The sequence below is a fragment of the Micromonospora sp. C97 genome, from assembly GCF_018070385.1.
Lineage (GTDB): Bacteria > Actinomycetota > Actinomycetes > Mycobacteriales > Micromonosporaceae > Micromonospora > Micromonospora parva.
Genome location: NZ_JAGPXU010000001.1, coordinates 401,441 through 632,126, shown reverse-complemented (window position 1 = coordinate 632,126; position 230,686 = coordinate 401,441). Strand labels below are relative to the sequence as shown.

General features: G+C 70.2%; 178 protein-coding genes, 4 pseudogenes and 1 CRISPR repeat array (2 of these 183 cut by a window edge). Of the genes and pseudogenes, 83 read left to right on the top strand and 99 right to left on the bottom strand.

The genetic code is table 11. From position 1 onward, the window contains the following. The 3 genes in view from KBX26_RS02645 to KBX26_RS02635 are tightly spaced (at most 13 nt apart) and all read right to left on the bottom strand, a layout consistent with a single transcriptional unit that may run on beyond the window. Positions 1 to 190, bottom strand: the start of a protein-coding gene (locus tag KBX26_RS02645; protein WP_210864608.1) for a phospholipase D family protein. 1,562 nt of this gene lie to the left of the window's left edge; the window shows 190 of its 1,752 coding nt (coding positions 1-190); the start codon lies at positions 188 to 190; its stop codon lies beyond the left edge, outside the window. Beyond that, positions 177 to 1,406 carry a DUF6361 family protein gene (locus KBX26_RS02640; RefSeq protein ID WP_210864607.1) on the bottom strand — a complete coding sequence of 410 codons (1,230 nt, stop codon included), beginning with the start codon at positions 1,404 to 1,406 and terminating at the stop codon, positions 177 to 179. The genes KBX26_RS02645 and KBX26_RS02640 overlap by 14 nt, the downstream gene beginning before the upstream one ends. Before the next feature lie 13 nt (positions 1,407 to 1,419). Next, a complete protein-coding gene (locus tag KBX26_RS02635; protein ID WP_210864606.1) occupies positions 1,420 to 2,175 on the bottom strand; it encodes a DUF429 domain-containing protein in 756 nt (251 codons plus the stop codon). A gap of 204 nt (positions 2,176 to 2,379) precedes the next feature. Continuing rightward, positions 2,380 to 3,749: a CRISPR direct-repeat array (repeat unit 28 nt; unit sequence GGATCACCCCCGCGTGCGCGGGGAGCAG). 633 nt (positions 3,750 to 4,382) lie between these two features. Here KBX26_RS02635 and KBX26_RS02630 point away from each other — a divergent pair. Then, the gene (locus KBX26_RS02630; protein ID WP_210864605.1) at positions 4,383 to 5,285 is read left to right on the top strand and encodes a hypothetical protein; all 903 of its coding nucleotides are present in this window, start codon (positions 4,383 to 4,385) and stop codon (positions 5,283 to 5,285) included. Between the two features lie 71 nt (positions 5,286 to 5,356). Here the strand turns inward: KBX26_RS02630 and KBX26_RS02625 are convergent, their stop codons facing one another. The 3 genes from KBX26_RS02625 to KBX26_RS02615 form a co-directional block, all read right to left on the bottom strand. Then, the gene (locus KBX26_RS02625) at positions 5,357 to 5,827 is read right to left on the bottom strand and encodes a hypothetical protein (RefSeq protein ID WP_210864604.1); all 471 of its coding nucleotides are present in this window, start codon (positions 5,825 to 5,827) and stop codon (positions 5,357 to 5,359) included. A 194-nt stretch (positions 5,828 to 6,021) separates the two neighbouring features. After that, positions 6,022 to 6,765 (bottom strand): hypothetical protein, encoded by a 744-nt coding sequence (locus KBX26_RS02620; protein ID WP_210864603.1) that lies wholly within the window; start codon positions 6,763 to 6,765, stop codon positions 6,022 to 6,024. 666 nt (positions 6,766 to 7,431) lie between these two features. Further along, a protein-coding gene (locus tag KBX26_RS02615) for an IS5 family transposase (RefSeq protein ID WP_245233603.1) occupies positions 7,432 to 8,267 on the bottom strand; the annotation gives its coding sequence in 2 pieces (ribosomal slippage) (positions 7,432 to 8,036 and positions 8,036 to 8,267; 837 coding nt in all). Between the two features lie 385 nt (positions 8,268 to 8,652). Between KBX26_RS02615 and KBX26_RS02610 the strand changes: the two genes are divergently transcribed. From KBX26_RS02610 to KBX26_RS02600, 3 genes are all read left to right on the top strand, one after another. Then, positions 8,653 to 11,433, top strand: a complete 2,781-nt coding sequence (locus tag KBX26_RS02610) for a LamG-like jellyroll fold domain-containing protein (RefSeq protein ID WP_051708348.1) — start codon at positions 8,653 to 8,655, stop codon at positions 11,431 to 11,433. A gap of 178 nt (positions 11,434 to 11,611) precedes the next feature. Then, positions 11,612 to 18,409 (top strand): polymorphic toxin-type HINT domain-containing protein, encoded by a 6,798-nt coding sequence (locus tag KBX26_RS02605; protein ID WP_374224192.1) that lies wholly within the window; start codon positions 11,612 to 11,614, stop codon positions 18,407 to 18,409. A 5-nt stretch (positions 18,410 to 18,414) separates the two neighbouring features. Further along, positions 18,415 to 18,804: a hypothetical protein gene (locus tag KBX26_RS02600; protein WP_210864602.1), complete on the top strand. Its 390-nt coding sequence runs from the start codon at positions 18,415 to 18,417 to the stop codon at positions 18,802 to 18,804. 1,045 nt (positions 18,805 to 19,849) lie between these two features. Here KBX26_RS02600 and KBX26_RS02595 read toward each other — a convergent pair. The 3 genes from KBX26_RS02595 to KBX26_RS02585 all read right to left on the bottom strand — a co-directional run bounded on the left by KBX26_RS02595 (position 19,850) and on the right by KBX26_RS02585 (position 22,208). Further along, positions 19,850 to 21,088 (bottom strand): RNA polymerase sigma factor, encoded by a 1,239-nt coding sequence (locus KBX26_RS02595; RefSeq protein WP_210864601.1) that lies wholly within the window; start codon positions 21,086 to 21,088, stop codon positions 19,850 to 19,852. Positions 21,089 to 21,154: 66 nt separating this feature from the next. Then, positions 21,155 to 21,526 carry a YciI family protein gene (locus tag KBX26_RS02590; RefSeq protein WP_030331021.1) on the bottom strand — a complete coding sequence of 124 codons (372 nt, stop codon included), beginning with the start codon at positions 21,524 to 21,526 and terminating at the stop codon, positions 21,155 to 21,157. Between the two features lie 40 nt (positions 21,527 to 21,566). Beyond that, entirely contained in the window at positions 21,567 to 22,208 is a 642-nt protein-coding gene (locus KBX26_RS02585; protein ID WP_030331020.1) for a DUF998 domain-containing protein, read from the bottom strand. A 371-nt stretch (positions 22,209 to 22,579) separates the two neighbouring features. On the opposite strand from KBX26_RS02585, the gene KBX26_RS02580 reads away from it, so the two are divergent. Next, the gene (locus KBX26_RS02580; RefSeq protein WP_210864600.1) at positions 22,580 to 22,783 is read left to right on the top strand and encodes a hypothetical protein; all 204 of its coding nucleotides are present in this window, start codon (positions 22,580 to 22,582) and stop codon (positions 22,781 to 22,783) included. 237 nt (positions 22,784 to 23,020) lie between these two features. Here the strand turns inward: KBX26_RS02580 and KBX26_RS02575 are convergent. The 8 genes and pseudogenes from KBX26_RS02575 to KBX26_RS02540 form a co-directional block, all read right to left on the bottom strand. Next, positions 23,021 to 23,987, bottom strand: a pseudogene (locus KBX26_RS02575) (type VI secretion protein); the annotation flags it as partial. 407 nt (positions 23,988 to 24,394) lie between these two features. Further along, positions 24,395 to 25,552, bottom strand: coding sequence for an MFS transporter (locus KBX26_RS02570; protein ID WP_209444536.1), 1,158 nt, complete (start codon positions 25,550 to 25,552; stop codon positions 24,395 to 24,397). A gap of 41 nt (positions 25,553 to 25,593) precedes the next feature. Continuing rightward, complete coding sequence (locus KBX26_RS02565; protein ID WP_030331011.1) at positions 25,594 to 26,295, bottom strand: GDSL-type esterase/lipase family protein; 702 nt, start codon at positions 26,293 to 26,295, stop codon at positions 25,594 to 25,596. Next, entirely contained in the window at positions 26,289 to 26,591 is a 303-nt protein-coding gene (locus KBX26_RS02560) for a hypothetical protein (protein WP_209444535.1), read from the bottom strand. Before KBX26_RS02560 ends, KBX26_RS02565 begins: the two co-directional genes overlap by 7 nt. A 277-nt stretch (positions 26,592 to 26,868) precedes the next feature. Further along, the gene (locus KBX26_RS02555) at positions 26,869 to 27,729 is read right to left on the bottom strand and encodes a TrmH family RNA methyltransferase (protein ID WP_210857942.1); all 861 of its coding nucleotides are present in this window, start codon (positions 27,727 to 27,729) and stop codon (positions 26,869 to 26,871) included. 57 nt (positions 27,730 to 27,786) lie between these two features. Then, positions 27,787 to 28,647, bottom strand: coding sequence for a MerR family transcriptional regulator (locus KBX26_RS02550; protein ID WP_209444534.1), 861 nt, complete (start codon positions 28,645 to 28,647; stop codon positions 27,787 to 27,789). A gap of 1,003 nt (positions 28,648 to 29,650) precedes the next feature. Next, a pseudogene (locus KBX26_RS32075) lies at positions 29,651 to 29,838 on the bottom strand (IS701 family transposase); the annotation flags it as partial. A gap of 55 nt (positions 29,839 to 29,893) precedes the next feature. Beyond that, positions 29,894 to 31,558: a hypothetical protein gene (locus KBX26_RS02540; RefSeq protein WP_247675116.1), complete on the bottom strand. Its 1,665-nt coding sequence runs from the start codon at positions 31,556 to 31,558 to the stop codon at positions 29,894 to 29,896. A gap of 363 nt (positions 31,559 to 31,921) precedes the next feature. Here KBX26_RS02540 and KBX26_RS02535 point away from each other — a divergent pair, with 363 nt between their 5' ends. Further along, positions 31,922 to 32,359, top strand: coding sequence for a transposase family protein (locus KBX26_RS02535; protein ID WP_247675117.1), 438 nt, complete (start codon positions 31,922 to 31,924; stop codon positions 32,357 to 32,359). Between the two features lie 233 nt (positions 32,360 to 32,592). On the opposite strand, the gene KBX26_RS02530 is transcribed toward KBX26_RS02535, so the two are convergent. Then, entirely contained in the window at positions 32,593 to 33,522 is a 930-nt protein-coding gene (locus KBX26_RS02530; RefSeq protein ID WP_030331001.1) for a LysR family transcriptional regulator, read from the bottom strand. A 72-nt stretch (positions 33,523 to 33,594) separates the two neighbouring features. On the opposite strand from KBX26_RS02530, the gene KBX26_RS02525 reads away from it, so the two are divergent. Further along, positions 33,595 to 34,518: an EamA family transporter gene (locus tag KBX26_RS02525; protein ID WP_030330998.1), complete on the top strand. Its 924-nt coding sequence runs from the start codon at positions 33,595 to 33,597 to the stop codon at positions 34,516 to 34,518. A 595-nt stretch (positions 34,519 to 35,113) separates the two neighbouring features. Here the strand turns inward: KBX26_RS02525 and KBX26_RS02520 are convergent. Both KBX26_RS02520 and KBX26_RS02515 read right to left on the bottom strand, forming a co-directional pair. Then, the gene (locus KBX26_RS02520; protein ID WP_030330996.1) at positions 35,114 to 36,217 is read right to left on the bottom strand and encodes a winged helix DNA-binding domain-containing protein; all 1,104 of its coding nucleotides are present in this window, start codon (positions 36,215 to 36,217) and stop codon (positions 35,114 to 35,116) included. A 64-nt stretch (positions 36,218 to 36,281) separates the two neighbouring features. Next, positions 36,282 to 36,482, bottom strand: a complete 201-nt coding sequence (locus tag KBX26_RS02515; RefSeq protein WP_210864598.1) for a hypothetical protein — start codon at positions 36,480 to 36,482, stop codon at positions 36,282 to 36,284. A gap of 851 nt (positions 36,483 to 37,333) precedes the next feature. On the opposite strand from KBX26_RS02515, the pseudogene KBX26_RS33115 reads away from it, so the two are divergent. Then, positions 37,334 to 37,414: pseudogene (locus KBX26_RS33115) on the top strand (nuclear transport factor 2 family protein); the annotation flags it as partial. Positions 37,415 to 37,423: 9 nt separating this feature from the next. Here KBX26_RS33115 and KBX26_RS02505 read toward each other — a convergent pair. Next, complete coding sequence (locus tag KBX26_RS02505) at positions 37,424 to 38,671, bottom strand: MFS transporter (protein ID WP_081883789.1); 1,248 nt, start codon at positions 38,669 to 38,671, stop codon at positions 37,424 to 37,426. A gap of 437 nt (positions 38,672 to 39,108) precedes the next feature. Here KBX26_RS02505 and KBX26_RS02500 point away from each other — a divergent pair, with 437 nt between their 5' ends. From KBX26_RS02500 to KBX26_RS02465, 8 genes are all read left to right on the top strand, one after another. Continuing rightward, positions 39,109 to 39,861 (top strand): response regulator transcription factor, encoded by a 753-nt coding sequence (locus KBX26_RS02500; protein WP_210864597.1) that lies wholly within the window; start codon positions 39,109 to 39,111, stop codon positions 39,859 to 39,861. A 5-nt stretch (positions 39,862 to 39,866) separates the two neighbouring features. After that, positions 39,867 to 40,706, top strand: coding sequence for an aminoglycoside phosphotransferase family protein (locus KBX26_RS02495; protein WP_210864596.1), 840 nt, complete (start codon positions 39,867 to 39,869; stop codon positions 40,704 to 40,706). A 164-nt stretch (positions 40,707 to 40,870) separates the two neighbouring features. After that, the gene (locus KBX26_RS02490; protein ID WP_210864595.1) at positions 40,871 to 44,098 is read left to right on the top strand and encodes a non-ribosomal peptide synthetase; all 3,228 of its coding nucleotides are present in this window, start codon (positions 40,871 to 40,873) and stop codon (positions 44,096 to 44,098) included. Beyond that, entirely contained in the window at positions 44,091 to 46,346 is a 2,256-nt protein-coding gene (locus KBX26_RS02485; RefSeq protein ID WP_210864594.1) for a polyketide synthase, read from the top strand. Before KBX26_RS02490 ends, KBX26_RS02485 begins: the two co-directional genes overlap by 8 nt. Then, on the top strand, positions 46,346 to 46,612 hold the full coding sequence (locus tag KBX26_RS02480; RefSeq protein ID WP_030330983.1) for a phosphopantetheine-binding protein: 267 nt from the start codon (positions 46,346 to 46,348) through the stop codon (positions 46,610 to 46,612). Before KBX26_RS02485 ends, KBX26_RS02480 begins: the two co-directional genes overlap by 1 nt. Continuing rightward, complete coding sequence (locus KBX26_RS02475; protein ID WP_210864593.1) at positions 46,612 to 50,016, top strand: non-ribosomal peptide synthetase; 3,405 nt, start codon at positions 46,612 to 46,614, stop codon at positions 50,014 to 50,016. The genes KBX26_RS02480 and KBX26_RS02475 overlap by 1 nt, the downstream gene beginning before the upstream one ends. Then, positions 50,013 to 52,895, top strand: coding sequence for a type I polyketide synthase (locus KBX26_RS02470; protein WP_210864592.1), 2,883 nt, complete (start codon positions 50,013 to 50,015; stop codon positions 52,893 to 52,895). The genes KBX26_RS02475 and KBX26_RS02470 overlap by 4 nt, the downstream gene beginning before the upstream one ends. After that, the gene (locus KBX26_RS02465) at positions 52,892 to 54,880 is read left to right on the top strand and encodes an amino acid adenylation domain-containing protein (RefSeq protein WP_210864591.1); all 1,989 of its coding nucleotides are present in this window, start codon (positions 52,892 to 52,894) and stop codon (positions 54,878 to 54,880) included. Before KBX26_RS02470 ends, KBX26_RS02465 begins: the two co-directional genes overlap by 4 nt. Positions 54,881 to 55,337: 457 nt before the next feature. On the opposite strand, the gene KBX26_RS02460 is transcribed toward KBX26_RS02465, so the two are convergent. After that, the gene (locus KBX26_RS02460) at positions 55,338 to 55,715 is read right to left on the bottom strand and encodes a VOC family protein (protein WP_030330975.1); all 378 of its coding nucleotides are present in this window, start codon (positions 55,713 to 55,715) and stop codon (positions 55,338 to 55,340) included. A gap of 659 nt (positions 55,716 to 56,374) precedes the next feature. On the opposite strand from KBX26_RS02460, the gene KBX26_RS02455 reads away from it, so the two are divergent. Next, positions 56,375 to 58,417, top strand: a complete 2,043-nt coding sequence (locus KBX26_RS02455) for a hypothetical protein (RefSeq protein ID WP_210864590.1) — start codon at positions 56,375 to 56,377, stop codon at positions 58,415 to 58,417. Between the two features lie 161 nt (positions 58,418 to 58,578). On the opposite strand, the gene KBX26_RS02450 is transcribed toward KBX26_RS02455, so the two are convergent. Next, the gene (locus KBX26_RS02450; RefSeq protein ID WP_307857737.1) at positions 58,579 to 59,271 is read right to left on the bottom strand and encodes a TetR/AcrR family transcriptional regulator; all 693 of its coding nucleotides are present in this window, start codon (positions 59,269 to 59,271) and stop codon (positions 58,579 to 58,581) included. Between the two features lie 111 nt (positions 59,272 to 59,382). Between KBX26_RS02450 and KBX26_RS02445 the strand changes: the two genes are divergently transcribed. Beyond that, positions 59,383 to 60,093, top strand: a complete 711-nt coding sequence (locus KBX26_RS02445; protein WP_210864588.1) for a DUF4386 domain-containing protein — start codon at positions 59,383 to 59,385, stop codon at positions 60,091 to 60,093. 159 nt (positions 60,094 to 60,252) lie between these two features. Here the strand turns inward: KBX26_RS02445 and KBX26_RS02440 are convergent, their stop codons facing one another. Continuing rightward, positions 60,253 to 61,566, bottom strand: coding sequence for an aspartate aminotransferase family protein (locus KBX26_RS02440; RefSeq protein ID WP_210864587.1), 1,314 nt, complete (start codon positions 61,564 to 61,566; stop codon positions 60,253 to 60,255). Positions 61,567 to 61,651: 85 nt separating this feature from the next. Here KBX26_RS02440 and KBX26_RS02435 point away from each other — a divergent pair, with 85 nt between their 5' ends. Next, complete coding sequence (locus KBX26_RS02435) at positions 61,652 to 62,539, top strand: LysR family transcriptional regulator (RefSeq protein WP_210864586.1); 888 nt, start codon at positions 61,652 to 61,654, stop codon at positions 62,537 to 62,539. Between the two features lie 29 nt (positions 62,540 to 62,568). Here KBX26_RS02435 and KBX26_RS32070 read toward each other — a convergent pair. The 5 genes and pseudogenes from KBX26_RS32070 to KBX26_RS02415 all read right to left on the bottom strand — a co-directional run. After that, positions 62,569 to 62,901 (bottom strand): annotated as a pseudogene (locus tag KBX26_RS32070) (hypothetical protein); the annotation flags it as partial. Positions 62,902 to 62,924: 23 nt separating this feature from the next. Then, positions 62,925 to 63,968 carry a PHB depolymerase family esterase gene (locus tag KBX26_RS02430; RefSeq protein WP_156057449.1) on the bottom strand — a complete coding sequence of 348 codons (1,044 nt, stop codon included), beginning with the start codon at positions 63,966 to 63,968 and terminating at the stop codon, positions 62,925 to 62,927. A 49-nt stretch (positions 63,969 to 64,017) separates the two neighbouring features. Beyond that, on the bottom strand, positions 64,018 to 64,698 hold the full coding sequence (locus tag KBX26_RS02425; protein WP_030330961.1) for a GPP34 family phosphoprotein: 681 nt from the start codon (positions 64,696 to 64,698) through the stop codon (positions 64,018 to 64,020). Next, the gene (locus KBX26_RS02420; RefSeq protein WP_210864585.1) at positions 64,695 to 65,414 is read right to left on the bottom strand and encodes an ABC transporter permease; all 720 of its coding nucleotides are present in this window, start codon (positions 65,412 to 65,414) and stop codon (positions 64,695 to 64,697) included. The genes KBX26_RS02425 and KBX26_RS02420 overlap by 4 nt, the downstream gene beginning before the upstream one ends. A 27-nt stretch (positions 65,415 to 65,441) precedes the next feature. Further along, positions 65,442 to 66,323, bottom strand: a complete 882-nt coding sequence (locus KBX26_RS02415) for an ABC transporter ATP-binding protein (RefSeq protein ID WP_210858091.1) — start codon at positions 66,321 to 66,323, stop codon at positions 65,442 to 65,444. 107 nt (positions 66,324 to 66,430) lie between these two features. On the opposite strand from KBX26_RS02415, the gene KBX26_RS32895 reads away from it, so the two are divergent. The 3 genes from KBX26_RS32895 to bla all read left to right on the top strand — a co-directional run bounded on the left by KBX26_RS32895 (position 66,431) and on the right by bla (position 69,213). Next, the gene (locus KBX26_RS32895) at positions 66,431 to 67,573 is read left to right on the top strand and encodes a sensor histidine kinase (RefSeq protein WP_030330956.1); all 1,143 of its coding nucleotides are present in this window, start codon (positions 66,431 to 66,433) and stop codon (positions 67,571 to 67,573) included. Next, positions 67,570 to 68,172, top strand: a complete 603-nt coding sequence (locus KBX26_RS02405) for a response regulator transcription factor (protein ID WP_030330954.1) — start codon at positions 67,570 to 67,572, stop codon at positions 68,170 to 68,172. Before KBX26_RS32895 ends, KBX26_RS02405 begins: the two co-directional genes overlap by 4 nt. Positions 68,173 to 68,304: 132 nt before the next feature. Further along, positions 68,305 to 69,213 carry a class A beta-lactamase gene (gene bla, locus KBX26_RS02400; RefSeq protein WP_374224198.1) on the top strand — a complete coding sequence of 303 codons (909 nt, stop codon included), beginning with the start codon at positions 68,305 to 68,307 and terminating at the stop codon, positions 69,211 to 69,213. A gap of 106 nt (positions 69,214 to 69,319) precedes the next feature. Here bla and KBX26_RS02395 read toward each other — a convergent pair whose 3' ends face one another. Both KBX26_RS02395 and KBX26_RS02390 read right to left on the bottom strand, forming a co-directional pair. Continuing rightward, positions 69,320 to 70,240 (bottom strand): serine hydrolase, encoded by a 921-nt coding sequence (locus KBX26_RS02395; protein ID WP_030330952.1) that lies wholly within the window; start codon positions 70,238 to 70,240, stop codon positions 69,320 to 69,322. Further along, the gene (locus KBX26_RS02390; RefSeq protein WP_210858096.1) at positions 70,237 to 71,148 is read right to left on the bottom strand and encodes a LysR family transcriptional regulator; all 912 of its coding nucleotides are present in this window, start codon (positions 71,146 to 71,148) and stop codon (positions 70,237 to 70,239) included. Before KBX26_RS02390 ends, KBX26_RS02395 begins: the two co-directional genes overlap by 4 nt. Positions 71,149 to 71,296: 148 nt before the next feature. On the opposite strand from KBX26_RS02390, the gene KBX26_RS02385 reads away from it, so the two are divergent. Next, on the top strand, positions 71,297 to 72,163 hold the full coding sequence (locus KBX26_RS02385; protein ID WP_210864584.1) for an NAD(P)H-binding protein: 867 nt from the start codon (positions 71,297 to 71,299) through the stop codon (positions 72,161 to 72,163). A gap of 46 nt (positions 72,164 to 72,209) precedes the next feature. Here KBX26_RS02385 and KBX26_RS02380 read toward each other — a convergent pair whose 3' ends face one another. After that, positions 72,210 to 73,406: a D-alanyl-D-alanine carboxypeptidase gene (locus KBX26_RS02380; protein WP_307857736.1), complete on the bottom strand. Its 1,197-nt coding sequence runs from the start codon at positions 73,404 to 73,406 to the stop codon at positions 72,210 to 72,212. 559 nt (positions 73,407 to 73,965) lie between these two features. Here KBX26_RS02380 and KBX26_RS02375 point away from each other — a divergent pair. Continuing rightward, a complete protein-coding gene (locus KBX26_RS02375) occupies positions 73,966 to 83,310 on the top strand; it encodes a neuraminidase-like domain-containing protein (protein ID WP_210864582.1) in 9,345 nt (3,114 codons plus the stop codon). A 9-nt stretch (positions 83,311 to 83,319) separates the two neighbouring features. Beyond that, positions 83,320 to 90,966, top strand: a complete 7,647-nt coding sequence (locus tag KBX26_RS02370) for a SpvB/TcaC N-terminal domain-containing protein (protein ID WP_210864581.1) — start codon at positions 83,320 to 83,322, stop codon at positions 90,964 to 90,966. 196 nt (positions 90,967 to 91,162) lie between these two features. On the opposite strand, the gene KBX26_RS02365 is transcribed toward KBX26_RS02370, so the two are convergent. Further along, complete coding sequence (locus KBX26_RS02365; protein ID WP_210864580.1) at positions 91,163 to 91,675, bottom strand: hypothetical protein; 513 nt, start codon at positions 91,673 to 91,675, stop codon at positions 91,163 to 91,165. Between the two features lie 506 nt (positions 91,676 to 92,181). Between KBX26_RS02365 and KBX26_RS02360 the strand changes: the two genes are divergently transcribed. After that, complete coding sequence (locus KBX26_RS02360) at positions 92,182 to 93,936, top strand: family 43 glycosylhydrolase (RefSeq protein ID WP_210864579.1); 1,755 nt, start codon at positions 92,182 to 92,184, stop codon at positions 93,934 to 93,936. A gap of 99 nt (positions 93,937 to 94,035) precedes the next feature. Here KBX26_RS02360 and KBX26_RS02355 read toward each other — a convergent pair whose 3' ends face one another. Both KBX26_RS02355 and KBX26_RS02350 read right to left on the bottom strand, forming a co-directional pair. Next, complete coding sequence (locus tag KBX26_RS02355; RefSeq protein WP_210864578.1) at positions 94,036 to 96,894, bottom strand: immunoglobulin-like domain-containing protein; 2,859 nt, start codon at positions 96,892 to 96,894, stop codon at positions 94,036 to 94,038. 310 nt (positions 96,895 to 97,204) lie between these two features. After that, complete coding sequence (locus KBX26_RS02350) at positions 97,205 to 97,879, bottom strand: TetR/AcrR family transcriptional regulator (RefSeq protein WP_036411170.1); 675 nt, start codon at positions 97,877 to 97,879, stop codon at positions 97,205 to 97,207. A 51-nt stretch (positions 97,880 to 97,930) separates the two neighbouring features. Here KBX26_RS02350 and KBX26_RS02345 point away from each other — a divergent pair, with 51 nt between their 5' ends. Next, complete coding sequence (locus KBX26_RS02345) at positions 97,931 to 98,860, top strand: NADP-dependent oxidoreductase (protein ID WP_210864577.1); 930 nt, start codon at positions 97,931 to 97,933, stop codon at positions 98,858 to 98,860. Between the two features lie 186 nt (positions 98,861 to 99,046). On the opposite strand, the gene KBX26_RS32890 is transcribed toward KBX26_RS02345, so the two are convergent. Beyond that, entirely contained in the window at positions 99,047 to 100,939 is a 1,893-nt protein-coding gene (locus tag KBX26_RS32890) for a S9 family peptidase (protein WP_210864576.1), read from the bottom strand. A gap of 152 nt (positions 100,940 to 101,091) precedes the next feature. On the opposite strand from KBX26_RS32890, the gene KBX26_RS02335 reads away from it, so the two are divergent. Then, entirely contained in the window at positions 101,092 to 101,487 is a 396-nt protein-coding gene (locus KBX26_RS02335; protein WP_210864575.1) for a VOC family protein, read from the top strand. Between the two features lie 86 nt (positions 101,488 to 101,573). Here the strand turns inward: KBX26_RS02335 and KBX26_RS02330 are convergent, their stop codons facing one another. Next, on the bottom strand, positions 101,574 to 102,926 hold the full coding sequence (locus KBX26_RS02330) for an FAD-binding oxidoreductase (protein ID WP_210864574.1): 1,353 nt from the start codon (positions 102,924 to 102,926) through the stop codon (positions 101,574 to 101,576). A 47-nt stretch (positions 102,927 to 102,973) separates the two neighbouring features. Between KBX26_RS02330 and KBX26_RS02325 the strand changes: the two genes are divergently transcribed. The 10 genes from KBX26_RS02325 to KBX26_RS02280 all read left to right on the top strand — a co-directional run bounded on the left by KBX26_RS02325 (position 102,974) and on the right by KBX26_RS02280 (position 123,412). After that, entirely contained in the window at positions 102,974 to 104,437 is a 1,464-nt protein-coding gene (locus KBX26_RS02325; RefSeq protein WP_210864573.1) for a PLP-dependent aminotransferase family protein, read from the top strand. A 1,351-nt stretch (positions 104,438 to 105,788) separates the two neighbouring features. Further along, entirely contained in the window at positions 105,789 to 106,562 is a 774-nt protein-coding gene (locus KBX26_RS02320; protein ID WP_210864572.1) for a hypothetical protein, read from the top strand. A 777-nt stretch (positions 106,563 to 107,339) separates the two neighbouring features. After that, complete coding sequence (locus KBX26_RS02315) at positions 107,340 to 108,179, top strand: hypothetical protein (RefSeq protein ID WP_156057446.1); 840 nt, start codon at positions 107,340 to 107,342, stop codon at positions 108,177 to 108,179. Next, a complete protein-coding gene (locus tag KBX26_RS02310; RefSeq protein WP_210864571.1) occupies positions 108,176 to 110,470 on the top strand; it encodes a caspase family protein in 2,295 nt (764 codons plus the stop codon). Before KBX26_RS02315 ends, KBX26_RS02310 begins: the two co-directional genes overlap by 4 nt. Continuing rightward, a complete protein-coding gene (locus KBX26_RS02305; RefSeq protein ID WP_210864570.1) occupies positions 110,467 to 119,523 on the top strand; it encodes a hypothetical protein in 9,057 nt (3,018 codons plus the stop codon). The genes KBX26_RS02310 and KBX26_RS02305 overlap by 4 nt, the downstream gene beginning before the upstream one ends. Before the next feature lie 118 nt (positions 119,524 to 119,641). Then, complete coding sequence (locus KBX26_RS02300) at positions 119,642 to 120,169, top strand: DinB family protein (protein WP_210864569.1); 528 nt, start codon at positions 119,642 to 119,644, stop codon at positions 120,167 to 120,169. A gap of 125 nt (positions 120,170 to 120,294) precedes the next feature. Continuing rightward, complete coding sequence (locus KBX26_RS02295; RefSeq protein WP_210864568.1) at positions 120,295 to 121,179, top strand: hypothetical protein; 885 nt, start codon at positions 120,295 to 120,297, stop codon at positions 121,177 to 121,179. Next, positions 121,172 to 121,672 (top strand): SigE family RNA polymerase sigma factor, encoded by a 501-nt coding sequence (locus KBX26_RS02290; RefSeq protein WP_030330920.1) that lies wholly within the window; start codon positions 121,172 to 121,174, stop codon positions 121,670 to 121,672. Before KBX26_RS02295 ends, KBX26_RS02290 begins: the two co-directional genes overlap by 8 nt. Positions 121,673 to 121,995: 323 nt before the next feature. Beyond that, complete coding sequence (locus KBX26_RS02285; protein ID WP_210864567.1) at positions 121,996 to 122,496, top strand: hypothetical protein; 501 nt, start codon at positions 121,996 to 121,998, stop codon at positions 122,494 to 122,496. Further along, on the top strand, positions 122,489 to 123,412 hold the full coding sequence (locus KBX26_RS02280) for a serine hydrolase (protein ID WP_210864566.1): 924 nt from the start codon (positions 122,489 to 122,491) through the stop codon (positions 123,410 to 123,412). Before KBX26_RS02285 ends, KBX26_RS02280 begins: the two co-directional genes overlap by 8 nt. A gap of 46 nt (positions 123,413 to 123,458) precedes the next feature. Here KBX26_RS02280 and KBX26_RS02275 read toward each other — a convergent pair whose 3' ends face one another. After that, on the bottom strand, positions 123,459 to 124,553 hold the full coding sequence (locus KBX26_RS02275) for a carboxypeptidase-like regulatory domain-containing protein (protein ID WP_081883784.1): 1,095 nt from the start codon (positions 124,551 to 124,553) through the stop codon (positions 123,459 to 123,461). A 232-nt stretch (positions 124,554 to 124,785) separates the two neighbouring features. Here KBX26_RS02275 and KBX26_RS02270 point away from each other — a divergent pair, with 232 nt between their 5' ends. Further along, the gene (locus tag KBX26_RS02270) at positions 124,786 to 125,193 is read left to right on the top strand and encodes a nitroreductase family deazaflavin-dependent oxidoreductase (RefSeq protein ID WP_030330914.1); all 408 of its coding nucleotides are present in this window, start codon (positions 124,786 to 124,788) and stop codon (positions 125,191 to 125,193) included. Positions 125,194 to 125,229: 36 nt separating this feature from the next. Here KBX26_RS02270 and KBX26_RS02265 read toward each other — a convergent pair whose 3' ends face one another. The 4 genes from KBX26_RS02265 to KBX26_RS02250 form a co-directional block, all read right to left on the bottom strand. Beyond that, entirely contained in the window at positions 125,230 to 125,715 is a 486-nt protein-coding gene (locus KBX26_RS02265; RefSeq protein ID WP_247680078.1) for a MarR family winged helix-turn-helix transcriptional regulator, read from the bottom strand. Between the two features lie 8 nt (positions 125,716 to 125,723). Further along, positions 125,724 to 126,971, bottom strand: a complete 1,248-nt coding sequence (locus KBX26_RS02260; protein WP_030330910.1) for an NAD(P)/FAD-dependent oxidoreductase — start codon at positions 126,969 to 126,971, stop codon at positions 125,724 to 125,726. A 54-nt stretch (positions 126,972 to 127,025) separates the two neighbouring features. Continuing rightward, positions 127,026 to 128,381: a carbohydrate-binding protein gene (locus tag KBX26_RS02255; RefSeq protein WP_210864564.1), complete on the bottom strand. Its 1,356-nt coding sequence runs from the start codon at positions 128,379 to 128,381 to the stop codon at positions 127,026 to 127,028. A gap of 200 nt (positions 128,382 to 128,581) precedes the next feature. Beyond that, a complete protein-coding gene (locus KBX26_RS02250; protein WP_210864563.1) occupies positions 128,582 to 129,667 on the bottom strand; it encodes a hypothetical protein in 1,086 nt (361 codons plus the stop codon). A 224-nt stretch (positions 129,668 to 129,891) separates the two neighbouring features. Between KBX26_RS02250 and KBX26_RS02245 the strand changes: the two genes are divergently transcribed. After that, the gene (locus KBX26_RS02245; protein ID WP_210858352.1) at positions 129,892 to 131,094 is read left to right on the top strand and encodes a low temperature requirement protein A; all 1,203 of its coding nucleotides are present in this window, start codon (positions 129,892 to 129,894) and stop codon (positions 131,092 to 131,094) included. Between the two features lie 24 nt (positions 131,095 to 131,118). Here KBX26_RS02245 and KBX26_RS02240 read toward each other — a convergent pair whose 3' ends face one another. The 15 genes from KBX26_RS02240 to acpS form a co-directional block, all read right to left on the bottom strand. Continuing rightward, positions 131,119 to 132,306 (bottom strand): ATP-grasp domain-containing protein, encoded by a 1,188-nt coding sequence (locus tag KBX26_RS02240; RefSeq protein ID WP_210864562.1) that lies wholly within the window; start codon positions 132,304 to 132,306, stop codon positions 131,119 to 131,121. Continuing rightward, complete coding sequence (locus tag KBX26_RS02235; RefSeq protein ID WP_210864561.1) at positions 132,299 to 133,522, bottom strand: acetyl-CoA carboxylase biotin carboxylase subunit family protein; 1,224 nt, start codon at positions 133,520 to 133,522, stop codon at positions 132,299 to 132,301. Before KBX26_RS02235 ends, KBX26_RS02240 begins: the two co-directional genes overlap by 8 nt. Beyond that, positions 133,488 to 134,771, bottom strand: coding sequence for an MFS transporter (locus tag KBX26_RS02230; protein WP_210864560.1), 1,284 nt, complete (start codon positions 134,769 to 134,771; stop codon positions 133,488 to 133,490). Before KBX26_RS02230 ends, KBX26_RS02235 begins: the two co-directional genes overlap by 35 nt. After that, the gene (locus tag KBX26_RS02225; RefSeq protein ID WP_210864559.1) at positions 134,768 to 136,189 is read right to left on the bottom strand and encodes a S8 family serine peptidase; all 1,422 of its coding nucleotides are present in this window, start codon (positions 136,187 to 136,189) and stop codon (positions 134,768 to 134,770) included. Before KBX26_RS02225 ends, KBX26_RS02230 begins: the two co-directional genes overlap by 4 nt. Next, complete coding sequence (locus tag KBX26_RS02220) at positions 136,179 to 137,720, bottom strand: amino acid adenylation domain-containing protein (protein ID WP_210864558.1); 1,542 nt, start codon at positions 137,718 to 137,720, stop codon at positions 136,179 to 136,181. The genes KBX26_RS02225 and KBX26_RS02220 overlap by 11 nt, the downstream gene beginning before the upstream one ends. Beyond that, complete coding sequence (locus KBX26_RS02215) at positions 137,717 to 138,289, bottom strand: alpha/beta hydrolase (protein WP_210859953.1); 573 nt, start codon at positions 138,287 to 138,289, stop codon at positions 137,717 to 137,719. The genes KBX26_RS02220 and KBX26_RS02215 overlap by 4 nt, the downstream gene beginning before the upstream one ends. Beyond that, positions 138,282 to 138,566 carry an acyl carrier protein gene (locus tag KBX26_RS02210; protein WP_030330897.1) on the bottom strand — a complete coding sequence of 95 codons (285 nt, stop codon included), beginning with the start codon at positions 138,564 to 138,566 and terminating at the stop codon, positions 138,282 to 138,284. Before KBX26_RS02210 ends, KBX26_RS02215 begins: the two co-directional genes overlap by 8 nt. Position 138,567: 1 nt before the next feature. Continuing rightward, positions 138,568 to 140,088, bottom strand: a complete 1,521-nt coding sequence (locus KBX26_RS02205) for a coproporphyrinogen-III oxidase family protein (RefSeq protein WP_036411167.1) — start codon at positions 140,086 to 140,088, stop codon at positions 138,568 to 138,570. Between the two features lie 18 nt (positions 140,089 to 140,106). Next, on the bottom strand, positions 140,107 to 140,397 hold the full coding sequence (locus tag KBX26_RS02200; protein WP_030330895.1) for a ferredoxin family protein: 291 nt from the start codon (positions 140,395 to 140,397) through the stop codon (positions 140,107 to 140,109). 33 nt (positions 140,398 to 140,430) lie between these two features. Then, positions 140,431 to 141,525, bottom strand: a complete 1,095-nt coding sequence (locus KBX26_RS02195) for an aminotransferase class IV (protein ID WP_210864557.1) — start codon at positions 141,523 to 141,525, stop codon at positions 140,431 to 140,433. A gap of 2 nt (positions 141,526 to 141,527) precedes the next feature. After that, positions 141,528 to 142,745 carry an acetyl-CoA carboxylase biotin carboxylase subunit family protein gene (locus KBX26_RS02190; RefSeq protein WP_030330892.1) on the bottom strand — a complete coding sequence of 406 codons (1,218 nt, stop codon included), beginning with the start codon at positions 142,743 to 142,745 and terminating at the stop codon, positions 141,528 to 141,530. Then, entirely contained in the window at positions 142,739 to 143,314 is a 576-nt protein-coding gene (locus tag KBX26_RS02185) for a bacilysin biosynthesis protein BacA (RefSeq protein ID WP_030330890.1), read from the bottom strand. Before KBX26_RS02185 ends, KBX26_RS02190 begins: the two co-directional genes overlap by 7 nt. 12 nt (positions 143,315 to 143,326) lie before the next feature. Next, positions 143,327 to 144,445: a branched-chain amino acid aminotransferase gene (locus tag KBX26_RS02180; RefSeq protein ID WP_210864556.1), complete on the bottom strand. Its 1,119-nt coding sequence runs from the start codon at positions 144,443 to 144,445 to the stop codon at positions 143,327 to 143,329. Next, complete coding sequence (locus KBX26_RS02175) at positions 144,438 to 145,643, bottom strand: DUF6421 family protein (protein WP_030330886.1); 1,206 nt, start codon at positions 145,641 to 145,643, stop codon at positions 144,438 to 144,440. Before KBX26_RS02175 ends, KBX26_RS02180 begins: the two co-directional genes overlap by 8 nt. A gap of 347 nt (positions 145,644 to 145,990) precedes the next feature. After that, positions 145,991 to 146,437, bottom strand: coding sequence for a holo-ACP synthase (gene acpS / locus KBX26_RS02170; RefSeq protein ID WP_209444528.1), 447 nt, complete (start codon positions 146,435 to 146,437; stop codon positions 145,991 to 145,993). Between the two features lie 151 nt (positions 146,438 to 146,588). Here acpS and KBX26_RS02165 point away from each other — a divergent pair, with 151 nt between their 5' ends. Further along, complete coding sequence (locus tag KBX26_RS02165; RefSeq protein ID WP_030330882.1) at positions 146,589 to 147,674, top strand: branched-chain amino acid aminotransferase; 1,086 nt, start codon at positions 146,589 to 146,591, stop codon at positions 147,672 to 147,674. Positions 147,675 to 147,731: 57 nt separating this feature from the next. Here KBX26_RS02165 and KBX26_RS02160 read toward each other — a convergent pair whose 3' ends face one another. Beyond that, positions 147,732 to 148,961, bottom strand: a complete 1,230-nt coding sequence (locus tag KBX26_RS02160) for a CdaR family transcriptional regulator (protein WP_051708318.1) — start codon at positions 148,959 to 148,961, stop codon at positions 147,732 to 147,734. Positions 148,962 to 149,216: 255 nt separating this feature from the next. Here KBX26_RS02160 and KBX26_RS02155 point away from each other — a divergent pair, with 255 nt between their 5' ends. The 5 genes from KBX26_RS02155 to KBX26_RS02135 all read left to right on the top strand — a co-directional run bounded on the left by KBX26_RS02155 (position 149,217) and on the right by KBX26_RS02135 (position 155,561). Beyond that, a complete protein-coding gene (locus tag KBX26_RS02155) occupies positions 149,217 to 150,134 on the top strand; it encodes a dihydrodipicolinate synthase family protein (RefSeq protein ID WP_307857735.1) in 918 nt (305 codons plus the stop codon). 178 nt (positions 150,135 to 150,312) lie between these two features. Further along, the gene (locus tag KBX26_RS02150) at positions 150,313 to 152,358 is read left to right on the top strand and encodes a M6 family metalloprotease domain-containing protein (protein WP_036411164.1); all 2,046 of its coding nucleotides are present in this window, start codon (positions 150,313 to 150,315) and stop codon (positions 152,356 to 152,358) included. A gap of 85 nt (positions 152,359 to 152,443) precedes the next feature. Beyond that, positions 152,444 to 152,878 carry a hypothetical protein gene (locus KBX26_RS02145; RefSeq protein ID WP_156057442.1) on the top strand — a complete coding sequence of 145 codons (435 nt, stop codon included), beginning with the start codon at positions 152,444 to 152,446 and terminating at the stop codon, positions 152,876 to 152,878. Further along, positions 152,875 to 153,459, top strand: a complete 585-nt coding sequence (locus KBX26_RS02140; protein ID WP_210864554.1) for a redoxin domain-containing protein — start codon at positions 152,875 to 152,877, stop codon at positions 153,457 to 153,459. Before KBX26_RS02145 ends, KBX26_RS02140 begins: the two co-directional genes overlap by 4 nt. Positions 153,460 to 153,665: 206 nt before the next feature. Beyond that, a complete protein-coding gene (locus KBX26_RS02135) occupies positions 153,666 to 155,561 on the top strand; it encodes a CocE/NonD family hydrolase (protein WP_051708312.1) in 1,896 nt (631 codons plus the stop codon). An 89-nt stretch (positions 155,562 to 155,650) separates the two neighbouring features. Here the strand turns inward: KBX26_RS02135 and KBX26_RS02130 are convergent, their stop codons facing one another. The 3 genes from KBX26_RS02130 to KBX26_RS02120 all read right to left on the bottom strand — a co-directional run bounded on the left by KBX26_RS02130 (position 155,651) and on the right by KBX26_RS02120 (position 159,165). Continuing rightward, positions 155,651 to 156,580, bottom strand: a complete 930-nt coding sequence (locus KBX26_RS02130) for an LLM class flavin-dependent oxidoreductase (RefSeq protein WP_210864553.1) — start codon at positions 156,578 to 156,580, stop codon at positions 155,651 to 155,653. After that, positions 156,577 to 158,439 (bottom strand): LLM class flavin-dependent oxidoreductase, encoded by a 1,863-nt coding sequence (locus KBX26_RS02125; protein ID WP_247675406.1) that lies wholly within the window; start codon positions 158,437 to 158,439, stop codon positions 156,577 to 156,579. Before KBX26_RS02125 ends, KBX26_RS02130 begins: the two co-directional genes overlap by 4 nt. A gap of 246 nt (positions 158,440 to 158,685) precedes the next feature. Next, positions 158,686 to 159,165, bottom strand: coding sequence for a MarR family winged helix-turn-helix transcriptional regulator (locus tag KBX26_RS02120; protein ID WP_036411238.1), 480 nt, complete (start codon positions 159,163 to 159,165; stop codon positions 158,686 to 158,688). A 122-nt stretch (positions 159,166 to 159,287) separates the two neighbouring features. Here KBX26_RS02120 and KBX26_RS02115 point away from each other — a divergent pair, with 122 nt between their 5' ends. Further along, the gene (locus KBX26_RS02115; protein WP_030330864.1) at positions 159,288 to 159,935 is read left to right on the top strand and encodes an FMN-dependent NADH-azoreductase; all 648 of its coding nucleotides are present in this window, start codon (positions 159,288 to 159,290) and stop codon (positions 159,933 to 159,935) included. Between the two features lie 38 nt (positions 159,936 to 159,973). On the opposite strand, the gene arsB is transcribed toward KBX26_RS02115, so the two are convergent. The 4 genes from arsB to KBX26_RS02095 all read right to left on the bottom strand — a co-directional run bounded on the left by arsB (position 159,974) and on the right by KBX26_RS02095 (position 162,889). Continuing rightward, on the bottom strand, positions 159,974 to 161,068 hold the full coding sequence (gene arsB / locus KBX26_RS02110) for an ACR3 family arsenite efflux transporter (RefSeq protein ID WP_210864552.1): 1,095 nt from the start codon (positions 161,066 to 161,068) through the stop codon (positions 159,974 to 159,976). 158 nt (positions 161,069 to 161,226) lie between these two features. Then, positions 161,227 to 161,634 (bottom strand): arsenate reductase ArsC, encoded by a 408-nt coding sequence (locus KBX26_RS02105; protein ID WP_210858838.1) that lies wholly within the window; start codon positions 161,632 to 161,634, stop codon positions 161,227 to 161,229. A gap of 123 nt (positions 161,635 to 161,757) precedes the next feature. Next, a complete protein-coding gene (locus KBX26_RS02100; RefSeq protein ID WP_210858836.1) occupies positions 161,758 to 162,459 on the bottom strand; it encodes a helix-turn-helix domain-containing protein in 702 nt (233 codons plus the stop codon). A gap of 100 nt (positions 162,460 to 162,559) precedes the next feature. Next, a complete protein-coding gene (locus KBX26_RS02095; protein WP_210864551.1) occupies positions 162,560 to 162,889 on the bottom strand; it encodes a helix-turn-helix transcriptional regulator in 330 nt (109 codons plus the stop codon). 62 nt (positions 162,890 to 162,951) lie between these two features. On the opposite strand from KBX26_RS02095, the gene KBX26_RS02090 reads away from it, so the two are divergent. Then, positions 162,952 to 164,061 (top strand): NAD(P)/FAD-dependent oxidoreductase, encoded by a 1,110-nt coding sequence (locus KBX26_RS02090; RefSeq protein ID WP_210864550.1) that lies wholly within the window; start codon positions 162,952 to 162,954, stop codon positions 164,059 to 164,061. On the opposite strand, the gene KBX26_RS02085 is transcribed toward KBX26_RS02090, so the two are convergent. Continuing rightward, positions 164,033 to 164,410, bottom strand: coding sequence for a metalloregulator ArsR/SmtB family transcription factor (locus KBX26_RS02085; protein ID WP_210858122.1), 378 nt, complete (start codon positions 164,408 to 164,410; stop codon positions 164,033 to 164,035). The two genes, KBX26_RS02090 and KBX26_RS02085, sit on opposite strands and share 29 nt — an antisense overlap. A 282-nt stretch (positions 164,411 to 164,692) precedes the next feature. On the opposite strand from KBX26_RS02085, the gene KBX26_RS02080 reads away from it, so the two are divergent. The 3 genes from KBX26_RS02080 to KBX26_RS02070 all read left to right on the top strand — a co-directional run bounded on the left by KBX26_RS02080 (position 164,693) and on the right by KBX26_RS02070 (position 167,002). Continuing rightward, the gene (locus KBX26_RS02080; protein ID WP_210858120.1) at positions 164,693 to 165,019 is read left to right on the top strand and encodes a metalloregulator ArsR/SmtB family transcription factor; all 327 of its coding nucleotides are present in this window, start codon (positions 164,693 to 164,695) and stop codon (positions 165,017 to 165,019) included. Further along, on the top strand, positions 165,019 to 165,516 hold the full coding sequence (locus tag KBX26_RS02075) for a GNAT family N-acetyltransferase (protein WP_210858119.1): 498 nt from the start codon (positions 165,019 to 165,021) through the stop codon (positions 165,514 to 165,516). The genes KBX26_RS02080 and KBX26_RS02075 overlap by 1 nt, the downstream gene beginning before the upstream one ends. Before the next feature lie 76 nt (positions 165,517 to 165,592). Next, entirely contained in the window at positions 165,593 to 167,002 is a 1,410-nt protein-coding gene (locus tag KBX26_RS02070; protein ID WP_210864549.1) for an FAD-dependent oxidoreductase, read from the top strand. A gap of 84 nt (positions 167,003 to 167,086) precedes the next feature. Here the strand turns inward: KBX26_RS02070 and KBX26_RS02065 are convergent, their stop codons facing one another. The 3 genes from KBX26_RS02065 to KBX26_RS02055 form a co-directional block, all read right to left on the bottom strand. Continuing rightward, positions 167,087 to 169,066 (bottom strand): acyl-CoA dehydrogenase, encoded by a 1,980-nt coding sequence (locus tag KBX26_RS02065; RefSeq protein ID WP_210864548.1) that lies wholly within the window; start codon positions 169,064 to 169,066, stop codon positions 167,087 to 167,089. Positions 169,067 to 169,399: 333 nt separating this feature from the next. Next, positions 169,400 to 171,001, bottom strand: a complete 1,602-nt coding sequence (locus KBX26_RS02060; RefSeq protein WP_210864547.1) for a hypothetical protein — start codon at positions 170,999 to 171,001, stop codon at positions 169,400 to 169,402. Then, positions 170,998 to 171,888, bottom strand: coding sequence for an ABC transporter ATP-binding protein (locus KBX26_RS02055; protein WP_030330841.1), 891 nt, complete (start codon positions 171,886 to 171,888; stop codon positions 170,998 to 171,000). The genes KBX26_RS02060 and KBX26_RS02055 overlap by 4 nt, the downstream gene beginning before the upstream one ends. Before the next feature lie 208 nt (positions 171,889 to 172,096). On the opposite strand from KBX26_RS02055, the gene KBX26_RS02050 reads away from it, so the two are divergent. The 3 genes from KBX26_RS02050 to KBX26_RS02040 are packed head-to-tail and all read left to right on the top strand — an operon-like array spanning position 172,097 to position 174,896. After that, positions 172,097 to 173,023, top strand: coding sequence for an ABC transporter ATP-binding protein (locus KBX26_RS02050; protein ID WP_030330839.1), 927 nt, complete (start codon positions 172,097 to 172,099; stop codon positions 173,021 to 173,023). Continuing rightward, entirely contained in the window at positions 173,001 to 173,789 is a 789-nt protein-coding gene (locus tag KBX26_RS02045; protein ID WP_210864546.1) for an ABC transporter permease subunit, read from the top strand. The genes KBX26_RS02050 and KBX26_RS02045 overlap by 23 nt, the downstream gene beginning before the upstream one ends. A 60-nt stretch (positions 173,790 to 173,849) precedes the next feature. Further along, complete coding sequence (locus tag KBX26_RS02040; RefSeq protein WP_051708311.1) at positions 173,850 to 174,896, top strand: CdaR family transcriptional regulator; 1,047 nt, start codon at positions 173,850 to 173,852, stop codon at positions 174,894 to 174,896. 131 nt (positions 174,897 to 175,027) lie between these two features. On the opposite strand, the gene KBX26_RS02035 is transcribed toward KBX26_RS02040, so the two are convergent. From KBX26_RS02035 to KBX26_RS02020, 4 genes are all read right to left on the bottom strand, one after another. Beyond that, positions 175,028 to 175,333, bottom strand: a complete 306-nt coding sequence (locus tag KBX26_RS02035) for a BON domain-containing protein (RefSeq protein ID WP_030330834.1) — start codon at positions 175,331 to 175,333, stop codon at positions 175,028 to 175,030. A gap of 95 nt (positions 175,334 to 175,428) precedes the next feature. Then, a complete protein-coding gene (locus KBX26_RS02030) occupies positions 175,429 to 175,704 on the bottom strand; it encodes a hypothetical protein (RefSeq protein ID WP_030330832.1) in 276 nt (91 codons plus the stop codon). An 88-nt stretch (positions 175,705 to 175,792) separates the two neighbouring features. Further along, positions 175,793 to 176,407 carry an STAS domain-containing protein gene (locus KBX26_RS02025; protein ID WP_081883781.1) on the bottom strand — a complete coding sequence of 205 codons (615 nt, stop codon included), beginning with the start codon at positions 176,405 to 176,407 and terminating at the stop codon, positions 175,793 to 175,795. 140 nt (positions 176,408 to 176,547) lie between these two features. Then, positions 176,548 to 176,964 (bottom strand): STAS domain-containing protein, encoded by a 417-nt coding sequence (locus tag KBX26_RS02020; protein WP_051708309.1) that lies wholly within the window; start codon positions 176,962 to 176,964, stop codon positions 176,548 to 176,550. A 156-nt stretch (positions 176,965 to 177,120) separates the two neighbouring features. Between KBX26_RS02020 and KBX26_RS02015 the strand changes: the two genes are divergently transcribed. Genes KBX26_RS02015 through KBX26_RS02005 form a run of 3 tightly spaced genes read left to right on the top strand, consistent with a single transcriptional unit; the run spans position 177,121 to position 179,722 of the window. Then, the gene (locus tag KBX26_RS02015; RefSeq protein WP_030330826.1) at positions 177,121 to 177,810 is read left to right on the top strand and encodes a response regulator transcription factor; all 690 of its coding nucleotides are present in this window, start codon (positions 177,121 to 177,123) and stop codon (positions 177,808 to 177,810) included. Then, positions 177,807 to 179,162, top strand: coding sequence for a cell wall metabolism sensor histidine kinase WalK (locus KBX26_RS02010; RefSeq protein WP_210864545.1), 1,356 nt, complete (start codon positions 177,807 to 177,809; stop codon positions 179,160 to 179,162). Before KBX26_RS02015 ends, KBX26_RS02010 begins: the two co-directional genes overlap by 4 nt. Next, a complete protein-coding gene (locus KBX26_RS02005; RefSeq protein WP_210863662.1) occupies positions 179,159 to 179,722 on the top strand; it encodes a GerMN domain-containing protein in 564 nt (187 codons plus the stop codon). Before KBX26_RS02010 ends, KBX26_RS02005 begins: the two co-directional genes overlap by 4 nt. A gap of 89 nt (positions 179,723 to 179,811) precedes the next feature. Here KBX26_RS02005 and KBX26_RS02000 read toward each other — a convergent pair whose 3' ends face one another. The 3 genes from KBX26_RS02000 to KBX26_RS01990 all read right to left on the bottom strand — a co-directional run bounded on the left by KBX26_RS02000 (position 179,812) and on the right by KBX26_RS01990 (position 185,407). Then, positions 179,812 to 181,194 carry a ricin-type beta-trefoil lectin domain protein gene (locus KBX26_RS02000; protein WP_210864544.1) on the bottom strand — a complete coding sequence of 461 codons (1,383 nt, stop codon included), beginning with the start codon at positions 181,192 to 181,194 and terminating at the stop codon, positions 179,812 to 179,814. A gap of 79 nt (positions 181,195 to 181,273) precedes the next feature. After that, positions 181,274 to 183,709: a non-reducing end alpha-L-arabinofuranosidase family hydrolase gene (locus KBX26_RS01995; protein ID WP_210864543.1), complete on the bottom strand. Its 2,436-nt coding sequence runs from the start codon at positions 183,707 to 183,709 to the stop codon at positions 181,274 to 181,276. 477 nt (positions 183,710 to 184,186) lie between these two features. Further along, positions 184,187 to 185,407, bottom strand: coding sequence for a PP2C family protein-serine/threonine phosphatase (locus KBX26_RS01990; protein WP_030330818.1), 1,221 nt, complete (start codon positions 185,405 to 185,407; stop codon positions 184,187 to 184,189). A 221-nt stretch (positions 185,408 to 185,628) separates the two neighbouring features. On the opposite strand from KBX26_RS01990, the gene lanKC reads away from it, so the two are divergent. The 4 genes from lanKC (at position 185,629) to KBX26_RS01970 (ending at position 191,966) form a co-directional block, all read left to right on the top strand. Continuing rightward, positions 185,629 to 188,268: a class III lanthionine synthetase LanKC gene (gene lanKC / locus KBX26_RS01985; RefSeq protein ID WP_247680077.1), complete on the top strand. Its 2,640-nt coding sequence runs from the start codon at positions 185,629 to 185,631 to the stop codon at positions 188,266 to 188,268. A 5-nt stretch (positions 188,269 to 188,273) separates the two neighbouring features. Beyond that, on the top strand, positions 188,274 to 188,393 hold the full coding sequence (locus KBX26_RS01980; RefSeq protein WP_013734295.1) for a SapB/AmfS family lanthipeptide: 120 nt from the start codon (positions 188,274 to 188,276) through the stop codon (positions 188,391 to 188,393). Between the two features lie 70 nt (positions 188,394 to 188,463). Next, positions 188,464 to 190,191: an ABC transporter ATP-binding protein gene (locus tag KBX26_RS01975; protein WP_030330813.1), complete on the top strand. Its 1,728-nt coding sequence runs from the start codon at positions 188,464 to 188,466 to the stop codon at positions 190,189 to 190,191. Next, positions 190,188 to 191,966: an ABC transporter ATP-binding protein gene (locus KBX26_RS01970; RefSeq protein ID WP_210864542.1), complete on the top strand. Its 1,779-nt coding sequence runs from the start codon at positions 190,188 to 190,190 to the stop codon at positions 191,964 to 191,966. Before KBX26_RS01975 ends, KBX26_RS01970 begins: the two co-directional genes overlap by 4 nt. Before the next feature lie 28 nt (positions 191,967 to 191,994). On the opposite strand, the gene KBX26_RS01965 is transcribed toward KBX26_RS01970, so the two are convergent. The 3 genes from KBX26_RS01965 to KBX26_RS01955 all read right to left on the bottom strand — a co-directional run bounded on the left by KBX26_RS01965 (position 191,995) and on the right by KBX26_RS01955 (position 194,615). Beyond that, complete coding sequence (locus tag KBX26_RS01965; RefSeq protein WP_210864541.1) at positions 191,995 to 192,579, bottom strand: response regulator transcription factor; 585 nt, start codon at positions 192,577 to 192,579, stop codon at positions 191,995 to 191,997. Positions 192,580 to 192,698: 119 nt separating this feature from the next. Beyond that, the gene (locus KBX26_RS32885) at positions 192,699 to 193,304 is read right to left on the bottom strand and encodes a response regulator transcription factor (RefSeq protein WP_030330808.1); all 606 of its coding nucleotides are present in this window, start codon (positions 193,302 to 193,304) and stop codon (positions 192,699 to 192,701) included. A 201-nt stretch (positions 193,305 to 193,505) separates the two neighbouring features. Continuing rightward, positions 193,506 to 194,615, bottom strand: coding sequence for a hypothetical protein (locus KBX26_RS01955; RefSeq protein WP_210864540.1), 1,110 nt, complete (start codon positions 194,613 to 194,615; stop codon positions 193,506 to 193,508). Between the two features lie 373 nt (positions 194,616 to 194,988). On the opposite strand from KBX26_RS01955, the gene KBX26_RS01950 reads away from it, so the two are divergent. The 7 genes from KBX26_RS01950 to KBX26_RS01920 all read left to right on the top strand — a co-directional run bounded on the left by KBX26_RS01950 (position 194,989) and on the right by KBX26_RS01920 (position 199,729). Beyond that, complete coding sequence (locus tag KBX26_RS01950) at positions 194,989 to 195,750, top strand: cyclase family protein (RefSeq protein WP_210864539.1); 762 nt, start codon at positions 194,989 to 194,991, stop codon at positions 195,748 to 195,750. Between the two features lie 12 nt (positions 195,751 to 195,762). Further along, positions 195,763 to 197,394 (top strand): thiamine pyrophosphate-binding protein, encoded by a 1,632-nt coding sequence (locus KBX26_RS01945; RefSeq protein WP_210864538.1) that lies wholly within the window; start codon positions 195,763 to 195,765, stop codon positions 197,392 to 197,394. After that, positions 197,384 to 197,806 (top strand): VOC family protein, encoded by a 423-nt coding sequence (locus KBX26_RS01940; protein WP_051708306.1) that lies wholly within the window; start codon positions 197,384 to 197,386, stop codon positions 197,804 to 197,806. The genes KBX26_RS01945 and KBX26_RS01940 overlap by 11 nt, the downstream gene beginning before the upstream one ends. Positions 197,807 to 197,875: 69 nt before the next feature. After that, positions 197,876 to 198,058 (top strand): ribonuclease, encoded by a 183-nt coding sequence (locus tag KBX26_RS01935; RefSeq protein WP_210862610.1) that lies wholly within the window; start codon positions 197,876 to 197,878, stop codon positions 198,056 to 198,058. Positions 198,059 to 198,192: 134 nt separating this feature from the next. After that, entirely contained in the window at positions 198,193 to 198,522 is a 330-nt protein-coding gene (locus KBX26_RS01930; RefSeq protein WP_030330797.1) for a helix-turn-helix transcriptional regulator, read from the top strand. Next, the gene (locus tag KBX26_RS01925; protein WP_210864537.1) at positions 198,522 to 199,271 is read left to right on the top strand and encodes a cation transporter; all 750 of its coding nucleotides are present in this window, start codon (positions 198,522 to 198,524) and stop codon (positions 199,269 to 199,271) included. Before KBX26_RS01930 ends, KBX26_RS01925 begins: the two co-directional genes overlap by 1 nt. Before the next feature lie 275 nt (positions 199,272 to 199,546). Then, positions 199,547 to 199,729 (top strand): hypothetical protein, encoded by a 183-nt coding sequence (locus KBX26_RS01920; RefSeq protein WP_030330793.1) that lies wholly within the window; start codon positions 199,547 to 199,549, stop codon positions 199,727 to 199,729. A 30-nt stretch (positions 199,730 to 199,759) separates the two neighbouring features. Here the strand turns inward: KBX26_RS01920 and KBX26_RS01915 are convergent, their stop codons facing one another. The 9 genes from KBX26_RS01915 to KBX26_RS01875 all read right to left on the bottom strand — a co-directional run bounded on the left by KBX26_RS01915 (position 199,760) and on the right by KBX26_RS01875 (position 207,927). Further along, entirely contained in the window at positions 199,760 to 201,097 is a 1,338-nt protein-coding gene (locus KBX26_RS01915) for a ricin-type beta-trefoil lectin domain protein (RefSeq protein WP_307857733.1), read from the bottom strand. A gap of 47 nt (positions 201,098 to 201,144) precedes the next feature. Then, the gene (locus KBX26_RS01910; protein ID WP_210864536.1) at positions 201,145 to 202,494 is read right to left on the bottom strand and encodes a ricin-type beta-trefoil lectin domain protein; all 1,350 of its coding nucleotides are present in this window, start codon (positions 202,492 to 202,494) and stop codon (positions 201,145 to 201,147) included. A 292-nt stretch (positions 202,495 to 202,786) separates the two neighbouring features. Next, positions 202,787 to 203,350 (bottom strand): DM13 domain-containing protein, encoded by a 564-nt coding sequence (locus KBX26_RS01905; protein WP_374224187.1) that lies wholly within the window; start codon positions 203,348 to 203,350, stop codon positions 202,787 to 202,789. Between the two features lie 57 nt (positions 203,351 to 203,407). Continuing rightward, the gene (locus KBX26_RS01900; RefSeq protein WP_210863545.1) at positions 203,408 to 204,232 is read right to left on the bottom strand and encodes an S-methyl-5'-thioadenosine phosphorylase; all 825 of its coding nucleotides are present in this window, start codon (positions 204,230 to 204,232) and stop codon (positions 203,408 to 203,410) included. Positions 204,233 to 204,295: 63 nt separating this feature from the next. Beyond that, on the bottom strand, positions 204,296 to 204,721 hold the full coding sequence (locus KBX26_RS01895; protein ID WP_210864535.1) for a hypothetical protein: 426 nt from the start codon (positions 204,719 to 204,721) through the stop codon (positions 204,296 to 204,298). Further along, on the bottom strand, positions 204,718 to 205,866 hold the full coding sequence (locus tag KBX26_RS01890) for a molybdopterin-dependent oxidoreductase (RefSeq protein WP_210864534.1): 1,149 nt from the start codon (positions 205,864 to 205,866) through the stop codon (positions 204,718 to 204,720). Before KBX26_RS01890 ends, KBX26_RS01895 begins: the two co-directional genes overlap by 4 nt. Next, positions 205,863 to 206,576 (bottom strand): methyltransferase domain-containing protein, encoded by a 714-nt coding sequence (locus KBX26_RS01885; RefSeq protein WP_374224186.1) that lies wholly within the window; start codon positions 206,574 to 206,576, stop codon positions 205,863 to 205,865. The genes KBX26_RS01890 and KBX26_RS01885 overlap by 4 nt, the downstream gene beginning before the upstream one ends. After that, positions 206,573 to 207,253 (bottom strand): DUF2064 domain-containing protein, encoded by a 681-nt coding sequence (locus KBX26_RS01880; RefSeq protein ID WP_210861947.1) that lies wholly within the window; start codon positions 207,251 to 207,253, stop codon positions 206,573 to 206,575. Before KBX26_RS01880 ends, KBX26_RS01885 begins: the two co-directional genes overlap by 4 nt. Beyond that, positions 207,250 to 207,927: a glycosyltransferase family 2 protein gene (locus tag KBX26_RS01875; protein WP_030330775.1), complete on the bottom strand. Its 678-nt coding sequence runs from the start codon at positions 207,925 to 207,927 to the stop codon at positions 207,250 to 207,252. The genes KBX26_RS01880 and KBX26_RS01875 overlap by 4 nt, the downstream gene beginning before the upstream one ends. Before the next feature lie 148 nt (positions 207,928 to 208,075). Between KBX26_RS01875 and KBX26_RS01870 the strand changes: the two genes are divergently transcribed. Continuing rightward, a complete protein-coding gene (locus KBX26_RS01870) occupies positions 208,076 to 209,431 on the top strand; it encodes a hypothetical protein (RefSeq protein ID WP_210864533.1) in 1,356 nt (451 codons plus the stop codon). Here KBX26_RS01870 and KBX26_RS01865 read toward each other — a convergent pair. Then, positions 209,403 to 210,482 (bottom strand): NAD(P)-dependent oxidoreductase, encoded by a 1,080-nt coding sequence (locus tag KBX26_RS01865; RefSeq protein ID WP_210864532.1) that lies wholly within the window; start codon positions 210,480 to 210,482, stop codon positions 209,403 to 209,405. The two genes, KBX26_RS01870 and KBX26_RS01865, sit on opposite strands and share 29 nt — an antisense overlap. A gap of 160 nt (positions 210,483 to 210,642) precedes the next feature. Between KBX26_RS01865 and KBX26_RS01860 the strand changes: the two genes are divergently transcribed. Further along, positions 210,643 to 211,338: a response regulator transcription factor gene (locus KBX26_RS01860; RefSeq protein WP_210864531.1), complete on the top strand. Its 696-nt coding sequence runs from the start codon at positions 210,643 to 210,645 to the stop codon at positions 211,336 to 211,338. Next, on the top strand, positions 211,331 to 212,347 hold the full coding sequence (locus KBX26_RS01855; protein WP_210863000.1) for a sensor histidine kinase KdpD: 1,017 nt from the start codon (positions 211,331 to 211,333) through the stop codon (positions 212,345 to 212,347). The genes KBX26_RS01860 and KBX26_RS01855 overlap by 8 nt, the downstream gene beginning before the upstream one ends. Before the next feature lie 60 nt (positions 212,348 to 212,407). Here the strand turns inward: KBX26_RS01855 and KBX26_RS01850 are convergent, their stop codons facing one another. The 3 genes from KBX26_RS01850 to KBX26_RS01840 all read right to left on the bottom strand — a co-directional run bounded on the left by KBX26_RS01850 (position 212,408) and on the right by KBX26_RS01840 (position 214,043). Further along, complete coding sequence (locus KBX26_RS01850) at positions 212,408 to 212,860, bottom strand: pyridoxamine 5'-phosphate oxidase family protein (RefSeq protein ID WP_307857732.1); 453 nt, start codon at positions 212,858 to 212,860, stop codon at positions 212,408 to 212,410. Between the two features lie 81 nt (positions 212,861 to 212,941). Continuing rightward, positions 212,942 to 213,472 (bottom strand): GNAT family N-acetyltransferase, encoded by a 531-nt coding sequence (locus KBX26_RS01845; protein WP_210864529.1) that lies wholly within the window; start codon positions 213,470 to 213,472, stop codon positions 212,942 to 212,944. Positions 213,473 to 213,515: 43 nt separating this feature from the next. Then, the gene (locus KBX26_RS01840; protein ID WP_036411159.1) at positions 213,516 to 214,043 is read right to left on the bottom strand and encodes a MarR family winged helix-turn-helix transcriptional regulator; all 528 of its coding nucleotides are present in this window, start codon (positions 214,041 to 214,043) and stop codon (positions 213,516 to 213,518) included. A 51-nt stretch (positions 214,044 to 214,094) separates the two neighbouring features. Here KBX26_RS01840 and KBX26_RS01835 point away from each other — a divergent pair, with 51 nt between their 5' ends. Continuing rightward, positions 214,095 to 214,709, top strand: coding sequence for a disulfide bond formation protein DsbA (locus KBX26_RS01835; RefSeq protein ID WP_210864528.1), 615 nt, complete (start codon positions 214,095 to 214,097; stop codon positions 214,707 to 214,709). 17 nt (positions 214,710 to 214,726) lie between these two features. Here KBX26_RS01835 and KBX26_RS01830 read toward each other — a convergent pair whose 3' ends face one another. From KBX26_RS01830 to KBX26_RS01820, 3 genes are all read right to left on the bottom strand, one after another. Then, the gene (locus KBX26_RS01830; protein WP_210864527.1) at positions 214,727 to 215,317 is read right to left on the bottom strand and encodes a GNAT family N-acetyltransferase; all 591 of its coding nucleotides are present in this window, start codon (positions 215,315 to 215,317) and stop codon (positions 214,727 to 214,729) included. Between the two features lie 138 nt (positions 215,318 to 215,455). Next, positions 215,456 to 215,923: a pantetheine-phosphate adenylyltransferase gene (gene coaD, locus KBX26_RS01825; protein WP_210864526.1), complete on the bottom strand. Its 468-nt coding sequence runs from the start codon at positions 215,921 to 215,923 to the stop codon at positions 215,456 to 215,458. Then, positions 215,920 to 216,453, bottom strand: coding sequence for a DUF6817 domain-containing protein (locus tag KBX26_RS01820; protein WP_210864525.1), 534 nt, complete (start codon positions 216,451 to 216,453; stop codon positions 215,920 to 215,922). Before KBX26_RS01820 ends, coaD begins: the two co-directional genes overlap by 4 nt. Before the next feature lie 437 nt (positions 216,454 to 216,890). On the opposite strand from KBX26_RS01820, the gene KBX26_RS01815 reads away from it, so the two are divergent. The 7 genes from KBX26_RS01815 to KBX26_RS01785 all read left to right on the top strand — a co-directional run bounded on the left by KBX26_RS01815 (position 216,891) and on the right by KBX26_RS01785 (position 224,756). Beyond that, positions 216,891 to 218,288, top strand: a complete 1,398-nt coding sequence (locus KBX26_RS01815) for a family 43 glycosylhydrolase (RefSeq protein WP_210864524.1) — start codon at positions 216,891 to 216,893, stop codon at positions 218,286 to 218,288. Between the two features lie 36 nt (positions 218,289 to 218,324). Beyond that, entirely contained in the window at positions 218,325 to 219,764 is a 1,440-nt protein-coding gene (locus tag KBX26_RS01810; protein ID WP_030330754.1) for a glycoside hydrolase family 43 protein, read from the top strand. A gap of 29 nt (positions 219,765 to 219,793) precedes the next feature. Next, positions 219,794 to 221,266, top strand: coding sequence for an RICIN domain-containing protein (locus tag KBX26_RS01805; RefSeq protein WP_307857731.1), 1,473 nt, complete (start codon positions 219,794 to 219,796; stop codon positions 221,264 to 221,266). A gap of 129 nt (positions 221,267 to 221,395) precedes the next feature. Beyond that, entirely contained in the window at positions 221,396 to 222,067 is a 672-nt protein-coding gene (locus KBX26_RS01800; protein WP_210864523.1) for a hypothetical protein, read from the top strand. A 246-nt stretch (positions 222,068 to 222,313) separates the two neighbouring features. Next, positions 222,314 to 222,685, top strand: a complete 372-nt coding sequence (locus KBX26_RS01795; RefSeq protein WP_030330749.1) for a hypothetical protein — start codon at positions 222,314 to 222,316, stop codon at positions 222,683 to 222,685. A 272-nt stretch (positions 222,686 to 222,957) separates the two neighbouring features. Further along, positions 222,958 to 223,668 carry a ThuA domain-containing protein gene (locus tag KBX26_RS01790; RefSeq protein ID WP_210857452.1) on the top strand — a complete coding sequence of 237 codons (711 nt, stop codon included), beginning with the start codon at positions 222,958 to 222,960 and terminating at the stop codon, positions 223,666 to 223,668. Further along, a complete protein-coding gene (locus KBX26_RS01785; RefSeq protein WP_210864522.1) occupies positions 223,638 to 224,756 on the top strand; it encodes a Gfo/Idh/MocA family protein in 1,119 nt (372 codons plus the stop codon). Before KBX26_RS01790 ends, KBX26_RS01785 begins: the two co-directional genes overlap by 31 nt. Before the next feature lie 131 nt (positions 224,757 to 224,887). Here the strand turns inward: KBX26_RS01785 and KBX26_RS01780 are convergent, their stop codons facing one another. Next, positions 224,888 to 226,387, bottom strand: coding sequence for an FAD-dependent oxidoreductase (locus KBX26_RS01780; protein ID WP_210864521.1), 1,500 nt, complete (start codon positions 226,385 to 226,387; stop codon positions 224,888 to 224,890). Between the two features lie 174 nt (positions 226,388 to 226,561). Further along, positions 226,562 to 227,182 (bottom strand): TetR/AcrR family transcriptional regulator, encoded by a 621-nt coding sequence (locus KBX26_RS01775; protein ID WP_210864520.1) that lies wholly within the window; start codon positions 227,180 to 227,182, stop codon positions 226,562 to 226,564. Positions 227,183 to 227,325: 143 nt separating this feature from the next. Between KBX26_RS01775 and KBX26_RS01770 the strand changes: the two genes are divergently transcribed. The 3 genes from KBX26_RS01770 (at position 227,326) to KBX26_RS01760 (ending at position 228,338) form a co-directional block, all read left to right on the top strand. Continuing rightward, on the top strand, positions 227,326 to 227,691 hold the full coding sequence (locus KBX26_RS01770; RefSeq protein WP_030330741.1) for a DNA polymerase ligase N-terminal domain-containing protein: 366 nt from the start codon (positions 227,326 to 227,328) through the stop codon (positions 227,689 to 227,691). A 39-nt stretch (positions 227,692 to 227,730) separates the two neighbouring features. Then, positions 227,731 to 227,940 (top strand): hypothetical protein, encoded by a 210-nt coding sequence (locus tag KBX26_RS01765; protein ID WP_210864519.1) that lies wholly within the window; start codon positions 227,731 to 227,733, stop codon positions 227,938 to 227,940. Between the two features lie 65 nt (positions 227,941 to 228,005). Continuing rightward, positions 228,006 to 228,338: a TraR/DksA C4-type zinc finger protein gene (locus tag KBX26_RS01760; protein WP_030330739.1), complete on the top strand. Its 333-nt coding sequence runs from the start codon at positions 228,006 to 228,008 to the stop codon at positions 228,336 to 228,338. A 147-nt stretch (positions 228,339 to 228,485) separates the two neighbouring features. On the opposite strand, the gene KBX26_RS01755 is transcribed toward KBX26_RS01760, so the two are convergent. After that, positions 228,486 to 229,265, bottom strand: a complete 780-nt coding sequence (locus KBX26_RS01755) for an ABC transporter permease (protein ID WP_051708303.1) — start codon at positions 229,263 to 229,265, stop codon at positions 228,486 to 228,488. Positions 229,266 to 229,277: 12 nt separating this feature from the next. Beyond that, positions 229,278 to 230,375, bottom strand: a complete 1,098-nt coding sequence (locus tag KBX26_RS01750; protein WP_307857730.1) for an ABC transporter substrate-binding protein — start codon at positions 230,373 to 230,375, stop codon at positions 229,278 to 229,280. Between the two features lie 169 nt (positions 230,376 to 230,544). Between KBX26_RS01750 and KBX26_RS01745 the strand changes: the two genes are divergently transcribed. After that, positions 230,545 to 230,686: the start of a DUF6282 family protein gene (locus KBX26_RS01745; protein WP_030330734.1), read on the top strand. It continues 794 nt past the right edge of the window; the window shows 142 of its 936 coding nt (coding positions 1-142); the start codon lies at positions 230,545 to 230,547; the stop codon falls past the right edge of the window.

Sequence of the window (230,686 nt, the reverse complement as noted above, 5' to 3'; positions counted from 1 at the left end):
GCCGTACACCCTCCATTACCGCGATGGGGTCGGTCGTCTCGCGTAAGCCGTGTGCGGCGAAGGCCAGCGGGGCGACCAGCAGACTCTCCAGATCCAGGGTGAAGGTCAACGCGACGGCGCGGGACAGCCGCATACCCGGTGGCGGGCGCAAGGCATCGAGCAGCAGCGAACGAGAGTCAGGCGCGAGCATTCGCAACCTCCGAGTCAGCGGCACAGCCCTCGTGGATGTCGACGAGGATCCGGCGGACTTGAGGCCATCGATACACCAGCCGTCGGCTGCCGGAGGCGCCACTCCACGTACGCAGCAGCTTGTCGTTGATTAACCGTGACTGCCCCTTCTTCACCGTCCGCTCCCGTTCGGCCACGAGATTGCGCAAGCTCTGGTCCGCGGCGGCCGCGGCCGCGGCTCCGCTTGCGACTGCATCGAGCCAGCGGTCAATGAACCGGCGCGCAGCGACGTTCGACGCTATCCGCGGATTCCTCTCGATCAACCGGTCCCACATGTCCGACCGAGCCCAGCCCTTGAGGCCTTGCTCCGCCGACACGCGCTGGTTCCAGCGCGACAGCTTGTCTCGGTACCTGTCCACCGGCGCCTCACGCTCGGTCAGACCGGTCTCCTCGTACCGCTCCGCCACGAGGAGGTTGTACAGCAACGCCGCGCCGTGGATCGCCAGTGAGAACAGTGCCGCGTCTCGTACCAGCGAGCCGATCGGCTCCGGCGCGGTCAGCGCCGCAGGCTCCTCCCATGGTGCGTCGCTGTCCCAACCGGGTCGATGCTCGGGCTCAAGGAGGTACGCCAACAATGTGCCGGGCGCCGCAGTGAGGATGCGCTCTCGCAGCCAACGGCCCTCATCCGGCGTCAGCCTCAATCCACCCTCAACCTCGTCTGGAAACTTCGACGGTCGGGCCGGCAGCGTTGGGTGCCAGATCCCGCTCGCTCGCTCCGTCAGCTCATCGGCGTCGGTCAGTCCGGCCACTCGGCGGTTCGATGCGCCCTCATCGTCACCAGTGCGGATGCCGTACTCGAGCAACGCCGCCGCATAGATGCTCGACGGCAGCGTCTGCACTCCGATACCAGCCCGACGACCGATCACGCCATCCGTGTCGTCGCCTTTCAGCAGCGCGGCGATCACCTTTCGTTCGATGCGGTCCACCTGCGCAGTGAGACGGTCACCGTGCAGTCCACGCCGCTGCGCCTCCTGGTAGCACCACGGCACGATCAGTAGGTACCGCGCCCGGGCCTGCAAAACGGAGGTGCCCGGGAAAAGTAAGTCACTGAACGCGTCCCGGACCTGGCCGATGCCCAACTCGTCCCGGCTCTCCGTGTCGCTGAAGAGCTTGAGTAATTCCCGCATCCGATGTTGATCGTCGCGGGAACTGTCCAGCCAGCTCAGTCCTGAAGCCATGGTTACCTTCCGGTTACGCCGCTGCCAAGCCGAGCAGCCCGGCGAGAGGGTAGGTAGGCAGAGCGATCCATCCCTCGGAACGCGCGGCTGCCCGCTGCTCGTCATCCGGCCTGCTCGCCTTGCCGGTCGCTGCGGCACGGGCGACCAACGATGCGACCACCGCGTCGAACGCGTCATGGCTGCGCCGCACCAACGCCTCGAACGCTCCAAGCTCCAGCCAGGGCGCGGCCCCACACAATGCGGTGACGAGTTCGGAATGCTGGACCTGCTGACGGCGCCCCTTGTAACCGCGGTGCGCGAAGCCCCAACGGCTAAGGGCCGCTGCCGGGTACACCTCGACGATCTTGCCGTCACCGCAACGATCGACATCCTGACCATCGGCGGCGAGCATCGCCAGCAAACCGGCGCAGCGGAAGGCGGCGTGCCCGATGCGGTCCGCAGCCACGCTGAGGGGGATGATTCCGGTCTCCTTGCGCACCACTTCGTCAGTCTGGCGATAGGCCAAGTGACGCCGCCAAGGTCCGCCCTCGCCGTCAGGGGGCCTCACATGGCCGACCTGGTGGGTCGTGACGAGGGCGACGAACGGCTCCGGCCAACCGAGCGGGCAATCCAACCCGGTCTTGTCCGCGTGCCGGCTCGCTTCGACGATCCGAGCGTCACTGATGTCGAGAGCTATCTCCCGCACCACTGCCCGGCCTGGTAGCCACTCGATCGCGGCCGTCGCCGTATGTTCGTCTGCGGCTGCGAGGTCAACGCCGAGGGTTAACACTTCACCACTTTAGGTACCGCTGGGGTCGGCGGTCATGATCCGATCGATGGTCGTTGTAAGACGTTCAGCCGTATACGAGTACCAGCATGGCCACGAGGCAGGCTCTTCGTTTGCCACGGCCGTCGGACACGATGGCCGGCGATGACGATGACCGGCAATAAGCCGAGGATTCCACTTTGTCTAGGTTCGGCAGATGGTGGATTCGGCTTATCCCTGCGTGCGCGGGGAGCAGGACGCGAGCACCACCGAGCGGGCGTCACCCTGGGGATCAACCCCGCGTGCGCGGGGAGCAGCGGGACGTCTTCAACTACATCCACGACAACTTCGGATCACCCCCACATGCGCGGGGAGCAGCACGATCGCCGTCTGCGCGAGCGTCATTGACCGGGATCACCCCCGCGTGCGCGGGGAGCAGCACGGTGTAGACGTTGGCCATGGTGTCCTCCTGGGGATCACCCCCGCGAGCGCGGGGAGCAGAGGTGAGCGAGCGCCGCGAGGCGGCAGGAGAGCGGATCACCCCCGCGTGCGCGGGGAGCAGTCGCCGTGTCGTGCCGGGCTCGCATGACGGCCGGGATCACCCCCGCGTGCGCGGGGAGCAGGCTGCCGCCGGAGACGAGCAGGTGCGGCGACTCGGATCACCCCCGCGTGCGCGGGGAGCAGGGTGTTGGCTCTGTCTTGGCCTGCCTGCTGCTGGGATCACCCCCGCGTGCGCGGGGAGCAGCTTGTCCTGGGTGGATTATTGCTGTTGGGAGCGGGATCACCCCCGCGTGCGCGGGGAGCAGGGCATGCGCCCGCCGGGTAAGCCGCCCGTGTCGGGATCACCCCCGCGTGCGCGGGGAGCAGGACAACCCCGACGCCGACGAAGCTACCGCCGAGGATCACCCCCGCGTGCGCGGGGAGCAGGACGGCGCCGGCCTCAAGATGGAGATGGTGCAGGGATCACCCCCGCGTGCGCGGGGAGCAGCTGTATGACATTTACCGGGTGACCGTGTGGCGGGGATCACCCCCGCGTGCGCGGGGAGCAGGCGCCGGCCGGGTTGACGGCGCGGCTGTCTGTGGGATCACCCCCGCGTGCGCGGGGAGCAGAAGAACTCCGAGGCGTCCTGGTTGAGGTTCATCGGATCACCCCCGCGTGCGCGGGGAGCAGGTCCACGGTCCGTCGGTGGCGGCGTCGACGAGCGGATCACCCCCGCGTGCGCGGGGAGCAGGAGACGCGGGCGAACGCCGGCACCGATGCCAGGGGATCACCCCCGCGTGCGCGGGGAGCAGGTTTTGCCGTCGCAGTCGCGGACGGTGGCGGGCGGATCACCCCCGCGTGCGCGGGGAGCAGGCCTTGGCGAGCGCGAGGAAGAACGTGACGACGGGATCACCCCCGCGTGCGCGGGGAGCAGGTCGACGCGCAGGCCGAGGTGACCACCGTCCTCGGATCACCCCCGCGTGCGCGGGGAGCAGGATTCCCGGTCGGTTCAGGGTGCGTCGGAGCGGGGATCACCCCCGCGTGCGCGGGGAGCAGATCTTCTCCCACGACCGCTTCGGGTCTTCAGCCGGATCACCCCCGCGTGCGCGGGGAGCAGACTTCTTGACCTGGGGCGTTAGAGATCGACTTCGCGGTTTTTATTCACTAGATTCCGCAAGATCATCCTACTCGGTCTCGGTGCCTGTTAGTGCAAGGAGGCATCCGGAGGGCAAGCGAGTTCGGCTACAGCGTAGTTGGTGAGGCGCAAGTGAGACGGCCAGCGTCGTCTACCGGCTGAGCAAAGGTAACGTCCGCGCTCGCCACCTACGAGCGCGGTCAGTGGGCCCACGAACGCGAGGTAGGGATGATAAGTGGAACTCCGTCGGTACCCTACGTTACCGGCTGATCTATGCCAATGCCGATCGCCTGAGCCTGTCGAGTAGCGGGCAGAACATCGCCGGGTGGCTTGTCCGTAGTCACGGCGGCGCGTACGGTCGGTCGTAAAGCTGGCCTCGTCCAGCTGCTGAGCCTGCTGCTATGCCGCCCAGTTGTGCGGAGCCCGATGAGTCGGCCATCGATGCCAACGGGCTAAGACCCCGCCTGCGGCGCGCCTTCGGATCCCTTTGGTTGCAGTCGTCGACGAGCCCGCTGCGTGTTCCTCCGCATCGGGCAATGCCTGGCTCGCTGCCGCCTCACGCCGGTTAGGTGCCACGACGTTCCGGTGTGCCCTCACCTGCGAAGGAGTGCCCTCATGACCTCGTACGCAATCCGCAGCTGCAGTGAACCGCCAGCGTCAATGCGCTGGCTCGCCCAGCAGTTTCCGCATCGGGCCTGGCTCATCGCCGACCTGCAGGGTCGTATCAGCCGCGCCCCTGCAGCCATCCACGCCTGCGCACCTGAGCCAGACCGATTCGGCCAGGCGATGGAACGGACACTCGCCCTTGACCTGTGCGAAGCACCGCCATACCTGCACCTGATCAAGCAGCTGCCTGCGGCCGGAAGGCGGCGCCTGCTCGCCACCGCCGGATACGCGCCAACCACCGACACTCCCGACGGGCCGTGGCGCAAGACCACCGACCACATCCCCGGCGCTCGACTGTTCACGGTGGGCAGCCTTCTCCCCGACCTCAATAAGGCCGTGCATGCACGCCGGGCGAACCCGGACGAGGCGCGGGAGGTGATCGAGGCAGTGCTGCGCGACCGGCGGGCCATCACCGCGTACGCGACCGCCGCGCACGCCGCTCGCCCTGCCTTCGCCGCCTTCTGGGCCAGCTACACCAGCGGCTTCCGCAACGCGCTGCGCGGCTGCGGACCCGTCACCGCCTCTCTGAGCCTGCTGGGCGGACTTCGCATCGCCGACTTCCTCGCCGGCACCACCATCGTCGAATACAAGACGGGCCATTTCGACGATGCCTATCAGCTGGATGCACTCGCCGAGCAGGTGCTGGCCTATGCCCTTCTCGCACCAGGCTCCGGCCATCTGGTCACCGCAGTCGTCATGTACCTCGCCCGCTACCACGTGCTGGCCCGCTACCCTCTCGACATGTTCCTTGCCCGCCTCGCCGGGCAACCCATCGACGTCACCGGAGTTGGCCGTCGCTTCGCCGCCGTCGTTGAAGCAGAACAGCCAGCACGTCGACCAACTGGGCTCTGAACCGAGAGCCAGCACCGAGCTGGAAAACCGATGCCGAGGCTCAGCGGTGCAGTCGAGGACGGCGGGATTGGTCAGTGGGATAGGGCGTCGGGCGTCGGCAGGCCCAGCGCCGTGAGGAACCGTGCGGCCTTGACCTCGACGAAGATCTCGGCATCGTCCAGGTCGTCGTCATCCTCGTCGTCGGGGCCGATGTCTGCCGGGTCGAGATCCGCGGCGAGATAGGCGGTCAGTTCGCCTTCCTTCGCGCTGCGCTCGATGTCGCTCGCCCCACCGCGCTGCTGTGCCCACCAGACGCTTAGGCCGGCAGCTTCACGCACGACGTCAGTTGGCGCCGAGGCGTCCGGATTCTCGAAGTACGTGCGCGGGGTGTAGCCCAGGTAAGCGATGCCGCTGCCTGGACCGGCCGGGCGGTAGGTGAGCGTTGCGATGTCGCTGTCGTGGATATCGACTAGCAGCCACGGCTCCGGAAGGGCCGGCTGTTCGTTAGCTCCATGCGCCGTCCACCGGCCTCCATCAAAGAGGTAGGTGCCGAAGAATCCCACGGTGATCTCCTATACCGGCTGCGGCGGCTGTTCGGCGCCGAGCTCGCAAATCATCGCACGGTGGCGCGCGTACGGCGGCGTGGCATGGCGACTGGCGGGTCTGTGGCTACTGGTCGTGCCGAAGGTTGTGAGGCATCAGCACCCCTGCCGTCTGTGGTCTGGGTTGCAGTCGGGGAGGTGTTCGCTTGCGTCCGTCAGAGTCGGTGAAGGCCGTCCCGCAATTGGCGGATGACGTCCCACTGTGCCTGGTCGCCCGTGGGACGGGGGAAGCCGCCGTGCCGGAAGGCCCAGTTGAGGTATGACACCAGGGGCATGCGGGCCTCGCCCACGAAGTACGCGTCGGCGGATGCATCGGGCAGGGTGATGCCGTAGGGGCCGCCGCCGCTGACGTTGTCCTTGTGGTAGTGGTCGGGTGCGACGGGCAGCAGGAATGGTTCGTCCAATTCTTCCTGGTCTTCCTGCCACGCCTCGATCTCTTCCGCGAAGTACTCGCGGATGTCGCTGTTCGGGTAGCGGGAACCCGCCAACTCCAGCACCAGGGGGTCGGCCGCAGCCGAGTTGGGCCATTGCGGGTGTGTTCCCACCAACCACACGTCGCCCACGATCCGGATCCAGGACGACAGCACCATCGGGAGCGGACCGAGACGCTGCTCCAGCCAGTGAAGGAGCTCTTCCGCCTTCGGGCCGGGTGGCGTGTGCGGCTCTGTCGGGGTCTGGTCGTCGTCGTTCTGGTGGAATCGGTAGCCCTGCTCGCGCAGTCGCGTGACCAGTGTTTCGATGTTGCTCCGGGCTCGGCGGGCCATCTCGTCGCATACCGCCTGCGCCTGCGGGGCGAAGGCTGGCTCACGGACACGGCTCCCCAGCTGCCGCATCTCATGCCATACCCGATCTTGTTGCCCGGCGACGTAGCGGTCTACCCAGTCCAGGTGCTTTGTCATCGCGATCATGGTGCCGCAGGTGATCTCTTGAAGCAACGGTCGTGCGACACCGCGCGTCCAATCTCGCGGGACCCATCCGGTCCGCCGATCGACGCTTGGTGGGCCGCCGATGGTCGCGCAAGGGAGGAGTTCGTCCGGACTGCCTGGCATGGGAAGCGCTTGACGATCCGCGGTAACGAGCCCGGTAACGGCAGGGATCGCAACGGGCGGATGAGGCGGTGACCACCGGCATGAACCGGCATTTGAAGGCGTCGTTACTATCCGTTTTTAAGGACGTTTTAGCCTGTTCTGACACAGCGTGACAGAATCGTTGTAAAACTGGGGGTCAAGGGGTCGTCGGTTCGAATCCGGCCGTCCCGACCGATTGACCTGGGGAGATGAAGATCTTCTCCGGTAACGGCGGTAACATCCGGTAACGGATGATCTTTCTCGGCGGTAACGGCGTGGATGGTTGGCCGTCGGCGCGCGTGCTGTAGATCGCTCTGGCCTGCCGCTTCGTCGGCGTACTGGATGGAGCGGCAGTTTGGTTCTTGATTCCGCGTCAAGTGCTACAGCTGCCGCCAGATGTCGCTTCGTCGGTCGGCTGGAACCAGATTTGGGCACGGTGAGCTCAACATGGGTCGTCCTGCGGCTGCCGCCTGCCTAAGAGCGCGTTTCACATTGCTGTCAGTCGGGTGTGTTGAAGGTGAGGCGTTGTTGGCGGGTGGCGGGTTCGCCGCGGGCGAGGCGGCGGAGCATGCCGCCGAGGGCGGCCCATCGGATCATGGCCTCTGACGTTGCGCGGTGGGTTTCGTAGTCGCGGGCCAGGCGGCGGTGGGCGGTGATCCAGGCCAGGGTTCGCTCGACGACCCAGCGGCGAGGGTGAACGACGAACCCTCGTTGGTCGGCGGGTTTGCGGACGATCTCGACGGTGGTGCGCAGCAGGTCGCGGGCCCAGTCGACGAGGCGACCGGCGAAGCCGGTGTCGGCGAAGACGTGCCGGATCGGGGTGGTTGCGTAGGTGGCGAGCAGGGCGCCTTTGGCTCCGTCGCGGTCCTGCCACGAGGCGGCGAGGACCCAGACGGTGACCAGGAGGCCGAGGGTGTCGGTGACGATGAACCGTTTCCGGCCGTTGGTCTTCTTGCCAGCGTCGTAGCCGCGGAAGTCGCGCGGCACGGTGTCGGCGCCTATGACGCTCTGCGAGTCGATGATGCCCGCCGTCGGCTCGGGCTCGCGGCCGTGAGTCACCCGGATCTGCTCGCGTAGTTCGGTCAGGATCCGCTCGGTCACACCCGGTCGTTGAGGCGGGTGAAGTGGGCGTACACGGTTTGCCGCGGCGGGAAGTCGACCGGCAGGTACCGCCACGCGCAGCCGGTGCGCACCACGTACAAGATGGCGTCGATGACGGCCCGGCGGGGATGCTTCTCGGGTCTGCCCATCCACTGCGGAGACGGCAGCATCGGCTGGATGATCTCCCACTCGGCGTCGGTCAGGTCAGAGGGGTACCGCCGCACTCGATCCATACCCGTCTACCGACCGAGTCACCCTCATCGATCGGACCTGCTGTGCGACACACCCGACCAACCCACAAACCAAACGCGCTCTAAGGAAGCAAGGGCTGCTGCCACCCACTGCGGACGAGACGATCAGGTGCTACGACGAGCTGAACAGCAGCGGATGCGGAACGAGTCACTGTAGGTGAGGCTGCTGCCGGACAGGTGTCCTACTGTCCCTTTGATCCTTTCAAGTTGTGATTGATCTTTACAGGCGATTGTCAGGGCTCCTACAGTTCGGCCACTCATTGGGTGTGATCAACGGGGGCCTTGGGTGGTTGCTGCATGTCTCCGCTTCGGAGCTGAGCCGCGTAGGCGCGGCAGGCATTGGGGCGGGCTCGGATCGTTCGCCGCTGTGCTGCTGTCGGTGAGCCTTGGCGCGGTGGTGCCGCTGATAGCGACGCCGGATCAGGCCGCTGCGGCCCCGGCGGATTGCGCGACGTTGGTTCGTGAGGATGTCCGGGCGGCGGCGCTGCTCGCTGCCGAGTGTGACGAGAGCGTTGAGGTGCTCGGCGAGCGCTCTGAGACCACGCAGGTGTTCGTCGACGCGTCAGGTGTGGGGCGGTTGGAGTCGGCGGTGGTGCCGCAACGGGTGCATCGCAAGGACGGCACGTGGGCGGATATTGATCTGGCGCTGCGACCTGTGTCTGGTGGACTCGCGCCGGTGGCCTCGACGGCGGACATGACGTTCTCCGGTGGTGGTACAGGCGCGCTGGTGACCTGGCGGGAAGGCGCTGCCACGTTCGAGCTGAGCTGGCCGGGATCGCTGCCTGTGCCCCGGGTGAGTGGGGCGACGGCGATCTACGACGATGTTCTGCCGGGGGTGAATTTGCACGTCACGGCGGATCGGGCTGGGTTCCGGCATGTGTTGGAGGTGTTGACGCCGCAGGCGGCGACTAATCCGGCGTTGCGGCAGGTTCGCTACGGCCTGGGCGGCGACATGAGGGTCACCCGCGCGGTCGACGGCGGTCTGAGTCTGGCGGACGCGTCGGGTGAGGAGTTACTGCAGGCGTCGCCGGCAGTGATGTGGGATTCGTCGATCTCGACGCCCACACCCGGCCTGCAGGAACGGGTGGCAAGCCCAGAGGACACAGGTCAGGCAGGGACCGGCACTGAGGTGCCAGTACCGTCCGATCTGGTCTCGACCGCGCAGCGTCCGGGAGTACTGGCTGCGTCAGCTCCGGTAGAGGTGGCGGTTTCCGGCAGCGACCTGACGCTGACGCCTGACCCGAACATGATGGCTGCGTCGCCGGCGGCGTTCCCGCTGTTCATCGATCCGGCCTTCAGCAAACTGCGGTCGAAGTGGGCGTATGCGAGTAGTAACGGGGAGAACAACGACACCAGCTCCGCGCGGGTGGGACTGAGTCCGGAGTCGGGTGCCCGTTACCGCTCGTTTTTCAGCTTCGACACCTCCGCGATGAGTGACACAACGGTGTTGACCGCCAAGGTCCTGATGAAGCTGGATCACTCCTCGTCGTGTGAACCAACCTGGGTGCACCTGTACCGCACCGGGAGTTGGACGGCGTCCAGCGGCAACCGGCTGGCCTGGTCCTCGTATCCTCTTGGATCATCGGCCACCTGGTTGGACTCCTGGGAGGGCAACGCCAACGAAGCGGGCGGGTGCGGGTCGCAGCAGCAGAACTCCGACGCGGTATTCGAAGGCGGCACCCTTCTGCAGGACGTGCAGGCGCAAGTGGGCAGCAGCAACTCCTACTGGGTGGGCCTGTGCGCCTGCAACCAGGAAGATGAATGGGAGAGCGCTCAAGACCGGTGGAAGAAGTTCTTCACCGACAGGACGTACCTGGTGGCCACGTTCGACGTGAAGCCGAACCCGCCTGTGGGCTTGGCGTTCACTACCACGACGGACTGCTACCGGCAGTGCGCGTCACCCGCGGTGCTGCGTAGTTTCACCCCGACCTTGCGGGCACAGGTGCAGGACCGCTTCGGCGGTGTGTTGGGGACCGCGTTCGAGATCCGGACCTCGGCGAGCCTGACAGGGACGATCGCGGTCAGCAGCACCACGATGCCCTTCGCCTCCGTGACAACGGTAGGTAATGCCACGGGCGTCGCTACGTCGAAGGTGCCGGCTGGGTCGCTGGTGGCCGGGGTCACCTACTACTGGCACGCGACGAGCATGGATGAAGCCGGGCTGTGGAGTGGATGGGGTTCCTGGTACAGCTTCACGATCGACAACACCCCGCCGACGGTGTCGAACGTGACCTCTACCCAGTATCCGTTCAAGTCGTGGGGTGCCACGCCGGGCACGGCGGGAACGTTCGCGTTCACGGCCGCCGGCGCCGCGGAGTACACCTGGGACATCGATGGCGGAAGCGCGACCACCACCACGTCGGCGTCGGCGACCTACACCCCGGCCACTGACATGGTCCACACACTTCATGTGAAGGCGAAGGACAGCGCTGGCAACACCAGCAGCACGTACGACTACCAGTTCTGGGTCTCTCCCGTCCCTAACGCGTACTCGCACTGGACGTTCGACGAGACGGACCCGGCGAAGACTGCGGCGGACACCGGAAGCGGCTTCAGCGCGCGCAATCCTGGGACGCTCACCGGCGGTGCGCACTTCGTGCCTGGTTATCTGAAGAACGCGTTGCACGTGTCCGGTGCGGTCGGGGACGGCGCGGTGACGAGCGGGCCGGTACTGGACACGACGAAGAGCTTCACTGTCATGGCATGGGTACGTCCGGGCAGCCTGTCGGCGCGCCCCCTGCAGACGTTCCTTACCCAGGACGGGTCCTGGATGTCGCGGTTCCAGCTGCAGTACCGCCAAGACGCCAACGGCGGCCGGGGCGGCTGGTGCTTCACGCTGTCGAGCGCGGACGCTACCGGCGCCAGCAAGACCATCTCCTGCGCGGGCCAGAACGTCGGTATCCCGACCAACGGTGAGTGGGCCCACGTGGCCGGCCGCTACGACCGGGTCACCGGCAAGATGCGCGTCTACGTGATGGGCGACCCGAACTCCTGCGCAGGCGAGGTCACCGAGGCAACCGCGCCGCCCTCCTGGTCGGCCACTGCCCCGTTCAGGATCGGGCACGACTTCAGCGGCGACATCGACGACGTGCGCGCCTATCAGAGAGTCCTGTCGGACTCGGAGATCTGTCAACAAGCTTCGCAGTAACCAGCTAAAGGCCGCCACGGCCCGGAGAGACGCCGGCCGTGGCGGCGCAGCAACAAGGCGGGTGGCGGTGCCACCCACCGCAGGGCTTGGCAAGACACCGGCCAACGCCGGTCGACTCTGTCGTCTGTACCGCATGGGGAGCGTTCTGGTGAGTGGAACTGGTTCCGGTCGAGCGCGAGTGGCCTTCTTCAATCGGCGGCTGTGGCGATCGGCGTTGCTCGCCAGCGGTCTGTCGATCGCCGTGCTGGCCAGCGGGCTGGGGCAACCAGCACAGCGAGCTGAGGCCGCACCGAAGTGGACGGCGCCGACGCCGAAGGAAGCCACCGGTGTGGTGGTACGTGACGCGGTACCCGGCAAGAGCCGCTCCACGCATGCCGCGTCGAGCGTGACGACCAAGGCCAAGAAAATCACCTGGCCTTCCGGCACCGCTACGGCCGACCTCAGCCAGGCGCAGGCAGCCGCGGCCAAGGCTGCCAGTACTCGAGCGGGTCTTACCGGCCCGGTGCGCGCCCGCGCCGGGGCGCTGCCGGTGACGATATCTCCGCCTGCCGAGGGCTTCAGCAAGAGTGCCGCTGCAAGCGTCGACGCGGTCAAGGTGACCGTGCACAACCGATCGACAACGGAGAAGGCCGGTGTGCAAGGCCTTCTGGTTTCGGTCGAAGGTGCCGACGGCGCATCGGCGGCAGGACGCACCGGTCTGCAGATCGACTACGCCGGTTTCGCCGACGCCTATGGCGGCGACTGGGCTTCCCGGCTGCGGTTGGTGGCACTACCCGCGTGTGCACTGACCACCCCTGAAATGTCGTCGTGTCAGAAACGCAGCGCCCTGCGGACGGTCAACGACACTCCGGACAGCCTCCTGTCGACCGACATCGCCCTTACCGGCAGCAGCCCCATGCTGCTCGCCGCCGAAGCCGGTGCCTCCGGCGACAGCGGCGATTACACCGCAACCAGCCTGTCCCCGGCGGGCCAGTGGCAGGTATCGACCCAGAGCGGCGACTTCTCGTGGTCCCACCCGTTGAGGATGCCGCCGGCGCTCGGCGGTCCCGCTCCCAATGTCAGCTTCTCCTACTCCTCCGGCAGCATCGACGGCAAGACCGCGCTGACCAACAACCAGGGCTCCTGGATCGGTGACGGCTGGGACTCCTGGCCCGGCTTCATCGAACGCACATACCGGTCGTGCGCTGACGACAACCCCAACCACAAGACCGGGGACCAGTGCTGGTTCACGGACAACGCGACCCTGTCACTCAACGGCCACGCCAGTGAGCTGATCAAGGACGGGGCAGTGTGGCGGCTGCGCAACGACGACGGCACCAAGATTGAGAAGCTCGCGAGTTCCGCGCGGGGCAACGGCGACAACGACAACGAGTACTGGAAGGTCACCACCACCGACGGGACCCAGTACTTCTTCGGCTACCACAAGCTACCCAACTGGGTCAGCGGAAACCCGGTCACCGACTCGGTGTGGACCGTCCCGGTCAACGGCAACAACTCTGGCGAGCCCTGCTACGACGCCACCTTCGTCAACGCCTTCTGCACGCAGGCGTGGCGGTGGAACCTCGACTACGTCGTGGACCCGAACTCCAACACCATGGCCTACTTCTACGGCAAGGAGAGCGGCGCCTACGCCAAGGACAACGACCCCGCCAAGCGCACCACCTACGACCGCGGCGGCTACCTCAAGCGCATTGAGTACGGCATGCGCAAGGACGCCGAGTACGCCCAGGCCGCGCCGCTGCGAGTGGTGTTCGACACCGCCGAGCGGTGCCTGTCGAACTGCTGGACGGGCGCGGCATGGACCTCCGACCCGGTGAACGCGCAATGGTTCGACACCCCGTGGGACCAGTACTGCAACTCTGGTGACCAATGCACCGAACAAGGCGCCCCGACCTACTGGACCGCCCGCCGGCTCAAGAAGGTCACCACCCAGGTGCGCAACGGCACGTCCACCTACGCAGACGTGGAATCGTGGTCGCTGCGGCACGAGTTCATCAACGCCGGCACCGGCGAGTCCACCCCGATGTGGCTGCGGGGCATCACCCGCACCGGCCACGTCACCACCGCCGGCGGCGCCGCCGTCTCCGACCCGGAAATCACCTTCGACACCGGCGCCCAACCGCTGCCCAACCGGGTTGACGGACCCTCCGACCAGCGCTCGGATCTGAATCGCTGGCGAATCAAGACCGTACACACCGAGAGCGGCGGCGACGTCATCGTCAGCTACTCCGGACCAGACTGCACCCGCACGACCCTGCCTTCACCGGCCAGCAACACCAAGCGGTGCATGCCCTCCTACTACGCGCCCGAAGGCCAGGAACTGAGCCTGGACTGGTTCCACAAGTACGTCGTCACCCGCATCGACCTTGATGACACCGTCACCGACCAGCCAACCGAGGTCACCGAGTACGCCTACGACAACCCCGCCTGGGCCTACAACAACGATGAGCTGACCAAGGACAAGTACCGCACCTGGAGCGACTGGCGCGGCTACGGCAAAGTCGTTGTCTATCACGGCGACCCGGCCGGGCAGCAGACCGCCGTCGAGCACCGCTACCTGCGCGGCTTGGACGGTGACAAGGCCGCAGACGGTGTCAAAGACGTATGGGTCAGCGACACCTGGGGTGGCACGGTCGAAGACCACGAAGCGTTGCAGGGCTTCGAGCTGCAAGCCATCACCTACAACGGTCGAGGCGGCGCGGAAACCTCTTCCACGCGCAACGATCCGTGGATCAACGGGCCGACCGCTACCCGTAACCGAGAAGGCATCACCACCCGGGCGTGGATGACCAACACCGATATCACCCGCACACGCACCGCTCGGGCCGTCGGCGGCCACCTTTACACCAAAACCATTGTCAGCTTCAACACCGACGGCCTCACCACCGCCGTCGAAGACCAGGGCGACGAGTCCACCACCGCGGACGACACCTGCACCCGCACCACCTACGCCCGCAACGACAGCACCTGGATGATCGACAAGGTCTCACAAAGCGAAACCCTGTCCATCCGCTGTGCCGGCGCTCCGAACCCTGCGGAACCGTCGACCGTCCTCAATCGGTCGCGCACCTTCTTCGACACCTACGTCGACGACAGCTCCTTCGGGCAGGCACCCACCCGCGGCAACGTCGTCCGCACCGAGCAGCTGGAGAAGTTCAGCGGCACCACCCCGGTCTACACCCGGCTCTCGAGCAGCACCTACGACGCCAACGGTCGACTCCAATCGGTCACCGATCCGCGCGGCTACACCACGACCACTGGCTACACGACGGCCAACGGCGGGTTGGTCACCCAGACCGTGGTGACCAACCCCAAGAGCCATACGGTCACGACGGCCATCGCACCGGCTTGGGGATCCGCGACCAAGGTCACCGACCCCAACGGCGCTGTCACCAACCTCACCTACGACGGGCTCGGCCGGCTCACCAACGCCTGGGTACCCGGCCGCGACAGTGCCACGCAGACCGCCAGCGCAAAATTCACCTACAAGCTGCGCCGCAGTGGCGCCCCATCAGCGGTCACCACCGAAATCCTCCTGCCAACCGGCACGGCGTACCGCAAATCGGTGAACCTCTACGACGGGTTCCTACGACTGCGACAAAACCAGCTCCAGGCAACCGTCGGCGGGCGAACGATCACCGACAACCGAACCAACAGCCTCGGCGCCACCGACTGGACCTCCGCCCCCTACTCGGACAGCACCAACGCCGCCGTCAACGACACGGCCCTCGCGCAACCACAGGGCCAGATCCCCTCCATCACTACCTACGCCTACGACGGCGCAGGGCGGCAGGTCGCGCAGATTCTGCTCGCCAACGGCGCGGAAAAGTGGCGCACCACCACCGCATACGGCGGCGACCGGGTCAACACCACCCCACCGGCCGGCGGCACCGCCACCACCACCATCACCGACGCCCAAGGCCGCACCACCGCCCTGAGGCAGTACAAGAACCCCGCCGACGTCGGCAGCGACGACACGACCAAATTCGACCAGACCACCTACACCTACACCCTGCTCGGACAGACCAAGACCCTCACAGACGCGACCGGCGCCAACGTCTGGTCCTACACCTACGACCTGCGCGGCCGCCAGATCAAGGCCGTCGACCCCGACAAGGGCACCACCGAGACCACCTACGACGTCGCCGGCAACATCGCAACCACCAAGATTCAAGTCGGCACCGGCACGGGCACCGCCACCACGGCCTACACCTACGACGAGCTCGGCCGCAAGATCAGCATGCGCGACGACTCCGTCACCGGCGCTCTGCGTAGCAACTGGGTGTACGACACCAGGGCCAACGGCAAGGGCAAGATCTCGTCCGCCTCACGCTTCGCCAACGGCAACCGCTACGACTCCCGAATCGATGAATACGACGCCTACGGTCGACCCACCGTCACGTCCGTCGTGCTGCCCGCCAGCGAGTCCACCCTGTGCGCCGCCGCCACCCCCAACACCTGCACCTACACCACCACGACCAGCTACCGGGCAAACGGCCAGCCCTACCAGGTCACCATGCCCGCCGCCGCCGACCTGCCCTCAGAGAAGCTGACGTTCGGCTACACCGACGTCGGCGACCCAGGAACCCTCCTGTCGGCCTCCCAGATCTACGTCTACTCCGTCATCTACGACAAGCTCGGCCAGCTGACCCAGCGGCAACTCGGCGCGTACGGCTCACGCGTCGCCGTCACCTCAACCATCGACGAACCCACCCGCCGCCTCACGAGCACCAACGTCGTACCCGAACTCAAGGCCGAAGCGGCCAATTACAACTACCGCTACGACCCCGCGGGCAACATCACCGAGATCCACGACACCCCCGTCGGCGGCGTCGCCGACAACCAGTGCTTCACCCTCGACTACCTGCGTCGCCTGACCGAGGCGTGGTCCCCGGAAAGCGGTAGCTGCACCACGAAACCCACCGCCTGGACGCAGGTCGACGGCTCCGCCTACCCGTACTGGCGCACCTGGACCCTGAGCCCCGACGGAAACCGCAAGACCGACATCCGGCACGGCAGCACCAACGCCACCTTCACCTACACCTACCCAGCCCCTGGCGCGGCCCGACCGCACGCCGTCACCAGTGTCAGCGCCAGCGGCGCTAGCACTTGGACCCGCGGCTACACCTACGACAACGCTGGCAACACCAAAACTCGACCCACCACCACCGGCGCCACACAAACCCTCACCTGGGACCGCGAAGGGAAGGTCCTGAGCTCCACTGACTCCACCACGACCAGCTATATCTACGACGCCGACGGCAATCGACTCGTCCGAACCGACGCCACCGGCAAAACCCTCTACCTCCCCGACGGCACCGAAGTCCGCTACACCACCAGCGGCACCACCAAAAAAGCCACCCGCTACTACACCCACGCCGGCCAAACCATCGCCATCCGCACCGCCACCGGCCTGAACTGGATCACCAGCGACCACCACGGCACCGCCGAACTCACCATCAACGCCACCACCCTCGCCGTAGCCAAACGCCGCATGACCCCCTACGGCGAACAACGAGGCGCCACCATCGGCACCTGGGCAGCCGGTATGGACAAGGGCTTCGTTGGCGGCACCCAAGACCCCACCGGCCTCACCCACCTCGGCGCCAGAGAATACGACCCCTCCATCGGTCGATTCATCAGCGTCGACCCCCTAATGGACCTCACCGACCCCCAACACTGGAGCGGCTACTCCTACGCCAACAACAACCCCGTCACCCTCTCCGACCCCAGCGGACTCGACCCCGGGGGCGGTCAAGCCTGCGACAACGGCCATTGCTCGGACACCTGGGGAGCGCCTACACCCGGCAATACAACCTCGCCCCCTCCTTCAAGTCCCCACACCGACACGAGCATCGCGGCGACGCACAAGGACGCAGGGGAAGCCCGCCAAGAAGCGAAAGAGGCCTTCCTGGCGACCTTCACCGAAAGGCACTATGTCTGCGCAGGCTACCTCGGTAAAAACTGCGAAATGATGCGGAACCTCGTCCAAGGCAATCGGATGGACCCCGACCAGGCGACCATCGAAGTCCTTTGTGGCGGCGACAGCATGTGCATCACGCAGTACTACTCCAGCGGCGGCGACCTCGAAGCGCTCCTCACCATCATCGGATTTCTCCCCGTCGTCGGTGAGCCGGCCGACGGCCTCAGCGCGGCCATCGCCCTCTCACGCGGAGACTGGAAAGGCGCCGCACTATCCGCCGCTGCGATGCTACCCATTATCGGAGAAGCCGCAGGCGCGAAGAGGCTCGCCAACCTTGCAGCGAAGGCCTGCAGCTTCTCCGCCGAGACAAAGGTCCTCCTCGCCGACGGCACCACGAAACCAATCAGCGAGATCACCCCAGGCGACGAGGTTCTTGCTACCGACCCCGAAACCGGGGAAGAAGGCCCGCGGATCGTAACGCACGTCTGGGTACACGACGACCAACTCGTCGCACTCAAACTCGCCGACGGCACAAGCATCACCACCACGGAAGACCACCCGTTCTGGAACGCAACGGACAAGCAATGGCAGCAAAGCCAACAGCTAGACCACGGAGATAGTCTCTACACGGGCACCGGCAAGCGACTCCCTGCCAACGGGATAGACTGGACGACCGCCCACCGAGCAAGCGCCTACAACCTCACAGTCGATGATATTCACACGTACTATGTGTTGGCTGGCACGACTCCTGTACTTGTGCATAACACTGGGTGTTGGTCGACGACGGCCGAAACGGCTAGTGGCCTCGCCGGGAGATATAAGCCGGGCCAGTCCACGCGGGATCCGGCGTCTCAGTGGTACCACGAGTATCTGAGCAACGACGAACTCCTGGACGGGATCAACAACGCTCCAATGGGTGATGGAATCGTCGTTTCGCGTAACGGCACGATCCTTGGCGGTCATCACCGTTGGGACGAGCTCCAAACACGGATTCAAGACGGGCGCATTGACCCAAACACCGAAATCAAGATCCAGGTACGCGACGGAGAGTAGTATTCATGCCTATGATTCAGTCATCTGACAACGACTTCCGCGTTTGTCGAATCAGTTTCGATACGCTACTCGAAATCCAGATAGAGGCAGAGGAGCGCGGTCTGGCAACTCGCTGGACCTCGGTGGATGCACTCCGTGGACAAGTCAAGGAAGAAGCAGTGCTCCTCCAGTCATTGATGCGCGAGGAGCGGGGGGAAGCTGTGCGTGCCTATCGGTGTCTCGTGCTGTTCTCTTCCGCGGATGGTGGAGATGCTGGCGGAATTGTCACGATCGATCTTGACCCAGCAAGGTTTGAATCACTGGACCGACTTGATCGTGATCTAGACGTTCGGAGGGCTTTTGCCCGGATCTTCTCGCTGGCATCGGGTGGGATTTCGATGGTCTCGAAAGACTGAGGCGGACTAAGTGGCGGCAGCGCTCGCTGGGTGGCTGCAAGGCAGGACGGAAAGTCCTAGAGGCCCATTCCTGCCGTACAGGGCTCGGGCTTTGTGGTCACCCGCCATCAATATTGTCCTAGGACGCCGTGCGGGAAGTGCGGTCCGCCATATCTTCCTGGACTCGACGTCAGCGCGGACTCTTGACTGACCGCCGTAACCACTTCGGTAACGGATCGAGGTCCGCGGCGGAGGAGTGGCTGACACGAGTCGGCAGAGGGCATCATTAGGAGATGCGGTTCTGTCCGCATTGGAGGACCTATCAGCCTGTTCCGACACGCCGTGACAGAATCGTTGTAAAACTGGGGGTCAAGGGGTCGTCGGTTCGAATCCGGCCGTCCCGACAGACAAGAAGGCCCTGACCAGCGGAAATGCTGGTCAGGGCTTTAAGTTTGTCTATGGGGTTTTGAACCGCCCCCCCGAAAACCCCCCATTTGCCGGGGTCGGGAACCGGATTCGTCATCCCTGCGCATCGTTGGGCAGTGCGGGTGTGGGGCGGCGCCTGCGGTCGCTGCCGAGTCGCTCGAGGATGTCCGAGACGTCCGGGGCTTGGGCGGGTTTGGCGATGTAGTACGTGGCGGTGACCTCCTCGCTGGAGTGTCCGAGCTGTGCTGCGGCGCTTTTCGTGTCGGTCTCTTTTTGATGAGGGTGGCGACGGTCTTGCGGAAGGTGTGGGGGCTGACCCAGGCGAGGTCGGTGTCGGCGCGGGCCTCACGCCACTGACGGCGGACGCTGTTGGGCGACAGACAGGTGCCGCGCCGGGAAGCGAAGATCGCGTCGTGGGGGTTGTCGGCGGCGACGAGCTTGCGGGCCATGATCATGCCGACGGCGAACCGGGGTAGGACGACCATCCGCCCCGCGATTGTCTGCCGGTGGCATGGACGTTGCAGACACTGTGTCAGTGAACGTCGCTTCCCGGACGCCGCATTTCCGGCGGCCGTTGCGGAGGTGGCGGGGAGAGGGTTGCCGATGTTTCCCACCGTCGCAGCCCGGGGCCGATGACCGGTCAGCCGAGGCGGTGGGCCCGGCCGAGGAGGTATCGCCGTTCGACCTGGTTCTCCGTCAGGGCCGCTGCTTCGCGGTACCGTGCCGCCGCGCTGCTCGGGTTGCCGGTCATCTCGAGCAGGTGGGCGCGCACGGCGCGTTCCCGTTGTCGGGTCAGGGGTTCCTGATCGAGCTGGTAGCGCCGGTTGAGGTCGTCGAGCAGCGCCAGTCCTCGGGCCGGCCCGTAGGCGTGGGCGACCGCGACCACCCGGCTCAGACGTACCGGCGCGGTCGGGTTGAGCCTTTCGAGCCACAGGTACAGTGCCGCGATCTGTGGCCAGTCCGTCTGTTCCGGCGACGTGGTCGCGGCATGCACGGCGGCGATCGCCGCCTGTAACTGGTACGTGCCGATCTCGCGTCGGTGCCAGACGCTGTCGATCAGTTCCGTGCCCTCGCGGATCAGAGCGGTATTCCACTGTGTCCGATCCTGCTCGTCGAGCCGCACCAGCTCGTCGCCGTCGGTACGGGCAGTGCGCCGCGACTCGGTGAGCAGCATCAGTGCGAGCAGACCGATCACCTCGGGGTCGTCCGGCAGAGAGTCGCGGAGCATGCGGGTCAGCCGGATCGCTTCGCGGGTCAGGTCGATGCGGGCGAGCTCGTCGCCGGTGGAGGCCGTGTAGCCCTCATTGAAGATCAGGTACAGCACCTGCATCACGGCGTTCATCCGACTGTCCCGATCGGCGTCGGTGGGCGGGGTGAAGCGGGCGCCGGCACGGGCCAGTTGCTGCTTGGCGCGGCTGATCCGCGCACCCATGGTGCTCTCGGTCGTCCCGTGGGCGTGTGCGATCTCCGCGGTCGTCAGGCCGCCGACCGCGCGCAGAGTGAGCGCCACCTGGGAGCTGGGGCTCAGCGCAGGATGGCAGCACAGCAGCAGGAGCGTGAGACTGTCGTCGGTCTCCAGCGGAGGGTGCGCCTGGCGGGCCGGGTCCTGCATCGCCAGCTCGGTCATGCCCGCGTGCTGCTCGCGCCGGCGTCGGGCCTGGTCGGTGCGGAGCAGATCGACCATTCGCCGGTAGCCGATCCGGATCAGCCAGCTGCGCGGGTTCTCCGGCACGCCGTTGGTCGGCCACGTCCGGCTCGCGACGAGCAGTGCTTCCTGTACCGCATCCTCGGCGATGTCGAAGTGGCCGAAGCGCCGCACCAACGCGCCGAGCACCTGCGGCGCCTCCGTGCGCAGCAGGTGCTCGACGTCCGGCGTCACGCCGGTCTGCCGTTCTTGTGCCCTCCCGGTTTGTCGCTTCCGGATGGCAGCATTCAGCTGAATCGGTCATGCCGCGAAGTCCGTGCCCATGATCGGCCGGATCTCCACTGGTTCTCCCAGCACCTCGACCATCCTCGAGACGATCTCGACGGCGCGTTCCTGGCTGGCCACGTCGATCACCGCGAAGCTGGCCAGGACCTCCTTGAGCTCGATGAATGGCCCGTCGGTCGCCACCACGCCGGCCGGGCTCTTGCGGACCGTCGTGCTGATGGCCGGGTGGCCAAGACCCTCGCTGCTGACGAACTCGCCGGTCTTGATCAGTTCCTGTTCGAACTGCTGGTACGCGGCGAACGCGGCCAGCGCCTCCTTGGACGGGGTGTCGGCGGTCGCGGCGTCCCAGGCGGCGGCCGGCGTGTAGCTGAGCAGCAGATACTTCATGGTCATCCTTGTTGTTGCGCGGGAGATCACGTTACGCCGGTCAGGACGAACGGTGCAGGGAGAGGGCGAGGACCGTCGTCCAGGTGAAGGCGACCAGGCCGTTCACGGCGATCTGGATGCTCATGTGGCTCGGCGACATGGGCAGCAGCAGGATGAGCGCGGCGACGCCGTTCAGCACCGCCGGCAGCGCGGCCCGACGACGGACGTGGCGGACGGTCAGCACGATGGCGGCGATGGCCAGTGCGGTGAAGGCGATGGCGGCCGCGGCCGAATGCGCGATGCTGTGCCAGGACATCTGGTCGACCGGCCCGTCGGGGGTCCCGACCGGGAAGCCGCGCTCCGGATCCATGGTGAACACGCCGGCCGCGACGAGACCGGCACCGAAGATCCCGACGAAGATCGGCAGCACACGCCGGCCGGTTCCCTCGGTGAGCGTGCGCCGGATACCGGCGGCGAGCGCCAGGCCGCCGAGACCGGCGAGCACGAACGTGGTGATCTGGATCCAGCCGAGGCTACCGGTGGCGAGCTGGCTGATCGGGTGCCGCGTGATGTTGTAGCCCTCACGAGTGAGCATCTGCGTCACGGCCGAGGCGAAGAAGACCGGCCCGGCAAGGGCGCCGGCGAGGAGCAGCCGGTCAGACGAGCGGCGGACGGCGGGAACGGTGGCGGCGACGGGGGCCATGACTTCCTCCTTGGTGAGTTCCTGCCGCTACCTCGTGGCCGATCCGGGGATTCCGACACGACCACGATGTGACCTGAGTTACGCCCAGTGGGTGTCAAAGCGTGGGTGCCGCCTTCGAGGTACCGGCAAGCATTCACCAAGGAGGACACGATGTCTGAGAACACCGAGCCGAGCGTCGAACTGCAGGCCCTGGACCGTCTGGTCGGCACCTGGTCGGTGACCGGCGGCGCCGAGGGAACCGTGCGGTACGAGTGGATGGCCGGCCGGTTCTTCCTGCTCCAGCACGTGGAACTCAGCCAGTTCGGGCAGCCGGTCACCGGCTTGGAGGTCATCGGACACCTACACCCGTTCGGCGAGCGGTCGGTGCGGACGTGGTGTCGCGGTTCTACGACGCGGCCGGCAACACTTTCGACTACGTCTACGAACTCGTCGGCGACAAGCTGACCATCTGGGCTGGCGCGAAGGGCGGTCCCGCCTACTACGAGGGCACGTTCAGCGCCGACGACACCACGGTTACCGGCGCATGGACCTACCCCGGTGGAGGCGGATACGCCTCCACCATGACCCGGATCTGACATCGGAAGGCCACGCCGACCCGAACGGCCGGAGGCGGTGTTCCGCGCGCATCTCGGAGGTCATTGCTCTCCGGCCGATTCGGTCTACCGTTCCCGGCCTTACCCGTGGAGGACCCAGGGCCGAGGCCAGGGTCTCGTGGCCAACAGGTACTGCATACCCGCCAGTTCTTTCGCAGCCACGTCACCACGACCTGTGCGCGGATCCCCGGATAGCACCACCGTGTGTCCTCGCTCCACTCGTCGCGCAGCGGCGTCGGGGTCATCACCTCGCGCAGCAGCATCGAGCAGCCGGCTGGTGTCCTCGCCGAGCACGCCCTTGGGGATGCGGATGAGCAGCACTCCGCCGTCGAGGACGCGGCCCATGTCGAAGCTCGACTTCGGGTAGCGCATGGTGCGTTTGACGAAATCGCGCAGTAGGAACGCGCGCAGCCGGGCGAGGACCGGTTCGATGACCTGCGAGCGGAGGCTGTCGTCGAGGCTGTCGTACCACTGCCAGAAGCCGCTGAGCCCGGCCGGGTCGTCGAGGTCCACCGTCATCGCCGAGCGGAATTGGGGGCTGTTGAGCAGCGGGGGGATGTGCTGCAGGGTGACGTTGTTGTGGCGCAGCAGAGTCAGGCAGGCCACTCGCATGACGTCGTCCATCCGCGGCCCCCACGCCTTGGCGAAGATGTTCCCGAAGATCGACACGAGGTTGTCGACGACCAGGTCGGGGTCGTCGCCTTCGAGGAGATTCAGCGTCGGCGGGTTGTCCTGGTCGGGGTCGAAGAGCACGACGCGGTCGGCGATGCCTGCGGGGAGCCGGTCGAGGATGTCCAGGACGAGGTCGCCGTGCGGGTCGATGACGACGGTGCCGCGGCCTGCCTTGATGTCGTCGAGGGCCATGTTGACCAGCAGAGTGGTCTTGCCGGAGCCCGGGGACGGCGACCGGTGCCGGCATGGACGCGGCCCGCGCCCGGTCGAGGCCGGGCACGGCGAGGTCCTGCGGCAGGGCGGCGAGGGCGGCGAGTTCCGGGGCGGAGGTCAGGAATCCGGGGCCGAGGCGGCGGGCGGCGAGGACTGCCACCGGGGCGGGCATTCGGGCGCGGTGGGTGAGCCGGTTGCGGCCCGTGTGGATGGCGAACGCCGAGGCGAGGGTGTCGGCGATGCCCCGCAGCCGGCCGGTCGGGTCTGTGCCGGGGCGCCGGGTCCCCGAGGCCGCGACCCAGTCACGGAGCCGCTGCCGGCGTCAGCGAAGTCGCGATGCCAGCCCGGCGGCGCGGAGCCGTTCTGCTCGGGGTCGTATGCGGACAGCCAGTGCAGGTGAAGCGCACTCAGTTCCCGCAGGTCGCTCAACCCGCGCGAGGTCCAGCTGATGAACCTTTACCAGACGAAGGGACGTGAGGCCGACGCAACCGTCGTGGTGTTGCGGCAGGGGGGACTTCATGGGCTACGAGTCGGAACCGTGCGGATTCTCGCGGCAATAGGGATTCTTGACGCCTGGATTCCACTGCCTGAGCGCCCGGATCGGCTTGGTGAACGCCGCCGTCTCGGTGGCTTCGAGGTCGTCAACCAGCGGTCTGCGCGTTTGACGGGTGGCGGCTGTCGTTCGCGCACGAGGTGGCTTGCTCACGATCAGCCAGTCGCGGGGATTCGAGTAGCGCTGCGGGCGAGGGTGAGCACAAGAAGTGCAGCGATCGCGAAGCCTGCTGCCGTGAGCGGGAGGGCGCTCACTCCGGCGGTGGTGAGGATGGTGCCTCCTGTCGCGGCTCCGATGGATACCCCGAGGTAAGTGCCGGAAGTGTTCAGCGCCAAGGCTTGCCCGGAGACAGGACCGGCGAGGTGGTGCAGGCGGGCTTGGATTGCTGGCGAGTTCCAGAACGCCATACCGCCCCACAGCGTCGCCGTGACCAGCACGAGCGGCAGTGGAGCGGGCCTGGCTGTCCAGAGCACCCAGAGCACGACCATCGCGGCGACGATCGTACCGATACCGATCAACAGGGTTCGGTCTGCGCCGAGGCGGTCGGTGGCGATTCCACCGAGCCAGATGCCCGCGATGCCTGCGATTCCGGAGAGGCTGAATGCGAGTGCGCGTTGCTCAATGCCTGCTGTCGTGGTCGCGGACAGATATGGGGCGAGGTAGGTGAGCATCATCATCGAGCCGGTCATGAGCAGGCAGTTCGCCAGCAATCCGAGTGAGATCTGAGCCCGCAGCAGGATGCGGAACTGATCGGCCAGCCGTGGCGCGCCGTCGGTTTCCTCGCAGCGGGGCAGGGTATCGAGCAAGAGGATGAGGACGAGAGTACCGGCGAGGGCCATCGTCGCGAAGGTGGCTCTCCATCCGAGGGTGCCGCCGATCCAGGTGCCGAACGGCACCCCGGCGGCGATCGATCCGGTGACGCCGAGCGAGACGATGGCGATGTACCTGCCAACCTTCTGCGGTGGTGCGTGGCGTGCGGTGAACGCGAACAGCGCCGGGGTCATCGCCGCGGCCGCGAGCGCAGCAGCCACGCGCAGCGTCGTCAAGACCGCGAACGACTCCGTGGTCGCTGCGCCGATGTTCGCGGCGATGAAGACCAGTAACGCGGTCGTGAACAGTCTTCGGCGAGGCACGTCCGCGAGGACGACGGCTGTGACCGGTGCTGCGATGGCGACGCTCAGGGAAAACACGGTGATCAGTTGCCCGGCCTGGCCTTCGTTGACTTCCAGATCGGCGGCGAGTTCGGGCAGGACTCCGGCGATCACGTAGTCGTCGGTGTAGAGCACGAACGCGGCGGCGAGCAGGGTGAACAACCAAGCAGGCATACGCACCATTTCTCGGGAGGCTTGATGAGTCATCCGCTCGTGCGGTCCTGTTCGGGACCGATGGTAGCCGCGATCGTTTCCGCGACGAGTCTGCTTGCGGCGGCGTCAAGGTGGATGCCGTCGCGGTGAGTTGTGACGCCTCGTTCGGTGACATCGAAGATGTCGATGAGCGGGAGGCTGTGCTGCTCGGCGACGCGACGCACGATCGGCGCGACCTCTTCCGCGACGATGCGTTCGGAAACGGCGCGGCGATTGGAGAACGCGACCGGCGGCGTCAGGAGGTAGACGGTCGACGTGCCGTCGGCGCTGTAGCGGGCGGCGAAGTCGGCGAGTTCCGACTCGTACGCCTTCGCGTTCCAATTGTCGCCTCGTGCGTCATTCGTTCCCAGCATGATGAGGACGATGTCGGCGCGCGCTCCTAGAGACGCCTCGGCGAATCGGTTCGCGGCATAGGGCCAATCACCGTTGCGCTGAAGTGTGCGCCGATTCAGTCCGTAGTTGAGCACCTGGTACCGGTCGCCGAGCATCTGGGCGAGCTGGGCCGGATAGGACCATCTGTTGCGGCCCTTGAGCAGCACACCTGCGCCATAGGTGTTGCTGTCGCCGATCGCCGCGACGGTGATCTTGCCGGTTGCCGGGCGCGGGACGGGCGGATGCATCGTCCGCCGGGCAGCGAAGGCGACGCCCCCGACGATGAGGAGAAGAACGGCGGCGGTGATGAAGATCAGCATGAGCTTCCCTGTGTGTTCGTGTGCCGTTGCGGACGTTGGCGGAGGACTTGTTCGCCGGCGTCGACGTAGGACGTGAACAGGTCCGTGATGTCGCGAGGGCGGTCCGCCGCTTGAGCGTTCTCGGTGAGTTCCTCGACAGCACGCAGCGTGCGGGTGAAGGTACGAGTGCGCTGATGGCTGGCGGCGAGGAGCTGCTCGAATCCGTCGGCCGCCTCGACGAGGAAGCGACGACTGCCCGGCTGTGGGATCGTGCGGACCAATCCCCATGACACGAGTTCGCGGATCGCCGTGCTCACGCGCCGGAGCTGAGCGACAGGGCGGCGCGCAACATGACGACGACAGCGGAGAGCATCCTGTGGAGCATCCCGAAAGCCGACTACCGCGTCATCGTGCGGCTTGGGGATGCGAGGGCTCGCGCCCACCATCGGGAGCTGGGCCTCTTCGACTAGTTTGCTCATGCGGGCGGGGACGGGCTGGGTTCGGGAATGTGCTGCCTTGACCCCGGAGGCCTGAGCGGGAGGTCGCTGACATCCTGGTGAGCCGCGATCACTGCTCTCAAGGACCATCGACCCGTCACAGACGACCACCGACCTCGCGCAATCGGGAGTCCTGGTGCTCCCCGGTTCTGTGCTCGAAGAGGGCGATACCTGCGGTGACCGAGACGTTCAAGGACTCCACGTTCGAAGCCATAGGGATCGAGTATCGGTATGTGGTCAGCGCATCCAGTTCACGCGACACTCCCTCGCGCTCACTGCCCATCGCGAGCGCGAGACGTTCTCGCGCCGTGCGGATCGAGCTCAGCGGTTCGACAGCATCGGCCGAGAGCGCGGCGAGCACGAGCCCCTCCTGCCGAATGAACTCGGCGCATTCCGCGCGAGTCGCGAGCACGACAGGGGTCGCGAACACCAATCCGCGACTGGCGCGGATCAGGCGGCGATCCCATATCGTGCGCAGGCCGCTGTCGACCAGCACGATGCCCGCCGCGGCGAGCGCGCAGGCCGTCCGCGTGATCGCTCCGATGTTGCCGACGATCCGCACCCCGTCGAGGATAATGATGTCACCCGTCGTTCCGATCAGGTCGCGGAGTCTGGGACGTCTCGGTGCACGCGCCAGCGCAAAGGCGCGCGAACGCTTCTGCTCCCCGAACAGCGTTCGCGCCACACTGTCGTCAAGGACGTAGCGCGGCACGTCTGCGTCGATGCCGACGAACGTAGAAGGGTCGGCGGAGGCCGAGAGGTACAGGGTGTCCACCTCGACCCCGCAGGCGATGGCCTGCTCGATGTTCTCCAGATCGTCGAGGACGAAGATGCTCGGTCTCTCGGAGCGGTTGCGCAGCACGTCGGCGATGCGCCGAACGACCGGGTGGCGTGTGCTGTCGATCGTTTGCACCGTCGCCGGTTCACGCGTCTCGCTCGCAATCGTCGCTGCCTCCATGCGCAGAAGCGTGGGCCCTCACGCGACGTCGGGGTCAAGATGCGGGAGGGCGCGCGCCTACTCCCACCGAGCGTTGGCAGGATCGACGCCGTGGCGCAGCGCGTTCGCATCGATGACTTCGGAAAGCCACGAGGAAAGCTCTGGTTCTCGCGCGTCGAAGTAGGCGCTGAATCGTGCGTCCTGGACGTAGCGCTGTCCAAGGCACACCTGCATCGAATGGGTGCAGGCGAAGAGTTGACCGATCATCTCTCGATGCTGCTCCGCTAGGTCGTTGGCCTCATCGCTGCCGGGTGCGACACCAGAGCGTTTCGCTGCCGCGAGTTCCGAATACAGGGCATCACCATTGGCCTGCATCCGTCTCCGGTCGTCCTCCGAGAACACCGCCGCGTTCCGCTCGAACTGCGCCCACTCGTCGGAGTCTCCCCAGCGTTCGCGTGCTTCTTCCGCCCAATCCTCACGCCAGCCCTGACCGAAGATCTCCGCCTGCTGCTGCGCGGTGAGCGTGGCTCCCGCCGTGCTCGATGCCAAGACCTGATCGACGGCGTCAGCCATCTGCCGAAGCCTCGTGATCCGCTCTTCGAGCAGTCGCCGTTGCTGCTGAAGCTGTTCCGTCTCGTCCACAGCGGGATCGTCTAGAAGCGCGGCAATCTTCGTCAGGGCGAACCCGAGTTCCTGGTAGACGAGCACTCGATGGATGCGCCCTACGTCTACGGCTGAATATGCCCGATACCCTCCCGGCGTGCGGCCTCGGGGCTGAACCAGACCCACTGCATCCCAATGATGCAAGGTCCGCACGGTAACGCCGACAAGTGACGCCACATCACCGACCGTCAGTTCCTGCGACACCTGCTCAAGCGCTGCCTCATCGGTCTGACCCCGGAGCCAAGGCGTCATCGACTCCGGCACGTTCACATCCACTCTCAGTTCCCTCCCGATCCGCGCTACCTGAGGCTACTGCGCCCTCCTATTTTCCCATCCCCAACGTCGCTTCACAGCACCAGCCTGTTCCTATGAACAGACGCGCGCTACGTGTGCATAGCTGGGCCTGTCACATGCTGCGTCTTGCCCCGTCGCAGCGCGGGTCGGTGCGGCGGGTCTCGTGCTCGAACGGGTCCTGTAGTTGCCGTTCACCCCGTCATGCCTGCTCTCGTGGCAGCGAGCGGCGAGGCGACGGGCCGTGGTGACAGCGACGGTGAGTGACTCGACCGTCAAAGTCACCGGGTGATGCGATCCGGCCGGGGCCTGGATCGGGCCGCTCCACCGTCCCGAGCCGTTCCAGGCGGGCACCCCTGCCTCGGTGGCGACGCTTGCGCCGACTTCGTGCCCGTGCAGGGCTAAGGCGAGCAGAAGCCGTTCCACCGATTCCCGGGGTGGGAAGAACCAGTCGTTTCGTGGCCCGATTGAGGTGATCTCCAGCAGTGCGGTGGGTGGTTCCGTCGTGGCAGATCCGTTCGCCACATCCGGTAGTCCGGGTTGTTGGGATACCACCGCCGCCGCGACCTGGTTCAGCGCCTGGACGTCGGCGGACGTCACCCATGGGGCATGACGGCGTTCGATCGAGTAGTCGTGCAGCGGGCTGCGGCACTGCGATACGACTCGACACTCCACGAGTCCTTGGCACGCACCGGCAGGTCTGCTCTTGATTGCGCGTCAAGCGCTGCAGATGTCGCTGCATCGGGCGGCCGGATGAGCCTTCGATTTGCGGCAGGACCGCCAGTTGGCCCCTGGTCCTTGCCGTAATACTCCAGCCGTACCTGGTGGAGTTGGAATCTTCGCTGGTAGTGGGCGGGTTTGGCGCGGTATTGGTGACGGCGTCGCCCTCATGGCCATCGATCTGTGTGGTCGATGGGTCGGTTGGTGGTGATCAGGTGTGCCAGGATACGTCGGACCTCGCCGAGGGGGAGGGGTATGAGGCCGTGATTGGATTCGGCGCCCCGTTTTTGGCGTGGGCGGCGGTGACGGCGAGGTAGGCGTGGGCGCACAGAGCGAGCGTCATGTGGCGGTACCAGCGTCGTATCGACGCACCTGGTAGTGGTCCAGGCCGACCTCGGTCTGGGCGGCCTGGAAGCACTCCTCGATCGCCCGCCGGGTCCCGGTGATACGGATCAGGTCTTCGTCCTGGATGCCGGCCAGGCCGAAGCCCACGGCGAGGGCACGCCCAACATCACTTCGTGTTGGTGTCGATGGTGTAAACCACGTCTGGCCCGACGTCATGGCGGGTGATGCCGGGTACGTCGGGGATGTTGAGCAGTGGTTCGTATGGGGTGCCCTGGACCCGGTCGCGCAGCAGGACGACGCTGCGGATGCCGAGCTGGTGCAACTGATCCAAGGCCGGCTGGCTGGGGAAGGTCGTCATGACGTCGCGGATCGCCTGACGGTTGGGTGTGGTGTAGCTGGCCGCACCGTTGACCATGGCGGGAAAACCGTCGGTCGACCACAGTAGGACGTGGAGGTCGATGCCGTCGTTGGATGGCAATACCATGATCGGGGCGTGCGCGGAGGCTAGCGCCATCGCGGCCGGTTTGGCTGGGGTTTGGGGGTGGTCCAGGTCAGGCAGGCCCTCAGCGAGCACGAGGACCAGCAACGGAACGGTCAGTAGCCGTGCCTCTCCCACCGACCATTTCGGCTTGGCGCCCCTGCGAGCCACGTCGGCCAGGTGGGTAACCAGGCCGGCCGCGAGTATGGCCAGGCAGAGAGTGGGCCACAAGATCAACCGTCCTGGTGTACGGGATCCATCGAACCCGGGCACGTAAAGATAGAGCAGGCGGTAGATCGGCCCGTTCGTGCCCAGCGCGAGCAGCACTCCGACGACCGTCCCAAGCAGCAGCAGAAGCCGTTGCGTCGGTGACCAGCGGGACAGGAAGAGGCCGGCGAAGGCCAGTAGATACAGTGCGTACCCGCACAGCAGCACCTTCTCAGTCGGTGCCCCACCAAGAGCGATGCGGGCGTCGTTGTGCAGGGTGCCCCAGGGCAGGGAGGACTGCGGCGCCACGAGAAGTCCGCGCAGTGTCGGAGAGAAGTACGCGACGTAGTCCCAGTCCCGGGTGACAGTGGGGTTGAGCTCGCGGACTTGTTGGTACGCGTAAGCGAAGTATCCGGTCACCGCGGTGAAGACCAGCCCCCCGATCAGATCACTGACGATCAGCCGGAGGCCAAGGCGTGGGCGGTGGATCAGCCAGGCTGTCAGTGTGATCAGGGAGAGGGCGGCGAGGACGTATACGAATCCCAGCCCCACGCCGAAGCCTAGGCTGACCTGCCAGGCCGCGACCAGCCAGCCAGCGAACGCCCATCCCGGTCGGACTCGTTCGGGAAGGTAGCCGCGGGTGAACGAGAGTCCGTGGCCGCGCGCCAGCATCGCCAGGGCCAGAGTGATGCCACCGGTGGAGAGAATATTCAGATGGCCGGCGTGGCCGTAGCGCCAAGGCGCGTAGGCGAGGGCGGCCCCGGCTACCGCGGCGGCGACCTGATTCGCGCCAAGTTGGCGCAGGAGCGCGTAGCCGCCGAGGAAGGCGAGCGCGAAAGCCAGCACGAACAGGATGTTGTAGCGCAGCACGGCGCCGACTACACCGCTGCCTATCAGCCCTGCCGGGGCATAGCCGAGCAGGCTGTCGTTCAGGGCCAGACCGTACTTGTCGGGATAGAAAGCGTTGGTATCCCACAGGCCACGCAGGCCGTGGGTGAGAGCGTGGCCACCCCATCCCACCAGCCATGCTTGGGCCGTCGGGTCACCCGCGTCACCGACGATGGTGTGGGCCGGGTCGGCGATCGGCGCAGTCCTGGCGCCGGCAGTCATCGCGCGAACCGCGTACGGCGGAATCAGCCAGATCATCGCGACAGCGAGGAGCACTGAACCGAGGCCCGCGATGCTCAGTTCCCGCCGATGGGCCCCACGTGTCAGCCAATTCCTCGTGCCTGAACCGGCACGCGCGAGTCGGCCATTTTTTCCAAGCTCGCTGAGAGTGGCGGCTGATGTGGGGCCTCCTGCCGGTGGCTCTACCTGCGTCATCACATTGACCCTCACTGTTGAACCGCCGCAGTAAATCATGAGCAGGGCGGCGCATAGAGTCAAGACCTCGATCAATGCCGTTCTGGTAGCCGGGACTTACGCTGTTTATCAAGGCGTCTTGTCACGCAGGAGTCGCGATCGGTGTAGCGGCGCATCTCGCCGCTTCCGAAACAGGACAGGCCAGGGTTGCTGCAGGCCCTCGCCCGGGTTCCGGACCCGCGGGACGCCGGCGGCCGGATCCATCCGCTGCCGGGACTGCTCACGATCGCGATCGCGGCGGTGGTTTCGAGATCGAGCCGCGTCGCGGAGATCGTCGAATGGGCCGCCGACCTGCCGGACGCGGCGTGGGATCGTCTCGGTGCAACCCGCGACGCGTTCACCGTTGCCCGGCGGGTGCCTGACGACAGCACCCTGTCCCGGGTACTGACCGGTATCGACGCCGGCGCCCTCGATACTGCGGTGTGCCGCTGGCTGCTCAGCCGGGCGGTTCTGACCGGGGCCGGCAGGCGAGTGATCGCGGTCGACGGCAAGTCACTGCGCGGCAGTGGGCCGACCGGGACCCAGGTGCACCTGCTGACCGCACTAAACCAGGCAGGCGGTGGTCGGGTCGGTGAAGTCGGCTGACGGTTGCGCTGACCGAGGAAGGGCTGCCACAGACTCGGTCAGCACCCATGCCGTGAGGCAGGCGCCACACGGCGGCAGGGCCAGCGGGGGCGAACAGACCTGGCGGGATTCTGTGTGGCACCCCCGTTTACACCGAAAACCCCGCCCAATCCTTGACGAAGGGTGACAGGGAGTGATGAGCGCCAAATCGGGTCGACCCTTTCGCCGTTCTGGGAACCAAGATCAGCCGTACATCAGGCGATGATCGGCCGGCGCTGTCCACGGGGGACGCCGGCCGAGCCGCATAGCTCCGCCAGGAGGGCGTCCACCGCGGGCCGTTGCGGCGTGCCGCCGAGGGCGCGAGTGACTGCGAAGATCCGTCGCTCGGTGACCGGCTCGACCAGTGGCTCCACGTGCACCCCGAGTGGCACGTGGCGCAGCGCCAGCTCCGGCACCAGCGCGGCGCCCAGCCCGGCCGCGACGAGGTCCAGCGTGAGCGCGAAGTCGACGGCACGGTGCCGGATGTCCGGCTCGAAGCCGGCGAGCCGGCAAGCGTGCAATGTGGACCGCAGGCACGGCGTGTGCTCGGCGCTGGCGATCCATGGCACGTCGCTCAGCTCGGTCAGCCGGCCGGTGTGACGACGCCACCGGACCGGGGTGATCAGGTGCATCGGGTCTGTGGTGACCGGATGCCGGTCCAGGTCGTCGACCAGCGGCGCGGGCACGTGGTCGTATTCCTGCAGCACCGCCACATCGAGGGTGCCGGAGCGCAGGTCGAGGCGGCTCTGTTGGTCTTCGGCCTCGATCACCCGCACATCCAGCTCCGGGTGCTTCGCCCGTAGGCGGGCGGCGGAGGGAGCCACCAGCGCGCCGGCTGCGGACGCGAACGCGCCGACCCGCACCGTACCGTTGACGCCGTGGCGGAGCGCGGCGAGTCCGGCCACCGCCTGCTCCACCGCGCCCAGCACGTCCTTCGCGTGGCTGGCCAGAACCTGGCCGGCCGGGGTGAGGACGATCCCGCGCCCGGCCCGCTCGACAAGCTCGTGCCCGGCCTCTCGGGAAAGCTGGACGAGCTGCTGAGAGACCGCCGACGGAGTGACGTGCAGCGCCGCGGCGGCGGCGGTGACGCTGCCGCGCAGCGCGACTTCGTGCAGCACGCGGAGCCGGCGTACATCAAGATCCATGTAGCCACGCTACAGCAGCAATGAAGAACGTTGAACTGGTCCTTAAGCGTTGCCTCGGGCAGCGTAGCCGGCATGAAAGCATCACACCGACTTCTCGCCCTGCTCGTCGCCGCGATCTGGGGCGTCAACTTCGTCGCCATCGAGCTGGGCCTGCGCGACCTGCCGCCGCTCGTGCTGACCGCGCTGCGCTTCGTCGCGGCGGCGGTGCCGCTGGTCTTCCTGGTGCCGCGCCCCAGCGCCCGGCTCCGCTACGTGGTCGCCTACGGGCTGGTGCTCGGCGTCCTGAAGTTCGGCGCGCTGTTCACGGCGCTCGCGGCTGGCATGTCGGCCGGTCTGGCCTCGCTGGTGCTGCAGGCGCAGGCCCTGATGTCGGTGCTGCTGGCGGCGGCGGTGCTGGGCGAGCGGCCGGCGCGGGCGCAGGTGGCCGGCGTGCTGGTCGGATCGGTCGGGATCGGCTTGCTGGCGGTCCACAGCGGCGGCCACGCCTCCGTGATCGGCTTCGTGCTGACGCTGTTCGCGGCGGCCAGTTGGGCCCTGGCAAACCTGGTCATGCGGGCCAGCGACGAGACGCGACCGCTCTCGCTGCTGGTCTGGTCGAGCCTGGTGCCGCCGTTGCCGCTGCTCGGCCTGGCCGGCGTTGTCGACGGCGGACAGGCGGTGCTGGGTGCGATCACCGGTCTGTCGTGGCGCGGCTTGCTAGCCGTGGCGTACGTCGCGTACGTGTCGACCCTCGTCGGCTTCGGTATCTGGAACCGGCTGATCGCCCAGTACTCGATCGCGAGAGTGGCGCCGTTCAGCCTCCTGGTGCCGGTCTTCGGGCTCAGCGCGGCGTGGCTGCTGCTCGACGAGCCCGTCGGCCCGACGGAGCTGGTCGCAGCCGCGATCGTCCTCGCCGGGCTGGCGCTGGTGGTACGGCGTTCCACAGCGGACCGCAACAACGCCACGGATGCGAGCGACGGTCGCGAGCCCGAGTATGCCCCGGCCGCGACTGCCTAGTCCGCGGCCACGACACCTCAGCGCGCTGGGCGCAATCAAGACGGATGACGGTACGGCTCGACCGCAGCGAGCATTCTTGCCACCCAGAAACTGGGAGTACGCGTGGCGCCGTAGCGATCAGCAAGCTCGGCGTCGAGCGCGTCGCGTCTGACTCCTCCGCGTGGCCAGCCAGCTTCCATCGCGGTGATGAGCTCGCACTGTGTGGGAAAGCTGAACCGTGTCACCGCGTTGACGTTCCGCCAGGCACTGTCCGCAACACGGGGATCCGGATCAACCTTTCCACCGACGTCCAGCCCTAGACGTTCGGCAGCTCACGACCCTTCGGCGGTCGGTGGTCCCCGCGATTCGGGGGAGCAGGTTGGGAGCAGCCGGGTGCCCTGAACGGCCTTGAAAATCGGCCACGGCATCAACCGCACCCACCCTTGCCGAAGATCCAGGTTTCCACAGGTCAGAGTGGGTGCAGCGTCCTGCGCGCGCGAAGGCGTCAGCCTCGGCGCCCCGGTCTCAGGAACGACCCATGACCCGTGCACGGCTTTGCCCGCCCGGGTTGCCGCATTTCGCGGCAGCGTGTCCTCCATTGTCGGCAGTGCGGTCCTCAGGTCGGTGCGGCGAAACGGACTTCGTGTGACGCTTTGGGGGCGAGTAGGTCCAGCAGCTCGCTGCCCTCGGTGGTCAATGCCTCGCGGTCGGCTGCGGACAGTGGTTCGAATGGGTGCACGGTCAGGGACGCCGCGCCTCGTGCCGTGGTGAACGTCCAGGTTGCTGCGGTGAAGCCGTCGAGGAGTACCAGGCGGGGGACGGGACCGTGCGGGACGAAGTTCTGCTGGCGGAGGCCGTCGGTGACCACCCTGGACCGGTCGTGGTGAGACAGCAGCAGGTTGTCGAAGTCGTACAGGTACCGGGCAGGCGCGCTGACCTGGGGGTCGGGTCGGGGTGCGTCGGGTAGGTCGAACAGTTCGACGCCGTTCTCGTCGCGGAACGTGGCCAGGCGGGGCCGGAGCCGGTCGAGCACCTCCGCCAGCCGGGTGAGACCGCACCAGGTCTGCGCGTCGCGTACGGTTGCCGGGCCGAACGCGGCCAGGTATCGCAGGAGCATCTGGTCGATCGGCTGGTCGGTGCGCAGCGGCGCGCCGACCCACGATTCGAGCGGCGCGTGGACGGTTCGGCCACTGGCGCCCCAGACGCCGCGCGGCGGGGTTTGCACGACCGGCAGCAGGTTGCGAACCGCGTAGGCGAGGCTGGCGGGGTTCCGATCTGGCCACCGCTGAGCCAGCAACCGGCCCAGTTCGCCCGGGGTGCGCGGCTGCTCGTCGAGGAGTTCCCGGCCTGCAGCGACGAGTTCTGCGGTATCCAGTCCGCGCATGGACCGGCCGTGTGTGTGGTTGGCGAACAGGTCGCGGTCCAACGCCGGCTGTACGAGCGGGCGTAGCGCCAGCGCGTCGGACGCGCTGACGAGATGGACCGTCGAGCGCATGAGAGCGATCCGCACTACCCGTCCTTGCGTGAGCAGCGCCCCGATGTCCTCGGGTCGGCACTCGGTGAGCCGGTTCCACAGCCCCACGTACCAGGTGTGCGGGGTCTGGGCCTGCAGGCCGACGAGGTGCTCGATGGCCTGCAGCGGAGTGAGGTCGGCGCGGCGCAGGAGCAACTGCCGGTCGAGGGTGGCGCGGTTGAGGGCGCGGCGGGTCAGGGTTTGCACGGGTGGCCTTCCCGGAGGGTTGAGATCAGGGGTACGCGCGGCGGGCGTACCTGCTGGGTGTGGGTCAGTGGAGTTGGCGGAAGTAGCCACGGATGTCGCTCACCAGCAGGTCGGGGGCGCCGTGCGTGGCGAAGTGGCTGCCCTTGTCGTCCACGTGCCAGGACACGATGTTCTTGTGGTCCCTTTCGGCGAACCGGGCGGCGACTGGAAGTCCCAGGCGAAGTTCGCGTTTTCGCCGCCCCCGACCCGCAGTGCTGGTCATCATGAAAAAAGGGTGGCTCGCCGGCCCGTCCCGCCCTACTTTGCACGTGGATCCTTCTTCTCCGACCCACTCACGGAGGGACTTCACCCCGCGTGACGCCGCCTGCTCTTTAGCCCTGACACCTTCCCCGTGCATCGGTCGCCGACGTCGCCGTCGGCTCCTCTCCCATGCCTTCCGTCAGGTCTTCAGAGGGATCATGTCTACGCATCCTCATATCGTCTCGTCCTGGACCCATCGGCGCACGCCCCCTGCCCTGCTCGCGTACCGCTGCGTCCACTGCCATTCCGGCCTCGTCGGCACCGGCGACGGCAAGTTCCGCGTCAATGCCACCAGCGAGCTTTTCGACATCCTGCTCCTGGGCACCCGCGTTTCCTGCGCCGGCACCAGCACAATCACGGTCCACGATCGCGTCCCGGTCCGTTACCTGGATCCGATCCGTGTAGAGGGCTACTCCGGCAACTCCTCCCGCCATGGGCCAGCGCTCGGACGAAAGTCGAGGTGGCCTTGTCCCGGACTGCATCACACGGCGGCCCGCGCGCGGTCGTTCGTGACCGGGCGCGAACGAAGATCAGGGCCGGCCCGATACCGGCGACGAAGGTGAACGGGGGGATGCAGGGGAGTCCGGACGGGACCGGGGCTTCGCCAGGCCGTACACCTCAACCGCTCCGCCGCGAGGGACCACCCGACGGCGTCGAGTCGGACAAGCACAAGGCTCTCAAGGACCGGCTCGCGACTGTCTCCGACCGGGCCGGCTTCTGGGGGCCCGCTCGTCGACCGGCAAACGGGTTGCGGACGTGCTGGTGCGCGGTGAGGGTGCCCTCCTGCTCGGGCACGAGCCGCAGGTGTCGGGCGTCATGGCCCGGTACGTCCGCTACGCCGACCATCACCGTTGGCAGGACCTCGCCGGGCTCTTCACACCGAACGGCACCTCCCGAACCACCCTCTCAGGTCGTGGAGGCCGGGGCCGTCTCGCGGACCAGCGTGACAGCGCTGTGGTTGGCGGCCGGAATGATCAGCGACGATGCGACGAGCGCGGCGACGGCGATGCCCAGCCATCCCCAGAAGCCGAAGGCGATGACCAGGCCGGAGAGCGCCGCCGGGCCGATGATGTTCTGCGTGATCACGTGCAGGTCGAACGCCCCCAGGTACTCGCCCTGAGCGTGCTCGGGGGCGAGGCCGAACGCGAGCCCCCAACCGGAGGCGGCCTGCATCACCTCGGCCACGGAGAGGATCAGCACGGCGGCGACGATCGCCACGGACGCCAGGATCACGTTGTCGTCGAGCGCGGTCACCGCCAGGACCGCGCAGCCGCCGGCCAGCCAGTAGCCGGAGCGCCGGGCGAGCCGACCGGCGCCGTGCACGGTGTCCGCGCCGCGGCTGGCCCGTACCTGGAACAGGATGACGAACGCGGTGTTGACGATCAGCAGCAGAGGAATCAGGAAGTGCGGCAGGTCGGTGCGGTTGAGCGCCCAGAGCGGCATCGTCACCAGGATGATGCTGACGTGCGAGGCGAGGATCGTCGAGACGCCGATCACCGCGAGGAAGCGTGGGTCGCGGACTGCGGCGAAACGCCTGAAGCCGACCGGTGCGGGACGCGGCGGCACGTCGGGCAGGCGGGTGACGAGGAGCGCGGCGCCGGCCATCAACGCGGCAGTGGTGAGGGGGATCAGCACGAGCAGCCGTTGGCTGAGGGCGGCGACGGCCGCCACGCCGATACCGATGCTGAATCCAATGTTGAACACCGAGCGCATCATGGCCTTGAGCTTCACCCGCTCTTCGGCGGGCACGAGGTTGCCGATGAGGGCCCCGTTGGTCGGGCCGGTGCCGTACTCGAGGAAGCCGACGGTGACCACCAGCGCGAAGAAGGCGGTCGCGCTGTCGACGAGGCTGTAGAGCCCGAATCCGACCGCCAGCGCGGCGAACAGGATGACGAGCAGGCGGCGGGCGCCCACCCGGTCGGCGATCACACCGAACAGGACCGAGGAGAGGAAGGCGGACAGGCCTGCGGCCGACAGGCCCAGGCCCACCTGCCGGGCGTCGAGTCCGACACGCAGCGTGAAGTAGACGATGCTGCCGCTGAGGAAGACTCCCTTGCCGATGGATTCGGCCAGTCGAATCGCGATCAGCTTCCTGCGGAGCGGGTCGGTCGGTACCAGGCCGGCGACAACGTCCGTCACTCGTGACAAGGGCATGGGTCAATCCTGGCGACGGCGGTGTCCGGCGGACAGGGCGACAGGTGTAGTGCGTACGGGACGACGTCCCGGATCGGCCGGGAAATTCTCCCGTGGACTCCCGGGGCCGGCGGCACGTCGACCGTCTGTGAAAGGTCCGCTGTGGACGGCTTCGTCAGGGCCAAGACGGAAAGTCTGGTTCGGTTTTTCGATGCGTCAAAAGGCTGACCGAGCCCGTTCCCGGGATCACTTCTTGTGTTGTTCTGTTGGCCGTGAGTAGATGTTCATCACGACGCGGGGTCGGCGCTACCGCGGCGTTTCCCCGCGCGACTAAGACACCGCGGGCCGTTCGGACGGGGTGAGGTGGATAGATGGTCAGCGTTGGCTCGGTCTCGGAACTGACTCGGAACATGAGGCGGTGTCCGGAGGAAGTCGCGGCGGAGACACAACCCGACGCGGTGACGGTGGTCCTGGCCGACGCTCAGCCGGTGGTGCGCAGGGGCCTGCACGCCCTGCTGTCGCCGTCGGCTGAGGTCGCCGTGACAGGTGAGGCGGCGTCCACGCGGGAGGCGTTGGCGCTGGCCACCGCCACACGTCCCGACGTGCTCGTTCTCGACGTCGAGCTGCCGGGGTTCCAGGCGGGGGTGACGATCCAGGAGATCAACCGGGTGTCGCCCTCGACAGCGGTGCTGGTCTTCACCGCGGTCGAGGACGAACACGCGATACTCGCGGCCATGTGGGCGGGCGCCCGGGGCTACGTGCTCAAGAGCTGCCCGGGCGACGGCATCGTCCGGACGATCCGGGGCCTCGCGACGGGTGAGGTCATCCTCGGCCCCCGGGTGGCCGACAAGCTCATCGGGCAACTGAGCCTGGAGCCCCGCAATCAGCAGCTCTTCCCGGAGCTGACAGCCCGCGAGCGGGAGGTTCTGGAATTGATTGCCTCGGGTATGCGCAACGTGGCGATCGCCGCGAAGCTGAATCTGTCCCCGAAAACGGTCAGCAATCATATTTCCATCATCTTCAGCAAATTGAACGTTTCTGACCGGTACGAGGCGATCGAGGTCGCCCGCCGGGCGCGGTTGGGGCGCCCCGGGCCGCCCGGCTCCCATTCACCAGTGGTGCGTGGTGGCAGCGTTCTGCTGACCGGCAGGCGTGGTGTCGTGGCGCCGGGCGCGGCCGCGTACGCCGGCGCGCGGTCGGTGCGGGGGTGAGCGGGATGAGCCTGGACCTGGACGCGATCGCCAACCGACTGGAGCCACGGTTCGGCCGGGCCGCGCACCGCTGGGTGGGCACGCTGCGCCAGCGGCTCGACGACCTCGTCGAGCAGTGGGAGTTAACTCTCGGTGACCCGCTCAAGTCCGGCAACTCCTCGGTGGTGTTCCGGTGCGTGGGCCCGCTCGGCGACGCGGTGCTCAAACTGTCCCCGGACAGCTACGCCGTGCGGGAGGAGGTAGACATGCTGCGCCAGTTCGCCTCCAGCAAACGGGTGCCGGCGGTGCGGGAGTCGGCCAAGGGCGCCGTCCTGCTCGAAGCGATCCACCCCGGCACCCTCGTGGAGAAGATGCCGCAGCCGCCCTCACCGCGGGAGTACGCCGCCTTCCTCACCGATCTGCACGGCGCGGGCGACCCGGCTGCCGCTCCCCGTCAACTGACGGACTGGATCGACGTGCTGTTCAACTCGGCGACGCGCCGGGGCGCCGACCTGAGCGGGTCCAAGCGGCTGCGTGACGACCTCTTCGCGGTGCCCACCGACACCGTGCTGCTGCACGGGGACCTGCACCTCGGCAACGTGCTCAATGGCGGAGGCAGGGGCCTGGTGGCGATCGACCCGATGGCGTGCGCCGGTGACCCCTGCTTCGACGCCGTGGACTACGTGCTGGAGGGTCTGGACCGCGCGGAGATGGTGCGCCGCCGCGACGAGCTGGCGAGCGCCGCCGGCATCGACGTGGGCCGGCTCGACGCCTGGTGCCGGGTGACGGCCCCGATCGGCGCCACGTACGTCAGCAATCCCTTGCACTCCGCCGAGCTGGCGGCCTTCGGGCGCGGCGAGTACTGACCGGCCGACCACCGCCCCGGTCTGACGGCAACCCGCGTCGGGCCGGGGCCGCGCCGTGCCCGGGGACCGAGTCGACGTGTCGCCGACGCGACCGGGAGCTTTTCCTGGTGGGGCAGGAGAACGTGCTCTGCCGCGCGGGACGTGCCGGGCCGCACGATCGGTGCATGGTTCGTACCGGTCGTGCTTCCTTCGCCCAGGAACGTCTCTATTTCCTCGATCAGCTCCAGCCCGGAAACCCGGCGTACGTGGTGGCCTTCGCGGTGCACCTGCGCGGTGCGCTGCGACCCGAGGCCCTTCGCGCGGCCCTGACCCGGGTGGTCGCCCGGCACGACGCGCTGCGCACCACGTTCGCGGTGGTCGACGGTGTCCTTACCCAGCGGGTGTCGTCGACGCCCGCTGTGGACGTCGACATCACCGCCGACGGGTGGGTCGATCGCGCCATCCAGGAGACCCACCTGCGGACGCTCGTCGCCGAGCAGGCTCGGCAGCCCTTCGACCTCGCCGACGGGCCGGTGGTACGGGCCTACCTGCGCTCCTGGGGCCCGGACGAGCACGGCCTCGCGGTGCTCGTGCACCACATCGCCTGCGACGGGTGGTCGGTGGGTCTGCTCCTGCGCGACCTGGCCGCCGAGTACGACGCCGCTGTCGACGGGTCGGTGGCCGCCTACGAGGAGCCCGCCGAGTCCTACCTGGCGTACGCCGAACGGCAGCACGAGACGTGGCGACGGGACAGCTCGGGCCTCGACTTCTGGCGTGCGGCGCTGGTCGACGTGCCGCAACTGGCGCTGCCCACCGACTTCCCCCGCCCGAGCGTGCTCGGCACCACCGGCGCGGTGCTGCGCCGCCCGGTCGAGCCGGAACTGGTGCGGCGGTTGGGGGAGTGGGGGCGGGCGCGGGGCGTGACGCTGTTCGCGGTGACGCTCGCCGCGTACGCCTCGGTGCTGTCCCGGTACGCGCGCCAGGACGAGGTGGTGGTCGGCGTTCCGGTGGCGAACCGGATGGATGACGCCGAGGAGCGCCTGGTCGGCTGTCTGGTCAACACGCTGCCGATCCGGCTCGACGTGTCCGGCCGGCCGAGCTTCACCGAGCTGGTGGACCGGGCACAACGGACCAGCATGGCGGCCTTCGCCAATCAGGACGTGCCGTTCGAGCAGATCGTGCGGGCCACCGTGGGGGAGCGGCAGCTCAGCCACGCGCCACTGTTCCAGACCTCGCTGACGGTGCAGAACTTCCCGTTCGCGTTTCCCGAGTTCGCCGGGGTACGGCTGACCGAGGTCGACGTCGAGATCGACGTCACCAAGTTCGACCTGGGCCTGACCCTCGACGTCTCCACCGACGTGCCGTTCCTGCGCGCCGAGTACAGCACCGAGCTGTTCAGGGCGGAGACCGTCGGCACGCTGCTCACGCACTACCTGACGTTCCTGCGGTCGATCGTCGACGAGGAGCAGCGGGAGCCGTCCATGGTGGACGAGGCCGAGCGGGCGCAGCTCACCGAGGGGGTGAACCCGCCGCTCGCGTCGGCGCCGGTTACGCACCCGTCGGTGCTGCGTCGCTTCGCCGACCACGTGGCGGCGACCCCGGACGCGGTGGCCGTACGCCACCGGGACGTCGAGATCACCTACGCCGAGCTGGACCGGTGGGCCGGGCGGATCGCGGCGGGCCTGGCCGACCGCGGTGTCCGCCCCGGCGTCCGGGTGGGGCTGCTGCTCGGCCGTTCACCGGCGGTCGTCGCGGCGATCCTGGGCGTGTGGAAGCTCGGCGGCGTCTACGTGCCGCTGGACCCGGACTACCCGCGCCAGCGCCTCGAACTCATCGCCGCGAACGCCGGGATGGCGGTGCTCGTGGTGGACCCGGAGACCGCAGAGGCGGCCGCGGCGCTCACCCGCGACAGCGGGACGCCCCTGGCCGACGCGCACACCCTCGACGGAATCTCCGTGCTCGAGGAGACCTTCCCGGGGCCGGACGACCCGGCGTACGTCATCTACACCTCCGGCTCGACCGGCGTACCCAAGGGGGTCCTGGTCGGGCACGGCGGCCTGGACGCGCTGAACAGCCCGACCCCGGCGGGCCTGGACGTCACGGCCGTCGACGTGTGGCTGGCGGCCAGCTCGTTCTCGTTCGACGCGTCGGTGTGGGAGATGTGGGGCGCGCTGACCACCGGCGCCCGGCTGGTCATCGCCGAGCGGGTCGACCTGGTGGACCGGGAACGGCTGGCCCGGCTGGTGCGTCGCGAGGCCGTCACCGTGCTGTTCCAGACCCCGGGCGCGCTCTACCGGTTGCTGCCGCCGTACCTGCGGGCGCTCGAGGAAGACGAGACCTCCCGCATCCGCTACGTCGTCCTTGGCGGCGAGGCGCTGAGCTGGTCGCGGCTGGCGTCGCTGATCGCCGACGCGCCGGGTCTGCAAACGGTGTTCGTCAACATGTACGGCATCACCGAGGGCACCATCCACGTCACGATCTTCCAGGCGTCGGCCGCCGACGTGCCCCGGGTCCCCGAGGGTGCCATCGGCGTGCCGTTGCCGTCGGCGCGCTGCTACGTCCTCGACGAGGACCTGCGGCCGACCGGCCTCAACGTGCCCGGCGAGCTGTACTGCGGCGGCGCGCTCGTGGCGCACGGCTACCTGGACAACCCGGAGCTGACCGAGGCGCGGTTCCCGCCCGACCCGTACGGCGGCGGGGTCATGTACCGCACCGGCGACGTGGTGAAGTGGGGTCTCGACGGGAGCATGGTGTACCTCGGCCGCAACGACACGCAGGTGCAGGTGCGCGGCTACCGCGTCGAGCTGGCTGAGGTGGAGGGGGCCCTGCTCACCCACGCCGCGGTGCGGTCGTGTGCCGTGGCCGCCGAGGACGACGAACTCGTCGCGTTCGTGGTCCACGGGATCGGCCCGGACGCCGAGCACGACCTGCGGGCGCACCTGCGCGAGACACTGCCGGCGTACATGGTGCCGTCGCGGATCCTGACCGTGGCGACCATCCCGCTCACCGCGCACGGCAAGGTGGACCTTCCCCGCCTGCTGGCCGACAGCCGGGCGGCACGGACGGTCACCGCGCCGTCGCGGCCACCGGCCTCAGTGGTCGGCACCGGGTTGGAGGAACGGATCCGGGCCTGCTGGGTCGAGGTGCTGCGGCGGCCCGACGTCGGGCTGCACGACAACTTCTTCGACCTGGGCGGCCACAGTTTCGCGCTGATCGCGCTCCAGCAGCGGATGTCCGAGGAGGGTCTGGACGTCTCGGTGACCGACCTCTTCCGCTGCGGCACGATCGCCGGCTGCGCGGCGGCGCTCCAGCACACCGCGCCCGTCGTCGCGGACCCCAACGCGGCGCAGCGCCGCCAGGGCCGCGCCCTGCTGGCCGACCGGCGGCGCAGCGTGCGAGCCGGCCGTGGCTGAGCTGGACGACAGCGCTGCGGTGGCGGTGGTCGGCATGGCCATCCGGGTCCCCGGCGCCGAACGCGACCTGGACCGGTTCTGGCGACACGTCCACGACGGCGTCGACGCCGTCAGCGTCTTCACGCCCGAGCAGCTCGTCGGTTGGGGCGTACCCAAGGATCTGGTGGAACGGTCGGGCTTCGTGCCGGCCCGCGCGGTGCTCACCGACGCGGACCGCTTCGACCACCGGCTGTTCAGCTACTCACCGTCGGACAGCGCCCTGATGGACCCCCAGCAGCGGATTCTGCTGGAGTGCGCCTGGGCGGCCCTGGAGCACGCCGGCCACCCGCCGGTCGCCGCCGACGGCAACCGGGTCGGGGTGTACGTCGGCACCGGGCTCAACGTCTACCTGCTGGACAACGTGTGGCCCAACGAACGCGCGGTCGAGGCGGCCGGTGGCCTGGGCGTGATCATCGGCAGCGACAAGGACTTCGCCGCCACCCGGATCGCCTACAAGCTGAACCTTCAGGGGCCGGCGCTGACTGTGCAGACCGCCTGCTCGACGTCGCTCGTCGCGGTGCACCAGGCGACGCAGGCGCTGCTCACCTACGACGCCGACGTGGCACTGGCCGGCGCTGCCACCGTCGCCCCGCCGACCCGGCGCGGACACCTGCACGAGCCCGGCGGCATCTTCTCCGCCGACGGTCGCTGCCGCGCCTTCGACGCCGCCGCCGACGGGACGGTACCGGGCGACGGAGCGGGCGTGGTGGTGCTCAAGCGCCTCACCGACGCGCTGCGCGACGGCGACACCGTGCACGCGGTGATCCGTGGCTCCGCGGTCAACAACGACGGCGCCCGCAAGGCCGGCTTCACCGCGCCCGGTCCGACCGGTCAGGCCGCCGTCATCGCGGCGGCGTTGGAGGTGGCCGACGTCGACCCGGACACCGTGGGCCTGGTCGAGACGCACGGCACCGGCACCGCGCTCGGCGACCCGATCGAGGTGGCGGCGCTGCGGCAGGTGTTCGACTCCGCCCGGCCCGACCGGGCGCCCTGCGCGCTGGGCGCCGTCAAGTCGGTCGTCGGACACCTGGACACCGCCGCCGGGGTGGTCGGCATGATCAAGACGGTCCTGGCCCTGACGCACCGGACGATTCCTCCGATCGCGCACCTCCGTACGCCCAACCCGGCGATCCGACTGGACGGCTCGGTGTTCGAGCTGCCGACGACCGCCCGACCCTGGGCGCCTGTCGACGGCGTACGCCGCGCCGGGGTGAGCGCCTTCGGTATCGGCGGCACCAACGCCCACGTAGTGCTGGAGGAGGCCCCGCCAATCGCGGCCCGACCCCGCCGACACGTCCCGCAGCTCGTCCTGGTCTCTGCGAAGACCGCCGCGGTGGCGCAGGAGAGCCTGGACCGGGTCACCGCGTTCGCGGCGGGAACCGCGCCCGGGGACCTGGCCGACCTCGCGTACACACTGCGGACCGGCCGCGCCGAGCTGCCCTGGCGGGCCGCCGTCCTGACCGGCGTGACCGACGGGGTCGCCCGGCTGCGCAAGGTCGACGCGACGGCTCGGGCGCGCGGGGTGGCGCTGCACCTCACCGGGGCCGGTGCGGTGACCGGCAACCGACCCAACTACGACGCCGACCCGGTGTACCGGCGGACCGTCGACGAGGGCGTCGCGCTGCTGCGTGGCCACGACCTGGACGATTCGGTCCGGGAACGCGGCGACCGGCTGCTGGCCTGCGTCGGCCTGACCCGGTCGCTGCGCAGCCGGGGCGTCACCCCGCGCGCTCTGGCCGGTGACGGTGTCGGCGCGGTGGCCGCCGCCGTCGTGGCCGGGGTGATGTCGCTCGCGGACGCGCTGGCGCTGCTGCGCGACACCGACGACCCCGGGGTACGCCTGCACCCCGCCGCTCTGCCCCTGCTCATCGACGGGCGGCCCGACGACAGCGCCTTCTGGCGGGCCGCGGCCCTCCGTCCCCCGACGTCGACGCCGCCCCCCGACGTGCCCGACCCGGTGCTCTGGATCGAGGTCGGCACCAGCGTCACCCCGCACCTGGACGCCGACCAGCCGCCGCTTCCCGCCAACCGGCACGCCCGACTGCTGGCGACCGTCGGCGCGCTGTGGCAGCTGGGTCTCACCGACGCCTGGGATCCCGTGCACGACACCGGCCGCCGCCGGCTGCCCGCCCCCACCTACCCCTTCGCGGCCACCCGGCACTACCTGGACGCACCCGGAGCCGACCCGACCACAGAGAGGCGACACTGATGCGCGACGTACACGACCGGACCTGGGTGGCCGAGTTCGAGGAGCTGTGGATGGAGGTTCTCGGCGTCGACACCGTCGACGACGACGACGACTTCTTCGACCTCGGCGGCCATTCGCTCAGCGCGCTGCGGCTGAGCACCCTGATCCGCCAGGAACTCAACCTCGCGGTGATGTTCGGCCACGTGCTGGAGAACCCCCGCTTCGCCGACCTGCGCAAGGTCGCGAGCGAGGTGCCGCTGGAGCGTCCGGCGGCGGAGACCGCCTGATGATCGCCCCCGACCTCGCCGCCTGGGCGCCGCTCGCCGCACGGGTGCTCGGCGGCACCCCCGAACAGGTGAGCGCGGCGGCCGCCACCGAATCGTTCGTCGCTCTGGGCGGCACCTCGCTCCAGGCCATCGCCCTGGTCTCGCTGGGCCAGCGCGAGCTGCGGGCGGACGTGGACAGCGCCCGCCTGCTGTCGGCGCTGCCGCTGGCCCAGGCCCTCGCCGGCGCCGTGGACTTCGTCGACACCGCGCCACCCGTCGTCGCGCGGCGGCCGGCAGAGCGGGAGTTGCTTCCGGGTCAGCGGTCCATGCTGGCCGCGCACCTGCTGGAGCGGGACGCGCCGTACCACCTGATGTTCACGGTGGAGGCGGACGGGCCCCTCGACCCGGCCCGGGTCCGGTGGGCGCTGCGCGAGCTGACCACCCGGCACGAGGCGCTGCGGACACACTTCGTGCGCGACCCCCGCCAGGCCCGGATCGTGCTGCCCGCGCCCTACGAGCCGCGCCTACTGCACCAGACGCTGCCCGACGACGACGCGGTACGCGCCGTGCACGACCTGTACGGCCCGGCCGCCGCGCGTCTGCTGCGCCCCTTCGCGCAGCCACCCGTGGTGTTCGTACTGACCCGAACCGGCCGGCGCGACCTGCTCACCATGCTGGTGCACCACACGGTCAGCGACGGCTGGAGCGTCGGACTGTTCGCGCGGGAGTTCGCCGAGTTCTACGCCGGGGACGGCCCGGCCGAGGCGGCCCCGTCACCGGACTGGGTCGGCACCCGGCTCGCCGCGCAGGAGTCGTCCGGCGCGCTGGAGTCCGCTTTGACCCGGGTCACCGCGCGGCTGGACGGGGCACCGTGGACGGTGACGCTCCCCACCGACCTGCCGCCGGTCGCCGAGGCCGACGGGCGGGGCGCCCGACTGCGCTTCCACCTGGACGAGACGGCGGCGGAGGCGACGACCGGGTTGGCCCGGGAGTGCGGGGTGACCGTCACGTCGGTGGCCCTGGCAGCCTGGGCGTTGACAGTGTCCCGCCGCGCCGGTCTGGACGACCTGGTGCTCGGGGTGCCGGCGGCGGGCCGGTTCGAGGCGGGCATGGACCGCCTGGTGGGCCTCTGCACCCGGGTCGTCCCGGTCCGCTGCGCGGCGACCGACGACAGCACCGTCCGGGAGTTCGTCCGCGGGATCGCCGACGCCCTGGCCGCGGCGGTCGCCGACGCCGACGTGCCGTTCGAGAAGGTCGTCTCCGCGCTGGGCGCCGGCACCGACCCGGGACGGAACCCGCTGGCCCAGCTCGGCTTCGCCGCCCACCACGAGCTGGTGCCCGACGAGCTGGTGGTGGGCGACCGTACCTGGCGGGTGCACGAGAGCCACTGCGGCGGCGCGGTGTTCGACGCCCTGCTCTACCTCCAGTCGTGGTCGGATCGTCCCCGATTCGCGTTGGAGTACGCGACAGCCCTGCTCACCGCCGCCGACGCCGGGGAACTGGTCGAGTCGTTCCAGGCGGCGGTGCGGGAGCTGGCCGCCGACCCGGACGCGACGGTGCGGGACGTCACCACGCTCTCGGCGGGTCAGCGCGCCCGGTTGCGCGAGCTGGGCTCGGGCGAGACGTACGACACCTCCGACGACGTGTGGCACCGGTTCGCGGCGTACGCGGAGTCGGCGGGCGCGCGGTCCGCGCTCGTCGACGCGCACACCGGGCTGACGCTCACCTACCGTGAGCTGCACGACGCCGCGGTCGAGCAGTCCCGTCTCCTGCACGGCCACGGGGTGCGTGCCGGCGACGCGGTTCTGGTGGAGGTGCCCCGCTCGGCCGCCGAGGCGGTCGCGGTGCTGGGTGTGCTGCGGCTCGGCGCGCACTACGTCGCGGTCGACCGGCACGCCACCGCCGAGTGGCGTACCCATCTGGCGGCGACCGTCGCGGCGCGGGCCCGCCTCGGTGTGGGCGAGCCCTGGCCGGGAGTCGTCGACTGTCCACTCGTCGAGCCGGGAACGCCGGTCGGGGCCGGTGCGGTCGAGGCCGCGCCGAGGGATCCGGCGCGGACCGTGTACGTCTCCTTCACCTCGGGCTCGACCGGGGTGCCCAAGGGCGTCGTCGTGCCGCACCGGGCGGTGCTGCGACTCGCGGACGACCCGGGGATGTTCGTCGACCGGCCGGGCATGCGGATGCTGCGGCTGTCCCCGCTGGCGTTCGACGCGTCCACCCTGGAATTGCTGGTGCCCTTGGCCACCGGCGACACGGTGGTGGTCTTCCCGCCGGAGGACCCGACGCCACGCGGGCTGGCCGACGTCCTGCGCACCGCCGGGGTCACCCACGCCTGGCTCACCTCGGGCGTGTTCCACCTGGTCGCCGACCACCGTCCGGACGCGTTCGTCGGGCTGCGGCAGCTGTTCACCGGCGGGGGAGTGGTGTCACCGCCGCACGTGCGCCAGGTGTTGCGGGCCTGCCGGGGCCTGCGCCTGACAAACGGTTACGGCCCCACCGAGAACACCACCTTCACCACCACGTACTCCGTCGAGCACGCCGACGCGACCCCGGACCCGCTGCCGATCGGCGGCCCGGTGCACGGCACCGACCTGTCCGTCGTGGACGCGTCGGGTCGCCTCGTTCCACCGGGCGCCTTGGGTGAACTGCTGGCCGGCGGCACCGGCCTGGCCGACGGGTATCTGGGCGACCTGACCAGGTCGGACGCCTCCTTCGTGCGACACGACGGGGCACGCTGTTACCGCACCGGCGACCTGGTGCGCTGGGGCGCGGACGGGCAGCTGCGCTTCCTGGGCCGCAACGACCGCCAGGTGAAGATCGCCGGACACCGAGTGGAGCCGGTCGACGTCGAGCGCCGGTTGCGGGCCCAGCCGGGCGTCCGCGACGCCGTGGTGTTCCCCACCGGTGACCCGACGACCGGCGTACGCCTCTGCGCGGCGCTCAAGCCCGACCCGGACGGCCTCGACGTGGCCGCCGTGCGCCGCGCGGTGGAACCCGACCTGGCCCCCTACGCCCGGCCGCAGCAGTGGGTGACGGTGGCGGAGTTCCCGCTGGACCGCAACGGCAAGGTCGACCTGCGGGCGTTGGGAGCGCTGGCCCAACCGGCAGCGCCGCCGGAGACCTCGGCCGCGCCGGCGGACCCGCCGGCCCGGGTTCCCGCCCAGCGCTCGGCGTCGCTGGCCGAGTTCGAGGAGCTGGTGACGGACGCCTGGGTGGAGGCGTTGGGCACCGACGACTTCGACGTCGACGAGGCGTTCTTCGACGTCGGCGGTGAGTCACTGCGCCTGGCGATCGTGCGCCGGCTGCTCCAGGAGCGGCTGGCCGGCCGGACCATCCCGCTCACCGACCTCTACCGATTCCCGACCGTCCAGACGCTGGCCCGGCATCTGCACGCACAGACCGAGAGAGCAGGGGCACCCTCATGAGCGACGACATCGCGATCGTCGGCCTGGCCGGTCGGTTCCCCGGCGCCGCCGACGTCTCGGAGTACTGGTCGAACCTGGTCGCCGGGAAGACCACTGTCAGTGCGCTGACCCGAGGCGAGCTGCTGGCCGCCGGGGTGCCCGCCGACCGGCTCGACGACCCGGCGTACGTGCCGGCGCGCGGCGTCCTGGCCGACCCGGACCTGTTCGACGCGGCCTTCTTCGGCATCACTCCGAGGGAGGCGGAGACGATGGACCCGCAGCACCGGCTGCTGATGCAGACGGCGTGGGCCGCGCTGGAGTCGGCCGGGCTCGCCACCGAGCGGCCGTTTGGTCGGGTCGGTGTCTTCGCCGGGGCCGGGTTCAACTACTACGCGCTGCACCACGTGTTCGCCCAGCCCGAGGTGGTCGAGTCGCAGGGGCTGCTGTCGGTGGTGCTGGGCAACGAGAAGGACCACCTGGCCGCGAAGATCGCGTACCGGCTGGACCTGGGCGGACCCGCCATCACCGTGCAGACCGCCTGCTCGACGTCGCTGGTGGCGGTGCACCTGGCCTGCCAGAGCCTGCGCGGCGGCGACTCGGACGTCGCGCTCGCCGGTGGCGCCTGCGTGGCCGTGCCGCAGCAGGCCGGGTACCTCTACGAGACGAAGGGCATTATGTCGCCGGACGGCACGTGCCGGCCCTTCGACGCCACGGCCGACGGCACCGTGCCCGGCAACGGGGTCGCCCTGGTGGTGCTCAAACGCGTCGCGGACGCCCGCCGGGACGGGGACACCGTGTACGCGGTGATCAAGGGGTCGGCGGTGAACAACGACGGTGGGATGAAGGTCGGCTACACCGCGCCGGGCATCGCCGGGCAGATCGACGTGCTGACCCGCGCGTACGCCGCCGCCGCCGTCGACCCGGCGACCGTGGGCTACCTCGAGGCGCACGGCACTGCGACCGAGGTCGGCGACGCCATCGAGCTGGCCGCGCTGACCGAGGTCTTCCGTCGCGGCGAGCGACAGTGCTCGATCGGCTCGGTCAAGGCCAATGTCGGGCACCTCGACGCCGCCGCCGGTGTCGCCGGTCTCATCAAGGCAGCGCTGGCCCTGCACTTCCGGCAGATCCCGCCGCTCGCCGGCCTGAAGCAGGCCCGGCCCGAGCTGCTGGACGGGTCGACACCGTTCATGGTGGACACCGTCGCCCGTCGGTGGGAGGCCGCCGACGGTCCGCGCCGCGCGGCGGTCAGCGCCTTCGGTCTGGGTGGCACCAACGCGCACGTGGTGCTGGAGGAGGCCGACGGCCCGATCCCGCCGGAGCCATCGGCTGCCGACGGCCCCGCCGAGCTGATCGTGCTGTCCGCGCGGACCCCGGAGGCGGTCCGCGAGGCCGCCGATCAGGTGCATGAGTACGTCCGGCAGCGCCCCGACCTGTCCCTGCGGGACGTCGCGGTGACGGCGCAGACGTACCGCCGGCACTTCCCGCACCGGTTGGCGGTGGCCGCACGGGACGTCCCGGCGGCGCTCGCCGGCCTGCGCCGGGCGCGGGTGCGCGCGGCGGCCCGCCGACCCCGGGTGGTCTTCCTGTTCCCGGGGCAGGGCGCCGAGTTCCCCGCCATGGCGCGGGGCCTCTACGACCACTACCCGTCGGCGCGGGCCGACCTCGACCACGGGGCGGAACTGCTGGCCCCGGTCCTCGGGCTGGACCTGCGGGACGTCCTTGTCGACGACGACCCGCACAGTGTCGTGCACCGCACGGACGTCACCCAGCCGGCCCTGGCCCTGTACGAGGTGGCGCTCGGCCGGCTGCTGCTGTCGTGGGGCGTCCGTCCGGCGGCGATGATCGGTCACTCGGTCGGTGAGTTCCCGGCCGCCGCGCTCGCCGGTGAGCTGGCCGACGACGACATGCTGCGCCTGGTCGCCACCCGGGGCCGGCTCATGCAGGACGCCCCGGAGGGTCACCTGCTGGTCGTGCTGGCGGGGCCACGCACCGTGGAGGAACACCTCGCGGGCCTGGACGCCCTCGACATCGCCGCCCGCAACGCGCCGGAGGTCACCGTCGTGGCCGGACCGCCGGCCCCGCTCGCCGCGTTCCGCGAACGCCTGGACGCGGCCGGGGTGCCCTGTCGGGGGCTGCCCGCGCAGCGCGCGTTCCACAGCCGGATGATGACCGACGCGGCCCGGCTGCTCGGCGTGGCGGCCGACCGGGTGCCCCACCGACCCCGCACCCTCCCGGTGGTCAGCAGCGTCGACGGCGCGCTGCTCGGCAGCGGCCAGGCGCGTGCCGAGGGCTACTGGGCGGCACAGTTGCGCAGCCCGGTGCGCTACCACGACGCCCTACTGACCGCGCTGGAGCTGCCCGACCCCGTGCTCGTCGAGGTCGGTCCCGGCACCGCGCTGACCGGCATGGCCCGGCAGACACCGCAGGGGCGGCGGGTGCCCGGGTTCGCCATACAGCCGCGACCGACGCCGCGGGCCGACGCCGCCGATGTCCTCGCCGCACTCGGCGGGCTGTGGACGGCCGGGGTGGCGGTGGACTGGCCGGCGGTGCGCGGCGACACCCCGGCGCGACGGGTGGCGCTGCCCACGTACCCGTTCGCCCGTACCCGCCACTGGCTGGAGGCGACACCGCCACCGGCCCCGGACACCGCCGAACCGTTGCCGCCTCCCGCGGCTGCCGGGGAGAGCACGGTGGTGGGCGAGATCGTGGAGCTGTGGGGCCGGTTGCTCGGCTCGCCCGACATCGGGCCGGACACCGACTTCTTCACCGTCGGCGGTGAGTCCCTGCTGTTCATCCGCATGGTCAACCAGGTGCAGCGCCGCTTCGCCGTCCGCATCCCGATGGAGAAACTGTCCGCGCGACCCACGCCGCGCGTCCTGGCCGAGCTGGTGACCGCATGACCGACCACACCGACCTGGCACACGCCGCAGCAGTGGCGGCCGTACTCGCCCACCGCCTCTCCGGCGCGACGTCGGTAACGGTGCGCGGCCCGCACGGCGACCACACGCTGCGCGTGCACCCGGACACCACACTGACAGAGGTACGCGCGCAGACGCGGACACCGTCACCCGAGCTGTCCCCGGTGGACGTGGTGCTGGTGACACCCGGCCCACCGGGCGGGGCGGTGGGAACGGTGGGCCCGGTGCCGGTCTGGCTCGTCGGCGACCACTGTCATCCCACCCACCTCCAGGAACGACTGGACACCCTGAGCGGATGGCTCACCGACCATCCCGACCGCCCGGTGCGCGAGGCGTCGCTCGTCGGTCCCCGGGAGCGGGCCACCCTGCTCGGCTTCAACCCCGCGCCGACGCCCGCCCCCCGGACACCCGTGCACGAGGCGATCTGCCGGCAGGCGGAGCGCACCCCGGACGCCGTCGCGCTGCGCGGCGGGGGACGCGACCGCAGCTACCGGGACCTGCTCGACGAGGCAGCGGCGCTGGCCGGGCGACTGCGCGCCGAGGGCGTGGGCCCCGGCTCAGTCGTCGCCCTGTGCACCGAGCGGAGCCCGGAGATGGTCGTCGCGGTGCTCGGTGTCCTGCTGGCCGGAGCGGCGTACCTGCCGCTGGACCCGTCCCACCCGAGGGCCCGGCTGGACCTGATGCTCACCACCGCCGACGCCGCGCTGGCGCTCGCCGACGAGGAGGGACGGGCCGCGCTCGGCACCGGCGGAGCCCCGGCCGTTCCGGTGCGACCACTGGCCGGTGCCGACCTGCCCGCCTTGCCCGTCGACTGGCGTGGCTACCGCGCGCCGGAGGAGGTGGTGGACGGGCTGTCGTACGTCATCTTCACCTCCGGGTCGACCGGGACGCCGAAGGGTGTGCAGATGACCCATCTGTCGCTGGCCAACCGGCTGGCGTGGATGCAGGAGGAGTACCGCATCGGGCCCGGCGACGTGGTGCTGCAGAAGACGCCGTACACCTTCGACGTGTCGGTGTGGGAACTGCTCTGGGCCTTCCTGGCCGGCGCGACGCTGGTCACGGCCGAGGCCCAGGCGCACCGCGACCCGCAGGAGATGGCCGCCGTCATCGCCCGCGAGGCGGTGACCACAGTGCACTTCGTGCCGTCGATGCTCGCCCTGTTCGTCGAGGAGCCCGGGGTCGCCGCGTGCGCAGCCCTGCGCCGGGTGATCTGTAGCGGGGAGGCCCTGCCGCCGAAGCTCGTCAACAAGCTCACCGCCACCCTGCCGACGGTGCGGGTGGACAACCTGTACGGCCCCACCGAGGCCGCCATCGACGTCACCGCCTGGCCGTGCCGCCGACCCGAACCGGACCCCACCGTCCCGATCGGCAGGCCCATCACCAACGTCACGGCATACGTGCTGAACGACGACGGTGCGCTGGCCCCGCTCGGCGTACCCGGGGAACTGGTGGTCGGCGGCGACTGCCTGGCCCGGGGGTACGCCGGACGGCCCGACCTGACCGCCGAGCGGTTCGGCACCGTGCACGTCGCCGGGCGTCCCCAGCGGGTGTACCGCACCGGCGACCTGGCCTGGTGGTCACCACAGGGGTACCTGAACTACGGCGGGCGCATCGACACGCAGGTGAAGATCCGTGGGCAGCGGGTGGAGCTCGGCGAGATCGAGTCGGTGCTGAACAGTCACCCGCTCGTCGCGAACAGCGTGGTGCTGCTCCGCGACGACCTGGGTGCGGCCCCGACCCTGGTGGCGTACGTGGTGACCGAGCGGCACGCCGACGCGGGCGACGTGAGCGAGGCGGAGCTGCGGGCGTTCCTGGCCGAGCAGCTTCCCGACCACATGGTGCCGCTGCGCCACGTGGTGCTGCCCGAGTTGCCCGCCACCGCCAACGGCAAGGTCGACCGCAGGGCTCTGCCCGCCCCGCCGGCCCGGGTCCGCCGGCCGGTACGGGTCGGGTCACCCTCGGCGTAGGGCGTCGGGAGCGGAGGAGTCCGCAACAGGTCCGAGGACTCGAGCTCCTCGCGCCGGTGCTGCCGGCAACCCCGGGTCCGGCAGGCTGTACCGCGAGCCCGATCCCTTGAAGCCGAGGACGCGTAGAGCGGGGGCAATCTCGTCGCGCAGCATCGCACGATAGACGGTTTGCACGTCGCTCACGTCATCACCCGCCCTGGTCTGAGAACCAGAACCTAGCGGCAAGCATGAACGACCCGAGACGCTGCCACGGAACCCGGCGGCGTGGCCGATGCCGAACGTGGATTGTCTGGCCGGCGCTACCACCTCGCCGGCCGGCGTGTCACCATCCGCCTCGACCGCTGCGTGCTGCACCTGCCTAACGGGTGGCCAACCAGTGACGCGCGGTTGGGTGTTTGGACCTGTCGATGTGCGGATGTCGACAACACTGCGGCAATCGCGGTGCGCAGGGTTCTTGTCAGACCATCGGGGCTTCCCAGGTGGTCAGGCAGAAGGGGTGGCCGGCCGGGTCAGCGTAGACGAAGCATTGTTCGCTATTGGGCTGGAAGTCGTATTTCGTTGCGCCGGCGGCGAGCACGCGCGCCTCGGCGGCGTCTCGGTCCTCGACCATGAAGTCGAGGTGCATCATGATCGACGCGGTGGGGTCGGGCCAGGTTGGAGGCGTGTATCCAGGCACGGTCTGGAAATTGAGCCGCCCGGCCGGGCTCTGCACGCATGCCCACTCATCGCCGATCTGCGTCATCGTCCCGCCGGTGATGTCGGCGTAGAACTTCGCCAAGCGGATGGCATCCGAACTGTCCAGAGTGACTGCGCTGAGCCGCAGGTTGTCGGACATGTCGCCTTCTTCCGGTCCAGGCCGCCAGTAGCGCCACTGACAGCATTGGCATGACGGATGGGACCGAATCGAAGTCGACAGAGCCGGCACTCGAAGGTGCCTTCTCGCGAGCTCTCCCGGCGGACCACGGACCGATCGTCGCACAGCGGCTCACCGAGCACGCGACACGAAGGATCGACCGCATGATCCAGTGCACTGTTCTGTCGCAGATAACGCTCGGTCGGTCTCGTCCACCCCGTACCGGCTCATCCAACGGAACTGCCCGTAGTCGACCTTGATGACGCCCTGAATCGGCCCGGTATCTGACTACGAAGGGATGTCTGATGTGGACGTTCGGCTCTGTAGTCGGTTGATCGCTATCGGTAGCCTGTGCTGGTGGTTGGGACTGGGCTGGCGAGGCGAATTGGCGGCTTTCGCCTGTGGCGGCTTTGGCGATCTCGCCTGTTGCGGCGGAGGGCTTGGCTGGGACTGCTGCGGCGTCGGAGCGCCTCTGCGCCGTCAAGACGTGACTGGTGGGAGTCTCGCAGCGGTCGTGACCGGACCACGTCTGTTCCGCGTTCTAATCAGGACCAGCAACGCGAGCTTTGCTCGACCAAAGTCGCTGTTCTGATGCGCTTGGCTGTGGTCACACCGTCCTGGCCAGCAGAAGGAGCACGTCGATGAGACCGGGTAGCCGGCGTCGGGTTTTGCGCTGGACAGCTGGTGCCCTGGTCACGCTGCTGAGCGCTATTGTCGTGGTGACGACTGCGACGTTCGTGCCTGCCTACATGGCCGACAAGACGTTGAGCAACAAAGCTGGATACCTTGGCACAATTCTGGGCGCCGTCAGCCTCCTCGCCTTTCTGGTGCAGCAGTTGATTGGCTTGGTGCGTCGGGATAAGCCAGCCGCCGTGATCGAGCAGCTCAGATCGGAGCTCCTCCGTGAACTCAGTGCCCGGCTCCGGCAGCTTCGACGTACATCGGAACACATCGCACTGAGTTACCGGAGCGCCGGTGAGTCATCGGATGTGCAGCTGGAGGCGCTTGCGCAGGCGGCACTACGCGGACCTCAACGTGCTGTGCTTCTGGGCCATCCCGGTCGCGGGAAGTCGTACACCGCGCTGCAGGTTGCCCTGGAGATCCTGAAACAGGATCCTGCGGTCGTGCCGCTGGTAGTCCCGGCTGGCCGCTGGATTGATGGCGAAGAGATCGACGCCTGGCTTCCAAAGTTCATTGCGACCGAGTTCAACGTATCCCGTGGCTCAGCCCAAGACCTCATCGAGTCGGGCCGAATCTTCCCAGTGCTTGACGGCATTGACGAGCTGTGCATCGATGAGACGACCGTCGAGCCTGCCGAGCGACTGCTGCGCCAACTCGCCGAGTGGCGGTTGCGCGAGGAGCCGGCCCGCTTCCTGGCCACCTGCCGGCGAGCCACTTGGAGTGCCCTCGATCAGAATCTGCGCGACCATTACACCCTGCGGGTGTACACCATCCGACCCGTCGGCTATGCCGAGGCGACAAGGTATCTGTCCCGGTCCATTGGCGGCGCGGACGTTTTCGCCCAGGCGCTCGACCTGGCGACGTCACTGCAGGATGAAGGCCGCGGAGCTCTGCTCGCCAGCCCCTGGCAGTTGAGCCTCATCGCGGAACTGGCCAGGAATCGCCTGGCTACGCATCGCACTGACCCTGGCCGCACGCTGGTCACGGCGGGAGAGACTGCCAATGCCGCGTCTTTGGTAGCGAACTATGTGGAATCCGTCGGCACCGTCCGGGCACCACTTCCGATACGACTGCGAAACGTGCTCGACCTGTGGTGGTTGTCGCATTACGCTAAGTACTTAGAGCTAAATCGGTCTTCGCAGAGGGTCGTGGCAGGGCGCACGTTGCCTGCGCGCGACATTATTCTGCACCGGCTTTGGCCGGTCGCCGGGCGGGCGGCGTTGGCCACGGATTTCATCTTGTGCGTACTGCTGTCTGTTCCAGGGTTCGTCTGGGCGGCCATGTTTCTGTGGGATCGTGGTTGGATAGCACGTGGGGGACTTCTGTTCGGCGCCGCCGTCTGGTCGGCCATGCTCATACGAACAAGCACGAAGCCGTGGATGCCGGCCGCTACGCCGGACTGGTCACGGCTGACCGACCTGACGTTCTCGCTGCGTCAGACCGCCACCGCACTGGTCATTGCGGTGGCGGCATGGCTGGTGCTAGGCCCGTGGATCGCATTGATAAGTTTCGTCACTGCCTGGCTTGCGATCGGTTTGACAGTCGGCTTCGGCCAGACTCTGGCGACGGACACCAGACCCGAAATCGTCGGCCCGTTGGGCGTCCTGCGCCGGGAGCGGACGGTGTCGCGACTATCGGCCGCCGTCATGTTTCCGATCCTGGCATGGGGCTTCAGCCTGCAATGGGGCGTGCTGTTGGGTGTCCCTCTGGCGTTGCTCTACTGCGCGGTTGTCGGCGAGACGGTTGCTTGCGCGCTATGGCGGCGCTACGTCGCTATGATCGTCGCCTCGGCGTTCCGGCTACCGCTCGCCCCTGCTCGATTTCTGCAGCGAATGTGTGGGCTCGGATTTGTTCGCGTCGCTGGAATCGCCTACCAGTTCCGTCACGATGAGCTTTTGCGATACTTCGCCAACAATTACGATGTGCGTGACCATTTCCGACGGTCATGGCGAACTGAGGCGCCGCAGCCGTATCGGACTTCACCGCGACCGGTGGTCGAGTAGCGTGGGCGTCCTTTATAAGTCCAGCGAGGATCGCGGGTCGGTTAACGTCAACGACTACTGATCGGGCCACCGGCCGATGTCGCCGGTCCGCCGCAGCATGCGAGCAGCCGAGTCGTGGCGGCGGGTTCGCCTTCCACGCCTCGGCCGCCGGCGGTTCGTGCTCAGGCGCGGAGGCGTTCCAGCCCGCCCAGGATCAGGTCGAGGGTGAACTCGAACTCGGTCTGGCCGTCGCACCAACCGAGGGTGGGGTCGGTGACGTCGTGGATCTCGGTGGCCACCATGGCCGTCAGGTGCGGTAGCGCCTCGGCCATCGCGGCCAGGTCCGCCTCCGCAACGTCGTCCTCCATGCTCCCGCCAGCCGACGACGGGCTGAAGATCTCCTGCGCGAACCCGAGCGGCAGGCTGCCGAACGCGTGCATCGCCCGATGCGCGAGGCGGTGCGAGAACCCTGCGCCGAGCAGGGTGCCCACGATCCCGTCGTAGTAGGCGTACAGACCGACGGGGATGGTGCGACGCGAGCCCAACAGCCCGGGCATCCACGGGTGACGCAGCATGATCTGACGCGCCGCGAGGAACTGCCGGCGCAGCCGCGTCCGCCAGTCCTCGTCCCCACCGTTCGTGGCGTTGCCACCAACCGCTGCCGCACCGATCTCGGCGACCACGGTCTCGACGACGCCGTCGAGGAGCGCCTCCTTGGCGGGCAGATGGTGGTAGAGCGACATGGCCTCGACACCGAGATCGGCAGCGAGCCGACGCATCGTCAGCGCCTTGACCCCCTCAGCGTCCGCAAGGGCAACCGCCGCCGCCAGGACGCGCTCGCGGCTGAGCGGTTGCCGAACTGCCTTCGCTGCCACCTGCCCCACCACCTCTTGCCAGCACCTTACATCGTATGGTTGCCTTACGTCGTAAGGTTGATGGTCGGAGCGCGACCACCACCACGGCGGTACGGCCCCGAAGGAGCCACCATGCCCGCGCTTATCCGTACGGCCCGCGTGACCGGGCTGCTCTACCTCGCCCTCGCCTTCGCTGGCGCACTGGGCTTTCTGCTCATCCGGCCGCGACTCTTCAGCGCCGAGGACCCCAACGCGACGCTCGCCAACCTGGTCCAGCACGAATCACTCGCGCGCGTCGGAGTCGCCTTCGAGCTGCTCATCGTCATCAGCCAGGCCCTCGCCGCCGCATGGTTCTATCGACTGTTCCGCACCGCGGACCGGCTTGCCGCCAGCGCCATCGCCGCCTTCGGTCTCATCAACGCGGTCGTGGTCCTCGTCAGCGCGGCACTGCTCGCCACGGCCGTCGACCTCGCGCTCGATCCGGTCGGCGACGCGGCGGCCACCGTCCAACTTCTTTACCTGACCAGCGGCAACCTGTGGGGCGTCGGAGCGTTGTTCTTCGGCCTCTGGCTCATCCCCATGGGACGCTGCGTGCTCCGCTCGAACTGGATGCCCCGCCCGCTCGGCTGGATCCTCGTCGGTGGCGGCATCGGATACCTGCTGAGCGCATTCATCGGATACCTCGCCCCTGACGCACAGGCCATCGCCGACGTTCTGGTCGCTCCCGCGACGATCGGTGAGTTCTGGATGATCGGCTACCTACTGACGCGCGGCGTCCGCCGCCACGCATACGACCAGGCACGCTCCGACGGGCAACCGCAGGCCGCGCCGATGACCGTCTAGCCGCGCCTCCCCCCACCGACCACAACCCCATGCCTGCGGTTGGCAACCAGTGACAAGAGGCGATCATCGCTCGGTCGTATCTGTGCAGCTCAGCGCCTACTTCTGACCGGGAACAGCACGCGCGACGCGTAGTCGTCGTCGTGAACCCCGGCTGGAGTGTCAGGGTGTGAACCGCGGCGCCACGTCGGCGAGCGCGTGGTCGAGGATTTCCAGGCCCAGGTCCAGCTCCGCGTGGCTGGAGGTGAGCGCCGGCGCGATGCGGAAGACGCCGCCCATGGCCGGCAGCTGCACCACGTTCATGTGCAGGCCCAGCTCCAGGCAACGTCCTGTCACGGCGGCGCCCAGCGCGTCGGCCGGTCGTTTCGACTCCCGGTCGCTGACCAGTTCGAGTCCGACCAGCAGCCCTCGGCCGCGCACGTCGCCGACCACCGGGTGGCGCTGGCTGATCTCCTCAAGGCCCTTGCGCAGGTACGAGCCCAGGTGCGCCGCCTGTTCGTCGAGCCGGTCGGCTTCCAGCACGTCCAGGACCGTGTTGCCGACCGCGGCCACCAGCGGGTCCGAGACGTGCGTGGTGAAGAAGAGGAAACCGCGCTCGTGCGCCGTGTGCTCGATCTCCGGGCTGGTCACCACGGCGGCCAGCGGCAGGCCGGCGCCGAGCGTCTTGGACAGGGTCAGGATGTCCGGCACGACGCCGTCACGCTGGAACGCGTACCACTCTCCGGTGCGGCACAGGCCGGTCTGCGCTTCGTCGAGGATCAGCAGCCCGCCCCGCTCGTGCACCTTGTCGCGCAGCGCCGCGAGGTATCCCGGCGGCAGGTCGATCACCCCGCCGGAGCTGAGGATCGGTTCGACGATGCACGCCGCCAGGCTGCCCACCGACTGGGCGTCGAACAGCTCGAACGCGAACTCCAACTGATGCCGCCAGTCCAGCTCGCCGCTGGGCAATGTGAAGTCGGGCCGGTACGCGTTCGGCGTGGGGATCGCGAAGTTGCCGGGCGCCGCGGGCCCGTACCCCTTGCGCCCTGAGCTGTAGGTGGCGCTCGCCGCAGCCTGGGTCATCCCGTGCCATGACCGGGCGAACGAGACGATCTCGTGCCGGCCGGTGACCAGCTTCGCCATTCGGATCGCCGCCTCGTTGGACTCCGCGCCGGTGGTGAGCAGGAGGACCTTCTCCAGCGGCGCGGGCAGCGAGCCGGCGAGGCGGCGGGCCAGTTCGACCACGGGCCGGCTCAGCATTCCACTGAACAGGTGGTCGAGGGTGGCTGCCTGCCGTTGGATCGTGGCTACGACCGCCGGGTGGGAGTGGCCGAGGATCGCGCTCATCTGCCCCGAGGTGAAGTCGAGCAGGCGGCGGCCGTCGGCGGTGAAGACGAAACTGCCCTCGGCGCGGTCGATGATCTCACGTACGAAGCTGCCAGCGCCGCTGTAGCGGACCAGGTGACGATCGGCGTCGGACCAGAACGAATCAGCCATGGACCGACGCTAGGCAGTCCCGGATAGGTACGTCCATCGCACATTTTCGCTGTCGCTGTTAAGCGGAGCCGTACAGTCGGGGGTCATGACGCTGAATCCGTGGCGGCTGCGCCTGCTCGCCGACCTGGCGACGTTCGGCACTGTTCGGGCCGTTGCGCAGCGCGGCAACCTGAGCCCGTCGGCGGTGTCGCAGCAGCTGGCCACGCTGGAACGGGAGACCCGCACCGCGTTGCTGGAACGCACCGGGCGGCGGGTGCGGCTCACCGCGGCTGGAATGTTGCTTGCCGGCCGGGCTCGGGAGATCCTCGCGGCCATGGACGCGGCCGAGGCAGAGCTGCGCCACCTCGCCGAGGAGCCGGCCGGCACGGTCACCGTGGCCGCGTTCCAGAGCGCCGTGCAAGCCCTCGCCGAATCGGCGCTTGCCCGTCTTGCGACCCGACACCCGGACGTGAGCGTGGTGTTGCTGGAGTTGGAGCCGCACGAGAGCATGCCGGCGCTGCGTCGCGGCGACGTCGACCTGATCATCACGACCGCCGACTTCGCTGGCGCCGAGCTCTCCCCGGAGATTTACCTGGTGCCGCTCGCCACCGACCCGGTGGTGCTGGTGCTGCCCCCGCAGCATCCGCTGGCCAGCGCCGAATCGGTCGACCTAAAGGCGTGCGCGCAGCAGCGCTGGACGTTCGACGTCGCGGGCTCGTACATGTCCGAGCTGTCCACCCGGCTGTGCCGGGAGGCCGGCTTCGAGCCCGTGGTGATCTGTCGGTTCAACAACTACATGCTGGCGCTGCGGCACGTGGAGAATGGCCGCTCGATCACCATGCTGCCGAAGCTGGCGGTGGACCCGCGATACCGGGTGGTGACCCGACCGCTGAACCCGCCGCTGACCCGGCGCATCACCGCCGGGGTCCGGCGAGCGGCCGCGTCGCGCCCCGAGGTGACCGCCGTACTCAACGCCCTGAGAGCAGGTGACTGACCTCGGTGTGCAAGCGCCCGTCGGCGGAGGTCGTTGTCGCGCCACAGGTTCACCCACCGCCAGCCGACCCGGTCGGCGATCTCGTGAATGACCTCGTCGCTGACGCAGGCGGGGAAGAGCCGGGCGTACAACCGGCGCAGCGGGGAACCGTGGGTCAGCAGTGCGATCCGGTCGGTGACCCGTGCCGGCAGTTGCGGCACGGTCGCGGCGAGCAGGACGGAGCCGTGGCTGCGTCCGGTGAGGACCACCGCGTTGCCGGAGTTGACGAGGTGGGTGATGCGGCAGGTCAGTTCGGGAACGGCCCGCTCGGCGTAGCACGGTGGCGCGAAGGGGTGCGCGGCTCCGGGCCAGAAGGTGCCGAGGGGCACCGTCCGGGCGGCCGGGCTCATCGCATCGGGTGGCGCTTGGCGAACTCCCACACGATCGCGCTGGCGTCGGGGCCGGCGTGATCGGTGTAGCGGCCGTCGCCGTCCGGTCCCGGCCACGCGTGCCCCATGCCCTGGACGCGGTACGCCTCGACGACCGAAGAGCCGTCCGACGCCGTGATCGTCGAGTGCGTGTACGCGTGCCGACCCTCGGCGGCCGGCACGGACACCGTCTTCTCGGTCGGGTCGAGGCTGCCGTTGGGCAGCCCGTCGTCCACGAGGTCGCCCACCGCGGTCCAGTGGGCGACGAGGCGGGTGGCGACCAGGGGCGGCACGACCTCGTCGCGTTCACCCTGAATGATCAGCATCGGCACACGGCGGGCCCGCTCGCCCATCTGGGCCCTGGCCTGACGTGCCGTGTCCAGCGGCGACATCGAGCCCGGGTCGTCCGGGTCGACCTGGTTGAGCCCGTACTCCCCGCCGGCCACCGAGGTCACCGTGGCGAAGACGTCGGGGTAGGTGGCGGCGAGGATGACGGCGGTCCCCGCGCCCGACGAGGCCCCGGCGACGTGCACCCGCGCGGGATCCGCGTCGTACTCCTCGACCACCTGGCGGGCGACACCGGCGAGCAGTGCCGGCTCGCCGGTGTGCCGCTGTTGGTCCCGGGCGTCGCCGGAGTTCCAGCAGGCGATCACGTTGCGCGAGATCAGTTGTGTGGGATAGACGACGATGAAGCCCTCCCGGTCGGCCAGGCGGTTGAACTGCGTCGTGGACTTCATGGAGTTCCACCCGTAACCGGTCATCGCGCAGCCGTGAATCGCCATGACGACCGGCAACCCGGCCGTCCCGACCTGGTGGGGCGGAACGTGGACCTGGTAACGCTGCGACCCGGCGGCACCGGTGTAGACGTGGTTGCGGTCGCCGTCGTCCATCTGCCAGGGCAGGCCGAGTTGCAGGCCGGCGACGCCGAGGCTGGCGGCGGCCACGACGGTGACAAAGATGCCGGAGACGATCCGGAGCCATCGTCGTCGTGGACGACGCGGCGGGTGCGGCGGCGCGGTCACGCGGGCCTCCTTTTCCGTACGGGATCCAGCTCAGCTGGACGCGGTCGGGCTAACTTCGCGGAAGGACAGAGATGGCCACGATGGCGCTGTTGACGACGGTGGCCGTCACGGTGCGGGTCACGGCTGCCGCCGCGGCGTCGGCGCCCCAGTCGCCCTGTTCGAGTTCCTTGGCTCGGTTGATCACCGGTGCGGTCCACGGGATCTCGCGGTGGAACTGCGGGAGCGTCCCGCTCGCCGAGAGCAGCGCCGTGAGCGCGGCGACCCGGGCCTGCGGCCGCGCACCGTCCACGAGAACCTGCCGAACCTCGGCGAGCAGGCGGGCCCGTCGTTCGGTCCGGCCGTCGCGCAGGGCCGTCGTCCGGAACAGGCCGAGCACCTTGCGGGGCTCCTGGTCGATCTCGCCGCGCGCGACGAGCCGCTGCAGGACCGGCTCGCGCAGGACGGGACCGATCGCGGCCAGTGCCGTCTGCACCCCTCGGGGTTTCTCGGCGAGGTAGTCGTAGGCCGGGCGGAGGAGGCTGTCCGACGGTGGGTGACCCGGCACGCCGCTGACCCGCCCCCGGTCCGTCGTGGTCAGGTGCTCGTCGAGGGCGAGTTCGGCGAGGACGGCTCCACCGAGGACGTAGAAGAGGGTGTTCTCGCCGGCGATGGTCCCGGACCTGGGTTGGAACAGGAGCAGCAGGAGGTCTTCGACGAGGGTCGGGGTGTCCGAGCGGGATGCGGTGGTCATCGTCGGGGCTCCCAGCGGAAGAGGCGGGTGGCGAGGTTGACGGCGATGACGACCCAGCCGAGCGTGGGCGCGAGCAGGAGCAGGGAGTCGGTGACGGCGACGCCGCCGTTCCAGGCGTTCATGATCAGTTCGGTGGCCGCGCCGCCGGGCAGCAACCGCTTGAGCCAGGCGAGGTTCTCGGTGCCGGAGATACCCACCCAGGTGGTCACGGCGATGACCCCGAGGGTGACGGGGAGGGTGGTGACCTGGGCGTGTTCAGGGGAGTTCGTCAGCCCGGCCGTGGCCAGCGCCAGGCCGATCAGCATGGCCAGGGTCGCGAGGATCGCCACCACCAGCAGGGCGACGTTCGACGGTCCACCCGCGACCACGGCCAGGGCGGTGAGGATCGCGGCCACCTGCACCGCCGCGATGACGAGTACGGGCAGCAGTAGGCCGGCGAGGATGCCGGGGTCGCTCTCGGCGGTGGAGCGCAGCCGCTTGAGGAAGAGATTCTGCCGCCGGGAGGCCAGGGTGGTGACGGCCGTGGCGTAGAGGCCGAACGCGGCCACGGTGAACGTGACGATCGCGGCGATGTAGCCGAGGCTCCCGAGGGCGGCGTACGTCTCGTGCTGACGCACGAAGAACGCGCTGACCGCGACCGGGATGATGAGGCTGGTGATCAGTATCAGTCGGTTGCGGAAGATCTGGATCAGTTCGCTGGACGCGATGGACAACACGGGTGAGGCTCCTTCGGGATGCGCGGATCAGTTGCTGATGGCGCGGAAGACGTCGTCGAGCCGGGTCGGCCCGGCCGCCAGGTCGCGCAGTTCCACGGCGTGGGCCTGCGCCCAGCCGAGCAGCAGGTGCAGGTCCTTCTGCAGCTCGAAGGACTCGACGGTGACCTTCCCGTCGGCGTCCACGTCGGCCTGCAGCGGTAGCGGCGGCACCGGCGTGGCGAGGGAGAAGCGGATCACGCCGGGGAGGGTGCGGGTCAGCTCGGAGACGGTGCCCTCGCGATGGAGGACGCCCTGGTGCATGAGCCCGATCCGGTCGGCGCGCTGCTGCGCCTCCTCCAGGTAGTGCGTGGTGAGCACGATGGTCGAGCCGTTCTCCCGGAGCCGGTCCACCGTCGCCCAGACGGCGTCGCGGGACTGGATGTCGAGGCCGGTGGTCGGCTCGTCCAGGAAGATCAGCTCCGGGGTGCCGTAGACCGCGGTGGCGAAGTCCAGCCGCCGCTTCTCCCCGCCGGACAGCTGCGAGACCTTGCGCCCGGCCCGGCCGGTGAGGTCGACCAGGTCGATCACCCGGTCGACGTCGTCGGTGCGCCGGGTGAGCCGGCCGATCAGGCCCACGGACTCACGGACGGTGAGGTCCGGGGAGAAACCGCTCTCCTGGAGCATGACGCCCATTCGGGGACGTGTCGCCTGCCGGTCGTCGGGGCGGTGCCCGAAGACGCGTACCGTGCCCGAGGTTGGCCTCCGGTGACCCTCGACGACTTCCAGGGTCGAGGTCTTCCCGGCTCCGTTGGTGCCCAGCAGCGCGTAGAGCTCTCCGGGGCGTACCTCGAAGGAAAGATCCTTCACGGCGTGGAAGTCGCCGTAGGTGAGGTTCAGCCGTTCGACTTCGATGACTGGTGTGGTGGACATGCACCCATGACAGCGCGGGCGCGGCCGTCCCGTCAGTGGCGCCATGTCATCACCGCATGTGACGTGGTGTCACTGGTCGTGGCATCCGGCTGGCCGATACTGGTCTGGTGACCGCCAGCTCACCGCGCTTCACCGAGTCGACGCAGGGAAGGCTGCGCCGGCTCAATCTCGCCACGTCACTGCCGCCGGTGGTGTTCGCCGCGGTGGTCCTGGTCTACACCGACACGCGTACCTGGTGGCACCTGATCATCCTCGCGCCGGGGGCCGCGGCGGCCCTGGTGGCCTTCGAACGGTGGACGGCCAACGACCTCGCCCGGGTCGTGCTGCCCTGCCTGGTCGTGGCCGCGGCGGTGTGGCCACTGGGAGTTCTGGTGAGCGGCAGCCCCAACGCCTACTGGGGGTTCTGCGCGGTGGGCTCCCTCGGCATGCGCGAGGTGCGACGGCACCGGAAGCTGGTGCTGGCCGGGCTGTTCGGCTATGTCGCGGCGGTCGGCGCGGCGCGGTTGCTGGTGCAGCGGGACGACATCGGCCACGTCCTGGTCACCTACGTTCTCATCCCGACCGTCCTGACCATGCTCGTGACGGTCTTCACCATCGTGGGCGAGCGGTTCTACGACCTCATCCGCGAGCTCGAACAGACCCGGGAACGTGAGGCGGAGCTGGCCGTGGTCCGGGAGCGCGTGCGGTTCGCCAGCGACCTGCACGACATCCAGGGCCACACCCTGCACGTGGTCAAGCTGAAGATCGCCCTGGCCCAGCGACTGCTGCTCCGGGACACCGCCCGGGTGGAGCAGGAGCTACGGGAGACGTACGCGCTGGTCAGCGACACCATCGCGCAGACCAAGGAACTCGCCTACGCACAACGACGGCTCAACCTCACCGCGGAGATCGAGAACGCGAAGAACCTGTTCGAAGCCGCCGGCATCCGGGTCCGGGTGACCCGGGAGGCCGAGGTCGACACCCGCGCCAGCGAACTGCTCGGCCAGGTGCTGCGCGAGACGACCACGAACATCCTGCGGCACGCGCAGGCCAGACAGGTGCAGATCACCCTCTCCGAGTCGGGCATCACCATCGTCAACGACGGGGTGAGCGCCACCGCGCCCCCGGAGCTGCGCGGGCTGGCGGCGCTGCGGCAACGGGTGGCGGGCGACGGAGGCGAGCTGACCGTGCACCAGCAGCAGGGGACCTTCCGGACGGCGGCGACGTTCCCCGCCGCGCGTGCCGCCACGGAGCGGGGTGACGGCCGATGACCACAATCGTGCTCGCCGACGACGAGGCGCTGCTGCGCACCGCTCTGGCCGCGCTGCTGCCGATGGAGGGCGACGTCACCGTTCTCGCCGAGGCGTCCGACGGCGAGACGGCGGTCGAGGCCACCCTGCGGCACGAGCCCGACGTGCTGGTCATCGACCTGGAGATGCCGGGCGTGGACGGTCTCGGCGCGGTCGCCGAGATCCGCCGTACGCGCCCGGAGCAGGTCGTCCTGATGCTGACCCGGCACGCCCGCCCCGGCGTGCTGCGCAAAGCACTGAAGCTCGGCGTCCAGGGCTTCGTCAGTAAATCCGCCGAGCCGGCGCACATCTCCTCGGTCATCGCCACCCTGCACGCGGGCAAACGCTGGATCGACCCGGACGTGTCCGCGCTTGCCGTCACCGAGGACAACCCCCTCACCGACCGTGAGGCCGACGTCCTGCGGGTCACCGGCGAGGGCTACTCGGTCGCCGACATCGCCGCCCGGCTCCACCTCGCCCCGGGCACCGTCCGCAACTACCTCTCCAACGCGATGCGCAAGACCCAGACCCGGACCCGCCACGAAGCGGCCCGCTACGCCCGCGAACACGACTGGCTGTGACCAGCAGGTGACCATGTCAGATCAGCATGGACACCGTCGTTTCCGTCTTCGACCGCATGCCGGATCCCTGCCACTGTCGAGTCCTGTCCGACCGGCGCGCCCGCGTCGGACCCACGACACCGACAAGGAGCGATCATGATTCGTGCGACACACCGTCTGGTGGCCGCGGCGGCAGTGGTGTCCCTCGCCGCTTGCGGCCCCGCCGATGCCGCCGAGCAACCGGCCGGCGACCCCGCCGCGACGGCCACCGCGTCCACCGCCGCCGACCCGAGCCCCGACTTCCGGCAGCTGGAGAAGAGGTTCGGCGCACGGCTGGGGGTCTACGCGATCGACACCGGCACCGGTCGCACCGTGCGGTACCGGGCCGACGAGCGGTTCGCGTACGCGTCGACGTTCAAGGCGTTGGCCGCCGCCGAGATCCTCGACGAGACCACCGACAGCGAGCTGGACCGGGTGGTGCGGTACTCGGCGGACGACCTGGTGACCTACTCGCCGATCACGGAGCAGCACGTCACCGAGGGCATGACGCTGCGCGCGATCGCCGACGCGGCCGTGCGGTACAGCGACAACACCGCCGGCAACCTGCTGTTGCGCCAGCTCGGCGGACCGCAGAAGTTCGAGAAGGAACTGCGCGAGGTGGGGGACAAGGTCACCGATCCGGCGCGCTACGAGACCGAGCTCAACGAGGCGAGGCCGGGTGATCGGCGGGACACCAGCACCGCGGCGGCCCTGGCCGAGGATCTGCGGGCGTACGCCGTGGGAGACGCCCTCGAACCGGCGGACCGCGACGTGCTCAACGGTTGGTTGCGGGGCAACACCACCGGCGGCGACCTGATCCGCGCCGGTGTGCCCGACGGCTGGGTCGTGGGGGACAAGACCGGTGCCGGCGGCTACGGCACCCGCAACGACATCGCGGTGATCTGGCCTCCGGACCGCGCGCCGATCGTCCTCGCGGTGCTGTCCAGTCGCGACCAGAAGGATGCCGACTACGACGACGCCCTGATCGCCCAGGCGGCCGAGGTCGTGATCGGCACGTTGTAGGTCCACCGACTCCGGTGACGCGGCCTGCTGGTCCTCGGCGCCGTCAACATCGCCATGGTGGTGCTGGTCTGGCTGCGCGAGCGGCGAGCCCGGCCACCAGCGCGGACTAACCCCACCAGGGCAGGGTGCCCGTCCTCAGGTGATCGTGCAAACTCCGGGCGACCTGGGCCATCGTCGCCTCGCTGCCGGGCTGTGCGACGGCGGGGACCCGGGAGGCGGTGAGCGCGGCGACCGCGTACGACTGCCCGTCGGCATGATCCACCACCCCTACCTCGTGACGCAGGTGCAGCAGCGTGCCGGTCTTCGACGACCAGCGGGACGCGTCAGAGGTGAAGTCGGGGGCGAGTCGCTGCCGGTGCAGGTTGTCCGCCAGCAGAGCGCGTACGCGGGCGGCGGTGTTCTCGTGGATCGTCGAGGGGCGCCAGAGGGCGTGCAGCAGGTCGACGAAGGCCCGTGCCGACCCGGCGTTGGCGCGGGTGACGTCGAGCTGGGCGACGGGATGGCCCTGCCCGGGCGTCGCCGCGCCGATGGCGAGGGAATGCGCCAGGTGCGCGTCGTCGGGGTCGAATCGTTCCGCCGGCGTCTCGGCGAGGTCGCCGACCCGGTGCCGCACGGCGATGCCCTCGATCCCTAGTCGCCGCAGCTCGGCGCCGACCGCAGCCGGCGGGACGAGGTCGAACAGGGCATCGGCGGCGACCCCGTCGCTGACGGCGGTGCTCAGGTAGAGCAGGTCGTCCACGGCGACCCGCGCGGGATGGCGGAAGCGACTGATCCCGGTCGGGCCTGGTGTGGTGATCCGACCGGGCGCGACGTCGACAGGTGTCGCCGGGTCGAGTTCCCCGCGCCCGACCCGCTCCAGCACGGCGACCGCCAGCGGCACCTTGACCAGTGACGCTGTCGGGTACGGGGTGTCGGCGTCGAAGCCGATCTCCTGGCCGGTGTCGAGGTCGCGGACGAGGAAGGCACCGCGTAGTCCTGCTTCGTCCAGCAGGTCACGCGCGTTGCGTACGACGGTGGTGGCGCTCATGTCGCAGTCCCTTCCGGCCGGTCACCGGTTGTGCCGTCCCCGGCCGCACCCAGGCATCGTGCGATGTCCGCGTACAGGACGGTGCGGAGCTGGTCGAGGTCCTCGCGTGCCCCGGCGGCGACGGCGTACCCCCGTACGAGTCGCAGGCCGGCGAGGGGGCACCAGTGCAGCCCGAAGTCGTCGGCCTGCTGACGGGAGCACAGCAGCAGATCGGGGGAGCCGAGGGCCGCCGCGGCGGCGTCGACCAGGGATGGCGCGATCGACACCTGGGCCGGTGCCAGACCAGTCGACTGGCCGGCGCGGGTCAGCGGATCCCGCAGGTGCGCGACGTCGTCCTCGGGCTGGATCAGGATCCGGCGGCGTGCCTGCGTTCGGGCGCGGCCGGTGCGCAGCGTCTCCAGGAACACCGTCGGTGCCGGGAAGGGAGTCCGGGCGGCCAGCCCGAGCGGCACCCGCCAGAGCGCCGTCGCCTCCGGAACCGCCACGATCCCGGTACCGACCTCAAGGGTCTGGCAGAGCCGTGCGCGCTCCTGCGGACCAGCCGGCCGTACCTCCAGGTGGATCCGCTGCCGTCGGGCGGCGGCCACCAGGGCGGCGAGGCGGTGCGGCGGGCAGATTTCGGGTACGGCCACCCGCAGCGGCCGCAACCGGGCCCGCTCGGCGTCGTCGGCCATGGCGTCGGCGAGGTCGACCAGGCGTCGCGCTGTCGGCAGCATGTCCTGCCCGAACGGGGTCAGGCGGACCGCGCGGGAGGTCCGGTCGAACAGCCGCGACCCGAAGTGCTCCTCCAGGGCGGCGATGCGGCGGCTGGCCACCGACTGGGGGATTCCCGCTGCGGCGGCACCGGAGGTGAAGCTGCCGTGGCCGCTGACGGCGACGAAGGCCCGACACGCGGCGACGATGTCCATCCGCCGAACCTATACCCGGAACGCATGGACAAGGCCACAGGGATCACGATGGGCATCGTTCGGCGGCGCCCGAGCCGCCGGACCGCCCCGCATCGTCAGGGTCGGCGATACGATCCAGCAGGTGCCGAACCGGGGAGGAGGGCGCAGGATGCGGACATCAACGTCGGCTGCCGCGATCCGGGTGCTGGTGACCGGGGTACGCGGCAAGACGGGCGCACCGCTGGCCGAGCTGCTCGTGGCACGGGAGGGCGTCGAGGTGCGCGGCGGCACCAGGGATCCGTCCCGTCCCGGCATCAACGGCGTCCAGCCCACCGCCTTCTCGTGGGACGAACCGTCCGGTTGGGCGGCGGCGACCGACGGCGTCGACGCGGTCTACGTGGTCCGGCCGGACCGCGCGGACGCGCCGGAACTCATCGGTGCGCTGCTGGCCGAGATGGCGCCCCGGACCAAGGTCGTGCTGTTGTCCGACAAGGACGGTGGCCATCCGGGCGCTGACCAGCCGGGGCCCGCAGGCTGGGCGCCCCGCGTCGAGCGCGCGGTCCGCGACAGCGGGCGCCAGTGGACGGTCCTGCGGCCGGGCTGGTTCATGCAGGTCTTCACCGACCCGCGCTTCTACCGCGGCCAGATCACCGGTGCCGGCGAGCTGCCGTTTCCCAGCGGCGACGCTCTGGTGGCCTGGATCGACGCACGGGACATCGCGGCCGTCGCCGGGCGGGCTCTGCTCGATCCCGGGCACGCCGGTCAGACGTACCAGATATCCGGTCCGGAGGCCCTGTCGTTGCCGCGTACCGCGGAGTTGCTCTCCGCCGCGGCGGGACGTCCCGTGACCCACCGGGACGTGACGATCGACGAGGCCGTTGCCGGCTCCGAGGGCTTCGAACGAGACCTCTCCGCGCTGACGTTCGAGCGTGTCCGCGCCGGCGGCTTCGCCGAGGTGACCGACACCGTCGAACACGTCACCGGCCGTCCGGCGCGTACGCTGCAGACCTTTCTCCGCGACGCCTTCCGCTCCTGAACCACGGTCCTGGCCGCCGACGGCCCGAGCTGCGGCGAAGGTCCCCTCATCCCGATGACGGCTTGGTTGCCGCCCGCGCCGCCCTTCGCCGCACGGAACCCGCCAGGAGCAGAACGGCCAGGACACCGCCGGCGCCGGGGCCGAGGATGGCCATCCACGACACCGACCGTCCGGTCCGCGCCTGATCGGCTTTCACCTGGGAGACCGGACGGTCAGGCTTCTTCTCGTCCGGGCCGACCAGGCGGCCGACCGACGCGTCGGGGGAGAGCGCGAAGCCCCAGTTCAGCAGCGCCGCCGCCTCGCCCAGGCTGCCCAGCGGCGCGGTCTCCGCGCCGAGCAGGGTCACGGCGAGCCGTCGTCCGTTGCGCTCGGCCACCCCCACGTACGTCTGCCGTGCCAGGTCGGTGAAGCCCGTCTTTCCGCCGAGCGTCCCCGGGTAGCGGTCCAGCAACGTGTTGTCGTGGGTGAGGGAGAGGCCGGGCCGTCCCGGCCCGGCCGGTATCTCCGCCACTCGGGTGGCGACGTACCGCCGGAAGTCCGCGCGGGCGTAGGTGGCCCGCGCGATCAACGCCAGGTCGTATGCGCTGGTGTACTGGCCGGGACCGTCCAGGCCGGACGGTGTCGCCGCGTGGGTCTGGTTCGCGCCCAGCCGGTGGGCCTCGTCGTTCATCGCCTGCACGCCGCCCTGCCGGCCGGTGCTGCCACCGCCGACACGGGCCAGCACGTTGGCGGCGTCGTTTCCCGACTTCAGGAGAAGCCCCAGCCACAGGCTCTCGATCGAGTACCGGCCGCCCGGCACCACCCCCATCACCGAACTGGCCGGATCGAGATCGCGCAGATCCGCCCGGGTCACCTCGACCACCTGCGTCGGGTCGAGGTGCGGCATCAGGGCCGCGGCGAGCAACATCTTCTGCACGCTGGCCGGCGTGCGGCGTTCGTGCGGTCCGCAGCCACCCAGCACCGCGCCACTGTCGAGGTCGGCCACCAGCCACGAGGTGGCGGTCACCGCCGGGGCGTTCGACGCACCGGCCGGAATGGACAGCCCGGCAGTGGCCAGCGACTCACCGCCCACGGCCAGGTCGGCGGGGTCGACCGGCGGCGGAGACGGTGCGGGCGGTGGGGCAACCGGCGGCTTCACGGCCGGGCAGGGCACGTACGGCGCGGCCAGTCGCGCCGGTGACGCGGGCACCACGGCGGGCGTGGTCAGACTGAGCGCCACCGCGACAACGCAAATGATGGTCACGTCAAAGGACCGTAATCGCCAATGATGCGGGCATGGCCCGGTCGCAGAAAGTGGTCCCGGGAGGGCGGGTATTCCCGGCCTTGGCCCGGACGGCACTGCTTCTATCGCCTTGTGCCGTTTCGCGCGGCTCCGAGGGCCCATGGGAACGGGCGTGCCAGCGATGTTTCGCTCATTACGTCGAAACGGATGTGAACAGGCATCACCAGCCCCTTGTACTCCGGCGAGACCCCGGTGTGTACGAACGCGACGAGTTCTGTGGTCCGGAAGCCCGGGGCGAACTCCACGCGTTTGACCGGGTCGCCGCAGGAGAGGCCGCGCCGGCTCGGGGAGCCCTTCGTCAGCGAGTACGCGTCGAGCCCATCGCCGAAGCGAGCACCAGTAGTCAGGTCCGCCACCGGCCGTACCGGCAGTGCCCGCCGCCGTTCATCCAGACGGGCAGGCGGATCTCGGACAGTGCGATGCTCCCGAGCTGCTCTGATCCGCAGGATGCCGGGTAGCCCCCGGTCGCACCGGCGTCAGTCAGCCGCCGTCGCCGGCTGCTGGACGATCGGAGATGCTCATGACCAGCCCGTTGGGCTCGCGGCGGCACCGCCCCAGCGATGATGTCCGGCGGCTGCACGCCGCGTTGCTGCGGATGCCCGTCGACATCGCCACCGACGAACTCGTCGACGCCCGGTACGGGCCGACCACCCGCCGCGGGGTGGCCGAACTCCAACGGGCGCACAAGCTGCCGGTGACCGGCGTTGTGGACGGGGCGACCCGGGACGTGGTGCAGATGGTGCTGGCCGAGCCGCCGTCCCGGTTCGTGGTGGTGGGCCGGGTGCGTTGGGCCGACGGGCGACCGGCGAACGCGCTGACGGTCGGCGCGTTCGACCGGGACCTGCGGCACGCCGAGCAACTCGGCGAGGCGAGCACCGGGGACGACGGGCTGTATCGCGTCGACTATTCGCGCGACCAGTTCACCCGCTCCGAGAAGCAGTCCGCTGACCTGTTCGTCCGGGTGTCCGCAGGCGATCGTGTCCTGTCCGACCCGCCGCTGAGCGCGGTGCTGTTCAACGCCCCCGAGCTGGCCGTGCTCACTGTGGATCTGTCCGGGGGTGGGGAGCGGGAACGCAGTGAGTACGAGCGGATCCTCGCCACGATCGTCCCGTTGCTCGGCGAGGTGCCGTTGTCCGAGCTGCGGCAGGACGACGAGGCCGAGGACGTGACGTTCCTGGCCGCCGAGACCGGACTGCCCGCGACGGCGCTGGCGCACTTCGGGGTGGCGCAGAAGCTGGCGGCGTCGTACAAGCTGCCGGCGATGTTCGGCTACGCGCTGCTCGCCGAGCGGACGCTGTTGACCGCGAGTCGTACCGGCGCCGCGCTGGCCCGGTTCGACGTCGATCTGAACACCGAGCTGCGGCCGCTGTACTACGACATCGCTCTGCTCGACGAGGACACCGTCCGCAACGCCGTCGCCGACGCCGTGCGCCACCGGTACGTTCCCAAGGACGTGCTCGGCGAGCTGGACCGGATCCTCGAGATGCTGGCCCGGGTGCGGTTGGAGGCCGAGGAGTACGTCGCGCAGGAACGGCCGAAGGTGTTGTACGGGCGGGTGGAGCGGTTCCTCGTCGACGGGGCGCACGAGCGGGTGCAGAGTCTCCTCGCCACCGACGCCGCCGGTGACCTGCCCGGGCTGATCGCCCGGCTGGCCGACGCGGCGGTGTTTCTCGACCGGTCGGTCGCCGAGGCGGCCGGCGCGGCGAGCGTGCTGGCCGACGTGTTGGGCTACGACGAGACGATCGTCGACCGGGTCCGCCACCGCGAGGGGATCGAGCGGGCGGCTGACGTACGCCGGCTGGCCCGGCTGGCCCCGGCGGACTGGCGCCGGGTGTTGGGGGACAGCACCGCTGATGTCCGGGTCGCCGGTCAGCCGGTCCGGCCGGAGCTGATCGACCTGCACGCCGGCGCGCTGGCCCGCAAGCTGGAGCGGCGCTATCCCACCACTGCCTTCACCGCGCAGCTCGAACGCGATGCGGGCGCCACGGTCGGGACGGCAGCCGACGCCGACCCGGCAGCCGACGCCGCGGGCGGGCGGGCCGACGGCAGCGACGAGCGGGCCAGCGTGGCTGAGCGCGCCTTCGGTGGGCACCGGGACGTGGTGCTCGAACTGCTCACCGCGAACCCGGATTTCGACCTCGCGACCGGCAACGTGGAGCGGCTGCTGCGCGACCACCCGGAGCGGCTGCGCACCGGGCGACCGGCGCTCAAGGCCGCACAGCGGATCTTCAAGCTGGCGCCGACGTACCGGCAGACCACGGCGTTGCTGGGGGCCAACGTGCCGTCGGCGGCCCGGATCCACGCCCTCGGCGAGACCCGGTTCGTGGCCACCGCCGTGGACACCGGCCGGTTCACCGACGAGCAGGCCCGGTCGGTGTACCGCCGGGCGGTGGACGTGCATGTGGCGAGCGGGCTGCTGGCCGGCGAACTCCAGAGCGCGGCGCGGGCGCTGCCGGTCCAGGCGTTGGGTGGTTCGGCGGCTCCGGACCTCACCCCGGTCAGCGCCGACTTTCCCAACCTGGCCAGCCTGTTCCGGCTCGCCGACTCCAGCTACTGCGAACCGTGCCGCAGTGTGCACAGCGCCGCCGCGTACCTGGTGGACGTCCTTCAGTTCCTCGGCAACCGGCTGGTCACCGACGCCGACACGCCGGGTCCGGCTACCAAGGTCGCCCGGGACGTGTTGTACGGCCGCCGGCCGGACCTCGGTGACCTGGATCTGAGCTGTGACAACACCGACCTCCCGCTGCCCTACCTGGACGTGGTGTGTGAGCTGCTGGAGGAGGCGGTGGCGCCGGACGCCGGTCTGGCGTTCGCCGGCCCGCTGAGCGGCGGCGTCGAGCCGGTGGAGGCGCCGTCGCCCGGGCTGCTGAGCCTGTTGCAGGGCCAGGGTTGGCCGTTCACCGATCGGTCCCTGGTGTATGAGCCGGACCTGGCCGGGGCCCGCGTGGTACGGGACACCGGCGTGGTGGCCAAGGCGACCCCGGACGGATCCGGTGGGTGGTTGGTGCGCCGACTGCGCCAGAGCACCGGCACCGCGGCGGAGTTGGCGGCCGCGCCGCAGTACGTGAACGGTGCCGCCTACACAGTGCTGGCCGGCAGCCGGTACGCGTTCGCCCTGCCGTTCGACCTGGCGCACGAGGAGACCCGCAGCTACTTCGCCCAGTTCGAGATCCCCCGGGCCGATCTGATGCGGGCGCTGCGGCGGCCGATCGGCCCGAGCGACGAGGCCATCGCGGCCGAGGAACTGGGGATCAGCGAAGCGCAGCGGAACCTGGTGGTGAATGCCGACCCGGGTGCGCAGGACGACATCTGGAACACCGCGCCGCTCGGCGCTCTGGGCGGCATCGCCCGGGTGGACAATTTCCTTCCTCGGGCGCGCCTGGACTATCGGGAGCTGACCGAACTGCTGGCGTTGGCCTGGGTCAATCCCGGGAACGTCATGTTCGTCAAGCACCTGGACACCGGGTCCGATCTCAGCGCGAAGCGGATCCAGCAGCTCACCGACGCGCGCCTGGACCGGATCCACCGGTTCCTGCGCCTGCTGCGCGCGCCGGCCTGCACCGGCTGGACGCCGCAGCTGCTGGACCGGGCGATCCGGGCCGACGCGCTGGGCGGTGGCGCCCTGGACGACGACTTCCTGGTCACGGTGGCGGCGCTGCACCGGCTGGCGGCGCGGCTCGGGCTGCCGTTGCCAGTGGTGGTCGACCTGTTCGCGCCGCTGGACGAGTCGCGCTACGCCGAGGTGTTCCGCAACGCGGCCAACGGCCCGGTCCTCGCGGCGTTCGAGCCGGCCAACGTGCTCGCCAACGAGCAGGCGGAGCTGACCACACCCGGCTCGGGTGCTCCGCTGTCGGCGCACGAGGCGTACCTGGCGACCTGCCTGGGTGCCACGACGGCGGACACCGCGCTGCTGGTGGCCGACCTGCCCGCCCCGGCGATCGTCAGCAACGCCAACCTGCACGCGGTGTACGCCGGCACGCTGCTGGCCCGGGCGCTGGGGCTCACCGCCGCCGAGTACCTGATCATGAAGGATCTGATCGGGTCGGATCCGCTCACCGCACCGGCCACCGCGCTGGTCTTCGTCGAGCGGTTCGACGCCGCCCGGGCCGGCACCGGCATCCGCCCGGCGGATCTGCGCTACCTGCTCCGGCACGAAGCCGACGACCTGGCCGTGCGGGACCTGCCGGACGAGACGTTGACGGCGGTGCTCACCGGGTTGCAGGCCGCCTACCAGAGCGCGTACGCGAGCACCCGGCCCGCTGTCGACCCGGCGGCGCCGCCAGAGGAGAACCTGCCGGGGATGCGGGCCCTGCTGGCCACCGTGCCCGGAATGACCGAGGCGGACCTGGCCGGCTTCGTGTCCGTCGTGGACGGCAGTTGGACCGATGCGGCGGTTACCCCGGCGCAGTTCGTCGACGCGAAGCTCGCCGCCCTGGTGGACACCACACCGATAACGGCGGCGATCGTGGCCAACCCCACCGAGGCCCAGCAGACCACGCTGCTGCTGGCCATCACCACGGCGCTGTCCAGCTACGCGTACACCCGTACCAAGCAGGAGCTGGCGACGACGGCGGTGGCCGACACCTTCGGGTTCTCGGCGGACGCCGCCACCACGGTGCTGGCCGGTGCGGAGCTGACCCGGCCGCTGCTCGCGGTCCTCACCGACGACGCGCTGGTGGACCTGGTGAACGAGCCGCCGGTGCCGCCGGCGGTCACCCCGGCCGGGTTCGACGAGCAGTACCGGGCCCTGCGCCTGCTGCACGTGCTGAGCCGGCTCGTCGACCACCTGACGGTGCCCGACGCCGACCTCGGTTGGCTGCTGACGAACGCCGCGCCGCTCGGCTGGCTGGCCCCGGACCGGGTGCCGTACCAGACCGGCCGGCCACCGGCCCCGTTGGCCGACTGGATCCGGTTGGCCGCCGGGGTCGAGCTGGCCCGTGCCTACCCGCCGGTGGCGAACCCGCTGGACGCGGCCGCGCCGTGGACGGTGTACGGGCTGTTCGACCTGGTCCTGGCGGCCGGCACCACCGCCGCGCAGGTCCACACCCATCTGGCGCAGCTCGGTGGTTGGGACGTCACCACGCTGGCCGACCTGGACACCCACCTCGAACTGTCGGCGGCGAACCTCACCGCGTACCGGTCGCCGGTGACGGTCCAGCGGTTGGCCGAGGCGCTCACAGTGCTACGCCGGCTGGGCCTGCCGGTAGCGGCGGCGGTGCCGCTGGGCCAGCCGGTCACCACCGCGGCGGGCGTGGCCACCATGCGGCAGGCCCTGAAGGCGCGGTACGCCGAGGCCGAGTGGCTCGGGGTGCTCCAAGGTGTGCAGGACCGGCTGCGGGTGGCCAAGCGCGACGCGCTGGTCGCGTACCTGCTGGCCGAGAACCCGGCGCTGCGCGACACCAACGACCTGTACGACAACTTCCTCATCGACGTCGAGATGGGCGCCTGCATGGCGACGTCGCGCATCGTGCAGGCGCACGCCACAGTGCAACTGTTCGTGCAGCGCTGCCTGTTGGGACTGGAACCGGACAGCGTCGCGGCGGTCACCGAGGACCCGGGTTGGGAGCAGTGGGACTGGATGGCCAACTACCGGGTGTGGGAGGCCAACCGGAAGATCTTCCTGTACCCGGAGAACTGGATCCAACCGGAGCTGCGCGACGACAAGTCGGAGTTGTTCAGCGAGCTGGACGACCAGTTGCAGCAGGACGAGCTGACCGACCTGGCGGTGGAGAACGCCACCATCGCGTACCTGGAGAAGCTGGACGACCTGGCGCACCTGGACGTGATGGCCTGCTACTACCAGCACGACAGGCATCTCCTGCACGTGTTCGCCCGCACCCGGGGCGGCGACCCGGCGGTGTACTACCACCGGCAGTTCGAGCGGGAGCGGTACTGGACGCCGTGGCGGCGGGTGCCGCTGGACATCGCGGGCGACCACCTGCTCGCCTTCGACCGCAACAGCCGGCTCACACTGGCCTGGCCGGTCTTCACCGAGGAGACGGACACCTCGCAGACCTCCCAGATTCCGGACCCGGACGGCATCCCGCCGGGCGGCACGGAGACGGATCGGCCGCGCCGGCGGTGGCGGATCCAGCTGGCCATCGGTGAGCGGGCACAGGACCGCTGGCAGCCGAAGAAGATCTCCAAGGATGCGCTGTACTACCCCGCCAGCGGCTACCAGGAGGACCTGCCCTCGGCGAACGAGTTCACCTGCTTCGCGTACGCGGCCGGGGAGGCCGGCCAGGCGATCAGCGTGCTCACCGGTGTCGAGTTCGTCGGCTCGTTCGCGCTGACCGGCTGCCGGGGCTATCCGGAGCCGATGCCGGGCGGCGGTTCCGGCAGCCTGCTGCTGTCACCGGTGTTCAAGGACACCAAGCTGCTGGCCGAACGGTTCACCGAGCTGGTCTCCCGGACGCAGAACGACCTGGCGATCAGCACTCCGCTGATGGGCGCGTACCAGACGTTGGTGGCGCAGACGCCCGGCCGGTTCCGGGTGACGTACCCCATGCAGATGTCGTTGCTCGACTGGATCATCATGCTGCTGGGGATCTGGCAGAACGCCCGGGGCATCCAGGACCGCCGGCCGGTGCTGCCACTGGGCACCCTGATGCCGTACTTCTACGGCGACTACGACCGCGGTTACGTGATCATCCCGGGCTTCTACGACCGGCGCGCCGAGGACCCGACGGACCGGATCGAGAAGACGTACAGCGACGTGGACCAGTTCGTCCGCGACGTGCTGGCGCTGCTCACCGAATACCTGCGCCGGTACGCCGAGGACCCGGCGCACGACCTCGCTGCCGCCGTGCAGGCGATGACCCAGGACGCCGAATACCACCGGCTGGTCGCCGAGTTCAAGGTCTACGACACCCTGTCGTACGGGGTGAAGTTCGCTAACTTCTACCACCCGCTGCTGTGTTTCCTCCGCGCCACCGTCTACCGCTCGGGTGTGTCGGCGTTGCTGAGCCGGAGCACCCAGCTCACCAACACGGGGTTCGACTTCGCCGCCACCTACCAGCCGCAGCCGGTGGTCGTGTCGCCGTACCCGGTGGAGGACCTGGACTTCGCCGCTGACGGCGCGTACGCGGGCTACAACTGGGAGCTGTTCTACCACCTGCCGTTCGACATCGCGATGCGGCTCAACCGGGACCAGCGCTTCGCCGAGGCGCGCAACTGGTTCCACCACATCTTCAACCCGGTCGGCACGGCCGACGGCGCCACGGCCCCACAGAAGTACTGGGTCACCAAGCCGTTCTTCCAGACCGGGGCGCCCGAGCTGATCAGCCAGCGGATCGGCGACATTCTCACGGCGATCGCGGCGGACCCGTCGGGGGCCAGCATCACCGACCTGAAGTTCGCTGTGGAGCAGTGGCGGGCTAAGCCGTTCAACCCGCACGTGGTGGCCCGCAGCCGGCCGGTCGCCTACCAGCTGGCCGTGGTGCTCGGTTACCTGAAGAACCTCGTCGACTGGGGTGACCAGTTGTTCCGGCAGTTCACCAGGGAGTCCGTCACCCAGGCCACCCAGCTGTACATCCTGGCCGACAAACTGCTCGGGCCGAAGCCGAGCGTGGTGCCGCCGCTGGTCACTCCGGCTCCGGCCACCGTCAACCAGCTTCAGGCCTCTGTGGACCTGTTCGGCAACGCGCTGCTGGACCTGGAGAACCTGATCCCCGACCTGGACCTGCTGCCGCACGGCGGGGCCGAGCTGCCCAGCCCACTGAGCTACTCGGCGCTGTACTTCTGCGTCCCGCCCAACGAGGAGATGCTCCGGCTGTGGGATCTGATCGCCGATCGGCTGTTCAAGATCCGCAACTGCCAGAACATCGACGGGGTGGAGAGCATGCTCGCCCTGTTCTCACCACCGATCGACCCGGGGGCACTGGTCCGGGCCGCCGCCGCCGGCATGTCCGTCTCGTCGTTCCTGGCCGGGCTCGGCGCACCACTGCCGAACTACCGCTTCCGGGTGCTGGCCCAGAAGGCCACCGAACTCGTCGGGTACGTCGGCGAGCTGGGCGGCGGGCTGCTCGCGGCCATGGAGAAGCGCGACGCCGAGCAACTCGCCCGGCTGCGCGCCGGCCAGGAGATCGCCCTGCTCGACGCGGTACGGGCGGTCAAGCTCGCCACCATCGCGGAGGCCGAGGGCAACGTCGCGGCCCTGGAACTGAGCCGCAAGGTGGTGGAGGAGCGGCAACGCTACTACGCCGGTCGGCCGTACATGAACGCCTGGGAGATCACCGCCACGGCGCTGTCGGGGGTGTCGCTGCTCGGCGAGGCCGCGATCGCGGTGGGCTACATCCTGTCCGGCGGGCTGAAGCTGATACCTGACTTCACCACCGGCGGTGCCGGCTTCGGTGGCTCACCCACAGTGACCCTGACCATCGGCGGGGACAAGGTCGGCGCCGCCGCCGACTCGGCCGTGATGACCCTGGAGGCGATCGCCCGGGCGCTGGACAAGGCCGCCGGGATGGCCGCCAACCAGGGTGGCTACCGCCGCCGGATGGACGACTGGGAACACCAGGCGGCGCTGGCCGGCCTGGAACTGACCCAGCTCGACCAGCAGATCCTCACCGGGCGGCTGCACGTGGCCATGCTCACCGACGAGTTGGCAGCGCACGACCGGGAAGCCGACAACGCCCGGGCCACCGAGGAGTACCTGCGCGGCAAGTACACGAACACTGAGCTGTACCAGTGGATGGTGAGCCGGGCCAGCTCGGTCTACTTCGGGGCGTACCAGCTCGCCTTCGACGTGGCGAAGAAGGCCGAGCGGTGCTTCGCGCACGAGTTGGGCAGCGAGGCCACGTTCCTGCAACCCGGCTACTGGGACAGCCTGCGCAAGGGGCTGACCGTGGCCGACGCGCTGCGCCACGACCTGAAGCGGATGGAGGTGGCCTACCTCGACCGGCACAGCCGCGAGCGCGAGCTGACCCGGCACGTCTCGCTGGCACAGCTCGACCCGGCGGCGCTGATCGAGCTGCGGGCCACCGGCAGTTGCCTGATCAACGTGCCGGAGGCGCTGTTCGACCTGGACCACCCGGGGCACTACTTCCGCCGGCTGCGTACGGTCAGCCTGTCCATCCCGTGCGTGGCCGGCCCGTACACCCCCGTCACCGCGAAGCTGTCCCTGATCGCCAACCGGTACCGGACCGGCACCGCGGCCCGGCAGGGCGCCACCAGCGCCAAGGACAAGTACACCGAGGTGCCCGGCGACGACCGGTTCGCGTACAACGTGGGCGGGATCGAGTCGATCGCCACCAGCAGCGGCCTCAGCGACAGCGGCATGTTCGAGCTGAACTTCGCCGACGACCGCTACCTGCCGTTCGAGGGCAAGGGCGCGGTTGGCACCTGGCGGCTGGAACTGCCGACGGCGGTCCGCCAGTTCGACTACGACACCATCAGCGACATCATCCTGCACCTGCGGTACACCGCCCGCGACGGCGGCTCGACACTGCGCGGCCTGGTCGAGGACTCCCTACGAGAGGTGCTCAACGAGATGCTGGTCGACGCCGGCCGGACGGGCCTGTACCAGGCCTACAGCCTGCGCCACCAGTTCCCGGACGAATGGTGGCAGCTCACCCAGCAACAGAGCACCGAACTGACCATCGGCCCGGAGCACCTGCCGTACCTGGCCCGCGATCACCAGCCGGTGGTGGACCAGGTGACCTGGTACGCGCGGGTGGACGGTGATCCCGGGACGTACGACCTCACGGTGGCCGGTGACCCGGTGACGTTGAACCGGGACGCTGACCTGCACCAGTGTGTGGGCCAGTCCGATCCGCTGGTGCTCGGTGCCCCGGTCACGCTGGCGGCCGACCCGGACGGCCTCACCGACCTGGTCCTCCTGTTGCACTACCGGCTCGACGGCTGAGGGGGAGTGGTGACGACCAGCTATCCGGTCGGCGGCGGATCGTGGGGGCCGGGGCCCGGCTCCCGGTGGCGCGGCTCCGCCGACCCGACCGGCGCGGGCGCTCCCGACGCGGCGGGTGGGGCGTTCGGGCCGGGCGGGCCGACGGCCGACGCGGCCGGCACCGGCACGCCGCCGGCCGGTCAGGGCGCGGCCGGGCCAGGGCTCGGCGGACCGGCGATCAGCCTGCCCACCGGCGGCGGCGCGATCCGGGCCATCGGCGAGACGTTCGCCGCCCACCCGGTCACCGGGACCGGCGGCATGTCGGTGCCCATCCCGGTCAGCGGCAGCCGGTCCGGGTGCCAACCCGACCTGACGCTCAGCTACGACTCGGGCGCCGGGAACGGCCCGTTCGGCCTCGGCTGGCAGCTGCCCGTGCCGGCCATCAGCCGGCGCACCGACCGCGGCCTGCCCCGCTACGACGACACCGACACCTTCCTGCTGTCCGGCGAGGACGACCTCATCCCGGTGCCCGGCGGCACCCCGGTCGCCGGGCACACGGTGCAGCGGTTCCGGCCGAGGACCGAGGGGGCGTTCGCCCGGATCGAGCGGTGGACCCGGGACTCCGACGGTGACGTGCACTGGCGCACAGTGTCCGGGGCGAACCTGCTGGCCGTGTACGGCCGCGACGGCGACTCCCGGATCGGCCGGGGCGCGAAGGTGCACACCTGGCTGCTCTGCGAGACCCGGGACGACCGGGGCAACGCCATCACCTACACCTACAAGGCCGAGGACGCCGTCGGCCTGGACCTGGACCGGCCGCACGAACGGCACCGCACCGACCGGCACACCAACCGCTACCTCAAGTCGGTGCGCTACGGCAACGCGGTGCCGCTGCTGGACGCCGACGGTCGACGCCCGGTGGACCTGACGCCGGCCCAGATCGCCGACGCCGGCTGGTTGTTCGAGGTGGTGTTCGACTACGGCGAGCACGACCCCGACGACCCGCGCCCGGCTGACACCGGGGACTGGACCTGCCGGCCGGACCCGTTCTCCACCTATCGCCCGGGATTCGAGGTCCGCACCTACCGGCTGTGCCGCCGGATCCTGATGTTCCACCACTTCCCTGACGAGCCGGAGGTGGGAGCGGACTGCCTGGTCCGCGCGGTGGAGCTGGAATACGCCACCGGGCCGGTGCTGTCCACCCTGGTCGAGGTGACGCAGCGCGGCTACTCCCCGGCCGCCGACGGCGGGCACACCAGCGCCGCACTGCCCCCGGTGACCTTCGAGTACATCCCGGCCACCATCGCACCGACCACCCGGGAACTGGACCGGGACAGCCTGGCGAACCTGCCGGCCGGCGTGGACGGGCGCACCGAGCTGTGGGTGGACCTGGACGGGGAAGGACTCGCCGGGGTGCTGACCGGGCACGAGGGTGCCCTCTACTACCGGCCGAATCTCGGCGCCGGCCGGATCGGCCCGGTCGCCGCGCTGCCCACCGTGCCGTCGCTGACCGACCTGGCCGGCGGACGCCAGCAACTGGTCGACGTGAACGGGGACGGGCGGATCGAGCTGGTCCAACTCGGCACCGTCCCGGCGGGCTTCGTCCGCCGCACCGACGACGCCGGCTGGTCCGATCTGCAACCGTTCCGCGAGCTGCCCGCCGTCGACTGGGCCAGCCCCGACCTGCTGCTGCTGGACCTCACCGGGGACGGCCGGCCCGACCTGCTGCTCACCGGGGACACCGTGCTGACGTGGCACGAGTCGCTGGCCGAGGTGGGGTACGGCCCGGCGCGACCCGCGCTCTGGCCCGCCGACGAGGATCGTGGCCCACGGCTGCTGCGCTCCGACGACCGGCAGAGCGTCTTCCTCGCCGACATGTCCGGCGACGGCCTCACCGACCTGGTCCGGGTCCGCGACGGATCCGTCTGCTACTGGCCCAACGTCGGCTACGGCCGATTCGGCGCCAAGGTCGAGATGGACGACGCGCCGTGGTTCACCGGGCAGGACGAGTTCGACCCCGCCCGGGTGCTCCTCACCGACGTGGACGGCACCGGCATGATGGACCTGTGCTACCTGGGCCGATGGGAGATCCGGCTCTGGTACAACCAGTCCGGTAACAGCTGGTCCGCCCCGGTCGACCTGCCCGACCTGCCGCATGTCACGCCCGACTCGACGGTGACGGTGACCGACCTGCTGGGCACCGGCACCGGCTGCCTGGTCTGGTCGTCGCCGCTGCCCGGCGACGCCTCCGGTCCGGTGCGTTATCTGGACCTGGCCGCCGACGGCAAGCCCCACCTGCTCACCCGGGTGGTGAACAACCTGGGCGGCGAAACCATCATCCGGTACGCCGCTTCCACCGCCTTCCAACTGGCCGACCGGCGAAACGGCCAACCGTGGGTCACCCGGCTGCCGTTCCCGGTGCAGGTCGTCGAGCAGGTGGAACAGGTCGACCGGATCGCCGGGACCCGGCTGGTCACCGGCTACCGCTACCACCACGGGCACTACGACGGCGACGAGCGGGAGTTCGCCGGCTTCGGCATGGTCGAGCAGATCGACGGCGAGTCGTTCGTGGACCACGTGCTGGGCGTCGAGGCGGTCGACGGGAATCAGGACACCTCGCCCGAGCTGTTCCAGCCACCGGTCACCACGAAGACCTGGTACCACACCGGCGCCCCGGTCGACCTGTCCGCCGAGTGGTACGCCGGCCGGCACCTGCCCACTGTGGCGCTGCCGGTCGGAGTCTCCGCCGCGGAGCTGCGGGAGAGCCGGCGGGCGCTGCGCGGCCTGCCGCTGCGGCAGGAGGTGTACTCGTACGACGGCAGTGCCGCGCAGGAACACCCGTACGGGGTGGTCGAGCAGACGTATGAGGTGCAGCGGCTGGACGCGCGGGTGTTCGTCGCCGTCGAACGGGAGGCGGTCAGCCTCTCCTACGACCGGGAGCCGGATGAGCCCCGGATCAGCCACCGGCTCAACCTGGTCCTCGGCCCGTACGGCTCCGTCGTGCAGGCCGCCGCGGTGGTCTACGGCCGCACCACTCCCGACCCGGACCTGCCCGCCGAGGTGACCGTCGAGCAGCGGCGCCGTCACGTCACGTACGGCGAGCAGAGCTACACCCCGGACATCGACGAAACGATGCCCGTGCCGGCGTACCGGCTCCGCACCGCGTATGAGGCGGTCGGCCACGAACTGACCGGGCTGGCCCCGGCCGGCCCGCTGTTCACCCGGGCCGAACTGCTCGCCGGATTCGCCGCGGCCACCCCCATCGGGTACGAGGTGGTGGCCGACGGGGTCAGCGCGCAGCGGCGGTTGCTGTCCCGGTCACAGGTGCGGTTCCGGGACAACGCGTTGGCGCCGCTGCCGGCCGGGCAGTGGGACAGCCTGGGGCTGGGACACCAGACGTACCAGCTCGCCTTCACGCCGGCCGCGCTGGCTGCCGGCTACGGCACGGCAGTCACCGGCGCGGACCTGGCCGCCGCCGGATACGTGCAGCTCGACGGTGGCCCGGACTGGTGGATTCCCTCGGGCGAGCTGCGCTATCCCGCCGACCCGGCCGCGCACTTCTACCTGTCCAACGGGGCCCGGGACGCGCTCGGCCTGGCGACGGCGGTCACCTTCGACGACTATCACCTGCTCACCGAGCGGGTGACCATCGACCAGGCGGCCTGGTCGGTCACCACCGCCGTCAACGACTACCGGGTGCTGGGCCCGAGCCTCGTCACCGACCCGAACGGGCAGCGCCGCGCGGTGCGCTACGACGAGCTGGGCCGGGTGGTGGCCTCGGCGCTGCTCGGCCGGCCCGGCGCCGGGGACGGTGACACGCTCGACGATCCGACGTTGACGTTCACCTACGACCCGTTCAACTGGATGGTCAACGGCCAGCCCGCGTACAGCCGGGGCCTGCACCGGGAACGGCACGGCCCGACCAACACGCGCTGGCTGGAGAGCTACGAGTACAGCACCGGCACCGGTGGGGTGGCGATCACCAAGTCGCGGGTGCATCCCGGCAGGGCCCTCGAGGTGGGGGAGGACGGGGTGCCCGTCGAGGTGGACGCCGACCCACGCTGGGTCGGCACCGGCCGCACGGTGGTCAACAACAAGGGCAACCCGGTGAAGCGGTACCAGCCCTACTTCAGCACCACCCACGAGTACGAGGACGCGGCGGCGCTGCGCGAGATCGGCGCCACCGCGATCCGCTACTACGACCCGCTGGGTCGGGCCGTGCTGACCCGGTATCCGGACGGAACCCTCAGCCGGGTCGAGTCCACTGCCTGGTCGCACCGGTTGTTCGACGCCAACGACACGGTGCTCGACAGCCAGTGGTACGCCGAGCGGGGCAGCCCTGCCGTCTCCGATCCGGAACCGGCCGACCCGGCCGTCCGCGCCGCGTGGCTCGCCGCCGCGCACGCCGACACGCCGTCCGTTGTCCACTTCGACAGCCTGGGTCGGGCCGTCTACTCGGTGGCCGACCGGGGAGCCGGCCAGCGCTTCGGCGTACGCACCACCGGAGACCTCACCGGCCGGTCCTCGGACGGGTACGACGCGCTGGGTCGGCACATCGCCAGCGCGGCCACCGCCATGCACGGCGCGGGGGTGCGCTCGTGGAGCGCGGAGAAGGGCGAGCGGTGGGTGTTCCAGGATGTGCTCGGCGGGGTGCGCCGGATCTGGGACGAGCACGGTCGGACGTTCCGCACCACGTACGACGCCCTGCACCGACCGGTGGGCGTGTACGTCCGGGAGTCCGCCGGCGCGGAGCGCTGCGTGCAGTACGTGGTCTTCGGCGACCGGCACCCGGACGCGGCGACGCTGGGCCTGCACGGCGTGCCCTACCTGGTGTTCGACCAGGCGGGCCAGGTGCGGGTCCCCGCTGTCGACTTCAAGGGCAACCCGCGGCGGGCCGAACGCAGGCTCGCCACCGATGACGTCGCGGGCCCGGACTGGTCGCCGGTTGCCGCCGCGCCCGACCACGCGGCGGTACTGGCCGCCGCGGCGCCGCTGCTGGAGAGCGAGGTCTTCGGCACCGCCGCCGAGTACGACGCGCTCAACCGTCCGACACTGGTCACCCTGCCCGACGCCACCGAGCTACGACCGGCCTACCTTGAGGGCGGCATGCTCGGCCGGCTGACCGCGCGGCTGCGTGGCCAGGGCGCGGAGGTGGAGTTCCTGTCCGAGCAGGACTACGACGCGCTGGGCCGGCGGCGGTTCGCCCGGCACGGCAACGGCCTGGTCACCGAATACTTCTACGACCCGATGACGTTCCGGTTGGAACGGCTGCTCACCGCCGGGGTACGCGACCTGCGCTACACGTACGACCCGGTGGGCAACGTGACCCGGGTGGCCGAGCCGGGCGCGCCCACCTTCTTCGGCAACGCGGCGGTGCCGGCCGCCAGCGACTACGCGTACGACCCGCTCTACCAGCTGGTCCGGGCGAGCGGGCGGGAGTTGGCCGGGGCGCCGAACGACGCGATCCGCGACCACACCGACGTGCCGCCGGCCGGCAGCCTCACCGATGCCGGCGCGGTACGCGCCTACACCGAGGAGTACGAGTACGACCCGCTCGGTAACCTCACCGTGCTCCGGCACCGGTTCCGGACGCAGGCCGGGGTGGGTGCCGGCTGGACCCGGCACCACCGGTACGCGTACCAGGACGACCCGGCCGACGCCACGAACCGACTGGCCGCCACGAGCGTCCCCGGTGACCCCGACGACGGCCCCTACTCGGCCGGGTACGCGCACGACGCCGTCGGCAACCTGACCGTCATGCCGCACCTGCCGGCGCTGGAGTGGAACGTCCGCGACCAGCTCAGCCGGGTCGACCTCGGCGGCGGCGGTGAGGCCCGGTTCGTCTACGCGGCGAGCGGGCAGCGGCTGCGCAAGATTGTGGACCGGCCGGGCAGCGTCCAACTGGAATGGATCTTCCTGGGCGCGGTCATCGTGTTCCGGCGGCGCAACCGGGTCACCGGCACCCTCCAGCACGAGCGCTGGACCACCACGATCGCCGACGACACCGGCCCGGTCGCCCAGGTGGACGTCAAAACCGTCGACGTCGGCGGCTTCGACCCGGCCAACCCGCTCGGCGTTCCGCTGATCCGCTACCAGCTCACCAACCACCTCGGCTCGGCCGCGCTGGAGACCGACGCGGCCGGGGTGATCATCTCCTACGAGGAGTACCACCCGTACGGCACTACCGCGTACCGGTACGGCCGGCCGGGCGTCGACCTCAGCCTGAAGCGGTACCGCTTCGGCGGGCACGAGGCGGACGACGAGACCGGCTTCTGCTATGCCGGGGCGCGGTACTACGTGCCGTGGCTGGGCCGGTGGGCGAGCACCGACCCGGGTGGCTTCGTCGACGGGGGCAACCTGTTCCGGTACTGCCGCAACAATCCGGTCGGGATGGCAGATCCGTCCGGATTCCGACCCGCCACCGTCATCGGGCCGGAAACCCACGACATCTCCATTTCGGAGCCGCACTTCACCGGGTCCGAGAACCCCACGGTGGAGGACTTCCGCCGCTATCTCAGCAGCCACGGCGCGACGCTCGATCCACGGATCAACAACAGCAACTCGGTCATCTACTACCAGCCCAACGTCACCCTCAACCTGGAGGGGGGCACCTGGTCCGAGCACCCGGGCGGCACCTGGGTGCTACACGCCGTACTTCCGCCTCCCGCGCCGCCGCGACCGAGGCCGACGCCGCCGCCTCCGCCGCCGGAGCCGCCACCGGCCGAGCCGCCACCACCCGCACCGGAGCCGCCACCCGAACCGCCGCCGGCCGACTCCGGCGGCGCGGCCCCGGCCGCACCCGGCGTCACCGGTGGCGCCGCCGCGCACACCGCGCCCGCAGCCGAGAAGTTCATCTGGAACTTCAAGTTCAAGGGCGGCCGGGGAACGTTCCGCGGCAACATCCTCGAATGGCTGTACGGCATGCCGTGGCGCGACAACACGGCGGACTTCGACCTGGAGACCGCGACCACCGTCAAGCAGATCAAGTCGACCGACGTGTACGGCAGGGCCGGTGACATCGCCCGGGAGGCGACCCGGGACGCGGACGCCGCGATCCAGGCCAACCCGAGCGGCACCATGGCCGGCAAGCGCTCTCAGGCCGTCATCATCACCGAGACCGACGCGCCGGCCAGCGTGGGAAACGCGATCCGCACGGCGACCAACCCGGGACGGGGACGGAAGATCCCGGCCACCGCCACGGCGCCGGAGCACGTGCGCGGACTGCCGGGCCGGACCGGCATGGCCGGCAAGGGGCTCAGCGTCCTCGGGTTCGGCCTGTCGGCGTTCGCCCTGTGGGGCGACTACCAGCAGGGCGACTGGGAGATGGGCGTCGGTGACGCGCTCGGCGCGGTCGGCGGTGGCCTGGAGTTGTACGCCATCGCCGTGCCGGGTGCCACGGTCGCCACCGTCAGCGCGATGACCGCTGGACTGGTGATCGGTGGCATCGGTCTGGCCGCCGTGTCGTACGTCAGCATGAACCGGGCGGCCGAGGCTGGCGACACCCCGGGGGTGGTGGCCGGCGCCGTCGGCATCGGCGCGGGTCTGGCCATCGCCGCTGGTGCCATCGGCGTCGCGGCCGGCAGCGTGGTGATCGCCCCGGTCGTGCTCGCGGTCGGCATCGTCGCCGCCATCGGTGTGGGGATCTTCCACGCCGGCCGCTACTTCGACTGGTGGTGACCGACGGCGCATACCGGCACGCGAGCGGTCGAGGGTCTACGCCCGGAACCGTCGCCTACGGGGCGGCGACGGTTCCGGGCACGACTTCGTGTCCGGCGGGAGTGCAGCCACCCGGCAGTGGCGGTGGCGGTAACGGACGCCGCCGGCCCTCGCGCGCAGGCGAGAGGGCCGGGCGGGCAATGGCTCCGGCCTCCAGCTATTTTTCGCAGCGCCCGCTGGCACGCCCTTCGGCGATGACCTTGTCCACGCCCTTGGCGTAGTCCGCCATCGACTCGGCGTCCGGCTGGTAACGCCACTGGCCGTCCACATACCGGACTTCGGACGAGCCGGCCGCGATCGACCGCTTGTAGTTCACGATCGCCGTGTCCGCGCCCTCCAGCCGGGATGTCGTGATCTCGAAGGTCAGGCCCGTGATGGTCTTGCATTCAGTGTGCAGCCGGGCGTACTCGTCGCGCGAAATCGCCGCCTTGCCCTCACTGGTCCACAGGTCCCACGCGCCCTTCCAGTCTCCAGCGGCGTACGTGTCGAACTCTCGCTGAGCTAGCGCCTTGGCAGCGTCTACCGTCTTCGGCTCGGCAGCAGGCTTCGTCTCAGCGACAGCCGCGCTGCTGGCGCTCGCTGTTGTCTGCTCGGGCTTGGTCTCGGTTCCACACGCGGCGGCAAGCAGGGCGACCCCGACAGCCGCGACAACGATGATGGTCTTACGCACCTTGTGATATCTCCTCAGTGGTAATGGCGATGCCGGTGACGCCAGGGCTGGTGGGGCTGCCGCCGTGAGGGCCGAAACCGTCACCACGCACCCGGGGCCGCCGATGATCATGACAGGTTGCTGCGACAGGTCGTCTCGTGCAGTACGTGGCGCAGGCGTCCGGGGAGATGGAGTCAACCCTCACAACAGCCCAAAGCCATGATCAGTCGAGCCGTGTGGCATTGACGTTCTTGACAGGCTCCAGATAGTACGGTTAACATCACCGAAACCTTGTTAGCGCTAACAGCTGCCCGTCGCTGATCCTCGCTCGCTGGGCGAGACCGAGCCCATGAACGTGCGCGCTGAGCGCCCAGCTGGTCGAGCGGACCCGCCTTCTCCCACCCTTCTTGCCTATTCGAAGGGTGCCTCACACCCAGCAACCGACCACGCGAAGTCGGTTGTCCGAAAAATCGGGCGACGGCCGTTTGTTGTTAGCGTTATCACGACCAGAAGGAAGGTGGGACCTGATGGTTATCGAGAGGGCCGCCGGGAAACGACGTCGAGGGTTGGCGGCAATTGGCCTCGCTCTCCTGGTGGGAATCGGGGTGGGTCAACTGGCACCGATCGTGCCGGCCGCGGCGGAGAAGCCCGCGCCGCCGGCACCGCCGGGCGTCGGACCGCAAACCCCGTCCGCCAAGGTGCCACTGGCCGGTGTCGACATGGCCCAGACGTACGTCAACCCGATCAATTTGCCGGGGATGGCGGTGCGCAACATCGTGGGGACGATGCCACCCACCGACGCGAACGTCGCGAACACGTCGCAGATCCCGGCCAGCTTGAACCTGGAGACGTGGACGGCAGCGTCCGGGCGGACGCTGGCGAGCCGATCCACAGTTGGCTTCAGCAGGATCTCGGAGAACTCCGCCCGCACCGGGGCGGACTGGTCCGCGCTGAACGTCGACGGGACCATCTATCTCTACGCGTCAGGTGCCATGCAGAACGCACCGAACAACAACCGCACCGTCTGGTCCACCACCGACTACCTCACGTGGACGCCCCACCAGATGAACCTGGGCCTGGTCGCGCCGACCGTCGTCCAGCTCGGCGACAAGTTCTACATGGCCGGCAACAACACGCCGGTCTATCAGGCCGACTCGCCCACCGGGCCGTGGACCAGCATGGGCAACTTCCTGCGCCCGACCGGCCAGACCCTGAGCGTCGGCGACGTGCAGTTCTTCCCGGACACCGACGGTCGGCTGTATCTGACGTACAACATCGGCTCACCGATCATGGGCGCCGAACTCGACCCGAACAATCCCCGCCAGCTCATCAGCGACCCGGTCGTGCTCTGGACCTTCGACCCGCGCCAGGAGTGGCAGCACATCGGTGACAACAAGGCCACCTACACACACGGGTACGTGGAGGGTTCGCAGCTGTTCAAGGTGAGGGACACCTACTACCTCTCGGTCGCGTCCGGTGGCACGGAGTTCACCACGTACGCGACCGGCGTGATGACCTCGGACAAACCGCTTTCCGGATTCAAGGTCACCCAGCAGAACCCGATCGGCTTCGGAAACAACCACCCGAGTGCGGTGTACCCGAACGCCGGGCACGGCAGCTTCGTCCTCGACAACTCCGGAAACCTGGTGTTCTTCTACACCTATGTCATCGCCTACGAGGAGTTCTTCGAGCGGCGACTGGGCATGGACGTCTGCACCGTGATTCCCGCCGGTCCGAAACGGGGAGCGATCGACTGCGAGTTGTCCAACACGCCGCAACTGGCCCCGGGGAAGAAAATCTCGGGCCGGGACGACGTCGGGCTCTACAACGTGGCCACCAACAGCCAGGCGTACTGGGCAAGCAGCTATGCCCCCGGGCGTAACCCGTACTACGGATCGGACCGTTCCCTCTCCACGTGGTGGGAGCCGGCGGACAGCGACACCGCGCCCACGTACATCAGGGGCTTCGGGACCGTCTTCCACATCTCCGCCGCGCAGATCCAGTGGAAGGAGCTCGGGCGCACGTTCACCAGTGACAACGCCGTGCGGTACACGCTGGAGTACAAGGACATCCCCACCAACACGTGGCGGCCCCTGGTCGACAGGAGCACGAACACCACCGCGTACACGGCTGACTACGTCACCTTCGACCGGGTGCTGACGAACGCGGTCAGGCTGAAGGTCCTGGGTACGACCGAGAACGTCAAGGTCGGCGTCCACGAACTCAACGTGTTCGGCGAGAACTACAACCTGGTCGTCTCGAAGGGCATGATCACTCCGTAGTCCGGCCGCGGGGTCGAGCACGAGGGGAGCGGGCGGGATCCACTGATCCCACCCGCTCCTTCCTGCGCCGCCCTTCAGCGGTGCGGGTTCCTGGGCTGGCTACCGCACCGTCAACTTCTGATAGTTACCGGCGTGGGGCTGGTAGGTCGGGTTGCCGGAGTAGGCGACGTGGACCCGGTACGACCCGCGCCGCAGACCAGCGGTCGGCAACTCGACGACGGCCTTACCGTCCACCAGCGGCACGACCTGCACGGTGCCGCCGAAGGTGACGGTGACCTCGCCGGTCGGGGTCGGAGCGTTCTTCTTGGGCCTGCCCGTCGGCCCCACGCTCACGTTCAGCGTGAACGTGTCCCCGCGGACAACCGACGCCGGCGTGGCCTTCGCGTGGACCTTGACGGCGGCCGTACCGGAAGGCACCTCGAACGACGCCGTACCCTCCGACGCCTTCAGGTAGTCGAAGCCCAGGTATTCGGCCTTGACCGTCCGGGCACCCGCAGGCAGACCCGTCGGCAGCGTGACAGTGGCCGCGCCGTCGCTCAGGTGGGCGAGCGTCGACCACGAGCCGACACTGAGCCGGACCTGGCCGCCGGTCTCGAACCCGTCGGCTGCCGTGACGGTCACGGTGGCCGTGGTCGCCTGGGCCCCGCTCGCGTACGGCTGGACGGCCACCTCGGTGGTGGTCGCGACGTCGCTGTTCGGGATCCCGCGGATGTCGTTCCACTCGCGCACGGTCAGCGGGATCACGGTGCCGTGACGCGGACGGACGACACCCGCGTTGGTCATCGTGATCGCCTTGGCGTTCCAGGTCGGCGCCTCGATGTTCTCGTGGCACGCGGCCTGGTACCCACCGCCGTTCGTGTACCGGTCACCCCAGAGGTAGAACTGGCCGGGGCAGGCGGTGTCACCGGGGTTGGCCTTGAAGATGACCGGTCCCTCGTACCCCTGGTTGGCGACCCACGTCGTGCGCCCGAGCGCCGGCGCGACCAACGTCCAGTTGTCGATGTTGCTGTCCAGGAAGTCGGTGTGCTTCTCCGAGAAGATGTCCGAGCCCTGGTTGCCGGCCTCGTTCTTGGTCACGCGGTAGTAGTTGTCGCCGACCCGGATCGCTGTCGTGTCGATCCGTGACAGCGGGGCCGGGTTCTGCCAGACCTGGGGAGCGGAGAACGTCTGGAAGTCCCGCGTCGTGGCGTACCACATCTGCGCGTTGCCCTGACCCGTGCGGTTCACCGGGTCGCTCCACAGCGACTGGGCCCAGAACACGACGTAGGCGCCGATCTCCTCCACCCACAGCGACTCCGGCGCGAAGGCGTTGCCCGCGTTGTCGGGCGCGACCTTCACGTGCCGCTGCGGGGTCCAGTTCACCAGGTCGTGCGACTCGAACACCTCGATGTACTGGGTGTCGTTGATGGCGTACCCGCCCTGGTCGTACCAGTTCAGGTCGGTAGCGATCATGTAGAACGTGTCGCCGTCGGGTGAGCGGACGATGTGCGGGTCACGAAGACCCTGGTCGCCCAGCTGGGAGATGAGTGACGGCCGACCCCCGGTCAGGCCGGTCCAGTCCAGCGCGGTGTTCCCGTTGGATGTCGCGAACATGATCTGCTCGCCGTCGGCGATCCCCTCACCCTTGAAGTACCCCATGAAGTACCGCTCGTACTCCTCGGAGCGCGGCATGGCGACGACGCGCACCGGGAACGACTTCGTCTGCGAGGCCGCGCCCTTGGTGATGGTCGCGGTCAGGGTGGCGGCAACATCCGCACGGCCGAAGGCCGGGCGGGTGACCGCACCCGTCGGGGTGACGAGGTCGGTGGTCGACCGCCAGGTGATCGTGGAGCCGAACTCGCCGCTGGCGGCAAGGTCGAGGTTCCCGCGTACGTCGTTGGTGGTGTTCAGGGCCAGGTCGAAGGTGTCACGGTCGACAGCCTGCGCATCGTCGAACTCGGCCTTCACCACGACGGGGATGTCCCGCGTGCCGACCTCCTGGGCGCCCTTGCGGACAGTCGCCGTGAGCGTGGCTGTCGCGTCCGGCTGTCCCTGCGCGGGTCGGGTGATCCTGCCGGTCACCGCCACCTTGCGGGCGCTGGCGACGGCCGGCGGGGTGTGGACCGCGACGACCGACGGGTCGGAGCTCGTCCACGTGATGGTCGAGCCCGCCACGGAGCCCACCTTCGGCAGCGTCATGTCACGGACGATCGCACTGGTCAGGCCAAGATCGATGGCGTCGGTGTCGGCGCGGACGCCGTCGGAGACGGTCCGCTGCGCGAGGGCGAGTGTCTCGTCGAGACTGACCGCCCGGTCGTACACCCGGAAGTCTCGGATCGTCCCGCGGAACGAATAGTGGCCCGACGTCTGCGAGCGACCCAGGAAATTGCAGTTCGTCCCCGCGGCGTTCACCGAGGGCGGCGTGGTCAGGTTCGTCGACGTCGCGTGCAGCACGCCGTCGAGGTAGAGCCTGCCGGTCCAACTCGTACCGGTCGGGTTCAGTGACTGGGTGAAGGTGACGTGCGTCCACGCTCCCTCCAGCATGCGGACCCGGTTCTGCTGGAGGTTCGCCGGACCCACCGCGACGCGGAACCGCTGGGTGTTCGACGCGAAGATCGAACCCTCGGCCCCGGTGTCAACGTCGCACGAGCCGGACTTGCGACCAAAACCCCACATCTGGTGCTCGCCGACGTTCGCCGGGTCAACCCAGACGTCATAGTCGACGGTGAGGTTGGACATGCCGGCGGTGATGTCGTTCGGCAGCTTCACGTACGCGCCGTCGAGGGCGCTCTCGTAGGAGCCGGGGTTGAACCTGACTCCCTCGCCGGTCAAGGTCGCCTTCTCGGGGTTCACCAGCGTGGCGTTCGCCACCGATCCCGCGCTACCCGAGTTGACCAACGTCGTCCCACTGGTCTCGTCGAGCGCGAAATGGTGCACCAGACCGTCGTCGAGTTGCTCCTCGGCAGCGTGTGCGGGCACCGCCGCGGACGAGACCGAGAGCAGCGCACCCAGTGCCAGGACCGCGACACCTCTACCTCTCCGACCCAACCCGAGACGTGGCCTTCGCTGTCGCAGTCTCAATGGACCCTCCTTGACCGGTGGATGGCTCCCTCTGATGTGGACGGGGGTTGTTAACGCTAACTACGCTGTGCTGCCGGGTCAACGCAGCACGTCGTGGCCCGGCCCCACGGACTGCGTGGTTTGACGGTGGGCACCCGGGGCGGCCTCACCCAGAGCGACGAGGAGACCCATCCCGCGCCGGAGACGACGGCCGAGGCCAGGGCAGTGGCTAACCGGCGGCCAGGCCGCCCTCGTCGCCGGGCTCCGCTGGCCCGCGCGACACCGGTGCGGGGGGCGCCAGCCGCGCCGCAGGCGGCAGCGGTGAGGCATCCGGGCTGGCGCGGAATGCCTGGATGGCGAGCGCGGCGAAGCGCCGGGAGGCGGCGACCCTGGCGGTCGGCGACGGCGCGTGGATACCGCTGTTGGCCATGAGTACGAGGATGACGTCGTCCAGGGCGAAGTCGGGGCGCAGACGGCCGGCTTCCTTGGCCCGGCGGGCCAGCTCGGCGATCGACCGGAGAGCGTATTCGCGGCGCGCGTCGAAATCCACGGCATTGGGAAACGTCGAGATCAAAGCCGCGGTGAAACCCCCATCGCGTGCGTTCAGTTCACACATCTTCTCAATGACAAGACAGAAACCGTGCCACGGATCCGGATCGGCGAGACCTTCGTCGACGACGGCGCGGCAGGCGTACATCTGCTCTGCGAAGGCCTCGGTGACCAACATCTCCTTGGTCGGGAACCTGCGGTACAGGGTGGCCGGCGCCACTCCGGCATGCCGTGCGACCTCCCGCATCGGCACGTCCAGACCCGCAACGGCGAAGACCGCGCGGGCGGCGTCGAGGATGCGCTCCCGGTTGTCCAGCGCGTCGGAGCGAAGGGTGTGAGACAAATGGGCGGTCACTGCTCTCACTTTAGCGAGGCGGACGGCGCAGGCGCGTTAGCGTCCCCGCACATGAGGGCTCTGCAATTTTCCCAGTACGGTCCCGCGAGTGTGCTTGCGGTCTCGGAGGCACCGGAACCGCACGCCGGACCCGGGCAGATCCGGGTGGCGGTTCGGGCTTCGGGTGTCAATCCGGCCGACACATACGTCCGCGCCGGCCGATTCCAGGAATGGATTCCGCTCCGCCTGCCGCACGTGCCAGGCGTCGACGCGGCCGGCGTGGTGGACGAGATCGGTGACGGGGTGACCACGGTCCGGCCAGGCGACGAGGTGTTCGGGATCACGGACTACGCCCAGATGGGCGGAGCGAACGCCGAATACGCCGTCCTGGCCGCGTGGGCACCGAAGCCGGCCGCCCTGAATTGGGAACAGGCGGGCGGCGCGGCCGGCAACATCGAGACGGCCACCCGCGTGCTCGACCTGCTGGGCGTGCGGGCCGGCACCACGCTGTTGATCGAGGGTGCGGCCGGCGGGGTCGGTACGACGGCGATCCAACTCGCTGTCGCTCGCGGCGCGGCCGTCATCGGCACGGCCAGCGACCGCAATCACGGCTTCCTGGCCTCGCTCGGGGCCATCCCGACCACCTACGGCTCCGGGCTGGCCGGGCGGGTCGACGCGCTGCTGCCCGGCGGAGTGGATGCGGTACTCGACTGTGCCGGCTCCGGCTCGATACCCGACCTGGTCCGGCTGGTCTCCGGCCCGGACAGGGTGGTGAGCATCGCGGACATCAACGCCCCGGCGTACGGCGTGCACCTGTCGCGCGGCTCTGGCCCCGGCGCGGACTCACCGGCTCTCGAAGGGATCGCCGCCGCCGGCGAACTCGCCGAGCGGAGCCGCTTCACGGTGCCGGTCGCAGCCGTCTTCTCCCTGGAGGAAGCGGCCGCCGCCCACGAGTTGAGTGAGTCCCGCCACGCGCGAGGAAAGATCGTGCTGAAGCCGTAGCGCGCCCCACCCGCCATTGACCCAGTTCGTGGGCCCGGGCTTCGCTCCTGGCCCACGAACTGGGTCACCTGAACAAGGGCGATCCGCTTCGGGTAGGGAGGACCCTGCTGGCGAGGACGTTCGACACCGGCGGTAGCGGCCACCGGTTTGCGGAACCCCTGGTGGCGGGCCGTACGCCCGGCGGACTCACTGGCCGAGCAGGGGAGAGGAACTGTCGTTCTCCTCGGGGTGGTCGTCCATGGAGTGCCCGCTCTGGCCAACGGAGCCGCCGCGACCGCGCAAGTGCCTGATGAGGAACTCGCCGGCATCCGCGAAGGCCCTCGCCTGGTTGTCGCGGCGAAGCAGGCCGTGGCCTTCGTCTGGGAAGACCTCGTAGCGCACCTCGACGCCACGGGATCGAAGCCGCTCGACGATCTGATCGCTCTCCTGCCGTGGTACGCGAGGATCGTTGGCGCCCTGGACGACCATCAGGGGAGCTTGGATCCGGTCGGCGTGGGTGACCGGCGAGCGCGCCATCAGTCGATCCGCATCGGCTTCCGGGTCACCGATCACCGCGGCCACCAACGAGCGCCACGTCGGCGGTGACGCCTTGGCCAAGGTGACCAGATTGCTCGGTCCATAGAAATCGACACCGGCGGCCCAGTTCAGCTCCGACAGCCGGCTGAGGCACGACAACACGGCGAAGCCGCCGTAGGAGGCACCCATGACGCCGATGCGATTCGGGTCGATCCACTCCTGCGCCCGCAGGTACGCGACGGCGTCAGCGAGGTCGGTCAGATCGCCACCGCCCCAATCGCGGTTGACGAGGTCGGAGTAGGTGCGGCCGTAACCAAGAGAACCCCGCACGTTGGGAGCGAAGACGCCGATGCCATGTGCCAGGAGATACTGGTAGAAGCCGTCATGCATGTAGACCGGCAACTCCTGCCAGGCCGGACCACCGTGGATCGAGATCAGGACACCGGCTGGTTCCGGTCCTTCAGGACGGTAGAGATAGCCAGGGATCTGGCGGCCGTCCTGCGCCGGATAACGAACCAACGTCGGCTCCCGGAAGGTGGCGGGATCGGCCGCGACCGGCCGAACGTTGCTCAGCCACCTGAGCTCTCCAATCTCCAGATCAATCAGGAGAATGTTCCACGGTCGGGTTGCTGTGGACAGCCGCAGCACGACGAACCGCCCGTCGCCGGACACGGTGAGGCCGGTCCCCGTGCCAGCTGGCAGTTCCGGCATGCGGATGTCGACGCCGCTGACGAGGTCACGCCCGCGCAGTTGGGAGAAGCCGTCGACGTTGACGTTCCAGACCAGGACCCGGCCGTCCGCCGAGAGAGCGACCTCCTCCACATCCCAATCCGGGGTGTCCAGCCAGGTGAGGGCGCCGCTTTCGGCATCCATGGTCGCGAGCCCGGTGAACTCCCGACCGACGTTCGACAGCACCAGAAATCCGCTGCCGTCTCTCAGCCACGGCCCCAACCAGTAGGTCGCCACATCGTCGTACGGCGTCAACGATCGCGGTTCGGCACCGTCGACAGTTATGAGATGGACCAGGTGGTCGCTGTTGGTGGTCCGCCATTCGGCGAGGGTGAGCCGGGACCCGTCGGGGGACCAGTGCCCGGGGTGGACCCTGCCACCGCCGGTGTAGATCCGGCGTACCTCATCGGTCGACAGGTCGTGCACAAGCACGTCCTGGTCGGCCGGATTCCGGTCGTTACCGCAGTAGGCGATGAACCGGCCGTCGGGGGAGAACGGGTCGCCGAGGGCAGCCGAGTACTGCACGTCCGGCGCGTCGGTTAGCTGCACCGTGATCCCGCCAGCAGCGTCGACCCGGTACAGCTGCGTGTTCTCGTCCCCGCTGTCGTCGGCGAGGAACAACAGCCATTCACCGCCGGGATGCCATGCCACCCGACGGACCGTCGAGTCGGTGCCGGCGGTAAGACGTCGCGTGTCGCCAGTCGACAGTGCTTGGGTGACCAGGTTGAATTGTCCGTTGGCGTCATCGACGTAGGCGATCGAGTCACCATCGGGAGCGATCGCCAGTGTCGGCAGGAATCTCAAGCCTGACTGAAAGTCGCGGTATCCGGACACGTGGTGAATCCTAGACACTCGATGCACTCTGGCGGCGGCACCGACCAGGCCAGCTACCCGCCGCTCAGCGCACTGCGGCCGACATCGACACCCACGCCAGACACCTGCTGCCTGCCCTCAACGCCACCCGAACCTAACGGAGAGATGCCGCCATGACAGCGACTGAGCAGCACGCCAGCGTCCGATACATCGTCGATGACGTCCAGGCGGCCATCGACTTCTACACCACCCACCTCGGCTTCACAGTGCACACCAGCGCCGTGCCCGCCTTCGCCGACGTCGTACGCGGCCCGCTGCGGCTGCTGCTGTCCGGGCCGGCCAGCTCCGGCGCCCGCGCCACCCCCGACGACGCCGCGGACGCCGGACGCAACCGCATCCACCTCATCGTCGACGATCTGGATGCGGAGATCGACCGACTACGCGGCGAAGGGGTGTCGTTCCGCAGCGACGTGATCGCCGGCCCCGGCGGGCGCCAGATCCTGTTCGCCGACCCCGCCGCCAACCTCATCGAACTCTTCCAGCCCGCCGACCGCCCAACCGCACAGTGACCTCCACCCGGCGCGCGTCGAGGCGGTGACCCGCCGGTGCGCGGTGGATCCTGCCGGCGGGCGTCGGCGCTGCCAGGGGGTACGCGCTACCGGCTGTGGGGCCGGATGTTGTGGTTGAGGTGGAACACGTTGTGGGGGTCCCAGACCGTCTTGAGGGCGGTGAGCCTGGCGAGCTTGGCGGCCGGGTACGCGCGGCGTACCCCGTGTTGCCCCTCGTCGGCGGCGAGTGAGTTGACGTAGACGCCGTCGGCGTACGGGCCCAGTGCCGCTCCGGCACTGCGCGCCGCTGCCATCCGAACGTCGTCTTCGGCCGGATCGGTCCAGCGGGAGCCGGCGCCGAACTCGAACGCGGTACCGCGGTGACTGAACGCCGCGTCGGCATCCGCGACGTCAGCGATCGCGCCACCGTGCGCCTGCAGGCCGACGCCGGGCAGGTGGGTGCCGGCGTGCAGGTCTGCCGCACCGCGCAGCAGGAACGCCTCGATCGCGGCGGTGGGGAACCGCCGCAGGTAGTGCGCGCTGGAGTACCGGCGGTAGGCGTGGCCGCCGACGGTGTCGTCGCGTTGCTGCAACTGCAGGTATGACGGGGTGGTGACCCGCTCAGCGACCGGGCGCCCGAGGGCGCGCATCGCCGGCAGCAACCGGAGACCCGGTGCCGGGTCGCCGACCCACACGAAGCCGACGGTGGCGATGGGGCCGCTGGCAGTGTCGTGGACATCAGCGGTGAAGGTCGCCTCCCGTGGCGCGACGGCGTTGAGGTCCCGCCAGCCTTTGAGCACCGGCACGGCGTCCTCGGCGCGGAAGTCGAACTCGGTCACCAGGGTCCGCGTACCGATGTGGTGCAGGTGGAAGTCGAAGTCGGTGACGATGCCGAAGTTGCCACCCCCGCCGCGCAGGCCCCAGTAGAGGTCGGGGTTCTCGGTTCGGCTCGCGGTGACCACCTTCCCGTCCGCGGTGACCATCGTGTAGGAGACGACGTTGTCGCAGGCCAGACCGTGCTGGCGGGCGAGCCAGCCCATGCCGCCGCCGAGGGTCAGGCCGCCGACCCCGGTGTGCGAGACGTTGCCGGCAGTCGTGGCGAGGCCGTACGGCTGCGACGCCCGGTCGAGTGCGCCGAGCAGCGCGCCACCCTGGACCCGGGCGCGTCGCCGGATCGGGTCGACCCGAACGCCGTTCAACGGGGTCAGGTCGATCATGAGGCCGTTCGCGGGGACGGCGAAGCCGGCCACGTTGTGCCCGCCGCAGCGTACGCCGATCTCCAGGTCGAGGTCGCGGGCCAGGCGCACCGCGGCCACCACGTCGGTGACGCTCGCGGCCTGCACGATCATCCGCGGCTGCCGGTCAACCATGGCGTTCCAGACGGTGCGGGCCGCGTCGTAACCCGGATCACCGGGGGTGAGGACGCGGCCGTCAAAGCGGGGATTGGTCGTTGTCGTCATACATCTGAGCCTGATGGAAATCGGTACACCCGGTAAGGTCCGATTCCATGGGGCGAATCAGGACCAATTCGAGCACCGCGGAGGACCTGCTCATCCATGTCGACCGGTCCGCCGCCGAACCGCTGCACCGGCAGATCGCCGCCTCGATTCGGGGCGGCATCCGGGCCGGCCGGTTGCGTCTCGGAACGTCACTGCCGCCCACCCGCACCGTCGCCGCCGATCTCGGCGTCGCCCGCGGCGTCGTCGTCGAGGCCTACCAGCAACTCGTCGCCGAGGGCTACCTCACCAGTCGGGCGGGCGGGTACACCCGGGTCGCGGTCGAGCCGGCCCCACCGACGGCAGGTCGGAGCGGCGCTGACCGACCGGCGGCACAGATCGACTTCGGGTATGGCCGCACCGACGTGTCGTCGTTCCCACGCGCCGCCTGGCTGCGTTCGGTGCGAACGGTCCTCACCACCACCCCGAACGAACGCTTCGCCTACCTCGACGGGCGTGGCGTACCCGAACTGCACGTCGCCCTGACCGACTACCTCAACCGGGTCCGCGGCACATCCGCCCGTCCGGAGAACGTCGTGATCTGCAGCGGCTACGGCCAAGGCGTCGCGCTGATACTCCAGGTGCTCGCGGCGCGCGGCGCGCGCAGGCTGGCCGTTGAGGACCCGTCCGCGGACGACGACGCCCGCCTCGTCGCGGCCGTGGCCGGCCTGGACGTGATCGGCGTCCCGGTCGGGCCAGACGGCCTCCTCGTCGAGGAGCTGGAACGGACCGACGCGGACGTCGTCGTGCTGACGCCCTCGCACCAGTGGCCCACCGGCGGCGTCCTGTCGGCCACCGCGCGGGCCCGGGTCATCGGCTGGGCGCAGCGCCGCGGCGCCGTGGTGATCGAGGACGACTACGACGCGGAGTACCGCTACGACCGGGCGCCCGTCGGCGCCATGCAGGGGCTGGCACCCGACACCGTCGTCTACTGCGGCACGGCGAGCAAGACCCTGGCGCCGGGGCTGCGCCTGGGATGGCTGCTCGCCCCGGCACACCTGGTCGACGAGATCACGGCGGCCAAGGTACGGGCCGACCGCGGTTCTCCCGTCATCGACCAACTGACCTTCGCCGACTTCCTCACCCGCGGCGAATTCGACAGGCACCTGCGGCGCATGCGCCCGGTCTACCGCCGCCGTCGCGACGCACTCCTGGCCGCGCTGCGCGCACGGCTACCCGAACTGGAGCCGGTCGGTGTCGCGGCGGGCCAACACGTCGTGACCTGGCTCCCGCAGGACCTCGACGAGGCGTCGGTCGTGGCCGCCGCCGCCCGGCGCGGACTGGTCGTGCAGGGCGTCTCCCGGTACCGCGTGAGCCCTGCCGGGCTCGGCGGGCTGATCTTCGGCTACGCCACCCTCACCGAACGCTCCATCGTCGACGGAGTGGAAGTCCTGGCCGACGCGATCGCAGAGGTCCGTGCCCAGGTCCGCCCTGAGGTGCCCGCCACCGACAGTGGCGCGGTCGCCGGTTCCTGAGCGAGGCGCGGTTTCCGGGTTAACGGACAGCGGCGAGGGCGGCGAGTCCGCCGGCAATGACGGGGCGCGGACCACCGGGATCGCGGCTGCCAGCGGGGTACCCGCGTAGATGCGGGCCCCTTCTACTGTGAGGACATGTGGTGGTATCTCCTGCTCGCTGGCATCGGGCTCGCCACGGGCGGCACAGTCCTGCTTCATCGGCGCAGACGCCGTCGGCCACAGACCGCCGAGGAGAAGGTGGCGGCGGCGCGGTCCGCCATGCGCGCGATACGGCGTAGATCGCCACGCCCTGGTCGCGACATCTTCGAGCAGGGTCGAGGTGTCCCCGAGCGCTATTCCGCCGCCATCGCGGAGAACGCTGTCTATGGCGACGCGGCGAACTTCGATTCAGGTGGTGGCGCAGGGGGAACGCCCTGACCAGCGACGTGCCGCCGGACAGCGAATCACCGAGACGAAGTTCTCGCGGGCGCGGCAGCGGCCGGAACACGGTGGGGTTGTCGGAACGATTTCGCCGCAGGCCCGACAGTGGGCACCGGTCAGGTCTGGCGGGTGGTGACGGGCCGGCGTAGTTCGGTTACCAGCGACCGTACCCATGGCTGGCGCATGGTGGGTTCGCCGGTTATCGCGGCGGTAAGCCCGGCTCGCCCTTCGGGCGAGCGGCCGTAGGCGACGATGGCCACGGCTTCGGCGAGGGCGGCCAACGCTGCTGTCGGGGGAGCGGCCGACGACGTAGAGGTCCGCGTCGGCGCTGCGGGCAAGGACCTTGGCGGCGCACTCGAGCAGGTCGGGTAGGAACCACAGATCGGGCTCGGGGACAGCGTCGAGGAGCGCGCCGAGCTGGGCCGGAGAGACAAGGTCCCACCGGAACGGACCCGTCGGTGGCGGTACTGCTGTCACAGCCGAGACCCTATCCGGCTGCGCACCTCCACCCCTTGGCCACCAGCGGTCGCCCATCGCAATCGCCCCACAGGACCACAACCACAGACGACTGTCGATGTTGCCCGAGCGGCCGCAGGTGTGCTGGAATGGCGACCATCGCTGCAGCGTGGGGGCAACCGCGCTGGGAACGGTCAGCGCGGGAGCAGCACAGTGCTGGCAGAGCGCCGCCCCGGCGGACGCGCGCCGCACCGCCGAACCATCTCCACGACGACGGGCAGATGTCCGCCGTACGTCAATGCGGCCACGTGTTCCCACCGGCACCGAGGCGTTCAACCTCCGACACGTCGGAGGCGTCCCTCGCGTCACGGCGACGGACCCGAACCGGTGACGGGATGAGCAGCGATCGTGATGTCCGAAAGCACTGATCCGGCCCTGCCCGCGCGGTAGGGACCCAACGCCATGAAGGATGACCATGCGCCGTTCCCTCGCGGTGATCACCGCTGCCCTGATCCTCGGCACCACAGCCGGCAGTGTCCCGGCCGGCGCGTCGGGTGCCTCCCACCGCTCGTGCGCCGGTGGCCTGCTCTTCTGTGAAGACTTCGAGCGCCTGCCGCGAGGTGGCGCCAGCACGTTGGACTGGGGCGTCGACACCCGCAACGGCACGCTCACCGTCGAGCGTGCCCGCCACGGCAACCAGGTGTTGCACGTGCACACGGTCGACAACGGGCGGGCCTTCCTGCGGGTCGACGATTTCGCCGCGCCGGGCAACCGCTTCTATGGCCGGATGCGGCTGCGCGTCGATGCGTTCCCCACCGCCCCCGACTGGGCGCACTTCACGCTGGTGGAGGCGACCGGCACCGGTAGTGCGGAGGTCGTCCGGCCGGTCGGCGGCCAGTACGCGCCCACAGTCCCCGGCATCTTCTGGGGCGTGGGCGCCGACGGTGGCCCGACCGGCGACTGGACCAACTGGCGGGAGTCCGCCCCGGTTGCCGAGGACACCTGGCAGTGCTTCGAGTGGAAGCTCGACCCGACGGACAACCGCGTCACGGTGTGGATCGACGAGGTGGCGATCCCGGGGCTGAGCGCGTCGACGACCGATCACGGCGGCAACGACGTGCCCTTCGTCCTGCCGACGGTGAACACAGTGAAGATCGGCTGGCAGCTCTATCAGGGCGGCACCACACCACGCGACTTCGACCTCTGGATCGACGACATCGCGCTCTCCGCCAAACGACTGGGCTGCTGACGTCGTTCGTCACCGGGGGCGTCGAGCATCTCGTCGCCGGCGCCCCCAGGACTGCCGTCGGCTTTCCGACTCACCTGCTCGGACGCTCACCGCTCTGGCCAACGTCGCTGCCTTCGCCAGGCACCGTCATCATCCGACGCGGCCCAACCGTGCCATCCGCGCCTCGCGCTGATGCGCGTGCACACGACTCCCACCTGCGACTACGTCAGGTGACGCCGGTGCCCGGCGGGTCAGACCGGCACGACGACCTGGACGGCCTGTGTGCCGTCGCCGGTCCAGTTGACCTCGAAATGGCCGTGACCTGCGCCCCGCCGGGACCGGTCATGGGGTCGAAAACATCGCCCAATCAGACGTTTCTATGCCGAGTCCCCTCCAATCACAATGGTTCCCTTGGACACGGGGGGTGATCGCCGCATGACAACTTTGATCTTCGTGCACGGTACGGGCGCGCGCACCTCACGGTACGAGCCCGTGCTCAAGAAGTTCGATGCGGCGATGCGAGACCGGTGTCCGGACACGACAGTCATCCCGTGTCTCTGGGGTGACCGGCTCGGCTCTCCGCCACCGGCCCCGCACAGGTCCATCCCCCGATACCGGCCGAGCACCACCGCACAGTCCCCGGTGTCCGGGTGGCCGACCGCCCGATGGACCATCCTGGACCTGGATCCCTTGCATGATGTCCGGGTCTGCGCGGCGGTCAGCGCTCGCACCCGTCCGGCGCCTCGCCTGCCGGGGCGGCTCAGTAACGCGGACCGCATCTCCCGTGCGGTGGCCCAGATGTCGCAGGCGACCACGCTGAACGAGGATCTGGTCGCGACCGGGCTCGCCGAGGGGTTCGACGTGGCGGTGGACTCGGTGCTGCGTTCGGCACCGGCCCGCGAGGCGATCGCCCAATCCCAGGGCGACGCCGCCTGGGGTGAGCTGGTCGACGCGCTGGCCGAAGCGATCATCGCGGAGACGCTGCGCCACCAGTCCACCACGACACGCCTGGTGCCCGCCGATCGGCGGCGGCTCGTCGAGTCGGTGATCGACGCCTTTCAAGGCGGTCAGCTCGGCGTACTGGGCACAGCGGCCAGGATCAGCGCGGAGCTCGCCATGCGGATGGGTGGCGCGTGGGCGCTCGACCACTGGCGCGGCTCGCTCAGTGACAGCGCCCACCCGTTCGTGGGCGACGTCCTGCGTTACCTCGCCCGCGGCGAAGCGATCCGGCGGCTCATCGCCGACTGCGTCCGGGACGCGGCCGGTCCGGTCGTCCTCGTGGGGCACAGCCTGGGCGGCATCGCGGCGCTGGACACGCTCGTCCTTCGGTCGCTGCCCGCTGTCGCGGCGCTCGTCACTGTCGGGTCGCAGGGGCCGCTCCTGCACGAGATGGGCGCACTGCCGAGTCTCGACGCCGGCGAGCCGCTGCCCGGCTCGGTGCCCCGCTGGCTCAACGTCCACCACCGGCGGGACCTCCTGTCCTACCTGGCCGAACCGATCTTCCCGGGGCGGGTGGAGGATGTCGAGATCGCCGGAAACGAGGTCATGCCGGAGGCCCACAGCGCCTACTTCGACCGGAAGGACTTCTACGACCTACTCGCGTCACTCGTCAAGGAGGTGGGGAGGGCCGCCCCATGACCACCCCGCCGGCTCTCGTACCCGGGGGCCTCTCCCAGCGGACGTTCGCACTCGTCGTCGGGGTGCAGGACTACCCGGATCTCGGCCCTGACTTCGCCCGCAAGGGCATCGCCGACGACGCCGTCGGCTTCGCCGAGGTCCTGTTGAGGTTCGGTGTTCCGCCGGCCAACATCCGGCTCCTGCTGTCGGCCGAGGAGATTCCGCCGATGCCGCACGGCCTGGAGGTCGCCGGTCCGGCAACGTCCGCCGCAGTTCGCGCGGAGATCCTCCGGTTGCCGCAGCACGACGGCGACCTGCTGTGGGTGTTCTGGGCGGGCCATGGTTGGTACGCCGACCTGCAGTCGCGTCTCCTCCTCGCCGACGCCACAGCGGCACACCAGATCAACATCAGCTTCGAGGAGTTGGTGACGCTCTGCGGCTCCGAGTTCCTGCCCGGCTTCGGCCGGCAGGTCTTCACCGTGGACGCGTGCCGCCTGCCGAACGCGCGGCTCCCGAGGGCCGAGTCGCTGCCGGAGAAGGAGGAGGGCAAGAGCGAGTGCTGGCAGGCGATCATGTACGCGGCACCGCCCCGTCGCGCCGCCGGGTACTCGTACGGTGACCATGGCGGGCTCTTCTCCCGTTCCCTGTTGGACGCGTTGAGGCGGGCCGACACGGCGGTGTGGCCCCCCTCGCTCGCCGACCTCTCGACCACGGTGCTGGCCGGGATGAAGGACCGGGGATCGTCCGACAGCGAGCCGACCACCTGCTACTTCAGCCCAGAGACCGGAGTGAACGAACCCGGCCGCCGGCTTGTCGCGGGCCCGGCGGCCGACGCCACCAAGGCCTACGAGCTGGCGGGGTACGTGATCCCGTCCGGCTGGTCGCCGGGTCGGCTGGTGCCGGGTTGCAGCGAGCGTACGGCGGTCCGGCTCGACCTGCGGTGGATCCTGGACCGGACACCGGCCCACGGCGTGGTGGCGGAGCCGTCGAATGCCGACCTGGCGACCGACCTGAACAGCGCTGAGCTGGTGCTCCGGGAGCACTCCCGGATGACCGTCACGCAGCGTCGATGGCTCACCGTAGAGCCGGCACGGTCGGGCGATCCATGGCGGCTGTCCGACGCCGACTCCGCGTTTCTCGACGCGGGCGGTCCTGACGAGGATCGCGCCTTCGTGCTCCGCGTCGACGTCGAGGTTGCCGCGGAGGGCCCGGACGCCGCGACGGCGAGCCTGTGCCGTGCCTGGACGGCGTACCTTCGGGACCGCTTCCCCGCGTCCTCGGTCGTGGTCGCCGTACGGGCCCCGACGCCGGTCGACGCCATGCTCACCGCACAGCGGCTGGCCGAGGTGCTGACCAGAGACGGGACCGGCTGGCTGACGGTGACCCGCTTCCGGCCGGGCGAACGGCCGACCACCGCCACCCCGCTGCCGTCGGGCAGCACCCCCGCGACGCCGGTGCTGCCCGCTGTCGTGCACCGGCTGCGCCAGGAGGCCGTCCGACGCGGGCTGAAGCCCGTGCTCCCGCCGCTGCCCGGCTACGCCGGACCGGACCTTGACAGCGTTTCCCCTTCGCTGCTGGCCGATCTGGTGATCAGCGAGCTGGAGGACGGCGACGGCCGGGTGGTGGAAACCGACCTGATGTGTGCCGTCCGCGACTTCCTGCCGGGCTGGTATCCGCAGTTCCTGACCGCTTCCGGCGCCCGGCGAACCGGCGCCGGCTGGGTTGCCGGGCTGACCGTGGCCTGCGCCTTCGACGCCGACGTTGGCAGGTGGCTGGACTCAATCGGTGATCGCCGGGTGGCACCGACCGACCTGCCCGCCCCGCTGACCGAATCGGTCGTCGAGGCGCTGGTGCTGGCGGCCCTCCGCGATCCGGCCGCGCGCCCGAAACTGCCCGGCTGGCGGTCCGCCTTCGCCGGCCGCGCCATAGCGGACCTGGTCCGGGTCATGGCCAGCCGCCCCGCCACCCCCGGCGACGGGGACGGCACGTCGTCGGCACCGACACCGGCCGAACTGAGCCGGGAAGCGGCACTTCTCACCGGGCGCATCGGCGTGGCCGCCGCGATCGTGCGCGCGGCCCGACCCGCGGACCGGCTGACCGACGCCTACATGGCTGCCCTGCGCGCCTGCCCGATGAGCGCGGATCTGATCGAGCTTCTGACCGGGCCGCCGGACGTGCCGTCCGCCGTGGCGATGGCGGTGGGACTGCGGCCGGTGGATCCCCGCACCGAACAGGTGCTCATTGACCGTATCGCCGAACTCAGACGCGTCCTTCACTACCTTCCGGCTCACCCCGACGGAGAGTGCGCATGATCGAGACCTGGTACTTCTGTTCGGCGGTGCACGCGTCGCCGCATCACGCGGAGGCGTTCATCTCCATCACGGAGGCGCTCACCTCGCGACACTCCGGCGCTGACCTGCTGAACGCGGCTCTGCGTCAGCTCGCCAACTGTGAACCGGCCATGCGCCGGTACGCCGCCCCGCAGGTGCTGGCCGTCGCCGTGCGGCCCGGTGTCGAACCGGGCACGGCGGCCCTGGCGCGCAGTGCGCTCGACGACACGCTGGCAGTGCTGGACGGGTCGATCCGTACCGCGGTGGCGCAGGCGGTGGAAGCCATCTTCACGGCCCGGTCGGCCGAGACCGTCGCGGGTCACCTGTCGGAGGCGGCACGACGAGCGCTGGCGCGCGTGCGTCCCGGCCGCGCGGCGCACCCCTATCTCGACATCGAGAGCTTCAGCTCCGAGGTGGTGGTGCTCGCCGCCTGCGTCGAGGCGGCACGGCGCATCCCGGCGTCCGCGCGACTCGTGGTCGACGAGACGATCGGCAAGCTCAGCCGGGACGCGCTCGCCGGTCACTGCGGCCGCCGAGCGCAACTGCTCGCCGTGGAACTCGCCGCCATGGTCGGCGACGAGCTGATGAGCTCCGACGACGTCGTCACCCAACTCCTCGATCCGCGCATCGGCGCGGCGTTCCAGGAGCCGGACCTCCTTGCCGCGATCGCCCGACTCACCTTCGGATTCCCCGGGACGTCCGCTCCGGCCGGCCCGGCGCCCGGTGCGGCCGGCCTGATCTCGAACGAGGTCGTGACGCTGTCGCACCTCCGCCGGCTGCGGCGCGGGCGACCCGATCCGTCGACCGCGTCGGAGGTCCTGTCGCGGCTGGGACTGTCCGGTCAGCATCCGGCCACCATCGCCATGGTTCTCTGGCAGGCCGTCCTGGACGAGCTGTCGGCCGACATCGATCCGCAGGGGACGGCGGACGCGCTGGCGCACCGGTGGATCGCACCCCACCGGGAGATCAACAAGCCGATCCGGGTACGGATCCCGCTGCCGACCCACGAACTGAACGCGTGGCAGACGAGCGCGGCGTCGCTCGCCCGACTGCGGACCGGGAACGAGAAGCCGGTGGAGTTCATCGTCCGGTCCGGGCCCCTGCAACTGTCGAGCTGGTTCTCCGTCGCCGTGCTGTCGCCGTGGTTCAACCGCCAGAACAGCGCGTACAACGCCCGCTTCACCCGAGATCCGGACGAGCAGATCAGGGACTCACTGTTCCCGATGGGTGGTGACTCCGTCCTGCTGCTGCGGCTGATGCTCGCGGTGTGCACCGCCGTACGCCTGCTCCGCAGCGTCGAGGCCGGCCGGGCCGAACATCTCGCCGCACTCGTCCTGCACGCCGCGGACGTGCTGTCGGACACCCGGCACCGGGCCTTCCTGAGCGAGCTGGCGTACCGCCTGGAGTCGCCGAACCCCTCGATGTCCCTCCCGCTGGCCGGGCTGGCTCTGCACACCTACCGGGAATACGAGCGGGCCGGAGACGGCAGGTACCCCCAGATCGAGCCGTCGGTCTTCGCGGATCTGCTGCTCGCCGACCACCACGAGGAGGCGCTGCCACAGCAGGAGCGGTGGTTGCGCGGCCGACCGGGGGTGTCCCTGGTGACCGGCTGGATCGAGAACGCCCTCAGCGGAACGGTGCCGGACCTCGACACCGGTGGCCAGGGGCGATGGCGGCAGCCGGTGGCCGGTGGGCTCAGCCTCGCCGAGCGGGTCCTGATCCGCGCCGTCCAGATCCTTCCGCCATCGCTGACCAAGCGACCGGCAGCCCTGTTGCGGCTGCACTTCCGGCGTGCCGAAGAAGGCGACGCGCTGACGCCGTGGTACGAGCGCGACGTTCATCCGTCCCGCGTCTCGAACCAGTGGGAGGTCCTGGCCGTTCCGCCGCTCACTGCCGACGGCTGGCGACGCTACCCCAGTCTCGTCAACGATCGGCACGGCGTTCAGCTCGCCCTGCTGACCGAGCGTCTGGCGGCCCTCCTCACCGAGCCGGACGTGATCTCTGAGGCCGAGCGCACCGACTGGGTGGAGCAGTGGCGCACCGCGATCAACGCCGTGACCAAGGTGCGCGAGCTGTCCCGGCCGGTCCGGATGCGCCTGCTCGCCGCGCTCGCCCAGGGCATCGGGGGCCACTCCTGGCAGCGGTTGGTCCTCGAGGACATCATCGACACCGAGATCGAGTTCGGCCTCGGCACCCCACTCGACCGCTGGCTCATGTTCGACCGGCTCGGACCGAAGGCGGTGCTTCCGCCGTACCTGGCCGAGGCTCTCCGGCATCGTCTGCTTCGCGGCCTGTACCAGCGGCAGTCGGTGGACCAGCAGGAGCGCCTGCTCAACAACCCGTGGCAGTCACTCGGCGTTCGGCGGAGCAACGCGCTGCTGACCATGCTGATGCAGCGACTCGTCTTCGAGCTGGGTCCCGCCGACGTCGTCATCGGTGGGCACACGCTGTCCGACTTCGTCCTGCAACTGTGGCAGGACGCCCATCAGAACCTCCGCCTGACGGAGCTGAGCATCCCGGTGGACGAGGATGAGGGGGCACACGGCCTGGTCGACCCCCGGCTCCTCGCCGGGCTCACCGTCGACCCGGTGGACGGCGTGCTCCGGGTCCACTCGCGACGATCGCCGCAACTGCGGACCTTCTCGGGGGCGAGCGTCGAAGACCCGTTCCGGCTCTCACCCGAGCAGTTCGGGCGCCTGCTCGGAAACGACCCCTCGTACGTCATCGGCATGGTCTGCGCGGCTAAGGACGGTCAGGTCTGGGTGAACTGCGGTCTGGCCGACCCGCTGGCGGTGCCGGCGCCGGTCGACGCCGTCCGGGTCGGCGACCAGGTGGCGGTTCCGCTGCGCCGGAGCATCGCCGGACCGGCGGCAGCGGGCCCGATCGAGCGGTTGGCCTCGTTGCCGGTCGTCGGCGACCTGCGGCCCGCGACGATCGAGCGGCCGGCCACCGGACGCCTCGTCGTCCGGGTGGCCGACGCCATGCCGTTCGATGTGGCGGCCCTTCCGCAGCAGGCGCGGCGGAGCTGGGATCCCGATCTCCTCGGTGAGCTGGAGGAGCTGCCGGTGGGCGAGTACCCGGCCCTCGCGCGATGGGAGGGCGAGCACTGGCTGCCCGTCGACCGTGAGTACGTCGAGTTCCTGGCGATACTCACCGGTCGCGGCGAACCGGCGCCGATCCGGCTGGTGGTGATCGAGCTCGTCCGGCAGGGCCGCTCGATCCGGTTCTCGGCCGGCCCCGGCTGCAACGTGGTGCTGGACAACCAGGTCTGGGACGACGATGACCGCGCGGACCTCCTCGCCGCCGTCCGCGAGGCCGCCGGTGACCCGTGCGGCCTTGTCGTGACGGCCGATCTGTACGGCGACGACGTCGGCGCGCCGCGACTGCGCCTGCGTCGGGAACCCGGCCGGCCGGCCGAGGATGCGCTCGACGTGCGCGCGTTGCGGTGGCGTGACCTGTTCCGGGACGGCTCGGACCACGAGGCGCGCCTCGTCGACGGCACGTGGCGGTTCGACCCCCGGTTGGCGGACCTTCCGGACGTCGTCGTCACCGGGCTCGACGCGCCCGGAACCCTGTGCCGCTTCACCCCCTCCGCCTGGGGGGAGGAGCAGCAGCGGCGGCGGCAGATCGCCGGGCGGGTCGTGCCGGCCCGTCATCTGAACCTGCCGGATCGGCCGGATCGGGAGCTCTTCGAACGGCTCGTCGATCTGGCCGACGGGCATGTCGTTCAACTCCGCACCACTGTGGCGGAACCGCAGTGGGGCATGCGGCGCGGCTACACCGTCGAGGGGATCGCGGTCGACGTGGAGGCGGAGTCGATCTGGCTCGGGCCGGTCTCCGCCCGACACCGGGTGCATCAGCGCCTGCGACAGAACCGTCAGTCCCAGGTCTGCGACGTGCGGACCTTCGAGTTGCCCACCGGTGACGGCGAGCCGGCGCCGGTACCCAACATCAACCTCACCGCGGGTCTCGCCGAGGCCGACCGGGAGGCCGGTGAGGACGCCCTGGTGCGGCAGCACGAGTTGCGCGGCATCGTGGTCGACGCGCCGATCACCCGGAGCCGGGCCGACGTCTACACGGTCCTGCTCGACCTCGGAGTCGACATCGCGGTCTGCTCTCTGCGCCGGGAGAACTTCGACCGCCCGCCGACCGACGTCGGCGCGATCGTGCGTGGCCGCCGCAGCCGGCACGGCTGGATCTTCACCGCGTACCGCCGGCGTATTCGCGTCCGGGCGGTCTGGGAGTACCAGAACGAGGTTCCTCCGTCGGACGCGATCGGCCTCGGCGTCGTGCAGTGGCGAGGACAGCGCAAGGCGCTGGCCCAGTCGACCAACCGGCCGGTCCTCTACCTGTACGACGACCTCTCCGCCACGGCGCATCTGCGACCGGTCGGAGCGAACGGCGAGGAACCCGCGCTGAGCGCCGGCACTGTCGAGATGTCCCGGGTCTACCCGGACCGCGACCGGCGTCGCATGGCGGTCCGGTATGCGGACCGGCGTGGATCGGCCGAGGTGCACGGTGAGACGCGCTACGTCCAAGCCGGTCCGTTCTCCCGGGTCGTCGGTGTCGACGTGGCGCTCGAGGACGTGGATCCGGGACATGTCGTGGTCCGGCGCAGCTTCAGCCTGTCCACCGGGGTCGCGCAGCAGCCAGCCGCCACCCCCGCTCCGGGGCAGTCGAGCACCGACGGTTACTACCGCTATCTCGCCGGTGAGCGCTCCCCGCTGACGGCGACGCTCAGCGGCTCCACGGTGACCCTGCAGACGGAGTGGACGGTGCCGACGCCCACCGGAGGGTCGACGTGGCAGATCCCGCTCGCCGAGGGCGAGGAGCCCTGGGTGGCCGTCGCGTACCGCAGCAACGATGTGCGGGTCGTTCTGCTGGAGTTGGCCGGCGGCGTGTTCGCCAGCTACCGGACCGCGCCCGCGCTCTCCATGGCGGAGTTCTTCCGGCACTTTCAGCGACAGGGTATCCGCCTCGGGATTCGTTCGGATCTGCGCGGGGCGCGGCTGCACTACGTCGACCGCCGGGAGACGGCGCAGGGGGTGATGCACCGGTTCGAGTGGGGCTACGGCCACACGCTGGAACTGAACGAGCAGGCCCTCACCATCGACGGCAGACCGGCGGCGGACAACGCCGTCTCCCTCTTCCACGGCGACTTCGTCACCGACGTCCTGATCGACCAGCGCGCCGGCACCCAGGACCTCGTCCTGGACATCCGGATGGAACACATCCGCTGGGGTTGGTACGCGCAGCTCCACCGGGAGGCCGCCAACCAGGTCATCCACCTCGCCGACATCGTCGCCGACCAGGACGGTGGCCGCCCGCGCATCAAGGCGCTGCACGTCCGCTGGCGCAAGCAACCCGCCGACGGCCCGGTCTACCGGGACACCCAGACGGTGGTGCTGCGCCGGTTGCGGCTGGCGCCGGAGGCCAGCCGCCGCATCACCGACGCCTGGCAGGCGGAACGGCGCGAGGCCCGGCCGGACCGCCCGAACCAGGCGCTCGTCCGGCTCGACGTCGACAAGTTCAGGCGCAGCGGTGGCGCGCAGGTCGAGTTCCACTTCATCAGTCCGACGTTCGACAACGGCGAGCTTCCGCAGGGATGCCGCCTGTTCCTGACCGCTGACGAGATCCGCCCGCTGCCCAACGACGTCGCCCTCACGCTGCGCGGTGGCGATCTCATCGGCGGCGGATCGCGGACGGGTTTCGAGGTCGCGGTGCTGCGCCGTGACTTCTCCCGCCGGCAGGCGCTCCTGCAGCACATCCACCGCAACGCCGAGCCGGGAACCCACCCGCTGCGTGGCGCCGTCTACCTCGTCAAGCTGACGCGCATTCATCCGGCTGACAATCGCGCCGAGGGCTCGATCGTGGGCGGCCCCGGACGCCCGCACGCCGCCCTGATGAGCCGGCTTGCCAACGACGAGACCCCGTGCTTCGCCACTGTCGTACGGCAGGGCGACCGGATCGAGTTCGAGGTACGGCCGAACGTCGTGTTCCGTTTCAGCGCCGATGCCGTCGCCAACGCGGACGAGGCGCGCAACGGATCGATCGTCCGTCTGCTGCGCGGGCCAGACCGGTCACTCATGGTCCGTCAGGCGCTGCTCGGTGACGCGGCGTATCTGCCACGGGAGGGCCGGCCGGTCCAGCTGCTGCCGATGCAGAACCTGCTGAGCCGGCGCGATGACGGCGCGACAGCGCTCAGCCGGGGCTCGTACACCGTCGTCGGCCTCCCGTCGGTCATCGTGCCGGCCTCCCGTCGGGGGCGTGCGCCGGACGCCCAGGCCCGGGAGTTGATCGCGACGCCACATCCGAAGCTGGGCGTCGTCCGGCGGGAAGCCCGCAACTCCTACCACCTGGAGCGGATCGGCAGCGACGTCCGCGTGGGCATCCTGCGACGCGAAGCCGATGGCACCCTGTCCGCCGCTGGCCGCGACGCCGACGGGGTCGCCTGGCGTACGCGGGTCCGTTGGGCCCAGGTGTCCTTCTTCGACCGTGGCGCGAATGGAATCCGGGAGTGGTGCGACAAGTCGTCCTGGGAGTATCACGACAGCACGACCGGGTACCGCCAGGGCGAGCGACTGGAGACGGTCACCACCGAGCGACTCAATCCGTCCGCCACGGTCTGGACCGACCCGGTGTTCCTCGGCAGCGGCGGGATGCTGCGGTACAGCGCTGACGAGCTACGGCAGTACGGTCTGCCCGCTACCGAACTGGTCGACGGCGGCGCCGGTCGGAAGGTCGGTCGTCCCCGTACCTACGCGGTGGGTGGCGTCACCCACCGCGGCGGCCGTCCGAGTGGCCTCTGGGTCGAGGTCGCTCCGGGCCGCCTCATCGAGGTCACCGGTCCCATGCTGTCCACACCGGACGGAAACAGCCTCGACGGTATGGACTGGTCGAGCTTCGCCCCCGGCGACCGCGTCACCCTGTCGGTGCAGCGGCACGATCCCACCGAGATCGGCGGCCTTGTGCTGCACGAGTGGATCGCCGGCCCCCGGGGGGCGCTGGGGCGGCGCGCGCTGCTGCCGATCGGGCAGACCGACACCGCCCGCCGCAGCGTACGGGTGGGGGTCGGGATCTGGTCGGCCACCCTGCCCACCGAGCCCGACGAGGCTCACCGGAAGGACTCCCTGGTCTGGCTCACCGATCGGAACGAGGTCACGTCGGCTGGCGAGAGACCTGTGGTCGGTCGCGGTGACACGGTCCTTCTCGAGGAGGGCGAGGCCGGCCTCAGCATCGTTGGCCTGCCGGATCGTGTCCCCGTGGCGGCCGGGAGCGACTCCATGGCGGGATGGCTCGTCGCGGCGTTGAAGGATCCGGCGGATCGTCGGGCGCTGTTCGAGCTGTGCGGGGGTGCTCTGCCCGTCACGGTCGAGGAGGTGTCCGGGACGACCATCCGCTGTTCGCGGCGCCGGCACGACCGCGACCTGAGCCCGGGTGAACTGACAGTGCTTCAGCCGCTCGGTGTGCTGCCGTCCGGTGAGCTGCTGCTGCGCCGGGGATTCCGGCTGGCTGTGGGTGCCGTCGGTGACCTCGTTCCGGGCCTTCCGCTTCCCCTGGTCGACCAGGCCATCCAGACGATCCGCCGCACGAGGCAACCGCTCTGGGCGTACGCCGACCGGTCGGCGGGAGTTCGGCTCGGGTTGCCCGACGAGCCGAGCCGACCTGCCGAGGAGATCACCGTCAGGCCGGTGGGAGTGATCGGCACCGGTGCCGACGCCGGCATCATCTGCCTCGAACGGCGCACGAACCGGCCCCGCTGGCTGCCCGCCACCGAGGTCGGCTGGACGCCACTGGACGCCGAGCACCTGCACCACTACCTGGGCCGACCGAACAGCCGGCAGCGACTGCGCGAGCTGTCCTGTCGGCTGCTGCCGGACGGCACCGTCTCGCTGGTCCGCACGGCGGCGAATCTGCAGCGCTTCGAACAGCTGAGGCTGGGCGACCCGCTCCGGGTGGAGGTGATCGGCGAGGAGGCGACCGAACGTCTGGCGGACGGACGGCACCGGTACATCGTCCGCGCGTACATGTCCGACATCCTGCTCGACATGCGGCTGGAAGGGTCGGCTCCTCCGCTGACCGCCGAGCCCCGCCTGTGCGAGGTCGACAGGCGTCTTCTGGACCGTGGTTCCCCACGAATCAGCGTCTGCGACCCCGACCAGCGTCACCTCGCTCTCGACCTGCCGGCGTGGCTGATCCCGCAGGCGCCGGACCGGTCATCCGCGGTGGATCCGTCGGCACGGGGCGAGTACCAGGCGTTGCTGGCCGGGGCGGGTGCCGTCGTACACGGGGACGCCGGGCCCAGTGAGGACCACCAGGCTTCCCTCGGGCGCTGGCTCGCGACTGACGCAGCGGCGGCCTTCGGGCTGGGCGCACCCCGGGACATCGAGCTGGCGCCCGCGGTGGCAGCCGCGCTGCTGCTCGACGCAATGCGCGGGCACCCGTCGGTCGGGGCGACCGCCGCGGCCGCGGCCGTTCACCTGTGCCGCCAGTTGGCGCTGCGGGCGATCCGGTCCCGGCACCTCGAGCCGCTCCTGCACGACTGGATCGGTGACCCGGACACGGCGGTCAAGACCGACCTGTGGCGGCGGTTGGATCAGGTGAATCTGGGCCCGGTGCTCAAGCCGGCCGATTTCCGGACCATCAAGGACGTGCAACGAGGCATCCGGGCCCGAACCGCCCTGCGGCCGGACCAGGCGCTCAGCATCGTCATGGAGAGTCTCGCCGCGAGCGCCGGCGCGCACGTCAGCTATGACGAGATCGAGGGGTACGAGGGCGTACTGGGCAGCGTCGCCGCGCTGGGCCGGCCGCTGGCGCCGTCGCCGGGGCAGGTGACGGCGCAGCGGGAGCTTCTCCCGGCGCAACGGGACGCGCTCGGGCGGGTGTTGTGGGGATCGGTGCAGCGATGGCATGGCCTGACGCTGCTTCCGGTCCCGCCGATCGTGCAGGATCCGGACTGCGCCCGCAGTGCGCAGCTGCTCGAGGCCCTCGTGGGGGTGATACCCGCAGCGGAACCACCGGCCAGCCAGGCGTGACGGGCTGAGCCCGTCCGCCACGACGCTTCCGATCGACATGCCGTGCCTGTCGATCGGAAGAATGTCGCCCCGGGTTGTTAGCGTGCCGCATTCGCCGGCGGGGGGCGGACGAGGTGCCGTGCCAGCCGTCATCATGCTGACCAGAAAGGGCGTGGACCGGGTGGACGACGCTGAGAAGAACGCACTGTTGATGTTCCTGGAGGCGCAACGTTCCAGTGTTCTCGCGATTGTTGACGGCCTTGACCTCGACGCTCTGACCACCGCGGTGCTGCCCTCAGGTTGGACGCCGCTGGGTCTCGTGGAGCACCTCGGCTACGCCGAGCGACACTGGTTCCAGGAGATCGCCACCGGCTCCGTCGAGCCGCTGGCCTGGCCCGACGACGACCACACGCCCCTGACCACCCCACGGCCACCGTCGGTGGTCTTCGCGTTCTACCGGGCACAGTGCGAGCGTTCCAACACCGTCATTGCCACGACGCCACTGTCCGCGCCGGTGCGCGCCCGTCATCCCGGTTGGCTCGGCGACGAGGTCACCGACCTGCGGCGCATCATCCTTCACATGATCGAGGAGACCGCACGCCATGCCGGTCACCTCGACGTCGTGCGCGAGCTGATCGATGGAAAGACGGGGCTCGGACCTCGATAGCAGTTCCCCCTCGACCGTCGCCGAGAAATTTTCTGCGAAAGGCGGTAACCAAAACAGCTGACCAACCCGTCTGGTCAGCGACGGATCACCACAGCGGGTGGTCGGCCGGGGGAGGGGTTCGGGACATGGGTGACGTCCGTGTGCGTTTCACTGACGATCTGGCCCGGCACCCCGCCCCGCCGTTGGGTGATCTGGTTCAGCAGTCGATGGTCCAGGGCCGCCGGCTGCGCCGTCGGCGCCGCCTGGCACAGTTCGGCGCGGGCGGCTCGGCGCTGGTGATGGTGCTGGTGGTCGGGCTGGCTGTCGGGCCGTTCGGCGTCGGCGCGAATGACGTCGGTCCACCAGGCGGCGCGGCCGGTGGCTCGCCGGCCGCGCCGGTCGGCTCCGCCCCGCCGTCCCCGGTTCAGCGCTCCGATGGCCCCCCGGGTCCCGTGGGCGCCGACGACGAGGGGCGGGCGAACCCCTTCCGGGCGGGCCTGCCGACTTCCTCGACCACGGTGATCGGCACCGTGCGGATCGGCGTGGTACCGGACGGTGACCTGCTGCCCACCACACCGCAGGGGGCCCTGGAACTGCTCACCCGGCTGCTGCCCGAGGGCAAGACCAGCGGTTACGCGAGTCTGCAGGGCAGCGGGGCGGGCGCCGGCACGCCGTACGTGCAGCTCTACCTGGATCGGGGCGCTGGCCCGGGGATGCTGCGGCTCTCCGTCTACCAGGGCGGCCTCGGCGGCAACCCGGCCCCGGGGACGGTGGAGCTGACCGAAGTGCCCGACAACTGCGTACAGAACAAGATGGTCACGGTGCATCACCCCGATGGCGTCCAGGTCAATCTGATGATCTCGACGTGTGTGGACTGGGGCGCCAAGGGGATCTTGCCGGCACGACCCGTCCTGTCCGTGGACGAGGCGACCGCTGTCGCCGCGAGCCCGATGTGGGGGACGAAACTGCCGGCGGAGTTCGTCGTCACCGGTTCCAAGAGGTTCCCGTCGCTGGCCCGGTCGAATGGCTGACGAGGACTTCGTCGAGTTCGCGCAGGCTGCCGCTGGCCGCCTGCGCGACGCGGCGTTCCTGATGTGCCGCGACTGGCATCTCGCCCAGGACCTCACCCAGACGACGCTGGCCAAGGTGTACGCCAACTGGCGACGGGTCCGCCGCGCCGACGACCCGCACGCGTACGCCCGCAAGGTGCTGCTGCGGTGCCTGATCGACCAGCAGCGTCGTCGCTCCAGCCGTGAGTTGGCGATGTCGGCTCCGCCGGACCGGGGCGAGGAACATCCGGCCGAGCTGCGCATGACGCTGCTGGACGCGGTCGCCACCCTGCCGTTGCGGGATCGGGCGATCATCGTGCTGCGCTACTGGGACGACCTGAGCGTGGAGACAGTCGCCGAGGTCGTGGGCGTCTCCGCCGCGGTGGTCAAGAGCCAGAGCATGCGCTCGCTCAGTCGTCTGCGCGAGGTGCTCGGCGAGACCCGGGCCGAGCTGTTCGCCGAGGAACGGCATTGATCGGTCCGGCTGCGGCCGACGTGCGGCGGATCCCGCTGGTGTCGGGCCGCGCCTTCCGTACGGCGGCGAATGACCCACCACGCGCGGTCGTCACGAACGCGACCCACGGTGGCGAACATCTGTGTTGGGGGAGGTCCATGGTGTCCGTATCGAGCAGCGGGAGGGGCCGAGGCCGGCCTCGCGGTGAAGGCCGCGGCTCGGCCGCTGTCGTCCCGGTGATCCTGACGGCGTTGGTGCTGAGCACCGCGGGGTGTCATCGGGGGGCGCCCGGCGTCGCCCCCGCTGGGCGGCACACCGCGAACGCGGAACCGGGCGGTTCGGGCATGCTTCTGGGGGCCGGCGAGCTGGGTTCGGACTGGCGCGAGGACGACGCGCGAACCGGTCTTCCGCCCTGGCCGTGGGAGCAGGACAACTGCCCCAACTATCAGAGCAGCGACTACCCGGCCAAGTCGCATCGGCGCGCGGCCGTGCAGCGCTACTACCGGCCGTCTGACGGCTCGTCGCAGGCCCACCACGTCGTGGAGACGTACGAGCCGGGATGGGCCGAGCGGAATGTCGACGATGTCCGTCGCGTCCTGCTGCGGTGCGCGAGCTACCTGGCGTTCGGCTCGCGGGTCGCGTTCGACGTCGTCGATCCGCAGTATCTCGACGGTACCGGCATGCTCATTCGAGGTCGCATCGCGCGTGCCGACGCCCGGACCACCGTCAGGCGGTTCGTGATGCTGAGACGAGGCGAGACGGTTTCGACGGTCAGCGTGCCCGATCCGGGCAGCCGGGCCGCGGTGGACGTCATCGCCGCGAGGGTGGTGGCCCGCCTTGGCTGAGCGGAAAGGCCGGCAACTGCCGCGCCGGTGGGTTGTCTCCACTGTCGCCATGTCTCTCGCCGGTGTGGCGACGGCCGCCTTCGGCGCCACTCGCGATCGCCTCGGCGACCACCCCGGCCCGTCAGTCGGTCCTTCCCCTGCCAGTCCGATCCCCACCACACCGGCCGTCGACCGGGTCGCCGAGGCGAGGACGCGCATCGAGGCCTACGTGGACCGCTTCGACGGCCACCTGGCGGTCGCGGCACTGGACCGGCAGGGAACGGCTGCGGTGACGGCGGGCACCAAACGCTTCGAGACCGCCAGCATTGTCAAGGTCAACATTCTGGCGGCCCTGCTGCTGCGTCAGCGACCGCCAGGCAAGGCCCTGGGGGCGAACACCCGGCGATTGGCCGAGGACATGATCGTGTCCAGTGACAACGATGCGGCGGTGGCCCTGTGGCAGCGGATCGAGGGCTCGCGCGGCCTGACCGCCGCGAACCGCGCGTTCGGTCTGCGGGAGACCAAGCCCAACTCGCACTGGGGGCTCACCACGACGACGGCCGCCGACCAGCTCCGTCTCCTGACCGCGCTGACCTCGCCGACCGGACCGCTGACCCCGCAGGACCGTACCTTCATCATGGGCCTCATGACGAAGGTGATCCCCGAGCAGCGATGGGGGATCACCGCCGCCCGAGAGCCGGGCAATCGTTCCGTCTACGTCAAGAACGGCTGGGACACCGCTGACGTCGACGGCGGTCGTTGGTTGGTCAACAGCATCGGACGGATCGTCGAGGCCCGTCATGACTGGCTGATCGCGGTGCTCTCCGACCATCACGTGAGCCAGAAGGCCGGCGTCCGGGTTGTCGAGAAGGCCGCCACGTACGTGCTCAAGGAGCTGCGTGCCGCCACTGCCGACGATGGCCCTGCACAGGGGTAGGCCGCCTCACCTGGCACGCCGACGGGGTGACGGAGAGCGCGGTTCCTCAGCCTCGGTAGCCGTTCTGCTGGGTGCCACCCGACGGGGGAGGGCCGTACGAGCCCGGGAACCCGCCGCCGACGGGCCCGATGCGCAGCACCGCCGTCGGAGCGTCGGCCATGCTCCCACCGGTCGGCGTCAGCAACTCGGTCGTCGCCGGCGTACCCGCCTCCGGTGCGTTCCTCCGACGCATCACGACCAGTACGAGCGCGCCCAAGCCGGCGGCGACGAGTAGGCCGCCGAGGAGGAAGAACGGCGACGTACCGCCTGCCTCGTCGCTGACGGCCTTGAACGTCGGTGGCGCAGCCTCCGGGGTGCCGTCGCCCGCCGCCGCGACCGGGCTCGCCTCCGCAGCGGGCGACGGGGACGCCTTGGTGGGCGCTGCCTCCACGGCGAGGGTCAGCCGCACGGTCGCGACGTCACCGGCGCTGCCCCGTACGGTCGTGCGAGCGGTGCGGTAGCCGTCCTTGGTCGCGCGGACAGTGATGGACCCGGCGGCGATCGTCTTGCTGGCGCTCGACGTGATCGAGAACTGGCCGCTGGAGCTGCTGGTCGTCCGGTATTCGTGCCCGGCGCTGTCCTGGATGGTCAGGGCCACGCCGCCGATCGCCTTACCGTCGGCGTCGCGGACCCGGCCGGAGACCCCACGCACGCCGGCCGCCGGCTTGTTCTCGCCCGACGAGGCCGCACCCGGGCCGTGGACGTAGACCATCTTGTGGGCGTAACTGTTCTGCCCGGCAAGACGCACACCGACCGAGATGTTGAGGCCGGTGATCTCACCTGGGCGAGCGTCGGGGGCGACGAGCGTCGTGTCGAACGTCTGACTCCGGCCGGGCCCGAGGTTCGGTTCCACCCGGCATCCGGAGGTGCATCGCAGGCCGCCGCCGATCACCACGATGGCCGTCTCGGCCTTGCGTCCGTTGTTGGTGACCCGGTAGCGCAGGCGCACCGTGTCGTTGGGTTTCACGTTCTCCGCCGACACGCTCAGGATGCTGACGGTCTCCGGGGCCGCCGTCGCGGGTGCCGCCGACACGGCGAGCGTCCCGCCGGTCAGCGTGATCAGTGCGGCCACGGTCCAGCGGAGACGTAAGCGCGTCGTCACTTCCCACCACCTTCTGTACAGCGAGCAACCCCGTCGATGGCACCGCGGGCCACTATGCCCTGTCCGGAACGGGTTGCGCGACCTACCCCCGACGGCAGGGCCGGGAGACGCTGCCCGGTGCCACGTCCGCACCTGTTGTGAGCCAGCGCCCTGCGTTGTCGCCGTGCCAAGCCCGGCCGAGACTGTCAGTATCGTGGTTTGTGGAGCCGGTCCGCGTGAGCGAGGAGAAGGCATGAGTGACTGGAACGACAAGATTATCGCCGAGTTTCGCGCCAACGATGGGCAGGTTGGCGGCCAGTTCGCGGGCGCGCCGCTGCTGCTGTTGCACACGGTCGGTGCCAAAAGCGGCCAGCCTCGGGTGAACCCGATGATGTACCAGAAGGTGGATGGCGGCTACGCCGTGTTCGCGTCCAAGGGCGGTGCGCCCAGCAATCCGGACTGGTACTACAACCTGCTCGCCAATCCGCGGGCCCAGGCGGAGATCGGCACGGACAAGGTCGAGTTGGTAGCCAGGGTGGCCACCGGGGACGAGCGCGAACGGATCTGGAGTGCGCAGAAGGCCGCGTACCCCGGCTTCGCCGACTACGAGCGGAAGACCGCCCGCCAGATCCCCGTCGTCGTACTGGAACCCGCGCCGTAGCCGACCCCGGTCACCCCACCCGCGACCATCAGGGCTTCACCGGGCGTGACCGGGCAGATCGCCGCGCAGGCGGTCCAACTCGGCGAGGTACATCGCCTGCATGCGGTTGTAGTGCCGGACCAGCAGTTGGACCTCCTCGGCGCTGTAGCCCTCGATGAGCCATTCCGCCCGCTCGGCGAACCGCTCGTACGGTCGCTCCAACTCGGCGACCCGGTCCGGCCGCAGGGTGACGATCACCCGCCGCCGGTCGGCCGGGTCGCGCTCGGTCGTCACGTAGCCGGCCTGCTGGAGCCGGCGGAGCATGCTGGTCACCGCCCCGGTGGTGAGGTTGGTCCGTTCGGCCACCTGCCCCGCGGTGGCGGATCCGACGTCCGCCAGGTGGTCCAGGCATTCCAGGTCGCTCACGGTGAGGCCGAGCCGCTCCGCGATGGCGTACCGGAACACCATGGACAGCCGCGACATCTCCCGCCCGGCGCGCATCAGCTCGGCGATCGCGGAGGCGGGGGCCGGCTCGTGGGACATGCCCGCAATCATGCCTCCGGTACGGTGACCCGGTGCAGCCGAGGTAACACGCGGGTCAGCACCCAGTGCGGTGCGGCCGCGCCCCCGGTGAGGCGGCGCATCAACCCGGCGGCGGTGTCGACGGCGCGGAACGCGTAGGGCACCATCTCGTCCTGGTAGCCGGCGATCGCCTCCTCCACCGACGCGCCGCCGGAGCGGGCCTCGACCAGCTTGCGGCCGAGCAGGGCGGCGTCGCGAAGCGCGGTGTTGCCGCCGTGTGCGCCGAACGGCGGCATGACGTGCACGGCGTCGCCCATCATCGTCGCGCGGGGCACCGCCCACCGGCGTGGGCGACGGCCGGTGGCGAAGAGGTTGAGCACCGTGGCGTCCAGCTCGGCGGTGCCGACCAGCCGTCGGATGACCGGGTGGAAGTCCACGCTCCTCTGGGAGGCCAGCCTCCACAGCGCCAGCAGGTCCCCGCGGCTGTCGACGGGCACCTCCTGCTGCTGGAGCAGCAGTCCCCACATGACGTAGTCGTAGCCGGTGGGCGCGTAGTTGCCCGGGGCCAGGCGCCCGAACGCCTCCTGAGGGCTCTCGCCGAACCGCATGGAGGTGAAGAAGAAGGCGCGGCCCGGCCGGTCGGCGAGGGCCAGGACCCCGCTGGTACGCAGCGCCTCCGGGATGACGCTCTCGCCGTTTCGGTGGAGGGGCGACCGGCCGTAGATGCCCGCCATCGGGGTGTTCACCGGGTCCGCGTCCGGCATGAGCTGTGGGCGTAGGGCCGAGCCGACGCCGTCCGCGCCCACGACGACAGTTGCCGCGGCGGCCCCGCCGTCGGAGAACCGCAGCCGCAGCCCCGCCGGGCCGCCGGTGTCGACGGCGACGGCGTCCTTGCCGTAGTGGATGCGCCCGTTCAGCCCGGACTGCAGGATCGACCGCAGGGTCAGCCGGTCGACCTGGCGGGTCGCGTGCGGCTCGTCCTTGAAGGTGATGGTGAACGCGTCACGCAGCCGGCTGTCGGTGAAGCGCAGGTGCCCGCCGGGTTCGTCGCCGGTGGCCAGCGCCAGCTGGTACAGCGCGCGCGGCAGGCTTTCGCGCAGCGCCTGCAGCCCGTGCCGGTCGAGAATGATGCGGTAACCCTGCCGCCGGACGAAGGGGCCCGCGTCCCGCTCGTAGACGTGCACGTCGATGCCGGCGCGCATCAGGTACTGGGCGAGGCAGAGGCCGGAGAGGCCGGCGCCGGCGATTGCCACCGAGAAGTCAGTCGATGTGCCCATGCGATTATCTTAATGACTAAGATGATTTGGGCAAGGGCCCGGCGCCGCCGCGTGTCAGCGGCCCTGCAGGCGCTTCACGTTGTCGCCGAAGGTCCACCCCTTCGACCCGTCCCAGTTCGCCGACCAGGTCATCAGGCCCTTGAGGCCGGGTACGGAGTTCCAGGCCTGCGTGACCAGCGACGTCGACAGGTAGCCGCCGCCCGCCCCGATCTGCGCGGGCAGACCCGGGACCTGCTTGTCGTACGGCACCCGGATCGTGGTGCCCTGGATGGTGAGGCCGTTGTTCAGGCACTGGGTCTGCACGGTGAAGCCCTGCACGGTGCCCGCCGGGTACGAGTCGCCGGCGCAGCCGTACATGCTGCCGTTGTAGTACTGCATGTTCAGCCACCAGAGCCGGCCGTTGTCCACGTACTTCTTGATGATCGGCAGGTACGAGCCCCAGATCGAGCCGTAGACGACGCTGCCGCCGGTGACGTAGGCCGTTTCCGGTGCCATGGTCAGGCCGAAGTTCGAGGGCATCCGGGCCAGCACGCCGTCGATGATCCGGATCAGGTTGGCCTGCGACGTGGACAGCGTATTGATGTTGCCGCTGCCGGTCAGGCCGGTCTCGATGTCGATGTCGATGCCGTCGAAGTGGTAGGCCGTCAGGATCGGCACGATCGTCGCGATGAACCGGTCGGCGACCGCGCTGGAGCTGAGGTCGATGCCCGCGGCGGCCCCGCCGATCGACATCAGGATGGTCGCGCCCGCCGCTTTGGCCTGGCACATCTCGGCCGGGGTGGCGACCTTCACGCCCGCGTCCATGCCGTTCTCCCAGAGGACCGTGCCGTCCGCGCGGATCACCGGGAACGCCGCGTTGATCACGTTGTAGCCGTGCTGGTTGAGCCGGCTGTCGGTGATCGGGATCCAGCCGAGGCCGGGGTGAACGCCGTTGGAGGCGCCGTCCCAGTTCTCCCAGTACCCCTGCAACACCTTGCCGGTGGGCCGTGACTTCACCGCGCACGTCCCGCCGGTCGGCGGCGGTGTGGTCGGCGGAGGCGTGGTCGGGGGAGGCGTGGTCGGGGGAGGCGTGGTGGGCGGTGGGGTGGTCGGGGGAGGCGTGGTGGGTGGCGGCGTGCTTCCCGAGCACGCACCCAGGTCACGCCAGAGCGACGGCGTCGCGGCGGGGTTCCAGCCGGCGCCGGGGTGCGCGGTGTGGGTGACCAGTGCCTGGTAGAGCCGTCCGCCGTAGGTGACCTGGGTGCCCGCCTGGTAGGTGGTGCCCTCCGCCCAGGCCGGGGCGGTGCAGGCGATCATCGCGACGGCGTTGGCCGAGGGTGCTGCCGCCGTGCTGCTGGGGACGAAGGCGACGGCGGCCGTGACGGTCATCGCCGCCCCGGCCAGCGCTGCGAAGATCCGACGGCTTCTCATGGCTCACTCCCCAAGGGCTCGACGACCCGCGACCTCCACATATTGACGTTCGTGACCGTGAATATCAAGGGTTGTTTACAGATAGCACGTGGCCGTACCGCGTCGTGCCCCACGCACCACGCCGAGGGCCGTTCCAGGCCCGGCCCCGACCGGGCCGGCGGCAATGGGAACGGCTGCCGCCGGCCCGGCTCGGCGTGACGTCAGAGTCGGGAGGTGAAGGTGGCCAGGAAGCGGTGCGGGGTGACCGCGCCGGTGTTGTCGAAGCAGATGACGTCGACGTCGGCGTTGGTGGTGTACGTCCATTGCTGGGTGAGGTGGCAGTAGTTGCTGCCGGCGCCCTGCGCCACCACCTGGGCGTGCGTCTCCTTGAGGCCGACCTGCGGGAAGGTCGCCAGGTAGCGGCCGGCGGGCGCCAGCGGCGCCACGGTGTTCGCGCCGACGCCGAGCACCGAGTTGTCGTTGGTCGGCCCGCCGACGGCGGTACCCAGGTAGCCGAAGTACGACGGCGGGCCGAGGGAGCCGATCACCGGCCGGCGACGGTGGTACGAGAGGACGAAGTCGGTGTTGACGAACGCGCCGGCCTGGTCGTAGCAGAAGACGTAGACCTGCACGTCGCTGCCGACCGCGCTCCAGGAGTAGACCTTGCACCGGCGCGGACCGGCGTTCGGCTGCACGGCGGTGACCTGCGGGTTGCCGGCGAGCACTCCGGCCAGCCCCACCCCGGGCAGTCGCACCAGGTACTGCCCGACGCCCAGCGGTCCGACAGCGTTCGCGACGCCGGTGGAGTTGTACGACTGCGTCATCAGGCCGCTGCTCCACTGCACGTACGCGTGGGAGGTGCCGGCCGGTAGCACGCCCGAGCTGGTTGTCCAGAGCACCGTGAACGGAGTGTCCTCGCGCGTGCCACCGGGACGGTGGCACTGCACGTCGACGATCTCGTCAGCGCCGGACTGGAACCAGCGGACCACCTCGCAGTAGTGACCGGTCCGGTTCACCGGGGTCACGTGGGGAACGCCCCGTGAACTGGCACCTATCTGCGGGAAGCGGACCTGGAACCGGCCGGGAGCGAGTTTGACGCCGTCGGCCCAGGCGGCCGGGAACGCGGTTTTCCAGCTGCCCCACTGCCGGCTGGTGTCCAGCACCGTCCAGACCGGCACGGTGGGGTCCTTGACGTACGCGAAGCCCCAGCGGTCGGCGGTGGCCGCCGCGGCCGGTGCCGCCGGCGCGAGTGCGCTGGCGGCCAGGACGGCGGCCAGTGCCGCGGTGGCAAACGATCGGAGACGCATCTGTTCCTCCAGTCGACGGGAACATGTCGGAGAGGAGCGTGCACGTAGTGACTCCATGGTCACAGTCGGCTACCTCGCGCTCTGGTGTCGGCTGTCCGCCACTGGGCGCCCCATGGCCGACCGGCAGGTGTGTCAGCCGGTGGCATTCTTCTGGTCCTGACTCGACGACCTGTCCGGCGTGGTACCAATACCCAGATAGGCCAAGCGGCAGAAGTGGGCGGCCCATGTCGACAAGGGCAGCAGCGCTGCTTCGAAAGCCGGGGCAACCGCAGCGACCGAGCCTTCTGGAGCTCTTCTTCGACCTGGTCTTCGTCTTCGCTCTCAACCGGGTGTCGCAGCGGCTGGTCGAGGAGCTCACCGAGCGGCGGATCGTCCTCGTCGAGGCCGGCGAGACCCTGCTGTTGCTGCTGGCCTTCCTGGTGCTGTGGTTCGTCACGGCGTGGGTCACCGACCTCTACGACCCACAGAAACCGCAGGTCCAGCTCCTGGTCTACACGGCGATGCTCGGCGCGCTGGTGATGGCGGTGGCGGTGCCGAACGCGTTCGCCGACAGAAGTCTGGCCTTCGCTGGCGCGTACGTGGCCGTCCATATCGCTCGTGGGCTGATCATCGTGCCGATGCTGCGCGGCCATGACGCGCAGCGCCGAGCGGCCGGGGTGTTCTTCTGGTTCGCGTTGTCGGCCGTGCCCTGGCTCGTCGGCGCGATAGCCACGGATCAGGCCCGAGTGCTGTTGTGGACGCTGGCGATCGGCATCGACTGCATGGCACTGCTGCTGTTCTATCCCACGCCGTGGTCCTGCCCCACCCCACGGCAGTGGCCCGTCATGGCCGAGTACCTGTCCGAGCGCTACCGACAATTCTTCATCATCGCCCTCGGCGAGCTGATTCTGACGACCGGCTCGGCCTACAGCGACACGTCCTCCGGGCAGGGCGGGGCAGCCGCAGCCTTCGCGGTCTCCTTCATCACGACGGTGCTGCTGTTCCGCGTCTACCTCTTCCGGGCGGGCCAGCTGTTGCCCGAGGCGATCAGAGCCTCCGCCGACCCCTCGCACCTCGTCCGGGACGCCTTCCTCGCGCACGTCCTCATGGTGGTCGGCATCGTTGCCGTCGCAGTCGGATACGAAATCGTGATCGAACACCCGTTCGGGCACACCGAAGCGGCATGGATTCTCATTGTCCTGGGCGGACCGATGCTGTTCCTGATCGGGCGGGCCCTGGTGGAACATGCAGTCTTCGACCGGGTGTCACGCTCTCGGATCATCGGCGCCGCGGTGATCGCCGGCGCCGCGCCGTTCATGATCCGGCTGCCGCCGCTGGCTGTGGCCGTCACCGCCGTCGTCGTCCTCGCCGGCATCGCCGCCTCCGACGCCATCCACGCCAGTGGCAAGCCGCCTGAACGGCCGCACCCGCCCCACCCCAGGCAGTGAGCGGTTCGGGCTAGCCGTCACGGTTCAGGCGGGGCGGGTGACGATGGTCAGCGTCCTGCGGACGAATTCCAGTGCTTCGTCGCGGAGCGCCGGGGTTTCGGCCGAGACGATGAGGTAGCCGGCGCGTTCCGCGCTCCAGGTGGCCGCCGGCACGACGTCGCCGGGATTCTTCCACCAGCCGCACGCGACGAAGGCCGGGTGTGCCTCGATCTCGGCCATGCCCCGCATCTCGACCAGGATGCCGGGTGGCGCGATGGGGAGATAGCTCGCCGCGTACGCGACGGGGCCCGACGGTGGTTCGGGCAGGGGCATCGCCATGGCGAGCCGGACGACCATCTCGAACCAGTCCAGGCCGTAGGTGAGGCTGAGCAGATCCATGAGGTAGTCGCCGGGGGTCCGGACGGCGATCTCCATCAGGGTCGGCCCGTCGGCGGCGAGCCGGAACTCGAGGTGCACGATGCCCGTACGCATGCCGAGGGCGCTCACCACCGCGGTGCAGAACTCCGTCACCTCGGCGGCGGCCTCGTGGTCGAGCTGGACGCCGGTGCGATGCGCTATCTCGACGAAGTGGGGCGGCTCGGCGGTCTCCTTGGCGGTGAGGTTGGCCAGCCACACCTTCCCCTCGCTGATCAGCGCCTCCCAGCTGTATTCCGGGCCGTCCACAGCCGTCTCCACCAGGAGCGGACCCTCGTCGTTCCGGCGTGCCACAGCGTCCTGGAAGGCGTCCAGGCTGTCGACCAGTTCCACTCCCTCGCTTCCCGCGGCGGACAGTGGCTTCACGACGACCGGCAGGCGGGCGGTGGCCCAGTCGCGCGCCGATTCCAGGTCGCCGGTCATCAGATACTCCGGTTGGCGGATGCCCGCCGCGGCGAACAGCCCCCGTTGCAGAGCCTTGTTGCGGGAGACGGTCGCGGCGTGCAGGGACGGGCCGGGAACGCCGAGCCGGTCCTGCAGCAGGGCCGCGCCGAGCACGTTGTTCTCGGTGAACGCCACCACTCCCGCCGGCCGGCGGTCTGCCGCGGCCGCCCAGGCCCCTTCGGCCCACTGCTCGTCGTGGTTACCGGGGGCAACCCGGATGTGGTCGACGAGCCCGCCCGTGTCGGCGGCTCGGGCCGCGCCTTCCACGGCTGCCACCCGCAGACCCAGCCGTCGCGCGGCGGCGAGGTACGGCCTGCCCATGAAACCGACCCCGACCAGCAGCAGCTCAGACATGGTTGTCCGCCTTGCCGGCGGCCGTGACCTTGACCGAGGCGAAGATGTCCCGCAGGAACTGTTCGAGCACCGCCGTGGGTGCCGGGCCGACGATACCGGCGACGGGTACGTCGTACTCGGCGTAGCTCAGCGCCTGACTGACCGGCTCGTCCTCGGTGCGCTGCACCCAGCGCCAGGTCAGCGGGCTGCGCCGGAACTCGTCCGCGCCGTCGACGGTGCAGAACCTCGCGCCCAGGGTGTGACCGGGGACGATGAACCAGCCGTACCGGGCGTCCGGGCCGGAGTCGTGCGCCTCGGGGGCGGAGGCGCCGGGCGTCGAGAGGGCCCGCAGTTGCACCGACGGCATGTGCACGCCGGTCGCCAGCTCGAAGGTGTCGGCCACGCCGGCCCCGCCGAACCTGCTGGCCACCTCGAGGAAGACCAGGCCGTCGGGCGTCTCGATGCCTTCGAGGTGGAACAGGCTCGTGGTGATGCCGACGGCCTGTAGGCAGGCGGTGGTCCACTCCACGACGGCCGGCGGGGTGTCCGTCTGCACCGAACCGAGCGGGTTGCCCTCGGCGTACCCGAGGCAGGTGCCGACGTACCGGCTGGCCTGCAGCGTGACCGGGGTGCCGTCGACGGCCAACCCGTCGACGTGGATGATCGGGCCGCTGACGAATTCCTCGATCTCGAAGCCGCTCGGGTCCGCGTCGGAGGGCAGGCCGTCACGGCGTACCGTTTCGAGGGCGGATGCGGCGGTGTCGAATACGCGTACGCCCTGGCTGGAGGCGCCGTCGAGCGGCTTGAGCACCGTCTGGCCCGACCACCCGATGTCGGCTCCGGCGAGGGCCGAGGCCAGCGGGAGATAGCGCGGCACACGCAGACCCGCCCGGGCGGCGGCGGCCTTCATCATGACCTTGTCCCGGACGGGAAGCACGTCGGCCTCGCGTGGGCCGGGCACGTCGAGGGCCTCCCGGATGCGCGCCGCGGCGATCAGGTCGAACTCGGACTGGGCGATGACCAGGTCGGGCTTCGGGTGGCCGGCGAGCGCCGCCACCACCTCGGTCTCCGTGGCGCCCGTTCCGGGCCGCTCGATCCGTGTGCCGGGCAGCCGTGCGGGCAGTGTCGCCATGCGCTCGGCCGTACCGATGAAGGTCACCTCGTGGGCTTCGAAGTCGAGGCCATCCGCGTAGCGGATGATGTCATCGGTGATTCGGTGCAGGATCAGGATGCGCATGCGGATACCTCAGTTGAAGGACCAGTGGGAGCAACAGAACGGCGACGAGAACGGACCCGAGCACCGCGCCGAGCAGTACGGCCTGCGGGCCGTGCGCGGTGGCGAAGACGGCGACGACGAAGCCCGAGACCGGCAGGGAGACCTGGTTCAGCAGGACGATGAGGCCGATCGTCTTGCCGAGGTGTTCGCGGGGGATGCGGCGGATCCGTTCGGCGCGGATGAAGACGTTCAGGATGCCGACGGTGCCGATCAGCAACGTGTAGCCGATGGCGAACTGCGTGAACGTGTTCGCCTGGCTGATCGTGAGCCCACCCAGGCAGATGATCACGAAGGTGCCCAGGATGGCGACCAGTGGGGTGATCCGCCGGGACAGTCGCGGGATGATGAAGAAGATCAGCAGGGAGAGCACGCCCTCGGCGAAGGACAGCACCCCGAAGTAGCGGTCGGGCTTGCCGAAGGTGCCGGTGGTGATGGCGGCGCTGGTCGCCATGCCGACGCCGACCATGAGGTTCACCATCATCGTCAGCCCGACGAGGCCCACGATCGCGGGGAGCTTGAACAGCGTGCGCGCACCCTCGGCCACTGAGGCCAGCACACCGCGCACCGTCGTGGGCTCGGTGTTGGTGACCGCACTGCGCAGGCTGCCGCGCAGGGTCAGGACGTTGATCGTGGTGAGCGCGAAGAGCACCCCGGTCACCAGCAGGAGATCGGTCGTTCCCAGCAGTGTGGCCAGCAGGACCGCGATGGCCGGCCCGAGCACTGTGCTCGCCTGCTCGGTGCCCTGGATGACGGACTGGGCGCGCACCATGTGCTCGGGGGGCACGAACCGGGGGAGAGTGGTCTCCATCGCGATGTACGCCTGGGCGCTGGCCAGGGACATGGACGCGGCGAGAATGCTGAGCGTCACCACCGTCGCGCCCGGCCAGGCCAGCACGGCGGCGAAGGCCCCCACGGCGAGCAGTGCCCGGACGCTGTCGGCGATCAGATAGAGCCGGTAGCCGTCGACCCGGTCGGCGAGCACCCCGGCAACGGGGACGAAGATGACCCTCGGCAGCCACTCGACCAGGAAGACGAGCCCGCTCGCGGCGACACTGCCGGTGGTCTTGAAGACCAGCAGCGGAATGGCGAACAACAGAAACTGGTCGGCCAGCGCGGCGACCCCCCGGCCCCCGACGAAGCGCACGATCTGGTGGGGCCGGATGTCAGTTGTCGGGGACTCCCTGGCGGGGGCACGCAATGGTCCATTCACGCAGAGCTCCCCCGTCTGTCCATCGAGGAGCGTAACAGCGGCCGATCAGCAGCGACAACCCCGTCCAATCGGTGTGCGGTGAGCAGACCGTGGCCGGTGGCCGGGTTCGGGCTCTGCGCACCGCACTCGTCCCCGGTGATGGAACGACCCCGGATGACCGGAACACAGTGGACGGCCAACGACTCGGCGGTGCACGGCAGACCCTGCTGAATCGCCAGTGCCACCACGCCGGCGGCGTACGCCGTGGCACCTGACGTGCCGCTCGACACCAGCCAGCCGTCATCCGCACCCGTGCCGTCGTACTTGCTGTTGCGGCGGTCGAACAGGCAACCGGGTTGGGTGGGGAAGAGGATGTAGTTGCCGTTGGGCAACATGCCGCACGGGCCGGACACGTCCGGCACGGCCCGTCCGGGAAAGACCGCCGACCGGTAGCTGGAGGCGAGATCGGCGGCCCGCAGCTCGCCGTCCGGGCCGACGTGCACGCCCCCGACGGTGATCGCACCAGGGGTGGCGACGGACTGGAACATCGCTGTCGGCCGGTCGGTCGAGCCGTTACCGGCGGCGAACAGCACTGTGCAGCCCCGCCGGATCGCGTTGGCCACCTCGAGATGCAGATGGGGTTCCGCGCGCAACGTCCCCCAGCTGCAGGAGATGACGTCAGGTTCGAGCTGCACCGCCCGCTGGAACGCGGCGACCGGAAACGAGAAGCCCTCGGTGGCCATCTTGACCATGGTGAGCGACACGTCGGGCGCCACCGCCAGCAGCAGGGCCGACATCGCGGTGCCGTGACCGCGTTCGTCGACCGCGGGATCGAGCTGCGCCAGTGCGGGGACGACCGAGGTCCGGTAGCCGTGCTGGCGGTGATGCGGGTGGTCGTAGAGGCCGGTGTCGACCATGACGACGCGGACGCCGTCGCCGCGGACACCGGCGGCGTGCAGCGCTTCGGCTCCGGCCACCCGCACCGCGTCGCCGGGAAGGCGGAGGTGGTGCCCGGTCCCGTGCACCACCGGCGGCGACGCGGTGGCGGTCAGCTCGAATCCGGAACGTGGCACCGAGACCGCACTGATGAGGTCGGTGCACACCCGGGAACGCAGTGGACCCCGCGCCACGAGTTCGTAGCGGGGGGAGTCGCGGATGTACTTGTTGCGGACCACGCCGACGGCGCTGCCGAAGACGTCCCCGAGCAGGCTCTGCTCGCCGCTGACGGTCAGGCCCACGTCGGTTCGGGCCTCGATCGCGAGGCCTTCCCGGAGCAGCGCCTCGGCGACCCGGTCGACGGTGGCCGGCGTGGGGAGGAACTCCTCGACACCGTGGCGCAGCAGCTCGGCGGGGTCGGTGAGGCTGCGCCCGCTCGCCGCCCGTGGGACAACTGTCAGCACACCCCGCCCGGTGAACGCGGCTATCTCGTCATCGATCATCGGAGGTCACCAGGTCGCGCAGGCGGGAGCGGTCGAGTTTGCCGGTCGGTGTCAGGCCGACGTCGCCCTCGTCGATCATGACGATCTTGGCCGGGACCATGTACGGCGGCAACACCCGCGCCAGCTCGGCCCTCAGGTCGGTTTCGGCGCCGGTCCGGTCGGCGGCCAGGACGAAGAGCGTGATGGCCCGGCCGGCGACCCGGTGCTGGGTCACCACCGAGCAGCAGTCGACCACCCAGTCCACGGCCAGCGCCGCGGCTTCGACCTCGGAGGTGTGCACGAGGTTTCCGGCGATCTTCACGGCGTCGTCGCGTCGGCCGACGAAGACGAGCTGACCGGCGCCGGTGCGCCGAACGAAGTCGCCCGACCGGTAGTACCGGATCTCGGGGGAGCCGCGTGTGATCAGCACCTGCTCGGTCCTCGCCCGCTCCTCGCAGTAACCCAGCATGACCTGCGGGCCGCCGATGAGCAGCTCACCCGTGTCGCCGTCGGGCACCGGTCGCAGGTCGTCGTCGACGATCAGGACGTCGACGGCGGGCAGCGGGGTCCCGATCGGCAGGTACTCGTCATCGTGGCCGGCGATGTCGTCGGTCACGTACAGGGTGGCGCTGTGCGTGGTCTCGGTCGGGCCGTAGCCGTGCACATAGGTCAGACCCGGAAGCTTCTTGTCCATCGCCCGCAGCAGCGAGGTCGGGCACGACTCGCCGCCGAACCACAGGCGGCGCAGGGAGCTCAGGTCGCGGCGGTCGATGTCGCTGAACCGCCCGAGCAGCATCCGGATGACCGAGGGCACCAGCAGCACGTCGGTGATGCCCCACTGCTCGCACGCCTGCGTGACCTGGCCGGCCATCGACAGCCGGGGCAGCAGGTGCACGCTGCCGCCGACCAGGAAGGTGGAGTACAGGTCGACAACGGACGCGTCGAAGAACAGCGGCGCCACGTTCAGGTATCGCATCCGTTCCGGAAAACCGACCACCTGCTGTACGCCCTCCAGCAGCGCGCACACACTGCGGTGGCTGATCATGACGCCCTTCGGACCGCCGGTCGATCCCGAGGTGAAGATGACGTACGCCTGGTCGTCCGGCGTCCTGTCCCCGTACGCCGACGGCCGGTAGTCGGCCTCAGCCGACACGTCCCAGGAGTCACCGGCGACCACCAGAGTGCCGGCCGCCGCCTCGGCGAGCAGCCCGAGATACCGCGGATGCGCCACCGTCACCGTCGGGCGGCACCTGGCGAACTGCACCGCGGTCCGGGCCGGCGGCAACGACTCGTCGACGGGGACGTACCGCGCACCGAGTCGAAGCGCCGCCACCATGCAGACCACCGAGTCGATGGACTTGTCCATCACCATCGCGACGGTGCCGTGCCGCCCGACGAGGGGAGCCAGCAGGTCGGTCAGGGCCTGGACCCGCCGAGCCAGCGTCCGGTAGGACACCTGGACGCTGGTGGCCAGATCGACCACCGCCACGGCGTCGTCGTCGTGGCGGCGGTCGATGACCTCGTCGACGAAGCGGAGCGGGCCACCGGTCACCTGTCGACCATCTCGAGTTGCCGGCACACCGCCTCCAGCAGTTCCGGGAAGGTGTCCAGCTTCTGGTCGTACGACCCGAAGTGGCCCATCCCCTCCATCACCGTCAGCCGGCTGCCGGTCAGTCGGTGCAGCTCCCGGGCCACGTCGAGGGGGACCCACGGATCGTCCGTCGAGTGGAACTGGACGATGAAGCGTTGGTTCCGCTTGATCGCCGCCCAGTCCCACGGCTGGTCGAAGAATCCGCTGCGCCGTTCGAGTTCGAAGCCGCAGTCGGTGTGGTGCCCGGCCACCACGAAGGTGCCCAGCAGCGGCGCCGACTCCGCGTACCGCAGTGCGGTCAGTGCTCCCGACGAATGCCCGACGATGACCGTCTGGTCGTCCGGACGGATGACGTCGGTCAGGTAGGGCAGCCAGTACCGCATCCGACCCTTGATCGGATCGGGGAAGGTCTGGGCCACCACGTTGTGGCCCCGAGCCTCAAGCTCCCGTTTGAGGTACGGGAACCAGATGCCGTCGATGGTTGCTCCGGCGTTGCCGTGCACCAGGACGACCCGTACCCCATCAGACATAGGAGTCGTCGTTGAGCTGGTCCTCGAGCATGGTCGCGAGCGAGCCGAGGGTGGCGAAGTGCTCCACCGTCAGCAGCTCCGGTTCGAGTTCGATGTCGTAGTACGACTCGAAGGCCAGCGTCAGCTCGATCATCTGGGTGGAGTTCAACGAGAGCCCGCCGTTGAACAGGGGCGTGTTCGAGGTCAACTCGACGTCGTGGTTCGGGAAGACCTCGGCTGCGATCTTGCGCAGGTCGTCCTCGATGTCGGCGCGGGTCTTCCGGTCGGTGCTCGTCACGTCAGCCCGCCTTCGGCGCGGTGCTGGAGTCGGCTGGACGGGTCGCCAGCTTGGACTGCAGGAAGACCGGTGTGCGGGGGATGTTCATCTCGTCCTGGTGGAACGGGTTGCGCTTGTTCTTCAGGGAGAGGTACATGGTGCGCCGGGCCCGCGCCTTCTCCTCGTCGGAGTAGAACAGGAAGGCGATGTTGCCGGCGTTCTCCCGGCCGACCTCGGTGAGGGTGATGTCCTCGTCGGTCTCGATCGCGTACCCGCTCTCGACCATCCAGTTGATCTCCCGGCGGTACTTCTCCAGGTTGGCGACGTCCGCCTTGCGTACGGTGCCGAAGACCGGGAAGAACACCATCACCCGGTTCTCGACCTCGTCCTCACTGCAGATCCGGCCCTGCTCGATCGGGATGATGCCGTCCTCGACGTCCTTGATCCAGCGGTCCACGTTGGTGTGGTTGCGGTAGCTCCGCTCACCCATGTAGTTCTCGGCGGCCGGGCCGATGCCCAGTGTGTAACTCGCCCGGTAGCCGTTGCCGCCGCAGGCGTGGTCCAGCCCGATCGGGCCGGTCTCGTCGAGGTGGGTGAAGAAGTTGATCAGGAGCTGCTTGTCGTACCCGTAGTCGGCCAGGCTCTCCTTGATCTGGCGGTACTGGACCCGCTCGATGCTGCCGGACGGCAGCACGTCGCTCACCTTGCCGGCCCGGATCTGCTTGTCGAGCCGGGTGCCCTCCCACTGGTTGAACCGGTACGTCTGCACGAAGCTGGGGCGCAGCTCGGCGCAGATGCCGTGAATGTCGGAGGCGAGGATCTCGTCGGTCTGACCGGCGAGGTTGTACATCAGGTCCAGCGCGAAGGTCCTGATCCCGGCTTTGCGGATGTTCTCCGCCGTCTGGTAGACCTGCTCGACGGTGGCCTTGATGGTCAGCTTGCGCCGGATCTCCTCGTTGAGCGTCTGCACGCCGAACGAGATGCGGGTGATCCCCAGGGACTTGAGCATCTCGATGTAGCCGTCCGTGGACAGGCCGAGCGGGCTGCCCTCCAACGAGATCCCGTCGACCTCGCTCAGGTCGAACTCGCGGTGCACGGCCTGGATGATGGTCGCCATCGACTCCTGGTCGAGCGCCGACGGCGTGCCCCCGCCGAACTGCACGTACTTGATCTTCGTGCCCTGGAAGTACGCCGAGCGGGCGTTGCGCTCGATCTCCTTCACCATGGCCTTGACGAACCGCACCCGCTGCTCGCCCTGGTACTTCGCCGAGGACTCCTTGAAGCAGGCGCAGAAGTTGCAGAACGCCTCGCAGAAGGGGATGTGGAAGTACAGCAGGATGTTCGTCTGCTGCGGGTGCGTCTGACGGTCGAGGAAGGAGAAGTACTCCGCCTTCTCCTGCTCGGTCCGCAGGGCGTCCTGGAAGCCGCAGATCTTCGGGTAGAACCAGGTGACGTTGGTCCGCTTCTCCGGGCTCTCGAAGTCGTCCTTGAGGTAGAAGTTCGAATCGAGACCGAGCATGAACGAGTTCTCGATGGTAGTCATGTCTGTCGATCCCATCCCTTATGAGGCGGACTTCTTGCTGACGGAATTGGCGTCGCTCTGGTAGATCACCGGGTACTGCTGGCTCATCTCACCGTTGATCAGGATCCACTCGAACTTGTCCTCGGGCAGCTCGACATCGGCCCAGATGGCTTCCGGCGGACATTCGGCAACGCAGGCGTTGCAGTCGATGCACTCCTCCGGATTGATGTAGAGCATCTCCGGGCCTTCGTGGAAGCAGTTGACCGGGCAGACGTCCACGCAGTCGGTGTACTTGCACCCGATGCACGCATCGGTGACGACGTAGGCCATGATCAGATCTCCTGACGGGTTGCGCTGCCGTGGTCAGGCGTGGACAGTCGAAACTTCGGTGAGCCGGCGCATCCAGCCGAACCGGTCGATCACCTCGCCGCGGTGCAGGCCCCCGAGCACCTCTCGGAGGTGCGACGCCACGGCCACGCTGCCGGGCAGTCGGTATTCCTCCCCGCGATAGCCGAGGCCGTTGATGGACACGACGCCCTCGACCGTGCCGGTGCCGAAGCACTCGGTGATCCGGCCGTCGCTGATGCCCTGCAACACCTCCGCCAACGGAACCGGCCGTTCGACGACAACGGCCCCGGCGTCACGGGACAGCTTGATGATCGAGTCGCGGATGATCCCCGGCCGTACGGTGCCGTCCAGCGACGGCGTGGTCAGGACGCCGTCGATGACGAAGAACGCGTTCATCGCGCCGACCTGTTGGACAGTGCGCTCCGGATCGCCGCCCACCCACAGCACGTGGTGATAGTCGTAGTTGGCGGCGATCTCCCGCGGGACCAGCCCCGGCCCGTAGTTACCGACGGCGTTGATGTCCCCCGTGCCGCCCGGCCACGCCCGCACGTAGTCGTCCACGACCATCGCCCGCACCGGCACGTCGCTGGGAGCCGGCCGGGTCAGCGGGCTCGCCACGATCGTGAACAGGCACTCCTCGGCCGGGGCGACCTCGAGTGACGAGCCGTTGCCGGCCAGGACGGAGTGCAGCAGCAGCGCCGACCCGGGCTGCGCCGGGATCCACGCCTCGTCCAGGTCCACGAGTCGGCGGATCGCGAGCCAGACGCGGTCGAAGTCGAGTTGCGGGAGCGCCATCCGCCGGGCCCCGTTGTTGAGCCGCTTGATGTGGCTGTCCGGGCGGTACACCGACACGGACCCGTCGGTCATCCGGTAGGCCGCGAGGTCGTCGAAGACCGCCTGTCCGTGGTTCAGGGCCGAGGACGTGGGCCGTACGGACGGCAGCGCGTCCCGGTCGGCGATGACCATGCCCTGCCAGGACCGCCGCTTGCTCCACCGCATCGAGTACGCGTGATCGGTCAGAACGCCGCCCGGGCGCGTCGGCGCGTCGGCCGCCGGCTTCGAACGGGGTGCGGTCGTCGCCTCGACGATCAGATCGTTGTCCTTGCTCACGATCAGCTGCCTTCCTTGTCGGATATATCGACCCGCACGTCGCGGAGCACGGCGCCGACCAGGTCCTCGACCCGGCCGGGATCGCCGACGAAATAGACCTGCGCGACCCGGTTGTGGAAGATGTCGTCGGGGTCGAGCGCGGCGCCGCGCTCGGCCTCGAAGACGATCCGGTCGAACTCGTCGGCATCGAGAAACGCCTCGATGCCGGACACACTGCCGGCGAAGGCGCCCGGCCGATCGGTGGTGACGAAGGCGACCCCGGCGCTCGCCGACGAGACCGGCTCGTCCAGGTAACGGCCGCCCCGCGCCGCCTCAGCCGTCGCCAGGTAGAGATCCACCCCAGGGCCCGCCATGATCAGTTCGGGGATGCAGTCGCCGGCCAACCGTGCACCCACCTCGATCAGCACCGGACGGCCGTCCGCGGCGATGCGGGTCTCGATGTGGAACGGCCCGACGGTGATGTCGAAGGCGGCGACCACCTGCGCGGCGAACTCGTGCAGCAGCTGTCCGTGCGGTGAACTCCGTGGCGGCGTGGCGACGTGGCCCATCTCGAAGAACTGCGGCAGCGCGCTGACGAGTTTCGTGGTGATGCTGACGAGATGCAGCCCGGCCGCGTCCACCCAGCCCTCCAGAGAGAACTCGGGGCCCTCGACGTACTCCTCGACCAGGGCGACCCGCCGCGGATCGTGGTGGAACTTGACCTCGCCGTACCGGTGGATCTCCGCGCACGCGCGCTGGTATTCGTCCGCGTCCCGGACGAGGCGCACCATCAGGCTGCCGCCCCAGTCGGCCGGCTTGACGACCGCCGGGAACGCGAAGGGACATTCGCCCACATCGTCGGCCGGGACCGTGATCGATGCCGGGACGGCGATGCCGTGCTTGACGCAGCGCTCCCGCATCACGTCCTTCTGCCGGACGGCCTCGGCCGTATCCTGGCTCAGCGCCGGCAGCCCGAGGGCGCGGGCCAGCTCGGCCGCCGGGCCGACGGTGTACTCGAAGCCCGCGATGACGCCGGTCGGCGTCACCCCCAGCCGGTCGACGAGCGCCAGCAGAGCGGGGACGCCGTGGTCCGGATGCCAGTCGACGACGCGCGCGCCGGAGTGGACCTCCGCCGGCAGCAGGTCGGGAAACTGCGTCGGGATCAGGCACGGGACACCGGCCGCCACCAGCCGGCTCGCCAGCTGGATCCCGGCCGAGAGCGGCTGGACGATTATCAACACGCGGCGCCGGCCTTCCCCACGTGCAGGGTGAACACCATCGGCACCGGACCGAAGTTCTCCAGCGTCCGCAGCCCCTGGGCCTGGGCCGCGCGGTCGGTGGTCACGCAGGCGTCGTAGTCGCCCGCGGCGCAGGCGGCGGCCGCCACCGAGTTGCTGCTCGCGTACGAGATCGTGCCCCGATTCGTCACCAGGCAGCTGGGGGCGGGATGGGTGACGATGGTGGTGACGGACTGCTGGCCCGGCCGCGCGGCGAGCACCATGTCGTACGTGTCCAGGATGAAGCTGTCGGCCATCGTGAGCCGATGGAGATTACCGAACACCAGGTCGTGCAGGCGCGGATAAACGGCACAGGCGAGGATCGCCTCGCTGCCGTCGAACGCCATGACGTCGAGGCCATCCTCGACCTCGGCGTGCAGGACCACCCGGCCCTGGCGCTGTCGGTCGGCGAACCAGCGGTGCGCGGCCTTCTCCAGGTTGGTGCCGGTCGGCCCGAGCGTGTGGATGGTGGTGACGTGCGGCAGTTCGGTTGAGCTGGAACCCGCTGTGGAACGGCCGTTGGCGTCAGGCATCCGCCATCTCCCTTACTGTCGGTCGGTCGAGCTGTGAACGGATGCAAGGTCTTTGCGTACGCTCCGCAGCCATCCGTGGGTGTCCGGGCGGCTGCCGTGCTGGATCTCCATGAGCGTGTGCCGCACCCGGGCGGTCACCACGCCTTCCTGCCCGTCCCCGATCGTCACGTCGTCGTCTCCGTCGGCGATCCGGCCGACCGCCACGACCACGGCGGCGGTCCCGCACGCGAACATCTCGACGAGTCGCCCGGACCGGGCGCCGGCCATGAGGGCGTCGATCGGGGTCGGCTCCTCGGTGACCGGAATGCCGAGCTCACCGGCGAGGGTGATGACGCAGTCGCGGGTCACGCCCCGCATGATCGTCCCCTGGCACGGCGGGGTGGTCAGCCGCACGCCGTGCCGCTCGTCGTCGTCGCGCCAGACGAAGAAGACGTTCATGCCGCTGAGCTCTTCGACCCAGCGGAACTCGAGGCCGTCGAGCCACAGCACCTCGTCGTAGCCGCGCGCCTGGGCTCGCTTGCGGGTCAGCAGGCTGGCGGCGTAGTTGCCGGAACACTTCGCCTCGCCCATCCCGCCGCGCACCGCGCGTACCGTGTCCGCCGAGGTCAGCACGGAGATCGGGGTGAAGGCCCGGCCGAAGCAGGGGTCGGCCGGATACGCCAGGAAGGTGCACCGGTAGCGCCGCGAGTCGCGGAGCCCGAGCTCGGCCTCGGTCGCGATCATCAACGGGCGCAGGTAGAGGCCCTGGCCCGGCTCCTCGGGAAGCCAGCCGTCGTCAACGGCGACGAGCTGAGCGCAGGCGTCCAGGAACAGGTCGGCCGGCATCTCGGCCATCGCCAGCCGACGCGCCGACCGGGCCAGCCTGCGGGCGTGGTCGGCGGGGCGGAACAACGCGGCGGAGCCGTCGGGCTGGCGGAACGCCTTCAGGCCCTCGAAGACGCTCTGTCCGTAGTGCAGCACGAGGGTGCCGGGATCCATGGTCATCGGGGCGTACGGCTCAACGGAGAGGTCGGACCAGCCGCGCTCGGCCGACCAGTCGACGACCGCGGTGTTGTCGGTGTGGAACCGGCAGAACCCGGGATCGCGAAGGGCGGCGGCACGGTCGGTGATGGTCGGGATCCCGTCAGACATGGACCTCACTGCCCCAGAGGCTCAGGGATGCCCGGGGGCCGCCGTACCTGTCCGCCTTGTTCTCCGGTTCCAGTAGCAATCTCTCGTACAGGAAATCGGTGACCTTCTCGCGATAGGACTCGTCGTCGGTGATCGCCTCGAATTCCTCGATCGTCCGGACGAGTTCCTTGGCCGACGCGACGATTTCCGCCTTGCCGGCCAGACTGCGCCGGCCGTCGTCGCCGATGGTGAACAGGCCGTGCTCGGCAAGCCAGGTGCCGAGGGCGAAGCCGGTCCCGGAGTCGAAGTTGCGCAACGGGCGTGGCTCGGCCGGGTAGCGGAAGAGCCTTTCCAGGATGATGTACTCGAAAATGATGTCGCCGTAGGGCACCGACTCCTCGTGGCAGGCGATCGCCGACTTCAGATCGACCTTGAGCTCCTCGGCGAGACCGGGGCGCCATTTCGTCTTCAACGCCAGGTGCTGATCCAGCGGACGGGGCCCGGTGTGGTGGTAGTAGTCGTGCAGGTAGCCCCAGACGCAGCGCGCCTGATAGACGTCCTCCGGGTCGACGTCGGCGGACGCCAGCACCTTCGTGTCGGCGAACGGGGAACCGACACCACAGAGCCGCGCCACGATTTCCAGCGTGCGGGCGTAGATGGTGGTGTGCCGGTTGAAGAAGAACCAGGCGAACGACTGATCCACTGTGGGACTGGCCGTCGGAATGTTCTCCGGGAAGAAGACGACGCAGTTTCCGTCGCGCAATCCTGGGGAGGCGGAAAGGAGTCGGGTCGATTGGAAAACCGCTTTGTCGTGCGGATAGCGCGACTGAAGTTCGGCGGTGCAGTCCGGGTCCTGGCGGACGACCGTGAACGCCTCGAGGAAGGCGCCGCGGGAGCCGTCGCCGTTGGGCAGGGTGACCGGTCCGACGAAGGCGGCGGCTTCTCCGTCCTCCGGCGCGGGAACGGTGTCACGGGTCGCGTCGAAGGCCGGCTTCGCCAGGAAGCCGGAGTCTGACCAGGCACGCAAGTCGTGGACCGTCGCCTCGATCTGACGCGTCGGCATCAGCGGAGCGAGCTGCTCGATGTCACGGCAGAGCTGGTCGAGGTGCGCGAGGGCCTGATCGCCGTCGCCACGGATCTGGGCCGCGCGGATCAGGCCGGCGGCCGGCACTATGCGACGCTCGAATTCCAGGAGCTGAGAGAGCGTGCGTGGTTCCACAATATCCCCTCGGCAGCAGCATCGACGCCGTTACGGCGTCCCACCCCGTGATGCACCTCGAAGTATGCACGAAAGTTCCCCATCCCCCGAGGAACCGCTTGATCGAAATCCTCTGGGGCTGATCCGGGTCCGTCAAACGACTCTCGCTATCTGGGATATCGACAGGAGTGACTAGAGGTATTGCCGGTCTTGACTGCCCCTTGTTTTGCCCGATTGCGAGGTAAATATCGGCTGATGGCCAGTGTCGAACCTCCACACTGAATGGCTAAAGTCAACAATGTGGCATCGACGGTCAATCAAATCATATGAGCGCAATGTCCAACTTGGACGAATAGATTAGGAAGCGTTCAGGCCGGTTGGCCCACGCCCGCGACGAAGGCGTGCGCCAGATGTCGGGTGTGCGTCAGGGTGATCAGCCAGGAATGGACACCGGCCGCCTCGGCGAGCGCCGCCGCGCGCCCGGCCAGGGCCAGTTCCGGCTGCCCGGAGTGCCGGCGCACCACCTCGATCTCCCGCAGGGCCGCCCCGCTCAGGCCGGTGCCGAGAGCCTTCAACACCGCCTCCTTGGCGGCGAAACGGACGGCGAAGCGTTCCGCCGGGTCGCGTTCGAGCAGGCAGTACGCGCGCTCACCCGCGGTGAAGTGCCGCTGCGCGAAGCGCGGCTGCCGGGCCAGCAACGCCCGGATGTCGTCGACGTCGACGAGGTCGGTGCCCGCACACACGACCACCCGGCCCACCACCTGGCGGGCGGCGCTGTCGGCGGCCGCGACGATCCGCTCGTCACCCCGGCTCACCGGCGCACCGTCCCTCCCGAGTCGCCGCAGTCTGCCTATGACCGGCGACAATACGGTCGGTATTCTGCACCTGTCATCCGACAAACTTCCCCTGCGTGTTCGTTCTCGGTGACTGAGCGCCCAGGGATGCGGCCATTGAGAGGACCCGGCCATGAGCCTGCCGTTCCCGTTGCAGCAGAATCCGAACCCGGCCAGCGCGCAGCGGCGAGCCGAGATCATGGCGAATCCGGGGTTCGGCACCTACTTCACCGACCACATGGCACGGGCGGTGTGGAGGCCGGACGGCGGCTGGCAGGATTCCGAGATCGTCCCTTTCGGCCCGATCCTCATGCACCCGGCCGCGGCGGTGCTGCACTACGCGCAGGAGATCTTTGAGGGGATGAAGGCGTACCGGCACGCCGACGGCTCGATCTGGTCGTTCCGGCCGCAGGCCAACGGCGAGCGCTTCGCCCGGTCCGCCCGACGGCTGGCACTGCCCGAACTGCCGGTGCCGGACTTCATGGCCTCGGTCGAGGGGCTGGTCCGGGCCGACCAGGTGTGGGTGCCGGACGAGGACGAGTACAGCGTCTACCTGCGACCGTTCATGTTCGCGTCCGAGCCGTTCCTGGGGGTTCGCCCGGCGAAGGAGATCACCTACATGGTGATCGCCTGCCCGGTCGGCGCGTACTTCTCCGGTGGTGTCAAGCCGGTCTCCATCTGGCTCTCCACCGAATACACCCGGGCGGCGCGCGGCGGCACGGGTGAGGCGAAGTGCGGCGGCAACTACGCCTCCAGCCTGGCGCCGATGGTCGAGGCCGCCGAGCACGGCTGTGAGCAGGTCTGTTTCCTGGACGCCGCCGAGGGCCGCTACGTGGAGGAGTTGGGCGGCATGAACCTCTACTTCATCACCGCCGACGGCAAGATCATCACCCCGGAACTCGGCACCATCCTCGAGGGCGTCACCCGGGGGTCGATCCTCATCCTCGCCAAGGACCTGGGCCTGGAGGTCGAGGAGCGCCCGGTGGAGATCCGGGAATGGCAGGAGGGCGTGGCATCCGGCGCGATCACCGAGGTCTTCGCGTGTGGCACCGGCGCCGTGGTCACGCCGGTCGGGCGTCTGGTCTGGGACGGCGGCGAGGTGACGGCACCGAAGGCCGGTGCCGAGGACTCGGTGACCATGCGGCTGCGTCGGCATCTGCTCGACATCCAGTACGGCCGGGCCGCCGACCCGCACGGCTGGATGACCCGCCTGGTGTGACGAGGACCGTCCGCTCGGTCGCGTCGCTGTTCGCGGCCACGCCACGGGCGGGCGGCGTCACGGTGTGCGGTAGTGGCCGGTGAGGCGACCGAGCTTCATGGCCAGGTGCAGGCACAGGCGCTCGTTGCCGTCCTTGAGGTCGGTCCCAGCGAGCTGTTCCACCCGCTGCAGCCGGTAGTACAGCGTGGTCCGGTGCAGTCGCAGTTTCTCGGCGGTCGCGTGCGCGTTGCCCGCCAGGTCGAGGTAGGCCTCAAGGGTCTCCAGCAGCACCTGGTGGGCGTCGTCGCGCAGCAGCCGCTCCAGCCCGGGATGGACGCCCGCGACGTCCAGATGCTGGCTGTCCAGCTGGGACAGCACCCGGTAGATGCCCAGGCCGGCCCAGGAGATCACCCGGCCGAGCGCGGGCAGTTGGGTGCCGACCCGGGCCGCCTGGGCGGCCTCCTGGTAGGACGCGACGGCGCTGGACAACTCGGCGCGGGGCTGGCCGATCCCGGTCACGGTCCGGTCCACCGACGCCAGACCCCGGGTCGCGGTGCTCAGCGCCGCGTCCAGATGCGCGGCGGAAGCCTCCGGCGTGGGGCGGCCGGCGATCCGGTCGCCGCAGACCAGCAGCACCCCGTGGTCGTGCCAGACCAGGTGCAGCGTCTCCCGTACGCCGATCCACCGACGGGTGGTGACCAGGGCCTGCTCCAGGGCGATCCGGGCCACCTCGTCGGGTTGCCGCCCACCGGTCGGCACGAGCTGCGCGACGAGCGCGACGGTAGATCCGTCGGCGGCCACCACGCCCTCATCCAGCAGCGCCCGCGCCGCGTGCTCCCGCGCCTGCCGGCCCTCCACCAGGAGGGTTCGGGTGGCCTCGGTCTCCCGCTGCGAGGCGAGCTCACCGAGCAGGTTCTCCCGGTAGAGGGCCAGGGACAGGTCGGTGAAGGCGCCGGCCGCGGTGGCGATGTCGGCATCGGTCATCGAGCCGTCGGCGTCGATGAACCAGACGAACCCGAGCAGCAGGTCGTCGTGCCGGATCGGCACGCAGACCCTCGCCAGCAGGTCCAGCTCGGCGCACGCCGGGGTGCGGATCGGTGCGCGCGCCGTGAGCACGCCCTTCCCCCGGAACCAGGCGATCACCTCCGGCGTCGTCTGCCGACGCAGGATCGACATCCGGCGGACGTCGTCCATCGGGCCGTCGTGCTCGCTGTAGGCGACCACCCGTTGCCGCCGGTCCTCGATGAGGGCGGGTCGCCCCACCCGGGCGGCGACGGCGTCGACGATTCGCTGGAGCTCACCGTGCATGTATCTCCCATGGTTGCGCTGCGTGACAGGGATCGCGCGACCGTCAGTCCTTACCCTCCGGTGCGGATGGGCCATTGCGCAAGGTCCACTGTCGAAGTCGCGACATAAGGACGGACGGCACCGCGACTGTTCCGGCATCTGTCCGAAGACCGGGGATGACAGACGTTCCTAAGGTTCCGGTACGGACCGCACCGGTGCCCCGCGCACGATGCGGTACCGATGACGGGCGTTTGCCGGCGGGGAGGGGATATCCGAGTGGGAACTGGTAGGCCCTGGCGGGGCGTGCTGGTCGCCATCACCACACCGTTCCGCACCGACCTGTCGGTCGACTTCGACCAGCTCCAGGAACACGTCCGTTGGCTCGCCGCCGAGGGGTGTCACGGGGTCGCGCCGTGCGCGTCGATGGGGGAGTACCGGGCCCTCTCCGACGACGAGCGGGCCGCCGTGGTGAAGGCGACGGTGCAGGCCGCGCCACCCGGTTGCGCGGTGGTGCCCGGTGTCGGCGGTTACGGCAGCAGGCAGGCCCGCCACTGGGCGGAGCAGGCCGCCGCGGTCGGCGCCGACGGCGTGCTGGCACGGCCGCCCGACGGGCCCGCCGCCCGGCCCGCCGATGTGGTCGCCCACTACCGGGAGGTGGCGGCGGTCGGCCTGCCGGTGGTCGCCCACAACGACCCGTACGACGCCCGGCTGGACCTCACGCCGGACCTGTTGGCCACCGTCGCCGAGATCGACGGAATCGTCGCGGTCAAGGAGGTCACCGGCGACGTCCGCAGGTTGCACCGCCTGCGGGACCTCTGCCCACACGTGGACGTGCTGGTCGGGGCCGACGACGTGGTGCTCGAACTGGTGTTGTGCGGCGCCACCGGATGGATCGCCACCCTGCCCAACGCGCTGCCCCGCCAGGCCGTGCGCCTGTACGAGCTGTGCGCCGCCCGCGACCTGGCCCAAGCGCTGCCGCTCTACGCCGAGCTGCACCCGATCCTGGGCTGGGCCTCCCGGCCGGAAGCCGTACAGGCGGTCAAGCTGGCCATGGAGTGCGCCGGGCGGTTCGGCGGACGGTGCCGCCCCCCGCGCGGACCCCTGTCCGGCACCGCTGTGGACGGGGTGCGCCGCGACGTGCTGCGGGCCCTCGCGGCGACGGCCGGGCCGGCGTTCGGGGCCGGCAGTGGCTGAGCCGGCGGGCACGCCGGTCCTTCAGGTGTCGGAAGTCGCCGGCCCACCTGCCGACATCTGCACGGTGACCGGCACCGGCCCGCCCTCCTAGATTCGCTGCGCGGCCTGCTGACAGGTGTCGCGCGGTACCCCCACCGGGACGCCAGCGCCGCGTTTTCCTCCGACGAGAGGTGATTCCGTGCACCGTGCTACCCCCCATCGAACCCGGCTGAGGCGGGCCGTACTGGCCGCAGCCGTGGTGACCACCCTGGTGGCGACCGGGGCGGCGCAGGCCGCCGCGGCCCCGGCCAACCCGGCCGGCGGCACCGCGCCGTTCCAGGTCCTGGACCCGCAGGCCTGGCAGAACCCGGACACGATGACCTGGAACGACTACAAGGCTGTGCCGGGCAAGAACTGGGCCGACCCGAGCGTGTCGGGCTCGGTCCGCAACTTCAAGATCGCTCTGGTGGCGCTCGACTATCCGGATGAGACGTTCGCGGTCTCCCAGCGGGCCCGCTCGACGGTGTTCGGCAACCCGCAGTCCGTCGCGACGAACATTCCCCGGGCCGACGTGCCGAAGTTCTACCAGGACTTCCTGAACACCCCGAACACCCTGAACAAGGGCCACACCCTGCACGAGTACTGGATGCAGGACTCCAACGGCCGCTACGGCGTCGACCTCACCGGGTTCGGGCCGTACCAGATGCCGGCCAAGTCCTACCAGTACGGGCTGGACAACGGGTTCAACCCGGGTGCCTGCCCGAGCGGGGACGTGTGCGGCAAGAACATCCGCACCGACGGCCTGGGCGCCTGGCGGGCGGCCGTCGGCGAGGAGGTCGCCAACCAGTACGAGTTGGTGTTCATCCTCAGCGCCGGCCAGGACGAGTCGTCGACCTGGCAGGAGTTCGGGCAGATGATCTTCCAGAACAAGGAGGACGTGCCGGACGCCTGGGGTCCGCCGGACCCCAACCTGCCGAACTGGGCGAAGACCCGCTACGTGGACTGGACCTCGTGGAAGGCGGCGGCGACGCTGTGGCCGAACGCTGGCGGCGGCTCCTCGACGCAGGGCGAGAGCTCCGGCATGGGCGTCTACGCCCACGAGTTGTCCCACCTGCTCGGCATCGGCGACAACTACAACAACCCGTACGGCGAGCCGCTGCGCCGGGCGTACACCGGGATCTGGAGCATGATGTCGCGCGGGTCGTTCAACGGCCCGGGCGGTCCGCACACCCGCTGGCAGATCCCACCGACCAACGGTGGCTCGATGGGCTCGCTGCACACCCTGCGGGACAAGATCAAGATCGGGCTGGTCGGCGAGGAGCACGTGCTGCGGCTGTCGCGGGAGTCGCTGGCCTCCTCGGGTCTGGTGGTCGCGCAGGTCACGTCCCGGGCGGTCGACGCCGGCCCGAAGGGTCTGAGTGGGGTGAACATCGCGCTCAACAAGGACCTGTCGCCGACCTGTGCGGTCAGCACCGATCCGTTGTGCGACGGCGGCAACTTCAACAACTACACGGTCGAGGTCGTCGACCGGATGGGCGCGGACTCCTTCACCCCGGACAGCGGCGTGCTGCTGAGCAAGACGAAGAACGCCGACAGCGCCCCGTTCCAGTGGGTGGTGGACGCCAACCCGCAGGACATCGACATGATCGACTTCTACCGGCCCGACGGCACCCCACAGAAGATCACCATGGGTGACTACCGGCAGCTCTCCGACGCGCTGTTCCACGCCGGCGCGGACACCGGCAGCCAGTACGAGTACGTCGACGAGGCCAACCGGCTGCACTTCTACATCATCGATCTCAAGCGGGACTCGGCCGGCTCGCTGTCCTACACCGTGGCGGTGCGTTCCCTGGACGGCACCGGCGGGCCGAGCAGTCACGGAGTGAACCTGGGCAAGGGCGAGGTGACCAGCGGCGGCAAGCCCACCAACCGCGGCGTGACCTGCTCGTTCGAGCTGACCAACACCGGTACCTACTCGGCCGGCGGGCAGCAGCACCCGGAGAACGTCAGCGCTTACCTGAAGTCGGACGTCTACCGCCTGTCCGCGGAGGTGGCCGGCAAGGGTTGGCGGACCTGGCTGCCCAACCAGCTCGCCACCGCACAGTTCGGCAAGGCCACCACGGTCACGGTGTCGGTGGGTGCCACCGCCGCCGCCGCGGAGACCGGCTTCGTGAAGCTCACCGCGACCTCGGAGAGCGACCCGACGAAGACGGTGACCAAGCAGTGTCGGGTCGAGAAGTCCTGACCGACGCCCGAGGTTGACCCCGGTCCTGCCGGGTCCGCGGCGACAGGCCGCCGCGGACCCGGCAGGCGGGCTGAAGGAGGATGACGTGCGGCGAAGCATCATGACTCTGCTGCCCCTGCTGCTGGCCGGCGCGACCGGCTGCGGCGCCGTCGGCGCCACCCAGGAGGCGGTCTCCCCGACGACCGTCCGGGTCCTGGTCCGCGACATCAACATCCGGGCCGCGGGTGTGGACTGCGCCGGCACCGGCCCGTACACGCACTTCCACAACCGGGCGCCGTACCGCGTACTCGACCCGGACGGGGCGGCGGTGGCCAGCGGGCAGCTGCCGGCGGGAACCGCGGTGGCCGCCTTCGCCGAGGACCTGGGGGTCGAGCGCATGCCCACCTACTGCGAGTTCGCCGTTGCGGTGCGCGTGCCGCAGCGGGCCTCCTACCGGCTGGAGGTGGACGGCCGGCCGGCGCTCGACCTGACGTCGGACAGCAGCGAGGGCCCGGCGCTGGTGGCGGTGGTCCCGTCATGAGGCGGGCACTCCTGCCGCTGCTGCTGACTGTGGCACTGCTGGGCGGATGCAGCACGCCCACACCGGAGTCCGGGCCCCCTCCGGCGCCCGCCGGAGGGGCGGCGGCGCTGCCCGGACCGGTCCCCGCCGACCTGGCGTTGCGCCCGGCACCCGGCACCGCCCCGGCCGCCCCGGCGTTCACCGGCGCGCTGACCGACGGCACACCGTTCGCCGCCGCCGAACTGTGGGCGCAGCGCCCCGTCGTCTTCACCTTCTTCAACTCCTGGTGCACCACCTGCGCCAGTCGCCAGGCCGCCCTCAGCGAGCTGGCCCGCAGCTATCGGGACCGGGTGGTCTTCGTCGGCGTGGCCGGCGCGGACCAGGCCGACGAGGTCCAGGACTACCTGCGCGCCCACCAGGTGGAGTATCCGGTCGTCCTGGACGACCAGCAGACGATCTGGCGTTCGTACGCGGTGCGGGAGCCGCCGGCCGTCGTGCTGGTGGCCAAGGGTGGCGCACTGCTGCGCGGCTGGCCGGGTGGCCTGGACGCCCCGACCCTCGACCGGCGGCTGCGGGAGCTGGTGCTGGCCGGCCAGCCGTAGCCCCGTCACCCAGACACCCCGGTGCGACGCCGGCCCGGCACCGGTCGGCGTCGCACCGGGGTCTTGCCGTGCCCGCCGCACTGCTGCCCGCCGGGCGACTGACGCACCCCGTCGAAGCACGCCCGACGAACTTCCTACACGTGCAGGTGGTGGCACCGGCCGCCGGCTCGTAGCGTACGCAGCCTCGGACACATCAAGGAGAATGCATGGCTACAGTGGGAACGCGGTGGCGCAGAGGCGTGGCCGTACTGTCCGCGACAGTGCTCGCCGCCCTCGGCGCGGCACCACAGGCGCTGGCGGCGGACGGCCCGCCGTCGATCGTCGTCCAGGACGGCGTCACCCAGCCGGTGTTCGGCTACGCCGACGCCATTCGGGAACGCCTCTTCATCGACTCCACCTTCGACAGCGACAACGACGGTCTGCGCGACATCATCGCGTTCGACCTGATGCGGCCGGCGGCCACCGCACAGGGGCTCAAGGCCCCCGTCGTGATGGACGCCAGCCCCTACTACTCGACTGTCTGCCGGGGCAACGAGTCCGAGTGCAAGGCGGACCTCGACGGCGACGGGCTGCTGGACAAGTGGCCGCTGTTCTACGACAACTACTTCGTGCCGCGCGGCTACGCGGTCATCCTGCTGGACATGGTCGGCACCAACAACTCCACCGGCTGCCCGACCACCAACGCCAACCAGGACAACCTGAGCGCCAAGCAGGCCATCAACTGGCTCAACGGCCGGGCCACCGCCCGTAACGCCGCCGGTGAGATCGTCAAGGCGGACTGGCACAACGGCAAGACGGGGATGATCGGCAAGTCGTACGACGGCTCGCTGGCCATGGCCACGGCGGTGACCGGCGTGAAGGGCCTGACCACCGTCGTGCCGATCAGCGGACCGACCGAGTACTACGACTACGTGCGCAGCAACGGCGTGGTCACCCGCGGCAACAGCTACGTGTCGTCGCTGGCCAACACGGTCACCAATCCCGAGCGTCGGGACTACTGCAAGCCGGTACGCGACGCGATAGGCGCCGCCGACGGCGACGAGCACGGCGACTACACGTCCTTCTGGAACGAGCGCAGCTACGTCAAGAAGGTCCCCAACGTCACCGCCAGCGTGCTGCTCTACCACGGCCTCAACGACGACAACGTCCGCCCGGACCACTTCAGCAAGTTCTGGTACGCCCTGGCGGAGAACAACGTGCCGCGCAAGCTGTGGCTGTCGCAGGAGGGCCACGTCGACCCGTTCGACTCGCGCCGCGCGGTGTGGGTGTCGACGTTGCACCGGTGGTTCGACTTCTGGCTGCAGGGCGTCGCCAACGGCATCATGGACGAGCCGCGGGTGGACCTGGAGCGCTCCGCCGACGTGTGGGAGACCCACGCCGACTGGCCGATCCCCGGCAAGGCCGACACCGAGGTGTTCCTGCAGCCCGGCGCCACCGGCGCGGGCGGTCTCGGGCTGGTGCCCACCGCGAAGCCGGCGACCGGGGCGTTCCAGGACAGCCGTACGCAGAGCCAGAACACCATGATCCTCAACCCGGACGTGGTGCAGCCCAACCGGCTGGCGTTCCTCTCCGCGCCGCTGTCCGCGCCGCTGCACATCTCCGGCACGCCCACCGTGCAGCTGCGGGCCTCCGCCGACCAGGCCGACACCAACCTCGGGGCCATCCTGGTCGACTACGGCACCGACGAGCGGGTCGCGCACCGGGCCTCCGGCGAAGGGATCATCACCCTGGACACGTCGGACTGCTGGGGCGAGAGCAGCCCGACCGACGACGGCTGCTACAAGCAGACGGCGAAGCGGGTGGCCACCGCCGACTACGAGCTGGTCACCAAGGGCATCATGGACGCCCAGAACCGGCAGTCGATCCGCGTCGCCGTGCCACTGGTGCCGGGGGAGTCGTACAACTTCAGCTTCCCGCTGCTGCCGGAGGACTACGTCTTCAAGCCCGGCCACCGGATCGGCGTGATCATCGTGGCCAGCTACCCGCAGTACTCCAGCCAGGCGGACACCACCGCCGCGAACCTGAAGGTCGCGCTGAAGAGCAGCAATATCGTCCTGCCCGTGGTCGGTGGCACCGCCGCCGCACACGCCGCCGGTCTCTGACCGGCTGATCGCCGGGCCGCCCAGCGTGGCTCACCACCGGGCGGCCCGGCGATCACCTCTCCGGGCCGCCCACCCCCACCTCGCGGCTCCTACGCTCTGGGCGGCCGGGCGGCTGCGCCGGCCTTGCGTTCCCGCTCGACGACCTCTCGCACGGCAGGTGCGATCTCGGCGCCGAAACGCTCGGTGATGCTCGGGTCGTCCCCACCGATGATGAAGGCGCTGATGCCGTCCCGCAGCGCCAGGTCGACGATCTGGTCGACCCAGGCGGCGGGCGGGCCGTTGAGAAGCCCACGCGGGGCTGACGAGAGCTGGACCTTCATGAAGTTCATCAACCGTCGTACGGCTGCCGGGTCGCGGCCGGCGTCGTGCGCCGCGCCGTCGATTCGCGCGTTGAGTTCCGGTAGGGAGTCGGCGCCCCGGGGCAGGTACTCGATGCTGGGCAGCCAGCCGTCGGCGACCGCACCGGTGAGCGCGAGCATCTTGGGCTTGTACGCCCCGACCCAGATCGGGATGTCGTGGGCGGGACGCGGTCCGCGTCGGGCGCCCTTGACCGAGTAGTACTGCCCGTCGTAGCTCACCTCGCCGGGGGCCGTGGTGTCCCAGATCTTGCGGATGATCTCGATCCCTTCGCGCAGCGCGGTGACGCCCTGGGCGGCGCTGAGCCGGCGTCCGCCCATGGCGGCGATGCCGTCCCAGAACGCACCGGCACCGATGCCGAGTTCGAAGCGGCCGCCGCTGAGGATGTCGAGCGAGGCGGCGGCCCGGGCCAGGACGGCCGGTGGCCGTAGCGGCAGGCTGGTGACGTTGGCGTTGAGGTGGACGCGCTCGGTGCGGGCCGCGGCGAAGGCGAGCAGGGTCGACGTGTCCAGGTACGAGGCCTGGTACGGGTGGTCCTGGAAGCTGACGAGGTCGAGGCCGGCCCGGTCCGCGGTGACCGCCAGGTCGACGACCTGTCGGGCCTGTTGTGCGGCGGGTGTGATGAAAGCGCCGAAGAGCAGGTCGTGTCCGTAGTCGGTCATGCCTGTGCCTCCTTCGTTGTCCGCGGGTCGATGGCGAAGTTGTCCCGGAAGAGGTTGTCCGGGTCGTAGCGGTGTTTGAGTGTGCGAAGGCGCTCCAACACCGGTGCCGGGAAGGCGTCGAGCAGCCGTTCGGGACTGCGGTCGGTCTCGAAGCTGAGGTAGAGGCCGTCGAAGTGCTGACGCAGTGGTTCCCATACGGCGTTGAGGCGCTGATTGTTCTGGCCCATCGCCGTCAGCTGGAATGCCGGCGTCCGATGGCTGAAGGACGCCTCGCCCGGTGCGACGTCGGCGATCGCGCCGCCCATGGCCCGCAGCTCGAAGAAGTAGACGCCCCCGCTGCGAAGCATCGCCGCGGCATCACGGGCGAACTCGGGGGTCAGTGTGGGCAGGAAGGCCGACCGCGAGTTCGGCTCGCCGAATCCCTGGTGGCCGTTCGGCCCGACGTCGGCGGCGTTGCCCATGACTCCCGAGTACGGCGTCATCACCACCTGCTGTCCGGCGAGCGCCCCGAGTTCCAGGAACGGTGTCAGGCGCGCCACGACGGTGTCGGGATCCGGGTTGTCGACCACAGCGAAGAGTTGGATGGTCGACGTGCCCGCACGCGGCTGCCCGGTCACGAGGAACACCGTGGTGTCCCGTGGTGCCGAACTGGCCAGTTCCGCGAAGCGGCGCAGCGACTGCTCGATGTCGGTGGAGAGCAGGACGAGTTGCGCCCAGCCGACCTCGCCCACCTCGTCGACCTCGAATTCGAACGAGGTGGCGATGCCGAAGTTGGCGCCCGCTCCCCGTACGGCCCAGAACAGTTCCGGGTTGTGCTCTCTGCTCGCCCGCACCTGCCGTCCGTCGGCGAGTACGAGGTCGACCGACCGGAGATGATCGATCGTCAGGCCGTGGTTGCGCGAGAGCAGGCCGATTCCGGCCGCGGTGGCGAGCCCGCCGACGCCGACGCCGCCGTAGTCGCCCGAGCCGAGTGCCCACCCGTGCGGGGTCAGGGCTTCGGCGACCTGCTTCCAGGTCGCGCCGGGGCCGATGCGCACGAGCCGGCGGACGGGGTCCACCACACTGATCGTGTTCATGGCGCCCACGTCGATCACCAGGCCGCCCCGGTTTGTCGATCGGCCGCTGATGCCGTGGCCGGCGCTGCGGATGCCGAGGGGCAGGTGCCGGTGTCGCCGGGCGAACTCGATCGCGTCCGACACCTCGGCCGGTGTCGAGGGCCGCAGCACCAACCCGGGAGCACCGCCGCGCAGATAGGTGGAGGACAGGGAGCGGTACTGCGGATCGCCGGGCTCGACCGCGGTGTCGGCGAGTGACGCTGGTACGCCGTCGTAGTCGATGCCCGGCTTGCGCTGGGCGCGCACCGCGGCCGAGCGTCGGCGTACGCCGCTGCGGTGGTCGCCTTCGGCGGCGAGCGCTGCGAGGCGTTCGACGTCCTCGCGCGAATCCACCGGGACCACGACGGGCAGGTCGGCTTCGGCGAGGCGGGCCAGTTCCGCCGGCTTCGCGTCCCGTGGCGCGACGACCCAGCCGGCGGGGTCGGAGATGATCCGCCCCTGCGCCAGCAGGTCGATGCTGTCCAGCGCCTTGGCGATCACGCTCGGGTACTGCGCTTGCGGGTCGGTCGGATCGGGAGCGGTGGTGGCGCCGGCGGGGGCACCGATGGCGATCCGGCGTGTCGATCCCGCCAGCCAGACCGCCGCGGTCCAGGGGTCCAGGCCGGCTGATGTCCCGGTCGCCGCGTCGGCGACGACCACAAGGTCCAGGCCGCGTTCCTCGGCGAGGCGGGCCAGCTCGACTGTCTCCAGCGGCGCGCGGGCCAACCGTGACGCGTCGAGGACGATGCCGATCTCCATGATCATCTGATGTTCCCCATCCCGACTCGCGCGAGCAGTGCGATCACTCGCGCTCTGAACCCTGTCGCGGCCGGTGTCTGGTGCCGGTCGTCGCTCAGTTGAATGCTCGGCCAGGGAGATAATATTCCACGCAGACGATCTGCTCGGCAATGCGTACGACGATCACCCGGGCGGCCCGGGAAAGGGACGCCGTGACCTGGGGGTGCAGTTCCGCCCGGTGGAACAGGCGACGCGGTGCACCCCGCCCGGGCGTCAGCGGGTGCTGGCCTCCGGAGCCTCGGAAATCTTCCGGGTCACATGGCAGGCCACCTCGCGCAGGACGTCGATCTGGCTCGCGGTGAGGCCGTCGATGACGTAGTCACGGACGGCCGCGACGTGGCCGGGGGCCGCGGCGACCACAAGATCCCACCCGGCGTCGGTGAGCGAGGCCACGGTGTAGCGGGGGCTTTCCGGGTCGGGGGTGCGGCGGAGCAGGCCTCGTTGTTCGAGGCGTTTGACGACGTTCGACAGTCGGGACAGCGAGCAGCTGAGGTGGCTGGCGAGGTCACTGAGTCGCATGGTTCGCCCCGGCGCCATGGACAGGCCGCTGAGCACGAAGTAGTCGAACAGCGTGAGGTGGTTGTCCCGCAGGAGTTGGGCGTCGAGGGCGCTCGGCAGGTTGAACATGAGTTTGGCCAGCGCAAGCCAGGCGTCGCGCTCGTGGTCGGTCAACCACCGAGGTTCGTCGGGCATGGCGCAAGCGTACGTGTCGGCGTGGTTCACGAGGGTGAGGGACGTCTCCTTCAGGTTCAAGCTTGAACAATCTGCTCTAGGGTGAGGTTCAACCTTGAACCTCAGTTCCCCAGGGAGTGCTCGTGACCTTGTTCCGGCTTGATGCCAGCATCCGAACGCACGGCTCGGCGAGTCGTGAAATCGCGGACATCGTCGAGGAGGAGTGGCTCGCCAGTCATCCCGGCGACACCGTCGAGCGCCGCCACGTCGGGGTGGACACCCTGCCGGCAACCCTCTGGGCGGCGGCGGTGTCCGCCGGTATGACGCCGGCCGAGGAACGCACCGCCGAGCAGCGGGAGGCGGTGGCCCTCGCCGCGACGCTGGTGGACGAGTTGCGGGCCGCCGACGCGTTGCTGTTCGCCGTGCCGCTCTACAACTTCGGCGTCTCCCAGCATTTCAAGACGTACGTCGACGTGGTGCTCGCGGACCCGCGGGCGACCACGGAGCCGTTCCTGGCGGGTAAGCCCACAGTGCTCGCCACGGTGCGTGGTGGTGCGTACGGTGCCGGCACACCTCGGGAGGGCTGGGACCACTCGACGCCGTACCTGCGCCGGATAATCGGTGACTGCTGGGGCGCCGACCTCACCGTTGTCGAACGCGAGTTCACCCTGGTCGGGGTCAACCCCGCACTCGACGCGTTCGTCGACCAGGCCGCCCAGATGCACGCCGGGGCCCTGCAGTCCGCCCGGGAGGCCGGTCGTGCCCTCGGCGCGCTGAGCGTCCCGAGCTGAGCCGTCTCTTCCCGAGAACCGGAACGCGGGTGAAGCGGTCACCCCGAAGCTGCCGGCTTCAGCTGGTTGATGTCGGGGTGACCGAACCGGCGCCGGGCGGCGAGGCTGACGTAGACGAGGGCGACCAGCACCGGCACCTCGATCAATGGCCCGACGACGCCGGCGAGGGCCTGACCGCTGGTGACGCCGAACACGCCGATCGCCACGGCGATGGCGAGTTCGAAGTTGTTGCCGGCGGCGGTGAAGGCGAGCGTGGTGGTGCGTTCGTAGCTCAGGCCGATCGCCCGACCGATGGCGAACGAGCCGAACCACATGATCCCGAAGTACGCGAGCAGCGGCACCGCGATGCGGGCCACGTCCCAGGGCTGGGCGGTGATCGCGTCGCCCTGCAGGGCGAAGAGCAGCACGATGGTGAACAGCAGCCCGTACAGGGCGACCGGCCCGATCCGCGGCAGGAACCTCGCCTCGTACCAGTCGCGGCCCTTGGCGCGTTCGCCGAGTCTGCGGGTGAGGTAGCCGGCGGCCAGGGGGATGCCGAGGAACACCAGGACGCTGCCGGCGATGTCCCAGCCGGAGACGGAGAGCCCGGCCTGCTCCAGGCCGAGCCAACCGGGCAGCACGGTGAGGTAGAACCAGCCGAGCAGGCCGAAGGCGAGGACCTGGAAGACCGAGTTGAGGGCGATCAGGACGGCGGCGGCCTCGCGGTCGCCGCAGGCCAGGTCGTTCCAGATGATGACCATCGCGATGCAGCGGGCCAGGCCGACGATGATCAGGCCGGTGCGATACGCGGGCTGGTCGGGTAGGAGCAACCAGGCCAGGGCGAACATGACGGCGGGGCCGACGAGCCAGTTGATCACCAGGGAGGAGATCAGCAGGCGTCGGTCGGAGGTCACGGTGTCGAGGCGGTCGTAGCGGACCTTCGCCAGGACCGGGTACATCATGACGAGCAGACCGAGGGCGATGGGTACGGATATTCCGCCGACCTTGACGAGGTCGAGGGCCTCGTCGAGGCCGGGGATCAACCGGCCCAGGAGCAGGCCGGCGACCATGGCGGCGCCGATCCATACCGGCAGCAGCCGGTCCAGCGTCGAGAGTCGGGGTGCGGTGCTCGACGGGGTGGTCGGCGTCGTCATGTGCCTGGTTCCTCTTGGTCTCTGGGTGGGGGTGCGTCCGGGCCGCAGGGCCGTCTGCCGTCGACGCCGGTGGGCGCGTGGTCGGCGAGGGCGGCGATGCCACCAGACCAGTGGGCAGCCGCCCGGCGGCGACGGCCGGCGAGCGGGGGGTGACAGGGTCAGGCGGCGGTGTGCAGTTCGCCGAGGAGCTTCTCCACCCGGGTGCGGATCTCGTCGCGGATGGGGCGTACGGATTCGACGCCCTTGCCGGCCGGGTCGTCGAGTTTCCAGTCCTCGTAGCGCTTGCCGGGAAAGACCGGGCAGGCGTCGCCGCATCCCATGGTGACGATGACGTCCGAAGATTCCGCGGTGGTGTACTCGAGCAGCTTTGGCGTCTGGTCGGTGATGTCGATGCCGACTTCGCGCATGGCCTCGACGGCGGCGGGATTGACGGTTTCTGCGGGGGCGGCGCCGGCGGAGCGGACCTCGACGGTGTCGCCGGCGAGGTGGCGCAACCAACCGGCGGCCATCTGGGAGCGGCCGGCGTTGTGCACGCAGACGAACAGGACGCTGGGCTTGTCGGGCATCAGGAGCCTTCCTTGCAATAGGGGTTGCGGAGCCGGCTGACCGGTGCCGGGACAGGCGGCCTCGTGTTCATGCGCGGTGGCTGGGCGCCGGACTGCGTTCGGCCGTCGCGCAGGAGGCTGGTGTCAGTCATGACGGTCTGGCGACCTCAGGGTGGAGGCCAGGATGGGGGCGACGCGGTCGATGCGGGTGGCGAGGTCGGCGAACGCGGCCTCGAACGCAGCATCGGTGTCGACGCGGACCGGGTCGGGTACCGACCAGTGCAGTCGGGGCCGGACCGGGCCGGTGAGTTCCTCGTGGGCGTTGTCGCAGACGGCGATGAGCAGGTCGTCGTCACGCACGATGTCCGCGACGTGCGCGGTGCCGGTCGCGTCCAGATGCAGACCGTGGCGGTGGGCCACGGCGACGGCGCGCGGGTGAACCCGCTCTGCCGGCCGCGTTCCGGCCGATGTCGCGCAGGTTTGGGCGCGGTCCGACCAGAGGGCGGCGGCCAGTTGCGAGCGGGCGGAGTTGTGGGTGCAGACGAAGACCACCCGACCCACCCCGGCCATCAGCGCTGGCGTCAACGAGGCCAGGGCCTCGGGCCGCAGCTGCAGGTAGGTGCGACGGCGGTCTCCCTCGGATCGGCGGCGGACGACGAGGCCGGCTTCGCTGAGGACCTTGACGTGGTGGGCGACCAGGTTCGTCGGCATGCGAAGGTCATCGGCGATTTCGCCAGGGGAGGCGTCGCCCAGGGTGAGCGCGTCGACGATCGCCAGGCGCGCCGGGTCGCCGAGCGCGGCGTGGGTCCGGGCGCGCACCTGCAGAGAGGCAAGCTCAGTAATCATTGACTCAACCATCGCTGAGCAACTGGTGTGCTGTCAAGCGGCGTCGAGGTCGATGGGCCGGGTGCAGGTCTGACGTCCGGCTCCGCCGGGGGAGTCGCGGTCAGCAGCAGGTCATGAGGTACGACTGCAGCTCGGCGAGCGCCGAGACGGCGCCGTCACGGTCGGCGCGGTAGTACACCGTCTTCCCCTCGCGCCGCGAGGTCACGATCCGCCCCCGACGTAGCAGGGTCAGCTGCTGCGACGCCGTCGCCTGGCTGATGCCGGCGTGCTCGGCGACTTCCCCGACGGACAGCTCGGCGCCCTGGGAGAACAGCATCATGATCCGTTGTCGTGTTGGGCTGCCCAACGCCTTGAGGAACTCCTGCGTGGCCGGTGCCAGCCCGGTTTGTCCGGCGGCGGGCGCGACCGCTGTGGGCTGCGGCTGATCCATGGTCCCACCTTCCAGCATTCCCATCATATTGTCATTCAACGAAATGACAATATGATGATGGAGTGATCACCTCCTCAGAACCAGTCGTCATCGTCGGCGGCGGCCAGTCCGGTCTCGCCGCCGCCCACGCCGGTCTCTCCGCTGGCCTGCGCCCTGTCGTCCTGGGGGCAGGCGTCGAGCCGGTCGGGTCCTGGGCCGGCTACTACGACAGCCTCACCCTGTTCTCCCCGGCCCGGTACAGCAGCCTGCCTGGCATGGCCTTCGACGAGGGAGATCCCGACCGCTATCCGACCCGCGACGACGTCGTCGCCTATCTGCGCCGCTATGCCGCCAGCATCGATGTCGAGATCCGCACCGGCACCCGGGTCGCCGCTGTTCACCCGCGCCCAGGCGGTGGCTACCTCGTCCACACCGACAGTGGCGACGAGATCGGCGCTAAGGGCGTCGTCGCCGCCAGCGGTTCCTTCGGCAATCCGTACCTGCCGGTGCTGCCCGGCCACGACACCTACGCCGGCGAGGTGCGGCACGTCGCGCACTATCGGCGGCCCGAGCCGTATACCGGTAAGCGGGTCCTCGTCGTGGGCGCCGGGAACTCCGCCGTCCAGGTCGCCTACGAACTGGCGCCACACGCGCGGGTCACCCTGGCCACCCGGGCACCGATCCAGTTCATGCCGCAGCGCATCCGAGGCCGGGACCTGCATCACTGGCTCCACGTCACCCGCGCGGACCTCCTGCCCCGGTCGGTGCTCACTCGCCTGATCCGCCACGCCGCCGTGCTCGACACCGGCGTGTACCGCGACGCGATCGCCTCCGGCGTGCTCGCCCGCCAGGAGATGTTCACCGCCTTCACCGCCGACGGCGTCATCTGGGCGGACGGTACGCACGAGGCGGTCGACACGGTGCTCTTCGCGACCGGCTACCGCCCGAACCTGGACTACCTCGCCCCGCTCGGAGCCCTGGATGACGGCATGCCCCGCCACGTGTCAGGTGTCTCCACGACCCACCGGGGGCTGGTCTATCTCGGGTTGGAGTTCCAGCGATCGTTCTCGTCGAACACCCTGCGCGGCGTCGGGCGCGACGCGGCGCATGTCGTTGCCGCCTTGGCCGGCGGCGTGTCCGGCCGGTCGCTGCGCCGGCTGCCGCCTATGAGGCGGTTACCGATTCCACGGTGAGCAGCGCCGCGAGTTGGCGCAGGACCGCCGGTCGCGCCCGGTAGTACACCCAGGTGCCGCGCCGTTCGGCGTCGACGAGGCCGGCCTCGCGCAGGGTCCTGAGGTGATGCGAGATGGTCGGACCGGTCAGGTTGAAGGCAGGGGTGAGGTCGCAGACGCACGCCTCGCCGTTGTCGGCGGAGGCGATCATCGACATCAGCTGCAGCCGGACCGGGTCGCCGAGGGCCTTGAACGCCGGCGCGAGCAGCGCGGCGGTCTCGGCCGGCACGCGGTGCTGCGCCAAGGGTTGGCAGCAGAACCCCTCGCTGGTCACGTCGGTGAGAGTGAGAGGCGCAGCTTGCTTCGACATTCCTCTAGGTTGACATCTCTCTAATCAACGTGCAACCGTCTGTTTCGACGGACGTCAAGACAGGAGGGGATCATGTTCAGGCTTACGCGCCGACCGAGGGCATCCACGACCGGTGTCCGATTTTGCGACTCCTGCGCCGAGGTCAGCACTGTCGAGCAGCGTGCCGAGCGCCGCTTCGACGCGGCGCGGGCCGCCTACGCGACCTTCGGTCGATGATCACCGCTCACGGTTGGTAGGCTTAATCGTCTATCGCCGATGAACGATGAAACGGGGAGGTGGGGGATGGCCGAGTTGCTCGACCGGACGACGGCGCAGACGTACGCGTCGTGGTTCCGGGCACTGGCCGACCCGACCCGGGTGCAGATCGTCGAGTACCTCGCCCGGCAGGCTCAGGCGACGAGCGTGGGGGAGATCGTCACCGCGATCGGCCGTGCGCAGTCCACCGTCTCGCAGCACCTGAAGATCCTCACCGAGGTGCGGTTCGTCCTCATCGAGCCGGTCGGCACCGCCCGCCACTACCGGATCAACGACGCCTGCGTCGACTGCTTCCCCTCCGCCGCGGACGTGGTCATGGGTCGACCCGCCCCCAGCCCGAACGGAACCTGCTGATGACCGACGTCACGGTGCGCGCCCTGCGGTACGAGGACGCCGAGCGGGTCCTGGCCATCTACCAGGCCGGGCTCGACGCCGGTAACGCCAGCTTCGAGATCACCGCACCGACCTGGTCGGCGTTCGACGCGGCGAAGCTGCCCGACCACCGCTTCGTCGCGGTGGACCCCGATGACAGGGTGCTCGGTTGGATCGCCGCCGCACCCACCTCGGCCCGCGACGTCTACGCCGGGGTGGTCGAGCACTCCGTCTACGTCGATCCCGCCGCGCAGGGCCGCGGCATCGCCCGGCTGCTGCTGGACCGGCTGATCATCTCCACCGAGGCCGCCGGCATCTGGACCATCCAGTCCGGAGTCTTCCCCGAGAACGCGGCCAGCCTCACCCTGCACGAGCGGGCCGGCTTCCGGATCATCGGCGTACGCGAGCGGATCGGTCGTCACCACGGCCGCTGGCGCGACGTCGTCCTGCTCGAGCGGCGCAGCCCGGTCGTCACCTGACCAACCGCAGGCCCTCACCCGTGGGCCCCGTCCACTCCGTTGATTCGATAACTGTCAAAGCAGAGGAGTCTTGCTGATGAGCACCCTGAACGAGCTGCCCGTCATGGTCATCGGCGCCGGCCCGGTAGGTCTGGCCGCCGCCGCGCACCTGCACGAGCGGGGCATCGCCTTCACCGTCCTCGAAGCCGGCGACACCCCGGGCGCCGCTGTCCGCCAGTGGGGGCACGTGCGCGTCTTCTCGCCGTGGCGGTACAACATCGACCCGGCCGCACGCCGCCTCCTCGACGCGGCCGGGTCGGTCGCCCCCGATCTGGAGGCGCTGCCCACCGGAGCGGAGCTGGCCCGCGACTACCTCCAGCCCCTCGCCGAGCTGGCGCAGCTCAAGCCGCACCTGCGCTACGGCGCCCGGGTCGAGGCGATCAGCCGCCGGGGCCTGGACCGGCTGCGCACCGCCGGTCGTGACTCCACCCCGTTCCTGATCCGCCTCAGCGACGGCGAGGAGCTCCTCGCCCGCGCCGTCATCGACGCGTCCGGCACCTGGGGCACCCCGAACGTCCTGGGCGCGTCCGGCCTGCCCGCCCACGGCGAGAGCACCGTCGCCGCGTTTCTGGAGCACGCGCTGCCCGATGTTCTCGGCGCGGCCCGGGACCGTTTCGCCGGCCGGCACACCCTCGTCGTCGGGGCCGGCCACTCCGCCGCGAACACCCTGCTGTCCCTGGCCGAACTGGCCGAGTCCACGGCGGGCACCGCGGTGACCTGGGCGATCCGGGCCGCCTCACCGGCGCGTACCTACGGCGGCGGGGACGCCGACGCCCTCCCGGCGCGTGGCGCCCTGGGCTCCCGGCTGCGCGCGCACGTCGACGCCGGCCGGATCCGGTTGCTCACCGGCTTCTCCGTGCACGCCCTCACCCCGACAGATGGCCGGGTCACTGTGCTGGTGCGCCACGCCGACGGCGAAGAGGAGTCCGTCACCGTCGACCGGATCGTCGCCGCCACCGGCTTCCGCCCCGACCACTCGATCGCCGCCGAGCTGCGCCTGGACCTCGACCCGATCATGGGTGCCACCCGCGCCCTCGCGCCGCTGATCGACCCGAACGAGCACTCCTGCGGCACCGTTCCCCCACACGGCGTGAACGAACTCACCCACCCGGAAACCGACTACTACGCCGTCGGCATGAAGTCCTACGGCCGGGCACCCACGTTCCTCATGGCCACCGGGTACGAGCAGGTCCGCTCCGTCGTCGCCGCCCTCGCCGGCGACTGGGACGCCGCACACGCCGTCCAGCTCGATCTGCCCGAAACCGGCGTGTGCAGCAGCAACCCCGCCGACTCCGCCACCGGCGACAGCTGCTGCGGGCCGGCGTCCGCAGCAGAGCCGGCGGCACGCGGACTCGCCACCGGCATCTCCGGCGGGTTGCTGTCCACGCCCCTGAACCTGGTCACCCTCGACGCCGCCCCCGCTCAGACCGGCGGCTGCTGCAGCTGACCTCCACCACCACGACGGTGCCCGCCGACCCCAAAGCCGGCGGGCACCCTTCGGCCGAGCCGGGGCGGGCTTCCGGGCCGTCCCCTACGCCGGTACCACCTGCCGATCGCCGGCGGCGTCGTGGATGGCCATCGAGTCCTGCCGGCCGGGTTCCTCTTGCAGAATGGCGCAGTTCAGCCAGGCCTCCGGGATGGCGAAACCGTCCACGAGGGTGCGCATGTGCGGGCGCAGCTCCTTGAGCAGGCCGTTCACCACGGCCGTGATCGCCTTGGAGCGGGCCGGTGTCAGCCGGCCGTGCTCCAGGAACCAACCCTTGTTGGCCTCGATCACGCTGAGCGCGTACAGGTCACCGACCCGGGAGAGCAACGCCCGGACCGCGGGGTCGGCGGTCTCCTCGATGCCGGCGACGAACGCCTCCAGGGTGACCCGGTCGATGTGCGCGGTGGCGACCGCGAGAACGTGGTCCTGGACGTCGTTGAAGATGTCGAAGGAACGGTCCTTCTTGGTGGCCGCGCCGTTGCGGAGCCGGCGGACAGCGCCGTCGAGGAGGTGCCTCTCGCGGTCCTCGAAGGCCTTGAGCTGCCAACCGCGATCGGTGACCGCTACCTCGTCGTCGCGGCCCGGCACCGCGCTGATCAGCCGCTCGATGAGCGAGCGCGCGGCGGTACGCTCGAGCACCATCTCGCGGACCTGGTCGGCGACGAAGGAAGCGCGCCCCCAGCCGTCCAACGAGCCGAACGCGTCCCGGTGGCCGGTGAGCAGCCCCTTGGCCACCAGTTGCAGCAGCACCGTGTTGTCGCCCTCGAACGTGGTGAAGACGTCGGTGTCCGCCTTCAGACCGGGCAGGCGGTTCTCGGCCAGGTAACCGGCTCCGCCACACGCCTCGCGGCACATCTGGATGGTGCGGGTGGCGTGCCAGGTCTGCGCCGCCTTGAGACCGGCGGCCCGGGACTCCAGCTGCCGCTGTCGCTGCTCGTCAACCGGGCCGTCGCCGCCCTGCACCTCGCTGAGAGAGGTGAGCAGCTCGGTCTGGGCGAAGTGCAGCGCGTACGTGGTGGCCAGGGCGGGCAGCAGCTTGCGCTGGTGGGCCAGGTAGTCGTTGATCAGCACCTCCCGGTCCGCGCCGGGCGTGCCGAACTGGCGGCGGATGTCGCCGTAGCGCACCGCGATGGTCAGTGCCGACTTGGTGGCCGCGGACGCGGCGCCACCCACGCTCACCCGACCGCGGACCAGGGTGCCGAGCATGGTGAAGAAGCGTCGGGAGTCGTTCTCGATCGGGCTCGAGTACGAGCCGTCCTCGGCGACCTGACCGTACCGGTCCAGGAGCATGTCGCGGGGCACTGCCACGTGGTCGAAGCTGAGCCGCCCGTTGTCCACGCCGAGTAACCCGCCCTTGGCGCCGGCGTCGCCGATGCTCACGCCGGGCAGCGGATTGCCCTGGGCGTCGCGGATCGGCACCAGCCACGCGTGCACGCCGTGCCGTCGTCCGTCGGTGATCAGTTGGGCGAAGACCACCGCCATCCGCCCGTCCCGTGCGGCGTTGCCGATGTAGTCCTTGCGGGCCGCCTCGTGCGGCGTGTGCAGGTCGAAGGTCTGCGTCTGCGGGTCGTACGTGCAGGTGGTGCGCAGTTGCTGGACGTCGGAGCCGTGGCCGGTCTCGGTCATCGCGAAACAGCCGAAGATCCGGCCCGAGATGATGTCCCGCAGGTAGGCGTCGTGGTGTCGTCTGGTGCCGAGGGCGGCGACGGCACCGCCGAACAGGCCCCACTGCACGCCGGCCTTGACCATCAGCGACAGGTCGATCTGCGCCAGCATCTCGCTGGCCACGATCGACCCGCCGACGTCGGACCTGCCGCCGTACTCGGGGGGAAAGGCCGACGCCATGCCCAGCTCGGCGGGGAGTTCGGTGAGCAGTCGGGTGATCCGCTCCCGTGCCTGGTCACCGGTCTCGCCGTACACCGGGAGGAAGCGCGCGTCGAGGTGATTCCGGTGGGCGTTGCGGACGTCGGCCCACGGTCCGTCGAGCACGTCTCGCAGGCGAGCGAGGTCGATGTGATCGGGCATGATCCCCCCTCAGCTAACGGGCATAAGGTGCAGACTGTGCCTAATCAAGAATACCGACGCCACGGTGAATAGCTGGGGAAGATCGTTGTGAGAGGGGACACCCTGGGGTCGTTGTGTGATTCTTTCCAGGGTGTAGCGGCGCGGGCGGCAATAAGCCGCAGCGATCGTCGCGCGACACGTTGGACGGTCAGCCCGGCACCGCTGGTGCGCAATTCCGGGGCGCAATACCACGATCGTGCATGGCGACGGGATTCGCCGCGAGGGCGGCGATCCGGATGCGCAACGCCGCACCTCGCCACGGGCGGCGTCCGGGTCGGGTCGAACTGATCACCGTCAGGCGCACAGGTCGCGGCGGCGGTAGCCGATCGAGCCGGCGACCACTCCTGCTGCGGCGATGCCGGCCATCACCGCTGCTGCCCGCCAGGCCGGTGCGGTGGCCGGCACCGCGGCCAGGTGCGCGAACGGGGACAGCGCACGGACCCAGGCGGGGGCGTCGACGCTGTCGGCGATGACCTGCCACACGAACCCACCAGCGGCCGGAAGAGCGCCGACCGCCGCCACGGTACGCGGCCGCCAGCCGAGCGCCAGGACGCCGGCTCCCAGACACAGCACCATGATCGGCGCGACGTTCCAGGCACCGGCGAACGCGTCAGCGGCCCCGAGCCCGGCATGGACAATGGCCGTGCCGGCCCACATGGCGAGGCCCGACAGCGTGATCAGGAGCAGCGCGGCGCACCCGGCGATGGTCGCCTCGGCGGCCAACAAGCGCAGTCGGGTCACCGGTGCGGCCAGCACCAGTGTGAGACGCCGGGCACTCTCGTCCGCGGCGGTGGCGGCGAGCCGCACCGAGACGAACACCCCGACCGGCACGGTCAGCAGCGTGAACATGGTGGCCGCGTAACCCTCCACAGTGCCGAGTGCGGGAAAGCCGGCCTGGGCCGCCATGGCCGCGAACTGGGGATTGCCGGTCAGGAACTCGGTCATGGACCGGGCGATCAGACCCAGGAGCAGGAAGTACGCGCCGATTCCGGCAGACCACGCGGCCAGCGGTCGCATGGTGCGTCGTACCGCGAAGGCCGGCACCGAACCGAGCAACGCGGTACGCGCCGGCCGACTGTCGGCCGTCGCCAGAATCCCCGCGCCGACGTCACGCCGCGCCGCGAGCCAACCCGCGAGGGCCAGTAGCAGCAGGGCGGCACATGTCAGCACCACCACCGGCAGCCCTCGACCGGTGGCGAACGGGCGGGTCAGCGCCATCAGCCCGAACGGGGACAGCCACCGAAGCCAGGCCAGCGCGGGGACACCGTCGCCGACCATCCGCATGAGTAGCCCGACCACCAGCACGGCGGCAGCGGCACCGTTGGCCGCCGACCGGCTGGAGAACAGCTGCGCGCCGACTCCTCCGACCGCGACGAAGAAGAGACCGACGGCAGCGAGGCCGGTGCCGTGCAGCACCGAACCGGTGCTCTCCGCTCCCGCGGCGATCATCGCCGCTGCTGTCGCCGCTCCGACGAGGACCGGCACGACGGCCAGGACACCGAGGTGATGGCGGACAGCCTCGGCAAGGGTGACCCGGCCGGACAGCAGCAGGCCCCACCGGCCGGCGTCCTCCTCCCCACGGGTGATCCGGGTGGCAGCCAGCATCGCCCACACACCGAGCACCACCGCCAGTACGGTGCCCGTACGCCACACCGTGAACCCGCCGGCCTGGTCGAGCGCGACCGGATCGCCGAAGAGGGTACGGATCGCAGGGTTGCGGGCCAGCGCCGCCACGGCGGCCGGATCCAGCGCGTCCGCGCGGTAGCCGACCACCACCAGCGCGGACATGCCCGCGCAGACGGCGGTCACGACCACGGCACCCCGGCGTACCTGTCGCACCGCGAGCCCTCGGAGCGCCGGCTGCGGGCGGGTTGCCGGCGTCGCGGTCGCTGTCATCGGGGGCTCTGCCCGTAGTAGGCGAGGAATATCTCCTCCAGGCTCTGCTCGCGGACGACGATCGTCGCCACATCAGCGTCGGCCAGGGCGCGCAGCGCCGCGGCGGGGGAGCCGTTGAGAGTGAATCGCACTGCCGCCGGGCCGTCCTCGTGCAGGCCGTCGACGCCGAGGACGCCGGTGAGGTCCGGTGGCGTGCCGGTGAACGTTGCGGCCACCTCGGTGTGGTGCAGTCGGCGTAGCTGGGCGACGGAGGCCACCTCCACCAGTTGGCCGGCGCGCAGGATGCCGACGCGGTCGCAGACGGCCTCGACCTCGGCGAGCTGGTGGGAGCTGAGGAAGACCGTCTGCCCGTTGTCGCGGGCAACCCCGACGGCCTGCCGGAACTGCAGTTCCATGAGCGGATCCAGGCCGCTGGTGGGCTCGTCCAGCACCAGCAGAGGCGCCCGGGTGGCGAACGCCGCGATCAGGGCGACCTTCTGCCGGTTGCCCGTCGAGTAGGTGCCGGCCGGTTTGGACACGTCGAGCGCGAACCGTTGGATGAGTTCGTCGCGGTACGCGGTGTCCGTACCGGGACCGATGCGGGCGAGCAGGTCCAGCACCTCGGCGCCGGTCATCCGCTGCCACAGCGCCACATCCGCCGGTACGTAGGCGAGCCGGCGATGGGCGGCGGCGACGTCGGCGGCGTCGGTGTCGAAGATCCGCGCTCGACCGGAGGTGGGTCGGGCGAGGCCGAGCAGCAGCCGGATCGTTGTTGACTTGCCGGCGCCGTTGGGGCCGAGGAACCCGAACACCTCGCCCGCCGCGACGTCGAGGGTGAGGTTGTCGAGGGCGAGTAGGCGTCCATACCGCTTGGACAGATTTTCGGTGCGCAAGGCAGAAACGCCCATCGGAGCCTCCAGGAGTCGCAGCACGACATGACCTGCCGACCAGACTTCCCGGCGCACCTGATGGGAGAGTACTCCCGGCGCTCGCGGCTCGGGGACCCGCCGGGCAGCGGTTCGGGCTACTGCTTCCGGTATTCGGCAACGGCCTCAGCGAAATGTCGGCCGGGTGCTGACCTGGATGTCGGGCGGGAAGGCCGGCGACGATGTGGGCATGACAAGCGACATCGCTCTGCTCACCGAGGACCTGACCAAGTTCTATGGCCAGCGTCGCGGCATCGAGGGGCTCAGCCTGGAGATTCGTGCCGGGGAGGTGGTGGGTTTCCTCGGCCCGAACGGTGCAGGGAAGACCACCACCATCCGGCTGCTGTTGGACTTCCTGCGCCCCACTCGCGGACACGCGACCGTGCTCGGACTCGACCCGCGCCGGGACAAGGCCGCACTGCACCGTCAGATCGGCTATCTGCCCGGCGAGCTCGTGTTTCCCGGGCGCGACAAGGCGGAGGACCTGCTGCGCTTCTTCGCCGCGGCACGCGGCGGCGTGGCCTGGTCGCAGGTTGCCGAGCTCGCGGAGCGGCTCGACCTGGATCTCTCACGCCCGGTACGCACGATGAGTAAGGGGAACAAGCAGAAGGTGGGTTTGGTGCAGGCGTTCATGCACCGGCCGGCGGTGCTGGTCCTGGATGAGCCGACCAGTGGGCTGGACCCCCTCATGCAGCAGGAGTTCCTGGCCATGGTCCGCGACGCCAGAGTTGCCGGGCAGACCGTCTTCATGTCCTCTCATGTCCTGGCCGAGGTGCAGCAGGTGGCCGATCGGGTCGCCATCGTCCGCGCCGGCCGGCTGGCCGCGGTCGAGCGGGTTGAGTCACTGGGGAAGCGGGCGGTCCGCGCCGTCGAGATTCACTTCGATGATCCGGTGGACCCGGCAGAGTTCAGTGTCCTGCCCGGAGTACGTGACGTGGTGGTGTCCGGGCCGGTGCTGAAATGCACCGTCGACGGCCGCATCGACCCGCTGATCAAGGCGGCGGCGCGTCATGAGGTGATGGACATGTTGTCGGCCGAACCTGACCTGGAAGAGACGTTCCTGTCGTTCTACTACCACGCGGAAGGAGCCGGCGATGCTTCCCGCGCTGGTGCGTAAGACCTGGCGGGACGACCGCCTGGCATTGATCGGTTGGACCGGTGGCGTCGCCGCCTTCACCGCCATCTACACCTCCTTCTACAGCCAGTTCCAGGGTGCCGCGGAGCTGAAGCAGGACGCGTTGCCCCAGGGCATGCTGGACTTCCTCGGCATCGCCGACATGCTGTCGCCCGCCGGCTATCTGCAGGCGACCATCTTCAGCCTGGTCGGCCCACTGCTGGTCCTGATGTGCGCCATCACGCTGGCTGCCCGCACGATCGCTCGGCCGGAGGAGGACGGTGGCATGGAGCTGATGCTGGCCAACCCGGTCTCGCGCGCCGCTTTCGCCTGGCAACGGGTGGTCGCCGCAGGGAGCGCGCTCACCGGAATCGCCGCCATCCCGTGGATCCTGTTGATGATCATTGTTCCCTGGATCGGCATGGACATCGCCCTGTCCAACGTCGCTGCCGCGTCCGCCGGGCTGGTCGCCCTGGTGTGGTGTTTCGCCGGCATCGCCTTCCTCGTTGGCGCCGCCACCGGAAAACGGGCTGCCGTTCTCGCGATCACCGGTGGCCTTGCGCTGGCCACCTACATGGCCAACGCCATCGGCGGCATGGTGGACGGATGGCACTGGGTTCGCTGGCTGTCACCGTTCCACTACTTCATCGGCACCGACCCACTGCACACCGGTTGGCACCCGGCCGAGCTTCTCGCCCTCGTGCTCCTTGGTGCCGCGGCCACGATCGCCGGCGTTATCGTCTTCGACCGCCGCGACATCGGTGTGTAAACCTGAAGCTCGTGGCCGCCGTTCACCGGCGGCCACCGCCATGTGGACAAGGAACAGCCCATGAGCGACGACACCTCGCTGGCGGCCGACTGTCAGGATCTGCTGTCCGTCCCGGCCGGTGCCCGGCGTCGGGCGGCGGCGAGCCTGGGTGCCCGCGCAGCGGGTCAAGGGCTCAAGCTGCGCGAGCTCGTCACCGGTCTGCTGGATGCCACCACCGCCCACTGGAGCGCCAACCCGGTCGCGTCGACCGACACCGCGGCCGCCGTGCATTCCCGCGCCGAGACACTCCTGGACACCGCGCGTGTCCTGCTCAGCGCCGCCCTGGACGGGTACGCCCGGCAGAACCGTGCCGAGCTTGATCGCCACGACAACGAACGTTCCGTGTTCGTCAACGACCTGCTCACCGGTAGGGCCGATCCCGGTGATCTCGCCGAGCGCGCACACCGATATGGCATCCGCCTGTCGGCCACCCACACCGTCCTCATCGCCCGTGCGACCGGCCTGACCACCGGCATCACGCACCGCATCGATGCCGCACTGGCCTCCAGGTTCGGCGAGGGCAACACCCTCACCACCCTCCGCGACGGTGACGTGGTCTGCATCAGCGCCGGCGGCCTACGCGGAATCGCGGCCGAACTCGCCCACCTGCTCCTCACCGAACTCGGCGCGGGCAACTGGCAGATTGCCGTCGGGCGTACCCAACCAGGGGTGCATGGCCTGGCCACCTCCCTCGACGAGGCCCGCCACACCCTCGACCACGCCGCCAAGCTCGGCTTCACCACGCCCGTACTCAATGCCGCCGATCTGCTGGTGTTCCCCGTGCTCCTGCGTGACCGCGACGCCATCACCGACCTGGTGACCACGGTCCTCGGGCCACTGACCACGGCGCGCGGCGGTGCCGAGCCGTACCTGGAGACCCTGTCGGTGCTCTTCGACAACCAGGGCAACCACACCGCGACCGCCCGGCAGATGCACCTGTCCGTTCGTGCGATCACCTATCGCCTCGACCGCATCCGGGACCTGACCGGCTACCACCCCGGGGAGCCGACCCAACGGTTCACGCTGCAGACAGCCGTCCTCGGCGCCCGACTGCTCGGCTGGCCGTGATAGCCCGGGAGCGCCAGATCAGGAAGGCGTGCGAGCAGGACCCCCGTTGACCAGACGACGACCATCAGGGTGTCACCGTCGCTAGGGCACGAGAGCGTCCGATCCGCTGTTACGCAGCGTGCGGTGGGGGGTTACCCCTGGTAGTGGCTGCGCCGTGGGCCACTGAGCCGCAGCGTGTTGCAGATGTCGAAGACGCCGGGCACGTCGTAGGCGAGTTCCGCCGCGACCTGCCGGGTGTTCGGGTCACTCACCACGCCGGCGAGGATGACGACCCGGTTCTGCACGGAGACGACGATCTGCTGGCGTCGGGTGGTCCAGTCGATGCTCAGTCGCTGCGCGACAAGCGCCTCGATGCGTCGGTCCTCGTGATCCGGCTCGGGCCGGTTCGAGGCGTCGCCGGACCAGTTCTCGTCAGGTAATGGCCAGGGCAGGTACACGGTCAGCTCCTTGGTCGTGGCGAGGCGGGGGCGGAATCGCGGGCCGGTGGGACGTCCACGTCGGGCACCGGTGCCGCCGCTGCGTCGCCCCCGGTTCACGGGGCGTCGGACGGTTGGGGCTTGGCGGTGGCGACGACGAGCACGACGCCGCTGCCGGCGAGGCCGACCTGGATGACCAGGGTCAGGAGGTTGAGGGTGCCGGTGTCGACGCCAGCGAGCCGGGCGAGGATGGTGCCCGCCAGCGCGGCGACCACCCCGACGGACACCGTCAGCCAGATCGGGGCTTCCCGGCGTCCCGGGATGACGAGCCTGCCGAACAGGCCACTTGCGACGCCGACGAGGAGCGCGGTGACGAGACCGGCGATGCTCATGGGCTTCCTCGGGTGTCCTTGGAGTACGGGGGCGGGTGGCAGTCGGTCTCGACGTACGCCACGGGGAACACCGGCCGATCGATGTCGATCAGGAACGGGCGGCCGTCGCGGCGGAGGTCGTGCGCTCCGACGCCGAACCCGCGGACAACTGGGCGAGGGCGTCGTCGCGGCTGTCGAAGATGGGGAAGGCCCCGTCCAGGCGCATCGTGTGCAGGACGGTGCGGACGAACCGCGACGGCGCGGCCAGGCAGAGCGTGGCCCCACGGTCCCGGGCGTCACGGTGGGCGCGGACCAGGAGGCCCAGGCCGGTGGAGTCGATGAGGTGTACCCGGCTCAGGTCGACCACGATGTTTCCGCCCATGTCGGCGGCGTGCCGCAGGGCGTTGCGCAGCGTGTCACCGGTGTCGAGATCGACGTCACCGGCGGCGGCGACAACTGTCACGTCGTCCACGTGGTCGATGCCGAGGATCCCGCCAGGACCGTGGTCCCCGCACGACGCGTGGCCGCCACCAGCGGGCGGCAGCAGGCTGCAGTGCGGGCAGCGGTGCGGGCCGGTGGCGAACGGGGAACCGCTCCACCCCTGTTCGGATACCAGGGTCCAGACGACCTCCGCGTCGGGGAGCACGCACGCGGTGGCCTTGACGGAGTCGCCGCAGGTGTCGCAGATCAGGGTCATCAGGTGGTCGTCCGGGACAACTGTCATTCTGCTGGTCCTTCCTGGGGCCGTGTCCTCGCGCGCGGTGGGACACGGCGTTCGTGCAGAGCCGGAGCTGGGCCGCCCCCGAGGCTGATGGCGCGACCCGGGGAGCGGTTCAGCCGGAGGTGGAAAGGTGCGACGCTCCGTCAGGTCGCGGCTCGCACCGAGGCGCGGCCATGAGCGACCAACACCGGCGGTGCGGCGATGGGTTCCTGCTCCGCCGTCGCCGTGCCGGGCGGCGACGAGGGGGCGGTGTCGACTATCGGCAGGATCTGGTCCAGCCGGGCGGTGTGCAGGATGCGCCGGATGCGCGGGTTCGGGTTGCGGACGGTGAGGACCCCGTCGGCCCGGGCGAGCCGCCGGTGCACATCGAGTAGGAGCCCGATGGCGGCGGCGTCGATGTGCCGGCAGCCCGACAGGTCGACCACCACCTGTGCGGGACGCAGGGCCACCAGCCGGTCGAACACTGCCCCGGTCGCCGGCAGGCAGGCCAGGTCGAACTCGGTGACGCACACCTCGACCAGCGGCAGCGTGCACGGCGTGGTTGCCAGCGGTCCGGTCACGGGCACACCCCCTTTTCCTTCGCGGACGCGGTCGCCTAGGACCCTGCCGTGCCGGCTTGGCGGTCACCACGCGGATCTGTGACAGTTCCGTGACAAATCTGCCAACCTGCCGCCGCGGTTGGCAGCCGAGCCGGTCATCTGGGGATGATGCCCGGTATGACGGCCGTACTGGTGATCGAGGACGACGACCGCATCCGTCTGGCGTTGCTGCTCGCACTCGAGGACGAAGGCTACGACGCTCTCGGCGCGGCCACCGCCGAAGAGGGCCTGCGCGTGCAGCGCCGCGACCCGGCCGACTACGTGCTCGTCGACCTGATGCTGCCCGGTCTCGACGGGTTCGAGTGCATCCGGCAGCTGCGCCGTGACGATGACGTGCCGATCGTGGTGGTCAGCGCCCGCGACGACACCCACGACATCGTCGCGGCCCTCGAAGCCGGCGCCGACGACTACGTCGTCAAGCCGGTGGCGATCAAGGAACTGACCGCCCGGCTGCGCGCCCTGCGGCGCCGTGCCCGTACCGGCGTCGCGGGGCACACGCCGGATCCCGTGCCGGTGCTCGTGGTCGGCGAGCTGGAGATCAGCCCCGACGGGGGAGAGATCCGCCGCGCCGGCCAACCCGTACCGGTCACCCGCACCGAGTTCCGGCTGCTGTGCGAGCTGGCCGAGCACGCCGGCCGGGTGCTGTCCCGCCAGCAACTGCTGGAACGGGTCTGGGGGTACGACAGCGGAGACGAGCGGCTCGTCGACGTCCACGTGGGCCGGCTGCGGCAGAAGATCGAGCCGGACCCGGCGAACCCGCGGCACCTGGTCACCCTGCGGGGCCTGGGCTACAAGCTGCAGCGATGAGACGCCTCGGACTGCGTACCCGGGTCACCGCCGCGTTCGCCGTCGGCGCGCTCCTGCTCTCGGCGTCGATGGCCCTGATCTCCTACGATCTGACCCGCCGGTCCCTGCTCGACGAGCGTGAACGCACCGCCCTGCGCGCCGCCTACTTCGACGCCACGGTCGTTCGTGCCGGGATCGACACGGACACCCCGGACGTGGTGGAGGTGCTCCGGTCGTTGGACACCGGGGGTAGCCGGCGGCCGGTGCTGCACCTCAACGGCGAGTGGTACGCGCGCGCCGCCGATCCGGGCACCACCGCCGCCATCCCCGCCGAGCTGCGGCGGGTCGTCGCCGCCGGGGAACCCGCCGTGCAGCGGGTACGCGTCGACGGGCAGTCCGCCCTGGTGGTCGGGGTGCCGCTGTCCGCGTCCGCGGCGTACTTCGAGGTCAACTCGCTGCGGGAGCTGGAGCAGACGTTCCAGGTCCTGGCCCTCGCGCTGACCACCGTCGCGATCATGGTCGCCGGGTCCGGGGCGGCACTCGGCTGGTACGCCACCCGGCACGGGCTGCGCCCGCTGACCGCTGTCGCCGACGCGGCCGAGAAGATCGCGGCCGGCGACTTCACCGCCCGCCTCGACACGGCCACCGACCCCGACCTGACCCGCCTGTCCTCCTCGTTCAACCAGATGGTCGACCGCCTCGCCCACCGCATCGAACGGGACCGCCGGTTCGCCGCCGACGTCAGCCACGAGCTGCGCTCGCCGTTGCAGACCCTCGCCGCGGCGGCCAGCGTCCTGGCCCGCCGTCGGGAACACCAGGACGAACGGACCGCCATCGCGGCCGGGCTGGTCGCCGACGAGATCGACCGATTCCAGCGGCTCGTCAACGACCTGATCGACCTGGCCCGCAGCGACCAGCCCGCACACCGGGCGCCCGTGGACGTCGTGGGGCTGGCCCGCGACGCCTGCCGCGCCCTCGACCTGCCCACGACGCTCGTCCAGCTCGCCCCCGACGTGCCGGCGACGTGGCTGGTGGAGCGGCGCCGCGTCGCGCAGGTCCTGGCGAACCTGCTCGACAACGCGGTGACCTACGGGGGTGGTCCCGCCGGCGTCCGGCTGGGTCGCGACGGTGCCGCCGGAGTCATCGAGGTCGATGATGACGGACCGGGCGTGCCCGTCGAGGACCGCGAGGCGATCTTCGACCGGTTCGTTCGGGGGCGAGCGGCGCACACCCGCGGCACCGGCGACGGCACCGGGCTCGGGCTCGCGCTGGTCGCGCAGCACGCCGCGGCACATGGCGGACACGTGACGGTCGGCGACCGGCCCGGCGGCGGCGCCCGCTTCCGCGTCACCCTGCCGGGGAGCCTGCCGTGAAACATCGTCATCTCGTCGTCCTGGCGGTTGCCGCATCGCTGACCGGCTGCAGCATCCCGACCGATGACGCCCCCCGGGTGGTGCAGGCACCGCAGGGGCCATTCCAGAGCTCCGCGTCCGCCGACACGAGCGCGCCGGTCGGCCCGGCCGCCGAGACGCTCTGCTTCGTGCGGGACAACCGGATCATCTCGTTCGTCCGGCGGGTCGACCGGCCACCCACCGTCGAGGAACAACTGCGCCATCTGCTGGCCGGACCCACGGCGGCCGAGCGTGACACGGACCTGACCACCGCGCTGGCGGGAGCGGTCAACGCCGCCGGGGTCACGGTCACCGGCACCGAGGCCCGCGTCGTGGTCGACAAACCTGGTGAGGATGCCGGCCGCAGCGACGAGGTCCTCGCGTTCGGGCAGATCGTCTGCACCCTCACCAGCCGTGACGACGTCACCACCGTCACGTTCTCCCGTGACGGCCGGCCGCTCCGGGTGCCCCGCGCGGACGGTTCACTGTCCGAACAGCCCCTGACCCGCGTCGACTTCGCCCCGTTGATCGCCCCTCGTTGACAGCCGTCCCGCACCACCCCCGGCACGGGCACTGCCGGGGGTGGTGCGGGCGGGCCCGGCATGGCGCCGAGCCCGCCCGTCTCAGCTGATCAGGCGAGGGGTGCGAGCCGGAACTGCTGGTTGGTCTGGCCGTGGCAGTCGTACAGCTGGATCTGGGCTCCGTTGCTGGTGCTCCAGACGTCCAGGCATCGCCCGGACTGGACGTTGCTGATGGTGCCGTTGGAGTTGACGTTCCACTGTTGGTTGGTCTGGCTGTGGCAGCTGTAGATCTGCACCGCCGCGCCGTTGCCGGAGCCGGCGGCGTCGAGGCACATGGTGCCGTACACCTGCAGTTGTTTGCCCGAGGTGTAGGTCCAGGCCTGGTTGGTCTGCTTGTTGCAGGTGTAGAGCTGCACCCGGGTGCCGTTGGTGGTCGCCGCGTTGGGCACGTCGACGCACCGGCCGGACTGGGTGCCGACGATTTCGTTGGCCGAGCCGGGCGGGTTGGTGGGCGGGTCGGTCGGCGGGTCGGTCGGCGGGGTGGTCGGCGTCGACGGCAGCAACGGGCAGGTGCTGCGGGAGGTGACCACACCGCTGGAGTCCAGCAACGGGCAGAGGAACTGGCTGTACCGGGCGTCGTTGTCGATGAACATCTTGAGGAACGGCAGCATGGTCCGGATCATCACCGGGTTCGACCGGCCGACCATGAACCCGTGGTCGGCGCCGGCGACCTCCAGGTAGATACTCTCCGTCGTGCTCGGCAGGCTGTTGTACAGGCCGGTGGCGTAGGACGGGGTGACCACGGTGTCGGCCTGCCCGGCGAAGATCATTGTCGGCACCCGGTCGTTGGCCAGGTTCGATGACGGCGAGTACGGAGCGATGCCGACCGCGGCCTTCAACGACGATCGCCGGGTGGCGGCGCTCAGCGCGCCACCGCCGCCCATGGAGTGGCCGGCGACCGCCAGCCGGGTGGGGTCGACGCGGTCGCGTACCGGGCTCTGCTGGGTCAGGTAGTCCAGGGCGGCGAGCAACTGGGTGCCCCGGGCGGTGTCGAAGTCGTTACGGCTGTTGGTCTCGATGCCGATCACGACGAAGCCGTGCGAGGCCAGCCACGGCCCCATCCAGGCCAGTTCCGCGGAGAACAACGCCGTGTAACCCGGCGAGATCGCGATGGCCCCGAAGGTGCCCTGGCTGGTGTCGGTCGGGTAGTAGATCCGGCCGCCGTTGAAGCCGTACCCGGTCGGGACGCTGACCGAGGTGTTGGCGAACGGACCGTTCTCGGTGGCGACGCTGGTCCGGGTCGGGTCCGGACCGCGCTGGTACGGGTTGTCGGCGGCCGACGCCGATCCGGTCGCCACGGTGATGGAGAGCAGGCCGACCGCGGCGGCGAGCCCGGCCGCGGCGAGCGTGAAGATCCCTCTCCGGCGCCGGGGGGACACCCGGGCCGGGTCGGCGTCTCCCGGGGACGGGGGACGGTTGGCGTGTTCTGGCACTGTCGTACCTCCTGGTGGTGGATGGATGCGGGGCGGGTGGGCTCGCGCGAGCCCACCCGCCCCCGGCGGTGTCCGATCGTCAGCGCTGGAGGGTCAGCAGACCCGGCCGGTACGGCAGGAGGCCGTAGTCGCCGCCGGAACTGGGGGAACGACCCTGGTAGAGCAGTTGCAGGTTGCACGCGTCGACGGTCATGGTCTGGTCGGCGCTGGTCCGCAGCAGCTCACCGTGGCTGATGTCGTTGGTCCAGGTGGCACCGCTGTTGGCCTTGCCTGCGAACGGGTTGCTCTCACTGGTGGCCTGCGGCGTCCACGTGCCACCCAGGCTGCTGGCGGTGAACGAGCGGAAGTAGCGCCCGTTCGCGCCGATCGCTTCGACGATCATGAGGTACTTGTTCAGGCCCTGGAGCTTGTAGACCTGGACGGCCTCGAAGAGGTTGTTCGTCGAGTCGGTCATGATCGTCGTGTAGTTGGAGCCGAAGCTGCCCGGGAAGTTCCCGATCGGCATGCTCGCCCGGTAGATCCGACCGTTGTCGCCGGCGAAGAACAGGTACATGTTCTGGTCGTCGCCGATGAGCGCCTGGTCGATCGGGCCGGTGTTGGAGTTGGAGATGCTGCCGGTGAACAGCGTCTGCGCCGCCGACCATCCGTTCGGGTTGGTCGGGTCACTCGAGGTCCGGTACGAGAAGGCCGTGCCGCCCCACTGGTAGGCCAGCACCCAGATGTTGCGCGGGGCGAAGTAGAACAGCGACGGCGCGACGGTCGCCGAGTTCATCGCGTTCTGGCTGGCCGAGCCCATCTGCGAGTAGTTGCTGAAGAGGCCGAAGTTCATCGAGCCCCAGGTGGTTCCGGTGTCGTGCGTGGTGGCGTAGACGAGCTGCTGACCGTTGTACGGCGCCACGGTGAAGTCCTTCAGCGACACCCAGCCCGACCTCGGCTGAGCGAGCGCACCCGTCGACGACCACCGGTACGACGAGGGCAGGTCGCACGCGCCGCCGGTCGGCGGTGGCGTGGTCGGCGTCGGGGTGGGCGTCTGGGTGCCACCGCCGAGGGCGGCGAGCCGGAACTGCTGGTTGGTCTGGCCGTGGCAGTCGTACAGCTGGATCTGGGCTCCGTTGCTGGTGCTCCAGACGTCCAGGCATCGCCCGGACTGGACATTGCTGATGGTGCCGTTGGAGTTGACGTTCCACTGTTGGTTGGTCTGGCTGTGGCAGCTGTAGATCTGCACCGCCGCGCCGTTGCCGGAGCCGGCGGCGTCGAGGCACATGGTGCCGTACACCTGCAGTTGTTTGCCCGAGGTGTAGGTCCAGGCCTGGTTGGTCTGCTTGTTGCAGTCGTAGAGCTGCACCCGGGTGCCGTTGGTGGTCGCCGCGTTGGGCACGTCGACGCACCGGCCGGACTGGGTGCCGACGATTTCGTTGGCCGAGCCGGGCGGGTTGGTGGGCGGGTCGGTGGGCGGGTCGGTCGGCGGGTTGGTGGGAGTGGCGCTGTTCAGCGCCTCCAGGGTGGCGTTGTAGGCGGCCTTCTTGTTGCCGTTGCACTCGAAGAGCAGCGGAGTGCCACCGGAGCGCCACGAGTCGCAGTCCCGCACGCCCCACACGGTGACCCCGTTGCAGCGGGCCACGGCCAGGCAGTCGTTGACCACGTTGCGGTAGGTGTTGGCCTGCGTCGTGCCGGAGCCTTCGATGTCCAGCTCGGTGACCTGCACGTCCACCCCGAGGGCGGCGAAGCTGGACAGCGTCGTGCGGTAGTTGCTGTTGTACGGCGAGTTGGCGTTGAAGTGCGACTGGAACCCGACGCAATCGATCGGCACGCCCCGGGACTTGAAGTCGCGCACCATGTTGTAGACCGCCTGGGTCTTGGCCCAGGTCCAGTTGTCGGTGTTGTAGTCGTTGTAGCAGAGCTTCGCGTTCGGGTCCGCCGCGTCGGCGGCGCGGAACGCGGCCTCGATCCAGTCGTTGCCGGTGCGCTGCAGGTTCGAGTTACGACGGGCGCCGCTGTTGCCGTCCTCGAACGCCTCGTTCACCACATCCCACGAGTGGATCTTGCCCCGGTAGTAGGTGGCCACCCGGGTGACGTGGTTCAGCATCGCGCTGCGCAGCGCGGAGCCCTCCATGCCCTGCATCCAGCTCGGCTGCTGGGAGTGCCAGGCCAGGGTGTGGCCCCGGACCTTCCAACCCCGGGAGGTCGCATGGTTCACGATCCGGTCCGCGTTGCCGAAGGTGAAGTTGTTCTGCTGCGGCTCGGTCGCGTCGATCTTCATTTCGTTCTCGGGCGTGACGCTGTTGAACTCGCGGTTCAGGATCGTCGTGTAGGCACTGTCACCGAGCTTGTTCGCGGCGACGGCGGCGCCGAAGTAGCGGCCGGACTGGGCTGCGGCGGCGCCGAGGGTCGTCTCGGCGGCCTGGGCCAGATTGGGCAGCAGCGACACGATCAGGGTCAGAATTATCGCGGCGGTTCCGGAAAGAGTGAGCGTTCGCAGTCGGGTATGCCCGGTGAGACGGGTCCGGGAAGGCATGCTGATCCTCCGGTGGTGGGATAGGAAGAGCTCTGGCGCTGTTCGAGTGGGTGGCCCCGCCAGATGGCGGTGGTCACCGTGCTGAGTCCGCCCGAGCGGGCCGGCAGCGGCCTCAGGTGGTGGCCCGGATGCGGGTCGCTCGGGCTACTTGACCAGCGGGTGGAGCGTTGCGATGAGTGGGTCCGGTCGCCCGCCGGGACATGGTCGCGGGCGCTGGTACCGCAGGGTGGTGGATGTGGTCACCTGGCAGGTGGGTGGGCCTGACGGTTGCGTGAGGCGCCTCCTCCGCGGAAGGATCTTGTTAACGTTCACACCTGTCGATGGCTCCCAGGCTGGCAGAAAAATCCCTGGTTTTCAACCGGTAGTTTCGGACCTGTTACGGATCAGGGCGCCACGATTCGCGCGCCTTCCGGCGCACAAGATCGAACAATGCGTGACCGGTGGGTGGGTCAGCCGTGGATCAGCTGCCCGATCGGCTCAGTCCGACAGTGGTCGACGGCGGATGACCAACAGGGCGATGTCGTCGTTCGGGTGTTCCTCCGCCGTGGTGGCCATGATGTGGTCGCACAACGCCTCGGCCGGCCCGGGCCGCACGGCGTCGGCGAGACGCTCGATCCCGGTGTCGATCACCTCGCTGCGGCGCTCGACCAACCCGTCGGTGTAGAAGACCAGCGCCGCGCCCGGCGGTAGGTCCAGAACCGTGGTGCGGCGATTGCTCACCGGCCGGCCCACCCCGAGTGGCCGGTCCACCGACACGCTGACGGGCACGCTGGGCTGGTCGGGAACAGCCAGCAGTGGGGGAAGGTGGCCCGCCGAGGAGACGTGCACCCGCGTGCGGTCGGGAGAGATCAGGGCGTAGACGGCGGTGGTGAGAGTGCCGGCCTCGAAGTGGTGGATCTTGCGGTCGAGTGAGGTCAGTGCCTGGGCGGGGTCGTCGGAATCCAGAGCGTAGGCGCGTAGCGCGCTGCGGATGCGTCCCATCACGACGGCGGACGGCAGCCCGTGACCGGAGACGTCGCCGATGACGGCGCCCAGCCACCCCGATGGCAACGTGAACACGTCGTACCAGTCGCCACCGATGCCCAGGTCGTGGCCCGGAATGTAGCGGGCGGCCAGGTCCAGGCCGGGAACGTCGGGCAGTCGGCCCGGTAGCAGGCTGTGTTGCAGCGCCAGCGCCGCCTGCCGGTCGAGAACCTGTGCGCGGGCCTGACCGGCGAGGCTGGCCCGATCGGCGACGAGCTGCAACAGCTGCACGTCGTCCGGGCCGAACCGCCGCAGCGTCAGGGAGCCGACGTGCAGTACGCCGACGAGGTTGCCGTTGACGAGCATGGGCACGCCCAGCAGGACACGGATGCCCTTGACGAGCAGGATGGGATTGACCACGTCGTCCGGCCCGACGTCATAGATCATGACCGGTCCGCGGGTCGCCGCCACCCGACCGGCGAAGCCGCGTCCGACCCGGATGCGGAAACCGCGGCGTACCTCCTCCTCCAGGCCCTTGGCCGCTGTCGCGACGAGCTCACCGGTGTGGTCGTCAAGCAGCAGGATGGTGGCGGTGTCGACCTTGAGCAGGTCCCGGATCCGTTCGAGCAGCTCGTCGAGCAACTCGGCGATGTTCAGCCCAGAGAGGGCCGCGTCGGTGATCGCCTCGATACGACGCAGCCGCTCGTCATTCGTCACCAGCTCGGCATCGGCCACGCAGGAAGCCTAGACGCCGGCCCGCCGCCGTCGGCACGCCAGCAGCGAGATCGACAGTGTCCGTCGCCCGACGGCGAGTACCCGCCTCTGTCTCCGACCTCACCGACCCGATCTGAGCCCGGCCGTGCGGGCCTGACTAATGTCATGTGTGCCTGTGCGCCATGCATCGAAGGTCATGACTAAGCGCACTGGAGACCGCCCCGTCCTGTCGATGAGACTCGATGCAACGCCGGAACAACAGCCGGCCGAGTTCGAAGGGCGGCGAGACGGTGGACGAACGCTACGACAGCTACTGCGCCGCAGATCGGCTGTTCTACGACTCGCTCGGCAGCGCCGTCGCGCAGCCCGTCTTCCCGGCCGCCGACCGGCCGGTACCGGCCGGCTGGCGCCGTGAGCCGCTCGACGACTGGCTGATCTACGCGCCCGACGGCGGCTCGCTGCCCCAGCAGGGCTGGAAGATTCACGTGTCGGCAGGTCTGGCGAACGCCGAGCGGGTGCTGGACGCGGTCTGGAACTACTGCGTCCCCCGCGGCCTGTCCTTCAAGTTCCTGCGCGGGCCACGCACGCTGCTGCTGCGCAACTCCAAGTACGCCGCCCGGGCGGCCAGCGGCAAGTTCGTCACCGTCTACCCGCGCGACGACGCCGAGCTGGAACTGACCTGCAAGGAACTCGACGAACTGCTCACCGGCGAGCCCGGACCGTACATCCTCAGCGACCTGCGCTACGGTGCCGGCCCCGTCCACGTGCGCTACGGCGGCTTCGCCGCCCGCTACTGCCACTCTCCCGACGGCCAGGTGGTCCCGGCGATCGAGGACGACTCCGGCACGCTGGTGCCCGACCGCCGCGAACCGGTCTTCCACGTACCGTCCTGGATCACCCTGCCCGACTTCCTCGGCCCGCACCTGGCCGCCCGCAACGACACCAGCACCAACCAGGTGCCGTACCGGATCGAACGGGTGATCCACTTCTCGAACGGCGGTGGGCTGTACGTGGGCCGGGACCTGCGTACCGACACCGAGGTGGTCCTGAAGGAAGCTCGACCGCACGCCGGCCTGGACGCCGACGGCACCGACGCCGTCGCCCGGCTGGCCCGCGAGGCGCAGGCCCTGCGGCAACTCGCCGACCTGCCGCAGGTGCCGCAGGTGCACGACGAGTTCGTCCTCGGCGAACACCGGTTCCTCGCGCTCGAGTTCATCGACGGCAAACCGCTGAACAAGGTGCTTGTCGACAGGTACCCACTGATCGACGCCGACGCGACAGACGGCGACCGGGCGGCGTACGTCCGATGGGCCCGCCATGTCTACCAGCAGGTCGAAACCATCGTCGCGGCGATCCACGAGCGCGGCCTGGTCTACGGGGACCTGCACCTGTTCAACATCATGATCCGGCCGGACGACCAGGTTGCCCTCGTCGACTTCGAGGTGGCCGCCCCGATCGCCGGGCACCGCCGACCCGGGCTGCGCAACCAGGGCTTCGCGGCGCCGAGGGACCGCAGCGGCCCGGCGGTCGACAAGTACGCCCTGGCCTGCCTTCGGTTGGCGCTGTTCCTGCCGCTGACCCAGCTGGTCCGGCTCGCCCCCGCGAAGGTGACCCACCTGGCCGACATCATCGCCGCGAACTTCCCGGTGCCGAGGTCCTTCCTCGACCCGCCGGTCGAGGAGATCACCGGCGCCCCACCGGTCACCACCGACCCACGCATCGGCGCGGACGACTGGCCCACCATGCGTCACCAGCTGACGACGGCGATCGTGGCCAGCGCCACCCCCGAACGCGACGACCGGCTCTTCCCCGGCGACATTGAACAGTTCCGCAGTGGCGGCCTCAACCTCGCCCACGGAGCGGCCGGCGTGCTGTACGCGCTCGACAAGAGCGGCGCCGGGCGGTGGCCCGAACACGAGGACTGGCTGGTGCGGCGGGCGACAGCACCCCCGTCCGGCACCCGCTGCGGCTTCTACGACGGGCTGCACGGCGTCGCGTACGCACTCGCCCACCTCGGCCGCCGACAGGACGCACTGGACGTTCTCGACATCTGCCTGCGAGAACCACTGGACGGGCTCGACCACAGCCTGTCCGGCGGACTGTCCGGGATCGCGCTCAACCTGGCCGAGTTTGCCGGGCGTACCGGGGAGGCGTCGTTGCGCGACGCCGCGTGGCGGGCCGCCGAGCGGGTGATCGGCCAGCTGGCCGACGACCCGGGCCCGGACGTCAGCGGCGGACACCACCCGTACGCCGGGTTGCTGCGCGGCCGGACCGGACCGGCGCTGATGCTGCTGCGCCTCTACGAACTCAGCGGCGACGGCGAGCTGTTGGAGCACGCCGCCACGGCCCTGCGTCAGGACCTGCGCCGGTGTGTGCTGCGGCCGGACGGTGCGCTGGAGGTCAATGAGGGCTGGCGCACCATGCCCTACCTGGCGCACGGCAGCGTCGGCATCGGGCTGGTCCTCGACCAGTACCTGCGCCACCGGGCCGACGACCGGTTCGCCGAGGCGAGCGCGGGAATCCGCCGCGCGGCCCGCTCACCGTTCTACGCACAGTCCGGGCTCTTCGCCGGACGGGCCGGCATCATCGCCTACCTCGCCGCCTCGACCGAGAACGCCGACCGCCGCGAACTCGACGCGCAGCTGGACCGGCTGAGCTGGCACGCGCTGCCGTACCGGGAGGGGACCGCGTTCCCTGGCGAGCAGTTGCTGCGGCTCTCCATGGACTTCGGCACCGGTACCGCCGGCGTGCTGTACGCGCTGGCCAGCGCGCGGCACGACCAACCGCCGGCGCTGCCTTTCCTCGCGCCCCTGCCGGGCGCGCAGAGACTCCCTCGCCACAGCGAGGGCGACCTGATCAGCGAACGGATGGAAGGGAGGTGAACGACATGGCGCTTCTGGACCTCCAGGGCCTGGAGATGGCTCCGGCCGACCGCACGGGTGGCGGTAGCCGGGCGAGCCTGCTGCTCTGCGGCGACAGCTCGCTCTCCGTCACGACCTGCAACTGATCCACACACACGGGGCCCTGGGTGGGTAGACGTGCCCACCCAGGGCAACCGCGTACCAACGGGAGGACCGATGCCGACGTTCGCCTCGGGGGACAGGCTGCTGCGGCAGACGGTCCTGGCGGGCGGCGGCTGGACCGCCGGACTCGCGGCGGTCGCGCTGCTCGGCGCGGCCGCCGAACTGTTGCTACCCGCGGCGCTCGGCCGCGCCGTCGACGCCGCCCTCGGCGGCGGTTCCGGCTGGTGGGCGGTGTCCGCCTGCGGCCTGGTCGTCGTCCTCATCGGCGTCGACACCCTGACGGACCTGACCAGCGGGTACGGTGCGGCCCGCGCCACCGCCGGACTGCGCCGGCGTCTGCTGCGTCACCTGTTCGCCCTGGACATCCGCGCCACCCGCCGGCACCCGGTGGGTGATCTCGTCGGCCGTCTGGTCGGCCAGGCCGCCGACGCCGGACAGGCCGGCAACGCCGTGGTCCTGGCCATCGTGGCGGTGCTTCCGCCGCTGGGCAGCGTCGTCGCGCTCGCCATCATGGAACCGGTCCTCGGGATCACCCTGCTCGCCGGCCTCGGCCTGCTCGCCGTCCTCATGCGCGCCTTCGTGGCCGACGCCTCGGCGGCGACCGCCGGGTACCAACGGGTTCTCGGCACCATCGCCGGACGGCTGCTGGAGTCGCTGACCGGCGCCCGGACCATCGCCGCCGCCGGCACCACCCACCGCGAGCAGGACCGGGTGCTGGCGGCCCTGCCGGAGCTGGACCGGCACGGCCGGCGTTCCTGGGAACTGCTGGCCCGGGCGAGCGCCCGCACCGCGGCCGTGGCGCCGCTGCTGAACCTGAGCGTCATCGCGGTCGGCGGGTACGCCCTGACCGCAGGCTGGCTCACGCCGGGTGAACTGGTCGCCGCCGTCCGGTACGCGGCCATGGGCGCTGGCCTCGGTGGCGTGCTCGCCACCCTGAACCACCTGGTCCGCAGCCGCGCCGGAGCACACCGGGTCGCCGAGCTGCTGGCACAGTCCGCCGCGCCCGCAGGAGATCGGCCCCTTCCACCCGGCGCGGGCGCCCTGCGACTGCGCGGGGTGGGCGTGCACGCCGACGACGGTCGGCCCATCCTGGACGGCATCGACCTGGACGTGCCGGCCGGAGCCACAGTGGCCGTCGTCGGCGCGTCCGGTGCCGGCAAGTCGACCCTGGCGGCCGTGGCCGGCCGGCTGCACGACCCCGACCGCGGTGAGGTGCGACTCGACGGTGTGCCGCTGCGCGACCTCGACACGGCGGCGTTGCGCCGTGCCGTCGGCTACGCCTTCGACCGGCCGGTGCTGATCGGCGCGACAGTCCACGACGCGATCGGCCTGGCGCTGCCGGTCGACGCGGCGACGCCGCCGGCCGATCGGAGCCCGGCCACACCGGCGGTGCTGCGGGCGGCCCGCACGGCGGCGGTTGCCGACGTGATCGACCGTCTGCCCGGCGGCTATCGCACCCCGCTGGTGGACACACCCCTCTCCGGGGGCGAGACCCAACGCCTCGGCCTGGCCCGCGCGTTCGCCGCCGAGCGGCTGCTCATCCTGGACGACGCGACGTCCAGCCTCGACACCGCTACCGAACACCGGATCACCACCGCGGTCCTCGGGCGGGGCGGGGAGCGTACCCGACTGGTGGTCACCCACCGCACCGCGGCCGCCGCGGCGGCCGACCTGGTCGCCTGGCTGGACGGCGGTCGGCTGCGCGGCCTGGCGCCGCACCGGCAACTCTGGGCCGACCCGGACTACCGGGCGGTCTTCCAGCCGGCCGGCGGCGGATCGTGAGCCGTTCCGGCGTACGCCGGGTGACCTGGCGGGCGCTGCGGGCCCGACGACGGGCGCTCGCCGGGCTCGGCGGCTGGTCGCTTGTCGAGTCGCTGCCCGCGCTGCTCGCCGGCTATCTGGTCGCCCGCGCCGTCGACGAGGGCTTCCTGGCCGGACGTCCGCTCAACGGCCTGGCCTGGTTGGGGGTCCTCGCGGTGGCCGTGCTGGTGGGCGCGGCGGCCACCGGTCGGACGTACCGGAGCCTCGGCGCCGTGGTCGAGCCGTTCCGTGACGAGGTGGCCGCCCAGGTGGTCCGGGGTGCGCTGGGCGACGCCACCCGGGCGGGTGGCCGCCCGGACAGCGCCGCCGTGACCCGGCTGACCCACCAGATGGAGATCGTCCGCGACACCTTCGCCGGTCTGCTGATGGTGACCCGTGGTTTCCTCTTCTCGGCGGGCGCCGCCCTGCTCGGCCTGCTCGCTCTGGCGCCCGTGGTGGCGGCGCTGGCCGCCGTGCCGCTGGTCGCCGGTCTGGGCGTGTTCCTCGCGGCGCTGCCGGCGATGGTCACCCACCAGCGTGCGTACGTCCGGGCCGGTGAGCAGCTCGGCCAGTCGGCGGCGACCGCGCTGGCCGGTCACCGCGACGTGCTGGCCTGCGGCGCCCAGACCCGCGTGACGGCCGAGGTGGCCCGTTGGGTGTCGGCGCAGGCCGCCACCGAACGCATGCTCGCCCGGATGGCGGCGATCCGCAGCCTCAGCCTCGGCATCGGCGGCTGGCTGCCCCTGCTGGTGCTGATGGTGGCCGCCCCGTGGCTGGTCGAGCGTGGTCTCACCGCCGGCGCGGTGCTGGGTGCGCTGATCTACGTCTCCACCGGGTTGCAACCCGCTCTGCACACACTGGTGCAGGGTCTCGGCGGCGGCGGGCTGCGCTACGTGGTCACACTGGAGAACATCCTGCGCACCTATCCGGTGTCCGACGACCAGCGCCCGCCGGCCCCCGCCGACCGGACACCCCACCGCCGGCCGCCCACCGCCCCCGGCGGACGGTCACCAACCGTCGAGGTCCGGGGACTGACCTTCGCCTACGGTCCGCGCGCCCGACCCGTCCTGCGGAACTTCTCGCTGACACTGGCCGACCAGGACCATCTCGCCGTGGTGGGGCCCAGCGGCGCCGGCAAGTCCACACTGGCCGCCCTGATGGCCGGTCTGGTGGCTCCGCAGGCGGGCACTGTCCACCTGGCCGGCGCGCCGGTCACCGCTGTCGATCCGGTCGGCCTCGCCCGGATGCGCGTGCTGGTACCCCAGGAGGCGTACGTGTTCACCGGCAGTCTCGCCGACAACCTCCGCTACCTGCGGCCGGACGCCGACGAGCACACGCTGGACGTCGCCCTCGACGCGCTCGGCGCGCGTCCGCTGGCCGCTCGCCTGGGTGGCCTGAGCGCGCCGGTCACGCCGGCCCTGCTCTCCGCGGGCGAGCGGCAACTCATCGCGGCGGTCCGGGCCTGGCTGGCACCCGCCCCGCTGGTGCTCCTCGACGAGGCGACCTGCCACCTGGATCCGGCGCTGGAAGCGACGGTCGAGGCCGCCTTCGCCCGGCGGCCCGGCAGCCTCGTGGTCATCGCACACCGGATCAGTTCCGCGCTGCGGGCTGATCGGGTGCTGGTCCTCGATGGCGACGAGCCCCTGCTGGGCACGCACGAACAGTTGATGGCCCGCTCGGCCACCTACCGGATGCTCGTCGGCTGCTGGGACGACCCGGTGGTGCCGTCCCGGGCGACGTCGGCGCGGCCGGGCTGAACCCCGCCCGTCAGCGCCGACGCGCTGGTCAGATCCACCCCGCCTCGCCCGCCATCCGCACGGCCTCCACCCGGGTACGGGCACCCACCTTGCGGGCGATCCGACCGAGATGGTTACGGACGGTGCCGCGGGTGAGCCCGAGCGACGCCGCCACCTCAGCGACCGGCGCTCCCGCGGCCGTCAGCCTCAGCACCTCCGTCTCGCGGCTGGTCAGTGGGCCGTCCGAGCGCAGCGCCGCGACGACGAGATCCGCGTCCAGCACGGGTTCCCGGCGGGCGAGCCGGCGGATGCCGTCGATGACCCGGTGCGGGGCGGCGTCGTTGCGCAGGATGCCGACCGCCCTGGTCGGGCAGAGCATGCCTCGCAGTCGCCGCGCCCGGTGCGGGTGAGCCAGCAACAGCAGGGGGCACCCACCGAGGCGGCCGGGATCGATTCCCTCGACGAAGTCGAGGTCGGCCACCACCACGTCGGGGCGTTGGGTGTGAACGGCAGTGGAGACCGCATCACCGCGATCCACCTCCGCCACGACGCGGATGTCCTCCTCGGCGGCGAGGACGAACGACAGCGCGCCCAACACCAGGGCGCCGTCCAGGGCGAGCAGGGTACGGATCACGATGGACCTTCCTGCACTCCGGTAGTGATCACTCAACGTCAACATTCAAACACGGGTCCGGTGGGTCCGCACGGTGACGGGGCGGGTCCGGACTGTCTCCACCGGACCCGCCCCGACGGCTACAGCCAGCCGTTACGCCGCGCGCGCGACACCGCCTCCAACCGGTTGCGGGCGCCGGTCTTGCGCAGGATCACCGACAGGTGATTGCGCACCGTTCCGTGCGCCAGGTAGAGGCGGACGGCGATCTCCTTGAGGGGCAGGCCCTCGGCGGCCATCCGCAGCACGTCCATCTCCCGAGGCGTCAACGGCATCTCGGTGGGACTCAGCGCCGCCACCGCCGCGCTCGGATCGATCGCCCGCTCCCCGGCCGCGAGGGCGCGGATCGCCCGCACCAACTCGGCCAGCGAGCTGTCCTTCCCGACCAGACCCCGTGCGCCGGCCGCCAGCGCCGCCTCCACCAGGGCTGGGCTCCACCGAGGGCTCATCGCCAGCACGGCGGCCTCCGGCGCCTCGACGTCGATGCGGGCGACCACCTCCACCGGGTCGGGCAGCTCCGGCGTCAGCGCCAGCACCACCACCTGTGGCCGGCACCGCCGAACCACTGTCAACAGCTCGCCGACACCCTCGACGTCGGCGACCACCTCCATGTCCTCCTCTCGTGACAGCGCGGCGCAGAGCGCCCCGCGAAGCAGACCCATGTCCTCGGCGACAACAACGTGGATCACCACGTCTTCTCCGATCTCAGGTACGCGTCACGGCGGCCACCGATCCCGGAGCGTCCACGGGTTGATCAGGGCGGTCGTGCGCGACAGACGGGCAGGCAGCGGCCCGCGGCGCCGTCGGTGTGGACGGGCGCGGGCACCGATCGACCGGCCGGCGGGTGGAGCGGGCCGTGGGGCCCGCCACCGAGGTCGGTCGACCCGCCCTCAGCCCGGGCGGGCGATCGCCGCCGGAGTGCGGCTCTCGACCAGGAGCGGCACGAGATCGCCGGGCTGCGCGGCACCGCTGTGCGACTGCCGGTCCACCGGCCGGGCCAGCCCCGGCCCGGGTTTCGATCGGTCGTCGACACCGGCGGCGTCCTGGTCGACGGGCATGACGGGTTGGCCCGAGAATTCGCTCGCGGCGTCCGCCGGCTCCCGTGGCGCGGCCCGGTGCCCCGTCGTCGAGGCGGTGGGCGGTGCGGGGCCGACGACAGACATTTGCGCTGGCGCGGCCGGTGTCGGCGGCGCCGCGGCGGGCGCGGGGGGCACCGGCGAATCCGCCGGTGGCGTCGGGACTGTCGGTACGGGAGCCGGGTCGGTCACCGCGACCGCACCCGCCCCGAGCGCCGGCGGAACGGGCGTCGGAGGTGTCGCCGCGGGAACGACCACCGTGTCGAGAGCCGGTGGTAGCACGGCGTCGACGACGTGCAGGAGCGCCGTGACGAGGGGGCGGATCGGCACGGCGTGGACGATGTCGACGACGTACGGCAGCGGGGCGGTGATCAGGCCCACCACCGGCGAATCACCTGGCACGTACAGCGTGGGCAGGTCGGGGACGGCGGTGGCCGGCAGGTCGGGGACGGCGGTGGCCGGCGGTCGCGGTGCGCCAGCGGCAGAGCGCGGCGGCTCGGCACGATGAGCTGCCCGATGGGCCGCGCGAGCGACCGGGGCCGGCTGGAGCGTGTCGGGCTCTGCCGCGTCGGGTGGGACGGACGCGTCGGCCCGGGGCGGCGGCACGGACGCGGGCGATGCGTCCGGCCCGCGTCGAGGCTGCGTGGTGGGTGTCTGCTCGCGGGGAGCGACGACGTCACCGACGAGCCCGGCCAGCGGGGCGCGCGGCCGGTCGCGGCGGCGCTCGTCGGCACGTGTGGCCCGCTGGCGGTCCTCATCGGGGCGCTGCGCGACCGTCAGCCGCACGACCGGCTCGACCAGACGGCCGAGCTTCCGTTGCGGCTCAGCGCCGGTCCCGCTGTGCGTACCGTCGGCGGCGGCCGGCCCCTGGAACAGGGCGGCCACGACGAAGCCGGCCCCGACGGCGACCGCGATCAGCACCATCCGCCGGGCGATGCTGCGCAGCCGGTCAGCGGCAAGCGGCGCAGATCGGCCCGGCGCAGACGCCGGCGCGGTTCCGTTGACGGGACTTCGCACGCGGGCACGACCCCTTCCTCTGGATTGCTGACCCATCGTAGCGATGCGCTTACCTAGCCGCATCCGGTGACGTGTCCTGCCCGCAGCGACGCAGGCCCGGTTATCGGGCGGTTTCGGGGCAGTCCGGGCTGGCGCCGGTGACAACAATCTGACTGATTGCTCAGGGCGTCGGGTCCCCGCCCGCTCCCGTGTGACGGTCAACCGGCTGTTCGGCGGCAACACGCCAGCGGGCACCGCGCGACGGTCCATCGTGGAACGCGGGCGGGTGTACCGTCGCCGCATGACGGTGCTGCAGGAGTTTGTCGCCGCTCTTTCCAGCGGCCGGATCCAGGTTGTCGACCTCACCGCTCCGCTGTCCGACCAGACTCCGATCCTGGGTCTGCCCGAGCAGTTCGGCCAGACCTGGCCGTTCCAGCTCAGCGAGATCAGCCGGTACGACGACAGGGGCCCGGCCTGGTACTGGAACAACTTCTCCACCGGCGAGCACACCGGCACCCACTTCGACGCCCCGGTGCACTGGGTCAGCGGTCAGCACGGCGCCGACGTGTCGCAGGTCCCGGTGAGTCAGTTGATCGCCCCGGCGGTGGTGATCGACCACTCCTCCGACGCCGCCGACAACCCCGACTTCCTGCTTCAGGTGGAGCACGTCAGGGCGTGGGAGGCGGAACACGGGCCCCTGCCCACCGGTGGCTGGCTGCTCTACCGCACCGGCTGGGACGCGTACGGCGACGATCCGCAGCGGTACGCCAACGACGGGCGTACCCCGGGCATCTCCGTGGAGTGCGCCCGCTGGCTGGCCGAGGAGTCACCGATCCGTGGCGTCGGGGTGGAGACGGTCGGGACCGACGCGGGCGCCGCGCACTCGTTCGACCCGCCGTTCCCGTGCCACTCGTTCCTGCTCGGCCAGGACAAGTACGGTCTGACCCAGCTCCGCAACCTGGGGCAGTTGCCGACCACCGGCGCGGTGGTGATCGCCGGCCCGCTGCCGATCGTCTCCGGCTCCGGCAGCCCGTGCCGGGTCCTCGCGCTGGTCGAACGCTAGGCCGGGCCACCGATGCGGGTAGCCGAGGTGGTCGGGCGGGTCCTGCACGGACACGGCGTACGGCACGTCTTCGGGGTGGTCGGCAGCGGCAACTTCCACGTCACGAACGCCCTCGTGGCGGCCGGTGCCCGGTTCGTGGGGGCCGCCCACGAGGGTGGCGCGGCGAGCATGGCCGACGGGTACGCGCGCACCTGCGGGCGGGTGGCTGTCCTCTCGGTGCACCAGGGTCCGGGCGTCACCAACGCGCTGACCGGCCTCACCGAGGCCGCGAAGAGCCGTACCCCGATGGTCGTCCTGGCTCCGGAGGCCACCGCACCGCTGTCGAACTTCTTCATCGACCTGCCGGCACTCGCCGCCGCGGTCGGGGCCGACTTCCACCGGGTACGCGCGACGCACGCGGCCGAGGACGCGGGCGCGGCGTACCGGGCCGCCGCCCGGGGTGCGACGGTGGTGCTGGGCCTGCCGTTGCAGGTGCAGAACGCGGCGACCGAACCGTGGTCCGGTCCGGTCCCCGTGGTCGCGCCGACCCCGAGCGCCGTCCCGCAGGTCGAGCCGTTGCTGGCCGCGCTCCAGGCCGCCCGCCGACCGGTCTTCATCGCTGGTCGGGGTGCCCGGGGTGCCCGGGCACCGCTGACCCGGCTCGCCGACGCGTGCGGCGCGCTGCTCGCGGTCTCGGCAGCGGCCAAGGGACTGTTCGCCGGGAACCAGTGGAACCTCGACGTGGCCGGCGGCTTCGCCACCCCTCTCGCCGCCGAGCTGATCGGCGCGGCGGACCTGGTCGTCGCGTGGGGCAGCACGCTGAACATGTGGACCACCCGGCACGGCGAACTGATCCCGCCCGGCGCCGTCGTCGTCCAGGTCGACAGTGACCCGGCCGCGTTCGGGGTGAACCGCCCGGTCGACCTGACGGTGGCCGGCGACGTGACGGCGGTCGCCGAAACGGTCCTCGGTCGACTGGACGCCGATACCACCGGGACTACGGACGCCGGTTGGCGTACGCCGGCGCTTGCCCAGCGGATCCGCGACCACGGCCGGTGGCGGACGGTCCCGTACCGGGACGAGAGTGACGCCGCGACCATCGACCCGAGGACCCTCTCGGCCGCCCTGGACGACCTGCTGCCGCCCGACCGCACGGTGGTGGTCGACTCGGGCAACTTCATGGGCTACCCGTCGATGTGGCTGGACGTACCGGACGTGGCCGGGTTCTGTTTCACCCAGGCGTTCCAGTCGGTCGGGCTCGGTCTGGCCAGTGCGCTCGGCGCGGCTGTCGCCCGGCCGGACCGGCTCACCGTCGCGGCGGTCGGCGACGGTGGCTTCGTCATGTCCGCCACCGAACTGGTCACCGCCGTCCGGCTGGCGCTGCCCCTGCTCGTGGTGATCTACGACGACGCGGCGTACGGCGCCGAGGTGCACCACTTCGGCCCGGACGGGCACCCGTTGGACACTGTCACCTTCCCGGAGACCGACCTGGCCGCGATCGCCCGTGGCTACGGCTGCGACGGGCTGACCGTCCGGACCGTCGACGATCTCGGGCCGGTACGCCGGTGGCTCGCCGGTCCCCGTACCCGACCGCTGGTGATCGACGCCAAGGTCTGCGCGGCGGGCGGCTCCTGGTGGTTGCAGGAGGCGTTCCGTGGCCACTGAGCCGGCACCGCCCGCGTACGGTGGCGCGGTGGCCACCTTCTGGACGCTGGGATGCGACGCCGACGATCCGCAGCGGATCGCCGCCTTCTGGGCGTTGGCCCTCGGGTACGTCAAGGAACCCGGTTTCGACGAGCCAGACAACGCGTCCATCGTCGATCCGGACGGTCGGGGCCCCGCCATCGCCTTCCTCAGGGTCCCCGAGCGGAAGTCGGCCAAGAACCGGATGCACATCGACATCCGCGTGGCCGGCCCGGGCTTCGGGGACGAGGCCGAGCGCGCGCGGTTGATCCGGCGGAAAGTGCCCGACCTGGTCGCCGCCGGCGCGACGGTGGTCCGGGAGGAGTGGTACGGCGAGGTCCTCGGGCACGTCGTCATGCTCGACCCGGAGGGCAACGAGTTCTGCGTCGCCTGACGCCATGATCGGGGCCTGTCGATCCGGCGGGGCCGTTTGCTGACCGATCCCGAGGGTAGGTGGGAATCCATGACGACGCCCGAGCAGAGTCAGCAGGAGCGAGCCCTCGAAACCGGTGCGGTGTACCAGGACGCCGAGGGGCGTCGGACGACGGACCCCGGCGCCGGTGCCACGCACGCCGACGATGAGGCAGACCGCAACGCGGAGCACCTCAGGCGGGGCGAGGTCGGCCCGCGCGTCCCGGAGGAGTAGGGCCGGTGCGTGTGTGGGGACCGGTTGGCGGGCGCCTACGCCACCGACACGTCGCGGGCCTGGGCGCCGCCCCCGGCGCGGAAGGCTGAGCACGCGACTCGGCTTGATACAGCCTCGGCTGTACTATCTGCGGAATGGAGACGTTGACGCACGGGCAGGTACTGGCCCGCTTCGGCCACGCCCTGTCCGATCCGACCCGGGCGCGACTCCTGCTGGCGCTGCGGGAGGGGCCCGGCTATCCGGCCGAGTTGGCCGACCTGCTGGGCACGACCCGGCAGAACCTGTCGAACCACCTGTCGTGCCTGCGTGGCTGCGGGCTGGTGGTCGCGGTGCCGCAGGGCCGCCGGACCCGCTACGAGTTGGCCGACGTTCGCCTGGCACATGCCCTGGCCGACCTGCTCGGCCTCGTCTTGGCGGTCGACCCGGCCGTGTGCCCGGACTCCGCTGAGAAGGGTTGCTGCTGATGACCCTGCCCCTGAGAACCGTGACACCCGCGGGGCCGTCGTCGGACCGCCACCAGGTCCTCGCCCGCCGGGTGCGGCTGCTGGTCGCCGCCACGATCACCTACAACGTCATCGAGGCGGTGGTGGCGATCACCGCCGGCACCATGGCGTCGTCGACCGCGCTGATCGGCTTCGGCCTTGACTCGATCATCGAGGTGTCCTCTGCGGCGGCGGTGGCCTGGCAGTTCGCCGGCCCCGACCCGGAGGCCCGGGAAAAGGTCGCGCTGCGGGTCATCGCGGTGTCGTTCTTCGCACTCGCCATCTACGTGACGGTGGAGTCGGTACGGGCGTTGGCCGGCGGCCCCGACGCCGAACACTCCCGCACCGGCCTCGTGCTCGCGGCGCTGTCGCTGGCGATCATGCCAGTGCTCTCGTACGCCCAGCGCCGCGCCGGCCGGGAACTCGGCTCCCGCTCTGCGGTCGCCGACTCCAAGCAGACCCTGCTGTGCACGTACCTGTCCGCGGTCCTGCTCGTCGGTCTCGGGGTCAACAGCCTGTTCGGCTGGGCCTGGGCCGACCCGATCGCCGCGCTGGTGATCGCCGCCGTCGCCGCCAAGGAAGGCCGGGAGGCGTGGCGCGGCGATGCCTGCTGCGTCGCCCCGCTGACCACCCCTCCGACCGACACCGCGGCCGGTGGGCCCGGCGACAGCGATGCCGGCGCGTGTGGGTGCGGGCCCGGCTGCTCCTGCTGCACGACCGATGCGACATGACCGGGTGGCCCTCGGCCGGGCCGTCCGCCTCGCGGAGACCGCACCGGATCCGCGCTCGGTGGTGGTCGATTTCAGCGTTGTGTTCATGGGCCGCTGCCGAGGCCGCCTCCAGCATCGCGTCGAAGAGCCCCGGCACACACCGGGTGACCGCCAGGTGTGGCGAACCAACCGGTAACGGATTGCCCATGCCACGCCAACCCGAAGCGTCCGGGCTGGCGTGAGCCGCCGCCCCGGCTCCGCCGGCTTGGAAAGCGGCCGACGACGATGACGAGACGGTGGTCCACGACCCTCGGCTGCTGGGTCCCGACACCATGTCCGTGGCCGCCGACGGGCACCGGTACGTCACCGCCAACCAACCGCACCACCAGGCGACGTGCCAACCCGGGCAAGACCTGCGGCGCAAGCCGTACGCACTGTTCCGGATCCGGGCCGACGCGGGCCCGGTCCGGTGGCGCTGACCGGGCCCGCCCGCCCCTAGGAAACAGTCCCTAGGTGCGCGTGCTCCACTGCTGGTTGGCGCCGCCGTGGCAGGCCCAGAGGTGAAGTTGCGTCCCGTTGGCGGTGCCGGAACCGATGGCGTCGAGGCACAGCCCCGACTGGGCTCCGGTGATGGTGCCGTTGGCGTTCACGTTCCACTGCTGGTTGGCTTGGCCGTTGCAGTCCCAGATGATCACCGCGGTGCCGTTGCTGCTGCCCGCTCCGTTGGCGTCCAGGCACTTGTTGCCGTAGACGGTCAGGGTGCGGTTGGCGGTGTGGGTCCACCGTTGGTTGGTCCCACCGTGGCAGTCCCACAGTTGCGGGCGGACGCCGTTGCTGGTGCTGGAGTTGGGGATGTCGATGCACCGGCCGGACTGGCCGCCCGCGATCAGCACGTTCTGCTGGCCGGCCGGTGGGGTCGTCGGCGGGGGAGTGGTGGGCGGCACGTCGGAGCCGAACTGGGTGAAGAACCGCCACACCTCCTGCTTGACCCAGCTCCGCGCGCCGCTCTCGCAGCCGGCGCACCCGTCCACCGGACCCTGCTGGTGGCCGCCGTCGAACGCCGCCCAGAGCACCGGGTATCCGGGTTGGCAGGAGTAGGCGGTGGTGATGTGGGTCAGGCTGCCCGCCCTCGGCTCCGGCGGGGTCTGCGCGGCGCAGCCGTTGTTCCGGACGAACCTGTCACGCAGCGACCGTCCGCTGGCGATGTTGTCGTTGATGCCGTGAATCCCCAGGTACGCCACCGGTTGGGTGCCGCCGCTGCATCCGCTGATCGCTCCCGGGGCGGCGATTGCGGCGACCGCCCGGAACACCGTCGGGCGGGAGCACGCCAACGAGTAGCTCATCGCGCCGCCGTAGCTGAAGCCGACCGAGAAACGTTGGGTGGTGTCGACGCAGAGGGCGTTGTCGATCACACGGATCATGTCGTCGGTGAAGGTCACGTCTTCACCGTTGGTGTTGCCCCAGCCGTTGTTGAGGCCCTGCGGGGCGACGAAGATCGTGCTGTTGTTGGCCTGCGAGAGCATGCCGTAGTAGGCCCAGGCGGCCCCGTCGGTGCCGCCCGAGGCGACCTGGTTGGCGGTGCCGCCCAACCAGTGGAACCCGAAGGCCAGCCGGTGGGCATAGGTGTTGTTGTAGTTGTCCGGCAACCGAAGGATGAAGCTGCGGCTCTTTCCGCTGCTCTGGATGGTGTGGGTGCCACTGGTCAGCCCGGGTGCCTTGCCGCAGCCGGCAGTGGTGGCCGCGGCCGCCGGTGCGACGGTCGTGACGACGTACATGCCGACGGCGATCAGAACCAGGACGGCCAGGACTGCCCCCGGCCAGGGCGTGGTGTGTTTGCGAAGTGGCACGACTGAGTCTCCTTGTGCGTGGGTGAGCATCGGGAACATCACCGGGCTCAGCTCCGGCTCCATCGTTGGTTGGCCGCGCCGGTGCAGTCCCAGATCTGGATGCGCGTGCCGTTGGCCGTGCCGTTGCCGACCGTGTCCAGGCACCGGCCCGAACCAACCCCGGTGATCGAGCCGTCGGCGTTGGGCCGCCACTTCTGGTTGGACTGGCCGTTGCAGTCCCAGATGATCACCGAGCTGCCGTTCGCGGTGCCGGCGCCGTTGACGTCGAGGCACTTGCCGCCGAAGACCCGCAGCTCCTGGGCGGCGGTCGAGGTCCAGCTCTGGTTGCTCTGGCCGTGGCAGTCCCAGATGATCGCCGCCGCGCCGTTGGTCTGCGAGGCGCCGTTGACGTCCAGGCACCGTCCGGAGGACGTGTTGCGCACTGCCGACGTGCCGCTCGGCGGCGGGGTGGTCGGCGGTGGCGTGGTGGGGTCGGTGCTACCGAACTGGGTGAAGAACTTCCACACCTCGCCCTTGGTCCAGGTCCTGGCGCCGCTGTCCCCGCCGCCGTCCACCGGGCCGGGGGTGTGCCCGCCGTCGAAGGCGGCCCAGACCACCGGATAGCCGGCCCGGCAGCCGGAGTAGGTGGTGGTGATGTGGGTCAGGCTGCCCGCCCTCGGCTCGGGTGGGTTCTGTGCGGTGCACCCGTTGTTGCGCACGAACGTGTCGCGCAGCGACCGTCCGGCGGACACGTTGAGCACCGGGTCCCCGATGCCATGGATTCCCATGTACGCGACCGGCTGGGTGCCGCCGCTGCATCCGCTGAGCTGCCCGCCGGAGTAGACCGCGACAGCGCGGAAGACGGTGGGCCGGGAACAGGCGAGGGAGTAACTCATGCCGCCGCCGTAGCTGAAGCCGAGCGCGAAGCGTTGCGTGGTGTCGACACAGAGGTCCGCCTCGATCACCCTGATCATGTCGTCGACGAAGGTGACGTCCTGGCCGCCGGGGTTGGCCCAGCCGTTGCCGTTGCCCTGCGGGGCGACGAAGATGGTGCTGTTGTTGGCCTGCTGCCGCAGCCCGTAGTAGGACCAGGCCGCCCCGTCGGACCCGCCGCCGTCGACGTCGTTGGCGGTGCCGCCGTTCCAGTGGAATCCGAAGATCAACCGGTAGGCGTGGTTGCGGTCGTAGTTGTCCGGGATCCTCAGGATGAAACTGCGGTTCTGGCCGCTGCTCTGGATGGACCGTTGGCCGCTGGTCAACGTGGGGGTCTTGCCGCACCCGGCGGTCGCCGCGGCTGCTCCGATCTCCGCGGCCGACGCCGTGGTGCGCACGCCACCGGCGAGCGCCGCCGCGCTGACGGTCACGACGACGGCCGCCGCCGTCGCAAGAAGACCAAGGATGGGTCTACGTCTTGTCATGAAGGGGCTCCCGCCACTCGGCACGAACTGATGGAAAGGGGTCCGCGGGGCCACCCGCACACCGCCACGACAGACCGGGTCACCCGCGCCGACCGCGTTCGCCCCGGAAGAAACCCAGCGGATGTGATGTGTCCACGGGACCCCCGGCCGGCTCATCGACACAGGTTTCCGCCAGTGGTCTCGCCGCCCACGCGGGACCAGTCGGCCGTCGAATCGATTCGCTCAGACGCTAGAACGGACAGTGAAAGATGTCAATGCCGTGTCCGGTGTGTTGCGCCTGCGGTGACAGCGGTCAGGCGCGCGTGAGCTCGGCCGCGCCGAACGAGACCGCGAATCGCTTGCACCAGATGGAGACGCTCCGGAAGTCGCGTGGATCAACCGAGGCTGGTAGCTCGTACACCTGGTTGCCCTTGTTGCCCTTGAGCCTGGCCAGCTCGACCCATTCGCCGTCGTCGAACACCCGCCAGCCGGCAGTGCCCGGCAGGACGGGTTGGTCGGTCAGCCACACCCGCAGGTCTGGACCGTTCGACGTGTTCAGCTCCCGAATGACGAGCTGGTGGCGCCCGTCGGCGCGCCGGTGGATCTCGGCCGTGCCGGTCGTGCGGTGCTCATGGGTGACGAACTCGCCGACGGTCAGGATCTCGTTCGCCGCCGGGGCGGCTGCCGAGGCCGCGGGGGCCGGGGACGACGGGATCGGGGTGGCCGATGCCGGCGTCACCCCGGGCAACGCCTCGTCGACGTAGGTGTCGGTGACCAGCTTCCACGGCTGGAACCAGTAGAGGGCCAGCGCCGCCACGACGACAGCTGCGGCGAGACCAGCCCGGACCACCGGCGACCGGAACATCCGTTTTCCCACCCCCGCAGCGTACGGCCGCGCATGTCGTCGAACGCGTCGCGAACCCTTTCGGAACTCTTACGACGGGGTATCCGCCAGAGCCTGGCCGCACGGGCACGCCCCCTGGCCCGCCGGCAACAGTCTCACCGCCTCGCCGAGCAGGACGCGCAGCCGATCGACGTTCCGGGCGAAGACGGTGAACACCTCCTGCTGCGTCACCCCCTGGCCGACCTCGACGCCCGAGTCGAGGTCGGTCACCAGTGACAGCGCGGTGTAACACAGTGCCAGCTCACGTGCCAGCACCGCCTCGGGATGACCGGTCATGCCGACGACCGACCAGCCCTCCCGGCCGTACCACTGCGATTCGGCGCGGGTGGAGAACCGGGGCCCCTCGATGACGACCATGGTGCCGCCGTCGACCGGCCGCCAACCGGTGGTGCGGGCGGCGTCCACCACCGTGGCCCGCCCGACCGGACAGTAGGGGTCGGCGAAGGGCACGTGCACGACCGGGGGGAGTTGCCCGTCCGCGCCGGCCCGTCCGTCGTAGTAGGTCTGCTCGCGGCCGCTGGTCCGGTCGACCAGTTGGTCCGGTACGACGAGGGTGCCGGGGCCCAACTCCGGGCGCAGACCGCCCACGGCGCCCGGCGCGAGCACCTGGCGGACGCCGAGTGCGCGCAGCGCCCACAGGTTGGCCCGGTAGTTGATGCGCTGAGGAGGGAGCGTGTGCCGGCGTCCGTGGCGGGGCAGGAACACCACCGGCCGTCCGGCGAGACTCCCGACGGACAGCAGGTCGCTGGGCGCTCCGTACGGTGTGTCGACGGTGACCTCGGCGACGTCGTCGAGGAACTCGTAGAAACCGGAACCGCCGATCACGCCGACCGGCGCGCCATCGGTCGGGCTGATCTCTGCTGCAGACATGGGGGTGACCCTCCTGGGCGACGGATGGCAGAAACACGTGGGGCGGGTTCAGCGACTGTCGCTTCGTCGATGCGTGACGCGCCGGTCGACAGCGGTGGCGACGACCAGCACGATCGCGATCGCGGCCCAGACGACAGCCAGCCCGACGGCGAGCCCCAGCGGGTAGTCGCGGTCCGGCAGGCCCGGGTTCGGCGGCGCCGACGGCGGTCGCCACAGCAGCGGCACCGCGATCAGCAGCAACGTGGCGCTGGCCAGCAGGCCGGCGGCGATCCAGGCCCGGCGTCGCCGGTCGGTCACCAGGCGGCCCAGCGCCAACCCGACGAGCCCGACCAGCGGTGCCACCAGGACGTCGTGCAGCGCCGGGCCGCCGATCAGCCACGGCAGGGCGGTGCCGAGCTGGGGGAGGAGCAGCCAACCGCCGTACGCCGTGGCCGCGGCGCCGAGCACGAACAGGAGCAGCCGGACGGCCCTCACCGCCACACCTCCAGCCGGGCCACCCACTTGGTCTGCAGGACGCCAGGGCGGCTCGGGGCGATGAGCCGGCAGGGGTAACCGTGGTCGGGGGAGAGTTGTTCGCCGTTGATTCTCAGCGCGAGCAGTGTCAGCGGGTCGCTGGCGTGGACGGCGGGGAGCGTGCTCGCCGCGTACAGGCCCTCGGTTTCCAGTGAGGTGAACCGAACCGGTCGGCCGGTGGGCGCGCCGGCCCACCGGAGCAACTGCACGACGGGCACGCCGGTCCAGTGGGCCGAGGCGCTCCAACCCTCGACGCAGGCGATCGGCAGGTGCGCCGTGCGTGGGGGCAGGGCCGCCAGCTCGGGCAGGGACACTGTGCGTCGTCCACCCGGCCAGACGATCTCCAGTCGCCAGTGAGGTGGAACGACGATGCGCGCGGCCGCCGCCGTCCGGTTGATCGGAACGCCCTGCGGCCCGGCGGCGGAGCGCCACGCCAACGGCGACACCCGACGCAGCCACGGCACGGTGACCCCGGCGGTGGCCAGCACGGCGATGCCGGCGGCCCCCGCCGACGTCCGCAGGAACGCGCGTCGCTCGACCGAGTCGTCAGGCCCGGGTGCCGGGGCACCGCGCCGCAGCGGCGTCTTCAGCGCCGCGCGGGCGACCGGAAGCTTCACCGCGACGTGCAGCAGCACCGCGCCCGCCACCAACCAGGCGACCGCGTAGTGCGCCGTCGGGAAGAAGAACCCCCACGGGTACGACTGGGCGACGTTGAACAGGCCGGTGACCAGTTCGAAGAACGCGGCGCACACCAGCACCAGGACGGAGATCCGTTCGAGGGCGTGGGCGGAGAGCCGGATCGGCTGGCGCACTGGCGGACGGACGAACAGTCGCGGGTAGACGCTCCACAGCTTGGCCAGCAGCAACGGGATCGCCGCGACACCGGAGAGCACGTGCACGCCCTGCGTGATCCGGTAGAGGTTGACCGGTCGGGTCGGCCAGCTGAACCAGCCCGGTGGGTGCTGGATGTAGTGGCTGAGCAGCCCGGTGCCGAAACACAGCCCGAACGCCACCCCGAGCCAGAGGCCGAGCCGGGCGGCGACCAGCGGGGAGTGTGACGACGCGGTGAAGTCCTCCGGCGCGGGGATGCGTGCTCGGCGGATCATGCGCGGGCCAGCTCGGCGAACCAGCGGGGGCCGCACCGGAAACGGTCCGCGACCCGCAGGCCGGCGGCGTCGGCGGTACGCGCCACCGCCTCCGCCCCGACCCGCGCCCACCGAAACGCCGACCCCCGCAGCTCCCGTTCACCGGAGCGCCCGGACAGGACGTACGCCTGTCCCCGCCACAGCCCGGCGCCCGGGGGTTCCACCTCCACCATCAGTGTTCCGTCGGCCGCGATCAGGGCGCCGCAGCGGCGCAGCAGTCGGACCGGGTCACCACCGATGCCGATGTTGCCGTCGATGAGCAGGGCGTGTGCCCATCTCCCCTCGCCGGGCAGTGGCGCGAAGACGTCCCGGTGCAGGGCGATCACGCCCCGGCCCTGGGTGAGGCGTACCGCCTCGGCGGAGATGTCCACACCGAGGGCGACGAGACCTCGCTGGGCGAGCGCCCTGGTCAACCGGCCGGGGCCGCAGCCGAGATCGATCGTGGGTCCGGTGCAGCGGGCGGCGACGGACTCGACCGCCGGTTCGGGCGGGCCGTGCCAGCGCCGCACCGGCAACAGGTCACGCCGCCCGTCGGTGTGCACCAGCCAGTGCTCGGGTCGGGCCGCGGGCAGCGGGCCGACCGGGGTACCGCCCGGGTCACTGTCGGCGGGCCACCCGTCGGGCCGGCCCAGCGCCACGTCGAAACCGTCGAGGCTGATCGTCGCGTTCACCGGGGGCGTCCGCTCGTCAGGTGGCCGCCCACCGACCCGACGGCCTCCGCGAACCGGGTGCCGGGCAGGTCGGCCGCGACCGCCAGCGCTGCCGACCACTCGTCGACATCGCGCTGAACGGGCAGGATCGCCGGGTGCAGACCGCGCCCGCGCAGAGCGGTGAGGGTGCGGCGACCGGTGTCCGCCGTCGACATGGGAACCTCGCGCAACGCGCTCGCGTACGACGGGTCGCGCAGCCCGAGTGCCCACCAACCGCCGTCGAGCGCCGGCCCGAACACCGCCTCGTGCGTGGCGAGCCGCTGCAGCGCGGTGCTGAGCAGGGCCGGGCGGATCTGCGGCGTGTCCATGCCGATCTGCAGCACCGGTCGGCCGGGAAACGCCTCGGCGGTGTCGGCGTGGGCGTTCGCGAGGCGGTCGGCGAACGTGCCGCCGCGCTGGTCGAGCAGGTGCCAACCCCGCAACGCGGCGGTCAGTTCCGCGCCGTACTCGGCGTCGGCGAACCGACCGGTGTGGGCCAGCACGGGAATGGTCGACGCGGTGGCGCGCACCGCCGCGAGGGTGTCCAACAGCGACGCCGCCGCGACCCGGGCCGCCTGGGTGGGATCAGCGGGCGGGCAGAGGCGCGTCTTGGCCAGCCCGGCAACCGGTGCCTTCGCGACCACGAGCAGGACGTTCACCGGGCACCGCCGGCGTCCGCGCGCAGCACCCCGGCGAAGTCCCGGGTCGCCCGTAACGTGCCCCGGACCGACCCGGAGACCTTCGATCTGGTGCCGACGGCCCGGGGTGCGTACCCCACGTCCAGTTCGATGATCCGCCAGCCCGCCCCGGCCGCGCGGAGCAGCAGCTCCAAGGGGTAGCCGAACGCGCGGTCGTTGACGCCGAGCCCCAGCAGCGCCGCCCGGCGGGCCACCCGGATCGGGCTGATGTCGGACACCGGCACGCCACGACGCCGCAGCAGCGCGGCGACCAGCGCGTTCCCGGTGCGGGCATGCCACGGCCAGGCGTCCGCCGAGACCGGCCGACGCCGCCCGACGGCGAGATCGGCCCGACCGTCGAGCACCGCCGCGACGAGCCGGGGCAACTCGGCCGGATCGAACGAGCCGTCCGCGTCGAGCACGCAGACCAGCTCCGCCCGCGCCGCCAGCAGACCGGTGTGCACTGCCGCGCCGTACCCGCGTCGCGGTTCGTGGACAACCTGGGCGCCGTGCTCGGCGGCGACGGCCGGCGAACCGTCAGTGGAGCCGTTGTCGACCACGATGGCGCGGTAGCCGGACGGTAGCCCGCCCAGTACGGCAGGGAGCGCGGCCGCCTCGTCCAGACAGGGCAGCACCACGTCGATCGTTGTGTGCATACCGGCGACGCTAGGCCCGCCACGGGCGGTCCGGAGCGCTGTGGCTCCTTACGAATCGCTTACCCGCCAACGACTCCTTACGACTCTCTGACGTCTCGCCGTCTGGCTGTCGGTTGCCTGGTCGCAGGTCGTACCGTCGGCCGTCACCATGACCATGATGACCCGGCCGGGACGACCCCGGTCCGCCGACCTGATCGTCCTCGGTGCCGAGGTGGCACTGCTCGCCGTTGCCGTCTGCGTCGGCGCGCTGCTCAACCACCAGGGCGTACGGCTGCACGCCGACACGGCGCCGCTCTACGCCTCCTGGCAGCCGCACCTGGGGCCCGGCACCCCCGCCGCGCTGCTCGTCGCCGCGCTGGTCGTCTGGCGGGGCACGCGCTGGGCAACCGACCTGCCGTGGCATCGGCTGCTGGTCGTCGGCTACCTCGCCGCGGTGCTCTGGACGCTGTCGCTGGCCCTGGTGGACGGCTGGTCCGCGGGGTTGACCGAGCGGCTCACCGTGCAGGCCGAGTATCTGCACGAGGTGCCCGGGGTGACGGATGTCGGCGTCCTGCTGTCCGGCTTCGCCGACCGGATCCTCGACTTCCAGCCCGACTCGTGGTCCACCCACACCGCCGGTCATCCACCGGGGGCGTTGCTGGTCTTCGTCTGGTTGGAGCGGGTCGGCCTGGGTGGCGGGACGGCGGCCGGGCTCGCCTGCGTGGTGCTCGGCGCCACTGTCGCCGTGACGGTTCCGGTGGCGTTGCGGGCGCTCGGTGTCGAGGACGCGGCTCGGGCGGTGTGGCCGTTCCTGGTGCTCTTCCCGGGGGCGGTCTGGGTGGGCGCTTCAGCGGACGGGATCTTCACCGCGGTGGTCGCGGCCGGGCTGGCGCTGCTGGCGGTGGGTGGCCGGCCAGCGGCCGCGCTCGGCGGGTTGCTCCTCGGCTTCGCGCTCTACCTGTCGTACGGGTTCGTCCTGGTGGGGTTGCTCGCGTTGGCGGTGGTGCTGCTCCGGGCGCGGGACCGCCCCGGTGTGCTGCTGGTCGCGGCGACGGCGGTCGCGGTCGTCGTCGCCGTGTTCACCGTCGCCGGCTTCTGGTGGCTGGACGGCTACCACCTGGTGGCACGTCGTTACTACCAGGGTTGGGCGGCGGAACGTCCGTACGGCTACTGGGTCTGGGCGAACCTCGCCGCTCTGCTGCTCTCGGCCGGCCCGGTGCTCGGGCCGGCGGTGCGCCGGGCGGTGGCCGCCGTGACGAGCCGACCATCGGGCGCGGCGGCCCTCCGACGGCGGATCACCGGCGCCGGACCCACCGTGTGGCTGCCCGTCGCGGCGGCCGCAGCGGTGCTCGCCGCGGACCTGTCCGGGCTCAGCAAGGCCGAGGTGGAGCGGATCTGGCTACCGTTCGCCGTCTGGTTGCTGGTCGCCACCGCGCACCTGCCCACCCGCCACCGCCGGTGGTGGTTGGCGGCCCAGGCCGCCACCGCCCTCGCCGTCAACCACCTACTGTGGACGGTGTCGTGACTGACGCCGGCTCCCGCATCACCGCGGTGGTGAAGTCGGCGATGCCGGCGGCGAAGCCGACCCGGGCGGTGAAGCCGAGCAGCCGGGTGGCGCGGGCCGGGTCGGCCACGACGTGCCGCACGTCCGCCGCCCGTCCGCCGCCGACGGTGACCGGCGATGGGCCGCCCATCGCCACGGCCAGCTCGTGGGCCAGCTCGCCGACGGTGTGCGGTTCGCCCGAGCAGACGTTGACCGGCGTCAGCGGATCCGGTGCCGGTGTGGTCAGGGCCAGCAGGTTGGCGGCGGCCACATCGCTCACGTGCACGAAGTCGCGCCGTTGCCGGCCGTCCTCCAGGACCCGGGGCGGGCGCCCGCCGGCCAGGGCCGACCGAAAGATCGACGCGACGCCCGAGTACGGGGTGTCACGTGGCATTCGCGGACCGTAGACGTTGTGGTAGCGCAGGGCCCAGACCGATCCGCCGGTCTGCCGGGCCCACGCGCCGGCGAGGTGTTCCTGGGCCAGCTTGGTGGCGGCGTACGTGCTCCGCGGCTCCAACGGCGCGTCCTCGGGCACGAGACCGGGGGAGAGCGACCGGTCGCAGCGCGGGCAGGTCGGCTCGTAGCGGCCCTCGGCCAGGTCGGCGGCGTGACGGCCGGTAGGCCGGACGACCCCGTGGGCGGGGCAGTGGTAGCGACCCTCCCCGTAGACGACCATCGAACTGGCCAGCACCAGTCGGCGTACCCCGGTGGCGTGCATCGCGGCGAGGAGGGTGGCCGTGCCGAGGTCGTTGTTCGCGGCGTACCGGGGGGCGTCGGCCGGGTCGAGGCCGTGGCCGACCATGGCCGCCTGGTGGCAGACCGCGTCGACGCCGGCCAGCAGCCGGGTCAGCAGCTCGACGTCCCGCACGTCACCGACCGCCAGGTCGTGCCGCTCGGTCCAGGACGGTGCGCTCGCGCCGTGCGCCTCGGGCAGCAACGCGTCCACGGCCACCACCTCGTGCCCGTCCTCGGTGAGCAGGTCGGCGACGTGGGAACCGATGAACCCGGCCGCACCGGTGACAAGTATCCGCATTCCGGTCACCGTATGACAGCGGGCCGGCCCGCTCGGGTCTGCGCGCCCAGCCGTAAGAACCTCGCAAGGTTTGCCGGTGCGGGCGGGCCCGGGTGCATGGCTACGCTGGGCCGATGGGCATCCGAGGGGCGACGGCGACCGGTCGGAACGGGGATGGTTCGTGACACAGCGCGTGCTGGTGGTCGACGACGACCAGACCGTGAGCGACGTCATTCGTCGTTACCTCGAGAACGACGGCTTCCAGGTGAGCCTCGCGGCGGACGGCGCGGCAGCGCTGGCGGCGGTGGAGCGTCACGCACCCGACCTGGTGGTGCTCGACCTGATGCTGCCCCGGATCAACGGCCTGGAGGTGTGCCGGGCGTTGCGGGTACGACCCGACGGCGTACCGATCGTCATGCTGACCGCCCGCGGTGACGAGGCCGATCGCATCCTCGGGCTGCAACTCGGCGCTGACGACTACCTCACCAAGCCCTTCTCTCCCCGGGAACTGGTGTTGCGGGTCCGGTCGGTGCTTCGCCGCGCCGGCGGTCACCCGCCAGCCGAGCGGCCGGAGGCGCTCACCGACGGCGACCTGGTGGTGCACACCACGTCCCGAACCGCCCGCCTCGGGGGCACCGATCTGGCTCTGACGCTGCGGGAATTCGACCTGCTCGTGCACCTCATGCGGCATCCGTCCCGGGTGTTCGGCCGGGCCGAGCTTCTCGAGCAGGTCTGGGGCTGGAACTTCGGGGACCACTCGACAGTGACAGTGCACGTACGCCGCCTGCGGGAGAAGATCGAGACCAACCCGGCCGATCCGCAGCGGATCGTGACCGTCTGGGGCGTCGGCTACCGCTACGAGCCGGCCGATGCGTGACGTACTCCTGATCTTCGCGATCGCCCTCGGCGCGGCGCTCGGTATCGGGCTCGCCGGCGCGGTGCTGCTCCGCGCCCTCCGCCGCAGTTCGATCACCGTGCATCTCAGCGTGCTGCTCACCACCACCGTTGTCGCCGTCGCCGTCGGGGTGATGGCGGTCGCGGAGGCGATGTTCCTCTCCACACACGACAGCGAGGTTGTCCTGATCACCGTCGCGGCGGCGGCGGTGGTCAGTCTCGCCGTCGGCGGGCACTTCGGCCGCCGGCTGGCCCGCGCCGCGGTCTGGCGCGACCAGGCCCGGGAGCGGGAACGGCAACTGGAGAAGGGCCGGCGCGACCTGGTCGCCTGGGTCTCACACGACCTGCGGACCCCGCTGGCCGGGCTACGGGCGATGGCGGAGGCGCTGGAGGATCGGGTGGTTCGCGATCCGGACACTGTCGACGAGTACCACCGACGCATCCGCGTGGAGACCGACCGGATGACCCGGCTCGTCGACGACCTGTTCGAGCTGTCCCGGATCAACGCGGGAGCGCTGCGGTTGTCGTTGACGGCGGTACCGCTCGGCGAGGTGGTCTCGGACGCGTTGGCCAGCACCGTCCCGCTGGCCGAGGCTCGCCGAATCAAGCTGATCGCCAGCGAGTCGGGGTGGCCGACGGTCGCCGCGAGCGAACCGGAACTGGCCCGGGTCGTGGCCAACCTGCTGCTCAACGCGGTCCGCTACACCCCGGCCGACGGCACCGTACGCATCGAAGCAGGTCGAGAGGAGGACCAGGCCTGGCTGTCGGTCGCCGACACCTGTGGCGGAATTCCCCCGGACGACCTGCCCCGGCTGTTCGACATCGCGTTCCGTGGTGAACCGGCCCGCACCCCCGGCCCCGGCGACGGTGGGGCGTCCGGAGGGCTCGGCCTGGCCATCGTTCGTGGCCTGGTGGAGGCACATGGAGGTCGGGTCGAGGTACGCAACACCCCCGACGGCTGCCAGTTCATGGTCCGACTGGCGACCGCCTGAGCAGAAACGGCGGGCTTTCCATCTGTCGGAGCCGCCGTCGCGGTGTCTGCGCGCGGCCCGTCAGACCAGCCAGTGACCATCACGCATCAGGTCACGACCGGCGATCTCGTTCTCCTCCCGCCACGCCTGAATCCGCCGAGGTGTCACCCGCAGGTACGCGTACCGGGTTGCGCCGACCCGCGCGTCCCAGAGTCTCGCGGCGAACGCGTCGGCCAGCTCGACCGGCACGGTGTCGCGGGTGAACGTCTCGACGGTGCCGTCGATGAGAACCACGTCGCGCGTCGTGCCGAGCGACATCCGCACCCGCCCGGAGGCTCGCAGATTACGGGCGGTCGGGCTGGACTCGGCGGTGGCCAGGGTGAGGGCGGTGCCCTCCCAGAGAAACGAGAGCGGCACCAGGTAGGGGTTGCCCTCCCGGTCCGCCGAGGCGACCCACGCGTCCAGATCGTGTTCGAGGCGAGCGAGGGTGTCCCGCTTACGCTGCGCCAGTTCGCGCGGTGCTTCGAATTCCACGTCTGGGTCCTCCATGCGGTCGGCGTGGCGTCACCGGGCGTCGAGCGCCCGACGGCGCGGTATTCCGGAATGAATGCGGGCTCAACCGACCCGCTGGGCCAGCACCTGCCCGGGCCAGGAGCCGAACAGGAAGGTTTCGGTGCGGGCGAACCCCTGGCGCTCGTAGAACGCCACCAGCTCGCCGCCGCCGCCCGCCCAGCAGTCGACCCGCAGCAACCGCACGCCGGCTCGCCGGGTCTCCTGCACGGCGTGTGCCAGCAGGGCCGACCCGAGGTTCCGGCCGGCGAACCGCCGGTCGGAGACCAGGAGGCGGACGTACCGCTCGGGTTCGTCCACGGGCGTGATCGGTATCCGCGGGTCGGGCCCGGAGCCCAGCACCATCGCTGCGGCCGGCGTTCCATCCAACTCCGCGATGAACGGGGCGTTCTCGGTCAGGTAGCGATCGACCTGCTCGACCCTCGCGGGCTGCGTGGAGAACGGCGTCGTGCCCCACTGCTCGGTGTTGCCCCGGTCGTTCATCCAGGCCACCGCGGAGTCCAGCATGGCCAGGACGGCAGGCGCGTCGGCGGGGCTGCCACCCCTGATGTGTACGCCGTGGCTGGTGTCGTTCATGGCGGAATGGTAGTCCGTGGCTGGTCGATCACGACCGTGGTCGTCAGCCGGTCGGGCTGCCGCCCTCGGGGCCGCGATCCGGGGAGGCCAGGTTCCGATCGATCGCCGCCAACAGGCGCTCGAGGCCCTTTCGGTCGCTGTCGGTGAGGCCGCGAAGAATGGACGCCTCGTTGGCCAGGTGCTCCTCGATGAGCCGGTCGGTCAATTCCACACCCGCCGGAGTCAGCCCGACCACTCTGCCGCGCGCGTCGGCCGTGGAGACCGAGCGGGACACGAGTCCGCGGGCGATCAGTCGGTCCACCCGTTTGGTTACCGCCCCGGTGGTGACGAGCATCCGTTGGCTCAACTGCCCCGGGGTGAGCGTGTACGGCTCGCCCTCGCGGCGCAGCGCCGCGAGCACGTCGAAGTCGCCGTTGCCGAGGTCCGCGGCGGCGAACGGCGGTCGCAGGGCCGCGTCGAGCGCGGCGGCCAACTGTTGGATGCGACCGATGATCAGCAGCGGAGTGGGGTCGAGGTCTGGTCGTTCGCGACCCCACTGGCCGACGATGTCGGCGATCCGGTCGTCATCCACTGTTGCATCTTACCTTCCGGGGAAGATAAATTGTCTTCCGTGGAAGATAAAGTGACGTCAACGTCCGCTCCGGTAGCCACCACCTACGTGGATCCGTCCTGCCCGTTCGCCTGGATCACCTCACGCTGGCTCATGGAGGTCGCGAAGATGCGGCCGCTCACCCTGCGGTTCGAGGTGATGAGCCTCTCGGTGATCAACGAGCATCGCGACCTGGAGCCGTGGTACCGCGAATTCAACGACCGGGCGTGGGGGCCGGCCAGGGTCTGCGTGGCGGCGGCCGAGCAACACGGCGCCGCTGCCCTCGCGCTGCTGTACCCGGCGCTCGGCCGCCGGATCCACGACGGCGGCGACAAGGACTTCGACACCGTCGTCCCGCAGGCCCTGGCCGAAGCGGGCCTGCCCGCCGACCTCGCCGACGCCGCCCGGCGCAGCGACCTCGACCCGCACCTGCGGGCCAGCACCGCTCGCGCGCAGCAGCTGGTGGGCGAGGACCTCGGCACCCCGACGGTCGTCATCGACGACGTGGCCTTCTTCGGCCCCGTGCTGACCTCGATCCCTCGTGGTGAAGAAGCCGTCCGCGTCTTCGACGGTGCCCGCCTGCTCGCCAGCTGCCGCTCCTTCTCCGAGCTCAAACGCGCCCGAACCGGCGACCTCACCTTCGCGTAGCCGCGCCACCGCGCCCCTCAGCGCTCCGGATACCCCCGGTGCGCCGCCCACTCGGGCGCGAGGATCGACATCACCGTGGCATCGACCCAGTCGTCGCCGTCGCGCAGGACCTGCCGCAGCACACCCTCGGCGACGAAGCCGACCTTCTCGTACACCCGGCGGGCCCGGGGATTGAAGGCGAACACCTCCAGCGAGATGCGGTGCAGGCCGAGCCGCTCGAAACCGTGGCCGACGACCAGGCGCACCGCCTCGGTGCCCAGGCCGCGGTCGCGGCCGGCGGCGGTCAGCAGCGTGCGGAAGTTGCAGTTCCGGTTGCCCGGATCCCAGTTGTTGAGGACCACCTCGCCGACGCAGGCCCCGGTGGCGCGGTCGACGACCGCCAGGTCGAGTCGGTCGGTCTGCGCGTTGCGGCTGCCGTACCAGGAACGCATGCGCTCCTCGTCGGGGGCGTCGTCTGCCGGGCTGCCGGTCAGCCGGGCCACCTCGGGGTCGGCCACCGCCGCCCGGAAGGTGTCCAGGTCGTCGTCCACGAAGGGACGCAGGATCACCCGTTCGCCGGTGAGCGTGGGTTTGATCGAGAAGTCGGGGGTCGCCTGGTCACTGAGCATCGACTGATCCTCGGCGGGGCACCGGCAACGGGCAACGGGTTTCCGCGCGCCGACGACGTGTGGCGGGTCATCGAACTCGGCGACGGGCAAGTCAGCGATCGACCAGCCACCATCGAGCCCGAAGCGATGATCGCGGCCCTACTCGGCCTGCGACGCCCGTAGCGCGCGCACCGCGGTCGACGACACCGCGGCCAGTTCGGGCCGTGCCGGCAGGAACACTGTGGGTACGCCCAGCGACTGGTTCATCGCGGCGAGCTGATATTCAGCCCGAAGGTCGGTGGTGTGACGAACACCGCGGACGATCACTCCTACGTCGTGCAGACGACAGTAGGTGGCGGTCAACCCGCTCCAGGCCACAACGGAGACGGAGGTCCACTCGGGCGGCAGAATGGCCCGGACAGCGGTCGCTCGCTCCTTTTCGTCGCTGCCCGGCTGCTTAATGCTGTTGAGCGCGACGAGCACCACCACTTCGTCAAAGAGATCGCGTGCCCGGTCCACCACATTCACATGCCCCGGAGTGAAGGGATCGAAGCTGCCCGGGTAGACGGCTCGCACCCGTACGCGGCCAAACGCCCGTGCTGCCGGATGCGACGGTTCAGGGGTCACGGCCACAAGACCCGCTGCGCTTCGCGGATGACCTGCTCCGAGGCGGTGGGGCTCCACGAGGCGAACAGTTCCCGGAAGTAGGCCCCGTGCCGGTCCATCATCGCGGGATCGTGCTCGACGACGTCCAACTCGTTGACGATGCTCAGGTCCACCAGCGACCGAAGTTGACAGTCATCCGGCGTCCGCACCTGGCGCGTGAAGCGGTCGAAGACCTCGCCGGTCCTGGCCAGCTCCCGCCAGCTGCGTCCACGGTCGCAGGCACCGTACAGATAGACAAGCTCCTCGGCATCGGTGCCCACGAGATCCCGCAGTACGGCCCGATCGGCCCGATCAAGCAGGGTGCGGTCGAACCCGTCGGTGCCGTAGACGGCGTGGGTGAGGCCCGCGGCTTGCACGTCACGGCTGCGGCCGAGCACGGCGAGCCGTTCGCTGACTCGACAGAGGTGGGCGTACAGGGTGCCACCGGGATGGGCGATCTGTTCGGCCCCATGCCGGCGCAGCCAGGCCCGCACGCCGTCGTCGGTGCTCATGGGTCCGACTGTAGGGATCGGCCGTGGGATTCGGCGGCCCGAGGCGTGGGCGATTTGTCACAGCGCCGTGGCCACCTCCGGCGACACGGCGGCCGCGCGCGTCGTCGCGGCCAACAATCTGCGGTACGCCGGCAGCGGCTGCCTGAGCCAGCGGTGGCCGGGCGGGGGAGCGACGGCAGTCGATGCCTTGACACTGGTAGTTGCGATCGCTAACACTTGTCCGCAACGCGACCTTAACGAACCGAACACATTGTGTCGTGGCGGCGTGCGCCCCAGTGGTGTCCCGTCCGGGCACGTCACCCCACCGCTGAAGCCTTCAAAAGTCCGAACCTGGACACGGCCTGATGTTGTTAACGCTAACATAGATGATCTTGCGGAGAGGGGTCGTGCCCGTGGTTCCACGACGGATGGCAGGGTCCCTGTCGGGAGCATCGAGCATGCGGCTGCGTGCCCTCCTCGTGCTGTCCACAGTGGCCGCGGCGGCTGTCGTGGTGGTGGCCGACGGACCGGCGCATGCCGCCACCCTGCCGACCGGCACCGTCTCGCTGGAGGCCGTGAACCAAGCCGGACGGTACGTGCGGCACATCGACTATCTCGGTCAGCTCGACCCGGTGAGCTCCAGCAGCGCCAACCAGGTGAAGCTGGACGCCACCTTCACCGTGGTCAACGGTCTGGCGTCGCCGACCTGCTACTCGTTCCAGACCAGGACGGGCATGTTCCTGCGGCACCGCGACTACCGGCTCCGGGTCGACCCGAACACCGGCGACGCGACGTTCCGGGCCGACGCCACCTTCTGCGCGACGGACGGCTCGGTCAGCGGATCGGCGGCGCTCGTCTCGTACAACTATCCGACCCGGCGGATCCGGCACCGCGACTTCGCCCTCTGGCTCGACGCCTACCAGGACACTGCCGCGTTCCGGGCGGACAGCTCCTTCCGCCTCGTCGCGCCGTGGGCGCCCAGAACGACCAGGGGCCCGGTGATCCCGGGCCTCTTCGCCGACCCGCACCTCGCCGTCTTCAACGGCCGCTACTACCTGTACCCGACCACCGACGGCTACGCGAGCTGGGCCGGCACCTACTACAAGGCGTTCTCCTCCACCGACCTGGTCAACTGGACCGACCACGGCGTGATCCTCGACCACGGTCCGGACGTGTCCTGGGCGGACAACTCGGCCTGGGCGCCCGCGGTGGCCACCGCCAACGGCCGCTACTACCTGTACTTCAGTGGCGGCGCGGCCAGCGGCAACACCGCCAAACAACTGGGCGTGGCGGTGGCCGACAGCCCCACCGGGCCGTTCCGTGACGCGCTGGGCCGACCGCTTGTCCGCAGCGACCAGTTCTCGGGCGGGCAGGCGATCGACCCGATGGTGTTCACCGACGACGACGGGCAGTCCTACCTGTACTGGGGCCAGGGCGTCGCGCGGGCGGTGCGGCTGAACCCCGACATGACCTCCTTCGACGCAGCGCAGGCGCGGGTCATCACGCCGTCGGGCTACAACGAGGCGCCGTTCGTGTTCAAGCGCAACGGGCTCTATTACTTCATGTGGTCGGAGAACGACACCCGCAGCGAGGACTACCGGGTCGCGTACGCCACCGGCCCCGCACCGCTGGGGCCCTGGACCAGGCGCGGCGTGGTGCTGCAGAAACGGCTCGAGGCCGGCGTCAAGGGCACCGGCCACCACTCCGTGGTCCGGGCACCCGGCACCGACACCTGGTACATCGCCTACCACCGCTTCGCCGTGCCGGCCGGCAACGGCACCAACCGGGAGACCGCCATCGACCGGATGGAGTTCAACGCCGACGGCACCGTCCGGCCTGTCCTGCCGACCCTCTAGCTGACCCGTACGCCCCTGCGCGAAGGAGAAAGACACATGTCGAGAGTCCTCGCCCGGCTCTGCGCGGTCGCGGTGGCCGCGAGCCTGCTGTTCACCACCTGGTCAGCGGCGACACCGAAGGAGGCGGCAGCGCTCGACCCGACCGTCGGCTACCTGATGGCGCACTTCACCGGTGAGTCCTCGACCGACCAGCAGATCTACCTCGCCCACAGCACCGACGGCCTGCGCTGGACCGACCTCAACAACGGCGGGCTCGTGCTGCGGTCCACCGTCGGCACCCGGGGCGTGCGGGACCCGGCCCTGGTCCGCTCGCCGGCCGGCGACCGCTACTGGATCATCGCCACCGACCTGTGTATCGGCTGTGGTCAGGACTGGTCGACGGCGATCAACAACGGCAGCCGCAACCTCGTCGTGTGGGAGTCCACCGACCTGGTCAACTGGTCGACGCCGTGGCTGCTGAACGTCGCCGGTGCGATTCCGGACGGACGCAACGCCTGGGCCCCGGAGGCGATCTGGAACCCGGCCACCGGCGACTACGTCCTCTACTGGGCGACGAATGTCCCGCTCAACGGCGCGACCAAGCACCGCATCTACTACGCGCGTACGGCCAACTTCCGCAGCGTCACCACACCGCAGGTCTACATCAACCGGCCCGGGAACCAAGAGATCATCGACACCCAGATCGTCGAGGTGCCGGCCGGCGTCGGCGGCTACCGCTACGTCCGGGCCTCCCGCGACGGCCAGATCGCCATCGAAGGCAGCAACTCCATCCTCGGCACCTGGACCGCCCTCGGGAACCTCTCCGGCATCGGGCTGACCGGCGCACAGGTCGAGGGCCCGATGTGGATGAAGGTGAACAGCCGCAACGAGTGGGTGCTCTACCTCGACCAGTACGCCAGCGGACGCGGCTACCTGCCGGTGCTGACCACCGACCCGTCGAGTCCGGGCAGCTACCGACTGCCGGCGTCCGGCTCGTACGCCATGGGCGGCACCAAGAAGCGGCACGGTTCGATTCTGAACCTGACCGCCGCGGAACAGAGCCGGGTGCTCGCCCGCTGGCCCGCCACCGCTGTCAACCGGATCCAGTCGTACAACTTCCAGGATCGGTACGTGCGGCACTACGACTACGACGTCCGCATCGACCCGAACGTCAGCCCGGCGCAGGACGGCCAGTGGCGGCTGGTGCCCGGCCTGGTCGGCTCCGGCACGGTCGCCATCCAGTCGGTCAACTACCCGGGCTACTACCTGCGCCACTACGGGTTCGACTTCCGGTTGGAAGCCAACGACGGCAGTGCCGCCTTCGCCGCCGACGCCACCTTCCGCCAGGTCGCCGGCCTGGCCAACTCCTCGTGGACGTCGTTCCAGTCCTACAGCCACCCGGACCGCTACCTCCGGCACTACGCCTACCTGCTGCGGCTCGACCCGGTCACCGACGCGCAGAGCCGCGCCGACGCCACCTTCCGCGTGACCAGCTGACCCTGGTCCCTGTTCAAGGAGTTTCGACTGTGGCACCACATCGACGGGTGTTGTCCGCCCTGCTGGCCGCGCTGACCGTGCTGGTCGGCGTCGTGGTCGCGTCATCGCCGGCCACCGCGGCCACCAACCAGTTCCGAGGCATGAACTGGGCGGTTCTGGGTGACAACTTCAGCACCGGGCCGCTGGTCGTGCAGGGCCTGAGCTCGTCCGACAGCAACGCGACGGTGCGGGCCAAGGCCAACGCCCTCTACGACGACATGGCGTCCGCCATGGGCGTCAACACCGTCCGGCTGCCCATCAACACCCACACGGTGGGGACGGCGTGGTGGGAGGCGTACCGAGGTGCCATCGACGCCGCCACCGCCCGTGGATTCAAAGTCATCCTCGCCTACTGGGAGGACGGCGCGGCCTCCGGCGGCAGGATCACGAACCTCGCCGCCTGGAACGCGATGTGGTCCACCGTCACGAACACGTACGGCTCGAACACCAACGTCTACTTCGAGCCGATGAACGAACCGCACGGATACAGCTCTGCCGAGTGGCGCACCGTGGCGGCGAACTGGCTCAGCTACCACTATTCGGCGGTGCCCAGCCGGGTGCTGATCGGCGGCACCGGCTTCAGCCAGGACCTGCGCGACATCTGCAACGACAGCCGCTTCACCTCGACCCTGCTGTCCTTCCACCACTACGCCTTCTTCTACGGCGCGATGACCTACGACGCGTTCCGCAGCCACATCCAGACCCGCCTGGGCAACTGCGCCTCCCGTGCGGTCGCGACCGAGTTCGGCGCACCCATGAACGACGGCCGCAACTACGCCGACGCGGGAAGCACCGACAACTTCGTGCGCCACATCCGCGCCATGGCGCAGGTCATGCGGGACAACCAGATGGGTGGCACCTACTGGCCGGCGCTCGGCGGCAAGCCCGGCACCATCGGCTACGACTGGTACTCGATGTTCGCCCTCAGCGGCAGCGGCACCGACCTCAACCTGAGCATCCGCAACACCTCCGGCGCGGACCAGATCCGGTACGCGTGGGGCGACACCATCGGCGGCGGCCCCACCACGCCTCCGCCGGCGACGGGAACGTTCTACCGGATCACCGCGCGGCACAGCGGCAAGGCCATGGACGTCCAGCAACCCAACACCGACAACGGCGCGCGCGTCGGCCAGTACACGTACGGCGGCAACGCGTGGCAGCAGTGGCAGTTCCAGGATGCCGGCAGCGGCTACTGGCGCGTCATCAGCCGGCACAGCGGAAAGTGCCTCGATGTGGTGGGCGCGTCGACCGCCGACGGCGCCGAACTCATCCAGTACACCTGCGGCGGCGGCACCAACCAGCAGTTCCAGCTGGTCACCAACGGCGGTTACTTCCAACTGCGGGCACGACACAGCAACAAGTGCGTGGACGTACCGGCCGCGTCGACAGCGGACGGGGTGGTCCTCAAGCAGTACACGTGCAACACCGGCGCGAACCAGCAATGGTCGCGTACCACCGTCTGACGGTCGTCCGGACAGTGCGGACCGGTCCGCGCCGCGGACCGGTTCCATGTCGGCAATCCGTCGTTGTCCGGGCGTCGGGCGGCTCCGTAGCGTCGCGGCTACGGAACGCTGCCCGGCGGAAGGACCCTGATGACCGAACTCGTCGCTCCGCAGCTCGTCGTGAACAGCAGAATGATCTACTTCGGTTGGCTGCCGGCCGACCCCGACGCGGTGGCCGCCCTGGTGCCTGACGGGCTCACGCCGGCACCGAACCGCCAGGTCTTCATGAACCAGTACGTCGTCGACGAGGCCGGGCAGACCTCCGGCTTCGGCGCGTACTCCCTGACGTACATCGGGCCGGACCTCGCCGGGGTCGACGCTCCCGACGGGGTCACGCCCGGTCGCTGGTGGACGCACTACGTCAACTCCAGCCCCGACGTGCGGGCGTACGCCGCCGCGCGGGGTGTGCCGGCGACCCCGGGCAAGACCACCATCGAGGTACGCGGGCATCGGCTGGTCGCCACCACCGAGGCGGACGGCGTACCCGTGATCAGGACGACGGCTCGCGTCGGGCGTACCGGCGACGCCGTCAACCGGGGCCAGCTGCGCTACCTCACCCGGCTGGACGGCCGGCTGCTCAGCGGCAACTACCCGTTCGTGGCGGAGCCGGTCGACCCGTTCGCCGTCGAGTCGCTGGAGTTCCTCGAACCCGACCACCCGGTGTACGCGCTGCGCCCGGCCGACCCGCTGGAGATCGTCTGGGGCTTCTACTCACCGCGCGCGTCGTTCGCCTATCCGGGCGGCGAGTCGGCGCTCGACTGACCCCGTCGCCTCGCTCGTCCCGCACGGCCCGCCCTGCGTCGTCCGGTACCGCCTGCGCGTTGCCGGACCCCGGCTCGGGCGTGACACCGGCCCGCCCGACCGTTCACTGCCTGGCCTGTTGCCATTCACGATCCGGAGTGGGTCGCGATGCCATGATCCACGCGGCCCACATCAAGATCGGTTGTGGGCCGGGTGGCGATCCGATGACGACGGGGCGCTCTGGCGCCAACAGGGAGGGTCAAGAACATGAGCAAGAGTGCGCTGGTCAAGAGGGTGGGTGTTGCCACGGCCGTGGCCGCCGCCCTCACCGTCACGATGGCGCAGCCGGCCTTCGCGGCAGCCTCGATCTCGCACCACCAGACGCAGGCGCAGGCAGACAACAACCCGGGAAGCGGGACCGCCTGGGTGTGGGTGTACTCCGGCAAGGAGCGCGAGGCGACCGGTGGCACGGTCGAGTACCAGTTGACGAACGGCGGCAGCGGCTCGCTGCAGGTCGGCCGGGGCCAGAGCGCATCGAAGGACCCGGGCAGCAAGATCAGGGCATTCCGTGCCTGCACCAACTACTACGTCGACGGCTATGACTTCACGGCCTGCTCCAGCTGGGCCTACTTCAGCTGACCGCCCCGCTGCCGGGTCGTGAGCACGTGACGTCCCGGCAACGCCGTGGCGGTCCAATCCGGCGGGACCGGCACCTCTGTGCCGGTCCCGTACCCATGTCGCCGGTGGCCCGCGTATGCAGACCGTGCACAGTGGAATTCGAAGGCCGACGGACGGCGGTTTGTCGGCGACCACGGGTACGGTGAGGTGCTCGACGCGCACGGGCATCGGCGGTGCGCCGCCGGGGCGGGAGCGGCCAGCCCGGTGGTGACGGACCGCGGGAGGGAGCGAGAGTGACGCAGCAGAGGGCACTGGTGGTTCGCGGCGGGTGGGAGGGGCACCAACCGGTCAAGGCGACCGAGTTGTTCCTCCCCTTCCTCGAACGCAGCGGCTATGCCGTGCGGGTCGAGGAGTCGACGGAGGTCTACGCCGATGCCGCCGCGATGGCCGAGACCGACCTCGTCGTGCAGTGCATGACGATGTCGCAGATCACCGCGGAGCAGGTGGCGGGTCTCAGCGCGGCGGTCGTCGCCGGCACGGGCTTCACCGGCTGGCACGGCGGCATCGTGGACTCGTTCCGCGCGTCAGCGGAATACCTGCACCTGGTGGGCGGCCAGTTCGCCACCCATCCGGGCCTGGAGCCGTGTGAACGTCACGGCGGCCCGGAGGACAACTTCCTGCCGCACACGGTGCGCGTCACCGACCTCGGCCGGGAACACCCGATCACCGCGGGGATCGAGGACTTCGACCTCGTCACCGAGCAGTACTGGGTGCTGCACGACGACCTCATCGACGTACTGGCCGAGACCACCCACCCGACCCAGGCCTGGCATCCATGGCACCGGCCGGTCACCTCGCCCGCGATCTGGACCCGGCTCTGGGGTGCCGGGCGCGTCGTCGTGACGACCCCGGGGCACAGCCTGGACGTGCTGGAGCACCCGAGCGTTCGTACCGTCATCGAGAGGGGGATGCTGTGGGCGACCCGCACCGCGTCGGCGTCGTAGGTCTCGGGGTCATCTCCCACGTCTACCTGGACACACTCGCGGACCACCCCGAGGTGAGCATCGTCGCGGTGGCCGATCTCGACGCCGCCCGGTCGGCCGCGGTCGCCGCCGCCATCCCCGGCGCCGAGGCGATGAGCGTCGAGCGTCTGCTGGCCCGCCCGGACGTGCAGACGGTGCTCAACCTGACCATCCCCGCAGCGCACGCCGACATCTCGCTGGGCACGATCGAGGCGGGCAAGAACGTGTACGTCGAGAAGCCGCTCGCCGTGACCTTCCCGGACGGGCGCTCGACCATCGAGCGGGCCGCGTCGGCCGGCGTCCGCGTCGGGTGCGCGCCGGACACCGTCCTCGGCACCGGCACGCAGACGGCACGGGCGGCGATCGACGCCGGGCTGATCGGGCGCCCGATGTCCGCGTCGGCCGTCATGGTCACCCCGGGGCACGAACGCTGGCACCCCAACCCCGACTTCTACTACGCCCCGGGTGGCGGCCCGATGCTGGACATGGGGCCGTACTACGTCTCGGCGCTCATCCACCTGCTCGGGCCGGTCCGCGCGGTGACCGGAGCCGCCAGCCGCCTGCGCGCCGAGCGCGTCATCGGCTCGGGCCCGCGCGCCGGCCAGCGGATCCCGGTCGGGGTGGACACCCACCTCACCGGCGTGCTCGAACACGTCAACGGTGCGCTCTCCACGATCACGACGAGCTTCGACGGCGTCCAGACGACGGCCGCACCGATCGAGGTGCACGGGGAGGCGGGCACGCTCGCCGTGCCCGACCCGAACTACTTCGACGGCGAGGTCCGCCTCTTCGCCCTCGGCGACACCGAATGGCGCGCTCTGGAACCACGGGCCGGTTACGCCGACGGGTCCCGGGGCATCGGTCTGATCGACCTGGTCAGGGCCGACGATCAGCGTCCGCCGCGCGCTGGCGGCGACGTCGCGCTGCACGTCCTCGAAACGATGACCAGCCTGCTCCGGTCGGCGGCGGAAGGCCAGCGGATCGAGCTGACCACGATGCCGGAGCGGCCCGCTGCGGTTCCGCTCACTCCGGTCGAGCAGTGGAAGGCGCACCACGCGTACGGACACTGAACGGGAGCCCGGCAGGGGCACGAGCGGCGACGGCCGAAGCCGAGGCGGTCGGCATGCGCCCGGCCGGGTCGGCGCGGGCTCAGCCGGGTCGGCGCGGGCCGGCAGGGTGCGCTGGTGGCCGTGCCCGGTGGTCATCGTGCGTTGCCGAAGTGGTGGGCCAGCGCGGCGCGCAGCGTGTCGACGTTCCCGGCGGACCAGGCGATGAAGCAGTCGGGGCGCACGAGCAACGCGGCGGCGGTCGTGCCCTCCAGTTGCCCGGTGACCACGTCGACGCGGTCCCGCCAGGGCGCGGCGACGTCCGCGTAGGCGCCGGTGGAGTCCAGCAGCAGTGGCCGGGCGGTGCGGGTCAGCTCCGCGAGGCGCATCGGCCCGTGGTCGCCGTGCACGATCACGTCGGGGGCGCAACGACCGGCCAACGGGTCGGCGGGGTCGGCGGGGTAGTGGATGTCCGCGCCGGACATCAGCGCGGCGATGTGCCCGGTCACCTCCGGCTTGCGCAGCAGTTCGGCGAAGAGTTCCCGCAGGCCGGTGATCTCGTCGCCGGGGCCGATGAGCGCCGACTGCGCCTGAGTGGACATCACGACCCGTTCGGCGACGGGGCGACGCTCCGTCTCGTACGTGTCGAGCAGGACCTGCGGCGCCCAGCCGCGCACGGTGGCGGCGAGTTTCCAACCCAGGTTGACCGCGTCCTGCAGGCCGAGGTTGAGGCCGGGGCCGCCGATCGCGGGGTGTACGTGCGCGGCGTCACCGACCAGCAACACCCGGCCGGCGCGGTAGCGGGCGGCGATGCGGGTGTTGCGGCCGGTCAACCGTCGCAGCAGGCCGGGGCCGTCAGGCGCGTCGAGGGGAATGTCGGCGCCGAGCACCCGGGCGACGCTGGCCCGCAGCTCCGCCAGGTCCATCGGGGTCTCGTCGTCCGTCGGTGTGTCGGGCCACTCCGTCGTGCTCAGGATCGCCGGGCGGCCGGGGAACGGGGCCCAGGCGATCAGGCCACGGGCGGTGCGGGTGTGCTGAAACGGTGGGACGACGCCGTAGCCGGGGACGCGCAGACCGCCCGTCTGGGGGTCGACTGATGACGCGGGGACGGTCACCGTGGCGGTGCGGGAGACCGACCGGTCGTTGGTGACCCCGGGAAAGTCGATGCCGGCCAGACGGCGTACCGCGCTGCGGCCGCCGTCGGCGCCGACGAGGAAACGGCAGCTGAGCCGCGTACCGTCGGCGAGGTCGACATCGACCCCGTCGGGGCGTTGGTGGAGGTCGACGACCTCGTGGCCGCGGCGCAGGTCGACGCCGAGTTCGACGGCCCGGGCGGCGAGGGCGGCCTCGAGCTGGGCCTGCGGCACCCCGAGCACGTAGTGCGGGTTCTCCGCGAGCACCGTGAGGTCCAACGGGAACGCGCCGAAGGTGAAGGCGGGTTGGGGGACCGGCGGGGTGCTCTCACCGCTGAGCCGCGCGTAGAGGCCGCGCCGGTCGAGCAGGCGGACGACCTGGCCCACGAGGCCGTTGGCGCGAGCTTCGCCGGTGGGCGCGGCGTGGCGTTCGAGGACGACGGGGCGCACGCCGGCGAGGGCCAGTTCACAGGCGAGCATGAGGCCGTTGGGGCCGGCCCCGACGATGACGACATCGATCATGACGATGATCCCTTCGGGGTGCGCGTCATCACCACGGCAGGCTCGGCACGTGGCCGGCCCGCCGCGGGGTGTGACGCGGCTTGTGGCGTGGGTGAGGTGGGGCCCTGGACGACGGGCGGCTCAGTGCGACGGGGGAGCTCAGTGCGACGGGGGAGCTCAGTGCGACGGGGCAGCTCAGTGCGACGGGGCAGGGAGGCCGGCGGCGACCTGGGTGAAGGCGTCGGTGATGAGGCGTTCGATCGGGGTGGGTGGGTCGGCGCTGTCCAGATAGTGCTGCATGGCAACGGCGACGGCTGCGCTGGCGGCGGCCGCGACGAGCCGCGGATACATGTCGGTGGCGAGGTCGGTGGCGGTTCGCTCGGCGACCGCGGCGGCAAGCTCGGCCTCGGCGAGCGCTGTGGCGCGCAGCCGTTCGCCCTGCAGCGCGGGCTCGGCGAGCATGGTGCGGACACCGGCGACCCACTGCGCGTGGTCGGGGGAGGGCATCGCCTCGACCTCGGGGCCGCGGGTGAACTGCTCCAGCGCGGCCTGGGTGAGCGCAACCCAGAGCGGCTCGTCGGCGGGACGTTCCCGCAGCGCGGCGGCGGTGCGCAGGCTGCGGTCGAGGTGACGCGAGGCGATCGCCTCGGCCTTGCTGGAGAAGTAGTTGTTGAAGGTGCGTGGGGAGACGCCGACCGCCTCGGCGATGTCCTCGACGCGGACGTTGTCGTAGCCGCGCTCCGCGGTGAGGTGGATCGCCGCCCAGCCAAGCGCCGCCCGTGTCTCGGCCTTCTTGCGTTCCCGCAGCCCCGTCATGCCACCACGTTAGCACTAGTTGCGTGTCACGCAAATATGCGTGCCACGCAAAATTCCTGAACCGCAGGCGTTCCGCTCACCCGGGGCCCGCGAGGTGCTCGCGTCGGCCGGCGGGACGGCCGTCCGGCGCCGAGAATGGGGCAGTGGCACCCGCCTTCGTCCTGCACGACCACCGCAAACCGCGACCGCACTTCGACCTGCGGCTCGAGGAGGACGGCGTGCTGCGCTCGTGGGCGGTGCCCCGCGGTCTGCCGGACAACCCCGGCGACAACCGGCTCGCGATCGCCGTGCCCGACCACGACCTCGATCACCTCACCTACGAGGACGTCGACAAGTCGATCGCCGACATCGGCACCTGGGAGGAGCACGATCGCACCGACCGCCGGATGCTGTTCACCCTGCACGGCCGCACCGGCAGCCGGCGATACGCGTTGATCCGCACCGGCGAGGGGTGGCTGCTCCACCTGACGAAGCAGCAGCCTCCGGACGATCTTGAGGCATCGCCGTAGACGTTGGCTTTACCGCAGACACCAATCTATGGTGGGGGCATGCCGTCGGTGACCTTCCGCTCGCCCGCCGCCACCATGGTGGCGGTGAGCGGTGCTGTCCGCGTGCCGACGGTCACACGCCGCAAGGCCGACATGCGGGTGCCGGTTGTCCGCACGCCGCACGCCGCGCTCGCCGACAGGATGTCGAGCCCGGTGCGAACCGGCCGAGGCCCACCCGCGCAGTCGTTGCACACCCAGAACGACCGCTAGGGCGAAGCTATCCAAGCTTCGGCCCTTTTTGTTTTCCCGTCCATTTCCCTTTGAAGGGGCAGACCATGAGTGTCGATCATCCTCGCACCATCGATCAGACCTGGCTCGCCGACATGCGAGCGTCCCTGACGGACGACTTCGCCGCCCAGACGGCCCGGCTGCGGGAACTGACCGAGCTCAACGCCGACACCGGCGACCCGGGCGAGGCCCACAACCAGGCCGCGCTGCTGGCCGCCACCCGTCAGACCATCGAGCAGATCACCGGTGCGCTGAGCCGCATCAGCGACGGCACCTACGGTGCCTGCCAGAGGTGCCACCGGAGCATCCCGACCGAGCGGCTCGAGATTCTCCCGCACGCCCGCTTCTGCGTGCCGTGCCAGGAGAAGCAGAACAGGTGAGGCCCGGTGTGGCTGCCGCGCCGCCGGCACGGCAGCCACACCATCCCGTGCGAGAGAGCCACGACCGTCATCCCGCGCACCGCGCGGCATCTCGGTCCCGGTGCCAAAGCAGCCGCTACGAACGCCACAGAGCCTGACAACGCGCTACTACGACGAGATCGCCCGTGCCCACGGGGCGAGGAGGCGTTCGAGGCCGGCCATCAGGTAGAAGAGCAGCGCGCCCATCAGCGCGAGCAGGGTCAGCGCCGCGAACGCGAGTGGAGTGTCGGCGGACTGGCCGGAACTGGCGATCACCGAGCCGAGGCCGGCCTCGGGGTTGATCACCTCGCCGATGGTCGCGCCGATGATGGCCAGCGAGGTCGCGACCTTCAGTCCGACGAAGACCTGCGGGAGGGCCCACGGGAGTCGTACCTTCACGAAGGTCTGCCACCACGAGGCGGAGAGGGATCGGGCGAGTTCGCCGAGTTCGTTCGGGGTCGAAGTCAGCCCAGCCATGGTCGAGACCAGGATCGGAAAGAAGCAGAGCAGCACAACCATCACGACTTTGGTTTCGTAGCCGAACCCGATCCAGACCAGGAGCAGCGGTGCGAGCGCCACCTTCGGCACCGCGTTGATTCCGGCGATCATGGGGAGGGCCATCCGCTCGACCGTCCGGGAGGCGGCGAGCATGACGGCGAGCAGGAGCCCACCCACGGCCGCGATCCCGAACCCGATGACGGTCTCCAGGAAGGTGACCATCGTCTGCTCTGCAAGGTAGCCAGGGAGCCGGACGAACGCGTCGACCACGTCCGGGGGTGCCGGCAGGAAGAACGGCTCGATGTCGAAGGCCCAGGTGGCCAGCCACCAGAGCGCGATCGCCAGCACCGCACCGAGCGCGGGCAGCCCGACGTGGGGCCAGCGTTGTGACAGCGGGAGGCGGTCAGGCACGATGATCTTCCGTCAGGACTTCTTCACGAACCTCAGGTCGACGATCTCCTCCGGGGTCAAGCCGGGCGGAATCAGGTCGGCGCCCTGTAGGACGGTGATTGTCTGGGCCACCTGCTTCTCATCCATGAAGCCGATCGGGGCGCCTGACGCGGGGCGAACGTGCGGGGACATCGCCTCGATCTCGCCCTTGCCCGCCGCCACGGCATAGGTGGGCTTCACCTTGTTGAGGATCGCCGCGGCCTCGTCCGGGTGCTCGATGCTGTACTGGAGCCCCTTGAGCACCGCGTCGGTGAATCGCTGCACCAGGTCGGGGTCTTTTTCGATGAGCGAGGGAGTGGTGATGATCGCGTTGCCGAAAAGGTCCCGCAGATAGTCGCTGTAGGGCAGCACCACCACCTCCTTCTTGGAGGCGGCCTGTAGCGCGTTGCGGCTGAGTAGGAAGGTACCCAGCGCGTCGACCTTCCGGCTGGCCATGAGTCCATTGAGCGCCGTGGCCTGGACACCCTCGATCTTCACCGTCTTCGGGTCGAACCCGGCCAGCCGGGCGTAGGCCGGGAAGAGCAACTCGGTCACCGACCCGGCGCCGGTCGCCATCGTCTTGCCCTGCAGGTCCTTCGGGGTGGTGATGTTGGTGTCCGCGGTGGTCATCACCGAGATCAGCGTCTGTTGGTGCACGGCGGCGATGGCCCGCCAGTCAGTGAACTCGCCCTTGCCCGCCTGAATCACGGCACCGGTGAAGTCGAGCGCACCGAACTGGACCTGACCGGACTTGAGAGCCGTCAGGTTCTGCTGATTGCCAGCGCCCTCTTTGATGTCGACTTCAATGCCGGCCTCGGCGAAGTAGCCCTTCCCCTTCGCCACCCAGGCGAACGCGTCCCGACCTACAGCGCCGAAGGCGGTGATGTAGGCGACCCTGTCGGTCTCCTCGCCGGTCGGGTCGCCACCGGCGTCATCGGAACCGCTGCAACCGGTCACGCCAAGGGCCGCGGCGAGCAACGTCACTACCAGGGCGCGAGAGCGCTTGACCATGTGCTGCCTCCAGCTTGAGAGTCTCGGAGAAGGCGCCGGTGCGCCATGCCGACAAAGACCGCACGGGCCGGGGCTGTCCACATTGCTCTTCCCGATGAATGATCGTAGATGATGATCGCTATGACTGTCACCGGACCGTTTCCCGGATTCCTTTCCCTGGGCTCTGCGAAGGAGTCATTTCTGCAGTTACAGGGCTGTCAACAATGGACAGTCGGTCCGGGAAAGCCGCGAGAACCTTCGAAGGAGCACGATGTCTGACCACCCTGCCCCGTCCGCCCGGGCCCGCGCCCTGGTCCGCGGTGCCTACGACACGCACGTCCACGTGGCCCCTGACGTCATGGCGCGGCGGATCGACGATGTCGATCTGGCGTACCGGTGTGCCGAGGTCGGGC

Excerpts from the sequence above, each read along its gene's own strand:
- KBX26_RS02640 (WP_210864607.1), bottom strand. The coding sequence starts at position 1,406 with ATGGCTTCAGGACTGAGCTGGCTGGACAGTTCCCGCGACGATCAACAT.
- KBX26_RS02630 (WP_210864605.1), top strand. The coding sequence starts at position 4,383 with ATGACCTCGTACGCAATCCGCAGCTGCAGTGAACCGCCAGCGTCAATG.
- KBX26_RS02620 (WP_210864603.1), bottom strand. The coding sequence starts at position 6,765 with ATGACAAAGCACCTGGACTGGGTAGACCGCTACGTCGCCGGGCAACAA.
- KBX26_RS02600 (WP_210864602.1), top strand. The coding sequence starts at position 18,415 with ATGCCTATGATTCAGTCATCTGACAACGACTTCCGCGTTTGTCGAATC.
- KBX26_RS02590 (WP_030331021.1), bottom strand. The coding sequence starts at position 21,526 with ATGAAGTATCTGCTGCTCAGCTACACGCCGGCCGCCGCCTGGGACGCC.
- KBX26_RS02585 (WP_030331020.1), bottom strand. The coding sequence starts at position 22,208 with ATGGCCCCCGTCGCCGCCACCGTTCCCGCCGTCCGCCGCTCGTCTGAC.
- KBX26_RS02565 (WP_030331011.1), bottom strand. The coding sequence starts at position 26,295 with ATGCTGATCTTCATCACCGCCGCCGTTCTTCTCCTCATCGTCGGGGGC.
- KBX26_RS02555 (WP_210857942.1), bottom strand. The coding sequence starts at position 27,729 with ATGGAGGCAGCGACGATTGCGAGCGAGACGCGTGAACCGGCGACGGTG.
- KBX26_RS02540 (WP_247675116.1), bottom strand. The coding sequence starts at position 31,558 with ATGATCTGGCTGATTCCGCCGTACGCGGTTCGCGCGATGACTGCCGGC.
- KBX26_RS02530 (WP_030331001.1), bottom strand. The coding sequence starts at position 33,522 with ATGGATCTTGATGTACGCCGGCTCCGCGTGCTGCACGAAGTCGCGCTG.
- KBX26_RS02525 (WP_030330998.1), top strand. The coding sequence starts at position 33,595 with ATGAAAGCATCACACCGACTTCTCGCCCTGCTCGTCGCCGCGATCTGG.
- KBX26_RS02515 (WP_210864598.1), bottom strand. The coding sequence starts at position 36,482 with ATGATGACCAGCACTGCGGGTCGGGGGCGGCGAAAACGCGAACTTCGC.
- KBX26_RS02505 (WP_081883789.1), bottom strand. The coding sequence starts at position 38,671 with ATGCCCTTGTCACGAGTGACGGACGTTGTCGCCGGCCTGGTACCGACC.
- KBX26_RS02495 (WP_210864596.1), top strand. The coding sequence starts at position 39,867 with ATGAGCCTGGACCTGGACGCGATCGCCAACCGACTGGAGCCACGGTTC.
- KBX26_RS02490 (WP_210864595.1), top strand. The coding sequence starts at position 40,871 with ATGGTTCGTACCGGTCGTGCTTCCTTCGCCCAGGAACGTCTCTATTTC.
- KBX26_RS02480 (WP_030330983.1), top strand. The coding sequence starts at position 46,346 with ATGCGCGACGTACACGACCGGACCTGGGTGGCCGAGTTCGAGGAGCTG.
- KBX26_RS02475 (WP_210864593.1), top strand. The coding sequence starts at position 46,612 with ATGATCGCCCCCGACCTCGCCGCCTGGGCGCCGCTCGCCGCACGGGTG.
- KBX26_RS02470 (WP_210864592.1), top strand. The coding sequence starts at position 50,013 with ATGAGCGACGACATCGCGATCGTCGGCCTGGCCGGTCGGTTCCCCGGC.
- KBX26_RS02465 (WP_210864591.1), top strand. The coding sequence starts at position 52,892 with ATGACCGACCACACCGACCTGGCACACGCCGCAGCAGTGGCGGCCGTA.
- KBX26_RS02460 (WP_030330975.1), bottom strand. The coding sequence starts at position 55,715 with ATGTCCGACAACCTGCGGCTCAGCGCAGTCACTCTGGACAGTTCGGAT.
- KBX26_RS02455 (WP_210864590.1), top strand. The coding sequence starts at position 56,375 with ATGAGACCGGGTAGCCGGCGTCGGGTTTTGCGCTGGACAGCTGGTGCC.
- KBX26_RS02445 (WP_210864588.1), top strand. The coding sequence starts at position 59,383 with ATGCCCGCGCTTATCCGTACGGCCCGCGTGACCGGGCTGCTCTACCTC.
- KBX26_RS02440 (WP_210864587.1), bottom strand. The coding sequence starts at position 61,566 with ATGGCTGATTCGTTCTGGTCCGACGCCGATCGTCACCTGGTCCGCTAC.
- KBX26_RS02435 (WP_210864586.1), top strand. The coding sequence starts at position 61,652 with ATGACGCTGAATCCGTGGCGGCTGCGCCTGCTCGCCGACCTGGCGACG.
- KBX26_RS02425 (WP_030330961.1), bottom strand. The coding sequence starts at position 64,698 with ATGACCACCGCATCCCGCTCGGACACCCCGACCCTCGTCGAAGACCTC.
- KBX26_RS02415 (WP_210858091.1), bottom strand. The coding sequence starts at position 66,323 with ATGTCCACCACACCAGTCATCGAAGTCGAACGGCTGAACCTCACCTAC.
- KBX26_RS02405 (WP_030330954.1), top strand. The coding sequence starts at position 67,570 with ATGACCACAATCGTGCTCGCCGACGACGAGGCGCTGCTGCGCACCGCT.
- KBX26_RS02395 (WP_030330952.1), bottom strand. The coding sequence starts at position 70,240 with ATGAGCGCCACCACCGTCGTACGCAACGCGCGTGACCTGCTGGACGAA.
- KBX26_RS02390 (WP_210858096.1), bottom strand. The coding sequence starts at position 71,148 with ATGGACATCGTCGCCGCGTGTCGGGCCTTCGTCGCCGTCAGCGGCCAC.
- KBX26_RS02385 (WP_210864584.1), top strand. The coding sequence starts at position 71,297 with ATGCGGACATCAACGTCGGCTGCCGCGATCCGGGTGCTGGTGACCGGG.
- KBX26_RS02375 (WP_210864582.1), top strand. The coding sequence starts at position 73,966 with ATGACCAGCCCGTTGGGCTCGCGGCGGCACCGCCCCAGCGATGATGTC.
- KBX26_RS02360 (WP_210864579.1), top strand. The coding sequence starts at position 92,182 with ATGGTTATCGAGAGGGCCGCCGGGAAACGACGTCGAGGGTTGGCGGCA.
- KBX26_RS02345 (WP_210864577.1), top strand. The coding sequence starts at position 97,931 with ATGAGGGCTCTGCAATTTTCCCAGTACGGTCCCGCGAGTGTGCTTGCG.
- KBX26_RS02335 (WP_210864575.1), top strand. The coding sequence starts at position 101,092 with ATGACAGCGACTGAGCAGCACGCCAGCGTCCGATACATCGTCGATGAC.
- KBX26_RS02330 (WP_210864574.1), bottom strand. The coding sequence starts at position 102,926 with ATGACGACAACGACCAATCCCCGCTTTGACGGCCGCGTCCTCACCCCC.
- KBX26_RS02325 (WP_210864573.1), top strand. The coding sequence starts at position 102,974 with ATGGGGCGAATCAGGACCAATTCGAGCACCGCGGAGGACCTGCTCATC.
- KBX26_RS02320 (WP_210864572.1), top strand. The coding sequence starts at position 105,789 with ATGCGCCGTTCCCTCGCGGTGATCACCGCTGCCCTGATCCTCGGCACC.
- KBX26_RS02315 (WP_156057446.1), top strand. The coding sequence starts at position 107,340 with ATGTCGCAGGCGACCACGCTGAACGAGGATCTGGTCGCGACCGGGCTC.
- KBX26_RS02310 (WP_210864571.1), top strand. The coding sequence starts at position 108,176 with ATGACCACCCCGCCGGCTCTCGTACCCGGGGGCCTCTCCCAGCGGACG.
- KBX26_RS02305 (WP_210864570.1), top strand. The coding sequence starts at position 110,467 with ATGATCGAGACCTGGTACTTCTGTTCGGCGGTGCACGCGTCGCCGCAT.
- KBX26_RS02295 (WP_210864568.1), top strand. The coding sequence starts at position 120,295 with ATGGGTGACGTCCGTGTGCGTTTCACTGACGATCTGGCCCGGCACCCC.
- KBX26_RS02290 (WP_030330920.1), top strand. The coding sequence starts at position 121,172 with ATGGCTGACGAGGACTTCGTCGAGTTCGCGCAGGCTGCCGCTGGCCGC.
- KBX26_RS02285 (WP_210864567.1), top strand. The coding sequence starts at position 121,996 with ATGCTTCTGGGGGCCGGCGAGCTGGGTTCGGACTGGCGCGAGGACGAC.
- KBX26_RS02270 (WP_030330914.1), top strand. The coding sequence starts at position 124,786 with ATGAGTGACTGGAACGACAAGATTATCGCCGAGTTTCGCGCCAACGAT.
- KBX26_RS02265 (WP_247680078.1), bottom strand. The coding sequence starts at position 125,715 with ATGTCCCACGAGCCGGCCCCCGCCTCCGCGATCGCCGAGCTGATGCGC.
- KBX26_RS02260 (WP_030330910.1), bottom strand. The coding sequence starts at position 126,971 with ATGGGCACATCGACTGACTTCTCGGTGGCAATCGCCGGCGCCGGCCTC.
- KBX26_RS02255 (WP_210864564.1), bottom strand. The coding sequence starts at position 128,381 with ATGAGAAGCCGTCGGATCTTCGCAGCGCTGGCCGGGGCGGCGATGACC.
- KBX26_RS02250 (WP_210864563.1), bottom strand. The coding sequence starts at position 129,667 with ATGCGTCTCCGATCGTTTGCCACCGCGGCACTGGCCGCCGTCCTGGCC.
- KBX26_RS02245 (WP_210858352.1), top strand. The coding sequence starts at position 129,892 with ATGTCGACAAGGGCAGCAGCGCTGCTTCGAAAGCCGGGGCAACCGCAG.
- KBX26_RS02240 (WP_210864562.1), bottom strand. The coding sequence starts at position 132,306 with ATGTCTGAGCTGCTGCTGGTCGGGGTCGGTTTCATGGGCAGGCCGTAC.
- KBX26_RS02235 (WP_210864561.1), bottom strand. The coding sequence starts at position 133,522 with ATGCGCATCCTGATCCTGCACCGAATCACCGATGACATCATCCGCTAC.
- KBX26_RS02225 (WP_210864559.1), bottom strand. The coding sequence starts at position 136,189 with ATGATCGATGACGAGATAGCCGCGTTCACCGGGCGGGGTGTGCTGACA.
- KBX26_RS02215 (WP_210859953.1), bottom strand. The coding sequence starts at position 138,289 with ATGTCTGATGGGGTACGGGTCGTCCTGGTGCACGGCAACGCCGGAGCA.
- KBX26_RS02205 (WP_036411167.1), bottom strand. The coding sequence starts at position 140,088 with ATGACTACCATCGAGAACTCGTTCATGCTCGGTCTCGATTCGAACTTC.
- KBX26_RS02200 (WP_030330895.1), bottom strand. The coding sequence starts at position 140,397 with ATGGCCTACGTCGTCACCGATGCGTGCATCGGGTGCAAGTACACCGAC.
- KBX26_RS02185 (WP_030330890.1), bottom strand. The coding sequence starts at position 143,314 with ATGCCTGACGCCAACGGCCGTTCCACAGCGGGTTCCAGCTCAACCGAA.
- KBX26_RS02180 (WP_210864556.1), bottom strand. The coding sequence starts at position 144,445 with ATGTCTGACGGGATCCCGACCATCACCGACCGTGCCGCCGCCCTTCGC.
- KBX26_RS02165 (WP_030330882.1), top strand. The coding sequence starts at position 146,589 with ATGAGCCTGCCGTTCCCGTTGCAGCAGAATCCGAACCCGGCCAGCGCG.
- KBX26_RS02160 (WP_051708318.1), bottom strand. The coding sequence starts at position 148,961 with ATGCACGGTGAGCTCCAGCGAATCGTCGACGCCGTCGCCGCCCGGGTG.
- KBX26_RS02140 (WP_210864554.1), top strand. The coding sequence starts at position 152,875 with ATGAGGCGGGCACTCCTGCCGCTGCTGCTGACTGTGGCACTGCTGGGC.
- KBX26_RS02135 (WP_051708312.1), top strand. The coding sequence starts at position 153,666 with ATGGCTACAGTGGGAACGCGGTGGCGCAGAGGCGTGGCCGTACTGTCC.
- KBX26_RS02130 (WP_210864553.1), bottom strand. The coding sequence starts at position 156,580 with ATGACCGACTACGGACACGACCTGCTCTTCGGCGCTTTCATCACACCC.
- KBX26_RS02125 (WP_247675406.1), bottom strand. The coding sequence starts at position 158,439 with ATGATCATGGAGATCGGCATCGTCCTCGACGCGTCACGGTTGGCCCGC.
- KBX26_RS02120 (WP_036411238.1), bottom strand. The coding sequence starts at position 159,165 with ATGCCCGACGAACCTCGGTGGTTGACCGACCACGAGCGCGACGCCTGG.
- arsB (WP_210864552.1), bottom strand. The coding sequence starts at position 161,068 with ATGACGACGCCGACCACCCCGTCGAGCACCGCACCCCGACTCTCGACG.
- KBX26_RS02105 (WP_210858838.1), bottom strand. The coding sequence starts at position 161,634 with ATGCCCGACAAGCCCAGCGTCCTGTTCGTCTGCGTGCACAACGCCGGC.
- KBX26_RS02100 (WP_210858836.1), bottom strand. The coding sequence starts at position 162,459 with ATGATTACTGAGCTTGCCTCTCTGCAGGTGCGCGCCCGGACCCACGCC.
- KBX26_RS02095 (WP_210864551.1), bottom strand. The coding sequence starts at position 162,889 with ATGGATCAGCCGCAGCCCACAGCGGTCGCGCCCGCCGCCGGACAAACC.
- KBX26_RS02085 (WP_210858122.1), bottom strand. The coding sequence starts at position 164,410 with ATGTCGAAGCAAGCTGCGCCTCTCACTCTCACCGACGTGACCAGCGAG.
- KBX26_RS02080 (WP_210858120.1), top strand. The coding sequence starts at position 164,693 with ATGGCCGAGTTGCTCGACCGGACGACGGCGCAGACGTACGCGTCGTGG.
- KBX26_RS02075 (WP_210858119.1), top strand. The coding sequence starts at position 165,019 with ATGACCGACGTCACGGTGCGCGCCCTGCGGTACGAGGACGCCGAGCGG.
- KBX26_RS02070 (WP_210864549.1), top strand. The coding sequence starts at position 165,593 with ATGAGCACCCTGAACGAGCTGCCCGTCATGGTCATCGGCGCCGGCCCG.
- KBX26_RS02065 (WP_210864548.1), bottom strand. The coding sequence starts at position 169,066 with ATGCCCGATCACATCGACCTCGCTCGCCTGCGAGACGTGCTCGACGGA.
- KBX26_RS02060 (WP_210864547.1), bottom strand. The coding sequence starts at position 171,001 with ATGACAGCGACCGCGACGCCGGCAACCCGCCCGCAGCCGGCGCTCCGA.
- KBX26_RS02055 (WP_030330841.1), bottom strand. The coding sequence starts at position 171,888 with ATGGGCGTTTCTGCCTTGCGCACCGAAAATCTGTCCAAGCGGTATGGA.
- KBX26_RS02050 (WP_030330839.1), top strand. The coding sequence starts at position 172,097 with ATGACAAGCGACATCGCTCTGCTCACCGAGGACCTGACCAAGTTCTAT.
- KBX26_RS02045 (WP_210864546.1), top strand. The coding sequence starts at position 173,001 with ATGCTTCCCGCGCTGGTGCGTAAGACCTGGCGGGACGACCGCCTGGCA.
- KBX26_RS02040 (WP_051708311.1), top strand. The coding sequence starts at position 173,850 with ATGAGCGACGACACCTCGCTGGCGGCCGACTGTCAGGATCTGCTGTCC.
- KBX26_RS02030 (WP_030330832.1), bottom strand. The coding sequence starts at position 175,704 with ATGAGCATCGCCGGTCTCGTCACCGCGCTCCTCGTCGGCGTCGCAAGT.
- KBX26_RS02025 (WP_081883781.1), bottom strand. The coding sequence starts at position 176,407 with ATGACAGTTGTCCCGGACGACCACCTGATGACCCTGATCTGCGACACC.
- KBX26_RS02015 (WP_030330826.1), top strand. The coding sequence starts at position 177,121 with ATGACGGCCGTACTGGTGATCGAGGACGACGACCGCATCCGTCTGGCG.
- KBX26_RS02010 (WP_210864545.1), top strand. The coding sequence starts at position 177,807 with ATGAGACGCCTCGGACTGCGTACCCGGGTCACCGCCGCGTTCGCCGTC.
- KBX26_RS01995 (WP_210864543.1), bottom strand. The coding sequence starts at position 183,709 with ATGCCTTCCCGGACCCGTCTCACCGGGCATACCCGACTGCGAACGCTC.
- lanKC (WP_247680077.1), top strand. The coding sequence starts at position 185,629 with ATGCAACGCCGGAACAACAGCCGGCCGAGTTCGAAGGGCGGCGAGACG.
- KBX26_RS01980 (WP_013734295.1), top strand. The coding sequence starts at position 188,274 with ATGGCGCTTCTGGACCTCCAGGGCCTGGAGATGGCTCCGGCCGACCGC.
- KBX26_RS01975 (WP_030330813.1), top strand. The coding sequence starts at position 188,464 with ATGCCGACGTTCGCCTCGGGGGACAGGCTGCTGCGGCAGACGGTCCTG.
- KBX26_RS01955 (WP_210864540.1), bottom strand. The coding sequence starts at position 194,615 with ATGGTGCTGATCGCGGTCGCCGTCGGGGCCGGCTTCGTCGTGGCCGCC.
- KBX26_RS01950 (WP_210864539.1), top strand. The coding sequence starts at position 194,989 with ATGACGGTGCTGCAGGAGTTTGTCGCCGCTCTTTCCAGCGGCCGGATC.
- KBX26_RS01945 (WP_210864538.1), top strand. The coding sequence starts at position 195,763 with ATGCGGGTAGCCGAGGTGGTCGGGCGGGTCCTGCACGGACACGGCGTA.
- KBX26_RS01935 (WP_210862610.1), top strand. The coding sequence starts at position 197,876 with ATGACGACGCCCGAGCAGAGTCAGCAGGAGCGAGCCCTCGAAACCGGT.
- KBX26_RS01930 (WP_030330797.1), top strand. The coding sequence starts at position 198,193 with ATGGAGACGTTGACGCACGGGCAGGTACTGGCCCGCTTCGGCCACGCC.
- KBX26_RS01925 (WP_210864537.1), top strand. The coding sequence starts at position 198,522 with ATGACCCTGCCCCTGAGAACCGTGACACCCGCGGGGCCGTCGTCGGAC.
- KBX26_RS01910 (WP_210864536.1), bottom strand. The coding sequence starts at position 202,494 with ATGACAAGACGTAGACCCATCCTTGGTCTTCTTGCGACGGCGGCGGCC.
- KBX26_RS01890 (WP_210864534.1), bottom strand. The coding sequence starts at position 205,866 with ATGATCCGCCGAGCACGCATCCCCGCGCCGGAGGACTTCACCGCGTCG.
- KBX26_RS01875 (WP_030330775.1), bottom strand. The coding sequence starts at position 207,927 with ATGCACACAACGATCGACGTGGTGCTGCCCTGTCTGGACGAGGCGGCC.
- KBX26_RS01870 (WP_210864533.1), top strand. The coding sequence starts at position 208,076 with ATGACCATGATGACCCGGCCGGGACGACCCCGGTCCGCCGACCTGATC.
- KBX26_RS01865 (WP_210864532.1), bottom strand. The coding sequence starts at position 210,482 with ATGCGGATACTTGTCACCGGTGCGGCCGGGTTCATCGGTTCCCACGTC.
- KBX26_RS01855 (WP_210863000.1), top strand. The coding sequence starts at position 211,331 with ATGCGTGACGTACTCCTGATCTTCGCGATCGCCCTCGGCGCGGCGCTC.
- KBX26_RS01845 (WP_210864529.1), bottom strand. The coding sequence starts at position 213,472 with ATGAACGACACCAGCCACGGCGTACACATCAGGGGTGGCAGCCCCGCC.
- KBX26_RS01830 (WP_210864527.1), bottom strand. The coding sequence starts at position 215,317 with ATGCTCAGTGACCAGGCGACCCCCGACTTCTCGATCAAACCCACGCTC.
- KBX26_RS01820 (WP_210864525.1), bottom strand. The coding sequence starts at position 216,453 with ATGAGCACCGACGACGGCGTGCGGGCCTGGCTGCGCCGGCATGGGGCC.
- KBX26_RS01815 (WP_210864524.1), top strand. The coding sequence starts at position 216,891 with ATGCGGCTGCGTGCCCTCCTCGTGCTGTCCACAGTGGCCGCGGCGGCT.
- KBX26_RS01810 (WP_030330754.1), top strand. The coding sequence starts at position 218,325 with ATGTCGAGAGTCCTCGCCCGGCTCTGCGCGGTCGCGGTGGCCGCGAGC.
- KBX26_RS01800 (WP_210864523.1), top strand. The coding sequence starts at position 221,396 with ATGACCGAACTCGTCGCTCCGCAGCTCGTCGTGAACAGCAGAATGATC.
- KBX26_RS01795 (WP_030330749.1), top strand. The coding sequence starts at position 222,314 with ATGAGCAAGAGTGCGCTGGTCAAGAGGGTGGGTGTTGCCACGGCCGTG.
- KBX26_RS01780 (WP_210864521.1), bottom strand. The coding sequence starts at position 226,387 with ATGATCGATGTCGTCATCGTCGGGGCCGGCCCCAACGGCCTCATGCTC.
- KBX26_RS01775 (WP_210864520.1), bottom strand. The coding sequence starts at position 227,182 with ATGACGGGGCTGCGGGAACGCAAGAAGGCCGAGACACGGGCGGCGCTT.
- KBX26_RS01765 (WP_210864519.1), top strand. The coding sequence starts at position 227,731 with ATGCCGTCGGTGACCTTCCGCTCGCCCGCCGCCACCATGGTGGCGGTG.
- KBX26_RS01760 (WP_030330739.1), top strand. The coding sequence starts at position 228,006 with ATGAGTGTCGATCATCCTCGCACCATCGATCAGACCTGGCTCGCCGAC.